Source organism: Erwinia sp. 198 (assembly GCF_003937915.1).
GTDB lineage: Bacteria > Pseudomonadota > Gammaproteobacteria > Enterobacterales > Enterobacteriaceae > Erwinia > Erwinia aeris.
Genome location: NZ_RHUM01000006.1, coordinates 56,374 through 285,549, shown reverse-complemented (window position 1 = coordinate 285,549; position 229,176 = coordinate 56,374). Strand labels below are relative to the sequence as shown.

The following is a 229,176-nucleotide window of genomic DNA, read 5'->3' as shown; positions in this document are numbered from 1 at the left end:
CGGTTAGCAATAGCTTCACCCGCGGCGTCGTCTTTTGCGCTGTTGATACGCAGACCGGAAGAAAGACGCTCGATAGCGGTGCTCAGAGAAGCCTGTGATTTGTTCAGGTTGTTCTGAGTGGTCAGGGACATAATGTTAGTATTGATAACGGACATAGTCGTTTCCTTAAAATTTTTACCAGAGTTCGGATACGGCGCCAGGATGCCCGTCACCGTCTGTATTCTTTATCGTCACGCCCCGGCAAAACTTTAAAGCGACTTGCATAAAAATCTGCAAAAACTGCCGTTTAGGATAAGTCTTAACTCACGCGAACCAACAAAAGAACCAGCCCTGAAATAGTCGACCGCCGCCGCTAAAACTTTACCTTTTTTCATTAATTAATTTCCCTCACAACCGCATTGCGGAATCAAAGGCTATCCCCCGGCCAGTACCGACTATGCTTAATGCTCAAAAAACAGAAATAGTCCCTACCTACTTTGTCGTTCCTTTCTCTTTGCATACCGGAGGCCTGGCATGAGCAACCAAGGCAATAACAGTAAGAATCAGCCGTTTCGCTGCAGTACGGGCGAAATCAGTAACCAATATGAGAATATCCCTTTTCATCTGACGCGCCGCACGCTGCTGAAAGTAAGCGCGGCAACAGCGGCTACGGCAGCAGTTGCGCCCGGTGCGGCCCTGGGCGACAGCGAACGTCCAACCGCCCGCGCGCCTGAAATGCTGCCCCTGTCGCTAAAAGTGAATGGCGAAAGCAAGCAGCTTAACGTTGACACCCGTACCACGCTGCTGGATGCGCTGCGCGAGCACCTGCACCTTACCGGCACGAAAAAAGGCTGCGATCACGGCCAGTGCGGCGCCTGTACCGTGCTTGTCGATGGCCGCAGGCTGAACGCCTGCCTGACGCTGGCCGTGATGCATCAGGACGCCGAAGTTACCACCATCGAAGGTCTGGGTACGCCCGATAACCTGCATCCGATGCAGGCCGCCTTTGTGAAACACGACGGCTACCAGTGCGGCTACTGCACGCCAGGCCAGATTTGCTCGTCCGTAGCGGTGCTGAAAGAGATCGAAGCGGGCATTCCCAGCCACGTCACGCTCGATCTGGTGTCATCCCCGGAAGCGACGGCAGATGAACTACGGGAGCGAATGAGCGGCAATATCTGCCGCTGCGGCGCCTACTCCAATATTCTTGCCGCGATCGAAGATGTCGCCGGGAGCCAGAAAGCATGAAGGCCTTTACCTATGAGCGTGTGAAAACGCCCGCCGAGGCGGCAGCCAGCGCGCAGCGCACCCCCGGCGCTAAATTTATTGCGGGCGGCACCAACCTGCTCGACCTGATGAAACTGGAAATTGAAACGCCTTCTCATCTGATAGATGTCAATCATCTGGCGCTGGATAAAATTGACCCCACGTCCGACGGCGGTTTGCGTATCGGTGCGCTGGTGCGTAATACGGATTTGGCCGCCGACGAGCGCGTCCGTCGCGATTACGCCGTGCTTTCCAGAGCGTTGCTTGCCGGTGCGTCGGGCCAGCTGCGTAATCAGGCCACTACGGCCGGCAATCTTCTTCAGCGCACGCGCTGCCCCTATTTTTACGACACTAACCAGCCCTGCAATAAGCGGCTGCCCGGCAGCGGCTGCGCCGCGCTGGAAGGCTTCAGTCGTCAACACGCGGTGATTGGTGCCAGCAAAGCCTGTATCGCCACCCATCCCAGCGATATGGCTGTCGCCATGCGACTGCTGGATGCGGTGGTGGAAACGGTCAGCCCGGACGGTAGCGAACGCCGCATTTCCCTCAGCGATTTCTATCTGGCGCCGGGCGACACGCCCCACCGTGAAACCGCGCTGAAGCCGGGCGAGCTGATTGTCGCCGTTACCCTGCCCCGCCCGCTCGGCGGCACGCATATCTATCGCAAGGTGCGGGATCGCGCTTCTTACGCTTTCGCACTGGTGTCGATTGCTGCTGTTGTGCAGCCTGATGGCACGGGTCGCGTTGCGGCCGGCGGCGTGGCGCATAAGCCCTGGCGGCAGGAAGAGGCCGACGCGCAGCTGCCGCATGGCGTGCAGGCGGTTTACGATCGGCTGTTCGCCGACGCGCATCCTACCCATGAAAATGAATACAAGCTGCTCCTGGCGAAGCGTACGCTCGCCTCGGTACTGACGGAAGCGAGGGCATAAAATATGAAATTCGATAAGCCCGCAGGCGATAACCCTATCGATCAGCTGAAAGTCGTGGGGCGCCCTCACAATCGTATCGACGGCCCGATGAAAACAACGGGAACCGCGACCTACGCCTACGAATGGCACGATAAAGCGTCTGACGTCGCCTATGGCTATATTGTCGGCGCCGCCATCGCTAAGGGACGCATTACCTCGATAGATCTTCAGGCCGCACAGAGCGCGCCGGGCGTGCTGGCCGTGGTCACGGCGAAAAACGCCGGCAGCCTGGGCAAGGGCGAAAAAAATACCGCCACGCTGCTGGGCGGGCCGGAGGTTGAGCACTACCACCAGGCCGTGGCGCTGGTAGTGGCGGAGACCTTTGAGCAGGCGCGTGCGGCCGCCCAGCTGGTTGACGTGCAATATCGGCGTGAACGGGGTAGCTGGGATCTCGCTGCTGAAAAACCTGGCGCCACCGAAGCTCCGGAAGACCAGCCGGATACCCACGTCGGTGATTTCAACCAGGCCTTTTCCTCGGCGGCACTGAAGCTTGACGCTTCCTACACCACGCCGGATCAGAGCCATATGGCAATGGAGCCGCACGCTTCTATGGCGGTCTGGGAGGGCGAAAAGCTAACCGTCTGGACCTCTAATCAGATGATTAACTGGTGCCGAACAGACCTAGCGAAAACGCTGAAGATGCCGGAAGAGAACGTGCGCGTGATCTCGCCCTATATCGGTGGCGGATTCGGCGGAAAATTATTCTTACGCAGCGATGCGGTGCTGGCCGCGCTGGGCGCTCGCGCCGCGAAAAGGCCGGTAAAAGTGATGCTGCCGCGGCCGGTTATCCCTAATAACACCACGCACCGCCCGGCCACCATCCAGCATATTCGTATCGGCACCGACCAGGCTGGTCATATCACCGCTATCGCCCACGAAAGCTGGTCGGGCAACCTGCCCGGCGGCACGCCGGAGACGGCGGTGCAGCAGACCGAGCTGCTTTATGCCGGCGCTAACCGTTTCACCGGCCTGCGGCTGGCGAAGCTCGATCTACCCGAAGGCAACGCCATGCGCGCGCCTGGCGAAGCGCCGGGCCTGATGGCGCTGGAGATCGCGATTGATGAGATGGCGGAGAAAGCGGGCATCGATCCGGTGGCTTTCCGCATCCTTAACGATACCCAGGTCGATCCTGCCAATCCCGACCGCCCTTTCTCGCGTCGTCAGCTGGTTGAATGTTTGCGCACCGGCGCGGAGCGCTTCGGTTGGAACCGCCGCAACGCCACGCCTGCACAGGTAAAAGAAGGTCGCTGGCTGGTCGGAATGGGCATGGCGGCAGGCTTTCGTAATAACATGGTGATGACGTCCGGCGCGCGAGTGCATCTGGATGCCAACGGCATCGTTACCGTGGAAACGGATATGACCGATATCGGCACCGGCAGCTATACCATTATTGCCCAGACGGCGGCCGAGATGGCGGGCGTGCCGCTGGAAAAAGTGGTGGTGCGGCTGGGCGATTCCAGCTTTCCGGTTTCCGCCGGTTCCGGCGGCCAGTGGGGCGCAAACAGTTCCACCGCGGGCGTTTATGCCGCCTGCGTCAAGCTGCGCGAGGCAATAGCCAACAAGCTTGGCTTCGATCCGAACAAAGCGACCTTTGCCGATGAACAGGTACGCGACGGGGAGCGCAGCGCTCGCCTTGCCGATGCGGCAGCGGACGGTACGCTAACGGCGGAAGACAGCATTGAGTTTGGCGATCTGGAGAAGCAGTATCAACAATCCACTTTCGCCGGCCACTTTGTCGAAGTGGGCGTGGACAGGGCGACCGGAGAAGTCCGGGTACGCCGTATGCTGGCCGTGTGCGCCGCAGGCCGCATCCTTAACCCTAAAACCGCCCGCAGCCAGGTGATTGGCGCAATGACGATGGGTCTGGGCGGCGCGCTGATGGAAGAACTGGCGGTCGATAAGCGGCTGGGCTACTTCGTCAATCACGATTTGGCGGGCTATGAAGTGCCGGTTCACGCCGACGTGCCGGAGCAGGAGGTCATTTTCCTGGATGACACCGATCCCGTCTCCTCGCCGATGAAGGCGAAAGGCGTGGGCGAGCTGGGCCTGTGCGGCGTCAGCGCGGCTATCGTCAACGCGGTGTATAACGCGACCGGCGTGCGGGTGCGGGATTATCCCGTTACGCTCGATAAGCTGATCGCTTCGCTGCCGGATGTCGTTTAAGGAGGCGCTATGCTGCAACAGGCTTTCCTTAGCGACCAGGCTGCGCCAGCGAACCCGGTGCCGCAGCAGGCGCTGCTGACCGACGACAGCGCCACTATCCTGCGCTTCGCGGTAGAGGCGTTAAAAGCAGGTGCCGCTGCGGCGCTGGTCACGCTGGTAGCGATCCGTGGCGGCGCAGCGCGTGCGCTGGGCGCGCAGATGGTGGTACGTGAAGACGGTTTGTACTGCGGTTTTGTCTCCGGCGGCTGCGTGGAGGCCGCCGTCGCTCACGAAGCAATGGCGGTTATCGCCTGCGGCCGCGACCGTCAGGTGATGTATGGCGAAGGCTCGCCCTGGTTCGATATCGTGCTTCCCTGCGGCGGCGGCATTACGCTCAGCATCCATAAACTGCGCGGCGCGCGGCCGCTGCTGGACGTGCTGAACCTGCTGGAGCAGCGTCAGACGGCGGGGCTGCGCTACTTTCCACAAAGCCAGCAGTTACAGAGCGATGACTCGCTTATCCGGACGGGCTGGCACAACGACTTTTTCGCCACCGGCTATCGCCCCTGTACGCGCACCATTGTGTTTGGCCGCTCAATAGAGGCACAGGTCACGGCCAGCCTCGCTCAGGCGGCGGGCTATGATGTGCACCTCTGTGAAGCGCTCAATCCCCAGGCTACCGGACAGATAGATGCGCATACCGCCGTACTGCTGCTCTGGCACGATCTGAACCGCGAGCTGCCGGTATTACAGGCCGCCCTGACGGCCAGACCGTTTTACATTGGCGCGCTGGGCAGCCAGCGAACCCATGCCAGACGCGTGCAAAAACTCAGCGAGCTGGGCTGGAGCGATACGGATATCGCCCGCATCAAAGCGCCTGTTGGGCTGTTCCCCAAAGCGCGCGATGCCAGCTCGCTGGCGCTTTCCGTTCTGGCGGATGTCGCGGCGGCCCGCCTTAGCCTGGCGGAAGATGGCTAGCCGTATTGGGCGGTACCGGCAGGGCAGCCCGGTTCGGCTGCCTTAAAGTGCTGACAGGGTAATTCTGCCCGGCAGCCTTAAGGATACCGTTGTTTCACCGACCCTGATGCCCCTCGCGTTCTTCGGCGAGAAAGTCCACAAACGCGCGCAGTGGCGCGGACATAAAGCGGCTGGGGAAGTAAAGCCAGGGGCCTTCAAACGCAGTCCACCATGCCGGGAGCACCGGCATCAGATCGCCCGTGGCGAAATGGGGTTGCAGCCAGTTTTCAAAGGTAGCGATCACGCCTTTGCCGCAGCGTGCCAGATCGATAGCCGCGGCAGCGCCGTTAACGCCAATAGTCAAACGCCCGGCGGGATTGACGCTGACGGTTTCGCCATCGCGTTCAAATTCCCACGGGATCGGGGCGCCGCTTGAATATTTCAGGCGAATGCAGTCATGTGTCAACAGCTCTTTTGGATGCAAAAGAGTACGGTGAGAACTGAGCCAGCAAGGGGCGGCAGCCAGCGCCAGCCGTTGCGTTCGCGGGCCGATGGGGACAGCGATAATATCTTTTGCCAGATGCTCACCGTAACGGATACCGGCATCGCAGCCTTCGGCCGTCGCTTCAATAAGACGGTCATCAACCATGATTTCCACCCGTAACCCCGGATGGCGGCTAAGAAAGCGATCCAGCAAGGGCGGTAAGATATCAACCATGACCGCGCCGGTAACGTTCAATTTAAGCATGCCGCGCACCTCTTGCTGAGAGCTGGCAACGTCGTTAAGCACCGATCGCATTTCATCAAGCAGCGGCGTCATCCGTTCAGCCAGCGTCCGGCCTGCTTCGGTTGGCATAACGCTACGCGTGGTGCGAATAAAAAGCGGCACGCCAAGTCTCACCTCCAGCGCCGTGATCCTTTCACTGACCGTGGAAGGCGACAGGCCCAGCTTTTTTGCCGCAACCCGAAAGCCCTTATCTTTAAAAACCGCGAGAAAAACCGCTAAATCATCCATTGCCCTTTCCCGTGATTGTTCGCTATTGCGATCACCTTATTCGTATTGCCCCCGATTATCAAACAGCGCCGCACAGGTTATAAATCAGACAACGCACTGTTTTCCGTTACGGAAAGAAATCAACCCTGACTGGAGCCCGCATATGAAAAACAAAAGCGTTCTTATTACCGGCGCGAACAAAAGCATCGGATTCGAAACGGCCAGGCAGCTGGGCCTGCTGGGCTACAAAATTTGGCTGGGCAGCCGCGACAAAGCGCGTGGTCAGTCCGCCGTGGACAAACTTACCCGATGGGGCATCAACGCCCGTTTGGTGATTATTGACGTCACTAAACAAGAGAGTATTGAGGGAGCTGCTCAGCAGGTGCTAAAGGAAGACGGCAAGCTGGATATACTTATCAACAATGCCGGCATTTCGGGCGCGCAGCCGGTAGCCCCGGACGCGCAAAGCATCAGCGATATTATGGCGGTCTACGATACCAATGTTTTTGGCGTTATCAGGGTCACGCAGGCTTTTATTCCCCTTCTTAAAGCCGCGCAGGAGGCCAGGATTATTATGATCGGCAGCGGGCTGGGCTCGCTGACATGGGTCGCCGATCCCACTCATCCTTATTCCCACGTACAGGCAATGGGCTACACCAGCTCAAAAACGGCCGTTAATGCGATAACGGTCGCCTTCGCAAAAGCGCTTACCGCTTACGGTATCAGCGTGAACGCGGTCGATCCAGGCTATACCGCCACGGATTTCAACGGTCATTCCGGCCCCAGAACGGTTACCGAAGCTGCCGCCGGCATTGTCTGGCTGGCGGACCAGGCGACAGGAGAGACCACCGCTGGCTTCTGGTTCGAGCAGAATCGCGCGCCATGGTGATGCTTTAAAGCGTGTTGTTATCATCGGAGCAGAGGTGATGCCCTCGCCTCTGCGATGGTGCCCCGCCTGACAGTATCAGCACCCCTTTTCCCAATGACCACAAAGCCCGTTATCATGCAGTCCCTGGACAAAAAGCGTTCTGTTGATACGCTGGATAACGACCAGGCCAACCGCTTCGTTTATCGCAGGCGCTCAGATTGATCTGCCGGTCATACCCGTTCAAAGGTTGTGTATAAAAAAACAAGGGACTTAAAATGAAAAACAACATCGCCTGTCTGACCCTGGCCGTTACCGCCCTGCTGGGCTGTGCGGCTATTCCTGCCGCCGCCGCGCCTTTTCCGGCCACGCCTGATTTATCGGTGCCGGTCAGCCGTTACGTGACGCAGGTAAACGCAGATAAAAGCGTGACCTTCCGTCTTTTCGCGCCGGATGCAAAACGAGTATCAGTCGTTACCGGCTCCTCCCCGGATAGCTTTGTCTCACATGATATGAGCAAGGATAAAAGCGGCGTGTGGTCGTGGAAAAGCGGCTTGCTGGCCCCGGATTTATACGAATACTACTTTGATGTAGACGGCTTTCGTTCTGTCGATACCGGCAGCCGTTTTCAGAAGCCGCAGCGCCAGGTCAATACCAGTCTGATCCTGGTGCCGGGAAGTATTCTGGACGATCGCGCCGTGCCGCACGGCGATCTGTTGACGGTGACTTACCACTCAAAAGAGCTGCATTCAGAGCGCAGGATGTTTGTCTGGACGCCGCCGGGTTATAGCGGCAAAAGTGAACCGCTGCCGGTGCTCTATTTCTATCATGGCTTTGGCGACACCGGACTTTCCGCTATCGATCAGGGACGCCTGCCGCAAATCATGGATAACCTACTGGCCGAAGGCAAAATCAAACCGATGCTGGTCGTCGTTCCGGATACAGAAACGGATATCGCTCAGGCGATCCCGGAAAACTTCCCGCCAAAAGATCGCCGCAAAACCTTTTACCTTCTTAATGCCAAAGCCGCAGACCGCGAACTCATGCACGATATTATTCCGCTGGTCGACGCCCGATTTAACGTGCGCCGGGATGCGAACGGCCGCGCGCTGGCGGGCTTATCGCAAGGCGGCTTTCAGGCTCTCTTTTCCGGCATGAACCATCTGGACAGCTTTGGCTGGCTGGCGACGCTGAGCGGCGTAACCAGCGCAACGGTGCCGGATGCAGGCATTGCTCGTCAGCTCGACAGGCCCGAAGAGATTAACAGGCAGCTGCATAACTTCACCGTGGTGGTTGGCGAAAAAGATTCCGTTACCGGAGAGGATATAGCCGGACTGAAAAACGAGCTGGAGAAAAAGCATATCAGGTTCGATTATAAAATGTATCCTGGCTTAAACCATGAGATGGATGTCTGGCGCCCGGCCTATGCCGCGTTCGTGCAAAAGCTGTTTAAATAATTTTTTGCGCCTCCTTCGGAGATGGAGGGGGCGTTGAAATGATTTTACGTCTGGGCTGTCGGCTAACGGCACCTTCATCATATCGGGATGCAGCACTGCGCTGAGAATTTCTCTTTCGTTTTCGGACAGGAATGACCGCAGATGGACGACGTTAAGAATACGTTCACCCAGCTGTACTGACGTGGGTACGTCGTAGCGTTAGCGACGGTAGAAGGCCCGTCAGGTTAGCTGATATCTTTTATGGATACCTGCTTTTAGCTCTAAGACGAAGAGTGCCTTCTTATCCCTACCGGGCTGCTAAACGCCAGAAGCGGATATCGGCTGTACAGCGAGATACAATCGGACAGCCTGTTCCTCAACCGCGTGTTGCAGGGATCTGTCCTTTTTGTTTTCTGCCGATGGTTCTCCCCTGAGTGACGAGACAGCTTTGCTGGCAAAATTTGACCCTCTACGCAAATTTCCCATAGCGCCTCTACGGCCCGGGGCATCCTTGCCGCAGCCCGGAAAAGCCTGATATCAAGGGGGGATCCACTGGGCACGGTCTTTGCCTGCAATCCACTGAGCTCAGGGGATCTTTTCAGGATAGGCTAAAATTGTATAAGGAAGGGTCAGCAAAATACTCCAGAGTTATCACGCGGTTTATCAGAAAGAGGACGGGAAATGAAAATTACTGTGATTTTTGAGGATACAGGCATTGAAGAAGAGCATGATTTTGACGCTAAACCTCGCGCCGGAGAGTTAGTAACTTTAGTTCGCGATGGTAAGGAAGCAGATTATATCGTTATAATTGAGCCTGATCCCGACCATACTCATGATAACGGGCGTGATGGATATCCTACAAAGGCCAGGGTCCGGCCGGCTTAATAAGCAATGATTTAACCAACCACTTACCAAGGCGGTTTTTTGCATGGCGGGAGCTAACCATCCTGCCTGGCTTCGTACTGCTCATCTTCTTAACCTTCCACGTGATGCCGCTATCAGACAGCTTCTGCTGTGCTAAAGTCGCCTGTAAGCAGATAACGGTATGGTCACTGGAGCGCCGGTCATTTATTCAGCTTACGTATGGGGAAGCAAGAAATAAACTTCCTGCTGACGAATTAAAGAAAGTAATATTTGTACGAGCGAGAAAGTAATGTGAGCGATACGCGACAGCCGTTAAGTTCAATCATCAACTACGCGTAAGACGCCAGTCAAGAAAGTTATAGTTTGTTATCAAGATGGCTTTTAACTTTCTCTAAGAAAGATCGTATCGTTTCCCCCAGGAGTCGGGGCAGAACTCTCCCTGACTGATAGCGCCAAATGCCTCTGTAAGCGCACCATCGTTTAACGCCAGTAAATCATCAGTTTCCTGGTAAACTTTCAAAGCTGCTTTGGGGTTTTCGGTTTCTAAGTAGCTGTCCAGTATTTCTTCTGTCGTTTCGCCAAACAGATCGTAATCCTGACCAAAAAATACCCGTACAAGCGTCCCGATATTTTTATAGTTTTAGCCATTGCCAGCCTCAAAAAGAAGGATACGAAGTAATAAACATGTGAAAAATCACGCTGCCACTTAGCAAGATGCTGAAGAAACGTTAATTTTATTAAGAAAGTGGTGCGATAATAGGAATAGATTAGAACACATAATACATTGTTTTATAAAATAAAAAATTAAAATAAAAAAACCATCTATACACAAAGCTATACACATTACTGGAAGCGTGCGTGAATGAACGTCTCCTACACACCCTCCCCTCATTAGCCATTCACTGAGCCAGAAACTCTACTCACAACTATGAACCGCATGCACGGCCAGATTGTATCTATATTTCAGCTTTTAGCTCCACTCACAGCTAAAAAAAAAGATTTTACGGGAAAGTGTTCACCCTGTTCACCTTTTTCTTTTATATTTAATTATCAATAAGTTAAGCGGTGATCACTCAGGTGGTTACTATTCACCAGTGTTCACCCGAAGGTGAATACTGGTCACCTCCATGCGCAAAAAACCATATGGTCAGCTTGGGTGCTTTATGTAGTTTTGTACTGCATCAAAGCTGCCAGTTACCTTCACAGCTCGGCAAATCAAAGTCAGGATGAATGATGATGGCAAAACGTCACGGCTTTAGCATCGCCTATTTTCTAAGCCGAAAAGCGGAAGTTCGCAAATTATCTTAACTCCATAAGAGCTTGAAGAACATTATGATTTATTATAAAGATAAATACCTGATTGCATACTGAGGATGGTGCTAATTATGAATCGCGATGATATAAGTGAATACCTTGTCCATTGGACAAAAGGGAATAATTATGAAGACGCTTTTAGGGGGTTAATATCTATTTGTTTAGATGGTGCCTTAAAAGGTGGAGGTAGAGGGGTTTTTGGTGGCGAAAAATGTGTTTGTTTCACAGAAGCACCAGCTGAAAAATTTCACGGGAAAGTAATAGGTCATTTTAAACCGTTTGGTATTCAAGTCGAAAAAAGATGGGCATTCGAACGCGGTGGGCGGCCTGTAATCTATCAGCCAAGAGAAGACCTAGAAAAACTACACAAATCAATACACTGGAAGCACGTTGATTTTTCATACGGAAATAGTCCACAATCCAGAAATTATACCTGGCAGCGTGAGTGGCGTGTAAAAGAAGATTTATTAAATTTACCTTCACAACCTACCATCATTGTTCCAGATAAAGAATGGTGTAACAAATTAATCGCAGAATTTTCAAATGAGAATTTAATCAGAGGATGCGAAGAAAATATGGATATGGGGTATTATTACACATACAACCCAGTATTAGGGAATGAATATACAATTCTTTGGTTAGAATGACATTATTTTTTAAAAGTCCTGACCTGTTCCTTGGTAACAATGATAAAACTTAAATTTTAGAGGGTTCATTGCGACACGGCAGCCTTAATCGTGTACAGCTATGTCCACTTTTGACACAAACCGGCCGGAGCCGGTTTGTTGTCTGTCGTCTGGCTTATGCATCGCAGCGCGGCAGCCAGTCAGCTTCGCAGTCTTCGCTCAGCTCCAGGCTGGTCTGGATGCCGTTCTTTGTCTTGCGCTTCAGCAGCTCTATCTCGTACTCCTTCAGCGTCTGCGGCACCGCCTGGCCGAAGGCGGTCAGGCTCATAGGGTGCTGGTGCCCTCTGGCCTCCATAAACGACAGGTAGGCGTGATAAAGGTAGCGACGCGGGTTCATTGGCCGGATATTCGCGTTACCGATAAACAGCCCGGTCGGCGTACTCAGCGGCGTCAGGTAGCCACAGAAGTCGACCAGCGGGTCGGCGCTGCGCTTGATTTCCAGCGCCTCTTCCGACGACTGCTGCGCCTGGAGTAATTCGCGGGCGTCGTCCGGGCGGGTGAAGCGCTGCATCAGGTGGCGCACGATAACCGCCAGCTCACCGGCAATCTTCTCCAGCAGCTGCGGGTCGCGCTCGTTCGCCGGTATCACGTCCGGGAACGGCAGGATTACCCGGCGACGGGACACGCCGCCGCTGCGGTCGCTGAAGCGCATCGGGTTATTGTTCACCGCCAGTATCACTGCCGGGATGTGCGTTGAATAGGCGTCACGGTACTTCGGGTCAATCGCCACGGCGTCGCCGCCGGTAATTGCCTTGATGCCCGCGCCGTCGCCGCTCCACTTCTCCTGGTCAGGCAGGATAATCAGCGAGTAGCCCACCACGCTTGCACGTTCCCGCGACGACTCCAGCGTGTCGATGGTGGCGGCCGTGGTGTTGTCCTCTCCGGCCAGCAGGCGGGCAATCGACGCCATCACGCTTTTCCCGCTGCCGCCGGGGCCGGTCACCTCAAGGAACAGCTGCCAGTCATAGCGGTTTGCCAGCACCATAAATAACGCCGCGAGAATGCGCTCCTGCTTCACCTCATTACGTCCGGCCGCCCGCGTCAGCCACTGCCAGAAGTGCGGCGCATCGTCGGCCAGATTCTCGCCCGCCTTGGGCGTGGTGTAGTCCACGCTGTTAACGGTGCGGAGCCAGTGCTCTTTCTTGTGCGGGCCGAAGCTGCCGGTCGCGGTGTCAAACACGCCGTTGCGAAAGCCAATCAGCCGCCGGGCCGGTGCGCTCATCTGCGGCACCATCAGCTTGAGGGTGTCCACGATGCCGCCGATACCGGTAGCGGAGAACGGCGCGCGCACCTTCTGAAACAGCGCGGCAATCTCGCGGCTGAGCACGCGGTACGGCAGTACCTGCCACGCGCCGCCCTCGTAGCGGCACAGGTCTTCACCCACGACCGGCACGGCCAGCGTGTTGAGGTAGTGCGCGGCCAGCAGTTCGGCCTTCTGGCTGGCGCTCATGGCCTTCAGGTCGGCCTCACTGACCGACTCAAACGGGCTGAGCGCTTTTGGCTGGGTGAACGCGGTCAGCATTGCCTGAGTCGTCATTTCACCCTCGGCCTGAAACACGTCGTTCCAGTCGCCGGTCACGGGCGGCAGCGCGGGCTTACCGTTGCAGCGCTTCGCGGCGGCTTCGGCACGCAGCTGGCCGGTGCCGTTCTCGTCGTTATCGGCGGCAGTCACTATCAGCGCCTCCGGGTATTCGGCGTGCAGGCGCTCTGCCAGCGCGGGCAGGTTGTTGGCGCTTAAGGCCACGTAAACCGTCTGCCCGGTCAGCCGGTGCACGGTCAGGCCGGTGGCGTAGCCCTCGGTCAGCCAGAGCGTGTCGCCGGGTTCGCCCAGGCGGTGGAACGCCTCTTTCACCTGACCACCCGCAAGGGTACGTTTGGTGCCGTCAGCGTTAATCAGCTGGGCGTTAACCGTTTCGCCGGAAAAATCCGTCAGCGGCACGAGCAGGTCGCCCGGCTGATAGGTGGTGTCGCTGATGCGCTTTGTGGTGCTCAGCGTCAGGGCGCTGACGTCAGCCAGCCTCTTGCTCGTCAGGTAGGCGTTACCGGTATTCGCTTTCGCTCCGGCAACAAGCCGGGCGGCTTCCTTTGTCGCCCTGAGTCGCGCCTGCGCCTTTTCCTCTTCGGTTTTCTTCTGAGAGGTAACCAGCTTAACCGGCAGGGTGCCAATCAGGTCAGCCACCCGGCAGGCGGCCTCCCTGGTGTCCACGTCCAGCGCCTTTTCAACCAGCGCCAGCCCGTCGCCCGCGCCGCACTGGTTGCAGACCCACGTGCCGCGCCCGGCCTGATTGTCGAAGCGGAAGCGGTCTTTGCCGCCGCAGACGGGACAAGGCGAGTGCTGTCCGGCGGCGTTGATGCTGATACCCAGCGCGGGCAGCAGCTGAGGCCAGTGACCGGCGGCAGCGCGCACGGCGTCGGTGACGATATGTTTCATGCGGCCTCCTTAATGCAGCGTGGCTTTTGATGCGGCCAGGCGACCGCACAACAGTTCATCCATCATGGTTTCCCCCATGCGCGTCAGTCGCGGCGCGGCGACCAGCACGTCGGGCTGTACCATTTCGCTGAGCATGGTGCAGGCCATGTCCATGCCGTTTTCCGGGCCGTACTTGCGCACATAATAGCCTTCCAGCTCCAGCGCGATGGTCATCTGCACCTCGTCCAGCGAGGCGGAGACGTCGAGGCCGTAATGCTCGCAGGCGGAAAGATAGCCCTGGGCCACGGCGCGGCGGTAAACGGCGGTGCGCACCTCAACGGGCAGGCAGGACTGATTAGTTGTCACAGGAGACCTCCATATCGTTAAGCATGACGGATTCACAGGTACTGACCACTTTACCGAGCTGGTCGGTCAGCAGCGCCACCACGGACGCCAGCGCGTTGCCGTCGGGGCCGTTCTTACGGTTGCCGGAACATTCGATAACGTCCAGCATGTCGAGCACGGTCACGCCCACGCTGTGGGCATGCTGAAGACGCAGGAAATCGGCGTGTGGAATGGGGTAGCTGTCGTGGTTATTGAGTCGGGCTGACAGGGTATTCATGCGGCCACCTCGCAGAGCGGCAGGCGACCGGCAAAGGACAGCACATAGTCGCGGGCCAGCAGGCGGCGGGCGGCGGATTCGGTTTCGGCGTTAGTGCGCAGCATGCAGGGACGGGCGGCGGTATCGGCACGGCGCACGGCGGCAAAAAGAAAGGTGAACTGCATGCGTGCAGAAATAAGGGTTGCGGCCATAGTGGCAGACTCCATTGAGTAGCGGTTAACGCTACCACCAGAGTTCCTACACTCGGGGGTGGTAGCCCAGACGGGGGTAGGAATACCGGCCTCAATGAATACCGGCCAGCCCGAAGGCTGCCCCGCCTGAGCCACCATTATCTTAAAGGCACAACGGCATAAAAACCGCTGCGCTAAAAATTGGCGCACTGAGGCTACGACGTAAAAAAACACGCATGGCGCGTGCTGTGTCGCCATTGAGTAACTCGGGTTCCTACGCCCGGCTGCCGATTTTGCGGCAGCGGGAAAACAGTACACCGGCGACTCGCCAGAAAAAAGCCTTTTTTTAAACATCGGGCCTTTTTCCTCAGCAATCGGTCAGGACGTGATCGGATTGCGGCGGATTTGATCGGAAGTTCTGGCTCTGCTCACCTTTGCCACCCTTCGCAGGCTTCGGCTTTTCGGTAAGCACCGAAATATGGCCGTGACGGCCGCTGTTGAATGCGGGCAGCGTGGATTTTTTGCCCGCGACGGCGGCAAGCAGGCTTTCGGCCACGTACACGGCCTCTTCCTGGCTCAGCGGGTAGCTGCGGGTGCCGAAGTTAAGCTTAATCATGCCGCACCTCCGGCACGCTGCGCGATGCGGGCCTGCATCCAGTCGTCAATCTCCGACGCCAGCCAGGCGACGTTCTTGCCGCCGAGCGAAATCTGCGAAGGAAACTGCTCGCGGCAGATTAAGTCGTAAATGGTGGAGCGGGACAGGCCACAGGTGCTGATAACCTCCGGCAGGCGCATAAAGCGGTCGCGGGGGTATTGAAGGTCGATAACGGTCGGCGTGGCCGGGGCGGATGGTGAAGCGGTGGAAAGCATGGTGTTACCTCGTTTTGTATCCGGGCGGCGCTGGCCGGTTCCGGTCGTGTTGTGCTGGTAACCCCCTATTGTGAGAATATTTTTGCGCGTGTAAACAAGCCGTCGTCCGGTGGTAAATGAGCAAAATCGCGTTTTGTTGCACCCTGTTGCTCACTGTTTATCAACGATTGTCAGAGATTATCACTTATAAAAAATTAACCGGAAATTCAGATTCATTAATAGCTAAAAACTCTGAAAAAATGCTCGCCAGAAAAAGGGCGGTTTAAAAGCGGGTGAACAGCGGTGAACACCCGGTGAACAGTTCATTATCAAGTGTTCACCCCTTTACTTACTGTATTTATTATCTTTTTTTCAGGGGTGAAGAGTAGTGAACAGTTTTATATGAAACTAAAAGCTCAGAGAGGGTATGCGGTGAAGATTTGGCCGTGTTTGTTCAGCGACAGGCGGGCAGCAATGAAATGATTTGTCCGGTGGTGAACAGCAGAATAGCGACATCCTTTACAGAGAGAGAAAAGCTATGAGCACCCCGGAAAAAAGCCCCGCCATGACGCGCCTGGAAGAGACCCGCACCGCCCACACGGCGCAGATGATGAAAATCAACGACATCACCGCCGCCATTACCCGCAGCAAAAAAGAGCGCGAGGCGGCCATTGAGAACGGGAAGGAAGCGGAAACGAACTGGCGCACCCGCTTTCGCAGCCTGCGCGGTAATCTCACCGACGAGCTGAGGGCGCAGCACAGCCAGCGCATCGTCAGCCGCGAGCTGGCCGAAGAGTTCACCGGCCTGATTGAGGAGCTGGAGTTTGAGCACGAAGGGGAGATGATAAGGGCCGTGCACACCGGTCACGCCTATGTTAACGCGCACAACGCGGCCTTTACGCAGTACGTGGAGGGCCAGTGGGAGGCCGCCATGCGCAACCTCAGCCCCACGCTGGTGCGCGCCGTCCGCCTTAAGCTGCTGTCGCTCCGGCTCAACGACCGGGGACGCCATACTGACCGACATCACGAAGAGCCGGAGGTGATACTCGCCCGCGAGGTCGGTAAGGTGCTGGCCGATAAGGCGGAAGCCGCGCGGCTGGATATGGATGCGGAGCCGGTCGTATCGGAGATGGGCGTTTATCGCCCGGCGCTGACCGGCGTGGATATGAAGCTGTATAACAGCCCGGCATCCATTCACAAACTGGTATACGAGCGTAAAGAGAAGCTTGAGAAACAGCAGAAGGAGAGCCAGGCATGATGCACTGTCCGTACTGCAAAAGCCCGGCGCACGCCAAATCAAGCCGCTATATGTCGGAACAGGTGAAGGAGCGCTATCACCAGTGCACCAACCTCGACTGCTCCTGCACGTTCAAAACCAGCGAGAGCATCACGAAGGTGATTACCACGCCGCCGCAGCCCGAACCGCTTCCCGCCATCACCCCGGAGCCGGTGAAAGAACGCCAGACGCTCGGGCGCTACGGTTCAGCCTTTCGCACCCTCCACTGACCAACAACGGCCGCTAAAACCAGCGGCTTTTTTGTCTCTGCCTTTCGTCCTTTCAACGCCCTTTTTCTGGCCAGCCCGGTTTGTAAAGAGCAATGCATGCATGACGTGCATGATTTTGCATGCAGAATGTGGGACTAAAAACATCCCGTCAGCCCACGCCCGGCGCGGCTTCGACCGGTTCATGCATCTGCATAAAAAACGATGCACAAAGCGGGCAGGCGAGGCGGGGGTAGCATTGCGCGCTAGGCTGTTTGAAAGCTATTACCTAAGACTTCATTAATTTCTCTCAAACAAAAATCAGGGAGTTTGAGGCTTTTCAAATTCCTTTTATTGAGGATTAGAACATATTCCTCAGGAGTTGCGTTGGTGGGTAAATTCATTTTTTTTCGAATTATTAATGCCGTACTTCTAGAGATTCCCAATGACATCAATTTGAGATCTACAGGTTTACACGAGCCGAACTCAAGATAAGCACTTATATTCTCAACTTTCTCAGAGGCTATATCTAACCCGTTTAATTTCATTTTGTAAGTCAAAACATCCTGATAAACTTTGATATACCTAACTAGGTTAAACCTAACTTGGTTTTCTAAAGTGTTCAAAACTCTCCGGACAGCACCAGAAATTTTCTTCGGTACATACACTGGATCTTCTTCAGCTTTAACTCGGTCTAAGGATGACAGTTCTTCATTAACGGAGTATGAGATAAGTGAGTTAAGCGAACCAGCCCTCATCCATTTATAGGCCAGCACACTTATCCATTTACAATATTTATCAGAAATCCGCCAGTCAAATACATCTCTACATACATCGATTGCCATATCAATTCTTTTCTTCCCCCCTTTAATGTAGGGGGAGTAAAGGAAATATGGTGAAATATTATCTTTAGAATCAAAGAAATCCCATAAATTTTGAATGTAATCAGGCCTAATACTTCGATGCATTTTCAAAATAGCATCCGGGACAGTTATTAACAACTCATCAATTATACCATGATTGTATTCCAGGATTTCCATGTAATTAGCTGAATCAGCAGGATTTAAATAGTAACTTGAAACATAACCATCCCTTTTCAGCTCATGGTAAAGCTTAGCAAAAGCAACATCTGCCAGTTCCTTTTGAGTATCATCTTTTACATAACCTTCAATCGTATTTAATATCAACTCCCCACCATCAAACATAACATTAGACATCGCAGAAGATATTTCTTGTAATTTCTCCCCCTCAAATGATTTTAATTCCCATTCATCTGCTCTTAAACACCATACATTTCCGTGGAACTCTCTCATCAACCTACCCGCTCTACCAGATAGATTTTGGAAATCACTACGTGACATGGGTTCTGTTCCACTTTTAGGATTTTCTAAAATAATATGCTTTGCAGGAAGATTAACTCCCTGTAAAAGAGTGCTGGTGCAAATTATATATTTTACATCTCCTTCTTTAAAAAAATGCTCAACGCCATTGCGGATAATTGACGGCATATTACCATAATGAAAAGCTACTCCCGCTTCAAGGCATGCAGCCAATGGATAATCTAGATGAATTTCCTTCCTTACAAAATCAATGAAATTAACAAACTCATCTCTTAAAACCGCTTTAGTTAGTTTACCAGATAGACATATTGCGATAGCCTCAGCATCCGCAGGGTTGCTTTCAAATATTATGACTGAACCACCACTCTCCGCCACATATTTTGAAAATGATGCTTTTTGCTCTACTTTATTCCCTCTAAAACTAAACCCTATATCGAACTCACCTATCTCAACTCTATCTCTATCAAACAGCGCTGAAACACTTATCCCCTTAACTTTTCCTTTAACCTTATTAACTAATAGAATATTTTGAGCAACTGGAGAGATTGTTTCCGTTAATGCTAAGCCATGCCGCTCTTTTTTAAATAGAGAAAGAAAATATTTTGGGTTACTTATCAATGGGCTAGAAAACATTAAGTTGATATTAGGATTCATTTCAATCGCTAATTCTATGGCGTTTTGAAGTATAATTCCTCTTTTACCTTTTTGTATTTCATGAGCCTCATCAATTAAGAGAAGGTTGATTGAAGAATTAGGGTAATCATACATGTCAGACAAAAGACTAATTAACCTCTCCTGAGTTAAGACATAAACAACTCCATTTTTTACTTTATTATATTCCACAGTGACGGGTGATGTTCGAATAATGACACCATCGAGACCAGCCTTTCTACACTCCCTTCTTAAATTTGAAGATGTTTCAGAAATTAATGCACGCGTTGGCACAATATAAACTATACATCCTTTGGGGTTATCTCTGATACTTCTTAATGTATTTAATGTTAAAACGAAAGATTTCCCTGCGGATGTGGGGGCAGAGACACTCAATGACTCTGCATTTTTTAAAGAGCTTAATAAATTATATTGGAAGTCTGTTAACTCATGCCCCTCATGTAAATTCTCTGCCTCACGGGCAATTCTCTCAAAGGAAAGATGCATATTCAACTTTGGCTCTAAGCCCGAATTAAATCTATCTCTCATCAACTTCCTCCCCGGAAAATTGCCAATCCTAGACAGGACAATATCTGCCGCAGCTATAACCCCTTCACTATATATTTCAGAAACCTCTATAACCCGACTAATTATTTCATATGCCTTTATTAGTTCATTATCATCTGAGGACAATGAAATCAGAGAAGCATATGAAAGCAACTTATATATTTCAGTTTCATTTAAGCGGCTGTCTTCACATGACCTTCCCAATAAGTGAACTATGCTTAACCTTAACAGCTTTAAATATATTTTATTTATACTTTCCATTTTTAATCCAAAGCCTTGTTAAACGCATTTCTAAAATCCGACACGGAAGGGAAGGGAATAAAAAAAACCTCGAACTTCAATTCTTTTCTTTCAAAAAGACTAAATTTCTCATTAATTAACCCATGAATTCGAGGGAAATCAGCCTTAAATCTCTCAATGAAACAATCAGCTAAACTTAGCTCTTTCGTTCTCGATAACTTATTAAAACCACTCCAGTTGTAACCTATAAGACAAGCATGATTTATTCTTACATTTTCACCCGGCTCACCAGAAACAATTAAATCTGTAATGGCGGACTTTATCTCGTCATTAGCATACTTAAAAAACTTTGTAACCATGTTAAATTCGTGCTTATACATCCCCTTCAGATGAAAATTGTCAATACTTTCCAATGCTGAATCCATAGCACTGCTAATGCTTTGATATAACTTTGACTCACCAAAATAGAATTCAACAATGTTTTCCTGTTCATTCCATTTAACATGAATACCATCAGAACCCTTAACTTCATCACCTGAATTTGTTTTTAATTCCATTTTAGAGACAAGTTGTGGCGCATTTAGTACAGCCTCCATTAGAAAAAAAAGTAGAGCTTCCCCGGCTTCTCCTGTCTGATCCGGGTTTTTGGCATCGATAATTGGATGGCGAAATAATTTTCTCGCTTGCTTTATCAATTGAGCATATTGCTGAGGCGTTAGCTCCCCCTCACGATTCCTAGATGCTATACAATACTGCACAATATATTCATACAACTTTTCAGCTAGCAAATTTATTAAAGGGACACCATTTCCGCTAAACTTGATATAATGGAATCTTAATGTAGCATCTATACCGTCTATTTTAAGATCGTGCTCAATGACATCAATACAGCTGTCAAAATCTTGCTTTTTTACTTCAATATAATTATTTATATTTTTTAAATCGCCCATTGACCCCATCCATTAACATCATTTAAGCAGAAAATTAGAATAATCCTGAAGCATTTTTGATCTGCCCTCAAGATATTGCGCATGATTGTACGTCCCACGAATACTATTCTTATCGACGTGCGCAAGCTGCATTTCAATCCATGCTGTGTTGTAGCCTTGTTCATGCAAAATGGTTGACATGGTATGCCTGAAACCATGCCCGGTGACTTTGCCACCGTAGCCAATGCGCTTGATTGCCTGATTGATGCTCGCTTCGCTCATGGGTTTGCTCGGCTCGTTACGGCCAGGGAAAACGTACCTGTAGTTCCCCGTCATAGTTTGGATTTGCTTAACTAAATCTAACGCTTGTTGGGATAGCGGCACAAGATGTGAGCGCCTTTTTTTCATTCTTTCTGCGGGAATTTCCCATAGTGCTTCATCCAGGTTGAACTCTTTCCACTCGGCAGCTCGTAGCTCAATGGTTCTGACGCCTGTTAGCATCAATAACTTAGTAGCCAGAACGACCAAAATGCTCCCGCTATAGGCGTTGAGAGCTTTGAGGAAATCAGGAATTTCTTCAGCGGTCAGGAAAGGAAAGTGTTTAGATTGATGAACGCTAAGCGCAGTTGATAAGTCGGCTGCTGCATTGTACTCCGCCCTACCCGTCGCTATGGAATAACGGAATACCTCAGCACACCGCTGGCGAACTTTACGCATCTTTTCCAGCGCGCCACGGGCCTCAATTTTTCGTAGCACATTGAGCAGTTCCAGCGGCTTTATCTCAGCGATGGGTCTATCTCCAATATACGGAAAAATATCATTAGTGAAAGCTTCCATGATGTCGCTGGCATAGCCTGCTGACCATTTTGCGCTTTTAAGACCGTGCCATTCACGCGCCAGTGCTTCAAACGTGTTTTCAACGCCGACTTTTAAGGCGCGCCTCTGTTCTTTTCGGGCTTCGCTGGGGTTAATGCCATCTGACACCTGCTTACGCGCTTCTTCCCTACGCTGTCGGGCATCGGCAAGCGTAACCACAGGATAAACACCAAATGAGATCATTTTAGGTTTGCCCGCATAGCGATAGCGGAACCGCCAGCTTTTACTGCCGTTAGGCTCAATAAGGAGAGAAAGGCCGAGGCCGTCGCTAAGCGTATAGGCTTTATCCTCAACCTTGGCGCGACGAATTTGCATATCGTTAAGACGCATGTGTATAGAATTTCCAGACCGAACAGAGTTATACACGATCCTATACACTTTTCTGTCTGGATTCTACTGGATGGTCTCGGACTAATACGGATAAAAAACGAATAAATTACATGTTTTTAAAGGATTTTTTGGATGTTCTGGGATGATTACAGATGAGGAGATGGTGCCGATAATAGGATTCGAACCTACGACCTTCGCATTACGAATGCGCTGCTCTACCAACTGAGCTATATCGGCTTTCAGGAGGGATACTGCGAACACTACGTTAAAAAAAACCTGAAGCGGAGTCAAGCGCCTGCCGACTAAATGATGACTTTATAATCAACAGGTAACGCTCGCTCCATATTTTTGCCTGCTTTGTTTTCCCACTCTCTTCTGGCCTTCCTGGCGGCTCAAGGCGTGCTCGCCCTTCCCCGTTACCTCCGCCCTTCCAGCAGCATGCGCATCGCCAGGCCGGTTAACACCGTGCCCATCAGCCAGCGCTGAAGCTTTTGCCACGTTGGACGCCGTGCCAGAAAGCCAGCAATACTGCCAGCGGCAAAGATAAGTGAGCCATTAACCAGCATACTGATCGCGATTTGGGTAAAGCCAAGCTGCAAAGACTGGGACAATACGTCGCCCTGCTCCGGCCGGATAAACTGCGGCAACAGCGTGAGGTAAATAACCGCTGCCTTAGGATTTAACAGGTTGGTCAACAGGCCCATAGTAAACAGTTTACGGGTGCTGTCGGGCGGCAGATCGCGCAGCGCAAAAGGCGATTTACCGCCGAAAATAGCCTGCCAGGCCATATAGAGCAGATAGCAGGCCCCCGCGATGCGCAGCGCCTCATAAGCCAGCGGCACTGCCATAACCAGCGCGGTGATCCCCAGCGCGGCGCAAACCATATAGAAAATAAAACCGAGCGCCACGCCGCTCAGCGAGACAAAGCCCGCGCGGCGGCCCTGGCACAGGGAACGGGAAAGCAGATAGATCATATTCGGGCCTGGCGTCAGCACCAGCCCAAAAGCGATAGCCGCGAAGGGAAGCAGTTGGGAAAACGTAATCATCAGAACCTTCCTTTTCAGTTCAGCCACTTATCTCCCTGTAGGATGTAAGCCACTTCCCTGTGGCCCAGGCAATCAGCTACGCACGGTGTCGTTGCCGAAAACAACCCATTTGTAGGTGGTCAGCGCCTCCAGCCCCATCGGGCCGCGCGCGTGCAGCTTCTGGGTGCTGACCGCCACTTCCGCGCCCAGGCCAAACTGCCCGCCGTCGGTAAAGCGCGTGCTGGCGTTAACGTATACCGCAGAGGAATCAACCTCGTTAACAAAACGTTCAGCGTTGACAATGCTGCGCGTCAGGATCGCGTCAGAGTGCTGGGTGCCATATTCACGAATATGCGCGATAGCGTCGTCCAGTCCGTCCACCCGCTTCACGTTGAGATCCAATGCCAGCCATTCATCGCGATACTGTTCTTCTGTCACCGCGCTGACCATCGCCGGGCCTTGTTGTAGCAGCGGCAGCGAGCGCGGATCGGCGTGCAGGTTGATACCCTCTTCCTGCATACGCGTGCTTAGCGCAGGCAGAAACGCCTCGGCTATCGCCGTATGCACCAGCAGCGTCTCCACGGAATTACAGGCGCTGGGACGCTGTTTTTTAGCGTTAACGATCACGTTTAACGCCGCCGCCGCGTCCGCGTCCCGATCGACAAAAATATGGCAAACGCCGATACCGCCGGTAATAACCGGAATAGTCGACTGCTCGCGGCACAGCTTGTGCAGCCCAGCGCCGCCGCGCGGGATCAGCATATCCACATAGCGATCCAGCTTAAGCAGCTGGTTGACCAGCTCGCGATCCGGGCTTTCAATTGCCTGCACCGCGCCCGCCGGTAAGCCGTGCTGCTCCAGCGCATCCTGTATGACGCGAACGGTCGCGCCATTGGTGCGATAAGTCTCTTTACCGCCGCGCAGGATCGCCGCGTTACCCGTTTTCAGGCACAGCGAGGCGACATCCACCGTCACGTTCGGACGCGCTTCATAAATTACGCCCACCACGCCCAACGGCACGCGCCGACGCTCAATGCGCAGCCCGCTGTCCAGCACGCCGCCGTCCATCACTACGCCGACCGGATCGGCCAGATGGCACACCTGACGCACGTCGTTCGCAATGCCTTGCAGCCTGGCAGAATTAAGCATCAGGCGATCCAGCAGCGCCTCGCTCAGGCCGTTTTTGCGGGCGTCCGCCAGGTCAAGCTCGTTAGCGGCCAGGATGTCCGCGCTCTGCGCTTCCAGACGATCCGCAATGGTCATCAGGACCTGGTTTTTCTGTGCGGTAGAGAGCACCGCCAGCTGGTAAGAAGCGGCTTTCGCGGCTTTACCCATTTCTTCAAGCATCTGCTGCTCCTTAACTGACGATCATATCGTCACGGTGAACCGCGACCGGGCCATATTCGTAGCCTAAAATTTCGCTGATTTGCTGGGAATGGTGTCCGGCTATCATCCGCATAGCATCGCTGTTATAGCGGCAGACGCCGTGTGCCACGTCGCGTCCTTGCAGGCTGCGAATGCGGATCACCTCACCGCGCGAGAAGTTGCCGCTGATCTCCCGAATGCCTTTTGGCAGCAGCGAGCTGCCGCGTTCCAGCATGGCGGCCAGCGCGCCGTCGTCGATGGTGATCTCGCCCGCCGGCGGCGCGCCGAAGATCCAGCGCTTGCGGTTCTCCAGCGGCGTTTGCAGCGCGTGGAAGCGGGTGCCGACCGGCCTGCCGTCGATCGTATCACCAATCACGCCCGCGCGGCTGCCAGCGGCGATAATGGTATCAATACCGGCGCGGCAGGCCACGTCGGCAGCCTGAAGCTTGGTCGCCATACCGCCGGTTCCCAGGCCGGAGACGCTGCCGCCAGCCAGCTCGCGCAGCGCATCGTCAATACCGTGCACGTCGCGGATCAGCTCCGCCTGCGGATTATTGCGCGGATCGGCGGTAAACAGGCCGGCCTGATCGGTCAGCAGCAGCAGCTTGTCGGCCCCGGCCAGCATCGCGGCGAGCGCGGACAGGTTATCGTTGTCGCCGACTTTAATTTCTGCCGTCGCCACCGCGTCGTTTTCATTGATAACCGGCACGATATGGTTATCCAACAGGGCACGCAGCGTATCGCGCGCGTTCAGAAAGCGCTCGCGATCTTCCAGGTCGGCGCGCGTCAGCAGCATTTGGCCGATATGAATGCCGTAGATGGAAAAGAGCTGCTCCCACAGCTGGATCAACCGGCTCTGCCCCACCGCAGCCAGCAGCTGCTTTGAGGCGATGGTCGGCGGCAGTTCCGGGTAGCCCAGGTGCTCACGTCCGGCGGCCATTGCGCCTGAGGTAACGATCACAATCCGGTGGCCTGCCGCGTGCTGCTGCGCGCACTGACGCACCAGTTCGACAATATGTGCCCGGTTCAGCCGACGCGATCCGCCGGTTAATACGCTGGTCCCCAGTTTAACGACCAGGGTCTGGCTGCTGCTCATTGTTTCCTGCCATAGCTCTAAAAGGTGAAGAAGACGTTTTATCAGTTGTGGTGCCGGAAGCCAACAGCCGCCGCCCGAAAAGGCGTAAAAACACCGCGCAGGCCGCTAGTCCAGAAACGGGGAATTAACAAGAAGTGAGAATAAATGTAATAAAATTTTCATCTCCTCAGGGTAAAACGTTCGTGCCCCGAACAACGTCATCGGGCCATTTAAAATTTTACTCATTTGGGAATAACAACAAAATGAAGAAAAGCGCACTGGCAATCCTGACCGCCGCTCTGGCTATGACCACGGCAGCCCAGGCCGCAGAAATTTATAATAAAGACGGTAATAAACTCGATTTCTACGGCAAGGTGAAAGCCATGCATTATATGAGCGACGCCGACAACAATGACGGCGACAAATCTTATGTGCGTATTGGCTTTAAAGGCCAGACGCAGATTAACGACCTGATGTCAGGCTACGGCCAGTGGGAATATCACGTGCCGTTGAATAACGCGGAAAGCGACGGCACCACCGGCACCAAAACGCGTTTAGGCTTCGCCGGCCTGAAATTCGGCGACTACGGATCCATCGACTATGGCCGTAACTACGGTCTGATTTACGACGTGGAGGCCTATACGGATATGATGCCGGAATTTGGCGCCACCGCGTATACCAAAGCCGATAACTATATGCTGACCCGTACCAACGGCGTGGCGACTTACCGCAACACCAACTTTTTTGGCCTGGTCGAGGGCCTGAAGTTCGCCCTGCAGTATCAGGGCAAAAATGAGAGCAGCAGCCGCTCCAACGCCACGTCCAACGGCGACGGCATGGCGGCATCGGTAGCCTATACGCTGATGCAGGGCCTGACGATTAACGGCGCTATCTCTTCTTCCGACCGCACCAACGGCCAGCAGGCCAGCGTTTACGGCCGCGGCGACAAGGCGGACGCCTGGGCGACCGGCCTGAAGTATGACAACAACAGTGTTTACCTGGCTGCCACCTACGCCGAAACGCGTAATATGTCGCCTATCAGCGGCACGGCGCGCATTAATAACGCCAACGTTGCCGTTAGCGGTTACGCTAACTATCTGCAAAATATTGAGCTGGTGGCACAGTATCAGTTTGATAACGGCTTCCGCCCTTCTCTGGCCTATGTGCAAACCAAAGCAAAAGATATTGAGAACGGCGTGGGCGATGCGGATATTTATAAATTTGCGGACGTGGGCGCGACTTACTACTTCAATAAAAATATGTCCGCGTTTGTGGATTATAAAATCAACCTGCTGGATGACGATAATAAGCTGGCGCAGAATACCGACGATATCGTTGCGGTAGGCGTAACTTACCAGTTCTGATTTAAATATGAGCCGCACGGATGCGCTCTTTGTGCCCCTCGTTATGTGTCCGTAAGCAAAGGCTGGCAATCGCCAGCCTTTTTTTATGGGTGCGCAGACAAAAAACGCAGGGAGCAATTAAGCGCCGCCCTGCTTTTATCAGGCGGTCAGCTTTACCGGCTCGTCAGCGAAATCCGCAGCGGGTTTTAAACCCAGCTCCAGCTCTTCCAGCAGCGCTTTCAGGCGCACGTGGAAGTTACGCAGCGTCTCTTCTAGGCGTTCGTTGTTTTCCTTTCCTTTAATTGCCGAAGGCTTCCAGTTGCCCTCTTTATCGAACAGGCCGAAGTGATACTCATAGGTGAAGTGATCTTCCTGCGCTTCCAGCTCCATCCACCAGCCCCAGAACTCACGCAGTTCCGGCGCAGGTTTCACATTGACGCAAACGGCCAGACAGTCGAAGAAGAAGCGCTCATCCACACATTTGGCCTCGCGGATATAAGGTCCTAATGTGCCGAAACGCTTCATTAAGCGGCTTTTGGGATGCCCACTCGGTAACGCCATTGTTAAAACTCCTTTGCTGAGCCCGTTAGTTTTCGCTGAGCGTTAATATTTAGCCACTCAGCGTGTTAATCGTTTAGCTAACCAGTCAACAATATCACGTAATGCTTTATCAAAGTTGCTCAATACAGGCGAAAGTGCGATTGGCATCAGTTTACCGTCGAGCGAGGAATTAACGATCAGCTTTGATTCCTCCGCCGGGCTGAAAGGATCGTTCGGCCAGTACGCAGACAGCATCGGCGTCGGGCAGCGGCGGCCCAGCAGCCCCTGGGTTTTCAGCGAGTAGCGGTTCAGCTCGACCCGCAGCGCGGAGTCGGCAGCCGACGCCATGCCCAACCGGCTGGCCAGCACGTCCATATACATTTCGGGAATGCTGTCCTGCAACGCGCTGTCGCACAACAGGCTGTGTACCACCGGCCCCAGACAGGCCACGGCGCGCAGTCGAGGCGCTTCCAGCCAGGCCAGCCGCACGGCAATGTTGCCGCCAAAGCGATAGCCGAAAGCAGCCACCCGGGTATGATCGACCCAGGGGACGTTTTCCAGCTGTTTTAACACCTGCTGGTGCAAAAAACTGGAATCCTGCGTCAGCTTCCATTTTGCAGAGAAGCCGACCGAAGGCATATCGATGGTCAGCATCGCAATGCCGCGCGGCGCAAGATAGTCGTGAAAAAGGCGATAGTGATCGGTTTGCAGCGAATCCAGGCTGCTGCACAACAGCACCGTAGGATAAGGCGCGCGAACTTTTTCCGGCATATGCAAAAAACCAAAAATGGAACTGCCGCCGGGGATGGTGAACTCCAGCTCTTTCAGCTCGCCCGGCAGCCTTGAAGTGGCCTCTTCGTAGGCGCGATTCGCCAGCTGCTGCGCCTGATCGGCCAGCTCATCGCCTTTCAGATGCGGATAGCCCGCTACGCCGTACAGGTTGGCGGCGTGCAGCCAGCACTGGCCCGCCTCGGCATCGGTAGCCGCCGAGGCGGCTTTCTCCTGCCAGCGCGCGGCCTGCTGCGACCATTCGTAGATCCAGTTGCCGCCGCGATAGCCGATCACCGTATCCAGCAGCTGTTCATCAGTGTGGTCGGCGCGGCTGCTGGCTATCCTGGCCAGCACTTCGCCGATCTCCAGCGGCGACAGTCCCCGCCACGTCCAGAGCAGACGATTGATCATCCGATACCAGCCCGCATGGCTGTCGCCTTCCAGCGCGGAATGCAGCGGCAGCGGCTTGTGATGATGCAGACGCCGGATCAGGGAGGACGTTTCTGGATGCTTAAAACGGGGCTTGAAGAGTTCTTCGCTGAGATTTTTAGGCGACATAGTACGATCCTTCGACACACGGAGAATCGTCTTAGTCTATAGCAGCCAGGCGGCTGACGCGAACCGTAAAACGCGCAACGCCCGGCGGAACCGGGCGTTTTGATTGAGCTAAATCAACCTTTTACGATTGGCGGGATATACACCACGCCCATATCCCAAGGCTGTTCAATCCAGGTATTCTGTGGAATATCCACAACATAGTCATCCACCAGCGGGCGACCGGCCGGTTTGGCAAAAATAGTCACGAAACGCGCTTTTGGATACATATCGCGGATCGCCTGAGCGGTGCCGCCGGTATCGACCAGATCGTCAATCACGATAAAGCCTTCGCCGTCGCCTTCCGCACGCTTCAGCACGTGCATTTCACGCTGGTTGTCGTGGTCGTAGCTGGAGATGCACACGGTATCGACATAACGGATGCAGAGTTCACGAGCCAACAGCGAAGCGGGCACCAGGCCACCCCGGCTGACCGCAATAATGCCTTTCCACTGTTCGACAGGAAGCAGGCGCTGGGCCAGTTTACGGGCATGGATTTGCAGCATGTCCCAGGTGACGACGTATTTTTCACTCATAAAAGGAGTCCCGGCCGATAATAACGGCTTAAAAATGTACAATGGGATGGGTTGCGCGGAATTATAGAGATCTGAGCCGCTAAAAACCAGCACAGGATAGTCCGGAAGGCGCTTTTTTGCCGAAGCGAACTAAGCATGCCTCTGGAAACAATGATATTCTTTGGGTTTGCTGCGTCAGATATTGACCAACCCTATCACAAATGCTCACTCCCGCGTGCCGCTGGCCGGGGATGTCGACACAGGAGATTTAACGTGTCCGAACTTTCTCAACTGTCACCACAGCCGCTGTGGGATATCTTCGCCAAAATCTGTTCAATTCCGCATCCTTCCTATCATGAGGAAGAGCTGGCTAACTATGTGCTGAGCTGGGCTGACGAGCAGGGTTTTGTCACCTTTCGCGACGAAGTGGGCAATATTCTGATCCGCAAGCCGGCCACGAAAGGGCTGGAGCACCTCAAGCCGGTCGCGTTGCAGGCGCATCTGGATATGGTGCCGCAGAAAAACAACGACACCACGCATGATTTCACCAAAGATCCCATTCAGCCGTGGGTGGATGGCGAATGGGTTAAGGCGCGCGGCACCACGCTGGGCGCCGATAACGGCATCGGCATGGCGTCCGCGCTGGCAGTGCTGGCGGATAAAGCCGTTGAGCACGGCCCGCTGGAAGTGCTGCTGACCATGACCGAAGAGACCGGCATGGTTGGCGCTTTCGGTCTGCAACCGGGCTGGCTACAGGCGGATATCCTGATCAACACCGACTCGGAAGAGGAAGGCGAGATCTATATGGGCTGCGCGGGCGGCATCGATTTTACCACCACGCTGCCGCTGAGCCGTGAGGCGGTGCCAGCCGGCTACGAGCATATCCAGCTGATCCTGAAGGGCCTGAAGGGCGGCCACTCCGGCGCGGATATCCATCTGGGCTTAGGCAATGCGAATAAACTGCTGGCCCGCTTCCTGTTCGCACATGCCAAAACGCTGGATCTGCGCCTGGTGGATTTTACCGGCGGCACGCTGCGTAACGCTATACCGCGTGAGGCGATGGCAACGCTGGCCGTTCCGGCCGACAAGCTTGATCAGCTTAAGGGCCTGGCGCTGCACTATCTGGAAACCCTGCGTAACGAGCTGGGCCTGAAAGAGAAAAACATCAATATCGTGGTGGAAAATATCGCCGCTAACGAGCAGGCGTTGACTACCGCCAGCCGCGACGCCTTTATTGCGCTGCTGAACAGCACGCCAAACGGCGTGATCCGCAACTCGGACGTGATGAAAGGCGTGGTCGAAACTTCGCTGAACGTTGGCGTGGTGTCGATTAAGGATGACGAAGCGCGTATCAACTGCCTGGTGCGCTCGCTGATCGACAGCGGCAAAGATTACCTGGTGGAAACGCTGACGGCGCTGGGCGACCTGGCGGGTGCGAAAACCGTGGCGAAAGGCAGCTATCCCGGCTGGCAGCCCGATGCCTCTTCGCCAGTGATGGCGCTGGTGGAAGAAACCTATAAAAAGCTGTTTAACAAAGCGCCGAATATCCAGGTGATCCACGCGGGTCTGGAGTGCGGCCTGTTTAAAAAGCCGTACCCGGATATGGATATGGTTTCCATTGGTCCCACCATCACCGGCCCACACTCGCCGGATGAGCAGGTGCATATTGGCAGCGTTGGCCTTTACTGGCAGCTGCTGACCGCGCTGTTGAAGGCTATTCCGGCTAAGTAAAACAGGTCGGGCGAAGCACTCCGCTTCGCCCGTTTTCTCTCCCGCCAGTAATGTTGCTCAGGGCAACGTACGCGGCATTAAATTCCCAGCAGTAATTGTCTTTCCAGCTGCGGATTCAGCAAGGTTACGTGCAGCCCGACCAGACGCACGCCGCGCCCTGCCCGCCGCTCTTCCCAGGTTTTTTTCGCCACATCGATCAGGTCTTCTTTATTCAGCACTGGCCAGACGTGCTCCTGGGTCGTCTGCTGGAAATCGTCAAACTTCAGCTTTACGCCCTGCCTGGCGATCAGCAGATCGGGCTTAATCACCTTTAGCCGCCGTTCCAGCTCCGCATAGAGAAAATCGATGATTTCCAGGCACGCTTCCCACTCATGAATATCTGCCGACAGCGTGCGCTCCACGCCCAGCGATTTACGCAGGCGATCCGTTACCACCTCGCGCTCGTCGATGCCGTTACAGCGCTCCCACAGCACGCGGCCAAACTTGCCGAAGCGCTTTAGCAGCGCGGCCAGATCCGTTTTCTGCACGTCGGCGCAGGTGTGCAGGCCCAGCTCCTCCAGCTTTTTCGCCGTGACCTTGCCGACGCCGGGTATTTTTGCCAGCGGCAGCGTCAACAGAAACTGCGGGAGCTCCTGCGGCGTGATCACAAACTGGCCGTCCGGCTTATTCATATCCGAAGCAATTTTAGCGACGAACTTAATCGGCGCCACCCCGGCCGACGCGGTGAGATCCAGCTCGCGGGCGATGGTCTGCCGGATCTCCCGTGCCATCAGCGTGGCGGATCCGTGGCAGTGCGGGCTGTCGGTGACGTCCAGGTAGGCCTCATCCAGCGACAGCGGTTCAATAAGCGAGGTGTAGCGCGAGAAAATTTCCCGAATATGCGCGCTGGCTTCTTTATAAGCGTCAAAACGGCCGGGGATCACTTTCAGATGCGGGCAAAGCTTAAGGGCCGTCGCGGTCGCCATCGCACTGTGCACGCCAAACTTCCTGGCGGGATAGTTAGCGGTGCTGATCACGCCGCGCTTGTGCTGGCTGCCGCCAATAGCGACAGGGATATTGCGCAGGCTGGGATCGTCGCGCATCTCCACCGCCGCGTAAAAGCAGTCCATATCTACATGTATAATCTTGCGCATTCGCCCCTCCGCCAACACTGGATAAGTATACAGGCAGCGAGCGCGTTTTCAACAGGTTAACGGGCGGCGGAAGCGCAGCGGCAGCGGCCTGGCGCAACTTTTCTCGGATTTTTCTACGCGGCTCTCTTGATAAAAAAATAGACAATGCTAATGTGACGCAGCTTTTACGGATATTTCCGAAACTGCGAGTCAACCACGTCTTCGGACGGCGTATCAACCCTACTATCAAGGGAACCAGAATGGGCAAAATCGCACTGCTGTTTGCGATGTTTTTTCTGCCAGCCGTTGTTTTCGCCAGCGCGCCGGTCGCACCGATCGCTCCTCTGGCGCCGGTAAGCAAAGAGTTAAAGAAGCAGTTACTCGGCACACCTGTTTATATTCAAATTTTTAAAGAAGAACGCACGCTTGAGCTGTATGGCAAAATCGGCACCGAATATCGGCTGCTCGACAGCTACCGTATCTGTAATTTCTCCGGCGGTTTAGGCCCTAAACGTCGCCAGGGCGATTTTAAAAGTCCGGAAGGGTTTTATAGCGTGGGGCTTTCCCAGCTGAAGCCGGACAGCCGCTTTTATCGCGCGATTAATACGGGTTTCCCGAACGAATACGACCGTCAGCAGGGTTATGAAGGGAAGTACCTGATGATCCACGGTAACTGTGTTTCCGTGGGCTGTTATGCCATGACGGATGCCAATATCGGCGATATCTATCGCTATGTGGAAGCAGCGCTGCGCAACGGCCAGCCGCGCGTGGCCGTCAGCATTTACCCGTTCCGCATGACTGACAGCAACCTGCAGCGCCATCGCTATTCGGTTTACTTCAGCTTCTGGCAGCAGCTCCAGCCCGGCTACGCCGAGTTTGTAAAAAACCGCCAGCCGCCTGCAATGGGCGTCAGCGGCGGCAAGTACGTGCTGAACAGCCCGTTGCTGAACGGCGCCACCAGCCAGTCAGCGCTGGCGCTCTCCGAGGCAAAATAACGCCCAGTCGCCTGGCGCGATTTTGTGCCAGGTTTCGTTGCCCGTTAAGGGCTGAGTGGCGATAACCGTGACCACGTCGTTCGGCGTGGTCTGCTTCTGAAAATCTATCTCCACGTCCTGATCCAGCAGCGTCGCTTTACCGAACGGCGCGCGACGCGTGATCCAGAACAAATTGGTCGAGCAGAACGCCATCAGATAGCGGCCATCCGACAGCAGCATATTGAACACGCCCTTTTCCCGCAGTTCCTTCGCCAGCTCCGCAATATAGCGAAACACCGCCGGCCAGTTGCCCGGCGTGCGCGGATAGCGCGTGGTCAGCTTATGCAGCAGCCAGCAGAACGCCTGCTCGCTGTCCGTCTCGCCAACCGGGCGGAAAGGGCCGGTTTCCAGCCCGCGATAGCCTTTCAGCTGGCCGTTGTGCGCATAGGTCCAGTTGCGTCCCCACAGCTCGCGGGTAAAAGGATGGGTGTTTTCCAGCGACACCTCGCCACGGTTCGCCTGACGGATATGCGCCACTACCGAGCAGGATTTGATGGGATAATCCTGCACCAGACGCGCTATCGGCGAATTAAAGCTGGGCTGCGGGTCTTTAAACGTCCGGCAGCCTTTCCCTTCGTAAAAGGTGATGCCCCAACCATCCTTATGCGGGCCGGTTTTGCCGCCGCGCTGCACAAGCCCGGTAAAGCTGAAACAGATGTCCGTAGGGACATTCGCGCTCATCCCGAGCAACTCGCACATAGCCTTTCCTCGCGTCAGTTACTTCGCCATCTCTTTTTCAATCAGCAGGATCAGGATATGAATAACTTTGATATGAATTTCCTGAATGCGATCGGCGTAGCCAAAGTGCGGCACGCGGATTTCCACGTCGGCCGTTCCGGCCATTTTGCCGCCGTCCTTGCCGGTCAGGGTAATCACTTTCATTCCCTGCGCGCGCGCCGCCTCTATCGCTTTAATCACATTAGCAGAGTTGCCGGAAGTCGAAATGCCCAGCAGCACGTCGCCCGCGCGACCTACGGCCTCCACATAGCGAGAGAAGATGTGATCGTAACCAAAATCGTTGCCCACGCAGGAGATATGGCTGACGTCGGAGATGGCGATCGCCGGATAGCCGGGACGGTTGTCGCGATAGCGGCCGGTCAGCTCCTCGGCGAAGTGCATGGCGTCGCAGTGTGAACCACCGTTGCCGCAGGAAAGCACCTTGCCGCCGGCTTTGAATGAATCCGCCAGCAGTACCGCAGCGCGCTGAATAGCATGGATATTGGCGTCATCGCTGAGGAAATTATTGAGCGTGTCCTGTGCTTCACTCAGCTCGGCGCGAATGATGTCCTGATACATAGGGAGAGTCCTTTTAGGTGAGGTCTGCGGCAGTTTAGCAAGTTGCCACGCGGGCGAAAAGCGCCCTGCCCGTTCACGCGGCGCTTTGCCCCGTGCCGGTCGCGCTTTGTGAGCCAGGTTGTAATTATCATGTAAATAGATTGATAAAGAAAATCATCTCTATTACACCTGTAGCTAACAGGTCAGACCTCTTACAACTTACGGAGCGATGGTTATGATGGTTTTCAGTTGCGTGGCGACAATTTTGCTCATTGGCGCGCTGTTTTATCACCGTGTTAACCTGCGGCTGGCGAGCCTGCTCGTGCTGCTCTGGACGGCGGCCTGGGCGGTGGCTGGCGCCTGGACGCCGTGGCTGCTGGTGCCGTTAGCGATTATTCTGCTGCCCTTCAACGTGCTGCCGCTGCGGCAGGCGCTTTTTTCCAGACCGATGCTGAACACCTTCCAGAAAGTGATGCCGCCGATGTCGCGCACGGAAAAAGAAGCGATCGACGCCGGCACTACCTGGTGGGAAGGCGATCTGTTTCGCGGCAGGCCGGACTGGAACAAGCTGCATGACTATCCGCAGCCAGGGCTGACGCCGGAAGAGCAGGCTTTTCTGGACGGCCCGGTAGAAGAAGCGTGCCGGCTGGCTAATGACTTTCAGATCACCCATGAGATGGCCGACCTGCCGCCGGAGCTATGGGCTTACCTGAAAGAGCAGCGTTTCTTTGCCATGATCATTAAAAAAGAGTACGGCGGCCTTGAGTTTTCCGCCTATGCCCAGGCGCGCGTGCTGCAAAAGCTGGCGGGCGTTTCCGGTATTCTGGCGATTACCGTTGGCGTGCCTAACTCGCTTGGCCCGGGCGAGCTGTTGCAGCATTACGGCACCGACGAGCAAAAAGATTACTATCTGCCTCGTCTGGCCAGCGGCCAGGAGATCCCTTGCTTTGCGCTGACCAGCCCCGAAGCGGGCTCCGACGCGGGCGCTATCCCGGACGTGGGCGTGGTGTGCCGGGGAGAATGGCAGGGCCAGCAGGTGCTGGGTATGCGGCTGACCTGGAACAAACGCTACATTACGCTGGCGCCGGTCGCTACGGTGCTGGGCCTGGCGTTTAAGCTTTCCGATCCCGACCATCTGCTGGGCGAAAAAGAAGAGCTGGGCATTACCTGCGCGCTGATCCCAACCCAGACGCCGGGCGTGGAAATCGGCAAGCGCCACTTCCCGCTTAACGTCCCTTTCCAGAACGGCCCGACGCGCGGCGACGCTATTTTCGTGCCGATCGACTATATTATCGGCGGCCCGGCGATGGCCGGTCAGGGCTGGCGGATGCTGGTGGAATGCCTCTCAGTCGGACGCGGCATTACGCTGCCGTCCAACTCCACCGGCAGCCTGAAAAGCATTGCGCTGGCTATCGGCGCTTATGCCCATATCCGTCGCCAGTTTCGTCTGCCAATTGGCAAGATGGAAGGGATCGAAGAGCCGCTGGCGCGCATCGCCGGAAACGCTTATGTGATGGACGCGGCCGCCTCGTTGATCACCAGCGGCATTATGCTGGGTGAAAAACCGGCGGTGCTCTCCGCTATCGTGAAATATCACTGCACCCATCGCGGCCAGCGCGCCATTATGGATGCGATGGATATCGCCGGCGGTAAAGGCATTATGCTGGGCAAAAGCAATTTCCTGGCCCGAGCCTATCAGGGCGCGCCGATCGCCATTACCGTTGAGGGCGCGAATATTCTGACCCGCAGCATGATCATCTTCGGCCAGGGCGCAATCCGTTGCCATCCCTATATCCTGGCGGAAATGGCTGCGGCGCAGGATCATAATCTGCACGCGTTTGACCAGGCGCTGTTTCACCATGTAGGCCACGTCGCCAGCAATAATCTGCGCAGCCTGTGGCTGGGGCTAACCGCCGGGCGTACCAGTAAAACGCCGACTCGCGATGCCACCCGCCGTTACTATCAGCATCTGAACCGCTTAAGCGCCAATCTGGCCCTGCTTTCTGATATTTCGATGTCGGTTCTGGGCGGCAGCCTGAAGCGCCGCGAACGCATCTCCGCACGTCTCGGTGATGTGCTCAGCCAGCTTTATCTCGCTTCCGCCACGCTGAAGCGTTATGAAGACGAAGGCCGCCACGAGGCCGATCTGCCGCTGGTGCACTGGGGCGTGCAGGATGCGCTGAACCAGGCCGAAACGGCTATTGAGGATCTGCTGCGCAACTTCCCGAACCGGCTGGTCGCCGGTCTGTTGCAGGTTGTGGTCTTCCCGCTGGGCCGTTGCTGCCGCGCCCCTTCCGACCGGCTTGACCATCAGCTGGCGCGTATCCTGCAAGTGCCTTCAGCCACTCGCACTCGTTTAGGGCGCGGCCAGTATCTGACGCCGGGCGAAAATAACCCGGCAGGCCAGATGGAAGAAGCATTAACGGACGTGATGGCGGCGGAAGCTATCCATGACAGGCTGAGTAAGAAAGCGCAAAAGCCGCTCTCCTTTACCCGTCTGGATAAGCTGGCGCAAAAAGGCCTGGTGGAAAAATGGCTGACGGAAGAAGAAGCCGCCGTGCTGACGCGTGCCGAAGCCAGCCGTCTGCGCTCTATTAACGTGGACGAGTTTGAGGCGGATGCGCTGGCGACACAACCGGTAAAGCAGCAGGATAACTCTCTGCATACGGATCGGGCGGAGAAAAGCCAGCCGCAGGCAGAAACCGAACGCAAAACGGAAGCCGCCTGAGTTATCCGGCTGCCGTCCTGAAAGGTAGCAGCTCTGGCAATAGAACAAGGGAACCGGAAACGGTTCCCTTTTTTGCTTAACCGCCTCCGCTTTCTCACGCGGGTACTCGTTGTGCAGATCGGCTACACGCCTGCTTTCCTGAACCGGGATTAAAATTAAGGCGAAACCGGGCAGATATAGGGACAGAGAACATGTATCCAGCCGAAGCGGCATTAAAGGCTTTACTTGATCAAAGGGCAGAGAAAACCTTTCCCGCCCTTGCTATGGCTATTGGCAAAGGCGATAAACTAATATGGCAGGCGGCAGCGGGCTACGCTGATGCTAAAACCACCTCAGCACCACGTCGAAAACGCTGTTTGGCATTGGCAGCATCACCAGGGTTTTTGTGGTCATCACCCTCCAGCGGGTTGAAGAAGGCTCCCTGACGCCTGACGCTTTCCTCGCAGTCTGGCTGGCGCAGGAACACCTGGACTTTATCCGGGGGAAAAGTCCGCTCTGCCAGCCCGGAGAGGCCTTTCACTATGCCAACAGCAACTTTACGTTGCCGGGTTTACTGATTAAAAAGTCACCTCCAACGCGTTTGCAGAGCATTGTGCCAAAGAATTATCGGCTCGCTAAGCCGATGCCAGCGCCCTCCGGCAATGCCATACCGCAGGGTGAAACGCGGTACAGCCTTAAAAATTACAGGTATAATCCCTGAATTATTCAACAGCCTCAGAAACGAAAATGACAAAACTTACCTTACAAGAGCAGATGCTGAAAGCTGGATTAGTGACCAGCAAAAAAATGGATAAGGTCCAGAGAACGGCTAAAAAATCGCGGGTTCAGGCTCGCGAGGCAAGAGCGGCCGTGGAAGAAAATAAAAAAGCCCAGCTTGAGCGCGATAAGCAGCTAAACGAGCAGCAGAAACAGGCGGCTTTATCCAAAGAGCATAAGGCTCAGGTGAAGCAGCTGATTGAAATGAACAGGATCGTCGTTGCAAGAGGCAATATTGATTTTAACTTCACGGATAACAATCTTATTAAGAAAATTACCGTGGATAAGCTTACCCAGGCGCAGCTGACAAGCGGTCGCCTCGCCATCGCTCGCCTGACGAGTGATAACGGCGGCGAGCACCAGTACGCTATTATTCCCGCAAGCGTAGCCGATAAAATTGCTCAGCGGGACGCAAGCAGCATCGTATTAAATAGCGCCCTGAGTCAGGAAGAGCAGGATGAAGAAGATCCGTATGCCGACTTTAAGGTGCCTGACGACCTGATGTGGTAATAAACGCCTGCGGTTTGGTTATCTGTCTCCATCCAGCCGCTCCTGCGTTCGTTGCGGACTGGGCCGCTTTCAGAACGGGCTGGCATGACGGATCTCCATTCGCTGCTGGCTTACGGGATGAACGAAATGCAGTTCGCTGGCGTGCAGCATCATGCGCGGCGTCCGTTCGGTGCCCGGCAGCAGGCGCCCGCCATAAAGATCGCATCCCCAGATAGGGTGGCCCAGCAGCTGGCAGTGAATGCGAAGTTGATGGGTGCGCCCGGTTTCCGGCGTCAGCTGTACTCGCGTCAGCGGCAGCGACGTTCCGTTTTCCAGCTCATGATAAAAGCGCTCAACGATCCGATAGCCGGAGCGAGCGGGCTTGCCATGGATGGCGCAAATCGACATCAGCGGGAACAGCGCCGGATCTTTGGCAATCGCGGCGTCTATCACCCCTTCGTCATCATCGGGATGTCCGCAAAGCAGTGCGCTGTACACCTTGGTTACGGCGCGCTGGCTGAACTGCTGGCAGAGAGCGGCATTGACCGCTTTAGTGCGCGCAACCACCATCAGCCCGGAAGTACCGGAATCCAGACGATGAACCAGGGTGCAGCCGGGAAATAGCTTTACCAGCCGATGATGCACCGAATCCAGATTCTGCGGGTTTTTGCCCGAGAGGCTCAGCAGCCCGGCGGGTTTGGCGATCAGCAGCAGATGCTCGTCCTGATAAAGGAGAGCTATTTCGTCATGGCACGGCGGAGCAATAAAGGTGTCGGTGATCACAGGCATCGGGTTACCGCACGGAAAGTGGCTGCGGATGATAACGAATTTTCAGCCTGCTGACGAATCTGTCTGCGGCCCGTGCTTAGCTTTCTTTCCGTCGCGCTACTGCTTCCCTCAGCCGCACCGCGCTTTTGTCGGCCTCGCACAGCCGAAAATTATCGTCCAGACTTAAAGTAAAGGCATAGTCTGCGCCGGCATTGTGCTTTACACTGCGCGCTGCAAAAACTGAGTAGATAAACGATTAAGTAGGCGGTAATGGCGATGAACGGAACGATCACAACCTGGTTTAAAGATAAAGGGTTCGGATTTATCAAAGATGAAAACGGCGATAACCGTTATTTTCATGTGATTAAGGTCGCCAACCCGGACCTGATTAAAAAAGATGCGGCGGTGACTTTCGAGCCTACTACCAACAGCAAGGGGCTGTCAGCCTATGCGGTAAAAGTCGTCCCGGAAAGCAAATACATCTATATCGCAGGCGAGCGCCTGAAGCTCACCGCCATTAAAAATTACGTGGTGTTCAGCGAAGAAGTGCCGGTCGATGCCCGTATTGACAAAGAAAATCCGGTGCTGTCCGTGGGCGTGTTGATGAGCAGCATCCGGCCGAAATCATCGGTTAAGCCAGGAGAAATGCGTACGCTGAAGAAACTGGCGATCACTACCTTCCAGGGCACCACGCTGATCTTCTCGGAAGATGAAATTGATATTGATGCGACGGTAAAACTGCTCAAGATGTAAATCAAGGCAATATCCCGCAGCGTTAGCGGGATCACCGCCGGCCAGCCCGAATGTTCAGCTCAGGGCAAGGCTGGCGGGTCGGCACCAACCTGTCGGGCTGATGCCACCTTGCGTGATGCCTCAGCCGTTCTGGCGCACGCGCGCTATCAGCGCATCAATGTTTTCGATATGGTCGGCGGCCAGAATCAGCGTTCTGCCCAGCGTTATCGCCTGACGGACGCATTCCGCTTTCATAATCTCATCCTGAATCGTTTTGATATCGGCAACCTGCGACATGCCAACGGTACGACGGATCAGCTCTGTGCCGCAGTAGCCCAGCGTATCGCGCCACACTTTAGCCAAAAATTCGGCGGCATAGCCCGGATAAGCCAGCGCGCGATCCTGCGTTTTTTCGGCAGCCAACGCCAGGAAACCTTCGGCAAAGCTCTGCCAGGTTGTACGCACGTCGTTGAGGCGCTTTTCCCGCGCGTCGGCCGCTTCACGCGGAGCCAGCAGGCCGGGCAGCGCGCAATAGTTGATCAGTAAATTACCTAACGCGCTGCCCACGTCAAAACCCATCGGCCCGTAAAATCCAAATTCTGCATCGATCACTTTCAGGCTGTTTTCAGCCACAAAAATCGATCCACTGTGCACATCGCCATGCAGCAGCGCTTGCGCACTGGACAGAAAACCGTGCTTGAGCGCGGCGACCTTATGGCGCAGTTCACCATCGGTACGAAGCCCGGCCACCAGCGGCTCCAGCGCGCGAGGATAGCCGTTGCGTTCATGTACTTCATAAGGCTCGTTAAAGAAAAGCTCTTCGGTGATATCGCACAGCTCCGGATTGGTAAAACGGATAACGTCCGCTTTTTTCTGATACGGATGCTGATAAAAATCGGAGGTATGAAACAGCGTCTGCGCCAGATATTCGCCCAGCTGCGCGGCGGCCTGCGGATAATCAACGCCTTTAACCTGCTCACCGCGCCAGATAGCGTGGCTGGAAAGATCTTCCATCACCATTACCGCCAGTGCCGGATCGTAATGCAGAATTTTTACCGTATGCGCCGGACAAAACTCGCCGTGGATTTGCAGCACTTCTGCCTCAATGCGTGCGCGATCGAGCGTCAACGGCCAGGATTCACCCACGCAACGGACATAGGGTAGCGCCTGCTTAACGATGATGCGGCTGACGTCGTCACGATCGAAGATTTTAAAAACAAGGTTAAGATTACCGTCGCCAATTTCCTGCGAACTGACCAGGCTTTGTGGATCGGCAACGCCGCCATATTCACGGGCATATTCCACGGCATCAGCTGCGGTGAACGTACGGTATTGCGACATTAACTTATCCTCCACGTTTTAACTTGTCTGCTGCCTTCTTTACCTCAAGCCGTTCAGACGTCTATACATCCGCAAGGCATGTTGGCACAATATGACCTGACTACGCAACCAGGATTTAACCTTCATGCAGACCCTAAGCACAACCAGCTTGCAAGTACGTGACAATCAGCTGTGGATCCTTGACCAGCAGGCGCTGCCGCAAAAGAAAATTTGGTGTCCGACGCCCGATGTGGCGGCGCTGGTCGAACATATTAAAACGCTGCGTGTACGCGGCGCGCCGCTGATTGGCCTTTCCGCCAGTCTGCTGCTGGCCCTGCTGGCGGAAAACGGTATGCCCAAATCAGAGCTGGGTGATGCGCTGGAAGTGCTGCGCGCCTCCCGCCCTACCGCCGTTAATCTGATGAACAATCTGGATCGCATGAAGCTGGCGCTGGCTCAGGAGCACTTTGTCACCGCGCTGACTTTTGAAGCGCTGCGGCTGGTAGAAGAAGATAAAGCACTGTGCGACAGCATTGCGGCGGCAGGCGTGAAGCTCATCGAGCCCGGCAGCCGGCTGCTAACCCACTGTAACACCGGTGGTCTGGCGACGGCCGGCGTCGGCACCGCGCTGGGCGTGATTGCGCGCGGCTGGCAGCAAGGCCGGGTGGAAAAGGTCTGGGTGGATGAGACCCGCCCGCTATTACAGGGCGGTCGCCTGACGGCATGGGAGCTGGGTGAGCTGGGCGTACCCTATCGGCTGATCTGCGACAGCATGGCGGCCAGCCTGATGGCGAAAAAACAGGTCGATGCCATCTGGGTGGGTGCGGATCGTATTGCCGCCAACGGCGACGTGGCGAACAAGATTGGTACCTACAGCCTGGCGGTGCTGGCGCGCTACCATAACGTTCCCTTCTATGTGGCTGCGCCGCATACCACGCTTGATGCGCACTGCCCGAACGGGGACGCCATCCCGATTGAGCAGCGGGCCGCCGGCGAAGTCACCGGCGTGGCGGGCGGTTTCGGCCAGGTGCAGTGGGCGCCGGAAGAGGCACAGGTCTATAATCCGGCCTTTGACGTCACGCCAGCGGCGCTGATAAGCGGCTGGGTGCTGGACACCGGCGTGGTCATGCCAGCCCAGGTCGAGGCGGGGATTTTTCAGCCGGCTGCTAAAGCATAAAGACGAAGCAATACGGTAAAAGACGCTTTGGCTGCAAAACAGCCCTTGCCGGGTGACGCAACTTTAAGCGCTTTTATCAGGACGTTTCTCTTTTCGTTTACGGGGGTTGCCATGCTGCCATCGCACGGCCCGTTAAGTTACCGTAACAGCCCTTTTCTGTGCCCAATAAAAAAGCGGGCCCTGAACGCTCCGCTGCCTTAACTCAGACAACGCATTGTTCAGAACCCGCTCTTTCTGCGATCGGATGGCTATCAGGCGTAGCCGTAGCTCATCAGACGCTGATAGCGACGGTCCAACAGCTCTTCTTTGCTTAGCTCGTCCAGCTCGGCCAAATCGGCCAGCAGCTGCGCCTTCATCGAAGCGCCAATCGCCAGCGGATCGCGGTGCGCGCCGCCCAGCGGCTCCGGGATCACCGAATCGATCAGCTTCAGCTCTTTCAAACGCGGAGCGATAATGCCCATTGCTTCTGCGGCCAGCGGCGCTTTATCCGCGCTTTTCCACAGAATTGACGCACAGCCTTCCGGCGAAATCACCGAGTAGGTGCTGTACTGCAGCATATTCACTTTGTCGCCGACGCCAATCGCCAGCGCGCCGCCGGAGCCGCCCTCACCGATAACGGTACAGATAACCGGAACGGTCAGGCCGGACATCTCACGCAGGTTACGTGCGATAGCCTCAGACTGCCCGCGCTCTTCCGCGCCCACGCCCGGATAAGCGCCCGGCGTATCGATAAAGGTCACGATCGGCATATTAAAACGCTCGGCCATTTCCATCAGGCGTAGCGCCTTACGGTAACCTTCCGGCGCCGGCATGCCAAAGTTACGACGGATCTTCTCTTTGGTCTCGCGGCCTTTCTGATGACCGATGATCATCACCGGCCGGCCTTCCAGGCGAGCAATGCCGCCGACGATAGCTTTGTCGTCCGCATAAGCGCGATCGCCAGCCAGCTCGTCGAAATCGGTAAAGACATTACGGACATAGTCCAGCGTATAAGGACGCAAAGGATGACGCGCCAGCTGCGCGATCTGCCATGCACCTAAATCGGAGAAGATTTTCCGGGTCAGCTCGACGCTTTTTTCGCGCAGACGCTGGATCTCTTCATCCAGGTTAATATCCAGTTTTTCATCCTGACGGCCAACCGACTTGAGCGAGTCAATTTTCGCTTCAAGTTCTGCGATTGGCTGTTCGAAATCCAGGTAATTAAGACTCATAATATTCCTGTTTTAGTCAAACTCCAGTTCCACCTGCTCCGACCCGATCAGCGACCGCAGGTCGTTTAATAAACGGTCGCTGGGCGATACGCGCCACGCTGCGCCGAAGCGCAGCCTCGCCCGCGCATCCTCTCTCTGATAGTAGAGATGAACCGGAATAGTCCCCGAACGATAAGGTTCCAGAGACTGGCGGAGACGGTTTAAAAGCTGGTCATCAATTTGCCTGTCCGTCAGCGAGATAGCAAGCCCGCGAGCATATTTTTCACGGGCTTCATCAATGTCCATCACATCGCGAGCGGTCATTTTAAGCCCGCCGCTGAAGTCATCGAAGCTGACCTGTCCGCTGACGATCAGGATACGGTCTTTTTCCAGCAAATGCTGGAACTTATCAAGTGCATCGGTGAATAACATCACTTCCAGACGACCGGATCGGTCGTCCAGCGTACAAATACCGATACGGTTTCCGCGTTTTGTTACCATTACGCGAGCCGCCACCACCAGACCTACGGCCATGGTCATTTTGCCACGTTCGGTCGGGTGCATGTCTTTCAGGCGCATTCCTCCCACGTAGCGCTCGATCTCTTTCAGATACTGATTAATCGGGTGCCCGGTTAAGTAAAGCCCTAGGGTTTCTCTTTCGCCATCCAGCCTGACCTGCTCCGGCCACGGCGTCACGTCGGCGTAGGATTTTTCAATCTGTTCCGGCTCATCGGCCAGCACGCCGAACATGTCTGCCTGGCCAATAGCCTCGGCTTTGGCGTGTTGATCCGCCGCTTTCAGCGCATCGTTCAGCGCGCTCATCAGAGCCGCGCGGTGCGGCCCAAGCCGGTCAAACGCGCCGGACATAATCAGCTTTTCCAGCACGCGCCGGTTAAGCTTTTTGGTATCGGTGCGCGCGCAAAGATCGAACAGTTCCCGGAAGTAGCCGTCTTTATTACGCGCTTCCAGAATCGCTTCGATCGGGCCTTCGCCCACGCCTTTGATCGCGCCGATACCGTATACGATTTCGCCGTCGTCATTCACGTGGAACGGATACAGCCCGGCGTTGATATCCGGCGGCAGGACTTTCAGCCCCATCCGCCAGCATTCGTCCACCAGGCCAACCACCTTCTCGGTGTTATCCATATCGGCCGTCATGACCGCCGCCATAAACTCAGCCGGATAGTGCGCCTTCAGCCACAGCGTCTGGTAGGAAACCAGCGCGTAAGCGGCAGAGTGCGACTTGTTAAAGCCGTAACCGGCGAACTTCTCCACCAGGTCGAAGATTTTTATCGCCAGCTCACCGTCGATGCCGCGCGCTTTCGCGCCGTCTTCAAAGCCGCCGCGCTGCTTGGCCATTTCGACCGGATTCTTTTTACCCATTGCACGACGCAACATATCCGCGCCGCCGAGGCTGTAGCCCGCCAGCACCTGCGCAATCTGCATTACCTGTTCCTGATACAGGATAATGCCGTAGGTTGGTTCCAGCACCGGCTTCAACGACTCATGCTGCCACTGAATGTCAGGATAGGAAATCGCTTCGCGGCCGTGCTTACGGTCAATAAAGTTATCTACCATGCCCGACTGAAGCGGGCCAGGGCGGAACAGCGCCACCAGTGCGATCATATCTTCAAAGCAGTCCGGCTTCAGACGCTTGATCAGATCCTTCATGCCGCGCGATTCAAGCTGGAACACCGCCGTGGTTTCCGAGCGCTGTAGCATATCGAAACTTTTCTTGTCATCAAGCGGAATCGCCGCGATATCGACAGGCGGCTCGCCGTGCTTCTTGCGACGGGCGTTAATCATCGCCAGCGCCCAGTCGATAATGGTCAGCGTACGCAGCCCCAGGAAGTCAAACTTCACCAGTCCGGCGTATTCCACATCGTTCTTGTCGAACTGGGTAACCGGATGGTTACCGTTTTCGTCGCAGTAAAGTGGCGCAAAGTCGGTGATTTGCGTAGGCGCAATCACCACGCCGCCCGCATGTTTACCGGCGTTACGCGTGACGCCTTCCAGCTTGCGCGCCATATCGATCAGCGCTTTGACTTCCTCGTCGGCCTCGTAAATTTCCGGCAGCTGCGGCTCGGCCGCAAAGGCTTTTTCCAGCGTCATGCCCGGATCGGGCGGCACCAGTTTAGAGATCCGATCGACAAAACCGTAAGGATGCCCCAGTACGCGGCCCACATCGCGGATCACCGCTTTCGCCGCCATCGTACCAAAGGTGATAATCTGTGAAACCGCCTTGCGGCCGTACATTTCGGCCACGTGCTCAATGACCAGATCGCGTTTTTCCATGCAGAAGTCGACGTCAAAGTCGGGCATGGAAACACGTTCCGGGTTAAGGAAGCGTTCGAACAGCAGGTCGAACTCCAGCGGATCGAGGTCGGTAATTTTCAGCGCATAGGCCACCAGCGAACCGGCACCGGAGCCACGGCCCGGCCCGACCGGCACGTTGTTATCCTTCGACCACTGGATAAACTCCATCACGATCAGGAAGTAGCCGGGGAAACCCATCTGGTTGATAACGTTCAGCTCGATTTCGAGGCGCTCGTCATATTCCGGCCTTTTTTGCGCGCGCACTTCCGGGTCGGGGAACAAAAACTCCAGCCGCTCTTCCAGCCCCTCCTTCGATTTCATTACCAGAAAATCTTCGGTGGTCATATCGCCGGTCGGGAACTGCGGCAGGAAGTATTCACCCAGGCGAATAGTAACGTTACAGCGCTTAGCAATTTCCACGCTGTTCGCCAGCGCTTCCGGGATGTCCGAAAACAGCTCGCACATCTCATCGACGCTGCGCAGATATTGCTGAGGACTGTAGAGGCGTGGCCGTTTGGGATCGTCCAGCGTGAAGCCGTCGTGGATGGCTACGCGGATTTCATGCGCGTCGAAATCGTCCTCTTCCAAAAAGCAGACTTCATTGGTCGCCACGACCGGGATACCTTCGGCCGTGGCCAGCTCAACGGCGGCGTGCAGCCAGGATTCTTCGTCAGGTCGACCGGTGCGGATCAGCTCCAGATAGTAGCGATTAGGGAAATATTGTTTATAGAACGCCAGGCATTCGGCCACCTGCGTCTGGTTGCCGCGCAGCTGCATCTTGCCGACATCGCCCCGGCGTCCGCCGGAAAGCAGGATCAGGCCTTCGTTCAGCTCAATCAGCCAGTCGCGATCGATGGTCGGGCCGGCCGCCCCATAGCCGCGCTGATAGGCGCGCGAAATCAGCAGGGTAAGATTCTGGTAGCCGGTGTTGGTCGCGGCCAGCACGGTCAGCTGCGACAGCTCTTCGCCCATTGCCTCGCTGGCAACGTTGAAGTCCGCGCCGATAATTGGCTTCATGCCCTGACCGTGAGCCGTGCCGTAAAACTTCACCAGCCCGCAAAGGTTGGTAAAGTCGGTAATGGCTATTGCGGGCATACCCATCGCCGCCGCTTTTTTCACCAGCGGGGCAGTCTTGGCTAGCCCATCCACCATGGAGTAGTCGCTGTGTACGCGTAAATGAACAAAACGAGGTTCGGCCATCTTTAATCCTGCTGAAAACTTGTTATCGAGCCGCAGCGAGCACTTCGGCGTCCAGCAGCGCATTGCGCACCGGCGCGAAGCTGCGGCGATGATGTGGCGTAGCGCCGTGCAGCGCCAGCCGCGCCATATGCAGCGCCGTTGGGTAGCCCTTGTGCTGGGCGAAGCCATACTGCGGGAACAGAAGATCCAGCTCGGCCATTTCCCTGTCGCGCGTGACTTTAGCAATAATCGACGCGGCGCTGATTTCCGCCACCAGGCTGTCGCCTTTAACCACCGCCTGCGCGGGCATCGGCAGCGCCGGGCAGCGGTTGCCGTCGATCAGCACAAAATCCGGTACGATCGCCAGTCCCGCCACGGCGCGCTGCATCGCCAGCATGGTGGCGTGCAGAATATTCAGCTGGTCGATTTCTTCCGGCTCCGCGCGGCCCAGGCTCCAGCTTAACGCCTTCTCTTTGATCTCATCGAACAGCGCCAGACGGCGTTTTTCCGACAGCTTCTTCGAGTCGGCCAGGCCAACGATCGGTTTCGCCGGGTCGAGGATAACCGCAGCGGTCACGACCGCGCCGACTAACGGGCCACGGCCTACTTCATCCACGCCAGCAATCAGGCTGGCCTGGGGATAGATAAAACTCATTAACACAGCTCCAGTACGGCGGCGGCGGCCTGCTCGTCGGCATTCCAGCGAATTTGGTGATGCAGTTCGGTAAAGGTCGCCAGCAGGCGATCGCGGGCTTCGCCCTGCGTCAGCAGCGGTTCCAGCGCGGCCGCCAGCTGTGCCGGCTGGCACTCATCCTGCAACAGCTCTTTCACCAGCTCACGACCGGCTAACAGATTTGGCAGCGAGACGTAATCGGTTTTCACCAGGCGTTTCGCCAGCCAGAAGGTAAAGGGCTTCATGCGATAGCCCACCACCATCGGGCATTTCGCCAGCATACACTCCAGCGCCGCCGTGCCGGAAGCCAGCAGCGCCGCATCGCTGGCGATCATCGCCTGACGGCCTTTGCCATCCAGCAGATGCATCGGCAAATCGGGCGCGACTTCCGCTTTTATTTTTTCGAACTGCTCGCGACGCCGTGGATTCACCAACGGCACCACGATTTCAAGATTGGGCCACCTGGCGCGCAGCAGCACCGCGGTGCGCAGAAAATCAGCGCTGAGCATTTCTACTTCCGCATTGCGGCTGCCCGGCAGCAGCGCCAGGCAAGGCACCGCTTCCGCAATGCCCAGCTCCAGCCGCGCGGCGCGCTTGTCCGGCTCGATCGGCATCGTATCGGCCATTGTATGACCAATAAAGCGGCAGGGAACGTTATAGCGATCGTAAAAGGCTTTTTCAAAGGGTAGAAACGCCAGCACCAGATCGGTCGAGCGGCCAATTTTGAAGACGCGCTTCTGTCGCCACGCCCATACGGACGGACTAACGTAATGGATGGTGCGGATCCCACGCTGCTTCAGGCGCCCTTCGAGCGTAATATTAAAGTCTGGCGCATCGATGCCGACAAAGACATCCGGTTTAAGCTCGCTGAATCGCTGCGTCAGATCGCGGCGGATCTTCAGCAGGCGCGGCAGGCGTTCCAGCACTTCCACGACGCCCATTACCGCCAGCTCTTCCATTTCGTACCAGGCTTCACAGCCTTCAGCCTGCATCAGCGGCCCGGCTACGCCGACAAAGCGCGTATCCGGGTGCTTGCTCTTCAGGGCGCGGATCAGCCCGGCACCAAGAATATCGCCGGAGGTTTCTCCGGCGACGAGGGCTATCGTTAATGGCTGAGGCATGGCTTAACGGATCAGACCCCGGGTTGAACGGGCAAAGAAATCGAAGAACGGCTGCACTTCAGGATGTTCGCGAGCGATGTCGGCGATTTCCGGCTTCGCTTCGTCCAGCGTTTTACCGCTGCGGTAAAGTACCTTATAGGCGTTGCGGATCGCGTGCAGCGCTTCTTTACTGAAGCCGCGACGCTGCAGGCCCACCAGGTTGATGCCGAACGGCGTGGCGTGGTTGCCCTGCGCGATCACGAAAGGCGGAACGTCCTGAGCAACGCCGGAACAGCCGCCAACCATAACGTGCGCGCCGATAATGCAGAATTGATGAACGGCTGTCATTCCGCCAATAATGGCAAAGTCATCCACGGTGACGTGACCGCCAAGCGTAGCGTTATTGGCAAGAATGCAGTGGTCGCCAATCACGCAATCGTGCGCAACGTGCACGTTAACCATCAGCAGGTTATCGCTGCCGACTTTGGTCAGGCCGTCCGCCTGCGAGGTGCCGCGATGGATGGTGACGCTTTCACGGATGCTGTTGCGATCGCCAACCTCCACACGAGTCGGTTCGCCAGCATATTTCAGATCCTGGTTGACCTCGCCGATGGACGCAAACTGGTAAATCGTGTTGTCTTTACCAATTTTCGTATGCCCATTGACGACCACGTGCGATTTCAGCACGGTGCCTTCGCCAATCTCGGCGTTAGCGCCGATAAAGCAAAACGGGCCAATGTGCACGCGAGCGCCAATGATGGCGCCCTCTTCAATCACTGAACTGGGGTGGATAACAGCAGTTTCATCAATCACGAATTACGCCTCCCGGCTGCGCGCACACATCATGGTTGCTTCGCAGACAATTTTACCGTCAACGGTCGCCACGCCTTTAAAGCGGGTCAGACCACGGCGGGTTTTCTCGAAGGTGACTTCCATAATCATCTGATCGCCAGGTACGACCGGACGCTTGAAGCGGGCTTCATCGATGCCGGCAAAATAGTACAGCTCGCCCGGCTCAAGTTTGCCCACGCTTTTAAACGCCAGAATACCGGTCGCCTGTGCCATGGCTTCTAAAATCAGCACGCCTGGAAAAATCGGTTTACCAGGGAAATGGCCCTGGAAAAACGGTTCGTTGACCGATACGTTTTTTACCGCACGCAGAAACTTATGTTCCTCAAATTCCAATACGCGATCGACCAGCAGAAACGGATAGCGGTGCGGCAGTAGTTCAATAATCTCTTCAATTTTCAGAGTATGAGTTTCAGTAGTCAAAATACTCTTCCTGTCCTAAAAATTCTGATGGCATCAATAACACGGCCTGCAACGAGAGCGTCGTCCGCAGGCCGCAAATCAGTTTCCGTGCACCAGCCTTCCATGCTTAGCATTCTTTTTATATTCCACAAGGTGCGGCGGAATAGTGAAGGCGGTTCAACAACCAGACGCTCACTCCGCGCTGACTTTACGCTCAACAGCTTTTAAGCGCTTGCTCATCTCATCGATGTTCATGACCAGCGCGGCGGTTTTACGCCAGTTTTTATTCGGTTGCAGCGGGATCCCGGACGAGTATACCCCAGGTTGAGTGATTGGTCGCATAACCATTCCCATCCCCGTGACCGTCACTTTGTCACAAATTTCCATGTGGCCGTTGATCACGCTGGCGCCGCCAATCATGCAGTAGCGGCCGATTTTCAGGCTGCCCGCCATGATTACGCCGCCTGCTACCGCGGTATTGTCGCCAATCACCACGTTGTGTGCAATCTGGCACTGGTTGTCAATGATAACACCATTCCCAATCTGAGTGTTATCCAACGCGCCGCGATCGATAGTGGTACAGGCGCCGATCTCAACGCGATCGCCGATAATTACCGTGCCCAGCTGCGGGATTTTCACCCAGTTGCCGCGATCGTTCGCATAGCCAAAGCCGTCCGCACCGATAACGGTGCCGGACTGGATCAGGCAGTTTTCGCCGATCTGTACTTCGTGATAGACGGAAACGTTGGCCCACAGGCGCGAGCCTGCGCCAATACGGGTGTTTTTACCAATAAAGCAGCCGGCACCAATCACCACGTTATCGCCCAGCTCTACGCCGGATTCGATAACGGCGTTCGCGCCGACGGAAACATTTTTACCCAGCTTTGCCGTGGCGTCGATAACTGCGCCTGGCGCAATATTCGTCGCTGGCTGCGGCGTGGTGTCCAGAATCTGCGCCATACGCGCATAGGTCAGGTAAGGGTCTTTCACCACCAGAGCAGCACTCTGGCAAAATTCTACGTCCGCCGCCTGCAGCACCACGGCGGAAGCCTTACAGGCTGCCAGCTGTTCGCGATAGCGGCTGTTGGAAAGAAAGGTGATTTGACCGGATTGGGCGGATTGCATAGAAGCAATGCCGGAGATGACGATATCGCCATCTCCGTGCAAATCTGCATCCAACTGCTGGGCTAAATCAGCCAGTCGAATTGAAGACATTGATTATTTAACCTGTTTCAGAACATCAGCAGTGATGTCTTTGGATGAGCTGGCATAAGCCACGGCGTTGGCATCGACCACGACGTCGTAACCTTCGTCAGCCGCAACTTTTTTCACTGCATCCTGAATACGGCTCAGGATCTTGTTACGCTCTTCTGCCTGACGGCGACGGTTATCCTGCTCGAAAGCCTGCGCTTTGCTGGAGAAGGTTTCACGCTGCGCCATAACGTCTTTTTCCAGACGGCTGCGCTCGCTTGCTTTCATGGTAGAACCGTCACGCTGCAGACGCTGCATTTTGGTTTGCAGATCGCGTTCCATTCCCTGCAGTTCAGTCGCACGGCCTTTAAACTCATTTTCAAGCTGTTTCGCAACTGTCGCACGCGCCGGTAACTGTTGGAAAATGCTGGAAACGTTTACCACTGCAATCTTGTCAGCGGCCTGAGCGCCGGCGGAAACTGCCAGAGCGAGAGAGAGGCCTGCGGCACACAACAACTTTTTCACTATAAACTCCTTACCATCAACGTTTGTGTCCAGGACACATGTGTTGCGCGTTTAGGCAGCGCGAGGCTGCCAGTGAACGGCGCGATACTCACGGTGTCACACCGCGAGCGTTGAGAAAAGTCAGACAGCGCTTTCCTCAAAGTTTGCAAAGCGTAGCAGCTTACCAGGTTTTACCGATATTAAACTGGAACTGTTCGGCTTTATCACCATCATATTTCTTGAACGGCTGAGCGTATGAGAAGACCAGCGGCCCCAGTGGTGACATCCACTGCAGCGCCAGACCGGCCGACATACGAATATTGCCCGGCTCGCTGTAGTCCGGAATTCCTGCCGCACGCGTTTCTGCGGTATTTTCCCATGCGGTATCCCACACGGTACCGGCATCAACGAACAGCGAGGTACGCACGGAATTCGCATATTTCTCGCTAAGGAACGGCGTTGGTGTGATCAGCTCGGCGCTGGCTGTCGCCATCGCGTTACCGCCGACCGCATCGTTGGAATCACACAGCGTTCCCGTTGAGCAGGTGCTGGAGTTGTTATTGTAGTAAGCCGCCTTCGGACCAATGGTGTTGGAGCGGAAACCACGTACGGTGCTTGAGCCACCCGCATAGAAGTTCTCGTAGAACGGCAGTTCTTTGCCGCTCAGTCCATCACCATAGCCTACACGACCACGCCCCAACAGCACCCACGTACGATCCTGGTTCAGCGGCAGATACTGCTGCGTATCCAGCGTCGCTTTGTAGAAGGCGTTATCAGAGCCTGGAATAGTGATTTTACCATTCAGGTTGGTACGGTTACCCGAGGTCGGGAAGAAGCCGCGATCCAACGTGTTGTATGTCCAGCCGTAGTTGAACGTGAAGTCGTCTGCGGAATAGTCAGCGTCTTTGTTCAAATCCGGGTTCTGATCCATGGAGCGCAGATAACGGAACATGGCGATCTGCGGCTGCATGTTAGACAGGTCGTTATGGACATAGCCCAGACCCACGCGCAGCGTATTGTTCTCGTTAACCGGGAAGCCCAGCGTACCGTCCAGACCATAGCTTTTGTTGGTATAGTCAGACAGATCCGCGTCATCCGCTTTAAAGTCGTTATAGAAGACGCGACCGCCCAGGCTGACGCCGTCGACCGTAAAGTACGGATCGGTCAGCGAGAATTCAGCATAGGTCTGGTAATCGTTTTTGGTGCCGCTGATGCCGACGGTATTACCCGTGCCCAGCCAGTTTTCCTGCGTAACGCCGACCTGGAAGCTGACGCCGCTTTCCGTACCGTAACCCACGCCGAAGTTAAAGGTACCGGTGTTGCGTTCTTTGACCTTGTAGACCACGTCTACCTGATCGGGAGCACCAGGCACGCGCTGCGTATCGGTTTCCACCGTTTCAAAGTAGCCAGTACGATTCAGGCGCTCTTTGCCCTGCTCGACCAGATCGCTACCCAGCCACGCGCCTTCCATCTGACGCATTTCGCGACGCAGTACGGAATCTTTCGAGGTATCGTTGCCTTCAAAACGCACTTTACGCACGTAGTAACGGTTGCCCGCATCCACGTTAACGTGCAGCTTCACGGTTTTATCCGCGTCGTTGATTTCCGGCTGCGTCATGACGCGCGGATAGGCATAACCGTAGCGACCGAACATCTTCTTGATGTCATCTTCCATTTTGGTGACTTTGGCACCGTTATAGAGTTCGCCCGGCTGAATTTTAGACAGGGATTCAACTTCCGCAGAGTGTCCCGCCATGCTGCCGTTCACCACCACGCCGGAAAGCTTGTACTGCTCGCCTTCGTTAATATTGATGGTGATATAAATGCCTTTTTTATCCGGCGTCAGGCTGACCTGCGTGGAGTCGATATTAAAGCGCGCATAGCCGCGATCCAGATAGAAGCTGCGCAGGGTTTCCAGGTCGCCCGCCAGTTTCTGTTTCTGATACTTACGGTCGCCGACCAGGTTCCACCACGGCACTTCATCACGCAGCTGGAAGCGCGAGATCAGCTCGTCCGAGCTGAAGGCTTTATTGCCGACCACGTTGATCTGCTGAATTTTCGCAGACACGCCTTCGGTAAAGACCAGCTTCAGATCGACGCGGTTACGCGGCAGCGGTGTGACAACGGCCTTAACGCTGGCGCTGTATTTACCGACGCTGTAATAGAAATCCTCCAGCCCTTTCTCGATAGTCGAGATAGTGGTGCGATCCAGGGCTTCGCCCACACGCACGCCGGACGCTTCAAGGTTCTGCTTGAGCATGTCATCCTTCACCGCTTTGTTGCCGGAGAAGGTGATGCTGGCAATGGTCGGACGCTCTTTCACCTGAACGATCAGCGTGTTGCCGTCGCGCAGAACCTGAACATCTTCGAAGTTCCCGGTCGCAAAAAGGGCGCGGATGGTATTACTGAGATCATCATCGGAGACGGTATCTCCTACGCGGACAGGCATACTGAGCAATGCCGCCCCGACGGCGACTCGCTGCAGGCCTTCGAAATGGATATCCTTCACCACGAAGCCGTCTGCCGCGTATACGGTGGCGCTGCTAAACAGCAGCGACGCTATGAGCAACTTTTTCATCGCCATCGTTGTTATGCATTCTTCCTAACTGGTTCTCGCATCAGGCAGGTTCAACCCTGTCAGAGACGCGAGAAATCATTGAATAGTGCAAGCCCCATTAACAGCACCAGCAAAACCGAGCCAATGCGATAACTGAAGTCCTGAACTCGCTCAGACACCGGCCCACCTTTGATCTTTTCGATCGCCAGAAACAGCAAATGTCCACCATCTAATACCGGCAAGGGGAACAGATTGATAATCCCGAGATTCACGCTGATTAGCGCGAGAAACATCAGGTAATAAATCAAGCCATATTCCGCCGACATCCCAGCACCCTGGGCGATAGAAATCGGCCCGCTGAGATTGTTCAACTTCACTTCGCCAACTATCAGCTTGCCCAGCATCGTCACCGTCAGCTTCATGAGCTGCCAGGTTTTGACGCTGGCCTCGCCAACGGCCGCAAACGGCCCATACTGACGAACCGTTTTGTATTCGTCCGGCAGCGGAACAATGCGTGGGATCACGCCCGCAAACCCTTCCGCTTTATTGCCCGGCTTAACATCCGGCGTCAGCGTCAGGGCCACTGATGCGCCCTGTCGCTCGACTTCAACCGTTAGTGGCCTGCCGGGATTATCGCGAACCTCAGCGACAAACTGCTGCCACTGCGCCAACGGCTGACCCCCGACTTTAACGATCCTGTCGCCTGCTTGCAAACCCGCTCTGGCCGCAGCGGAGCCGGACTGGATTTCCGCCAGCACGGTTTCGACCTGCGGACCGCGAGGATGAATGCCCAGCGACGCGACCGGATCCTCTCTGTCAGGCGCGAAATGCCAGTTACGCAAATCAAGCCGGACGTCCTGAACCTGGCTGGTGCCGAATGGCGCCACGCTGAGCGTAGTCTGCTGGTCGCCAATTTTCGCTACCAGCGCCATCCGCACAGCTTCCCAGTCAGGCGTTTCGATACCGTCAACGGCCTTAAGTTCCATTCCAGGCGCAATTTGCGCCTCGGCTGCCTGCGAACCGCTCACTATTTCACCAACCACCGGCCGTACGCCAGGTACGCCGATGATAAAAACCAGCCAATAGGCAAAGATGGCAAACAGGAAATTAGCCAGCGGGCCGGCGCTGATAATAGCGGCGCGCTGCGCGACGCTTTTATTATTAAAGGAGAGATGGCGAAGCTCCGGCGGCACGCTTTCGACGCGTTCATCGAGCATTTTAACGTAGCCGCCCAGCGGGATCAGCGCGATAACATACTCGGTGCCCTGGCTGTCGCGACGTCGCCACAGCGCCTTGCCAAAGCCGACGGAGAAGCGTTCGACCTTGACACCGCAGCGGCGCGCCACCCAGAAATGACCAAATTCATGCACGGTGATCAGAATGCCCAGCGCAACGATAAAGGCCCCAAGGCTCCAGAGTATACTCAACATAACGTCCCTTATAGCGTGCCGAAAGCCAGCAACAGCAGGCAGGCGAATACCGGCACCGCCGCCGTCAGGCTATCGATACGATCCAGAATACCACCATGACCTGGAATAAGCTGTCCGCTGTCTTTGATGCCCGCTTCGCGCTTGAACATGCTCTCGGTCAAATCGCCCAATACGGAAGCCAGCGTGGCGACAATGGAACAGGTCAACAGCGTTACAGGCGATACGCTCAGCGGTGCCCATAGCCCGAACAGCCAGGCGATAATACCCGTAGTGACCAGGCCGCCAAAAAAACCTTCCCAGGTTTTACCCGGCGAAACCTTTGGTGCCAGCTTGTGTTTGCCAAACAGACGACCAAACATGTAGGCCCCGGAATCCGCGCCCCATACCAGAAACAGCACGTAGAGCAGCCACCAGGCACCGGCAAAATGGTCGCTGTCGTAATGATACTGGCGCAGCGCCACCATGCCCCAGAAGAAGGGCACAATGGTCAGAATACCAAACAGCAGGCGTAAAGCGCGGGACGAGCGCCACAGCGCCGCCGATACGGGGTAGGTCAACACCAGCAGCAGCGCGACTATCCACCAGCCCAGCGCCGCCCAAAGCGAGCCCGCAATAAGGGGAAGATGAACAGGATGGTAAGCAGGCAGCGTAAACGTCATGAACGCCAGCAGCAGTCCGCACAGCACCGCGAGCCAGACGCGCTGAGAGCCGGAGGCCAGACCAGCAAACTGCCCCCACTCCCAGGCCGCCAGCATACAGATAGCCAGCGTGACGATAGCAAAACCGGCAGGCGGCAGCAGAAACAGCGCCGCAATCACAATCGGGATAAGTATCAATGCGGTAATCAGGCGTGACTTCAGCAAGGATTACCCCCAGTGCGCTCAGGCGCCGCCGGGTGCTGCGCCGCCAAAGCGACGCTCTCGTTGTGCAAACGCATTCAGTGCACCTTCAAAAACTTGTTCATCAAAATCAGGCCAGAGAACATCGGTAAAAAAGAACTCCGCATAGGCAACCTGCCACAGCAAGAAGTTACTGATTCGATGCTCTCCCCCTGTCCTTATTACCAGATCCACAGGAGCCAGATCGTTGAGACAAAGATGCTGGGCGAGGGTTTCTTCCTCGATCTGATCCGGACGAACCAGACCTTCCTGCACCTGTTCTGCAATTTTCCTGACGCTATGAATAATATCCCAACGTCCGCCATAATTCGCGGCAATGTTCAGGGTAAGTCCATTATTTTGCTGAGTCAGTTCCTCGGCGCGCCGGATACGCTCCTGCAAACGAGCGTTAAATCGGCCCGTATCGCCAATAATTCGCAGGCGTACGTTATGCTTATGGAGGCTTTTCACCTCGCTGTCCAGAGCCCACATAAACAGCTCCATCAGCGCCATCACTTCCTGCGGAGGACGGTTCCAGTTTTCGCTGCTGAAGGCATACAGGGTCAGCGCATCCAGCTTATTGCTGACGGCAAAGCTTACCGCGCGACGCACGGACTTTACGCCCGCTTTATGGCCGGTAATGCGCATTTTCCCCTGGTTCTTGGCCCAGCGGCCATTGCCATCCATAATGATGGCCACGTGGCGGGGATTTTCTCCCGACTGGTCATCGGTTTTTATTTGATTTTCGGACGACATAACGCGTAATTATTTCCTTTAATCAGAAATACGACGGTTTCTGAAATAGTTTGCCCGCTTGACGTAAAAAAGCCGTGTCGGCCACGGCAGCTATCGCTGTATTGCTACGTCGCTTTAAGGACGGGCGCAGATTGTAACACCTCCACCCCTGCCCCACAAACGCGCGCTGGTTAGCGTGCGGTTGGAAAACGCGACAAACAGGTTTTCGCCGTAGCGCGCGCGCGCCTGTCGATATCCAGCACCGCCTCCACGCTCTCCGGCTCGCGGCAGGAAAGCGTTTCGAGAACGCTCATATTCACTCGCGCAATGTCGGTAAAACGGATTTGCGCATCCAGAAAAGCGGCAACGGCAATCTCATTAGCGGCGTTCAGCGCGGTCGTCGCAGCCTGTCCTGTTTTACAGGCGTCGATAGCCAGCTTGAGGCAGGGATAACGCGCGTAGTCCGGCTCGGCGAACGTCAGGGCGCTCATGCGGGCAAAATCCAACGGTTTTGCACCGGACTGCACTCGCTGAGGCCAGGCCATCACGTGAGCGATAGGCGTACGCATATCCGGCGACCCCATTTGCGCCAGCACGCTGCCGTCGCGGTAGCGCACCATGGAATGGATCACCGATTGCGGATGCAGCACCACTTCCATCTGCGCGTCGGTCGCGTTAAACAGCCAGCGGGCTTCAATATATTCCAAACCTTTATTCATCATGGTGGCCGAATCGACGGAGATTTTTCGCCCCATCGTCCAGTTCGGATGCGCGCAGGCCTGATCCGGCGTCATCTGCGCCAGGTCCGCCAGCGGCGTTTCACGAAAAGGGCCACCCGACCCCGTAAGAATAATGCTGTCAATGCCATTATCTTGTAGAGAAGCGTATCCTAACTGGCGCTGGAGGGAAGCGGGCAAACTCTGAAAAATGGCATTATGCTCGCTATCAACCGGCAGCAGCTGCGCTTTAAATTCGCTTACCGCCTCCAGAAACAGCTGGCCGCAGGTGACCAGCGACTCTTTGTTAGCCAGCAGGACGGCCTTACCGGCACGTATGGCCGCCAGCGTCGGCAGCAGGCCTGCCGCGCCGACGATCGCCGCCATAACCTGATCCACGTCGTCCAGCGCGGCCAGATCGCAGGCTGCCTGTTCGCCGCTCAGCACCTCGGTCGCCACGTTCAGCTCTTTCAACCGCAGCCGTAACGTGCTGGCGGACTTCTCGTCGGCCATGGCCGCATAAGCCGGCCGGAAAGCGAGACACTGTTCCGCCATCAGCCCGACGTTATGCCCGGCAACCAGCGCCTTAACGGCGAACAGATCGGGATTCGCTTTAATGACGGCCAGCGTGCTGGTACCGATTGAACCGGTGGAACCGAGAATGGTCAGTTGCTTCATGAAGGTGCTCTGTGTAGTGACCTGCGACGATAAGTCGCCAGCCAGGGAATTAAATGCAAAACGCCGTAAGACTACCCCCCGAAGAAGGCAACCTGTACGGCGTTAAGTCACGGCGCGGATCGACTCAGAAGTCCATCAGCTCCGCTTCTTTTTCTGCCAGCGCGGCATCGACTTTCTTGATGAACACGTCGGTCATTTTCTGGATATCATCCTGAGAACGACGCTCTTCATCTTCGCTGATTTCTTTGTCTTTCAGCAGCGCTTTCACCTTATCGTTGGCGTCGCGACGCACGTTACGTACGGAAACGCGACCCTGCTCGGCTTCGCCGCGCACGATTTTGATCAGATCTTTACGACGTTCTTCCGTCAGCGCCGGAAGCGGCACGCGAATATCGCTGCCCGCTGAGCTTGGGTTCAGGCCCAGGTCAGAAGCCATGATCGCTTTTTCAACGGCCGCGCTGATCGAGCGGTCAAATACGTTGATTTTCAGCGTGCGGGAATCTTCTACGGTTACGCTGGCCAGCTGACGCAGCGGCGTGGCGGAGCCGTAATAATCGACCATGATGCCGTCAAGAATACTTGGCGACGCGCGGCCGGTACGAATTTTGCTGATGTGGTTCTTAAATGCTTCCAGGCACTTGTCCATGCGCGTTTCAGCATCTTTTCTGATTTCGTTAATCACGTTGTAACCCTTGAATTCTGGTTAACCTGACAGGCCCGGCAGAGCCTGTTAGCTATCTGTTAGCGTGCGTAACGCACTACAAAGGCAGAATATACCTTATTTTATGTGCTAACGGACATTATTGCGTAATCAGGGTGCCTTCTTTTTCACCCATCACTACGCGGCGCAGCGCGCCCGGCTTGTTCATATTGAAGACGCGGATCGGCAGTTTATGGTCGCGGGCCAGCGTAAAGGCGGCCAGATCCATGACTTTCAATTCACGTTCCAACACTTCGGTGTAGCTCAGCTGATCGTACATCGTGGCGTCCGGATTTTTTACCGGATCGTCAGAGTAAACGCCGTCGACCTTGGTCGCTTTCAGCACGACATCCGCTTCGATTTCGATGCCGCGCAGGCAGGCCGCCGAATCCGTAGTAAAGAACGGGTTGCCGGTACCGGCGGAGAAGATCACCACGCGGTTGTTGCGCAGCAGGCTGATCGCTTCTGCCCAGCTGTAGTTGTCACATACGCCGTTCAGCGGAATAGCCGACATCAGACGAGCATTCACGTAGGCGCGGTGCAGCGCGTCACGCATCGCCAGACCGTTCATTACGGTTGCCAGCATACCCATGTGGTCGCCCACAACGCGATTCATGCCGGCCTGTGCCAGGCCCGCACCGCGGAACAGGTTGCCGCCACCGATAACCACACCTACCTGAATACCCAGCTCAACCAGTTCCTTCACTTCCTGAGCCATACGATCCAGCACGCTGGCGTCGATGCCGAAGCCATCCGCGCCTTGCAGAGCTTCGCCGCTCAGTTTCAGCAGGATACGTTGATAAACAGGTTTTGCATTGGTCGCCATGGTTTTTTTCCTGGAAGCAGTATTGAGGAGTTAAATCTGCGCTATCATCCCGCGAGTAGTGAGAAAATGCTATTGGGATGAGACTGAAAATTGCCGGATACGGCAGATAAAAAAGAACCGCCGGATGGCGGTTCTGGTCAAACGATTAAGACTGCTTGGACATTGCCGCAACTTCTGCTGCGAAATCGGTCTCGGCTTTCTCAATGCCTTCGCCCACTTCAAAGCGGATGAAGTTAACCACGTCAGCGCCCTGCTCTTTCAGCAGCTGGCCAACGGTTTTAGACGGGTCGATCACGAAAGGCTGACCGGTCAGAGAAACTTCGCCGGTGAATTTCTTCATGCGGCCTTCAACCATTTTCTCTGCGATTTCTTTCGGCTTACCGGACTGCATCGCGATATCCAGCTGAACCTGGTATTCTTTCTCTACCACGTCCGCAGAAACGTCTTCTGGCTTAACGAATTCTGGCTTGCTTGCCGCGACGTGCATCGCCAGCTGCTTAACCAGCTCTTCGTCAGCGTTGGTTGCAGAGATCAGTACGCCGATACGCGCGCCGTGCAGGTAGCTGCCCAGCACATCGCCTTCCAGGGTCGCAACGCGACGAATGTTGATGTTTTCGCCGATTTTAGCAACCAGCGCAACGCGCTCTTCTTCGAACTGCGCTTTCAGCACTTCAACATCGGTGATTTTGCCGGCAACAGCCGCATCCAGCACCTTGTCAGCGAACGCCTGGAAACCGCCGTCTTTAGCAACGAAGTCGGTCTGGCAGTTAACTTCCAGGATCACGCCGTAGTTGCCGTCGATTTTGGTTTTGATCACGCCGTCAGCAGCCACGTTGCCTGCTTTTTTCGCCGCTTTGATCGCGCCAGATTTACGCATGTTCTCGATCGCCAGCTCGATGTCGCCGCTAGCTTCGGTCAGCGCTTTTTTACAATCCATCATGCCAGCGCCAGTGCGCTCGCGCAGTTCTTTTACCAGAGCAGCAGTAATTTCAGCCATTCTCGAATCCTCGGTTAGCTCAGCACCTGCCCGGTTCGCCTGATGGCGCCACAACAGATGCCTGTTTCTCGGGAGAAATATTGCCCCGCCGATGGGTCACCAGCGGCAAAGCGAATTCAAAATAAAGGGGCCAATAAAGGCCCCTTACAGATTAACATCTGATTTTACCCTGACGGGTATAAGGGCTCTCTGTGGAGCAAACCTTATTACTCAGCTTCAGCGAAGCTTTCTTCTGCCTGCTGAGCCAGGTCCTGAGAGCGGCCTTCACGTACGGTGGTAGCCACAGCGTTCAGATACAGGCTTACAGCACGGATTGCATCGTCGTTGCCTGGGATGATGTAGTCAACGCCGTCTGGATCAGAGTTGGTATCAACGATAGCGAAAACCGGGATGCCCAGGTTGTTTGCTTCTTTGATAGCAATGTGTTCGTGGTCAGCATCGACAACGAACAGCGCGTCTGGCAGGCCGCCCATGTCTTTGATACCGCCCAGGCTGTTTTCCAGCTTGGCCAGTTCACGAGCACGCATCAGCGCTTCTTTTTTGGTCAGTTTGTCAAAGGTGCCATCCTGAGACTGAGTTTCCAGATCTTTCAGACGTTTGATGGACTGACGAACGGTTTTCCAGTTAGTCAGCATACCGCCTAACCAGCGATGGTTTACGAAGAACTGGTCGCAGCTCAGCGCAGACTCTTTTACCGCTTCGCTTGCAGCGCGCTTGGTACCAACCATCAGAATCTTGCCTTTACGGGCAGCGATTTTGTTCAGTTCAGCCAGAGCTTCGTTGAACATTGGTACGGTTTTTTCAAGGTTGATGATGTGAACTTTGTTACGAGCGCCGAAAATGAATGGCTTCATTTTTGGGTTCCAGTAACGGGTCTGGTGACCGAAGTGTACACCAGCCTTGAGCATGTCGCGCATGGAAACAGTTGCCATGATTACCTCTGTAAATTGATTGGGGTTAAGCCTCCATGTATCCCATACGACCGACCTCTCAGGCCGCTTACGCAGCGCTTAAGGCACCCCGGCGTACGTGTCGATACATGTGTGTTATTTACACATAGTGAGAGTTATGCGTTTCTCTGCAATCTTGCCCACAGAGAATCGTCGGCGCGCTTTATATCATAAAGACGCAGGCGAAGCCAATGATTGTTCGCTTTACCCGCCGCGCCGTAAACGGGAATTGGCAGCGGCCAGGTGGGCTGCTAACATTGCTGCACTTCCTTTATTATTGTCGAAAATAGCGACAGCTGCGGACTAAATTAATGGCAATTACAATCAAAACCCCTGAAGAAATCGCGAAAATGCGCGTAGCCGGTCGCCTGGCGGCTGAAGTGCTGGAAATGATCGAAGAGCACGTCAAGCCCGGCGTCAGTACCGGCGAACTCGATCGCCTGTGTCATGACTATATCGTTAACACCCAGCAAGCCGTTTCGGCCAGCCTGGGCTATCATGGCTTTCCTAAATCCGTTTGCATCTCGGTCAATGAAGTGGTGTGCCATGGGATCCCAAGCGATGACAAAATCCTGAAGGATGGCGATATCGTCAATATCGACGTAACGGTTATTAAAGACGAATATCACGGCGACACCTCTAAAATGTATATCGTCGGCAAACCGACTATCCAGGGCGAACGCCTTTGTCGCGTAACTCAGGAGAGCCTCTATCTGGCGCTGCGTATGGTTAAGCCAGGGATCCGCCTGCGCACTATCGGTCGCGAAATCCAGAAATTTGTTGAAGCACAGGACTTTTCCGTAGTACGCGAATATTGCGGTCACGGCATCGGCAAAGGTTTTCATGAAGAGCCGCAGGTGCTGCACTATGATGCGGACGACGGCGGCGTGGTGCTACAGGCCGGTATGGCCTTTACCATCGAGCCGATGGTTAACGCAGGCGATTATCGCATTCGCAGCATGAAAGACGGCTGGACGGTGAAAACCAAAGACCGCAGTCTCTCCGCCCAGTATGAGCACACCCTCGTGGTGACGGAAACCGGCTGCGAGATTATGACGCTGCGTAAAGACGACACGATTCCGGCAATCCTGACCGCCGACGCCTAATCTCTGTGAAACAACCCGGCAGGCAGCTTTGCTGCCGGGTCAAAAGCCTTGCTTTTCTCACCCCAGACCTTACTTCACCGTTCTTGCTGCCTGCCTACCGGGGTTTTCTATCCAGCCCAGGGTTTACGAACACTTTTTTTCATTGGACCTGATTAACCTTGTGGTTGTAAATTGCTCAAGACATGAAAAGTGTAGGGGCATTATCCCGTAGCCTTTCTGCAGGAAGCCGTTAATTTACACAGGGAGATCAAGCAAATGGAAAAGCCATTCCTTTTAGCGCAAACAGTTAATAATGATTTGGGACGCCGTGGAAATTGTGGAGGCCTGTGCCTCTGCTCTGTGGCCGCACGCTGGCCAGAGGAGGAAACGAATCAAGGAGGCAGCTATGGGTTACGCGCTCAGGGATGCACCTTTGAATAACGCCGATCGTGAACCCGGACTGCCTGCGCTGCGCTCTTCAGGCGGCGACGGAGGAGGAGGCATGACAGAGAATATCGAACCGCGAGTAAGGAAGCTTGAAAACGATGTCGCCGTAATCAGCCACAATCTGGCTGTGCTTACCGTGCGTTCCGAGAGTTTCGCCACCCACGCCGATGTCGCGAATATTCGCACTGAAATGGCGACAATGCGCGGCGAGCTCAAGGAGGAAATGGCCTCGTTAAGAGGCGAGCTGAAAGGCGACATTGTCTCCTTGCGGGGCGAGCTGAAAGGCGACATTGTTTCGTTGCGTGGCGAGCTGAAAAGCGACATCGTGTCGTTGCGGGGTGAAATTCACGAGACGTTACAGAAAGCTATCAACAAGCAAACCGTTCTGTTGCTGACAATTATTCCCGCCACGCTTGCCGCTATTGCCGCCGTTGCGGCCTGGTTTAAATAGCGCTCTGTTCGTTCTCTGACCGCCGACAGTGAGGCAGGCCACTCCCTCATCATTTAGCTTCACTCTTTTTATTACCGCTCTGCCAGCCAGCACGGCGGTAAAAATCCCATCCGCTATCTGCCAGTTTCTTTTGATCTCTGGTGCCGGTAAACGCTATTGTCACTGCTTGTCTTTGTGCGGCAGAGAATGCGGGAGCGCTGGCGTGAACACGATAATTAGAGATTACGGGCAGGCATATTCTCCTGCTGAATGGACAGATGCGGAGCTGACGCGCGATACGCTGAAGCAGCACCTTGATGACTTCCAGCAGCGGCTGGGCCAGGCCTTTGACGCCGGAGAAGCCGTTGAGCAGCTTATCGCCGCCCGCACGCTGTTTATCGATCGCCTGCTGCGTCGCCTGTGGCGCTTTTACGGTTTCCCGGAGCAGGAAGATATTGCGCTGGTTGCCGTGGGCGGCTACGGGCGGGCCGAGCTGCATCCTCTTTCCGATATTGATGTGTTGCTCCTGAGCCGGCGACCGCTTTCCGAAGAGGATGCCCAGCGCACCAGCGAGCTGCTGACGCTGATGTGGGATTTGAAGCTGGAAGTGGGCCACAGCGTGAGAACGCTGGAAGAGTGCCTGTTGGAAGGCCTGTCAGATCTTACCGTCGCGACCAATCTGATTGAATCACGTCTGCTGGTCGGCGACGTCGCGCTGTTTCTCGAACTGCAGAAAAACGTTTTCAGTGAAGGTTTCTGGCCTTCCGATCGCTTTTTCGCCGCCAAAATTACCGAGCAGCAGGAGCGCCACCAGCGCTATCACGGTACCAGTTATAACCTGGAGCCGGATATCAAAAGCAGTCCCGGCGGCCTACGCGATATCCATACGCTGCTGTGGGTGGCGCGCCGCCACTTTGGCGCCACGTCCCTGGATGAAATGGTCGGTTTTGGCTTCCTGACGCAGGCCGAGCGCAACGAGTTGAACGAGTGTCAGTCCCTGCTGTGGCGCATACGTTTCGCCCTGCATCTGACGCTTAGCCGCTACGATAATCGGCTGTTGTTCGATCGCCAGCTGAATGTGGCCCAGCGTCTGAACTATCAGGGCGAAGGCAACGAGCCGGTCGAGCGCATGATGAAAGATTTTTATCGCGTGACCGGTCGTATTGGCGAGCTGAACCAGATGCTGCTACAGCTGTTCGACGAGGCTATCCTGGCGCTGGGCGAGGATGAAAAACCGCGCGCCATTGACCATGAATTTCAGCTGCGCGGCACCTTAATCGATCTGATTGACGAAACGCTGTTCGCTCGCGACCCGGTCGCTATTATGCGTATGTTTTATACGATGGTGCGCACGCCAAATATTACCGGTATCTATTCCGCCACGCTGCGCCAGCTGCGCTTTGCCCGTCGCCATCTTCAGCAGCCGCTGTGCATGCTTCCCACAGCGCGCGAGCTGTTTCTGTCGATCCTGCGGCATCCGGGCGCGGTAAGCCGGGCGCTGGTGCCCATGCATCGTCACAGCGTGCTGTGGGCCTATATGCCACAGTGGGGGAATATTGTCGGCCAGATGCAGTTTGACCTGTTTCACGCCTATACCGTGGATGAGCATACTATTCGCGTCCTGCAAAAGCTGGAAAGCTTCGCCAATGAAGCGACTCGCCCACGTCACCCGCTCTGCGTAGAGATTTGGCCGCGTCTGCCGCAGCCGGAGCTGCTGCTGATGGCCGGGCTGTTTCACGATATCGCCAAAGGCCGCGGCGGCGATCACTCCGTGCTGGGCGCGCAGGACGCGCTGGAGTTTGCCGAGCTGCATGGGCTGAACTCGCGGGAAACCCAACTGGTCGCCTGGCTGGTACGCCACCATCTGCTGATGTCGGTGACCGCGCAGCGACGCGATATTCAGGATCCCACCGAGATCCAGCATTTCGCGGAGGTGATGCAGAACGAAAACCGGCTGCGCTATCTGGTTTGTCTGACCGTAGCGGATATCTGCGCGACCAACGAAACGCTGTGGAACAGCTGGAAGCAGAGCCTGCTGCGCGAGCTGTTTTTTGCCACAGAGAAACAGCTGCGGCGCGGAATGGAACACAGCCCTGACCTGCGCGAACGCGTTCGTCATCACCGTTTGCAGGCGTTGGCGCTGCTGCGTATGGACAATCTGGATGAGCAGGCGCTACGCGATATCTGGGCGCGTTGCCGGGCGGACTATTTCCTGCGCCACACGCCGAACCAGCTGGCCTGGCACGCTCGTCATTTGATGGAACACGATCTGTCAAAGCCGCTGGTGCTGCTCAGCCCTCAGGCGACACGCGGCGGCACGGAAATTTTTATCTGGAGCCCGGACCGCCCTTATCTGTTCGCTACCGTGGCGGGCGAGCTGGACAGACGCAATCTTAGCGTGCACGACGCGCAGATCTTTACCAGCCGCGACGGCATGGCGATGGATACCTTTATCGTGCTGGAGCCGGACGGCAGCCCGCTGGCGCCGGATCGACACGAGGCGATCCGCCAGGCGCTGGACCAGGCTATCGGGCAAACCAGCTTCCAGCCAGCCAGAGTCCGTCGCCAGTCGGCCAGGCTAAAACATTTTAGCGTGGATACCGAAGTGAAATTCTTACCGAGCCATACCGACAGACGCACCTATATGGAACTGATCGCACTGGATCAGCCTGGTCTGCTGGCACGGGTTGGGGAGATCTTCGCCGATCTGAACGTATCGCTGCACGGCGCGCGCATCAGCACCATCGGCGAGCGCGTCGAGGATCTGTTTATCCTGGCCAACAGCGATCGGCGCGCGCTCAGCCGCGAATTACGCCACGAGTTGCGACAACGGTTGACAGAGGCCCTTAATCCAAACGATAAAGTGTGACCAGGATTTACTTTTACCCCGCTTTCGGGCGCGCGGCCGATTAGCCACAGGCGCGTCCCGAAACATGATTTGACACAGGAAAGCTTAATTCATGCAACAGTTACAGAGTGTTATTGAGAGCGCCTTTGAGCGCCGCGCCGAGATTACCCCAGCCAATGCCGATACCGTTACGCGAGAAGCGGTTAATCAGGTTATCGCCCTGCTGGACAGCGGTGCGCTACGCGTGGCTGAGAAGATCGACGGCCAGTGGGTGACGCATCAGTGGCTGAAAAAGGCCGTGCTGCTCTCTTTCCGCATCAATGACAATCAGGTGATTGATGGCGCAGAAAGCCGTTATTACGATAAAGTCCCGATGAAATTTGCCGATTACGATGACGCTCGCTTTAAGAAAGAAGGCTTCCGCGTGGTGCCACCGGCTGCCGTTCGTCAGGGCGCTTTTATCGCACGCAATACCGTGCTGATGCCTTCTTATGTCAATATTGGCGCTTATGTTGATGAAGGCTCAATGGTGGACACCTGGGCGACCGTTGGCTCTTGTGCACAGATTGGTAAAAACGTGCACCTGTCCGGCGGCGTCGGTATCGGCGGCGTGCTGGAACCGCTGCAGGCTAACCCGACCATCATCGAAGACAATTGCTTTATTGGTGCGCGCTCTGAAATCGTGGAAGGCGTGATCGTTGAAGAAGGCGCGGTGATTTCTATGGGCGTCTATATCGGCCAGAGCACCAAAATCTACGACCGCGAAACCGGCGAAGTGCACTACGGCCGCGTGCCTGCCGGCTCCGTGGTGGTTTCCGGCAACCTGCCTTCCAAAGACGGCAGCTACAGCCTGTACTGCGCGGTTATCGTGAAAAAAGTAGATGCGAAAACCCGCGGCAAAGTCGGCATCAACGAACTGCTACGCACCATCGACTAATTCTCCTCCGGGCCGCGCTTTGCGGCCCGTCAGTATTTCTTTACACATCCGCCCTGAAAAGATGTTTTCCATAAAAAAATAAGTAATGCTATTGCGCAATAACCAGGCGATAATCCCGGCCAACAAGCGTACGGGCCTCCTTTTCAGATTTTCACATATACTCAGCTGAGCACGGGACGAGCAGGCCTGACAAACACAGGGAGCAACGTGCAGCCGCAGCGCGGCCGGTTAAAACCGCACCTTGCACCACAGAATATTTGTAAAGCGCAGCCGAATGACTATTCTCCCGCACAGGAAAAAATCTTATGTATGACAATCTGAAAGGTTTAGGTATCGCCAATCCCGACGACATCGATCGCTACAGCCTGCGTCAGGAAGCCAGTAACGACATTCTGAAAATCTACTTTCGCAAAGACAAAGGCGAGTTTTTCGCTAAAAGCGTGAAGTTTAAATATCCGCGCCAGCGCAAAACGGTGGTGGCCGATAACGTCAGCCAGGGATTTAAAGAGATCCAGGAGATCAGCCCTAACCTGCGTTACGTGATCGACGAGCTGGATCAGATCTGCCAGCGCGATCGGGTGGAAGTCGATCTGAAACGCAAAATCCTGGACGACCTGCGTCATCTGGAAGGCGTGGTGACCAACAAGATCGCTGAAATCGAGGCCGATCTGGAAAAACTGACGCGCAATAGCCGCTAAGCGCGTCGTTGCTACCTGTTCTGTCCCCGTTCTTCAATGCGTCAGAGCCTGACGCATTGGTCTCTCTTTTCTAAGCTTCTGCGGTCAACGCTTTAAGGCTCATCATCCAGCTGCAACGCCACGTAAAGCAGCAGCCTGTCGTCAAAACTGCTCAGGTTCAGCCCTGTCAGCTCGGAAATGCGGTTAAGGCGGTATTCCAGCGTATTCCGATGAATATAAAGCGCTTTTGCGGTAGCTGAAGGCTGCACGTTGTGGCTGAACCAGGCGATTAGGGTTCTTCTCAGCAGACCGTTATTGTCCATGGCCTTCAGCTTTGCCAGCGGCCGGGATAGCTCTCCGGCCTGCCAGCCGCCGCGCAGGCTGTCCAGCAGCACGGGCAACACCAGATCCTGATAGAAATAGCTACGTTCTTCCGGCATGCGCTGTTTGCCTACCAGCATGGTGGTGCGCGCGGTGCGATAAGAGCGGGCAATGCTGCCCGGCCCGGTAAAAAAGTTGCCCAGCGCTATGCGCATCCGCAGATGGCCGTTTTCCTTCATTCTGGACTGCAAAAGCGCCACTCGTTTACGGTGGTCTTCCGCGTCAAAGCGGCCATGCGAATTAAACGCGGGTTTCAACACCACCATCTCGGTCAGCGACACGATGGCGATTAAATTATCCCGCTCTGGCGTGGTGAGCAGCGTTTGCAGCTGCTGCAGTTCTGACATGGCGCTGTCCACGCCAAGCTGGCCACTGTCGACCTCTACCACCGCCACCACGCGCGGCTGATTAAGATCGATGCGTAACCGCTGCGCCCATTCGTTCAGCGCCGGAGAAAGCGTGTCGCTGCGAATAAGATTGAGCACCAGCTCTTCGCGCAGACGGCTGTCCTGCGCCAGCATATGCAGCAGTCGCGCCTGTTCCAGCATCATTTCTGCCGTCATGCAAACCAGCTCGCCATAGTGCCGCAGCGATTCCGGCTCGCCGGTCAGGCCGATAACGCCGACGATCTCGCCGTCGATACGCATAGGCAAATTAATACCGGGCCTCACGCCGTGAAGATGCCTTGCTACCGCTTCATCAATATCCACGATCCGTGCCTGAGACAGCGCCAACAGCGCGCCTTCGTGCATTTCTCCAATACGTTCCCGATCGCCGCTGCCGATGATCCGGCCACGTGCGTCCATCACGTTGACATTGCTGTCAATTATTTTCATGGTGCGGGCAACGATTTCCTGCGCAAGGCGGGCATCAAGATGATAGGTGGCCATCCGTCACTCCTGAAATGTCTCGTCAGGCCAGCATACCTGCAGGCTGGCGCCGCGACATCATGCAAATGCACTAGGCGTGATCCAGAGTGTAAAAATAAGCGGAAAGATGAAAATGCGTTGTTGGCAGGGATGCTGGCCTTGCGGGCCAGCATCCGGCAGGAAGTTACTGCATTAACAGGTAGATAGAGGCGTCGCCGCGCAGAATGTTCAGCGCCAGCACCGAGGGTTTGCCATCGAGGATTTTGCGCAGCTCACCCAGGTTTGCGACCGCCTGCTGGTTAACGCCCAAAATCACGTCGTCTTTCTTCAGGCCAATACGCGCCGCGGCGGAGCCCGCCTTAACGTCATTGACCTTCACGCCCTTCATGCCTTTTGCATCGTAGTTACTGAGATCGGCGCCCTCGATACCAACATAGATATTGCCGGAATCGACTTTAGCCTGCGAACTTTGCTGCAGCTCAACGTTGACCGTCATCGGTTTACCCTCGCGGATCAGCCCCAACGCCATTTTAGTGCCGACCGGCAGCGATCCGACCTGCGCGCGCAGCGCTGCAAAGCTGGAAATCTGCTTGCCGTTAATGGAAATCACCACGTCGCCCGCTTTTACGCCCGCCTTCGCCGCCGAAGAATTCGGCAGTACCTGGCTGACAAAGGCGCCGCGCTGCGCGTCCACCTTCATCGCTTTCGCCAGCTCTGAGTTCAGCTCGGTGCCCATGATCCCCAGCTCGCCGCGTTTCACCTGGCCATACTCTACCATCTGCGCCGTCAGGTTTTTCACCATATCGCTTGGAATAGCGAAGCCGATGCCGATGTTACCGCCGTCCGGTGCCAGAATGGCGGTGTTAATACCGATCAGCTCGCCGTTCAGATTTACCAGCGCCCCGCCGGAGTTGCCCCGGTTGATAGCCGCATCCGTCTGAATAAAGTTTTCATAGTTTTCCACGTTCAGGCCGCTGCGGCCCAGCGCGGAAACGATGCCGGAGGTAACGGTTTCGCCCAGCCCATAGGGGTTGCCAATCGCCACGGTATAGTCGCCGACGCGAAGGTTATCGGAATCCGCAATCTTGATCGCCGTAAGGTTCTTCGCATCTTTAAGCTGGATCAGCGCAATATCGGAACGCGGATCTTTGCCGATGACCTTCGCGTCGTACTTGCGGCCATCGCTCAGCTGCACCTGAATTTTCGTTGCGTTATCGACTACGTGGTTATTGGTGACGACATAGCCTTTCTCTGCGTTAATTACTACGCCTGAACCCAGCGCGCGGAATTTTTCCTGTTGGGTATCGGCCCCCCCCTGCTGACCGCCGCCCTGACACATTGGTGATCCCTGGAAAGGCGAACCATCCTGACAGAAAGGCGAGTTGCCGCCGAAGAACTGCTGGAACTGCTGAGGTAAACGCGGCGTGCGTACCGTTGTGCTTCCTTCAACGTTGATACTCACTACTGAAGGCATCACTTTTTCTAACATCGGCGCCAGGCTTGGCAGCTGCTGGCTGGAAGAGGAAGCCGTTTCTGCGGCCGTAGCGGTCAGCGGGCCCATGGCCATTCCCAGGCTCAGGGCCAGCGCGCTGGCTAAAAGTGTTTTTTTCATGCGTCTGATTCTCTTCTGTTCTGATAGGCGAAACGTGCAGCGGACGTGCTGGTAAGAGTCATTTTTTAACGCTAAGTTCATGTATAAGTTTCAGCGAAAAGTAAAAAAATATTCTCTGCCTTTACAAACCCGCCGGGAAAAACGCTTATTCCACTGCCATCAAACGACGATATTCGTCCCAGGCATAAAGATCGGTCATGCCGCTGACATAATCCTGCAGCAAACGCGCCCGATAATAACGCTCCCAGAGCAGACGTTCAAATCGCTGTTCGATCTTCAGGTTTTTCATGTGTACCGAATAAGCTTTTCGGTGTTTGCCGGATAATTTATGAAACAGCCGTGTTTCAATTGGGTAGTCTGGATGGAAATCCTCATTTATCAGCATGTTAAAATCCTGATAAGAAAGCTGTAATAAGGGCTTATAAATATCCAGCAGGCCTTTTATCACCCGATAACCCTGCAGCTCCAGCTGTTCGACTTCCGGATGATTAAATACGTGCTTTCTGGCAACTTTTTTAAACAGATTCAACAGCTGGTTTTCATCGCCGTCATCTTCCAGCAGCGAATGATTAAAACTTCCCTGCCAGATTGGCCCAATATTATCGACAAATCGTTTAACGGCGTGCTCGACCAATGCGGACTGTACTTTAACGCGAAGCTTCATAAAAAAGGTATCGCTTCGGCTGCGATAGCGCTCTTTACTTTGCGCTTCGGTGTAAGCAAAGCCGACAATCTTTACAAAGAGTTCGTCAGAGGTGACCTTTTTGTTTTTTCGCAGCAGCGTCCACTCGTCTTCTAAAAACTGATAAAGTTGGTCGACGCTGAAAATCGCTTTTTCAACGGCGTCGTCCAGGTCGGCAATACAATAAGAGATATCGTCGGCGGCTTCCATAATATAGGTCAGCGGAAAACGATGATATTGCTGAGTGTTGGTCGCCCTGAGCAGATCGGCAACGTACTTCTCTTCGGAAAGATAATAGCCTGGCTTTTTCATCAGCGTACTAAACTGCGGCGGTTTTTCGCCCTGAAACCAGGCCGGCGCCGTGTATTTTAAAATGCAGGCGACCTGTACATAGGAAAGATTAAGCTGAAGCAGCGTATGCACCAGGCGAATAGCCTGTGCGTTGCCCTCAAAATGGCAAAGATCCTGACGAAGGCGGGCATTCATGGCGAGGAATTTTTCGTTCTGCTCGCTGTCATCAACCCCGGCCTCCTGCGGCTCGGTCAGCAACCCGGGCAAATTCACACGGAACCAGTCGTTGATCGCCGCCTCGCCAAAATGGCCAAACGGTGGATTACCGACGTCATGCAGCAGGCAGGCCATTTCCACCAGGCTTTCAAAGGCGCCGGTTAAATCGGCCAGGCCGTACTTTTCCAGCCCGCCAGGCTGCTTGCGCAGTGCCTGAAGCACTTCTTTCACGATGTAGCGGCCGGTCTGCTGTACCTCCAGCGAATGCGTCAGCCGCGAGCGCACGGCGGCGTTTCGCTCCAGAGGAAAGACCTGCGTTTTTTGCTGAAGTCGCCGAATAGCCGCCGAATTAATAATACGCCCACGATCGCTTTCAAAATGGCGGGTAATATAATATTCGCCTTCGGGCTTTTCGCGGTTATTAAAGGGCCGCTCGAAACTGAATTTCGTCCTGAAATCTGTCGCTGTCATAATAGCCCGCCCTGATGAGTTAAACCTGCTAATCATGATAAACTATGCACTACATTGAACAACTTCCACAACAACAGCGAGCATTCCTATGAAAGCAGGCATTATTGGCGCGATGGAGCAGGAAGTTACCCTGCTGCGCGATAAAATTGAAAACCGCCAGACTATCGCGCTGGCCGGTTGCGAGATCTATACCGGCACGCTGAACGGCGTTGAGGTTGCCCTGCTGAAATCAGGTATTGGCAAAGTCTCTGCAGCAATGGGCACCACGCTGCTGCTGGAGCTGTGCAAACCGGATTTTGTGATCAATACCGGTTCCGCAGGCGGTCTGGCCTCCACGCTGAAAGTCGGCGATATCGTGGTATCCGACGAGGTGCGCTATCACGATGCCGACGTCACCGCTTTCGGCTACGAGCCGGGCCAGATGGCAGGCTGTCCGGCCGCCTTCGCGGCCGATGATAAACTGATTGCCGCGGCGGAAAGCTGCATTGCTAAGCTTGGCCTGAACGCCGTACGCGGCCTGGTCGTGAGCGGCGATGCCTTTATTAACGGTGCCGAACCGCTGGCGCGCATTCGTACCACTTTCCCGCAGGCCGTAGGCGTAGAGATGGAAGCGACGGCTATCGCTCACGTTTGTCACCAGTTCGGCACGCCGTTCGTAGTGGTACGAGCCATTTCCGACGTGGCCGACCAGGAGTCGCATCTGAGCTTTGACGAGTTTCTGACCGTTGCCGCCAGGCAGTCATCACTGCTGGTGGAAACGCTGCTGACCCATCTTCGTGGCTAAGCTTTTCACCTTATTGCTGCTGCTCTGTTACGGAGCGGCAGCCGCCGCGCCCCGCGTTATCACCCTTGCGCCAAACCTGACCGAACTGGCTTTTGCCGCAGGCATCACCCCTGTCGCCGTCAGCGCTTATTCCGACTTTCCCCCTGCTGCCGCCGCTATCGAACAGGTGGCGAACTGGCAGGGAATTAACGTTGAACGCATCATCAGCTTAAAGCCGGATGTGGTGCTCGCCTGGCGCGAAGGAAATCCACAGCGACAGGTCGATCAGCTGGCGGCCTTCGGTATTAAGGTGGTGTGGCTGGCACCAGCCACGATTGGCGAGATGATTGCCGCCGTGCGCGATCTTAAAATCTTCAGCCCACATCCGCAACAGGCTGACAGGCAGGCGGCGGCGCTACAGCAGCAGTGGGATGTCCTGAAAAAGCGTTATCAGCACGCACGCAAAGTGTCGGTATTTTTACAGTTTGGCCAGCGGCCGCTTTTCACCGCCTCGCGCAATACGCTGCAAAACGAAATTGTACAGCTGTGCGGCGGCGAAAACATCTTTGCCGACAGCCGCGTCGCCTGGCCTCAGGTCAGCCGCGAACAGGTTTTGATGCGGCATCCGCAGGCCATCGTGACCGGCGGTGATGCCGCCGCCGTCAGCGCCTTCTGGCGGCCGCAGCTCAATGCGCAGGTAATTGTAATAAATGATGACTGGCTCAGCCGGCCCGGCCCGCGCATTCTTCAGGCTGCACGGGCATTGTGCAGTCAATTGCAGCCCTGAGACGGCAGAACCCTGTACTAAAGTCGGTTAAAGTTCCAGCGAAGATGGTCGTTAACCTAATTACGAGGCGGCAAGGCTGTTATAAGCGCCGCCCGGCATTTCAGGGCTTTGCCCTTTTACACCAGGAAACTACAGCAATGAAAGCCGTTTATATGGCCTTAGGCCTGATGATGGCAGGTCAGGCGGCGGCTGCTTCCATTACCGGCAGCATTGGCGTCAGGCTGACCATTTACTCCCAATGTCACATTGACGGGCAGAGTACTATCACAGCAAGAACACCTGCAGTGGATTGCGGCCAACAAAGAGCCGCACAGCCGAAAGTCACGCAGACGGCCATTTCGTCTAACCGCGAAACGCGCCAGAAGTCGAAACTGGTCACTGTAGAATGGTAAGTCAAAACCCCGGCGGCAACGTCGGGGTTTTTTATTCAGATACTGAAAGAAGAACCGCAGCCGCAGGTGGTTTTGGCGTTCGGGTTAGTCACGATAAAACGCGAGCCTTCCAGTCCTTCGGTATAGTCCACCGAGCCGCCAACCAGATATTGCAGGCTCATAGGATCCACCACCAGCGCCACGCCCGATTTTTCAATCGTCATATCGCCATCGTTGACCTTATCGTCAAAGGTGAAGCCGTACTGGAAGCCGCTGCAACCGCCGCCGGTAATATAGACGCGCAGTTTCAGATCGGGATTCTCTTCATCTGAGATCAGGTTTTTAACTTTACTGGCCGCTGCTTCGGTAAACTGCAGGGGCAGAGCTACATCTTCACTCATTTCATACTCCATCAGGCACTCGGGCCGGTCAGAATTCGACCATTAATCGCACCATTATCTTACACACCAGTATAGCAATCAAGTATGCGCCTGTTTGTCGCTTGTGGTATTAGCAGCCGCTGCTACCGCGTCATCAGCCTGCTGCTGTTTTTCCAGCGTGCGCGCCAGCAGTGAGGAATACAGCGGTTTGCCGCCGAGAAACTGCGCCAGTAAGGTTGCCCCAAGGCAGGTGATAATCATCGGCAGAATAAGCTGATAATTATCGGTCATTTCCAGCACCAGCACGATGCCGGTAAGCGGCGCCCTGACCGAAGCGGCAAACAGTGCGCCCATGCCGGCAATAGCAAACGTCCCCACTTCCAGATGATAAGCAGGAAACAGCGAGGCGCTGGCCATGCCGAACGCGGTGCCCAGCAGCGTGCCCAGCGCCAGCATCGGGGCGAAAATGCCGCCCGGCGCGCCGGAACCAAAGCAGAGCAGTGTAGTCGCCATGCGCGCGATAAAAATAAACAGCAGCGTGCCCACGGTATACTGACCGGCCGCCGCGATGGGGATCAGCTCAAAGCCGCCGCCTGCCGCCTCCGGCTCGATGACGCCAAGCACGCCACAAAGACCGCCCAGCATGGCACCGATAATCAGAATTTTTTTCAGGTTGCCGCCGTGGAGGCGCTGAAACATATCCTGTGTTTTAAAAATCAGCGCGTTAAACGCCACGCCGACGATGCCGAAAATCATGCCCAGCAGCAGGTAGAGCCAGAGCGTGTTGACCGGCGAGTTGGAAAGTTTACCGACGGCGATCACCGCATGTTCGCCGTTGAAAATGCGGAACACGATGCTCGACATAATAACGCCGATAAACACGGCCTTGATAGAAATCACGCTGTAGCGAAACTGCAGGCGCATCTCTTCGATGATAAACAGAATGCCCGCCAGCGGCGCGTTAAACGCGGCTGAAAGCCCGGCAGCGGCGCCGGTAGCCAGCAAAGAGTGCCGGGCCTCGGCGCTTTTCATGCGGAAAATATCCAGCACCATGCGTCCGATGTTGCCGCCCAGCTGCACCGTCGGCCCTTCGCGTCCCAGCACCATGCCCGCGCCCAGTGTTCCCATGCCGCCGATAAATTTAACGGGGATTACCCGCCACCAGCGCACCGGCCTCAGCTCTTCCAGCGCGCCTTCGATTTCCGGAATGCCAGAGCCTGAGGCTTCCGGCGCAAAGCGGCGCACCAGATAGTACCCCACGACGGCCAGCAGCGCGGAAAGAATAAACGCCAGCGGAAACAGCAGGAGCCAGTGTTTTTCAACGTCTGCCAGCATTGCCAGCCGCCAGTGGCTGACCCTGTGCACCGCTTTTTCAAAGGCGACGCCTGCCAGGCCGGCCAGCAGGCCGACAATGCCTGCCATAATTAACACCACGATCGGCGTTTTATCGCGTCTTAATAGCAGGCGGAGAAAGTCGCCGCGTCGGGCTGGCACCACGTGTAACTGGTCGGACGAAGAGGTTATCTGCTGCATATTCCATTCGTATCAGCTCAGGCGAAGCTGATATTTTACTCATCCCGTCGCGGCTGTCGCCAGGAAAAGCTGATCCTTTCGTGTCAAAAGCGCCGGCGGCCTTTCAACCCGACCGTCTGTTCCCTTAGAATGGCGGGGTTTTTCTTAATGCATCCTCAGGAGCGGAACCATGAGTAAGTCTGAAAATCTGTATGCTCAGGCACAGCAAGTTATTCCCGGCGGCGTCAACTCGCCGGTACGCGCCTTCACCGGCGTTGGCGGCGTACCGCTCTTTATCGAACGCGCTAACGGCGCTTATCTTTACGACGCCGACGGCAAAGCCTATATCGACTATGTAGGCTCCTGGGGACCAATGGTGTTGGGCCACAACCATCCTGCCATCCGTAGCGCGGTTATCGAAGCCGTAGAGCGCGGCCTGAGCTTTGGCGCGCCGACCGAAATGGAAGTCAAAATGGCCGAGCTGGTGACCGAACTGGTGCCGACGATGGACATGGTGCGCATGGTGAACTCCGGCACCGAAGCAACGATGAGCGCCATTCGCCTGGCTCGCGGTTTTACCCATCGCGACAAAATTATCAAATTTGAAGGCTGTTACCACGGCCATGCCGACCACCTGCTGGTGAAAGCCGGTTCAGGCGCGCTGACTCTCGGCCAGCCGAATTCACCGGGCGTACCGGCCGATTTTGCTAAGCACACGCTGACCTGCACCTATAACGATCTGGATTCCGTGCGCGCCGCTTTTGAGCAGTATCCGCATGAAATCGCGTGCATCATCGTCGAGCCGGTCGCGGGCAATATGAACTGCATCCCGCCGCTGCCGGAGTTTTTGCCAGGCCTGCGCGCGCTCTGCGACGAATTTGGCGCGCTGCTGATTATCGACGAAGTGATGACTGGCTTCCGCGTAGCGTTGGCTGGCGCGCAGGCACATTACGGCGTGGTGCCGGATTTAACCTGCCTGGGCAAAATCATCGGCGGCGGGATGCCGGTTGGCGCATTTGGCGGTCGTCGCGAAGTGATGGAAGCGCTGGCACCGACGGGGCCGGTTTATCAGGCGGGCACCCTTTCCGGCAACCCGATTGCGATGGCCGCAGGTTTTGCCTGCCTGAGCGAGATCGCGAAGCCCGGCACGCACGCCACGCTGACCGACCTCACCACCCGGCTGGCAGAAGGCCTGCTGCAGGCGGCAGAAGAAACCAACGTTCCGCTGGTGGTTAACCACGTTGGCGGCATGTTTGGGCTGTTCTTTACCGCAGCCGACCAGGTCACCAGCTATCAGGACGTAACCCGGTGCGACGTGGAGCGCTTTAAGAAATTCTTCCACCTGATGCTTGAAGAAGGCGTTTACCTCGCCCCTTCCGCTTTTGAAGCGGGCTTTATGTCGCTGGCGCACAGCCAGGAAGATATTCAGCGCACGGTAGACGCCGCACGCCGCAGCTTCGCTAAGCTGGCGTAACGGTAGTCGGGCAGCGCACCAGGCGCTGCCCTTTCCTTCACACCTTCCGCAGCAGATAAACGAAGTAAGGCGCGCCGATAAAGGTCGCCAGCAGCCCCGCCGGCACCTGCGCCGGAAAGGCCACCATCCGTCCGCACCAGTCCGCTATCATCATCAGACCGCCGCCAAGCAGACTGGCGATAAGCAGCTGCGGCAGCGCCCGCCGGAAACCCAGCATCCTTGCGATATGCGGTGCCATCAGCCCGACAAAGCTCAGCGGCCCGATGGTCAGCGTGGCCGCCGCCGTCAGCGCCGCCGCCAGCAGCAGCAGCGCCATTCGCGAGGTTTTCAGCGCCACGCCCAGCGAGCGAGCCGTTTCGCCGCCTAACGGCAACAGCGTCAGCCAGCGACGGCACAGCGGCGTCAGCGCCAGCAGCACGGCCGCCACGATTATCGTCCTGATCGCCTGCTCGCCGCTCACGCTATAGGTCGAGCCGGAAATCCACGTCATCAGCCCGGCCATACGCGGATCGCCGCTGGCCATCAGCAGCATCAGCAGAGTGGCAAAGGCGGTACTCAACGCCATGCCCGCCAGCAGCATACGTTCGGGTGAGAAGCCGCCGCGCCCGCCCACAAGAGTAATAATCAGCAGCGTGATCGCCGCGCCCAGGCTGCCGGCGGGCAGCAGCCAGCCGAAGGCGTCGCCGGGCACCAGAAACAGCATCACCACCACGCCAAAGGCGGCGCCGGAGCTGATGCCCAGCACTTCCGGACTGGCCATCGGGTTGCCGGTCAGGCGCTGCACCAGGCAGCCAGCCGCGCCCAGCATCATGCCCGTCGCCAGCGCCGCCGCCAGTCGCGGCATTCGCCAGGGCAACAATTGCTGCCACAGCTCGCCGCTTGCCCACGTCCAGCCGTCAGCGCCGCGTCCGAAGCTTAGGGCCACGGCGCCCAGTGCCAACAGCAGCGCCACGCCGCACAGACACCACAACAGCAGGCCGTGGCGCTCGACCGGCACGCGATCGCCCCGATCCAGCGCGGGCGGCGCGGAAGCGGTACGCAGGCGCGGCAGCAACCACAGCAGCAGCGGCGCGCCAATAATCGCGGTTGCCGTACCGGTTGATATTTCCTGCCAGCGACAGCTGAGCCAGATCACGCTCTGATCGGCCAGCCAAAGCAGCAACATGCCGATAAACGGCGCCAGCAGCATCCGGCTGAGCAGCCGTCTTGCGCCCAGCATTTTTGCCAGCAGCGGCGCAAAAAGGCCGATAAAGCCGATTACCCCCGCCGCGTTTACCAGCTGTGCGCTGAGCACAATAGCCAGCGCCAGCACGCTTAAGCGGGCCAGCGACAGCGCCAGCCCCAGATTCTTCGCCACGCCGTCGTCCAGCCCCATCAGCGTCATCGGCCTGCGTAACAGCAGCGCCAGCACAAAGCCCGTCAGCAGCTTCGGCCACAGGAATTCGACGTTACGCCAGTCCATCTGGTTCAGCGAGCCGGTTCCCCATAAAAAGATATTCTGCAGCCTGTCGTGATTAAACAGGCCGATAAGCTGATTAACCGCGCCGCAATAGAGCGACATCACCAGGCCGGCCAGGATCAGCGTGACCGGAGAAAGCCTCTTCCCCCAGGCGATGCCAAACACAATCAGCCCGATCGCCAGCGCGCCAAGCATAGCGGCAAACTGTTGGTCAAATAGCGGCAGGCTCCAGAGCGCGGCAATGGTCAGGCCAAGCTGCGCGCCGGTGGCGACCCCAAGCGTGGTTGGCTCTGCTAATGGATTGCGCAGCACCTGCTGGAAGAGCAGGCCCACTAACCCAAGCCCGGCGCCTACCAGCAGCGACAGTGCCAGCCTCGGCAGCAGGCTGTAGTGAAACACCATCTGGCTGACGCTTTCGGGACCGGCGGCTTTTATCGCGCTGAACCACAGCGTCGGATCAAGATGCTGGCTGAAGTTATAGCCGGTCAGGCCCAGCGCCAGTGCGAACAGCAGCGTTAAGAAGAACACAGGAAAACGCGCGGAATTTTTCATAGCGACCCCAGCGCCCGATCCAGCGACTGGCAAAAGCGCATCGCAGAAAGCGTTGCGCCGTAGAACCAGACCTGCGGCACGCGGCGAAAACGCTGCTGCCGAACAAAATCCATCGCCTGCCAGAGCGGCGTGGCGCTGACCTGCTGCATTAAATTATCGTCGCCATGCGCAAAACAGATCGCCTCGACGTCTTTTAGCGTTGCCAGCCTTTCCAGCCCGATCACCGCGCTTCCCCAGAAATTGGTTTCGCCCTGCCAGGCGTTTTCCAGCCCCAGCTCGTTCATCACTTCCAGAAACAGGCTGCCCTTGCCAAAAACCAGCGCATGACGCGCATCCAGCAGCGACATCAGCAGCACGGGGCGTCGCTTTCGACCGGCGACGCGCGTTCTGGCGGCGGCGATAAAGGCGTCGAACTGCGCCAGATGGCGCTGCGCCTGCGGCACGCGATCGAGACGGTTGGCCAGCTGCATCAGCGACTGCCGCGCCACGGTCAGCGGTTTGCCGCCGGCGTCGCTGAAGGCGAAGCCCATCGCGGGCGCGATTTTTTCAAACTTGTCGTTGGATGGCCCATAGCCGGAAGAGTAAAGAATGAGCGAAGGCCGCATCTGCATCATCAGTTCAAGATTGGGTTCGGTGCGCAGGCCCAGATCCACCGTCGAGGCAGGCAGCTTTGGCTCGCCGACCCAAAGCTGGTAGTTATACATTTCTGCTACGCCCATCGGCGCGACGCCAAGCGCCAGCAGCAGCTCTGTCGGCAGCCACTCCAGCGACACAATGCGCGCTGCGTCAATGCCAGCCGCGGCACGGCTGCCGAAGGCGGGCAGCAAAGGCGCAAACGCCATTGCCATCAGCAGGCGGCGGCGATAAAAATCCGGCATGGAAATTCCTTTAGTAAACAAAACTTACCGGCGTGCCGCCGTCCGGGTGCGGCAGAATGCCCATTGGGATACCGTAAATGGCCTGAAGCACCTCCGGCTGCATAATCGCGCTGGCATCGCCCTGCGCAATCATCCCGCCGTTGCGCAAGGCGACCAGATGGTCACAGTAGCGGGCGGCCATATTGATATCGTGCAGCACGGCGATCACGGTCAGCCCCCGCTCATGGCTGAGCCGCTTGATAAGCGCCAGCACCTCAACCTGATGAGCGATATCCAGTGCGGAAGTCGGTTCATCCAGCAGCAGGCAGCGGCTGTTCTGCGCCACCAGCATCGCAATCCAGGCGCGCTGGCGCTCGCCGCCGGAAAGGCTGTCCACCAGACGCGAGGCGAAAGGTTTCAGGCCCACCAGCGCAATGGCTTCATCGACGCGATCGCGATCTTCGCTGCCGAAGCGGCCCAGCGCGCCGTGCCAGGGATAGCGCCCCATCGACACCAGCTCCCGTACCGTCATGCCCTCGGCGGCGGGCAGCTGCTGCGGCAGATAGGCGACCTCACGGGCAAAGAGCTTAGCGGGCCACTGCGCCAGCGCTTTATCATTGAGCCGCACTTCGCCGCCGGTCGCGGCGTGATGGCGCCCCAACAGCTTTAACAGCGTGGATTTGCCGGAGCCATTATGCCCAATCAGCCCGCAGACTTTTCCGGCAGGAAAGGTCTGCGACAGCGGCTGGAGCAGGATACGACCCGGAACGGCAAACGAGGCTTGATGCAGCGAGAAGGTACTGTCGGTTACGTGCGGAGAATGCATAACAATCTTCTGCCTGACGGGCGCGGCAAGCCGCGCCCGGTTGAGTTAGAAACGGAAGGTGGCGGTCCCGACGATTTGACGTTCGGCACCCCAGTAGCAGGCGTAGTCGCGATAGCAGCTGGCGACATAATCCCGATCGAAAAGGTTGTTAACGTTGACGCCAACCGACGAGCCAGGCAGGCCAAAACGGCCCAGGTCGTACTTCACCACGGCATCGACGGTGGTGTAAGCCGCCACGTTGAAGTTCTGGTTTGACCTGGAGCCATTTTGCTCCGTATCGGCATAAAGGCCTTTGCTCTCGCCAACATAACGCACGCCGCTTCCCACGGTCAGGCCGGAAAGCGCCGTTTCGTGGAAGGTATAATCGGCCCACAGCGACGCCATGTTTTTCGGCACGTTTACCGGCGTTTTCCCTTTGAGCAGGGTATCGTGCGTGTATTCCGCATCGGTATAGGTGTAGGAGGCGATAACGTTAACGTTGGCATTGACCGCCGCCTTCGCTTCCAGCTCGACGCCGCGCGAGCGGATTTCGCCGCTTTGCACGCTGAAATTGGCAAAATCAGGATCGGGATTCGCCGTCAGATTTTTCGTTTTAGTCAGCTGATAGAGCGCGCCGGTGATCACAATCGGGCGGTCTTTCGGCACGTATTTTACGCCAGCCTCGTACTGCTTAGCGCGTGACGGATCGAACGGCTGCCCTTCAGCGGTGGTTCCGGCAGTCGGAATAAAGGATTCGCTGTAGCTGAAATAAGGCGCCACGCCGTTATCAAAGACGTAGTTCAGACCGCCGCGCCAGGTAAAGGCCTGGTCGTGGTTTTTCGACAGCGTATTACTGTCGCGACTGAATGCCGAGGTCATGGCATAGTCGTAGCGCGTGCCCAACGTCATCACCCAACGATCCCACTCCATCTGATCCTGCGCGTACAGACCGGTCTGCTCCTGCTTGTTCAGATAGTGATACGGGAAGGTGATCGTGGTGCTGTCGTTGCCGTACTGCGGATCCACCGCGCTCAGCGCGGAAGCGGTGCCGAACCCGGCGTTGATATCGTTGCGGGTACGCTGATAGTCGACGCCCAGCAGCAGGGTATGAGCCAGCGCGCCCGTGGCGAATTTCGCCTGCGCCTGGTTATCGACAGCAAACTGGTTCAGCTCTTCTTCAGAACCGGCGTAAGCGCGGGTAATGGCACTGCTGGCGCTGTCGAAACCGTTGCCGTAAATGCTGCGATAGTCGGTGCGCAGATCGGCATAGCGCAGGTTTTGCCGCACGGTCCAGGTATCGTTGAAGCTGTGCGAGAAGTTATAGCCCACCATTTTGGTGTTGCGGGAGATCTTGTTGCTCGCCTCGCCTTCGTCAAAATCGGTACCAAGCTTGTGCTGCCGGCCGTTGGCATCGACAATCGGCACCACGGTACCCTGACGCGGCAGCCAGCCGTAGTAGCCCGTTTCCGGCTCGTTTTGGAAATAGGTTAACAGCGTGAAGTTGGTGTTGGCGTCGGGCTGCCAGCTGAAAGAAGGCGCCACGGTATAGCGCTTCTCTTTCTGCATATCCTGCTGCGCATCCTGACTGCGCGCCAGGCCGGTCAGGCGCCAGGAGTAAACGCCGCCGTCATCCAGCGCGCCGCCGAAATCGAAGCCGGTGGAAAACAGATTATCCGAACCCATCTGGAACTGCACTTCGCGCAGCGTTTCCGTGGTCGGACGCTTGCTGACCAGCGCAACTACGCCGCCCGGGTTGCTCTTGCCGTAAAGCACAGATGCCGGCCCGCGCAGCAGCTCCGCGCGCTCCAGAAAATAAGGATCGATAGCGAACTCGGAGTAGTTGTCGCCCTGCAGCTTCAGGCCGTCCAGATACTGGTTGGTGTTGGTTTCGCTGAAGCCACGGATAGACAGCGCGTCGATAACCTGCGAGCTGCCGCGGTTGCCGGTCATCACGCCGGGCGCATAGTTAAAGGCTTCCTTAACCGTACTGACGTTGCGCATCTCGATTTCGTCGCTGGTCACCACCGAAACGGACTGCGGATTTTTTTCAATCGGCGTATCGGTTTTGGTGCCGGTGGCGCTGCGTTTGGCGGCGATGGTCGGCGCCGGGCCCCAGGCGTTTTCGCTGGCGGCATCGGCGTTGGCGCTGACGGTAATAGTCTGTTCGCTGGCGGCGAAAGCAGAGGAGGAAAGCGCGACGGCAACAAGGCAGGCCAGTCGGCTTACCGGCAAAGCGGATGATTTCAAAGATGAAATAGCCATTTAGCGTTCTCTGATGAAAAGTAGAATGTAAACGAGAATTATTATTATAACGACAGGATGATAGGCGAATTTGCGCCGGGTTCGCAAGAAAAAATCGGGCGCTTTTAGCGCGAATCCAGGGGAGTTCAGGCCAGCTTAAAGCAGGAAAAATAAAGCCGTTATCATGCCATTATGCTGAAAAGCTTCTTTTTGCTGGTTTACTTTTTCTGCCGCCGAGGCCAATAAGGCAAAAAAAAGCCGGCTCGTCAGGAGCCGGCTTTCCACCTGTTTTCAGTTATTTACCAAACATATCCTTGATCCAACCCGCCACGCCGTCCGCATCCTTCTGCTCGTTTTGCGGCTGTTGAGCAGGCTGCTGTTCCTGCTGCTGCTGTTCCTGCTGCTGCATTTGCTGCTGCTGCATTTGCTGCTGCTGCATTTGCTGCTGCTGACAGAGCGCGTCGGCATCGGTGGTCCACACCGGCAGCGTCCGCCAGCTGCTGCTGCCCGTGCCGCAGACAAAGTTACCGGCTGAATCCACGTTCATCGGCGCAATATCTTCCGGCGGCGTCGGCATCAGCGGCATCGGCGCCTGATTGTCCAGATAGCGACGGTAGATCTGCATCGCACCGCTGGCACCGTACAGTTTGGTGCTCTGGTTATTGTCGCGGCCAATCCAGGTAATCGCTACTTCTTTGCCGTCCACGCCCGCAAACCAGCTGTCGATCAGATTGTTAGTGGTGCCGGTTTTCGCCGCCAGATGCGCCTTAGGATAGCGCGAGCCTAACGCGCGGGCCGTGCCCTCTTGCGCAACCTGCTGCATCGCGTAAAGCGTCAGGTAGGCAGCCTGGGCCGGAATGGTACGTTCCGCCTGCGGGAAGCTCTGATAAAGCACGGTGCCGTCTTCGGCAATGACCGAACGCAGCGCGGAAAGCTGCGCGCGGTCGCCGCCGCTGGCGATAGTCTGGAAAGCCTGCGCCACTTCTACCGGCGTCAGGTTCAGTGCGCCCAGCAGCATGGCCGGCACTGGCTGGAGCTCAGCCTTCGGCACGCCGAGTTTGGTCCAGGTATCCACCACCTGCGGCAGGCCCAGCGTCATGCCCAGGTTCACCGTCGGTACGTTCATGGAGTGCGCCAGCGCGTCCACCAGCATCACCTGGCCGCTGAAGCGGCGGTCATCATTCTGCGGCTTCCAGACCTGGCCGTTTGGCTGCTTCAGCGCGATCGGATTGTCGGCAATCCAGGTATTCAGACGATAGCTGTCCGGCTGGCTCAGCGCGGTCAGATAGGTGGCTGGCTTAGCCAGAGAACCAATCGAACGGCGCGCCTGCAGCGCACGGTTATAGCCCGCAAACTGTGGATCGGCGCCGCCAACCATGGCGCGAACTTCGCCGCTGAAGCGATCGACGATCACCATCGCAGTCTCCAGATCCTTCAGGTTGCGCTGTTTACGCAGCGCCGGCATCCCTTCTTCCACGGCTTTTTCCGCCGCATCCTGCGAAACAGAATCCAGCGTGGTGAAAATTTTCACGCCGGACAGATCTTTGATCTTATCGCCCAGCTTCGCCTGTAGCTCATTGCGCACCATCTGCATAAACGCAGGCTGTGGCGTGATCACGCCGCCTTTCGGCTGTACGCCAAGCGGACGGGCGCTGAGCATGTCGTACAGCTCCTGGTCGATCACTTTCTGCTGCTGCAGCAGACGCAACACCAGGTTGCGGCGCTCCAGCGCCAGCTTCGGATTGCGCCACGGGTTATAGAGCGACGCGCCCTTCACCATGCCCACCAGCAGCGCCTGCTGATCCAGGCTCAGCTCGTCTACCGGACGGCCAAAGTAGTAGAGGCTTGCCAGCGGGAAGCCACGGATCTGATCGTTGCCCGCCTGGCCCAGATAAACCTCATTCAGGTAAAGCTCCAGAATGCGGTCTTTGCTGTAGCGCGCGTCCATAATCAGCGCCATATAGGCTTCGTTAGCCTTGCGCCACAGCGAACGTTTGTTGGTCAGGAAGAGGTTTTTCACCAGCTGCTGGGTCAGCGTACTGCCGCCCTGCACCGCTTTTCCTGCCGTGATATTCGCCAGGAAGGCGCGACCGATAGAGTACAGGCTGATGCCGTCGTGCTCGTAGAAATGGCGGTCTTCGGTAGCCACCAGCGTATCGACCAGCAGATCCGGGAAGCCCGCGCGCGGCACAAACAGGCGCTGCTCGCCGTTTGGCGATTGCAGCATAGTGATCAAACGAGGATCGAGACGGAAGAAGCCGAAGTCGCGGCCGCTGTCGAGGTTTTTGATCTCGGTCAGCGAGTCGTTGTCAAAGCTCAGCCGCGCGCGGATTTGCCCTTCCTTGCTGTCCGGGAAGTCAAACGGGCGGCGGATCATCTCAATGCTGTTGCCCTGCACGGTAAACTCGCCAGGCCGCGTCATGCGCGTCACCTCCCGGTACTGCGTGCCTTCCAGCAGCGCGATCATCTCTTTTTTATTGTAGGCCATGCCCGGCTCAAGATTGACCATGCGGCCATACACCGTGGCGGGCAGCTGCCAGACTTTGCCGTCGATACGGCTACGGATCTGCGAATCCAGGTACACCCCGTAGACCGCCATCAGTACAATAAATACCAGCAGCAGCTTAATCATTAAGCTCAGCCAGCCTCTTTTACGCGGCGGCCGCCCTTTTCCTTTACGTGGCACGGGTACTTTCTCCTCGTTATTATGGTCATCATCCTGAAAATCAATATTATCAACATCCCTGCGGCGACCCCGGCCCGCCGTTTTACGCGGGGGGTTGGGCTGTTTACCTTTACGCCCAATAGGTTCGCGATCGTCTGACATTCGTTTCTTTTCTCCAGAGCCGCCGTCGGCGGGCCGACTATGCACTGACATCAACTACGGTGGAACGGGAACCTTCTGAAACCCGATCAGGAAGGTGCGGAATACTTTTTGGTGCGCCGCGTCGGCAGCGCGCTGGCCGGATCGTCGGGCCAGAGATGTTTGGGATAGCGCCCTTTCATCTCTTTTTGCACTTCACGCCAGGCTCCCTGCCAGAAGCCCGCCAGATCGCGCGTGATCTGTAGCGGCCTTTGCGCCGGCGAGAGCAGCTCCAGCACCAGCGGAATGCGCCCTTCGGCCACGCTGGGATTTTGCGCTTCGCCGAACATTTCCTGTAGCCGCACGGCCAGCGCGGGCGGCTTCTCTTCATCGTAGCGGATAGGCAGCCGGCTTCCGGTGGGCACAGTGTAATGAGTTGGCAGCACAGTATCCAGCTGCTGGCGCTGTGACCATGTGAGCAATTGTAATAGCGCGTTGACGCAGTCGATCTGTTTTAACCCTTTTGCATCGCGCACGCCGCTCATCATCGGCAGCAGCCATTTTTCCAGCGAGGTGAGCAGATCGGCTTCGCTGGCGGCGGGCCATGCCTGCTCCGGCAGCCACTGCGCAGCGCAGACCAGCCGCACACGCAGCTGCTCGGCGGCGGGCGTCCAGTTCAGCACCGACAGCCCTTTGCTGCGGATCCAGCGCAGCATCGCCGGGTGCAGCACCGCTTCGTCAGGCTTGCTCAGCGGCTGGGATTTCAGCACCAGCTCGCCAATCTGTTCGCGACGCCAGGCGGAAAGCGTGCCGCGCTCGTCGTGCCATTCCACCTCTACCCGCTGCCCGACAAGCTGCGGCCGCTCGGCGATCAGCGTTTCTATCGTCAGCGGCAGCGCCTGGAGAATGCGCGCGTCGGGCTGCGCGCTGCCCTGTAATAGCGCGGGCGCAAGCAGCCATTCATAGCGGATTAACGCCTCTTCGCGATCGAGCATCGCACCCATGCCGTTAGCCAGCTGATAGCGCCCCTCCGTGCCGCGACGGCGAGCGATACGGTCGGGAAAAGCGCTCGCCAGCAGCGGCGCGGCCAACGCCGCATCGATCGCGCCGCCGGTCAGGCGTAGCCGCTGCTGCAGCTGTTTCGCTCGTTTCTGCCAGTGGGGCTGGGGACGATGCAGCGCGTCCCGCAGATCGACGCTGCCGCGCGGCGGCTCCTCCAGGATCGCCGCCAGCATCGCCGCCGTGGCGGCGCTGTCCGCATCGTTGCCCGCTTCGACCAGCATCGCGGCCAGGCGCGGCTCGCTGCCGAAAGCGGCCATGCGTCGACCTTTGGCCGTCAGCTGTCCGGCATCGGTGGTGGCACCAAGCTGCGACAGCAGCCGCTGCGCCTGGGCCAGGCTGGCGGCGGGCGGTTTATCCAGCCAGGTGAGCTGCGCCGCGTCGTGGCAGCCCCACTGCAGCAGATCCAGCCACAGCGAGCTTAAATCGCTTTGCAGTATTTCCGCGTCGCTGTGGGCCGCCGCGCGTTCCGCCTGCTCTTTGGGGATCAGATGCAGGCAGAGGCCCGGTGCCAGACGACCCGCGCGTCCGGCGCGCTGGATCATCGAAGCCTGGCTGACGCGCTGCGTTTGCAGGCGAGTCAGGCCGGTGCGCGTATCGAACAGCGCCGTCCGCTCCAGCGCGCTGTCCACCACCAGCCGGATGCCCTCGATAGTCAGACTGGTTTCCGCGATATTGGTCGCCAGCACCACTTTTCGGCGGCCGGCTGGCGCAGGAAGGATGGCTTTGCGCTGCTCTGCCAGCGGCAGCGCGCCATATAAAGGACAAAGATCGACATCGCTGGCGACCAGAGAAGCCAGCTGCGTCTGCACCCGCTGGATTTCGCCCACGCCCGGCAGAAACAGCAGTAGCGAGCCAGGCTCTTCACGCAGCAGCTCGCTGACCTGCCGCGCCACCGCCTCTTCAAACCGCTGGCTGGCGGACAGGGATGTGTAGCGCCGCTCAACGGGAAAAGAACGGCCTTCGGAGCTGACAGAGGGCGCATCCGGCAGCAGCGCCTCCAGGCGAGCGTTGTCCAGCGTGGCCGACATCAGCAGTATTTTCAAATCCTCGCGCAGTCCCTGCTGCACGTCCAGCAGTAGCGCCAGCGCCAGATCGGCCTGCAGGCTGCGTTCGTGAAACTCATCCAGGATCACCAGCGAGACGCCTTCCAGCATCGGATCCTGCTGTAGCATCCGCGTCAGGATGCCTTCCGTAATCACCTCCAGCCGCGTGGACGGCCCGCTGCGGCTTTCGGCGCGCATCCGGTAACCCACGGTCTGGCCTGGCGCTTCGCCAAGCTGATCCGCCAGCCGTTGCGCCACGTTACGCGCTGCCAGCCTGCGCGGCTCCAGCAGCAAAATGCGCCCGCTGACCTGCTGCAAAAGCTGCAGCGGCAGCCATGTCGATTTTCCCGCGCCGGTCGGCGCCGCCAGCAGCACCTGCGGCGCATCCCGCAGGGCCGCCAACAGCTCGGGTAATACAGCGCTGACTGGTAATGAACTCACGTCTCTGCTCCTGGCCTTAAGTTGCCGGGCATTGTAGCATTCCTGCTTCTGGAATACCGGAGGGCACCATGAACGAGCAAAAAAGACTGTTTTTCGGTATCGCGCTACCGGCCAACAGCAGTCAGGAGGTTATTGCGTGGCGCGCCGCCACCTTTGCCGAAGAGACTGGCCGTCCGATAGCGGCGGCTAACCTGCATCTTACGCTGGCCTTTTTAGGCGATGTCGGTGCGGAAAAGCAGCGCGCGCTCCAACAAATGGCCGGACGCATCAGGCAGTCGCCGTTCACCCTGACGCTGGATGACGCGGGGCACTGGCCGCGTTCCGGCGTGGTCTGGCTGGGGCCGAAGCAGGCGCCGCGCGGGCTGCTGCAGCTGGCCGGACTGTTACGCTCGCAGGCCGCGCGCAGCGGCTGTTATCAAAGTCCGCAGCCGTTTCATCCGCATGTCACATTATTCCGCAATGCTCTCCAGCCGGTTGCGCTGCCGCCGCGTAATTTCAGCTGGCCGTTTCGCGTGGAGCGCTTTGCGCTCTTCGAGTCGCTGTTCAGCCAGGGCCGCACGCGCTATCGGGAGCTGGCAAGCTGGGAACTGCAACAGGAAAGTTTATGAATTTTACGCCGCCGCTGCGCCAGGCCACGCTGGTCAAACGTTATAAACGCTTTCTGGCCGATGTCATTACGCCAGACGGCACCGAACTAACGCTGCATTGCGCCAATACCGGCGCGATGACCGGCTGCGCGACGCCAGGCGATACGGTGTGGTACTCCACGTCGGACAGTCTGACCAGAAAGTATCCGCACAGCTGGGAACTGACACAAACGCAGCAGGGCCACTGGATCTGCGTAAATACGCTGCGCGCCAACATGCTGGTAAAAGAAGCGCTGCTGGCCGGGCGGATTCCGGAATTATCCGGTTATGCTGATTTACAAAGTGAAGTGAAATATGGCGCTGAAAAAAGCCGTATTGATTTCCTGTTAAAGGCAGAGGATCGCGTCAACTGCTATATTGAAGTCAAATCCGTAACGCTCTTACAACAGGGTAAGGGTTACTTTCCGGATGCGGTTACCGAGCGTGGCCAGAAGCATCTGCGCGAACTGGCGAAGATTGCGGAAAATGGCGAGCGCGCGGTGCTTTTATTTGCCGTTCTGCACTCGGGGATTGAGGACGTTACCCCGGCGCGTCACATTGATGTACGCTACGCAGAACTCATGGTTCAGGCGCGCGCAAGCGGGGTCGAGGTGCTTGCCTGTAAAGCGAGCCTCTCGCCTGAAGGTCTGGTCGTAGAGAGGGAACTTATTGTGAATGCGTAATTCAGACGCAATTAGCTGTTATATGAAGGGTCTTATGTCGCGTCAGATACGCTTTTCCTCACAGCCTTGTCAAGGGATGTTCAGGAATAATTGCCAACCTTGATCGCTTCTGCTATTTATAGCGACCTGTTTTTATCCCCTCTGGGGATCGATAGTGCGTGTTATCCAGGAGAAACAACATGCAAGAAGGGCAAACCCGTAAAACCTCGTCCCTGAGTATTCTCGCCATCGCTGGTGTGGAACCCTATCAGGAGAAGCCGGGCGAAGAGTACATGAATGAAGCCCAGCTGGCGCATTTCAAGAAGATCCTTGAAGCCTGGCGTAACCAGCTTCGGGATGAAGTTGATCGCACCGTCACGCATATGCAGGATGAAGCTGCCAACTTCCCCGATCCGGTTGACCGGGCAGCACAGGAAGAAGAATTCAGTCTTGAACTGCGTAACCGTGACCGCGAGCGCAAACTGATCAAAAAGATCGAGAAGACGCTGAAGAAAGTAGAAGATGACGATTTCGGCTACTGCGATTCCTGCGGCGTTGAAATCGGTATCCGTCGCCTTGAAGCACGTCCTACCGCCGATCTTTGCATCGACTGTAAAACGCTGGCGGAAATCCGCGAAAAACAAATGGCCGGTTAATGGCTAATGGATTGTGCAGTGAGGCATCCGCTTCACTGCCTGTCTCTTCTCCGATGTCATCCTGTATCGGGCGCTTCGCCCCATCCCCTTCCGGTGAACTCCACTTCGGCTCGCTGATAGCCGCGCTTGGCAGCTATTTGCAGGCACGCGCGCAGCAGGGCAAATGGCTGGTGCGCATTGAAGATATCGATCCGCCTCGCGAAGTGCCCGGCGCGGCGCGGCGCATTCTTCAGCAGCTGGAGCAGTATGGTCTGCACTGGGATGGCGAGGTGCTCTGGCAGTCGCAGCGTCATGAAGCCTATCGGGAAGCGCTGGCCTGGCTAAATCAGCAGGGCCACAGCTATTACTGTACCTGTACGCGCAGCCGCATTCGGCAAATCGGCGGCCTTTACGATGGCTACTGCCGGACGCGACAATGCGGCCCGGATAATGCGGCACTGCGTTTGCGCGTCGATCGCCCCGTGGCGCATTTTACCGATACGCTGCGCGGCGAGGTGATGGCCGACGCCGCGCTGGCGCAGGAAGATTTTATCATTCACCGCCGCGACGGCCTGTTTGCCTATAATCTTGCGGTGGTGGTGGACGATCATTTTCAGGGCGTGACGGAAGTCGTCAGAGGTGCCGACCTGATCGAGCCGACGGTACGACAGATAACGCTGTACCAGCGCTTCGGCTGGCCGGTGCCGGGCTACCTGCATTTGCCGCTGGCGGTCAACGCCGATGGCAACAAGCTTTCCAAGCAAAATCATGCACCGCCGCTGCCGGCAGGCGATCCGCGGCCCATGCTGGCACAGGCACTGCGCTTTTTAGGCCAGCCGGTCAGCGAAGGATGGCGCGACGAAACGCCGTCTGTTTTACTGGAAAAAGCGGTCGCCGCCTGGGATCTGACCCGCGTGCCGCGCCAGAATATACTGTTGCAAAATGGTTAGTAGAAAGTGAATACGCGCGCCCGCTCTGGCCTGAAAACGAGAGCGAAGCGAGATGAGCATTCTCAAACGCGCCACACTGAGCTATGATTAGCCGCTGTTTTTTATCGCCCAGCTTTAACGTCACTATCGAGGTGTCCCATTTTTACCCGAGTTGCTAATTTTTGCCGAAAAGTTTTGAACCGCGAAGGCGAGGCGCCAGCCGAGGTGCAGGTTGCGCCTAAGATAACCGTGATCCCGCGTGACGGGCACGCTATCTCGCGTAAAGACATCAGTGAAAATGCCCTCAAGGTATTGTACCGACTGAATAAAGCGGGCTATGAGGCTTACCTTGTCGGTGGCGGCGTCCGCGATTTACTGCTGGGCAAAAAACCGAAAGATTTTGACGTGACCACCAACGCCACGCCGGAGCAGATGCGTAAGCTGTTCCGCAACTGCCGTCTGGTCGGCCGTCGTTTTCGCCTCGCTCATGTCATGTTCGGGCCGGAAATCATTGAGGTCGCCACCTTCCGTGGCCATCACGAAGCGGAACAGCCGGAGTCCGATCGCAACAGCTCGCAGCGCGGCCAGAACGGGATGCTGCTACGCGACAACATTTTCGGCACCATTGAAGATGACGCCCAGCGCCGCGATCTGACTATCAACAGCCTGTATTACAGCGTGGCCGACTTCAGCGTACGCGACTATGTTGGCGGCCTGAACGACCTGCATCAGGGCATTATCCGTCTGATTGGCGATCCGGAAACGCGCTACCGTGAAGATCCCGTGCGGATGCTGCGTGTGATCCGTTTCGCCGCCAAACTGGATATGAGCATCGCCGCCGAAACGGCAGAGCCGATCCCTCGACTGGCAACGCTGCTGCACGATATTCCGCCCGCGCGCCTGTTTGAAGAGACGCTGAAGCTGTTGCAGGCCGGTTATGGCTACACGACCTATTTGCAGCTGCGTGAATATCAGCTGTTCCAGCCGCTCTTCCCGCTGATCACCCGCTACTTTACGGACCAGGGCGACAGCAATATGGAACGCATGGTGGTGCAGGTGCTGAAAAACACCGATAACCGCATTCATAACGCTATGCGCGTTAACCCGGCGTTTCTGTTCTCGGCGATGTTCTGGTATCCGCAGCTGGAAGCGGCGCAGAAAATCGCCCAGGAAAGCGGCCTGGCCTACTATGACGCTTTCGCGCTGGCGATGAACGACGTGCTGGATGAAGCATGCCGCTCGCTGGCTATTCCGAAACGCATTACCACGCTGGTGCGCGATATCTGGCAGCTGCAGCTGCGCCTTTCCCGCCGCCACGGCAAGCGTGCCTGGAAGCTGATGGAGCATCCTAAATTCCGCGCCGCTTACGACCTGCTGGCGCTGCGCGCCGAAGTAGAGAATAACCAGGAGCTGCTGCGCCTCTCCGCCTGGTGGGGCGAGTTCCAGGTTGCCGCGCCGCCGCAGCAGAAAACGATGCTGAATACGCTTGGCGACGATCCGGTGCCGCGTCGCCGCACCCGCCGTCCACGCAAACGCGTGCCTGGCCCTCGTCGCGACGGTAACAACAGCAACGTATGAGGGCGTATCTCGCCTTAGGCAGCAACCTGGCCGATCCTTTGCATCAGGTGCAGTCCGCGCTTGATGCACTGGCCGGGCTGCCGCAAACCTCCCTGCTGGCCACTTCCCCCTTCTACCGCACGCCGCCCTACGGCCCGCCGGATCAGCCAGACTATCTTAATGCCGCCGTGCTGCTGGAAACGGCGCTGCCGCCGGAAACGTTGCTTGATCATACCCAGCGTATTGAGCAGGAACAGGGACGCGTACGTAAGGATGAGCGCTGGGGCCCGCGCACGCTGGATCTGGACATCATGCTGTTTGGCGATCTGACGATTAACACGTCGCGTCTGACCGTACCGCACTACGATATGCGCAACCGCGCGTTTATGCTGGTGCCGCTGCTCGCCATCGCGCCGGAACTGATTTTACCGGACGGCACGCCGCTTAAAAAACTGGTCGCCACGCTGGACTGCCGGGCCATTAAGTCCTGGTAGCCAGGCTACCGCCCTTCCTTTAAGATACGCCCACCAGAACACTTTCTCAGAGGTTGTGATGAAACCGACAACGGTCTCCACCCTTCGCCAATGGAAAAAAAGCGGCCGCAAATTCGCTTCTGTCACCGCTTATGACTACAGCTTCGCTCGCCTGTTTGCCGACGAAGGCATCCAGGTCATGCTGGTCGGCGATTCGCTTGGTATGGTCGTTCAGGGCCATGATTCCACGCTGCCCGTCACGCTGGCGGATATCGCCTATCATACCCGTGCCGTGCGTCGTGGTGCCCCTGCCGCGCTGCTGATGGCCGATCTGCCTTTTATGACCTTCGCCGCGCCGGAACAGGCTTTTGCCAGCTCGGCCGAGCTGATGCGCGCGGGCGCGAACATGGTGAAAATCGAAGGCGGTGCCTGGCTGAGCGACACCGTGCGCCAGCTGGCCGAACGCGCCGTACCGGTCTGTGGGCATCTGGGCCTGACGCCACAGTCGGTCAATATCTTCGGCGGCTATAAAGTGCAGGGTCGCGATAGCGAGGCGGCGGAGACGCTGCTGGCCGACGCGCTGGCGCTGGAAGCGGCCGGCGCGCAAATGCTGGTGCTGGAGTGCGTACCCGTCGCGCTGGCGCAGCGCGTGACCGAGGCGCTGGCTATTCCGGTGATCGGCATCGGTGCGGGCAACGTGACCGACGGTCAGATCCTGGTAATGCACGACGCCTTCGGCATTACCGGCGGGCATATTCCTAAATTCGTCAAAAATTTCCTGTTGGAAACAGGCGAGATGCGCGCTGCCGTCAGGCAGTATGTAGCGGAAGTCGAAGCGGGAACGTATCCTGCTGAAGAACACAGTTTTTACTGAGACGGGAGCGGCAAGTGCTGATTATTGAAACCTTACCCATGCTGCGGCGTGAGATCCGCCGCTGGCGGCAAGATGGCAAGCGTATCGCGCTGGTGCCCACGATGGGCAATCTGCACGACGGCCATATGACGCTGGTAGACGAAGCCCGCGAGCGCGCCGATATTGTGGTTACCACTATTTTCGTTAACCCGATGCAGTTTGAGCGCGCTGACGATCTGGCGCGCTATCCGCGCACGCTCCAGGAAGACTGTGAGAAGCTGAACCGCCGCAAGGTGGATTTGGTGTTTGCGCCCGCGCCCGATGATATCTATCCAAAAGGGCTTGGCGAGCAGACGTTTGTCGAGGTGCCAGGCCTCTCTTCGCTGCTGGAAGGCGCCAGCCGCCCGGGCCATTTTCGCGGCGTATCGACCATCGTCAGCAAACTGTTTAACCTCGTACAGCCCGATCTGGCCTGCTTTGGCGAGAAGGATTTCCAGCAGCTGGCGCTGATCCGCAAGATGGTTGCGGACATGGGCTACGATATCGAGATTGTCGGCGTGCCGACGGTGCGCGCGAAAGACGGCCTGGCGCTCAGCTCGCGTAACGGTTATCTGACGCCCGACGAGCGAAAAATTGCGCCCGCACTGAGCCGCGTCATGAACAGCATGGCGGAAAGGTTGTCCAATGGAGAACGTCATGTCGATGAGATTGTTGCCGATGCGGAAGCCGCGCTGGCCATCCACGGCCTGCGCGCTGACGGACTGGCGATTGTTGATGCCGAAACGCTGCTGCCGCTGACGGTAGAAAGCAAAAGCGCGGTCATCCTGATGGCGGCCTGGCTGGGCAAGGCGCGCCTGATCGATAATCAACAGGTCGATTTAACGGCATAGCGTGCCGATTATTGCTTATTCACCAGAGGTAAATGATGAACCGTACCATGCTGCAGGGCAAACTCCACCGCGTCAAAGTCACGCAGGCGGATCTGAACTACGAAGGCTCCTGCGCCATTGACCAGGACTTTCTGGATGCTTCCGGCATCCTGCAATATGAAGCGATCGATATCTATAACGTGACTAACGGCCAGCGCTTTTCTACCTATGCTATCGCGGCCGAACGTGGCTCGAAGATTATCTCCGTCAACGGCGCGGCCGCCCGCTGCGCCTGCGAAGGCGATATTCTGATTATTTGCTCTTACGTAACCATGCCGGATGCCGAAGCCCGTGAATGGCAGCCGAAAGTCGCCTACTTTGAAGGCGATAACGTGATGAAGCGTCTGGCGAAAGCGGTGCCGGTTCAGCTCGCCTGATCGGCTGGCGGGGGATCGCTCCCCCGCTGTTTACCCTCTCTCTGTGTCTTTTCCCTGCTCTCTGCTGGCCTGCTTCAGGGCTACGCCTGTTTGCTTTTACCCATTGGTTGCATCTCTATATTTTCGGGTGCCGGTCGCGGCGTTGAAGTTTGAGCCGCAGGTCGCGGCGTTGAAGTCTGAGTTGGAGGTTGTGGCGTTGAAGCCTGAGTTGGCGGTTGCGGCGTTGAAGTCTGAGTTGGAGGTTGCGTAGCCGGTTGCGGCGTTGAAGCCTGAGCGGTAGATTGTGACGATGAAGCCAGAGCCGCAGTTTGACCCGGCGTGGCGGCATGAGCCTGCGCGGTTGGCTGAGGTGGCGTAGAAAACTGCTTTCTAAGCTGTTCAGCGGTCCACTGCTGCGCATTGTTCATGGCACCCGTAACGTCATTTTTTACCCTACTCAGGCCGTTCCCCATTGCGTTGCGCGTATTGGTCGCCCCCTCAGCAAATGAAGTGGCGCCCCGGGAAGCCTTATCTTTAAACTGCGTCGCTTTGTTTTGAGCACCAGTGGCTCCCTGCCTTAACAGATCCACGGCTTCATCTCTTAACTCCCCGGTTTTCTGCCCGACCAGGCTATTAACGATTTTATCTGCCACTAAATCCACGGCCTCGTCATTGCGGGTGGGTGCCGGCCCGGCCAACGCGCCTGCGACGCCCTGAAAAGCATAGGCCAGTGCGGCACCCACCAGGTTAATCGCCTGATCTTTAGCGATTTCGGTTGGCGAGGTCAGCTGGCCTGCGGTGAGGCGGCCGATAATATCATCAATGGCGCCCGAAGGGGCAGAGCTCACGGCTCCGCTCACGCCGGGATTACGCGCGACATTTCGTAAGGCATTGTTGCCGGCAAGCGCCACGGCTAAAGCGCCAATTTCCGACACCATGTTTCCCGAAGTAACATTCAGCATGCCTTTGGCGTAATTACGCGGCGTTACTACGCTAAGCAGCAGCGTTTTCAACCTTTCCGCGCCGCCGGACATGACCTGCTGCTTTACGCTGGTTGCTTTCAATGCGTTATATTGCTCTTTCCAGTCGGTCCGTCCCAGCAGGTATTCAGGGCCGTGAGAAGCGCTGAATTTGTTGGTAAGGACGCCGCCCGCCGCGCCTGCCGCCAGACTCAGCACGTTGCTGGTATGAGATACCGCCTGAGGATTATTGTGTGATGCTACTGCCACCGCGCCCACGACGGCATTACGCCCGTTGAATCCCTGGCCCCCCAGCGGGGCCAGTTTCAGGCTCTCTCCCAGGCCCTGACGTTTTTTCAGCACCTCCTGCATTTCCGGTTCCAGCTTTTCGGCGTCTGCGGCCAGCCACAGCGTATCTTTTGTCGTGTTAGCAAAAACTTTATCCCCTACCGCTTTCATCACCATCGCCGTTGCGCCATCAACGGCACCGGCCAAGGCTTCTGAGCCCGGAGAAGCACCGTCAATACCGGCCGCCAGCTTGAGCGCGCCTGAGGCATAACCCGAGATGGCAAAAGGGAACGCTTTCACCGCGTTGCCTGCCGCCTCGCTAATAAAATCCAGCTGCTGCCCTTTAGCCATATTTTCAGCCACGTCATGGGATGTTTCCTCCATATCGTGCAGCTCTGTAGCCCGATCCCGCACCAGCGCTTGTAATCCGTCACTGCCGGGAAAATAGTGATTGAGCTGGGTAACCATGTTTTCAATAGACCGCTCGCGCGCAGCGTCTGCTGGTGTGGTTACTGCCGTAGAAGGGCCTGCCCCACCGGTACCCCGGGCGCGAGCCTCCTGAGCGGAAGTTGCCTGGCCTGAAGAGTGAGCGGCGGTAGTTAAGGCAGAAGGTAATGCATTTACGCCTGGCATAAGTCTGATCCCCGGCTAAGTCAAAGATAGCAGGCTTGTGGCCTGCTGATTTATCGTGACGACACCGGCCATACTTAATACCAGTACAACGTGCTCGCGATAGGACTGAGTGGCAACAGGGAGGAAAAAGTTTGCCGCTAAATAAGGTTTTCTTATATTCAGTGATGGACGTCAAATAATGCGGGGATGGAGATCGTGCTCTTTGCGGTTACGCTTTCTTTATGAGCCAGCTCCGTTCAGCCACCTTCTCCATGCAGAGAGAAGGCGGTTCAGCCCCCCTTCCCACTGCGGGAAGAGAGGCCTTTAAGCGTTTAGGTACGCAGCCCTCTTCCGCGCTGGATCAGCCACCAGACCAGAATGTAAAACACCGCGATAAAGCCTACCAGCACCGCCAGAGTAAACACCAGCGGCACGTCGGAGATGCCCAGGAAGCCAAAGCGGAAGCCGCTGATCATATAGACGATCGGGTTCAGCTTCGACACCATCTGCCAGAACGGCGGCAGCAGCGTCAGCGAATAGAACACGCCGCCCAGATAGGTTAACGGCGTCAGCACAAAAGTCGGGATCAGGCTGATGTCGTCAAAGGTTTTAGCAAAGACCGCGTTCAGCAGGCCCGCCAGCGAAAACAGGATCGCCGTCAGCAGCAGCGTTACCGCCACCATCAGCCAGGAGTGCACGTGAAACGGCACAAAGAACAGCGATACCGCGGTCACCAGGATCCCGACGCAGACGCCGCGCGCCACGCCGCCGCCGACATAGCCAGCGATAATGACGTGCGTCGGCACCGGCGCCACCAGCAGCTCTTCGATATTGCGCTGGAATTTCGAGCTGAAAAAAGAGGACGCTACGTTGGCATAGGCATTGGTGATCACCGCCATCATAATCAGCCCCGGCACGATAAACTGCATATAGCTGAAGCCATGCATATCGCCGATGCGGGAGCCAATCAGGTTGCCGAAGATAATAAAATAGAGCGTCATGGTGATAACCGGCGGCACCAGCGTCTGGATCCAGATCCGGGCAAAACGGTTAATCTCTTTTCCCCACAGACTTTTCAGGGCAACCCAGTACAGATGTGTCATGCTTTCTCTCCTTTGCGACCGTTTACCAGGTCTACAAACAGCTCCTCAAGGCGGTTAGCCTTGTTGCGCATACTTAATACCTTGACGCCCTGCTGGCTGAGCTGGCTGAAGACGCTGTTCAGCCCCTGCTCGCGCATGACTTCCACCTCCAGCGTTGAGGTATCCACCAGCCGATACTGGAAGCCTTCCAGCGCCGGCAGCGGGCTTTTCGCCGCCAGATCGAAGATAAAGGTTTCCGATTTCAGCTTCGCCAGCAGTCCTTTCATGGTGGTATTTTCCACCAGACGGCCATGCTGGATAATGCCGATATTGCGACAAAGCATTTCGGCTTCTTCCAGATAGTGGGTGGTCAGGATGATGGTGGTGCCTTTGGCATTCAGATCCTGCAAAAAGCTCCACATCGAGCGGCGCAGCTCAATATCCACGCCCGCGGTCGGCTCATCCAGGATCAGCAGCTTTGGCTCGTGCATTAGCGCGCGGGCGATCATCAAGCGGCGTTTCATGCCGCCGGAAAGCATCCGCGCTCGCTCGTTGCGCTTGTCCCATAGATCGAGCTGCTTTAGGTATTTTTCCGCCCTTTGCAGCGCGTCTTTTTTCTCAACGCCGTAAAGGCCCGCCTGGCTGACCACGATTTGCAGCACGGTTTCAAACTGGTTGAAGTTAAACTCCTGTGGCACCAGCCCCAGCTGGCGCTTGGCGTTGACCACATCCTGCTGCAGGTCATAGCCAAACACCCGCACCTTGCCGGCGGTTTTATTCACCAGCGAGCTGATAATTCCGATGGTGGTGGATTTACCCGCGCCGTTGGGGCCAAGCAGCGCATAAAAATCGCCTGCTTCCACGTTAAGATCGATTCCTTTCAAGGCCTGAACGCCACCCGCATAGGTTTTGGTCAGCTTTTCAAGTTCCAGTGCATAAGTCATAGGTAAAGGATTGCCCTGTTTTGTATGGTTTTCTTGTTTAGCGTTTTCAATCACAGTTTGATGGCCTATATTACTGCCACGCATATCAAGTTATGGCGCTATAAAAATGAAAGATATTGATAATCTCATTAGTAACAACCGCGAGTGGTCTCGCCTGCTGAAAGAAGAAAACCCGGCCTTTTTTGAACGCCTGTCGCTGGCGCAGAAGCCTCGTTTTCTCTGGATTGGCTGTTCCGACAGCCGTGTACCAGCCGAACGTCTGACCGGCCTGGAGCCGGGCGAACTGTTCGTCCATCGCAACGTGGCTAACCTGGTTATTCACACCGATCTGAACTGCCTTTCCGTTGTGCAGTACGCGGTGGAGGTACTGCAGGTGGAGCACATCATTATCTGCGGCCACTACGGCTGCGGCGGCGTGCAGGCGGCGGTCGAGAACCCGGAACTGGGTCTGATCAACAACTGGCTGCTGCACATCCGCGATCTGTGGTACAAGCATAGTTCGTCATTGAAACAGCTGCCGACGCCGGAGCAGCGTTTTAACAAACTTTGTGAAATCAACGTGATCGAGCAGGTTTATAACCTGGGCCACTCCACCATCATGCAGTCGGCATGGAAACGCGGTCAGAATGTCAAAATTCACGGCTGGGTTTACGGTATTCAGGATGGCCACCTGCACGACCTGGAAGTCGGCGCCTCCAGCATGGACGTGCTTGAAGAACGTCACCACAAAGGTATCGCTAACGCGCTGAAAGGCTTGCAAAACCCGAGCTGATCTCCGGCCGGATCATATATCAGGCCGGGAAAGCCGGCCTTAGTCGATCGTGCGGTGAGCGTTACTCTTCCAGCATCACCACGTGCCCTACGTAAGGCAGATGGCGATAGCGCTGGGCATAGTCGATGCCGTAGCCCACGACGAATTTATCAGGAATAGTAAAGCCCACGTATTCCACCGGCACTTCCACTTCCCGCCGTTCAGGCTTATCCAGCAGCGTACAGATTGCCAGCGACTTTGGCTCACGCAGGCGCAGGATCTCCCGCACTTTGCTCAGCGTATTGCCGGAATCGATGATGTCTTCCACAATCAGCACATCTTTGCCACGGATATCTTCATCCAGATCCTTAAGGATTTTCACATCGCGCGTGGTGGACATACCGCTGCCGTAGCTGGAAGCCGTCATAAAATCGACCTCGTGCGATACCTCAATCCTGCGGCAGAGATCCGCCATAAACATAAAGGAACCGCGCAGCAGGCCGACCAGCACCATTTCGCTGCCGCTGTCGCGGTAGTTTTCGGTGATCTGCTGGCCCAGTTCAGCGATGCGTTTGGCGATCTCTTGCTCGGAGATCATGACTTCTACAGTGTGTTTCATAAATTAGCTTATCTCACTGATTTTATTCAGTTAAACATCATGTAAAGCGTGTATGAAAAGTCGATATTGACACACCGATTGCTGTACGGAGTACCACACAATCCAATACAACGGCGATAGCATGAGAACCTCTTAAGGAGGGGGATTATATCAGGGATGGTTGCCGGATGAACTGAAAGCATGCGAACAAATCGCCGCTTTTGGCCGACGGGAAAAACTCAGGGGTTAGATTACCCTTTGTCTTGCATTGCCGATCTCCGAACAAGAGGCAATAACTTCCCTGAAGGCCGGTGATGTATGTTTTTAGCTGTGTCCGTTATCAGCGTATCTCAGTACCCGGCTGAAACATGATAAGAAATCAGCAGGGGAAGGAAGATTTTCCCCTGGGCACTACGCAATAAATAAAGCTTTAATTATGTTCAATTTTTATTACTTCCCCATTTTGTTCCAGTCGGTAATCATCGCCATCATACACAACGAAGATAGTCCCCTTATTCTTGCTCTTATCTATTGAAAACACTCTGTTTTTATCAATGCAGTTCTTATCAGTTTGCATATCCTTAAAACATAACCTGTCATACTTGCCCTCTTCTTTATAGCCATCACCAAATAACCAAAAGCTAATGGTGTAATTTCCATATAATGCTGGTTTAGGGATGCCGTAACGGTTTTTTAGCTTATCTTTATTTTTAAGCCACCAGGCTATTTTACCCCGATCGGTAAACGGAACATTTTTTACTATGACATCACTGAAGTTCCCGTCCTCGTGAACGGCAACTATTACCACAGGGCGAAAAAACAACCAAAAAAAATAGACCAGTGACGCGCTACCAACCAGTAACAACGTACTCAATAATTTTTTATTATTTTTCATCACGTCTCCCGGTAATTTCCACAGTGGTTTCCATATTGGTCATAAAGGGTTTAAAGCCAAACAGGTTGTATCGTTGAAGCAAAAACCAGATGCGAAAAAAACGGAACTGATTAAATTTTAACGCTGAAATATCTTCACTATCCAGGCCAAAATGATCCTGTATTTTGTAATTCACAAGCGCGCGGTACCGCTCATTTTCAATATGCAGTGATTTTATAGTGATATGTGTAGCCCATACATCATGTACTGTAATCCCCATTCCGTTAAAACTATCCTGCAACCGATCAAATTTAGGTAATTTCCCTCTAAGGATCGCTTTTGTTAACTCTTTTTTTTGCGCTAAAGGAAAGTAACCCTTTATCCAGTCTATGTTTTTATCAACGACTTTAGTTAACAAAAGACGCGTATTGTTTTTAGAATTATCATTTAGAATATGCTTTTTTAACGCACTATCCAAAGATGTATCCTGAAAAGGCATACCGTTGCCATTCTGCATATGGGTTATCATTTTTTCAATCAGATGGCTGTAAGGTCCGTAAATGGAAAATGTCCGCGAAAGGTGTCGGAATTCATCAAAGAGGATTTTGGCACATTCTTGCCGGGAAATTTTCTCACCTTCGCTACGGTAGCCATAGAATCTCGATTGAGGTTGATTAAATGGGGTGATTTTGGTCAATGTGTAAGGATTGACTCTGGTGGATACATCGACCAGATGAAACTCTCTTTTCAGCTGAAATTCTGATAAATCGCCACAATGCATATCACTGGCGCTGTAATCTTCCATCTTTTTTTGTGTTTTGAAAATTGTACAGGGAAATTGTAATGCAGACATGGTATCGCTTCCTTGTGGGTTACTCCTGAAAATTTTCAGCTAAATGTAAATTATACGCCGCTCAAATCGCCTGTAAACGCCCAACATTTAAATGAAAAAAAAATTAAGAATTTTGCCCGCTTGAGCGGAGTGTATCCGTTTCATACCTTTCCAGCCCGCAAAATCGGAAAAGCAAGATAGCCAAAGATCTGGGGAATATAGTGCTAATGGAAAGGTCAGCGGCATAGCCAACAGCGTTCCGTTAAGTAAAACCAATGAATAGCTTTTCCATTGTTTAAGGACGCTGTCAAAAAAATTATTTTTGTAAAACCTTTTGCTGGAAAAATCCTGTCATCGTTATATTTCATCCCGATCAATCTGTTCATCCCGCCGCTTTTTTTACTACTTTTCCTTCAGCGAAGAATAACAGCATCTGAATTTCATGCTAACAGACATATAGCCTTCCGGAAGGCCTGAATATTTTCAGTAAAAGCTTAACGATAGTCCAATAAATTATTTAATAACGTTATGGCGGTAAGGCTAAGATGCGATCGCTTATTTACCCTCGCTGGTCAGGAGAACCCATGGCGACGCAACACGCAAAAAAAACGCATCTCGGCAATCGTGAACTACAGCCTGAAACGCAAATGCTTAACTACGGTTACGATCCCGCGCTGTCCGAAGGCGCAGTGAAACCGCCCGTGTTCCTGACTTCGACCTTTATTTTTACCAGCGCCGAAGAAGGCCGCGACTTTTTCGATTACGTTTCCGGTCGTCGCGAGCCGCCGGAAGGCGAAGGCAACGGCCTGGTTTACTCACGCTTTAACCATCCCAACAGCGAAATCGTCGAGGATCGGCTGGCGATTTATGAGCGCACCGAAAGCGCGGCGCTGTTCTCTTCCGGCATGTCGGCTATTTCTACTGCCCTGCTGGCCTTTGTCGAGCCTGGCGACGTCATTCTGCATTCGCAACCTTTATATGGCGGCACCGAAACGCTGCTAACCAAAACGTTCCGTCGGCTGGGCGTGGCGTCGGTCGGGTTTGCCGACGGCGTGGATGAGGCCTCCGTACGGGCAGCGGCAAAAGAGGCAATGAAACAGGGACGCGTATCAATGATCCTCATTGAATCGCCCGCTAACCCTACCAACAGCCTGGTGGATATCGCGCTGATTAAACGCGTGGCTGATGAAATAGCACAGCAGCAGCATCGTCCGATTATTGCCTGTGATAACACGCTGCTCGGGCCGGTTTTTCAGCGTCCAACCGAACACGGCGCGGATCTGTCACTGTACTCGCTGACCAAATATGTCGGCGGCCATTCCGATTTGATTGCCGGCGCGGTAATGGGCAGCAAGGCGCTGATCAAACAGATTAAAGCGTTGCGCAGCGCGATTGGTACCCAGCTCGATCCGCACTCCTGCTGGATGATCGGCCGCTCGCTGGAAACGCTGTCGCTGCGTATGGAACGCGCCAACGACAATGCCGCCGCCGTCGCCGCGTTTCTGCAATCGCATCAAAAAATTGAAAAACTACACTATCTGCCGTTTCTGGAAGCCGGTTCGCCAGCCGCAAAGGTTTATCAACAACAGTGCAGCGGCGCGGGATCGACGTTCTCGTTCGACGTGGTCGGCGGCCAGGCGGCTGCCTTTAAGCTGCTGAATGCGCTCCAGCTGTTTAAGCTGGCGGTAAGTCTTGGCGGCACCGAATCACTCGCCAGCCATCCTGCCAGCACCACGCATTCCGGCGTCCCGGCGGAGGTACGTACGCGTATCGGCATTAATGAGGCTACCGTTCGCGTCTCCATCGGCATCGAAAACAAAGACGATTTAATTGAGGATCTACGCCTGGCGCTGGAAAAAGTTTAGCGTCGCAAACTTAGCGGTAAAGCTCTTACCTGCCGCACAGCAGCTTCTGAAGCAGGTATATCAGGGCAGGCATAATGCCTGCCCTGTTCTTACAGAAGCCGCACCTGCCACTCACGCTTTTCTGCAGATATGCCACAATGAAAAACACGCACTCTTTTGTGAAGGAATTCTGATGAGTATTCGTTGTCACGTCCTGTGCTGTGCCGCCGCATTATGGAGCGGTTCACTGATGGCGATCCCGTTACCTGTCCGTCCGCCAGAAACCGTGCCGCCAGCTGATTATATCTCTCAGGTTAATGACGACAGCACTATTACCTGGCGGCTCTGGGCGCCTGCGGCAAAAGCGGTAGAGGTGGTCACCGGCGCCACGCCCGATCGCTATGTATCGCACGCCATGAGCAAAGACGATCGCGGTATCTGGTCGTTCACCAGCGAGGCGGTGAAGCCCGATTTATATGAATATTTCTTTAATGTCGACGGCTTCAGAAGCATTGATACCGGCAGCGCGCAGGCCAAGCCGCAGCGTCAGGTCAATACCAGCCTGATCCTTGTGCCTGGCAGCCTGCTGGACGTGCGCGAAGTCCCCCATGGTGAAATCCATACGCTGACCTGGCACTCCTCTGTTTTAAACCGGGAGCGGCAGCTCTCTGTCTGGGTACCGCCGGGCATGGAAAAAAGCGCCGAGCCTTTGCCGGTGCTCTATTTTTACCATGGCTTTGGCGACACGGCTCTTTCCGCACTTATCCAGGGACGAATTCCGCAAATTATGGATAACCTGCTGGCGGAAAAAAAGATAAAGCCCATGTTGGTCGTAATGCCGGATACAGAAACCGACCTCGCTGAGGCCATACCGGAAAATTTTGCGCCGGCCAGCCGCCGACAGACGTTCTATCCACGCAATGCCCTGGCGGCAGATAAAGAGCTTATCCAGGAAATTATCCCACAGATTGCCGAACGCTATAACGTGCGAAAAGAGGCACAGGGACGAGCACTGGCTGGTTTATCGCAGGGCGGCTATCAGGCGCTGGTGAGCGGCATGCGTCATTTGGATCAGTTTGCCTGGCTGGGCGTGTTCAGCGGCGTCACTACCGAAAGCGTGCCCGATTTTCGCGTTGCGGCGCAGCTTAAAAAAAGCAAAGCTGTCAACCGCCAGCTTAAACTGTTCACCTTAGTGACGGGGGAAGAGGATATCATCACGGGACGTGATATGACCGGGCTTAAAGTCCTGCTCGATCACAATGATGTCGTCACGGACTGGCACAGCCTGCCCGGACTGGGTCATGAAATGGCGCTCTGGCGGCCTGCCTATATTGAATTTGTGCAAAAACTGTTTCGCTAGTCTTTTTTCGTCGGCAGCGTCTTGCTCAGCGTCAGCTGATTCTCGCCGCTGTCCGAGCGATAGCTGATACTATCCACGCAGGCATAAATCAGCGCGATCCCACGGCCGCCTTCGCTTACGTTCTCCAGCCCGGAGGAGGTGACGCTCTCCTCTTCATCCGGCCGCCTGGACGAAAGCAGTGCGGCGGGGACAGGCAGTCCCTGATCTATAAGCACAATCGTTATGGCGGCAGCATCGTGACTGAAGATGACGCGATAGCCTGCCTCCTTTTGATCCGCATAGCCGTGGCGGATAATATTGCTGGCGGCTTCGCAAAGCGCCAGATCCAGCAGATAGATCCAACTTTCATCAACGGGAAAGCCGGCCAGATAGCGGTGTAGCACGCTTCCAAGTGAGGTGAGGCTGTTAAGCGTGGCCGGAAACTGCCACTCTTCATCAGGCAGCTGCTTCATAATTTACCCTCCCAGGGTTAACGCGGCTATCGCGTCGCTCCGCTCAGGGTAGAGAGTAAAAACGCGATCCATACGGGTCAGTGAGAACATATTTTTGATATTGCCGTTTAGCGAGCAAAGCACTAGCGTGCCTTTGCCGCTGGTCGCCTTCAGCAGAGAGATAAGGGCGCCTAAACAGCTGCTGTCGATAAAATCGACGCGGGAAAAATCAAGAACCAGCCGCACTTCCCCCTGCTGAATAACCGCCAATACTTCTTCTTTAAAACGCAGCGCGACCGACGCATCGAGCCGCCGCGTGACCGGCGTCATCAGGGTTACATCCTGTTGTTTTTCAATGTCAATTTTCATCAATACTCTCCATCAGGGGGACAAGGCGACTGCCGTTCAATTACCAGCAGCGAGATATCGTCAGCCGCGGGCGCGTTTCCTCCCGGCGCCGTGTCGCGCCAGAGATTAAGCTCGTGCTGCACCTGCGCCAGCAGCCCGCCCACGGGGACATCATTAAGGGAAGCCAGCAAGGTTTCCAGACGCTGTGCGCCGAACATCTCATGTTCGGGGTTTTCGCATTCGCTGATGCCGTCGCTGTAGATACAAAGCCGCTCGCCCGGCGCCAGCTGAAAGTCGCTCTCTTCCCAGCTAAGATCGTCGAGCAGGCCGACCGGCGGGCCGCCATCGCCTATCTGGCGCGTTACCCCTGCCCGGCTGACGATAAAAGGCGTGGGATGACCGGCCTGGCAGAGTCTGCCCTCGCCGCTTTGTAAATCAATCACGCCATAGACGATGGTGAAGTAACTCAACACGTCCTGGCTCTGCGCGCAAAAACGCTCGTTAAGGATCTTCACCACCTGAGCCGGAGGGGTAACGGTATTGCCACTAAACAGAAAACGATCCACGGTGCGACCGTGTAGAAACTGTCTGGCGACGGCAACCGACATCATTGCCGCCGTAACGCCGTGGCCCGCGACATCAACGCAATAAAAGCCTACGGCCTGATGATCAAGCGGAAACAGATTAAAGATATCGCCAGAAACCCATGCGGAAGGAATAAACAGCCAGTCGGCATAATAGGGGCCATGCTGAAGAGCATGAGGCGGCAATATACTGATTTGCAGGCTGGCGGCAGCCTGTAAGTCCTGTTCAATCTGTCTTAACGCTTCGCTCAGGTGCCTGTTCCGGGCCGCCAGCATAGCTTCAAGCTGCAACACGCGCTCACCGGCGTGTAACCGGGCCTGCAATTCGACCTGGTTAACCGGCTTGCGTAAAAAGTCATCCGCGCCGGCGGCAAAGCCAACCTGCAAATCTTCCACGCTTTCACGGGCGGTCAGCACGATCACATAAACATAGCGATCCTGTATCTGCAGGCGCACCTCCTGGCACAGCGTCGGGCCGTCCATGACCGGCATCTCCCAGTCGCTGATCAGCAGATTAATCGGCCGCTCGGCCAGGACCGCCAGCGCCTGCTCGCCGTTTTCGGCCTCAAAGACTTCGTATCCCCATTTTTTCAGTAACCCCGCCAGCAACTTGCGGTAAGTGGCTGCGTCGTCGACGACCAGTACGGGTTGAGATTGCAGCGTTAACATAGCGGTGGCCTTAAAAGGGCAGAAACCAGATAAGTGAAATAGTGCCTTCCCGAAACTTTGCATTACTGCTGCCTCGGCCGGGAAAACGCGTTCCGCTGTAGTTGCTGTACTGCAAGGACAGCGATCCGGGCGTGTACCCTGCGTAGCCAAAGCTGTAGCTGTAATCGCCGTTCCACGGCTGCTGCTGTTCGGATTTGGGATACCAGAAGGCGGTGGCGCGAATAAAAAAGTGTTGTTTAAAGGTGTAACCGCAGCCGCCCAGGCCAACCTGTTTATTGGCGCGTAAATCATTGTCGGCCAGGGAATAGTAACGCGGCACCCAGCTGTAGCCGATCTGACAGGTCAGCGCGTCGCCTTTATTAATCAGTAGATGTTTTTGCCAGGATTCGGGCAGCGAAAATTTGTAGGCGAAAGTAAAGGCGCCCTGTTCAAAATAGGTATGTCGGGTCGTGCCGGAGGTAAACAGGTAGTTATCGCCATAATTGCTGTAGACCAGGCTGAACGTGTTGGGATGCCAGTCATCGTAACCGAAACTGTAGCGAAAATTAGTGCTGTAACGGCTGAAATCAGACACGGGCGCACGCAGAGTAACGTTGCCAAACCAGTAGCTGTAAGGAGAATACTGCAGGCTCAGGTTTAACAACTGATTAACTTTTTTCTTTTGTCGGGCAGATTCGGAACCATTTGGAATGGTCAACCGCTGTTCTTTCAACCCGCTGGAAAAACTCAGCGCGCTGGAAAATTTATCCTTATTACCTGAAAACAGACGTCCCCAGCGGTTGGTAAAAACGGCTGCCTGAACCGGTTCGCCATTCGCATCGGTAGTCTCGCTGGCGGACGACGCAGCCTGAGCAACAGGCGTTACAGTACTGCAGATAAACATCCACGTCAGATATCGGTTACGCGCTCTTCTCCCGCTATAAAACATGCTGTTTTCCTTCTTTTAATTAGGGATAAAGCGACCACCAATCTCTTTTTTCGCCATCCACCACAGCAGGCCCAGCGCGCCAAGATGGATAAAGGTGTTACGTAACCAGGCCTGATGCCAGAGATCAAAATGAACAAACTGGCTGACCGCCAGCACCACGAAAACGTGCACGATAAAGGTGTAAAGCGAGTGTTGGCCCAGCGGGATTAAAAACCAGCCAAACAGACGTTCCAACGGTCGCCAGCAAAACGTCATAACCAGATAGACTAATAAAATCAGGCAAAAGTCGTTTAATACCCGGCACGGCCCGAGCGCATTTTTAGCGGCAAGATGGCGATAAAACCAGTTGAAATCGGCTGGCGGTATTACCTGCATCAACAGGGAAGGCGGCATAAACGGATTGGTATGGTTTTGGGCGATAAACATTAACACCAGCGCATAAATCACCATTATGCTCATCACGATATAGCCGCCTGGCGTATGGGCCAGCGACATGAGTTCATCTTTGTACCAGCCACAGCACATCCCGCACACAAAAATAAGTTGCCAGGCAAGCAAAGGGAAAGCGAATTCAAATTCTGCCACCGTCAACCGCGTCGGCCAGAGCTGATAGCTGATATAGCCCGCCAGTGAAGCCAGGAGTAGCCAGACGACGCGTCGTCCCTGCAGCAAAGCAAGAAAAAGCGGACTGATCAGCAGCAGACAGATATAAAGGCCCAGGATTTGCGTCTGATGCGGCCCGATTTGCAGATAAAGAATAATGTTAAACCAGGTTTCTTTAATCTGTGGCGTGGTGGGGAAAAGCGCCCAAACGGTTCCGGAATAGCGATCGACAAAGTGCGTGACTTCAAACGTATTTACAAAGCTCAGTTTATTCAACGCCAGCATCAGCAGAATAATAATCACATTGACCAGATAAATTTTTCCGGCGCGGCGCCACAGCGTCCAGCTTACGGTCAGCAACACCTCTTTTTGCAAACGCTGGCGGTTTAGCATCCCCAGCATAAAGCCGGACAAAATGACAAATCCTTCGGCACCGGTCGTCAGACCAAAGCGCTCCCAGGTGAAGATATTGACCAACGACAGAATTTCAGTATGGGCCACGACCATCATCACCAGAGCAATCCCGCGCAGCATATCAATACGCAGATCGCGCTTTCCCGGTATGGCATAACGCCAGGCGCGCCAGTCGACTGCTGCTCTCTTCGGAACGGAAACGGAATCCACCATTATTCATTACCATAATTGATATCAAGCGAAGCGCAATGATAAGAAGAGTGCTTCTCTGCCAGGTAAATGAAAGTGTAGACACGTTACAGTTTAAGTCACGATACGGGCTTAAAAATAAAAAAATAGTTATAAATCCTATGATAACAGCGAGTTGACGCCATTTTTTTGTTCCATTTTCTTTACATATCTTGCAATAGCCTTTGCACAAACTATGATTCAGTTAACAACAACTTAAGTAAATACCTTCATATCCCTTACTTGTTTTTATTTCATCAGGTGAAAAATCTTGCTACGGCCCTATCAGAAAGAGACTGGATGCCAATGGATCACTATTTTTCACGTTTTGAACATCGCCGCCCGCCAGCCCCCCTTTCCACGCCAAAATGGATAGTGAAGACCTGGCAGATCCTGGCCGTCGCCGGGCTTATTTTGGGCGCTAACTACATCCGCTGGCGGTGGATGGAATCCCTGAATACCGATGCGTTATGGTATGCCGTGCCGCTGGCTATGGCGGAGACTTTCGCCTGGTTCGGCACGCTGCTGTTTACTATCAATATCTGGCAGGAGAAGGATCCGCCTTGTCCCGCAGCGCCAGACGATATCAACCAGTGCCTGCTGCCTGAGGATCGGGGCGACGCGCGTCCGCCAAAAGTGGATCTCTTTATCGCAACCTATTCAGAGGATCCGGAGCTGGTCAGGCTGTCGATTCAGGACGCGTTAAAAATGCGCTACCCGACCACCCTGACGTTAAAAATTCATGTCCTTGATGATGGAAGGCGGCCTGAAATGCGCGCGGTTTGCGAGCAGGAAGGCGTGAACTACATCTCGCGCGAAAATAATATTGGTTTTAAAGCGGGCAATATTCGTAACGGCATGGAGCAAACCGACGGCGATTTTCTGGTGATTTGTGATGCTGATACGCGGGTATTCCCTACACTGTTGGCTAATACGCTGGGCTACTTTCGCGATCCGGATGTGGCTTGGGTGCAGACGCCGCAATGGTTCTACGATCTGCCTGAAGGCGAACGCTTCGCCAGCTGGCTGCGCCGCCACGCTGGCTTGCCGGGTTACCTGCTTGGCCGCCTGACCGAGGGCGTGCTCGGCCCCCTGACCGTGGGCAGCGATCCTTTTTTCAACGACCCACGCATGTTTTATGATGTGATCCTGCGGCGGCGCAACTGGGCCAATGCCGCATTCTGCTGCGGCGCGGCTTCCGTTCATCGTCGTGAAGCGGTCATGCAGGCCGCGCTGCGTAGCTACGTGTTTACTGTTGAAGAAGAGATTGCCCGCTACACACGCGATATTAGTGATGAAGAAACGCGAGCGGCGTTAAGCACGGCGATGCGCCCTCACGTAATTAATGATACCGAACTGACGCCCTATAAATTCCACGTGTCTGAGGATATTTATACTTCTATCGTGCTGCATGGCGATGCGGGACGCCGCTGGCGGTCGGTGATGCATCCCGGTATTGAATCCAAAATGCTTTCTCCGCAGGATCTTTTAACCTGGATGATCCAGCGTTTTAAATATGCCGCTGGCTCGCTCGATATTTTATTTCACGATAAGATTTTCAGCCGTCGTCGCTTTAAGTTGAGCCTGGGACAAACCCTGATGTACGGCACCACTTTTTGGTCTTACCTTGCCTGTATCTGGAATACCATTTTTCTGATTTCTCCACTGATTTATCTTTTTACCGGCATTCCGCCGGTCTCAGCTTATTCCACCCCTTTTTATCTGCATTTTCTGCCCTTTTTTATCGTCTCTGAGCTGGCCTTTATGTTTGGGACCTGGGGAATTTCCGCCTGGGATGGCCGTTCGTCTTATCTGGCTTTTTTCTCCGTCAATCTGCGGGCGCTGAGCACGGTATTGCGCGGGGAAAAAATTAAATTTCACGTCACGCCTAAGGAACGGCAATCCGGGCGTTTTCTTTATCTGGTTAAACCCCAGTTAGCGATTGCCGCTCTGACTCTGCTGGGTCTGATTTGGGGAGGGATCCAGGTTGCACGCGGCAATATTGATGATCCTTCCGGCTACGTCATTAACATCTTCTGGGGCACGGTTAATATCGCCGCCATGATGCCGATGATCATGGCGGCAATGTGGACGCCGCCCGCTACGCAGGAGGCTGAAGCCGCATGAGTATGAAAGCCAGTATTCTCAGCGCCCGCAGCTATTTGACCATCCTGATTGGCTTTCTAATCGGTTTCGCCATTGTGCTGTGGGTCGAAAAACAGATGCCTGCTCGTGTGGAAACCACCGATGGCATCACGCTGAGCAAAAGCTTTCCTCCTCTTCCGCAGCCACGGGAACTGACCTTTGATGAAGCCTTGTGGGCGCGTATCGCCTGGCAATATTTTGTCAATAACAGCCAGGCTAACGGCCTGGTTAACGCCGAAGAAAACAGGGCGTGGCTGAGCCTGTGGAGCACCGGCAGCTATCTGCTGGCCACGATTGCCGCGCATAAATTACACATTATTTCTGCCGCCGAATTTGACGACCGTATCAGCTCCGCGCTCGGCGCGCTCGGCGCACTGCCGCTTTTGCCGGAAGGGTTGCCCGCAGCCTTTTACCATGCCGACACGCTGCAACCTGCCACCTCGCCTGTGCAGGCCGCCGGTTCGGCTATTGATATGGGCCGTCTTCTGATGCCGTTGCAGATCCTGCTCTGGCGCTATCCGCAACACGCTCTGGAAGTCAACCAGCTCCTGGCCAAATGGCAGCTTGCGGCGCTATTACAGAGCAGCGGGCCGCAAGGTGCCAGCCTGCCGCTTAACCGCTGGGTCATTCGTACTGACGATCCGCGAGGCAGCTACGGCTATCGACTTTATGCAGGCAGCGTGCTGCGACTGATCAATGCTACCGCCGGGCTGGCCGTTACCCAGCCGCCGGATGGCCTGAAAATGATAGAGATAGAAGGCCATGCGGTGCCGGATGAAGGCCTGCGAACGCCCTGGGGGAAACAGCCTTCTCTGATCAGTATGCCTTACTTACTTAGCGGGCTGGAACAGGGGTTTGACGCGCGCAGCGGAGAGATAACCTGGCGCCTGATGCAGATCCTCCAGCAGCGTACCGGTAAGCCCGCCGAGAAAGGCGAAATCAATATGGATTATGCTGAACAAGCGCCCGATTTTGCTGGCGCCCTGCCCGGCACCCAGCCGATCCCTCTGCAGGACGAAAACGACAATGCCAGTGAATCATTGACTACTCGCGCGCTGACCTCGACCCGCACCGCGTTTGCCTGGTATGCCTTGTTCCGCAATCAGTGGAGTGAAGCGCTTCGGCAGCAGATGCTGCCCATGATCGAACCGGGAAAAGGCTGGAAAGCGGGTTTCAACGTTGACGGTAGCGTTAATCCTGTGATTGAGGCAGACACCAATGCCATGGTGCTGGAAAGCCTTTCTTATATTGCCTATGGCCAACTGCTTTGTCTGAGCTGCTCAACGCCAACTTCAGCCGCCAAAAGCCCGCAACAAGGAGTGACTTTGGAATGAGATCATTATCGCTTCGTCAATCCGGCCTGCGCGCCCTGTTGATGGTTCTTATGCTTACCGCCCCCATGCTACAGGCCGCTGTCAGCCTGCCCGCCTCGGATTACAATATCCGTCATGGCGAATTGACGCCGCGAGAAATGAACGTAGCGAAAAATGCCTGGGCTTATTTTGTCGCTAACTATCAGCCCACTACCGGCCTGGTGAATGCGGTAAATAAATACCCTTCCACAACCATGTGGGACAGCGCCTCCTATCTGGCTGCGCTGACCGCGGCAAGAGAACTGGGCATTATCGACAAAGCGGAATTCGACCGACGTTTTTTACAGTTTATGGCCACGATAAACAAGCTGGCGCTGTTTCAAAATCAGGTGCCTAACAAAGTGTACAACACTATTACCGGTCAAAAAGTAAACTACCTGAACAAGCCGGGAGAGATTGGGTTTTCCGCTATTGATATCGGCAGGATGCTGCTCTGGATGAAGATCATTAAAGAGCGCTACCCGGAACATGCTAACAATATCGACAACGTAGTGCTGGGCTGGGATTTTACCCACGTGGTTGATGACTGCGGCACGCTGTATGGCGCCTATATGAATAAGGATAAGCAGACGCAGTACGTGCAGGAAGGCCGTCTGGGCTATGAAGAATATGCGGCGGCAGGCTATCAGCTGTGGGGCTTTACCACCTGTCAGGCCAGTCGGCCGGAGCCTTATGCCCTGGCGGATATTTATTGCGTGCTGGTGCCCTATGATTCACGCGATCCGCGCTTAACGAATCAGCATAATTATGTGGTGACTGAGTCCTATTTGCTGCACGGCCTGGAAATGGGCTGGGACAACAGCGACGACCGCGAAAATAGTCCGAATAATTTCAGCCATCCCTGGATGAAAAATTTCGCCGATCGCGTTTACCAGGCGCAGGAAAATCGCTACATGATCACCGGCACGCTGACCGCCCGCTCTGAACACCAGCTCGATAAAGCGCCCTACTTCGTTTACGACACCGTTTACAGCGACGGTTACAACTGGAACACCATTACGGATAAAGGGCAGTATGTGCCAAACGTGGCGGCCGTCTCGCTGAAGGCGGCGCTTGGCATGTGGGTACTATGGGATTCGCCTTATACCGATCGTTTACTGGATTCCATTGAAAACGCTCAGGAACAAGGCAAAGGCTACTATGAAGGCCTGTATGAAAATGGCGACGGGCCTATTAAGGAATTTACCGCCAATAACAACGGCATCATGCTGGAAGCACTACTTTTCAAAAAAGAAGGCAAGCTGCTGCGCTTTAACAGTAACGATCCTCGCAAAAGCGACTATGCGCCATCCATCTGGGAAAAGCGTCTGGTAGACAACTTTGAAGACAACAATACCCGACGCAACCGTCCTTTTCTTAACGTCACGCCGGGCATCAAAAACTGGTGTGAGCAAAGCGGAACTGCCGTGCGCACCGCCCCATCCTGTCGCGCCTGTAAATGCGCGAGTTGTGACAGCCAGACGCCTGTCAAATTACCGCCGGTAGCGACCTCATGCCTAAGACAGTAATGCGTGTTGCTGTCGTACTGCTGGCGATCGTCATCGGTACGGTCTGGATGTTGAGACGCCATGACGCCGCAGGCTGGCACTGGCTGGTAAACGGCGGCTGGCATACCACTGCGCGGCTCGGCAAGCTCGGCCCGGAAGAGCAACGCTGGGCGGCGATAGCCTGGCGCTACGTTGAAAACAACACCCAGGCTAACACCGGTCTGGTTAACGGCAGTGATAAGCGCCCGGTGATCAGCCTGTGGCAAATGGGCGATCTGCTTATTGCACTAACCGCAGCCCGTCAGCTTGATTTGATCGACGATGTCGCTTTCGACCGCCGTCTGACGCTGCTGCTCGGTACGCTCAATCGCCTGCCGTTGACCTCTGCCAAACTGCCTAATCTGCTCTACAACACGCAGAATATCAGTATGGTCGGCTACGGCAATACGCCACAGGTGATCGGTTGGTCATCCCGAGATATCGCCCGGCTGATGATGGCGCTGCGTATCGTTGCCGCCTTTCATCCGCAATACAGCGAATACCTGGAGCGCGTGATATTACGCTGGGATTTTTGTCGTATTGTCGATAACCAGGGCCAGCTTTATGCAGGACAGATGCAGGATCAGAAGCTGGTAACCCGGGCGGAAGGCCGACTTGGCGACAGTGAATACAGCGCTGCCGGGCTGGGGTTGTGGGGGTTTGCAAACCAGCAATCGCTGAGGCCGCCGGCGCAACACGTCATTATTGACGGCCTGGCGCTGGATATTGATGCGCGCGATCCCCGCACAACCTGGACTCCGTCCGCTATCACCACCACGCCCTATATGCTGAGCGGCATTGAATATGGCTGGGAGCTGCCGGGGGCCGACCGCGACATTATCAGGCTACTGCGCCAGCGCGCCAGCAATGTCTATCGCGTACAGGAAATGCGCTGGCAAAAAGAGAAAATACTCACGGCGCGCAGCGACTTTGCTCTCTCTGCGCCTCCCTGGCACGTCAACGACACCATTTTTGCCAACGGTTACGCCTGGAATACGCTTGCTGACGACGGCAAATGGCTGCCCCGGCTGGCTCAGGTTTCCACACGGGCCGTTTTTGGCCTCTGGGCGTTATGGGATACGCCTTTTACCAATGCGTTAATGAATATGGCGCGGTTACAAAACGATCCGGCGCGCGGTTGGTTCGAGGGCCGTGTTGAAGCCACCGGCGACTACAACCGCGCGATTACGCTTTCCACCAATGCAATGGTGCTGGAGGCCCTGTTTTTCAAAAGCAACATGGCTCCGCTGCTCCGTAACGGCGAAATTACCGCGCAAAGCTATTTCCGACAGCAGCTGCGCGATCCGTTTACCGCTCCCCAGCGCTGCTTCCCGGCGGTTTCAGCCAGGGCTGACGCCGCTGATTAGGAGAGACTATGCCTGACATTCAGTTACCTCAAGCGCTCGATTCACTACGCGCCGCTGTCCTGACCTATGACGCAAACGAGCGGCTGACCGCCTACAACAAGCAGGTTGTACGTTTTTATCCCGGTATAGAAAACTGCATCTGCGTAGGCATGACGTTGACGGAAATAGCGCAATCTTTTGTCGCCTCCGCCTATATGACAGAAAACGATCAGCGTAAAAAGGCGATGGTGGAGAATCTGGTGAGCTGCTGTCGGCTTGATAACCACAGTGAAATGCGCCGTATAGGCAACCGGAAAGTCTTCGTGCAGCACAACCGCACTTCGGATGGCGGTATTGTCAGTCTGCATATTGATATGTCCGGCTTTGAGTTTATTAACGAATCACGCAAGCAGCTTAATGAAGATTTCGTGCTGGCGGCAGAGTCGACTCAAATTGGCATCTGGGACTGGCAGCAGGATAAGGATCTTTTACAGGTCAACGATGCCCTGTTAAACATGCTTGGCTATCCACGCGAAACCTGGCATTACAGCGCCAGCTTCCTCGACCCTTTGCTGCATCCTGACGATCGGGAATCCCTGTTACAGCTTTTTATCAGCGCCAACAACGATCGGCTGCCGATATTTGAAAGAGAAATCCGCCTGCTGCACAGCGATGGTGAGTATCGCTGGATGCTGCTGTCTGGTCAGGTCGCCAGCGTGACGGTGGAAGGCGGTACGGCACGGGTCATCGGTACGCTTCAGGATATTACCAAGCGTAAAGAAGCGGAGCAGCTCTCTTTGCAGGCCGTCGCCGCTGCGCGGGCAGCCAACGAAGCAAAGAGCGCCTTTCTGGCAAACATGAGCCACGAAATCCGCACGCCGATGAACGGCATTCTGGGTATGACGCAGCTCTGTCTGGATAACCCGCTGACCGAAGAGCAGCGGGAATATATGACGCTGGTTTATCACTCTGCCCATACGCTGCTGCGCGTCATTAACGATATTCTTGACTACTCGAAAATCGAAGCGGGCAAAATTGAACTGGATGAGGAAGAGTTCGAGGTACGGCCCTTTTTGCAGACGTTAATGCGTCCGCTCCTGCCTGCGGCTTCGGAAAAACATATAGAGCTGCTGATAAAGGTCGCGCCGGAAGTGCCTGCCAGACTGCTCACGGATACCGTCCGCCTGCGGCAGATATTAACGAACCTGGTCAGCAATGCCCTGAAATTTACCCACGCAGGCGAAGTAGAGCTGTCGGTTAGCCTTGACGTTCGGGCGCACTGTTTGCGCTTTCAGGTACGTGATACCGGCATTGGCATTCCCGAAGAAAAGCAGCAGATTATTTTTGAGTCTTTTAGCCAGGCCGATACCTCTACCACGCGAAAATATGGCGGTACGGGACTGGGGCTGACTATTTCAGCGCGGCTGGTAGAGATGCTGGGTGGCGCGCTCAAAGTCAAAAGCGAACCCGGTAAGGGCAGCATATTCAGCTTTAGCCTGCCGGTTCCCGTACAGCATACGGTCGATCTCCTGAAAACCTCGCCGCCTTTGGCCAGCGTCGCCGTATTGGTGATTGACGATAACGCCACTAACCGACACTTAATGAGCGATATGCTGCGTAATATGGGGCTGAAGCCGACGCTGGCCGAAAGCGCCGATGCGGCCCTGTCGTTGCTGCTGCAGGATCCTGATTTCCCGCTTATTCTGCTGGATGCGCAAATGCCGGTTAAAGACGGCATGACGCTGGCGCAGGAAATTAAAGCGATGCCGGCGTTGGCGCACTGTCAGATAATCATGCTGAGTTCGATGAGCCGCTATATGGACGCCGAGCAGATGAAGCGCATTGGGGTAACGCATTTTCTCAGCAAGCCGGTGGATCAGCGGGAGCTGTATGAAGCCATCCTGAGCGTGCTACAGCTACAGCCGGCCTCTCTTGCTGCGCCCTCGCCCGCTGCGCCGCTGGCAGTTCCCCGTGGGGCGGCGCTACGCATTTTGCTGGCTGAAGATAATTTAGTGAATCAAAAGCTGGCGACGCATTTTCTTACCCGTCTGGGTCATGAGTTCGCGGTTGCCAACAACGGTATTGAGGCGCTGGAGCTGCTGGATACTACCCACTGGGATCTTATCCTGATGGATTTGCAAATGCCGGAGATGGACGGCGAGCACGCTACCCGCTTAATCCGCGAACGCGAGGCGCGAAATCCTGCCCGGCCGCATCAACGTATTATTGCCATGACCGCACACGCCATGAAAGGCGACGAAGAGTTTTGTCTGACGCACGGCTTTGATGGCTATATCGCTAAGCCGGTGAGCATGGAAATTATCCAGAATGAAATAAGCCGGGTAATGGCGCTGCCGCTAAAAGAAAAGGAGCCTGAAGCGGCCCCCGACCGGCAAACGCTGATCGAGCAGCTGGGTATTGATGACGCGCTGCTGAATGAACTTTTAACGCTCTTCGCCACCGAGCTTCCTGAAAATGTCGCCCGGTTAAATGAGGCGTTGGCCAGCGAGGATCGCGATCGCGTGCGGCGCATGTCGCACAAACTGCGTGGCGAAGCTTCGGCATTCCGCTTTCATACGCTCACCGTGCTGCTTCAGCAGATCGAGACGGCAGCAGGCCAGGAGGCACCGCTGGACGGCGCCGCTTATACCGCATCCTTAACACAGGCTGTGGACGTGGTTATGCGTCAGTTGGACGAATTGCAGGAGGCTTTATGATCCGTAGCATCATCGCGCTGGTTTTCACTTTCTCCTCTGCCGCCGCCGTGGCGACGGAAGCGCCGCAGGCCTGGTCATTAGGAGGGCTGTGGCGCGCGCATGACGGCAACGATCTCCATTTTCCAGGGTGGCGCGGCAGCGATAAAAATTGGCGGCAGCTGCGTGTGCCGGCCAACTGGTATAGCGCAGGTTGGGATCACCAGGGCGCGCTCTGGTATCGCACCGAGTTTTCCGTGCCGACGCTGCCGGCCGGTCGGCTGGCTACGCTGGAGTTTGATGGCGTCGATTACTACGCAGATGTCTGGTTCAATGGTCATCAGCGTCTCCGTCATGAGGGGTATTTCCAGCGTTTTGCCGTGGACGTAACCCGGGATATGCGGCGTTATAACAAGCTGGCCGTACGCGTCGACAGTCCTTTTGAAGATCCCAAAACAAACTGGCCGCTACGCAAAAACCTGATGAAAGGCGTCTTAAACCAGCACGATTCAAGACCCGGCGGCGCCTGGTCGCCCCAGGGACAGGATGCCAACTCCGGTGGGGTCTGGGCGCCAGTGCGGCTGCGCCTCAGCCGTGACGTGGCTATTGATAATCTGATACTACGGCCCGACTGGTCGCAGGGGCTGGCGCACCCTCAACTGCGGGCGGAAATCGTTTACCGCGCGCCGGCGGGAAAAACGGCTGAGCTGGTGTTGGCTGCCCGTCCTGATAATTTTTCCGGTAAAAATTTCCAGCTACGACAATCGGTCACCCTACAGGCTACCGGTAATGCCAGCCAGCGAGTCAGCCTGCTGTTACCCATGCCAGAGGCGCGTCTCTGGTGGCCAATCGGCTATGGCAAACCGCACCTTTATCAGGTCAGCGCAACCTTACGCGATGCGGCAGGCGTGCTCGATCGGCGCAGCAGCAGAACAGGGTTGCGTCAGGTCGTTGAACAGCCCGACAACCGCGGCTGGCTGGTTAACGGACAGCGAGTATTTATCAGGGGCACCAACTATATCGGTTCGCCCTGGCTGAGCACTATGACAAAGCAGCGTTATCACCGCGATTTCGACCTGGTCAAAAAAATGAATGCAAACGCTATCCGCGTGCATGGTCATGTCGCCGGACGCCCGCTTTATCAGGCTGCAGACGAGCAGGGGATAATGATCTGGCAAGATGTGCCGCTCCAGTGGGGCTATAACGACAGCAAAGAATTTGCCGACAATGCCGTACGGCAAACGCAGGAGATGATGGAACAGTTCGGTAATGCGCCGTCTGTTGTGGTCTGGGGAGGCCAGAACGAGCCGCCGTTTGATTCCCCCTGGATGGAAAAACGTTTTCCGGACTGGCATAAAGAACTTAACCGCAATCTGATGCAGCGCGTAGCCGATACCCTGGCCAAAGACGATACTCGTATCGTACATCCTTTCTCTGCCGTTGAAGAACATTACTGGGCCGGATGGTATTTCGGCACGCTTGATAAGCTGCTTGAACCTGCGAAAACGGCAACTATCACCGAGTTCGGTGCGCAGGCCCTGCCAAAATTTTCTACGTTTAAAACTATTATTCCCCGGCGCGATTGGTGGCCAGCCACCACGCAGCCTGGCGATCCAAAGTGGACCAGCTGGAAATACCATAATTTTCAGCCTATCCAGACTTTTAAAAATGCCGGTCTTTCGCGCGGGAATAGCATTCCGGATTTTATTGCCAACACGCAGCAGTATCAGGCTCAGCTGGTAGCGATAGCGGCAGAAAGCTACCGTCGCCAACGCTTTCAGCCAGTAACGGCGCTATTCCAGTTTATGTTTGTCGAAACCTGGCCATCCATTAACTGGGGCATTGTTGATTACCTCCGTCACCCTAAGGCGGGCTATTTCGCGCTGCAGCGCGCCTATCAACCACTGCTGCCTTCAATCGATCCCGTGACTACACAATGGAAACAGGGACAGGCCGGGAAAGTGAATCTCTGGGTCATTAACGATCTGCCCACAAGCCATTCCGGCAGCCAGCTGGTTTGGCAGATACGTCAGGGCCGAAACGTGCTGGCGGAAGGGAAAAAAGCGGTAGAGATCGAGCCTGATTCAGGAATAAAGGTAGTGGAGCTTCAGGTGATGCCGACAGGCACGCTGCCGTTAACTATTCACAGTAAAATCATTGGCTCCGGTGGAAAAAAACTCGCTGAAAATCGGCTGACGCTGCAGACCATCACTGAAAAAGAGTGACGGTAAGAGGCGCTTTTTTACAGCCGTAGCGGCGTTATTTGTGGCGGGCAGCAAGTGTGGGCCGTATCTGGTTTCGTCTGAAAACGCCTACACTTATTGATTCCGCTACGAACCGATCCTGCTGGAGGAGAATCCGTGAAGGTTATTCATCTTAACTGTGGCTGTATGTGTCCCGTTGGCGGCGCGCTTTATGACGGTTTCAGCAAAGGCATCCGGGCGCATCTTGCCTGCCATTGCCTGCTTATCGAAACGGAAAACAGCGGGCTGGTGCTGGTTGATACCGGATTCGGTACGGAAGATATGCGCGCGCCCGGCAGCCGCTTAGCCACTTTTTTCCGCGTGATGAACAATATTCAGCGCAAACCCTCTCTGACAGCGCTGTCGCAAATCCTGGCGCTGGGCTACCAGGCCTCGGACGTTCGCCATATCGTGCTGACCCATCTGGACTTTGACCATGCCGGTGGGCTGACCGATTTTCCGCAGGCGCAAATCCATCTGATGCAGCGGGAAATCGATACTTCCCGGCAGCGCGACAGCTGGCTGGCCCGTTCCCGTTATCGGCCTGGCCAGTGGAGCGGCGTCTCAGGCTGGACGGGTTATCACGCATCCGGTGAAAAGTGGTTTGGCTTTGATGCCGTCACCGGTTTAAAAGGCCTGCCGCCGGAAATATTGCTGATCCCTTTGCCTGGTCATACGCAAGGCCATGCGGGAATAGCGGTGCAGACCAATACCGGCTGGCTGCTGCACGGCGGTGATGCGTGGTTTTATCAGCGCGAGCTTGAGCATCCGCGCCACTGTACGCCCGGTCTGCGCTTTTATCAGTGGTTTATGGCCGCCGATAATGACGTCAGACGCGTTAATCAGCAGCGCCTGCGCGAGCTGGCCCGCCATCACTCTGCGGAAATCAGTTTGTTCTGCAGCCATGATTTCCGCGAGCTGGAGCGGAGACGGTTAAATACGCCATGACATGATAGTTCTAAGCTGCCTGTGCGGCGGTGAACTGTTGCCTGACGAGATTAACTCAATGTTTTATAGAATAAATTTACCTTAACCCTGGCAAAACCCTTTTCAGCCACATGATTTGAAAGCAATAAAATCAAGCAGCTGAACTCGCCACCAAAAAAGAGTTTGCCGGACTGACGCTACGCGCTGACCGTAAAGCCAAGCATCATGCCGGTATCTTCATGCTCCAGCAGATGACAGTGCGCCATATAGGCCTGGTCCTTGTCCGCAAGATGGTTAAAGCGCACCAGCACCTCGCTGCGCCAGCCTTCCACCCGAACCGTGTCTTTCCAGCCGCTGCGGTGCGGCGCTGGCGGCTTGCCGTTTTCAGAGATAATACGGAACTGCGTGCCGTGAATATGGAACGGATGCAGCATCTCGTCGCCCTCGCCGGAAATCGTCCACTTTTCCGTTACGCCCTGCTTTACATCGAAAGCGGGCTTGGTCATATCGAAAGCGAACCCGTTGATTTTATTAGCGTTGTGAAAATTGTATTGCTCCGACTGCGGCTGCGCCATCGCGTGGTCTGCGCCGCCTTCCATAGCGTGGCCCTGCATGTCCGCCATCGCCGCGTGGTCTCCGCCCGTGTCCTCGCCGTCGTGCGCATCGCCGCTCATACCGGCCATCGCCGCGTGGCCGTATCTTTGCATCAGTGCCAACATGCCTCGACGATCCAGCTCGGGATCCATTGACAGCTGTAGCCAGCGATTTTTCAGGTTGGCCTGGGCGGGTAGCGGCGGCACGTCCACCAGCTTATCCGGCAGCGACCCGCTGGCCATCACCCGGAGCGGCTGAATGCTCAGCAGCGGCAGCGGCTGGTTGAAAGGCGCCAGCGACATGCCCATCTGCCGCACCGGCAGCGTCTGCAAATCAAACGGCTTACCGTCCAGCGTGTCGACCAGCACCTCGAAGCGCTCGCCCGGCATCATCGACAGCTCGGTCACTTGTACCGGCTCGCCCAGCAGGCCGCCGTCGCCACCAATCACATAGAGCGGACGCCGATCGCTGGCCGCAATATTCAGCGAACGGGCGTTGCAACCGTTGAGCAACCGCAGCCGCAGCCAGCCGCGCGGCACGGCGTGCTGCGGATAAATCGCGCCGTTGGTCAGCATCGTATTGCCGAACCAGCCTACGGCGGCGCTCATCACGTCCAGCTCGTAATCAATTTTGCTGCCGTCCGCCGACAGTTTTTTATCCTGAAGGATCACCGGAATATCGTCGATGCCCCAGATTTTCGGCAGCAGCAGCTTCTCCGTCGCGTCGTCTTTCAGGATAACCAGACCGGCCAGGCCCCGGGCGACCTGGTAGCCGGAGCGACCATGCTGATGAGGATGAAACCAGCAGGTCGCGCCGGGCTGATCGGGGGTAAAGCTGACGGTGCGCGTAGCGCCGGGGGCGATCTGCGCCTGCGGGCCACCGTCTACGCCGCCAGGCAGCTCCAGTCCGTGCCAGTGAACCGTGGTGGCTTCCGGCAGCTGATTTCGCAGGTTAATGGTAACCGGCTTGCCGCGCTCCAGCTGGATCGCCGGGCCGAGCAGGCTGCCGTTATAGCCCCAGGTCGGCACCGCTTTATCCAGCCAGCGGGTGCTGCCCTGCTGCGCCGTTACGGTCATCGCTCCTCGCGCATCCGGCGTTAATAAGGCCGGAATGGGCAGCGCGGGACGCTGTTGCGCGGCCATCAGCGATCGGCTCCACAGGGGTAGTGCGCTGGCCGCGCCCAGCGCGGCGCTCAGCTTTATAAAATCACGACGTTGCATCAGTCTTCCTCGACCCGGCTCTTATTTACTGCCTGCAGCATAAACCCTTCCCCCAAGGGAAGGTCAAGTTTCGCCACGCCCTGCTGGAAAATTGCGTTTTACGGACATTTCTCTGCTGAAATTGACTGTCGGCCGACGGTAACTGTGCTAACGTCAGAGTATTGACACCCTTTGAGTACAGTTATGAAGAAAAGCATCAAGGCTCTGTTGTTACTGGGCCTGTTTGGCTTCTCATCGACAAGTTTTGCGCTGAGCGAGTCGGAAGCGGAAGATCTGGCGGATCTGACCGCTGTTTTTGTTTACCTGAAAAATGACTGCGGCTATCAGGATCTTCCGGACGGACAGATCCGTCGCGCGCTGGTCTTTTTCGCCCGACAGAACCGTTGGGATCTGAGCAACTACAGCAGCTTTAATATGAAATCGCTGGGCGCGGACAGCTATCGCGATTTAAGCGGCATCGCCGTGCCCAACGATACCAAGTGCAAATCACTGGCCCGCGATTCGCTCAGCCTGCTTGCCTACGTGAAGTAACCCCCGCCGTTTTCCGCCGCCAGTTTGACCGTGCAAGCACGGTCAGAGTTGGCTATCATATCGCGCCCATTTTTCGTGGCTGCTACAACCAGGAGAGCCGTACCATGGCCGAAAAAGAGATGTGGTATGAAACGCTTCATACCGGTTTTGGGCAGTATTTTGCTGTCGATAAAATTTTATACCGCGAACAAACCGGACATCAGGATCTGGTTATCTTTGAAAACGCCGAGCTGGGTCGGGTGATGGCGCTGGACGGTGTGGTACAAACCACCGAGCGCGATGAATTTATCTATCACGAGATGATGACCCACGTCCCGCTGCTGGCGCACGGCGCGGCGAAGCGCGTGCTGATTATCGGCGGCGGCGACGGCGCGATGCTGCGTGAAGTCAGCCGTCATCAAAACATTGAACAGATTACGATGGTAGAAATCGACGCAGGCGTGGTGACGTTCTGCAAAGCGTATCTGCCTAATCATAATGCGGGCGCTTATGAAGATCCGCGCTTCAGGCTGGTGATCGACGACGGCGTTAACTTTGTGCGCCAGTGCAATGAAAAATTCGACGTTATTATTTCTGACTGTACCGATCCGATTGGACCGGGCGAAAGTCTGTTTACCTCGGAATTTTATGAAGGATGTCGGCGCTGCCTCAATGAAAACGGCATTTTTGTGGCGCAGAATGGCGTCTGCTTCCTGCAGCAGGACGAAGCGGTCAACAGCCATCGCAAGCTGAGCCACTATTTCCGCGACGTCAGCTTTTACCAGGCGGCCGTACCGACCTATTACGGCGGCATCATGACCTTTGCCTGGGCAAGCGACAACCCGGCGCTGCGCCAGCTGGATACGGCCACGCTTGCGGCGCGTTACCAGCAGGCCGGCCTGACCTGTCGCTATTACAATCCGGCGATCCACACCGGCAGCTTTGCCCTGCCGCAATATCTGTTGAATGCGCTGGCTGACCAGCCGGGCATTTTAAGGGGGTGAACGAAATTGCAAAAGCTTAAACTACATGGCTTCAACAACCTGACGAAAAGCCTGAGTTTTTGTATCTACGATATCTGTTACGCGAATACCGATGCGGAGCGTGACGGCTACATTGCGTACATTGATGAGCAGTACAATGCCAACCGTCTGACGGAGATCCTTAGCGAAACCTGCTCGATTATCGGCGCTAACGTGCTGAATATTGCGCGCCAGGACTATGAGCCACAGGGCGCCAGCGTCACCATTCTGGTGAGCGAAGAGCCGATCGATCCGAAAGATATCGATAAGTCGGAGCATCCTGGCCCGCTGCCGGGGTCAGTAGTGGCGCACCTGGATAAAAGCCATATCTGCGTGCATACCTATCCGGAAAGCCATCCGGAAGGCGGACTCTGCACCTTCCGCGCGGATATTGAGGTGTCGACCTGCGGCGTGATTTCGCCGCTGAAAGCGCTGAACTATCTGATCCACCAGCTGGAATCGGATATCGTCACCATCGACTATCGCGTGCGCGGCTTTACCCGCGACGTGAACGGCGTGAAGCACTTTATCGATCACGAGATCAACTCGATTCAGAATTTTATGTCGGAAGATATGAAGTCGATGTACGACATGATGGACGTCAACGTCTATCAGGAGAACATCTTCCATACCAAGATGCTGCTGAAAGAGTTTGATTTAAAACATTATCTTTTCAATACCCGCCCGGAAGATCTGACGCCGCAGGAGCACAAGCGCATTACTGACCTGCTGTGGAAAGAGATGCGGGAAATTTACTACGGCCGCAATATTCCTTCTGTAGGCTTTAAAACGCTGTAAGAAGCTGGTCTCTACCACGGGCGGCCTTCGGGCGGCCCGTTTCGCTCAGGGTTTTGCCAGCGTCAGCGTAAACGGCTGCCCGCTCAGCGCCTTCACTTCCTGCTCACCCAACAGCTCGTCGGTAATGATATCGGTCAGGCTTTGCAGCGGCGTGGCGCAGAACAGCGACCAGGAACCATATTTGCTGCTGTCCGCCAGCAGCACCCGGCGCCGCGCGTTGATCAGCAAATCCTCTTTCAGCCCCGCTTTTTCTTCGGTCGGCGTGGTGATGCCCTTCTCCAGGCTCCACGAGTTACAGCTGACAAACGCGACGTCCGGGTAGATATTCCGCAGCAGCCTGCGTCCGTGCTCGCCAATGCAGGACTGGCTGGAGTCGTCAATGCGCCCGCCGATAATCGTCACCTCAATCTGCCTGAACTCCGACAGAAACAGCGCAATATGCAGGTCGGCGGTGATCACCCGCAGCGGCAGATGCGTCAGCTGACGCGCCAGCTCCAGCATGGTGGTGCCGGCATCCAGCACCACCGCGTCGTTGGCTTTGACCAGGCTGGCCGCCGCCAGGGCGATAGCCTGTTTTTCCGTAAGATGACGCTGCATCTTTTCCAGCGTGGTGGGCTGAGCGGGAATAAAGCGGTTAAGGGTAACGCCACCGTGCGTCCGGCTGATTACTCCTTCCCGATCCAGTTTGATCAGATCCCGTCGGATCGTAGCGGGCGACGCGGAAATCGCCGCCACCAGCTGATCGACAGTCACCAGATTATGACTTTTCAGATAGTCCATGATCTGGTCAAGGCGACTTTGTCCCTTCATAGGTCCTTATGCAAGCTGCATCGCTAGCTGAATGGAAATCGCCATGCTCTCAGACTTCGCTTTACCTGTCCAGGCAATATCAAACGCCGTGCCGTGGTCGGCCGAGGTGCGGATAAACGGCAGGCCAGCGGTGATATTCACGCCGTCGTAAAAGCCCAGCAGCTTGAGCGGAATATGCCCCTGATCGTGATACATCGCCACCACGATATCGTACTGGCCTTCATAGCACTGCAAAAATACCGTATCCGGCGGGCACGGGCCGAAGGCGTGCACGCCCTGCACTTTCATGGCTTCTATGGCCGGGCCGACGATGGCGATCTCTTCGTCGCCGAACAGCCCGTTTTCGCCCGCGTGCGGATTAACGCCCGCCACCGCGATGCGCGGCTTGTCGTAGCCAACGCGCCTGAGGAAGGTTTCCGCCATGCCGATCACCGTCTCCACCCGCTCGCGGTTAAGCGTATCCAGGAACTTACGCAGCGCGATATGCGTGGTAACGTGGATCACCTTCAGGCGATCGGTGTAAAGCACCATCGCGTAGTTTTTGCTGTCGGTCAGCTTCGCCAGCAGCTCGGTATGACCGGGATAGAGATGCCCCGCCGAATGCAGCGCCTCTTTGTTCAGCGGCGCGGTGGCGATAGCCTGCACTTCGCCCGCCAGCGCCAGCTCGGTCGCGCGCTTCACGCAGCGGTAGGCCAAATCGCCTGCGGCTACCTGCACCACGCCGGGCTTTAACGCATGGGGATCGGCCAGCGGCTCGTCGATAACGTTAATAATGCCCGGCGCAAAGCGCGCTTCGGCCACGCTGTTAACTATCCGCAGCTCCGCCTGTGGCGTAATGCCCATCGTCATAATCCGCCGCAGCGTGCTGGCGCAGCCCACTACCACCGCAGGCGCGCCGGCAAGCTCGCCCTCCGCCAGGGATTTGATGATTATTTCCGGGCCAATACCTGCCGGATCGCCCATGGTAACCGCAATAATTTTACTCACTCGCCTTCTCCTCAATAAAACGAAAAACTTCTACCAGGGTGTTTTCATCACCAAAACCGCCAGCCTTGGTAAGCACCAGCAGGCTGTCGTTACCTTGCAGCAGATGGCCGTAAGGCACGCAGCCCGCCACCTGCCCTGAAATCTGAAAGCCCTGCGCGCCCAGCCCGCGCGCCACCGCTATCGCCACGTCGCCGCCGGAGAGATAAAGCGCCGACGGCGTGACGTCGCGCAGCACGTCGGCGGTCAGCGCCGCCAGATAAGCGCAGATCTGTTCGCCAAGCTGCTGGCGGCTGAGATCGAGCCGTTCGCACAGCGAGGCGATCGCCTGACGCTGCTCCGCCTGCTGGCAGGTGCGGATCACGCAGTGTCGGCCCTGCTGTAGCGCCTCTGTCACCGCCTGTCGCCAGCGCTGTCCCGGCGCGCCGCCGCTAAAAAGCTGACTGATATCCACATCGATCAGCCGGATTGCCTTTTGCCGCATCAGCTGCGTTATCTGCCGCTGCGCGACTTCACTCATCGAGCCTATAACCGCCAGCCCGGCCTTTACCGGCACGGGCTGGCCTGCCGTCCCGCCCGGTGCCTGCTGCGCCAGCCTCGTCAGCCGCCTGCCCAGCGCGTCGCTCAGCCCGGCGGCACCCACCAGCAAAGGGCGCTCTTCCAGCTCGTCCGCCGCCTGCATGATGCGCTGCAGATCGGCATCCGTTTGCGCATCCAGCACGAGCAGCCGCTTGCCGTCAGCAATAGCCGCTTCGATCCGCTCCCGCAGATCCGCCTGCGCCGACAGCGGGATCAGGCCAACCGGCAGCGTGGTTTGCTCGCCAAGGCGCGCCGCTATGCTGGCACTGCTTACCGGCGTTTTAGGATCGCTGGCATATTCCGTTTCCGTCAGCAGGCGGCCATCGATATAGCAGCAGCCTTCTACGGTGGTACGGCCCAGCGCGGGCACCGCTGGCGCTATCAGCGCCACGCGTTTATCGCCTGCCAGCAAGGCCGCTTCAATTTCCGCGCCGGGATTACCGCGCAGCGTCGAGTCGATTTTTTTAAACAGCCAGCCGTTGCGGGCCACATCCCTTCTGCCCGCTATCGCCGCAGCGGTACGCCGGGCGGCCTGTTCCGCGCTGGTCGCCCGGCTGTCGGTATTAACGACCCAGGCATCGGCCTGTGCCGCGCCAGGCGTAGCCGCGTCAAACAGCACATGAACCCGCGCGCCGACGTTGGCAAGCCCGACCCCGGCATCGTTCGCGCCGGTAAAGTCATCCGCAATCACCAGCACAGGCATCTTCCATTTTGTGCGCATCTTCATCACTCCCTAAGTTCGACAAGCCGGTTTTCATTGAGATTGATTATATTCAATCACAATTGATTATATGTGAGCACGGTCAAATTAATCAAAATCAATTTGCCCTATAAATTCCTCCTGCCTGCCGCGAATAAGCAGGTTAATGACCAAATGTAATCAATTCACCCTCAGCCAGGACAGGACTTATGACCATTAACAGCACCGTGATTGCTGGTTACCAGGCGCTTAGCGACATCGGCTATCTGTTGCAAAACCATCGGCACGTGCTGCTGGTGACGGATAAAAACATTGTCGGCATTCCGGCGGTGCAAACGCTGATCCAACAGATTGGCAGCAGAGCGACACTGAGCATTGTGGACAGCGTGCCGCCGGAGCCGAGCCAGCATGACGTGGCGGCGATAATGGCGTCGCTGCCGGGGAAAAAGGTGGATATGGTGGCTGGCGTCGGCGGCGGCAGCGTGCTGGACGTCGCCAAACTGCTTTCCGTGCTCTGTGCCGAGGACGCGCCTTCGCTGGAAGCGCTGCTGGCCGGTGAAAAACCGCTGCGCCGCACGGCCTCGCTGTTGATCCCAACGACCGCAGGCACGGGTTCCGAAGCCACGCCAAACGCGATCCTCGCTATCCCGGAGAAAGAAACCAAGGTCGGCATTATTTCGCCGGTGATGCTGCCGGATTACGTGGTGCTGGCGCCCGAGCTGACCACCAGTATGCCCGCGCATATCGCCTCTTCCACCGGCATTGATGCGCTTTGCCATCTGATTGAGTGCTTCACCGCCACCGTCGCCAATCCGGTCAGCGACAACTATGCGCTGATCGGCATGAAAAAGCTGTTCGCCAGCCTGGAAAAGACGATTGCGGAGCCGGATAACCTGGCGGCGCGTCTGGATATGCTCTGGGCATCGTATTACGGCGGCGCGGCCATCGCCCATGCCGGTACGCACCTGGTGCACGCCATGTCCTATCCGCTGGGCGGCAAATATCACCTGCCGCACGGCGTGGCGAACGCCATTTTGCTGGCACCCTGTATGCGTTTTGTCCGTCCTGCGGCGGTCAGCAAGTTCGCTCAGGCTTACGATCTGCTGCCGAACGCCGACACCTCGCTGAGCGAAGAAGCGAAATCCGTGGCGCTGGTCGACTATTTCGCCGCGCTGGTGAGGCGTCTGAAGCTGCCCGCCAGTCTGGACGAACTGGGCATCAACGCCGACCATCTACCTTATCTGGTCGAGGCCGCGCTCGACGTACAGCGCCTGATGAAAAACGTGCCGTGCGCGGTCAGCGCCGACGACGTGCGCAAGGTCTATCTGACCCTGTTTCCGACCCTGAATCCCTAACCGAATAATGAGGCCCTGATGAACATAGTCACCGGCGTACTGACCGCTATCGTCACCCCTTTTACCGCTGACGGCGACTACTGCGAGCAGGCGATGCGCCAGCAGATCCAGCGCCAGCTTGCCGCTGGCAACGGTATTTTTTGCGGCGGCACCAACGGCGAGTTTTTTGTGCTGAACGAACAGGAAAAGCTGGCGGTCACCGCCACCTGCGTGGAGGAAGTCGCGGGCAAAGCGCCGCTGGTGGCGCACGTGGGCGAAATCTCCACCCGCGAAACCATTCGCCTGGGCAAGCAGGTCGCCAGAATGGGCGTGGATGCCGTTTCGGTTATCACACCTTACTTTGTGCCGCTAAAGCAGGAGGAGCTGATCGCCCATTACGAGGCGGTCGCCGACGCGCTGGAGGTGCCGGTCTTTCTGTATAACATTCCGGCCCGCACCGGCAATACGCTCCAGCCGGAGACGGTGCGCAAACTGGCCGCGCATCCCAATATCGTTGGCATCAAAGACAGCGCGGGCAGCTATGAGAGCCTGAGCGGCTTTTTGCAGGCGGCGCAGGGCGCGGAAAATTTCAGCGTGCTGAACGGCCCGGATTCACTGATCCATCAGGGCTTTGTTGACGGCTGCTCCGCCTGCATCTCCGGGCTGGCCAACGTCGCGCCGAAAGAAATCAACGCCATTTGGGCGCGTTTTAACGACGGCGATATCGAAGGCTCGCGCCGCGCGCAGGAAAACGTGACCGGCCTGCGCACCGACCTTTACAACGTCGCCTTCTCGCCAGCGGCGGTGAAAAAAGCCGTGGCGCTGATGGGCTATGGCGTGGGCGAAAGCCGCTATGCCGTGCGCTTCAGCGCCGAAGAAGAGCAGCGTATTCGCCAGATCGTTAATCAGTACACCCGGTAACCCGACCGTGGCGACGCGGCTAAAATGACCGCGCCCCGCTTCGTCGACCCTTTATTTTGCGGCGCGCCCGCTCTTCGACCAGGACAAGCAAAATGAAAGTGATCTGTACCTCGCCCTCGTTTGCCAAATATGACGCGCAGCCCATCGCCACGCTGAAGGCGCAGGGTTTTGAGCTGATAACGCTGCCCGCCGACGCGTCGCTGGACGCGCTGATGCCGCATCTGGCCGATACGGTGGCGATGATCGTGGCCTTTACCGAGGTCGACGACGCGCTGCTGGCGCTGGCGCCGCAGCTGAAAATTGTCTGCAAGCACGGCGTCGGCGTGGACAATATCGATCTCAATGCAGCTAAGGCGCGCGGCGTGACCGTTACCAACGTGCCGGACGCCAACAAGCATGCCGTGGCGGACTTCGCCTTTGCGCTGATCCTCAACGCTGCCCGTCAGGTGACGCAGGCGGTGACGGAAACGCGCGCCGGAAACTGGCCGCGTATTTTCGCCACCGACGTCTATGGCAAAACGCTGGGCATTGTCGGCCTGGGCAATATCGGCAAGCAGGTCGCGCTGCGCGCCAGCGGCTTCAATATGCGCGTGCTGGCTTTTGACTACTATCCCGACGAGAAATTTGCCGCCGAACATAATATCCGGTTCGTTTCTCTGGATGAGCTGACCGAACAAAGCGACTTTATTACGCTGCACACACCGCTGACCGCAGAGACTCATAGCCTGTTTGATGCCGCGCGCATCCGCAGCATGAAGCAGTCCGCTTTTTTAATTAACGTCTCACGCGGCGGCGTGGTGAACGAAAGCGATCTGTATCACGCGCTGGCCGACAACCTGATTGCCGGTGCCGCCGCAGACGTATTCGACCACGAGCCGCTGGAACACCATCCGCTGTTTTCACTGCCTAATTTTATGCCGACCTCGCATATTGCTGGCTATACCGACGGCGCTATCAGCGCCATCGGCGAGCGCTGCGTTCAGCAAATTATTCAGTGCGTTAAACAACAGCAGCGGCCGGTAAATGCCCTGTAGTCAAACGCGGGACGCCGTTTCCGTCCCGACTTAAAAAGCCGACCGTCGAGTCGGCCACTAACCTCTGACCGAGCCAGGACGATGAAAACTGCAAACCCAACCCGTATCCGCTGGTGGATCGCTGGCCTGATGTGGCTGGCTATCGCCATTAACTATATCGACCGCACCGTGCTGTCGGCCGCCGCACCGCACCTGATCGACGAGCTGAAGCTCAGCCCCGAACTGATGGGCTTTATTATGGCGGCGTTCTTCTGGTCCTATTCGCTGTTGCAGATCCCGGCGGGCTGGTTTGCCGACCGCTTCGGACAGAAAAAAGGGCTGGGGCTGGCCGTTGCCTGGTGGTCCATCGCTACCTCCATGATGGGGTTGGCGACCGGCTTTAAATCGCTACTGGCGCTACGCCTGGCGTTAGGCGTCGGCGAAGCGGCCGCCTATCCCAGCAATGCGGGCATTACGGCGCGCTGGTTCCCGGATAAAGAGCGCGCCACCGTCTCTGGCCTGTTCGACAGCGCCTCTAAATTCGGCGGCGCCGTGGCGATGCCGCTGATCGTCTGGATGATCTATCTGTTCAACTGGCGCCTGACCTTTCTGATTATCGGCGCGGTCGGGCTGCTGTGGGTGATCGCCTGGTATTTTATCTATGCGGAGAACCCGGAAGAGCACAAAGCTATCAGCGCTCAGGAAATCAGCCTGATCCGCGACGGCCAAGCCCGTAAGCACGGCGATAAAAACGTTCGCCCGATGAAGTGGTACAAGCTGCTGCGCTACCGCAACATCTGGGCCATGTGCATCGGTTTTTTCACCATCAACTACACCTCCTATTTCTTTATCACCTGGCTGCCCACTTATCTGGTGAAAGAGAAAGGCATGGATTTTATCAAGATGGGGATGATCGCCGCCCTGCCGCTGCTGTGCGGCATGATTATCGAAGTGGCAGCGGGCTGGGCTTCCGATCGGCTGGTGCATAAGAAGGTGCTGTCACTGACCGCCACCCGCAAGCTTTTCCTGACTGTCGGCCTGCTGATGGCGCTCTGCATCGGCTTTGCGCCCTTTACCGATTGCGTGTTTATGACCGTGTTTCTGCTCTGCGTGGCGAAGTCCGGCACCACGGTAGCCGCCTCGCAGGTTTGGGCGCTGCCCGGCGACGTCGCACCGAAAAACAGCGTCTCTATCGTGGCCGGCTTGCAGAACACCGTTTCCAATATGGGCGGCGCTATCGGGCCAATTGTGACCGGCGCTATCGTCGCCGCGACCGGATCTTTTACCTGGGCGCTGGTGTTCTCCGCCGCGCTGGTGATGATTGGCATCCTTAACTACCTGTTTTTGATGGGTAAAGTTGAACCAATTAACGACGAAGAGCCCGCCTCGTCGCCCCAGGCAGTAGCGAGTCGGACATAATTTTCAGCCCGTGCGACAGTATGCAGGCCGTACGGGGATCTACCTCCAGCGCTTTCGGCGCTTAACCCTACAAAGGCGTGAAAAGAGCCGCAAGGCCGACGCGTCTGCTCATAGTGAGGCATCACAATGAAAGCGTTTTCTACTGAAGGCACGTTGATTATTATCTGTATGGTGGTCGCCTATATTTTATTTACCACCTGGCTGACTTACCGCTTAAGAAGTAAAAGCTCCGGCGACTTTATGGAAGGGTCGCGCGCCATGCCCGCTTTTATCGTGGGTATTATGCTGATGTCAGAATATATCGGCGCCAAATCCACCATCGGCACGGCGCAGGCCGCCTTTGAGGATGGCTTTGCCGCTTCCTGGTCGGTCATCGGCGCGGCGATTGGCTTTCCCATTTTCGGGCTGCTGCTGGTCAAGCGTATCTATAATACCGGCAAGATTACTATTTCCGGCGCGATAGCGGAAAAGTATGGCAGCACCACCAAGAATATTATCTCCATTATTATGATTTATGCGCTGCTGCTGGTGAACGTAGGCAATTACGTCAGCGGCGCGGCGGCTATTTCCACCGTATTAAAAGTTAACCTGCCCGTTGCGGCCTTTATTACCGCTATCGTCAGCACCTTCTATTTTGCCTTTGGCGGCATGAAAGGCATGGCGTGGGTCACCATGCTGCACAGCGCGCTGAAATATGTCGGCATCCTGATTATTCTTGGCGTGGCGCTGAAAATGACCGGCGGTATCACGCCGATGGTAGAGAAAATGCCCTCCTTTTACTGGACGTGGGACGGCCACGTTGGCGCCAGCACCATCGTCGCCTGGCTGATTGGCACCATCGGCTCGATCTTCTGCACCCAGTTTGTGATTCAGGCGATCTCCTCCACTAAAAGCCCTGCGGCGGCCAGACGCGCCACCTGGGTCGCCTTTTTCTTCTGCCTGCCGATCGGCATCGCTATTGCCATGATCGGCGTGGCGGCGAAATATCTGCATCCCGGGATCAACAGCCTCTATGCGCTGCCGGTGTTTTTGCAGGATATGAGCCCGTGGCTGGCCGGGATCGTCACCACGTCGCTGGTCGCGTCGATCTTCGTCAGCGTCGGCACCGTGGCGCTGGCTATCGCGTCGCTGATTGTAAAAGATTTCTATGTGCCGTACCGCAATCCCACGCCGGAGCGCGAATTCAAAATGACCCGCTGGCTGTCGCTGGCAATCGGCTTTGCGCCGCTGGTCTTTGTGCTGTTCGTGCCGGAAGTGCTTAAGCTGTCGTTCTTTACCCGCGCTATTCGCCTGTCGATCTCCGTGGTGGCGATCATCGCCTTCTATCTGCCGATGTTTAAAAGCGCGCGCGGCGCAAACTGGGGGCTGATTGGCGCCTGCGTAATGACCTCCGTCTGGTTTGTGCTGGGCGATCCGTTCGGCATTAACAACATGTATATCGCGCTGATTACGCCAGCGGTGATCATGGCTATCGACTATATGATCCCGAGCCGTCAGAGCGTGAAGAAAACCGACAACCGTATGCAAAAAAGTGGAGTCTGAGATGAGTGAAACCCTGACCGTAGAACGCAGCGGCCTCGTGCAGCGCACGGATAACGCCTCGCGACTGCGCAGCGCCATGCTGCCCTCGCCCTGCCCGCAAAATCACGCGGCTAATCTGCTGCCTTTGCCGGATGGCGATCTGCTTTGCGTCTGGTTTGGCGGCACCCAGGAAGGCATTGCCGATATCTCCATCTGGTGCTCGCGGCTGGCGAAAAACAGCGAGCGCTGGAGCGAACCGCAGAAGCTTTCCGACGACAGCAGCCGCTCCGAGCAAAATCCGGTGCTGTTTTTAGCGCCCGACAACGTGCTGTGGCTGCTGTGGACGGCGCAGAAATCCGGCAATCAGGACACCGCCATCGTGCGTTTTCGTCAGTCGCGGGATTTCGGCAAAAGCTGGGGGCCGATCGCCACGCTGCTGGACAAGCCCGGCACCTTTATTCGTCAGCCGATTGTGGTGTTAGCCAACGGCAACTGGCTGCTGCCGGTGTTCTACTGCACCACCCGGCCCGGCGAAAAATGGGTCGGCAACGAGGATACCAGCGCGGTGAAAATCTCCGCTGACGGCGGTAAAACCTGGCGCGACGTGGCCGTCCCGGAAAGCACCGGCTGCGTGCATATGAATATTACCCTGCTGAAAGATGGCTCGCTGCTGGCCCTGTTTCGCAGCCGCTGGGCGGATAATATTTACGCCAGCCGTTCCGTTGATAACGGCGAAAGCTGGTCGGCGCCGCAGCCGACGGAACTGCCGAACAATAATTCATCAATCCAGGTCACGACGCTGACCAACGGCGATCTGGCGCTGGTATTTAACGCCATGAGCGCCGAGGGCGCCAGCGAGCGGCGTCTTTCCCTCTACGATGAAATTGAGGATGAGGAAGGCGATACTGCCGTTGCGCCCTTGACGCACGCCGGTAAAACGGCGTTCTGGGGCGCACCGCGCGCGCCGATGACGCTGGCGATTTCCGCAGATGGAGGCCGCAGCTGGCCGTGGCAACGCAATCTCGACGAAGGCGACGGTTACTGTATGACCAATAACTCGCAGCAGAAGCTGAACCGCGAGTTCTCCTACCCCAGCATCAAACAGGGCATCAATGGCGAACTGCATATTGCCTACACTTATTTCCGTCAGGCGATTAAATACGTCTGCGTGGACGAGGCCTGGGCTAAGGAGGCGCAATGATTACCGGTAATTTGTCGACGCTGACGATGGCGACGCTTCCGCCTGTGCTTGCCGGGTTACTAGCAAGGCCGGAACATCGTCTTGCGGCGCTACAGGCGCGTGATGACGGACGCATTCAGCCTGAGGGGGAAAGCTGGTTCTGCACGCTGAGTCCGGCGTGCACCGCACCGGCGGAAACGCGGCATACCGAATTTCACCGGCAGTATCTGGATATTCAGATCCTGCTGACGGGCGAAGAGATCGTCCACTTTTCCTGTGCCGATGCCCGTAACCAACAGGCGGAAGAGCGCAAGCCGGATCTGTTTATCGTTGACCAGCCGCAGCTGCCGCACTCGGTGCGTTTGCAACCCGGTGATTTCGTGATTTTCTATCCTGGCGAAGCGCATCAGGCGCTTTGCGCGGCTGGCGAAGCGGCAGCGGTACGCAAGTCGGTATTTAAGATCCCGCTGGCGATGCTGGAGTCGCGCGCATGAGCCGTCACGCGTTGATCACAGGCGTCAGTTCCGGCATTGGCGCCGCCATCGCCGATAAGCTGTTGCAGGAAGGCTGGCGCGTAACCGGGCTGAGCCGCACGCGGGTAAAGCGCGACAGCGACGCTTTCGTCTCGCTTTCGGTAGATCTGTTTGACACCGCCGCGCTAAAGCGGGCGCTGGTCAGCCTGCCGCCGGTCGATGCGGTTATTCACGCCGCAGGCATGATGAAGGCTGCGCCGCTGGGCGATCTGGATGAGGATACGAGCGAAAAGCTCTGGCAGCTGCATATCCGGGTAGCGGAAGTGCTGGCGAACCAGCTGGCGTCGCAGCTGCCCATGGGCGGGCGCATTGTACTGATCGGCAGCCGCACTTCAACCGGCGCGGCGGGACGCAGCCAGTATGTCAGTACCAAATCGGCGATGAAAGGCATGGTAAGAAGCTGGGCGGCGGAGCTGGCGCCGCGCGGCATTACCGCGAATATTGTCGCGCCGGGCGCAACGGCGACGCCGATGTTAAGCCAGCCGGGGCGGGAAAGCTCGCCGCCGCAGCTACCGCCGATCGGGCGTTATATCCAGCCGGAAGAGGTCGCCGCGCTGGTCGGCTACCTGCTTTCGTCTGCTGCCGATGCCATCACCGGTCAGGAGCTGGTGATTTGCGGCGGGGCATCGCTGTAGCCGAGGTTTTAAGGGCAAGCCGCCGCCAGCGGCAGCTCCTTTAGTCTCAGGGAATATGGCGACGATCGGAAATGCTATAGCGCCTGCCTGTTTTTTATTCAGCATGGAAAGGGGAAAACAGGGCGCTCCTGAATATCCTGGGTTCCGGTGCAGTACCTGACGGAATAACCTTATCATCACGCGAGATACAAAGCGCTATCGGCCAGGCGGCGGCGGGCGACCGCGTCGTTACCCCTGCCGGGCGCTATTGCCCGCTGTTTTTAAAAATTTGCGTTGCTGCCGCAAAAGATTTAACGGCAAACCGTGCGCCCGCTCTGTATCCCTCGGCTGACTATTGCTCCGCCTTTTGAGCAGTAACGTTCTGCCTGGCTATCCAGGAGGTAAACAGTGGGGTAAAAATGGCCGTCGCGATCACAGAAGCGGCAATCAGCGGCGTAGCGGCGGAAGCCACGTGAAAAAGAGAGGGATCGGCTTGCGCAATCGCCAGCGGCGTGGCGACCGCGTTCCCCGCCGTACTTGAGGCCGCCGCGCCGGCTACTCCCGTTCCGCCAACGAGGCGATCGATTCGAACGTTAAAAAAGCCGCCGAAAAAGGTGGTCAGCAGGCCCAGCGCAACGCCGGCGAGGCCGCCTTCAATCAGCATCGCCAGATCGATCCCCGTGCCCAGCGCAAAAGCGAAGAAGGGGATCAGCAGCGGCCCGCCAGCGGTAAGAAACTGACGCATATCGGCATCAAGATTTCCCAGCATCATGCCGACCAGCAGCGGCACAATGACGGCAACCAGCGCCATCAGCGGGACCGCAGCCATTCCGGCCGCGCCCAACGCAATCAGCGTGAAAAAGGGGCCATCGCTCAACGTCATCAGCGGGATCGCGCCAATATCGCTTTCGCTGCCGAACTCCCCGACCAGCGCCGCATAGAGACCGCCGTTAGCATTGCTCATCGCGGCAATAATCGCTACGCCGCTCAGCCCGCAAATACCTTCCGTCCCCACGAATTTATCGACAGCAAACCCAAGCGCCACCGCAACAAGCAGCTTAACCAGCGTAATGCTGCTGCCCTGAAGAATGGCGCGAGGCGCCGCGCCAAAACCGATGCCGGCTCCCATGCAGATTAAGAACGCGCCTATAAGCGGCGCGGCGCCCTGTTTAAACAGGGCCGTGGTGAAGCCGCCGATTTCCAGCAGCTGTGGTGCGAAGGTATTGATGGCGGTTCCGGCCACCAGCGGCACGACCATCATGCCGCCGGGGACTTTTTCAATCATCTTTTTCAGTTTCATCAGCGTCCTGCCTCGTTTTAAGGTTATCCCCGTTTGATTCTAATGAACCAAAAGTGAATAAAAACGATCAGGATCGCAGATAAAAGCATCCAGATTGATTAAAAAATGTCAAAGAAAGCGATTTAACGCCCCTGAAGAAAACGGCGGTAAGCGGCGATCACCGCCAGAAAATCCTCAACGCCGCAAAAGCACAGGCTCTCTTCATCGTAATAGCTCATGCCCTCTTCCATTTCGTCGCCTTCAATACTGAGCAGATTGGCGCGCACGATCACTTCTTCTTCATCCAGCCAAATCGTATATTCGCGGCCAACGCGCTGCCACTGGCGCTCGCTGCCTTTGACATCGGCAACGGCGGCTTCAACCTCGTCCAGCAGCGCCAAATTGTCCGCCGCCTCTTCGTTAAACCAGTGACCGATAGCTTCGTGCCCCATCGACATGCGTACTTTTACCGTGCCGGTAACGTCGCGTAAAAATTCATATTCCATACTGCTTTCCTCTGACCTTACCGGGCCGCGGCCTCAATCTGCCGCCTGGGCCGGCCCGCTCCTGTAAACGGGTTAACCTTTCTATTATCGCAGCATAAGGACCAAAGAAAAGGAAAGAGAGAAGAAATGAAACAGCGATCTCGCAAAAACGGCAGGCGTACGGCCATGCGCTCGGGCGGCTCTGTTCGGGAACCTAAGATAAACCCGTTATAACGCATATACATTAAATTTTGGGCCGTTCGGCATACAGAGAAAGGCTAAAAACGCTGGATTAATTAGCTTCAGTAAAGTAGATCGAGCTGCGAAGGCGGAGAAAGCACCACCAGCTTGCCTGAACGCTCTTTTCGGAAAATGATTTCATATCTGGCATGGCCGATCCCCATAAGGTCATTATCCAGATCGGTATAGGCCACTCTGACGGCTTTGTTCTTAGCCCATGCCGGTAAAGCGGTTATCTTATAGGTAAAGTCGACGGCCACCGTGCCATCATCATGATGATTGAGATCGGTTATCTTACTGACTTTAAAATTACCGTAGCAAAAATCACCGGATTGGTTGAAAGCTTTTTGGCCGTACGTGGTCAACCGCCAGTCTATTTTTCCGCCAGCGCTTTTTTTAGTTATCAGGCCGGCCTCTTTTAACGCCTCCATTTTTGCATTTATCCAGCTATAGCCCTGCGTATTCGTAACGGCTGGCCAGGTTTTCTCGCCAAGGCAAAGCGGTGGCTGGAGATCTAATGCCTGCTGTATCGCCGCTTTATAGTTCTTATCATTCACACCATCGCTACCGGCATGACAAGATACAGTAAACAGCGCTGCCGCCAGCATGATAATTGCTTTCATTTAAAATCATCCATATTAATATTTTTAAGCGCGTCGCTCACGTCGTTGAATTTTTCTTTGGTGATGTAGCTTCCCGCCAGGCTCCATTGAAAAGCAGGCATTCCCGGATCGTTTTCCCCTTCTGTCATAACATAGCGATTTATCCTGACAGGGCCTGAGTTCAATACGTCGCCGCCATCATTATCAGTAGCAAACTTTTCAGCGCTAACTACAGAATATCCTTTTTGGTAAACGAGCAATCTGTAATCGTATATTTTAACACCAGAGGCGGAAAGCCTGATATCGGCCCATGTAAAACCGCTGGCCTGCGGGCAGGGAACGCTATTGTAACCACCCTGTTTATTTTTTATAAATACGTTCATCGTCTGGCTGGGATGAGACGTGTTGTTGTCATAATCCGCGATAAACAAAATATCTTTCCGGCCATCGGAGTTGATGTCAATAACGTTCTGCCCGTTGTGTAAAGAGACGTATTCAGGCCGGGCGCTGGAAAACCCCGAAAAGAGCAGCCCTGCAAGTAATAATTTATTTTTCATCGACGGCGTTCCTGACCAGCCGAAAGCCAATATCGGACATGACGAATTTTGCACTATGATTGTCACAGCTCGCCAGTGAGGCGGAATGAGCAATATAGCTTCCTCCACAGAAATAGTGCATGGTAACGCCTTCCGTCTCGCTTTTGTCGTTTATCCATTCATAGACGTTACCGCTCATATCATAAATACCCGCATCATTCGGTTTTAACGATCCTGGTTTTGCCGTGCCAAAAATCCTGGTGTTAAACGGTGGGTACCAGGCAACGTTGTCAGCTCTGTCACTACCAGAAAAACGATTGCCATAGCGACCTTTGGCAACTGCCTTTTCTCCACCTCGTGCGGCCACCTGCCATTCATTGATATCGGGCAAGCGATAACCGTCTGCATGACTATCCTCATGCAGGCTGTCAGTCTCTTCAACATCACGGACAATAGCCCCTTTGTTGGTTAAATAGACGGGTCGCAAATGCTTTAATCTGCTTAACGCATTGGCAAAGACAACGGCATCCCCCCATTCGATATTGGTTACCGGATGCTTTCCCTGTTCGTAATCAGGCTCGTGACAATCCTCATAAATAGCGCCGTTGCAGCCGGGGTTAAACACATAGTTATTATTCTGCCCCCACGCATAGATCCGTTGATAAAGTGCGTAGCTAACCTCAGTTTGCATGATGTAAAAGCTTTTTATTTTTGCATTAGCATGATGTGCATAGTCGTGCTTGCCAAAAACGTCGCCTACGTAATAATCACCACCCTTTATTAAACTTTCAGAGAAATCAGGTTGGGAAAAGGCCTTATAAGAAAAGAATAAGAAAAAGATGATGAGATTTCTTGCCAGGGTTTTCATTGAGACTCGACATATCAGCAGATAGTTACAGGATGTTTTTATAATCAGTACGGCGATATTCCCACAATAACCGAACCGGTGTTTAAAGGAAAGGTTATGCACTTACCCGCCCGTCATAGCGAAATAATGAGACGCTGTATCATTTTTTTTAAGTAATTTATCATCCGCAAATTTATAAACCGTCGATGCGTGATTCGTCGGCACAAGCTAACTTTAGTTTTCAGCCCACCGCTGCGTTATCTTCTCTTATCGGACTGCACTTTTATCCGACGTTATTTTTCATGGGCGTTTGCCGCTGCATTATTTTCTTTTTTAAAGGCACGCTAAGGTTGTGGCTTATCTAAAGGGCCACAGAAAATGCCCTCTGGCGTTCAGTTTTGCCATCGCAAGGAAGAGTGGCGCCCAGGGATAAAATGAGGGATGCGCATTATTCTATGATTTTAGACTGCCTGTGCGGCAGTGAACCGTAACGGCAGCGGCTTAACAGCATGTATTGTAGAGAAATTTACCCCATCCCGGGTAAAAATCTTTTTTTAACCCTCCTGAGAAAAACATTTAAAATCAATAGATTAAATAATCCTCCAAAAAAAGGGTTTCACAGTTCCTGGTTGATGCCTTTATACGCCCCTCTGATTTACGCGCATAAAAAATCCGGGACTGGAAACAGCCCCGGATTGTTATTGGTCACAAAAGCGCTATCCGACTCTGGATAACGCTTACCGCGGATTTAGACCGCCGTCTGGAAAATCACGCCGTCGGCTTTTTCAGTATACTGGTTCAGCTGATCAAAGTTCAGATAGCGATAGGTATCCACCGCCGTCTTATCAACCTGCGCCATAAACTGCTGATATTCGTCCGGCGTTGGCAGTTTGCCCAGCAGCGAAGCGACCGCGGCCAGCTCTGCTGAAGCCAGATAAACGTTCGCGCCGGTGCCCAGGCGGTTCGGGAAGTTACGGGTTGAGGTGGAAACCACCGTCGCGCCGTCCGCCACGCGTGCCTGGTTACCCATGCACAGTGAACAGCCAGGAATTTCGATACGTGCGCCGCTCTTGCCAAAGACGCTGTAGTAACCCTCTTCCGTCAGCTGCGCCGCATCCATCTTGGTTGGCGGAGCCACCCACAGGCGCGTTGGCAGCTGGCCTTTATGACTGTCCAGCAGCTTGCCGGCGGCACGGAAGTGACCGATGTTGGTCATACAGGAGCCGATAAAGACCTCGTCAATCTTCTCGCCCTGCACGTCCGACAACAGACGAGCATCATCCGGATCGTTTGGTGCGCACAGGATTGGCTCTTTGATTTCAGCCAGATCGATTTCGATAACCGCTGCGTATTCCGCATCCGCATCGCCTTCCAGCAGCTGCGGATCCGCCAGCCATTTCTCCATTCCCTGAATACGACGTTCCAGCGTGCGGCGATCGCCGTAGCCTTCCGCAATCATCCACTTCAGCAGCACGATATTGGAGTTGAGATATTCAATAATAGGATCTTTGCCCAGCTTGATCGTACAGCCAGCCGCAGAACGCTCGGCGGACGCATCGGACAGCTCAAACGCCTGTTCGACTTTCAGATCCGGCAGGCCTTCGATTTCCAGAATGCGGCCGGAGAAGATGTTTTTCTTGCCCTTCTTCTCAACGGTCAGCAGGCCCTGCCTGATGGCATACAGCGGGATAGCATGAACCAGATCGCGCAGCGTAATGCCCGGCTCCATTTTACCCTTGAAGCGCACCAGCACGGACTCTGGCATATCCAGAGGCATCACGCCGGTTGCCGCCGCAAACGCCACCAGCCCGGAACCCGCCGGGAAAGAGATGCCGATTGGGAAACGGGTATGTGAGTCACCGCCTGTTCCTACGGTATCCGGCAGCAGCATACGGTTCAGCCAGCTGTGGATAATGCCGTCGCCCGGACGCAGCGATACGCCACCACGGTTCATAATAAAGTCTGGCAGCGTGTGGTGCGTAGAGACGTCAACCGGCTTCGGATAGGCTGCCGTGTGGCAGAAAGACTGCATCACCAGATCGGCAGAGAAGCCCAGGCAGGCCAGGTCTTTCAGCTCGTCACGGGTCATTGGGCCGGTAGTATCCTGCGAACCCACGGACGTCATTTTTGGTTCGCAGTATGCGCCCGGACGCACGCCTTCCGTACCGCAGGCGCGGCCAACCATTTTTTGCGCCAGCGAGTAGCCGCGCGTGCTTGGCGCCACGTCTTTCGCCTGACGGAACACATCGCTTTGCGGCAGGCCCAGCGCTTCACGAGCTTTAGTGGTCAGACCGCGACCGATGATCAGCGGGATACGACCGCCCGCACGAACTTCATCAAGCAGAACGTCGGTTTTCAGCGCAAAGTTAGCCAGCACTTCGCCCGTCTCGTGGTTACGTACTTCGCCTTTATAAGGATAGATGTCGATAACATCGCCCATATGCAGGTTTTGCACGTCCACTTCAATTGGCAGCGCGCCCGCATCTTCCATGGTGTTGAAGAAGATGGGCGCAATGTTGTTACCCAGCACCACGCCGCCGCCTTTTTTGTTCGGCACATAAGGGATGTCTTCGCCCATAAACCACAGCACCGAGTTGGTGGCGGATTTACGAGAAGAACCGGTGCCGACTACGTCGCCAACATAAGCCAGCGGGAAGCCTTTGGCCTGAAGCGCCTCAATCTGCTTGATCGGGCCAACGGCACCAGGCTGATCCGGCTCGATGCCTTCACGGGCATTCTTGAGCATCGCCAGCGCATGCAGAGGGATATCCGGGCGTGACCAGGCATCAGGTGCAGGAGAAAGATCGTCGGTATTGGTTTCGCCGGTGACCTTAAACACGGTGACGGTGATTTTCTCCGCCAGCTCCGGACGGGAAAGATACCATTCGGCATCTGCCCAGGATTGCAGGATCTGTTTTGCGTGTGGGTTGCCGGCTTTGGCTTTCTCTTCTACGTCGTAGAAGCTGTCGAACATCAGCAGCGTGTGGGACAGGGCTTTAGCGGCAATCGGCGCCAGCTTCTCGTCATCCAGCGCGTCAATCAGCGGATGGATGTTGTAGCCGCCCTGCATGGTGCCCAGCAGTTCAATCGCTTTTTCAGGAGTAACCAGAGGAGAGGTCGCTTCGCCTTTGGCGACAGCAGCCAGGAATCCGGCTTTTACATAGGCCGCTTCGTCAACGCCCGGCGGAACTCGATTAATCAACAGATCGGACAGGAATTCTTCTTCACCCGCTGGCGGGTTTTTCAGCAGTTCAACCAGCGCGGCCATTTGGGAAGCATCTAATGGTTTAGGAACGATCCCTTCGGCAGCACGCTCGGCAACGTGCTTACGGTATTCTTCTAGCACGACGTTCTCCTCGCTCACAGTGTAATGACCGGGCGCCTTCAGGCTTATCGCAAATGCTTTGCGCTCTTTTCTGTAGGGTAAGGTGCCCGGTTTCGCGAGGGCCAGCATAGCAGGATTTTGATGCGATGTTAATCTGTTTACAAAAAAGCAACATCATTAACCGAACAGATCATCCGCGGATTGCGTGACGGGAAGGGCTTTTTAAGCGGCTTACGGGGACGGCAACTGCACGGCGTTGCCCGGTTATCCACACTTTTTGTATTTCGAGCGTGGCGGTGGATTAACCAGCCGTTATAGCGGTTTAGTAGGTGCCAGAGATTAGGGCATGATGCTAATTGAGGCTGTCGGTCTGTGCGGCAGTGAATAAAGGGAACGCCTGCGGCCCCTTGAGCCTACATTTCTGAGCTGCCTGTACGGCAGTGAACCATACCCAGTATCGTCACCTCAGCACGCTGATTTTCTAAGCTGCCTGTACGGCAGTGAACAGTTAGCGATACGACATAGGGCACTTATGTTAAAAGAATTTTCACCAAAACCCGATAAAAACTCTCTTTTTCATCCATTATTTAATCTCCTTATAAAACAGTCTGTTGAAATACCCCTCAAAAAAGGGTTTCAGCACCCTGCGTTAAACTCATCCGCAGCCTGCTACCTACTTTCGCGGCAAAAAACGCAGTTATAATCGGGATAACCCTACACGCTATAAGCGTTGCATTTTTCATCAAAGGAATGGCGCTGCGCTGTTTCATTGAGTATTTGCAGGCGATTAACAGAAAGGCAATGACGCGGAAAGGAGATAAAAAAACGGCCCCTTTCGGAGCCGCTTTGAATGCTTTTAACGCTTACTTCTTCTTCGCTTTCGCATTTGGCAGATCGGTGATGCTGCCTTCGAAGATTTCCGCCGCCAGGCCTACCGACTCGTGCAGCGTCGGGTGAGCATGGATAGTCAGCGCGATATCTTCGGCGTCGCAGCCCATTTCGATAGCCAGACCGATTTCGCCCAGCAGCTCGCCGCCGTTGGTGCCGACAACGGCCCCGCCGATCACGCGATGCGTCTCCTTATCGAAAATCAGCTTGGTCATGCCGTCTGCGCAGTCGGAAGCGATAGCACGGCCTGATGCCGCCCACGGGAAGGTCGCCGTCTCGTAGCTGATACCCTTCTCTTTCGCTTCTTTCTCGGTCAGGCCAACCCAGGCAACTTCCGGCTCGGTATAGGCGATAGATGGGATCACTTTTGGATCAAAGTAGTGCTTCTTACCGGAGATCACTTCCGCTGCGACGTGGCCTTCGTGCACGCCTTTATGCGCCAGCATGGGCTGCCCGACGATGTCGCCGATAGCGAAAATATGCGGCACGTTGGTACGCATCTGCTTGTCAACACGGATAAAGCCGCGATCGTCCACTTCCACGCCCGCTTTACCGGCATCCAGGCCTTTACCGTTCGGCACGCGGCCAATCGCCACCAGCACCGCGTCGTAACGCTGTGGTTCAGCAGGCGCTTTTTTGCCTTCCATGGTGACGTAGATACCATCTTCTTTGGCTTCTACCGCGGTCACTTTGGTTTCCAGCATCAGGTTGAACTGCTTCTCGATGCGCCTGGTGAAGACTTTCACCACGTCTTTATCGGCCGCAGGGATCACCTGGTCGAACATCTCAACCACGTCAATCTGAGAACCCAGCGCGTGGTAAACGGTGCCCATTTCCAGACCGATAATCCCGCCGCCCATCACCAGCATACGCTCGGGCACTTCTTTCAGCTCCAGCGCGGCAGTGGAATCCCACACGCGTGGATCTTCATGAGGAATAAACGGCAGCTGAATAGGACGAGAACCGGCAGCGATAATCGCGTTATCGAAGTTGATAGTGGTGCCGCCGTTTTCGCCGTCAACGAACATGGTATTCGCGCCGGTAAACTTAGCTTCGCCGGTGACCACTTTCACCTTACGGCCCTTCGCCATACCGGCCAGACCGCCGGTCAGCTGATTAATGACCTTCTCTTTCCAGGTACGGATTTTGTTGATGTCGGTTTGCGGCTTGCCGAACACCACGCCGTGTTCTTCCAGCGCTTTGGCTTCTTCAATAACTTTCGCCACGTGCAGCAGCGCTTTGGAAGGGATACAGCCCACGTTCAGGCAAACGCCGCCCAGGGTGCTGTAACGCTCAACAATTACGGTCTCCAGACCTAAATCAGCAGCGCGAAATGCCGCAGAGTAACCTGCCGGACCTGCCCCAAGTACCACGACCTGAGTTTTAATTTCTGTACTCATCATGACCTCTTAGTTAACTGGAGGATATCCATCCACCGGTTCGTATTCAGGGCAAGAGTTTACAGAATTGTTAACAGAGTGCAAACAACCTGCCCCAAACCATCACAACTTGTCGACTAAAACAGCGAGAGTCGGCTATAAGAAGGCCGGCATAAGCCGGCCAGAGTACTTTTACATCACCAGTCGGCGAATATCGGCTAACAGATTGCCGACGATGGTGATAAAGCGGGCACCGTCAGCCCCGTCAATAACGCGGTGGTCGAAGGAAAGCGAGATTGGCATCATCAGACGCGGCACAAACTCTTTACCGTTCCAGACCGGCTCCATCGCGGATTTAGAGACGCCCAGGATAGCCACTTCCGGCGCGTTAACGATCGGCGCAAAGTGCGTGGTGCCAAGACCGCCAAGGCTGGAGATGGTGAAGCAGCCGCCCTGCATGTCGCTGGCCGTCAGCTTGCCATCGCGCGCCTTTTTCGACGTTGCCATCAGCTCGCGGGAAAGCTCGGTGATGCCTTTTTTATTTACGTCTTTAAAGACCGGAACCACCAGGCCGTTAGGCGTATCAACCGCCACGCCGATGTTGATATATTTTTTCAACGTCAGCTTCTGCGCGTCTTCAGAAAGCGAGCTGTTAAAGCGCGGCATCTGTTCCAGCGCGGCGGCAACGGCTTTCATAATGAACACAACCGGCGTGTATTTCACGTCCAGCTTGCGCTTCTCGGCCTCGGCGTTCTGCTGTTTACGGAACGCTTCCAGATCGGTGATATCGGTTTTGTCGAAGTGCGTAACGTGCGGGATCATCACCCAGTTACGGCTCAGGTTGGCGCCAGAGATTTTCTGGATGCGGCCCAGCTCGACTTCTTCGATTTCGCCGAACTTGCTGAAGTCCACTTTCGGCCATGGCAGCATGCCAGGCAGACCACCGCCGCTGGCGGCAGCAGCCGGCGTGGTCTCGGCGCGTTTCACCGCGTCTTTCACGTACGCCTGCACGTCTTCTTTCAGAATACGGCCTTTACGTCCCGTACCTTTTACCTTCGCCAGGTTGACGCCGAACTCGCGCGCCAGACGACGGATAACCGGAGTGGCGTGGACGTAGGCGTCGTTCTCGGAGAAGTCGCCTTTTGCTTCCGCTTTCGCCGGAGCCGGTGCAGCGGCAGCAGCCGCTTTGGTTTCCTGTGGAGCCGGAGCCGCTTCCTGTTTCGCTGCCGGAGCAGGCGCCGCGCCTTCTACCTCAAAGATCATAATCAGCGAGCCGGTGCTGACTTTGTCGCCGGTCGCGATTTTGATCTCTTTTACCGTGCCGGCAAACGGCGCAGGCACTTCCATTGAGGCCTTGTCGCCTTCGACGGTGATCAGCGACTGCTCGGCTTCGACTTTGTCGCCAACCTTGACCATCACTTCGGTGACTTCAACTTCGTCGCCACCGATGTCCGGCACCTGTACTTCTTTCGCGCCGCTGGTCGCCGCAGGCGCCGCTGCCGCTTCTTCTTTCATGGCTGGCTTCGGCGCTTCGGCCGGTGCTGCGCCTTCCGCTTCGAAGATCATAATCAGCGAACCTGTGCTGACTTTGTCGCCGGTCGCGATTTTGATCTCTTTTACCGTGCCGGCAAACGGCGCAGGCACTTCCATCGAGGCCTTGTCGCCTTCGACGGTGATCAGCGATTGCTCTGCTTCGACTTTATCGCCAACCTTAACCAGGATCTCGGTGACTTCAACTTCATCACCGCCGATGTCCGGCACGTTGACTTCTTTGCTTGCCGCTTTGGCAGCCGGCGCCGCTTCTTTCTGCTCTTCTTTCGCTTCCGCTTTGGCTGGCGCTGGCGCAGCCGCGTCGGCAGATTCAAAGATCATAATCAGCGAGCCGGTTTCCACTTTGTCGCCGGTTGCGATTTTGATCTCTTTTACCACGCCCGCTTCTGGCGAAGGCACTTCCATTGAGGCTTTGTCGCCTTCAACGGTGATCAGCGACTGCTCTGCTTCCACTTTGTCGCCGACCTTGACCAGGATCTCGGTGACTTCCACTTCGTCGGAACCGATGTCCGGTACTTTAATTTCGATAGCCATTACTCTTTACCTCTTATGCCAGACGCGGGTTGACTTTATCGGCATCGATATTGAATTTGGTGATTGCTTCCGCCACCACTTTCTTATCGATCTCGCCGCGTTTAGCCAGTTCGCCCAGCGCTGCAACCACCACGTAAGATGCGTCCACTTCAAAATGGTGACGCAGATTTTCGCGGCTGTCGGAACGACCGAAACCATCCGTGCCCAGTACGCGATAGTCGCTGGCTGGAATATAGGTACGGATCTGCTCGGCGAACAGTTTCATATAGTCGGTTGAAGCCACGGCCGGCGCGTCATGCATGATCTGCGCAACGTAAGGCACACGAGGCTCTTCAGTTGGGTGCAGCATGTTCCAGCGCTCGCAGTCCTGGCCGTCACGAGCCAGCTCGGTGAAGGAGGTGACGCTGTAAACATCGGAGCCAACGCCGTAGTCTTTCGCCAGGATCTGTGCCGCTTCACGGACGTGACGCAGGATCGAGCCTGAACCCAGCAGCTGGACTTTACCTTTACTGCCTTCTACCGTTTCCAGCTTATAGATACCTTTACGGATACCTTCTTCTGCGCCCTGCGGCATCGCCGGCATGTGGTAGTTTTCGTTCAGCGTGGTGATGTAGTAGTAGATGTTTTCCTGCGCTTCGCCGTACATACGCACCAGACCGTCATGCATGATAACGGCGACTTCGTAAGCGTAAGCCGGATCGTATGAAATGCAGTTAGGGATAGTCAGCGACTGAATGTGGCTGTGACCATCTTCATGCTGCAAGCCTTCGCCGTTCAGCGTGGTACGACCGGAGGTGCCGCCGACCAGGAAGCCGCGCGCCTGCTGGTCGCCCGCCGCCCAGCACAGATCGCCGATACGCTGGAAGCCAAACATGGAGTAGTAGATGTAGAACGGGATCATCGGCAGATTGTTGGTGCTGTAAGACGTTGCCGCCGCCAGCCAGGATGCGCCTGCGCCCAGTTCGTTGATGCCTTCCTGCAGGATCTGACCTTTCTCATCTTCTTTGTAGTAGGCAACCTGCTCACGGTCCTGCGGCGTGTACTGCTGGCCGTTCGGGCTGTAGATGCCGATCTGACGGAACAGGCCTTCCATACCAAAGGTACGCGCTTCGTCGGCGATGATAGGCACCAGACGATCTTTGATCGACTTGTTCTTCAGCATCACGTTCAGGGCGCGCACAAAGGCGATGGTGGTGGAGATCTCTTTGTTCTGCTCGTCCAGCAGCTGGCGGAAGTCTTCCAGCGCAGGCATCTCCAGCTTCTCGCTGAAGTTAGGCTGACGCGTCGGCAGGTAGCCGCCCAGCTTCTCGCGCTGGCCATGCAGATATTTGTACTCTTCCGACTCTTTGTCGAAAGTAACGTACGGCAGGCTTTCGATTTTGTCATCTTCTACCGGCACGTTGAAACGATCGCGGATGTAGCGTACGCCATCCATGTTCATTTTCTTCACCTGGTGAGCGATGTTCTTGCCTTCCGCCGTGTCGCCCATACCATAGCCTTTAATGGTATGCGCCAGGATCACCACAGGTTTGCCTTTGGTGTCCTGCGCTTTTTTCAGCGCCGCGTAAATTTTCTTCGGATCGTGGCCGCCACGGTTCAGCGCCCAAATCTCGTCGTCGGTCATATCCTTAACCAGATCAGCGGTTTCCGGATATTTACCGAAGAAGTGCTCGCGCACGTAGGCGCCGTCGCGGGATTTAAAGGTCTGGTAGTCGCCGTCAACGGTTTCGTTCATCAACTGGATCAGCTTGCCGCTGGTATCTTTGCGCAGCAGCTCGTCCCAGCGTCCGCCCCAGATAACCTTGATCACTTCCCAACCTGCGCCGCCAAAAATGCCGCTCAGCTCGTTGATGATTTTGCCGTTGCCGGTTACCGGGCCGTCCAGGCGCTGCAGGTTACAGTTGATGATAAACACCAGGTTATCCAGCTTCTCGCGGGTGGCAATGGTGATCGCGCCTTTGGATTCCGGCTCGTCCATCTCGCCATCGCCCAGGAAGGCGTAAACGGTCTGCTGTGAGGTATCTTTCAGGCCACGGTGCTCAAGGTACTTAAGGAATTTCGCCTGGTAGATCGCGCCGATCGGGCCAAGACCCATAGAAACGGTCGGGAACTGCCAGAAATCCGGCATCAGTTTTGGGTGCGGATAAGAAGAGAGGCCTTTACCGTGCACTTCCTGACGGAAGTTGTTCATCTGCTCTTCGGTCAGGCGGCCTTCCAGGAAAGCACGCGCGTAGACGCCCGGCGAAATATGGCCTTGGAAGTACACCAGGTCGCCGCCGTCTTTCTCGCTGCGCGCGCGGAAGAAGTGGTTAAAGCACACTTCATAGATGGTCGCCGAGGACTGGAAGGAAGACATATGGCCGCCCAGCTCCAGATCTTTCTTCGATGCACGCAGAACGGTCATGATGGCGTTCCAGCGGATGGCGGAACGGATACGACGTTCCAGCGAGGTATTACCCGGATAGTCAGGTTCGTCCTCAACGGCGATAGAGTTAATGTAGCTGCTGGCCCCAGTGCCCGCCGCTACCTTTACGCCGCCTTTGCGTGCTTCGCTCAATACCTGATCGATCAGGAACTGCGCGCGCTCCACGCCCTCTTCACGGATGACCGATTCGATCGCCTGTAGCCAGTCGCGAGTTTCAATCGGATCCACGTCATTGTGTAAACGTTCTGACATGGGGGTATTCCTTATCTGTGTCTAATACGTTGAATTGTCTGGAGCCTGTCTCTCTGTCCTCTGGCTCTGTACAGAACACAGAGAGACAGGCCCTTCGTGGTTGTCGCGTTATGGTTACGCGTTAATCCTTACGCTGCTGTAATCGGCGCAGGGAACGCTCTCTTCGGCTCTGTTCCCGGCTTCTGTCCAGCAATATTTCCTCGATAAACGCCAGATGGCGGTGTGAGGCCTCGCGTGCCTTTTCGGGTTCGCGCGCCACAATCGCCTCAAAAATACTGGCGCGGTGACCGCTCACTTTCGCCAGCATTTCGCGGCGTGAGTAGAGCAATTCAAAATTCTGTCGGACGTTCTGTTGCAGCATCGGCCCCATTGAGCGTAGCAAATGCAGCAGCACCACATTATGCGCCGCCTCTGTGACAGCTATCTGATACTGCATGACCGCGTTGGCTTCGGCATCAAGGTCGCCGCTCTCCTGCGCGGTCTGAATTTGCAGATGGCAATCCCGGATACGTACCAGATCTTCTTCCGTTCCTCGTAGCGCCGCATAGTAGGCCGCTATCCCTTCCAGCGCGTGGCGCGTTTCCAGCAGATCGAACTGCGATTCAGGGTGATCGGCCAGCAGTTCCACCAGCGGATCGCTGAGACTTTGCCACAGGTTAGTCTTTACAAAAGTGCCACCGCCCTGACGGCGCAGCAGCAGGCCTTTTGCTTCCAGACGCTGGATAGCTTCACGCAAAGAGGGACGGGAGACGTCGAACTGTTTAGCCAGCTCGCGTTCAGGGAGGAGCTTTTCACCGGGACGCAGCGTCCCTTCCATAATCAAGGACTCAAGCTGCTGCTCGATAGCATCGGATAGCTTTGGTTGGCGGATTTTGCTGTAGGCCATCATCCCTTCTTCGTGCCGTTTGCCCGAGTAAATTGGTCATACCAATTGCAAAAAGGAGCCCGTAAAGTAACAAAGTATTCACCTGATGTCTATATGGCAACGGCGCAAAACCAGACGCATGTCTCGTTTTGCGGGCGTCAATTAACGCCTGACAACAGGTTAAAGGCGTTGGAAAGAATGTTAAAAAAATTAACTTTTCTGAAGAAGACCAGCCAGTTAATCGCGCCCGATTAACGACGTCATCAGTAAAATCGATCTGCCTGCAGGCAACCTTTATGACCAAAACAAACGTTGCCGAAACCTGTTTTTTTTGCAGCCGTCCCGGCTTAAACAGAAAGCGAGTGCATTACCCGGCGCTTATCATTATTCTTATCGCGAAAGTAGAGGCAGCCCCGCTTTTGCGGGGTTTCTTATGTAAATATTTAAGTACACTTATCGTAATAAAATGATGACAAAGGCTCGCCCTTAGTACAATAACGAGACCAAGAGGATCACTATGGAACAACAGCAGGGCGATATGCTGAAGCGCGGCCTGAAAAACCGCCATATTCAGCTAATTGCATTAGGCGGCGCCGTCGGCACCGGCCTTTTTCTGGGGATCGCACAAACCATTAAAATGGCGGGCCCGTCCGTCTTACTGGGCTACGCTATCGGCGGCTTTATTGCCTTTTTAATTATGCGCCAGCTGGGCGAAATGATTGTGGAAGAGCCCGTTGCCGGTTCCTTCAGCCATTTTGCCTATAAATACTGGGGCAACTTTGCCGGTTTCGCTTCCGGCTGGAACTACTGGGTGCTCTATATCCTGGTAGCGATGGCGGAGCTGACCGCTGTCGGTCAGTATATTCAGGTCTGGTGGCCCGCGTTTCCTTCCTGGGCCGCCGCCGCCATCTTCTTTGTCCTGATTAATGCTATCAACCTGACCAGCGTAAAAATCTTCGGCGAAATGGAGTTTTGGCTGGCGATTGTGAAAGTAGTCGCCGTGGTGGCGATGATTGTGTTCGGCTGCTGGCTGCTGTTCAGCGGTCAGGGCGGCCCGGATGCGAAGTTCAGCAATATCTGGGCGATCGGCGGCTTTTTCCCGCACGGCGTGGGGGGGCTGGTGATGGCGATGGCGATCATTATGTTCTCTTTCGGCGGCCTGGAGCTGGTAGGCATCACGGCGGCCGAAGCGGACGACCCGCAAAAAAGTATCCCGCAGGCCACCAACCAGGTCATCTGGCGCATCCTGATCTTTTATGTCGGCTCGATTATCGTGCTGCTTTCGCTTTATCCCTGGACAAAAGTGACCGCCAACAGCAGCCCGTTTGTGATGATTTTCCACGACCTGGGCGAAAGCCTGGCGGCGAACGTGCTGAACCTGGTGTTTTTAACGGCGGCGCTCTCCGTTTATAACAGCTGCGTCTATTCCAACAGTCGGATGCTCTACGGCCTGGCCCGTCAGGGCAACGGCCCGAAGGCGCTGCTGAAGGTTGACCGTCGCGGCGTGCCTTACGTGGCACTGGCGCTCTCAGCCGCTACCACGGCAATTTGCGTATTGGTGAACTATCTGATGCCGGGCGAGGCGCTGGGCCTGTTTATGGCGCTGGTGGTATCCGCGCTGGTTATCAACTGGGCGATGATCAGCTACGCCCATCTGAAGTTCCGCCAGGCGAAAGCGCACGAGGGCGTGCAGACTCGCTTCAAGGCGCTGCTCTATCCCGCCGGCAACTGGATTTGCCTGCTGTTTATGATCGGCATTCTGGTCATTATGGCGATGACGCCGGGCATGGCGATTTCCGTGTGGCTTATTCCGCCGTGGCTTATCGTGCTGGCCATTGGCTACGCGGTAAAAAACCGGCTGCAAAAAGCCTGATGATACAGGGCGCTTCGGCGCCCTTTTTACCGCGCGTTAATCCTCCAGCCTGCCTTACCTTTTATGGCTCTCCCCGTGTGAATTGCCAGCTTACTCACACTTTTCCGGTTACAGCCGTTTTGTCCATCTCTGCAACCTTTTGCGCCAGCGCAAGACGCTATTAAGCCAGTGATAATCTCTGCTTCATCCTGTGGGAGAGATTATCCATGAAGAGCGCGGCGCTTTCGGTAAAAGAGAAGATTGGCTATGGCATGGGAGACGCGGGCTGCAATATGATCGGCGGCGCGATCATGCTTTTCCTTAACTATTTTTATACGGATGTCTTTGGCCTTGCGCCCGCGCTGGTCGGCGTCCTGCTGCTTTCCGTGCGCGTGCTGGATGCGATTACCGACCCCATTATGGGCGCGCTGGCCGACAGAACGCAGAGCCGCTGGGGACGTTTTCGCCCCTGGCTGCTATGGATTTCTCTGCCCTATGTGCTGTTCAGCGTGCTGATGTTTACCACGCCGGACTGGAGCTATGACAATAAGGTTATCTATGCGTTTGCCACCTACTTTCTGATGTCGTTAACCTACACCGCTATCAATATTCCTTACTGCTCGCTTGGCGGCGTGATTACCAACGATCCCGGCGAACGCGTCTCCTGTCAGTCTTACCGCTTTGTGATGGTCGGCATCGCCACGCTGATCCTGTCGCTCTCCCTGCTGCCAATGGCGGAATGGTTCGGCGGCGACGACAAAGCGCGCGGCTACCAGATGGCGATGAGCGTGCTGGCCTTTATCGGCCTCTGCATGTTCCTTTTTTGCTTCGCCACGGTGCGTGAACGCATTCATCCTGCCGTACCGAGCAACAGCGATCTGAAATCCGATTTACGGGACGTGTGGAAAAACGACCAGTGGGTGCGGATTCTGCTGCTGACCTTTTGTAACGTCTGTCCCGGCTTTATCCGTATGGCGGCCACCATGTACTACGTCACCTGGGTAATGGGGCAAACGACCCATTTCGCCACGCTATTTATCAGTCTGGGCGTAATAGGCATGATGCTGGGCAGCACGTTGGCAAAAGTGTTGACCGATCGCTGGTGCAAACTGAAAGTCTTCTTCTGGACCAATATCGTCCTGGCGCTGTTCTCCTGTGGCTTCTACTTCCTGGATCCGCAGGCTACGGTACTGATTGTGGTGCTGTACTTCTTGCTGAATATTCTGCATCAGATCCCTTCGCCGCTGCACTGGTCGCTGATGGCGGACGTGGACGATTACGGCGAATGGAAAACCGGCAAGCGCATTACCGGCATCAGCTTTTCAGGCAATCTGTTTTTCCTCAAGGTTGGCCTGGCCGTAGCGGGCGCGATGGTTGGCTTCCTGCTCTCTTTTTACGGCTACGATGCGGGCGCGAAAGCCCAGTCGCCGCTGGCGGTCAACGGCATCACGCTGCTGTTTACCATTATTCCGGGCATCGGTTATCTGATTACCGCTGGCGTGGTCAGGCTGCTGAAGGTTGACCGACCAACGATGCAAAAAATCCAGCTGGATTTGGAACAGCGTCGCCATAATTTCCGCGAACTCAACGATTATCATCACGGCAAAGCGCCGGTTAAACCAGAAGGAACAGGAGCATGAGCAGCCACTGGCCCGTCCCCCTTATTGAACAGCGTGCCGATCCCTTTATTCTGCGCCATCGGCAGCATTACTATTTTATCGCCTCCGTACCTGAATACGATCGGCTTGAGCTGCGCCGTGCCGCGACCTTAGCCGATCTGGCGACAGCCGAAGGCGTGGTAGTCTGGAAAAAACACGCCAGCGGCGAAATGAGCGAGCTGATTTGGGCGCCTGAACTGCATCTTATTGATAACGTCTGGGTCATCTATTTTGCCGCCGCGCCGTCCAGAGAAATCAAAGATGGGCTGTTCCAGCACCGCATGTTCGCTATCGCCTGCCATGACGACGATCCGCTTACCGGTGCCTGGCATGAATGTAGGCAGGTCATGACGCCCATCGACAGTTTTGCGCTGGACGCAACCCACTTCGTGCATCAGGACAGAAACTGGTATCTGTGGGCGCAAAAAGATCCGGCGATCCCCGGCAACTCCAATCTCTATCTTGCCGAACTGGAGACGCCCTGGTCGCTGAAAAGCGCGCCGGTGATGCTGAGTCGGCCTGAGTTCGACTGGGAATGCGTGGGCTTCAGCGTCAACGAAGGGCCTGCGGTTATTCGTCACGGCAGCCGCCTGTTCGTCAGCTATTCGGCCAGCGCAACGGATGAAAACTACTGTATGGGCCTGCTGTGGATCGACGTTGCTGCCGATCCAATGAAAGCGGAAAACTGGCAAAAATCCCCTCAGCCGGTCTTTAGAACCAGTTGGGAAAATCGCCAGTTCGGGCCAGGGCATAACAGCTTTACGGTAACGGAACAGGGCGAGGACGTACTGGTTTATCATGCGAGAGACTATACGGAAATCGAAGGCGATCCGCTTTACGATCCCAACCGGCACACCTGCATTAAAACCTTTGCCTGGGATAGCGACGGTATGCCGGTCTTTGGCGAACCGCCAGCGGCCGTGGATTAATAACCTTTTTAACTTAAGGTTATTTCCACTTTGGTATCCAAAGTAACCGCTTTTGTTGGGAAACAGCTCGGTAGCTGGATTGGAAGCAGCGTGGGTAATCTTATTGAGGGATGGTTTGGCGCTAACGACAGCGCGGTTGCCTGAGCAATAATCTGACAGCCCACGATCCGGCCTGCGGGCCGGATCATTCCTGCTATACCAGCGCGCCGTAAATAGTCAGCAGCGCCACCACTACCACGATCGCCAGCGACACTTTCTTGGCCAGCGCGACGGCAATTCGAGGCGTTTGCACTTTGTCCGTGTGCGGATCGCGCGCCAGCGAAAACTGCGCCAGTCGGGTCAGCACCTGATATTGCGAGGTATGCCGATCGCCCAATGAGGCAAACCAGGCCGGCAGCGCGCGTTCGCCATGTCCCAATAAGGCATAGGCAACACCTGCCAGTCTTACCGGGAGCCAGTCGACGCAGTGCAGGATAGCATCCACGCCGGATTGCGACCGTTCCAGTGGCGTATAACGACGCGCCAGCCAGCTCTGCCACGCGCGCAGAAAAGCATATCCCACCAGCAGGACCGGTCCCCATGGGCCGCCTACGACAAACCAGAACAACGGTGCCAGATAAAAGCGATAATTAATCCACAGCAGCGCATTTTGCAGTTCGCAGAGATATTCGCGTTCATTACACTCCATCGGCAGGCCGTGGATCAGCGTCAGCTCTTCCGCCATGGCGCTGCGCGCGTCCGTGTCATTATGGCTGGCCGCTTTAAGATAGGCATGGTAATGCAGCCTTACCGATCCTGCACCGATGCACAACAGCCCAAGGGCAATCCAGAACAGCAGCTGCAAAACGCCGAAAAACAGGCCCTTCAGCGCCAGTAAACAGAGTGCGACCACCGCCATCGCCGCCAGCGTCATTGCCAGCGTGCGCAGCAGCGAAAAGCGCCGCTGACGACGGAACAAGCGTGCCAGATGGTGATCCAGCTGCCAGTGCTCGCCCATTTTAAACAAGCGTTCCCAACCCAGAACCAATAACAAACTAAAAAGCGTCATGCCTGTGACTCCTGCTGTAAAGCGGAGGGTTCCTGCTTCAGCCCGCTCCGAAATCTTTCCCAGTCAAACGCCGGCCCGGGATCGGTTTTTCTTTCCGGCGCGATATCACTATGCCCGGTAATATTTTCGACTATTTGCGGATAGTGCTTTGCCAGTAAACGGGTTACCGCCTGCAAAGCCTGGTATTGCGCATCGGTATAGGGCAGCACGTCGGTGCCTTCCAGCTCAATGCCAACAGAAAAATCATTGCAGGCCTCCCGTCCCTGATAGCAGGAAACGCCCGCGTGCCAGGCGCGTAAATCAAAAGGCACATACTGGATAATTTCGCCATCGCGACGGATCAGGCAATGCGCGGAAACCCGCAGATGCGCGATATCCGCAAAGTAAGGATGGGCTGCGGCATCCAGCTGGCCGGTAAATAGCGCATCGATCCACGGGCCGCCGAACTCGCCCGGCGGCAGGCTGATATTATGAATAACCAGAAGCGTGGGCGTTTCGTTTTGCGGGCGCTGATTAAAATGCGGTGACGGCACCCGTTTCACGCCGGTCAGCCAGCCTGACTGCAACTGCATGGCCTGCTCTCCTTTTCTATAGATAACATCAGAGTAACATGAATCCCTGACGCAGGAAGCCCTGCCGCCGCAGAAACAGCACGGGGGGAAATTTCGTCGCCTTTGCCCGGTCAGGCGGCAAGAAACCGGCTGCCCTGGCGCAGTAACCGACTCGCCAGCCGCAGGTAAAAAAGCTAGCATGGTTTTCTCTTCAATCCGCCTTTTTGGAGTTTGACCATGACAACCCGTCGCTACGATGCGGACAGCCGCCGTGCCGCACTGCTGGAACGTATTAAGGATGATATTCCTCCTGCCGTCGCCCTGGCGCTGCGAGAAGACCTGGGCGGCGAGATCGACGCCAGCCGGGATATTACCGCCAGCCTGCTGCCGGCAGACGCCCGCTCTCATGCCGTAGTGATCACCCGCGAACCGGGGATTTTTTGCGGGAAACGCTGGGTCGAAGAAGTTTTTATCCAGCTTGGTAATAAGACGCAGATGATGTGGCACGTGGAAGATGGCGACGCGATCGTAGCCAACCAGCCGCTGTTTGAAGTGACCGGCCCTTCCTCGCTGATACTGACAGCCGAACGCACCGCACTGAATTTTGTCCAGACGTTATCCGGCGTGGCGACCGAAGTCAGCCGCTATGTGGCTATACTTGAAGGCACCAAAACGCAGCTGCTGGATACGAGAAAAACGCTGCCGGGACTGCGCACCGCGCTGAAGTACGCCGTGCTGTGCGGCGGCGGCGCTAACCACCGACTGGGCCTTTCCGACGCTTTCCTGATCAAGGAAAATCATATTATCGCTACCGGTTCAGTTCGTCAGGCCGTTGAAAAGGCGTTCTGGCTGCATCCGGACGTGCCGGTGGAAGTCGAGGTCGAATCGCTGGACGAGCTTAGCCAGGCCGTTGAAGCCGGGGCGGATATCATCATGCTGGACAACTTCAGCGTTGAGCAGATGCGGGAAGCGGTGCGCCAGACCGACGGCCGCGCGCTGCTGGAGGTTTCCGGCAACGTCACCGACGAGACGCTCCGGACTTTCGCCGAAACAGGCGTGGATTATATCTCGGTCGGCGCGCTGACCAAGCACGTGCGGGCGCTGGATCTCTCCATGCGCTTTCGCCCCGCTGCTGCCCATTAATTTTACCTGTCATTTTAACGCCGTCTCCGGATGGCGTTTTCGCCCGCCACGCTAAATTTTGCGGGCTGGCTTCCCGCCTTTTTGTCGGCTGATGCAATAGCAAAAGAATTCCTGCTGCCCTTCTTCGGAAACGTTTTTTTGCCGCTGGCCTGCGTTTTTTTTCAGCGGTACGTTGCTGGCTCCTTAAACACATGGAAGTCAACATCATGAAAAACCAACAGGGATTTACCCTGGTCGAACTAATGATAGTTATCGCTATCATCGCCATTCTCAGCGCTATCGGCCTGCCGGCTTACCAGAACTATCTGCAAAAAGCCGCGCTGACCGATATGCTGCAAACGGCAATGCCTTTTAAAACCGCAGTGGAACTGTGCGCCATTGAGCACGGCGGCGCAGAAAGCTGTAGCGAAGGCAGCAACGGCGTGCCGTCCGGGAAAGGGTCGCGTTATGTTGCCGCCGTCACCGTACAGGGCGGCGCACTGACGCTGACGGGCCAGGAAAGCCTGAACGGCCTGACGGTAACGATGAAACCGCAGTGGGACGGTGCCGAAGGCCAAATCGGCTGGCAGCGCACCTGCGCCACGCAGCAAACGGGGCTGAAAGAAGCCTGTGAAAATATCTTCCGCTTTGACGATGACAGCGAGGTGGCGGAATGACCACGTCTTCCTCTCTGCAGGCCATTGAGGCTCTCTGCCAACGTCATCATGCCGTGGTGCTTTCGCTTACGCCGCAGCGGCTGCACATCGCTATGGCAGCGCCGCCCTCGGCCGAGATGATGGCGGCGCTGCGTTTTACCGCTCAGGGCGCGATTGAGATTGAGTACTGGCCGCCGGCGCGACTGGAACAGTATCGACAGGATCGCCCGACCGCATCAGAACCTGCGGCGGCACATAGCGAAACAACCATCCAGCGTATCGACAATCTGCTGGCGCTGGCGATACGGCAGCGCGCGTCCGATATCCATATCGAACCCCAGGCCGATGCGTTACGCATCCGTTTTCGGGTGGACGGCGTGCTGCAAAGCGTGCCGACTTCGCCAGTCGACAACGGCGCGGCGCTGCTGGCAAGGCTGAAAATAGTCGCTAACCTGGATATCGCCGAACGCCGCGTCCCGCAGGATGGTCAGTTCACGCTGCCGCTGCCGGGCAACCCCGCTTCCTTTCGCCTCTCGACGCTGCCCACGCGCTGCGGTGAAAAAGCCGTTATCCGACTGCTGCAAAACGACACCCAGTCCGTGTCGCTGGCGCATCTTGGCATGTCGCCAGCGGCGCTGCGCTGCTTTCGCGAAGCGCTGGCGCGGCCGCAGGGGCTGATTCTGGTTACCGGCCCTACCGGCAGCGGGAAAACCTTTACCCTTTACAGCGGGCTAAGCTCGCTTAACACGCCGGACCGCAACCTGTGCAGCGTGGAAGATCCCGTGGAAATCCCGCTGCCGGGCGTTAATCAAACCCAGGTACATCCTAAAACCGGTCTTGATTTCAACCGCGTGCTGCGCGCTCTGCTGCGTCAGGATCCCGATGTAATTATGATTGGTGAGATCCGCGATGCGGAAACGGCGGAAATCGCCATCAAGGCGGCGCAGACCGGCCACCTGGTCCTGTCGACTTTGCACACCAACTCCACGGCGGAAACGCTGACCCGGCTAAGGCAAATCGGTATTCCTGGCTACCAGCTTGCCTCCGCGCTAAAGCTGGTTATCGCCCAGCGTCTGGTACGCCGTCTCTGCCCCCACTGTCGCGAACCCGCCGAAGCCCTGGCCCATTTCCCTCAGGCTCTGTGGCCGGGTACGGTGCAAAACTGGCGGGCCGTCGGCTGCGAACGCTGCTATTCCGGCTTCTACGGCAGGCTGGCGCTGTTCGAGCTGCTTCCCGTTAATGCGCGGCTGCAAAATGCTATCGCGATCGACAGCGCTCAGGAGGCGCTGCTAAAAATTACCCGGCAGCAAAATATAAACTCGCTGTTTGTAGAAGGGCTACATAGCGTGAATAAAGGCGAAACCACGCTGGCAGAGCTGAATCGAACTGTGGGTAATGACGATGACTGATCCGCTGTTAGTGGCATGGCAGGCCACGGACAAAGAAGGCGCTTTCCATCAGGGAGCCTGTTTTTGCCGCGGCCGCCAGGAGGCAACGGAACGGCTCATGGCGCTCGACCTGCTGCCGCTAAAGGTTAGCAAAGGACGCCGCTATCGCGCCGGCGACTGGAAATGGCAGCACAAGATTACCTTTTTCCGCGAGCTGGCTACGCTTTTGCAGGCAGGCATGACGCTTTCTGCCAGCCTGCGGCTGACGGCTGAAGGCCATGCCGATCCCGGCTGGCAGGCTTTGCTCACGCAGATAGAGCAAAGCGTATCGGAGGGCGTACCATTTTCACAGGCGCTGGCTGACTGGCCTGTAGTTTTTCCACCGCTCTACCCTGCCCTGATCGCGGTTGGCGAACTGACCGGCAGAATGGACGAATGCTGTCTGCGTCTGGCCGGTCAGCAGGAAAGAGAACGACAGCTGCAAAAGAAAGTAATGAAAGCGCTGCGCTACCCGCTGTTTGTCGTCGCCGTCGCGCTGCTGGTCAGCATCGGAATGCTGGTTTTCGTTTTGCCGGAGTTCGTAGCTATCTATCATTCCTTTAACGCGCCGCTACCGGCCTTTACCGCGGCCATAATAGCCCTTTCCGAGGGGCTACAGCATTATGGCATGCTTATTTTGCCGCTGGCCTTCGGCGGCCTCGCTTACTGGCGCTGGCAGAGCCGTCGCCTGCCCGTCTGGCAGCGTAACGAGCAGCGATGTCTGTTACAGCTGCCGCTTATCGGCCGGCTTTATCGCGGCGGCCAGCTCAGCCGTATCTTTCTGACCCTGACGCTGACGCAGCAGGCTGGCCTGACGCTGTTGCAGGGGCTGCAGGCGGTAGAGAAAACGCTCGATCATCTGCTGTGGCGTGAGGCGATAGTCGCCTTGCAGCAGCATATCGCCGCCGGTAACCCGCTGTATCGGGCGCTGGCGCAGCACGAGCTTTTCACGCCGTTATGCTACCAGCTGATAAAAGTGGGCGAAGAGGCTGGCGCGCTGGACAGCCTGCTGCGCCGGCTGGGTGAATGGCATGAGGCCAGCACGCATGAGCTGGCGGATAATCTGGCCGCTGCGCTGGAGCCATTAATGATGGTCGTTACCGGCGTGCTGGTAGGCACGCTGGTCGTTGCGATGTACTTGCCCATCTTCAACCTGGGCGATGCTTTGGGATAGACGAGGGCTTACGGCAGACGACGCTTTGAGGCTGGCAACATAATACCGCCCGGTCAGGCAGAAGCGCGGGAGCTATAGCCGGAAAAGCCTGCCGCTTAGCGCAAGCGGCAGGCCGATCGGCAATATTGCTTATCGATTGAACACCCGGTTTTCCTGCTCCGCCACGCGGATAAAGGTCGTGCGCTTGGTCAGCTCTTTCAGCCGCTCAGCGCCAACGTAGGTGCAGGCAGAGCGCAGGCCACCAAGAATGTCTCGCGCCGTGTTGTCTACCGGGCCGCGAACGGGAAGCTTAACGGTTTTGCCTTCGGCGGCACGGTAGCCAGCCACGCCGCCGACGTGACGGTTCATCGCAGATTCAGAACTCATGCCGTAAAACAGCATGAACTGCTCGCCATCCTCTTCCACCAGCGTGCCTTCGCATTCATCATGCGCGGCCAGCATCCCGCCAAGCATCACAAAATCAGCGCCGCCGCCGAAGGCTTTCGCCACGTCGCCCGGTACCGAACAGCCGCCGTCGCTGACAATTTGACCGCCCAGCCCATGCGCCGCATCGGCACATTCAATCACAGCGGAAAGCTGCGGATAGCCTACGCCAGTTTTCACCCTTGTCGTACAGACGGAGCCGGGGCCGATGCCCACCTTCACGATATCGGCACCGGAAAGGATAAGTTCCTCCACCATTTCGCCCGTCACTACGTTACCCGCACAGATAGTTTTATCCGGGCAGGCCTCGCGAGCACGCTGTAAAAACTCGACAAAGTGTTCGGAGTAGCCGTTAGCAACGTCAATACAAATGAAATTTAACGCGGGCGACAGTGCGAGGATCTGCTGCATTTTAACGAAATCGGCATCGGAAGTGCCGGTGGAAACCATCACGTGTTGCAGTACGCTTTCCGGCACGCGAGCGATAAAGGCCTGCCATTGTGCCACGCTATAATGCTTGTGAACGGCGGTAAGGACCTGGAATGAGGCCAGCGCTTCCGCCATGCTGAAGGTACCGACGGTATCCATATTGGCGGCAATGATCGGCACGCCTGACCAGGCGACGCCGGAGTGTTTGAAGGTGAACTGACGGTTCAGATCAACCTGTGAACGACTCTTCAACGTGGAACGTTTGGGGCGGATCAGGACATCTTTAAAGCCTAGTTTAATATCTTCTTCAATACGCATAAATCACTTCCTGGTTGATGGCGCAATCTGATGATTGGGTGCTGCGGCCAGCTCCAGTAGCCTTATCATACGCGCTAAAAACGCACGGACAAGACTGCGAAAACAGGTTTATTTAGGCTACAATCCCATAAATTTATCTGTGATTCTCTTATGTGATCTGCACCCCACTTTTAACGGCCGCGTCAATGCTGGCCGGCGCGGATGCGGCCACATCGGAGCCGTGAGAATCGGGACTATGAGCTATACTGTTGCGCTGACCGGCGGTATCGGCAGCGGGAAAACCACTATCGCTAACGCCTTCGCGGCCAGAGGCGTGGATATCGTTGACGCCGATGTTATTGCCCGTCAGGTCGTAGAGCCCGGTCAACCCGCGCTGAAGGCGATACAAGAGCGGTTTGGCGCGGCGGTCATTCGCCCGGACGGCACGTTAGATCGCGCCGCGCTGCGTAAGCGGATTTTCAGCTCCACGCAGGAAAAAGCCTGGCTGAACGCCCTTCTACATCCGCTGATCCATTGTGAGACCCGTCGCCAGCTGGCGTTAACCCGCTCCGTCTGGTGCCTGTGGGTCGTTCCTTTACTGGTTGAAAACAATCTGCAGCAGCTGGCCGATCGGGTGCTGGTAGTGGATGTCGATCGCGAAACGCAGCTGGCGCGTACCATGACCAGAGACAACATCAGCCGTGAACAGGCTGAACATATTTTGGCTGCGCAGGCCACGCGTGAAGCGCGACTTGCCGTAGCCGACGACATTATCGATAACGGCGGCACACCTGATGATGTGGCCGCCAAAGTTGCCCGGCTGGATCGGCGCTATCGCCAGCTTGCCGGAGCAACAGATCAGGATTAAAGCATGAGCACAACGGTTTTATTTGAGTACCCACTAAATGAAAAAATGCGGACCTGGCTGCGCATTGAATTTTTAATGAATCAACTGGACAGCAGTCGCACCATCGTCGATTCAGTCAGCGCGCTAACTTTTTTCCGCAATGCGGCCGAGCTGCTGGATGTATTTGAACGCGGCGAACTGCGCACCGAAATTGTCAAAGAGCTGGATAAGCAGCAGCAGAAGCTGCGTTCCTGGGCGGAAGTGCCGGGCGTGGACATGGATCTGGTGCATAAGCTGCACGACAGTCTGAAAACGCGTTCGACTGCGCTTATGGCCGCCCCGCGTATGGGACAGATGATGCGGGAGGATCGGTTGATCGGACTGGTCCGTCAGCGCTTAAGTATTCCCGGCGGCTGCTGCAGTTTCGACCTGCCTACGCTGCATATCTGGCTGCATATAGAACAGGAGAAACGGGACAGTCAGGTCGCGCTGTGGATGAATTCGCTGGCGCCTATTCGCGACGCGCTGACGCTGATTTTAGACTTAATTCGCCAGTCGGGCGCTTTTCGCCATCAGACCAGCCTGAACGGATTTTACCAGGACAACGCGGAAGGCGCCGATCTGCTGCGCCTGCAGCTGATGCTGGAGGACTCGCTTTATCCGCAGGTTTCCGGCCATAAAAGCCGCTATGCTATCCGCTTTCTGCCGCTTGACAGCGAGCACGGCGAGGTGCCGGCGCGCCTCGATTTTCAACTTGCCTGCTGCTGAGGTAACGATCAATGAATGAAGTCATCACCGTAAACTGTCCAACCTGTAATAAAGAGGTTATCTGGGATGAGCTAAGCCCATGGCGGCCCTTCTGCAGCAAGCGCTGTCAGCTGATCGATTTGGGCGAATGGGCTAACGAAGAGAAACGAATCCCCAGCGAGGGCGGCCTTTCCGACAGCGATGAATGGAGCGAAGAGCCGAAAGATCGCTACTGAAAGCTTGCTGTCAGGAAGATGAACGCTGGCTGAATATGGCCCTTTTCAGCCAGCGGCTATGCAATATCGCCTTCGTTAATCCCTCTGAAGCCGAACGATATCGCCTGAACCAGCCCGGCCTGCAGGCGGGCGATATCGTCTAAATCAGCCCGGCCTGCAGGCGAGCTATCAGTTCTGCATTGGCGGGAGGAAATTCTTCCGCCACCAGCGCCTGCTGCGCGACCCAGCGCTGCGGCTGCCCTTCACGTCCCCACGGTTCGCCCCGCCAGGCCTCGACCAGAAAAAAATGCAGTGTGACCTGTAGCTCGCTGTCCGTATGGCTGGCCATACCGCAGGCCGATGCGCCCAGTGGAGTGATGCCCGTTTCTTCCTGTAGCTCGCGCTTCAGCGCCTGTTCCGGCGTTTCGCCTGCTTCGATTTTCCCGCCAGGAAATTCCCATCGATTAGCCATATGGGATTTGGCGGAGCGCTGGGTTAAAAATATTCTTTTCTGCCCGTCACGAATGATGCCTACTGCCACCTGCAAATGCTTCATAACTGTTCTCTGGATTGCCTGAAGTACGCCGCCACTATTCCAGCGTTGCGGCACGATCGCAAGCCCGATTGTAAACTGCGGGCCGTTACGAAAATCAGCTATGTAACAGCATGAAAATGGCCGAAGATCGGTACGCCAGTAAAAACAAAGCGTAACATTTCTTTCCAGGGAAGCCTGTCCTAAGCAAAACAGACAGGCAGGGCGACGTCTGCCGACTCACGGATAAGAGGAAAGAAATATGCGCCGCATCTTTAACCACCGGATAAACATGATCATGCTGCCAGCGCTATTGGCAGTGACAGCAGTCGTCATAGTGCAGCTGCCTCTGAGCCTGTGGCTACCGGCGCTGCTGCTAAGCTGGACGTTATTAGTACTGGCAGTAGTGGATTACCGTATGCTGCTGCTGCCGGATATGCTGACGCTGCCGCTGCTCTGGCTTGGACTGCTTGCCAGCACGCTCGGATTGCTGCCGGGCCTGTCGCCAGAGCAGGCCGTTTACGGCGCGGCAGCAGGTTACAGCACGCTTTGGCTACTCTCACACGGCTATTGGCTGCTGAGAAACAAAGAGGGGCTGGGGCTGGGCGATGCCAAATTACTGGCGGCGCTGGGCGCCTGGACGGGCCTGGAGCGGCTGCCCTGGGTCGTGCTGCTGGCGACGCTTATCACCGCAGCCGCGCTGTTTGCCGCGTGGCTGCTGTTCAGGCATCCGCTTAATGTACCTTTCCCCTTTGGGCCTGCGCTGGCCTTTGCAGGCTGGACGATATTTCTCTGGCTCTACGGATAACGGCCAGGAGGCCGGCCCGGACGGCAGGCTTTACTTAAGCGCCGCTGTGGCATCGACGCGGCTGCGCCAGGTTCCTGTCCGCGACGCAGGCTGCGATACATGAAGGACTCATTTTGACGAAAATTATGGCTGCAAAGTAGCGACGTTGCGGCATTGCGAAGTAATAAACGTTCGCTTTGGCGAACTTAATATTTTGCCTCGCTTTCGCAACGGCTGTGGCTGTGGCTGTGGCTGTGGCTGTGGCTGTGGCTGTGGCTGTGGCTGTGGAGAAGAGTTTTAAACGTCCCTGCCTGCTCCGCCATAAAAAAACCGGGGAATTCCCCGGTTTTTTAAAGCGTAGTCAGCAATACCCGTTAGGCCAGGCGGCCGTGACACTGCTTATATTTTTTACCGGAGCCGCAAGGGCAAGGATCGTTACGCCCGACTTTACGCTCGCCGGTCTGCTCAGCCAGCGCCATCGCCGCTTCCGTTTCGGTATCCACATGGCTCAGCTGCTGCTGCTGCGCCAGACGCTCGGCTTCCTCACGACGCTGCTCTTCCATCGCTTCAACCTCTTCCGGCATCCGCACCTGCACCTTGCTCAGCGTGCTGATCACTTCATACTTCAGCGACTCCAGCATTGCGGCGAACATGGCGAAAGACTCGCGCTTGTACTCCTGTTTAGGATCCTTCTGCGCATAGCCACGCAAATGGATGCCCTGACGCAGGTAGTCCATTGCAGCCAGATGCTCTTTCCACAGCGAATCCAGCGTTTGCAGCATCACGCCTTTTTCAAAGTTGCGCATCATCTCAATGCCGACCACTTCTTCTTTACGCTGATACTGCTCTTTGGCGTGCGTCATAATACGTTCGCGCAGCGTCTCTTCATGCAGTTCAGGCTCTTTGTCCAGCCACTCTGCAATTGGCAGCTCCAGGTCGAAATCGTTTTTCAGCCGTTCCTGCAGGCCTGGCACATCCCACATTTCTTCCAGCGACTGCGGTGGAATGTAGGTATCGATCGTGGTTTTAAACACGTCTTCACGGATGCTGGCAATGGTTTCCGATACGTCGGAAACGTCCAGCAGCTCGTTACGCTGGGTGTAGATAGCGCGACGCTGATCGTTAGCCACGTCATCATATTCCAGCAGCTGCTTACGAATATCGAAGTTGCGGCTTTCCACTTTGCGCTGTGCATTGGCGATAGCTTTGGTCACCCACGGATGCTCAATTGCTTCGCCCGGCTTCATGCCCAGTTTACGCATCATGTTAGAGACGCGATCGGAGGCAAAAATACGCATCAGCGCATCTTCCATCGACAGATAGAAGCGTGAGGAGCCATTATCGCCCTGACGACCGGAGCGGCCGCGCAGCTGGTTATCGATACGGCGTGATTCATGACGCTCGGTGCCGATGATATGCAGACCGCCGGAGGCCAGTACCGCATCGTGACGTACTTTCCAGGCGCTTTTGATCGCTTCAATCTGCTCAGGAGTTGGATCGGCCAGCGCGGCGATTTCCGCCTGCCAGCTGCCGCCCAGCACGATATCCGTACCGCGACCCGCCATGTTTGTTGCGATGGTAACCGCGCCCGGCTGACCAGCCTGCGCCACGATATCCGCTTCACGGGCGTGGAATTTGGCGTTCAGCACCTCGTGTTTAATCCCTGCGCGGGTCAGCTCGGCTGACACCACTTCCGATTTCTCAATAGAGATCGTTCCCACCAGCACCGGCTGGCCGTTAGCGGTACGCTCGCGGATATCTTCAATGATCGCGTCGATCTTCTCTTTCTCGGTCATATAGACCAGATCCGGCAGATCTTTACGCACCATTGGGCGGTTGGTCGGCACTACAATCGTTTCCAGCTTGTAGATAGAGCTGAATTCAAAAGCCTCGGTATCTGCCGTACCGGTCATACCGGCCAGCTTGTCGTAAAGGCGGAAATAGTTCTGGAAAGTAATAGAAGCCAGCGTCTGGTTCTCGTTCTGGATCTCCACGCCTTCTTTCGCTTCTACCGCCTGATGCAGACCATCCGACCAGCGACGGCCCTGCATGGTACGACCAGTATGTTCATCGACGATAATCACTTCGCCGTCTTTCACGATATAGTCCACGTCGCGGGTAAAGAGCGCATGGGCGCGCAGCGCCGCCGTTACGTGGTGCATCATCATGATGTTGCCCGGCGAGTAAAGCGACTCGCCCTCTACCATGATGCCTTCGCTGACCAGCAGCTCTTCCACCTTCATCAGGCCGCGCTCGGTCAGATGCACCTGGCGCCCTTTTTCATCCACAGAAAAGTCGCCTTCGCCCTGGAAGGTGTCGGAATCTTCTTTGTCCTGACGGATCAGGTGAGGGATGATTTTGTTAACTTTGATATAGAGTTCGGAGCTGTCTTCCGCCGGACCGGAGATAATCAGCGGCGTACGTGCTTCGTCGATCAGGATGGAGTCGACCTCATCCACCAGCGCATAGTTAAGCTTACGCTGCACGCGATCCTCAGGGCTGAACGCCATGTTATCGCGCAGATAGTCAAAGCCATATTCGTTGTTGGTGCCGTAAGTAATATCGGCAGCGTAGGCTTCACGTTTGGCCGGGGCAGGCATTCCCGGCAGGTTGATGCCGATGCTCAATCCCAGGAACTCGAACAGCGCGCGGTTGTTTTCCGCATCACGCTGCGCCAGATAGTCGTTGACCGTGACGACGTGCACGCCTTTGCCGCTAAGGGCGTTCAGGTAGGCAGGCAGCGTAGCGGTCAGGGTTTTACCTTCACCGGTACGCATTTCCGCGATGCAGCGATCGTTCAGTACCATGCCGCCCAGCAGCTGCACGTCAAAGTGACGCATGTTAAAGACGCGCTTGCTGGCCTCGCGTACGGTCGCAAAGGCTTCCGGGATCAGGTTTTCCAGCACTTCACCTTTTTCCAGACGCGCGCGGAACTCGGCGGTCTTCGCCTTCAGCTCATCATCGGACAGCTTCTCGAAGTCCGGTTCCATCTTGTTGATCTGCTCAACCACTTTGCGCATACGGCGCAGCGTACGGTCGTTACTGCTACCAAAAACCTTGGTTAATAATTTGATTAACATAAACAATATTCTCTCAGCCACTGCTTCTACAGCGCATCACTAAACTTTTAATGGGGGAACTATAGTCGATTTATGCGAGAGAGGCAGGCCCGGCGCGAATGCCCTGCACGCTGGCCAGCCACAGGCCGGTATGATAGCGAGGCGCGTCGGTTGTTTGCTGCGGCGCGGTCTGACGAACAATCGCGGGCGGTCTGGCTTCATGCGTGAGTAGCGCATTTAGCGTATCCAGTAGCGCCAGCCGATGCACTTCAAGCGGCGTGGCCTGCTCAATAACGGCAGCGGGCGTCAGCGTAAAAGAGAGATGGCGAATAACGGTGCGGATGGCGTGTTGATGCCAGTAATCCACGTTGAAGCTGGCGCGACGCGCGTTTAACAACGCAAGGCTGTCGAAACGCACGCTATTATTGATATTCAGGCTTCTGGAAGCAGTTTCTGGTAAGGTATCACCTGAGGCGTGAGGCAGACCAAAGCTCGCCGCGACCATCCCCAACAGGAGATGCGGCCAGAAGTAACGTCTGCCAAATTGTCGCCAACAATTAAGAATACCCACTGTTTTCCGCCGGAGCCTGCTATGCGCGATAGTCGCCCGCAATCAATTGAAAGTTTTTTCGAAGCTGCCGAAGGCCAGAGTATGCTGCAATCCATTCAGCAACGCGCTATTGCGCTGAATAAGCTGAACCGTGCGTTGCAGGGTATTATCCCGGCTCAGCTGCATCCCTGGTGCCGCGTGGCGAATTTTCGCCAGGGCGTTCTGGTGCTTGAAACCGCTAACGCCAGCTGGATGATGCGCTTACGCTATGAACAATCCAGCCTGCTGTCAGCTTTACGAGCGCAAATATTACCATCATTGACGTCAATCGACATCAGGATAAATCCAACGATGGCGGCAAAAGCTCAGGAAAACGCGCAGGAAAACAGCGTTCGGCCAGCAAAAGAGAATAATCTGGGACGTCAGCTTAGCGAAGAGAGTGCGGAGATTTTACGGGGAGTCGCGAGCCGTAGCCCGGAAAAACTAAAGAAAACATTAGAACGACTGGCCTTGCTGGCCGGAGAGAGTACCCGCTCAACCAGTCGTCATAAATAGTGCTTAAGCCAGCACCAGGTTTGGCGCACGGAAGGTCACCGGCAGTTCGGCTTCGTCTTCAAACGTTGCCCATTCCCAGGCTTCCTGCTTCGCCAGTACGGCCTGCAGCAGCTTGTTGTTCAGCGCGTGACCACCCTTGAACGCGGTAAAGGCGCCAATGATGTTGTGTCCGCACATAAACAGGTCGCCGATCGCATCCAGCATTTTGTGACGCACGAACTCGTCCTCAAAACGCAGGCCGTCTTCGTTCAGCACGCGATAGTCATCCACCACGATGGCGCAGTCGAAGCTGCCGCCCAGGCAAAGACCGCGAGACTGTAACGCCTCGATGTCGCGCATAAAGCCGAACGTACGGGCGCGGCTGATTTGACGGGCAAAGGCTTCAGCGGAAAAATCCATGCTGTAGCGCTGTGAGCTGGCGTCAATAGCCGGGTGCTTAAAGTCGATGGTGAAATCGAGCTTAAAGCCGTTGTGCGGGACCAGTTCAGCCCATTTGTCGCCGTCTTCAACCCGGACAGGCTGTTTGATGCGCACAAATTTTTTCGCGCAGTTCAGCTCCTGAATACCCGCGTCCATCAGCAGATAAATAAAAGGCGCCGCGCTGCCATCCATAATAGGGATTTCAGGCGCGTTAACTTCCACCACGATATTATCAATGCCGAGGCCAGCAAGGGCCGCATTCAGGTGCTCGACCGTGGATATACGCACGTCATGCTCGTTGACCAGGCAGGTACAGAGCATGGTATCACGCACGGATTTGGCATCAGCCGGGAAATCAACCGGTGGATTCAAGTCAGTGCGACGATAGATGACCCCGGTGTTAGCCGGCGCAGGGCGTAGCGTCAGAGTGACTTTCTTGCCGGTATGCAAACCGACGCCAGTCGCCTGAACAATACGTTTTAATGTCCGTTGTTTGATCATCGCATTATCTCGCAAAATTACTCATCCGACCGCCAGTATAAATCACTGACGGGCGAACACTTTAACACAAAGAGCGGAGAACCCCAACCTTCAGGGAATTCTTAGTCCGCCTGCTTACGCAGGAAGGCCGGAATATCCAGATAGTCAGGCTCTTTGTTGGTTTGCGTGCCGGGCTCGTTGACGACTTTCGCCGCAGGCTTTTGCTCCTGAGGCAGCGGCGCCATGCCGTGCTGCTGATAACGATGATCCATGACAGGCTGAGTCTGTGCCTGCTTGTTGGTCACCAGCGTGATCTCCGGACGTTTGTCCATGCCGATGCCGGTTGCGACCACGGTCACACGTAGCTCGTCGTTCATTTCCGGATCCAGCGAGGTACCGATAACCACGGTCGCGTTGTCGGAAGCGAAGGCGCGGATAGTGTTACCCACGGTTTCAAATTCGTCCAGACGCAGGTCGAAACCAGCCGTGATGTTGACCAGTACGCCGCGCGCGCCGGAAAGGTCGATATCTTCCAGCAGCGGGCTGGAGATCGCCATTTCGGCCGCTTCTTCCGCACGGTCTTCGCCGCAAGCCACGCCGGAACCCATCATTGCGTAGCCCATTTCGGACATCACCGTGCGCACGTCGGCAAAGTCGACGTTCATCAGGCCCGGACGGGTAATCAGTTCGGCAATGCCCTGTACCGCGCCTTTCAGCACGTCGTTAGCCGCGCCGAACGCGTCCAGCAGAGAGATACCGCGACCCAGCACTTTCAGCAGCTTGTCGTTTGGAATAGTAATCAGAGAATCGACATGCTTGGAGAGCTCGGCAATACCCTGCTCCGCGAAAGCCATACGCTTCTTGCCTTCAAAATTGAAAGGCTTGGTCACGACGGCCACGGTCAGGATACCTAAATCTTTGGCTACTTCGGCCACGACCGGCGCTGCGCCGGTACCGGTGCCGCCGCCCATACCTGCGGCGATAAACACCATGTCCGCGCCTTCCAGCGCCTGACGTAATGCTTCACGATCTTCTTCCGCTGAATTGCGTCCTACTTCCGGGTTTGCCCCGGCACCCAGACCCTTGGTAATCCCGTTACCGATTTGGATGGTCTGGCCTACTGCCGTTTTGCGCAACGCCTGAGCGTCGGTGTTAACGGCAAAGAATTCTACGCCTTCGATGCGCTCACGCACCATATGCTCTACAGCGTTACCGCCGCCGCCGCCGACGCCGATGACTTTAATCACCGCGTCATTGGTTAATTCCATAGGTTCAAACATAATTTCTCTCCGTTATGTGCCTGTCGCCTGGAGATCATAAAATAAGCCTAGCATGATCTCCTTTTCTCTAAATTAAAACTCTTTTTTCAGCCAGCTGTTGATTCGCTTGAACCAGTTGCCCACTGACGCTCTTTTTTCCACATCCGCCTCACCGTTAAGATGAGACTCTTTTCCGTAGTGCAGCAGCCCGACAGCAGTCGAGTAGTAAGGCTCCTGCGCATAATCTGTTAAGCCGGTGATATTCAGCGGCTGGCCGATGCGTACCTGCGTATGGAACACACGCTGCGCGCAGGCCGCCAGGCCTTCAATCTGCGCCGCGCCGCCGGTCAGGACGATGCCTGCGGCCAGGTGATGCTTGACGCCCTGCTGACGCAGCTGCTCCTGCAGCTGTAAAATCTCGTCGTTGACCAGGTTCAGCAGCTCGGTATAGCGCGGCTCAATGACCTCTGCCAGCGTCTGGCGCTGCAGGCTGCGCGGCGGCCGTCCGCCCACGCTGGGCACCTCGACGTTTTCATCTTTGCCGACAATGGAGCCGAGCGCGCAGCCGTGACGCACCTTAATGGCTTCCGCATCGGTCGGCGGCGTGCCGAACGCATAGGCGATGTCGCTGGTCACCACGTTGCCCGCATACGGAATAACCTTGGTGTGGCGCAGCGCCCCGCCAGTATAGACCGCGATATCCATTGTGCCGCCGCCGACGTCCACAACGCAAACGCCCAGCTCGCGTTCATCTTCGGTCAGCACGGCGAAACTCGAGGCCAGACCGGCGAAAATCAGTTGGTCAACTTTCAGGCCGCATCGTTCAACCGCTTTAACGATGTTTTTCGCCATATCGTTATGGCAGGTGATCAAATGGACTTTCGCCTGCATACGCACGCCCGATAAGCCTACCGGATTTTTGATCCCTTCCTGATAATCGATCGCATATTCTTGCGGAATAACGTGCAAAATCCGGTGTTCGTCACGAACACGCACGGATTTCGCGGTGTGCACCACGTTTTCCACATCTTCCTGGGTCACTTCCTCTTCTGAAATAGGAACCATCCCTATTTCGTTCTGACAGCTGATGTGTTTTCCCGACAGCGCCAGATAAACCGACGAAATCTGGCAGTCCGCCATTAATTCGGCCTGGTCAATCGCACGCTGTACGCACTTGACGACCGACTCCAGGTCGTTGACGCCGCCTTTATCCATACCGCGAGAAGGACAGCTACCCACCCCGATGATATTGACCATACCATCGGGCAAAACTTCCCCTACCAAAGCGGCGACCTTCGCGGTGCCGATTTCCAGTCCAACTACCAGTTTTCTGTCCGTCGCCTTGATCATTGTTGTTTAACCTGTGCCTGATTCTGTTGCTTATTACCGTCAGTGGTCTGAATAAGTGGCGGTGCCCAGCCTACTGCCGCGCCAGAGTCGTATCGCAGGTCCACATAACCGATGCGCTTATTTTCCGCTTGCGCCTGCTGCTGGAGCGTCGGCCAGAGCTGAATGAAGCGTTTCAGCCTCTTCATATCCTCGTTGCGTCCCAGTTCCAGACGCGTATCGTCATCCAGCACCAGCTGCCATGAACGCCGCGCCGTCATTGACGCCGCCTTCAGCTTAAATTTTCCGGCTGCCAGCATAGCCTCCATCTGATGGTAGCCTGCCAGCACTTCGGATTCGCTGCCTTCCGGCCCGTAAAGCATCACCATCTTCTCTTTGCCGAGGTGATTAGCCGGCACGCTGAACGATTTTCCTCCTGCATCAACCAGATGCAGGTCATTCCAGCGGGCAACGGGCACATATTCAACCAGATGAATCTTTAATTCGTCCGGCCACTGCTTACGCACGCTGACCTGTTGGATCCAGGGCAGCCGTTCAATCTGCTGCTGGATCACATCCACATCCTGCGACATAAAAGTGCCAGGCTCCCCCAGCGACAGGATCGCCTGGCGAATATCGTCGTTGGTGGTGTAGTGCATTTGCCCCGTCACCACCAGCCTCGACAGCGGCAGCCGGGACGCGTCGTTCATCCAGCGTACCACTACGTAACCGCCTGCCGACATCACGCCAAGCACTATCAACAGAAAAAGAATGCCGGCGAGCCGCGAGCCGTTGCTGCGGCCGGTGCGCGCTTTTTCCTGCGCCTCGCGATTGCGAACATTCAGAGCAGCCTGGGACATATCAGTCCGCCAGTTCCAGAATGCGGGCTACCAGCTGAGAAAAGCTCATGCCGGCCTGCTTAGCGGCCATTGGCACCAGGCTGTGGCTGGTCATACCGGGCGAGGTATTCACCTCCAGCAGGTAAAACTGGCCGTCGCCGCCCATCATCAGATCGACGCGTCCCCAGCCGCTACAGCCCAGCGCACGCCAGGCTTTAATAACGATCTCGCTCAGTTCCGCTTCCCGTTCAGCCGATAAACCGCTTGGACAGAAGTACTGCGTTTCGTCAGAAAAATATTTTGCTTCATAGTCATAGAACTCAGAAGCCACCTGGATGCGGATTGAAGGCAGAATGTCGTCGCCGATCACCGCTACGGTGTATTCCGGGCCGCTCAGGAACGCTTCTACCAGCACGTCGTCATCGTGACGGAAAGCTTCAGTCAGCGCGGCCTGAAGCGAATCAGCTTCATTAACGCGGCTGATGCCAACGCTGGAGCCTTCGCTGCTGGGCTTAACGAAAACCGGCAGGCCAAGGGCGGCAATACGGGCGCGCATCTCGTCGCTAAGGCCGGCATCCATCTCTTTACGGGTAATCGACACATAAGGCGATACCGGCAGGCCGCAGCCCTGCCAAAGGCACTTGGTACGCAGCTTATCCATAGTAATGGCGGAGGCCATCACACCGCTGCCGGTATAGGGAATAGCGAGGAACTCCAACAGCCCCTGCAACGTACCGTCTTCGCCACCGCGACCGTGCAGCGCGATAAACGCTTTATCGAAGCCTTCTTCTTTCAGACGCGTTACCGGAAAATCGCGGATATCAACAGCATGCGCATCAATGCCCGCTTCAAGCAGTCCGCTCACCACGGCGTTACCCGACATCAGGGAAACGTCGCGTTCCGCAGAAGTGCCACCCAGCAATACCGCTACTTTTTCAGCCATGATGTTTACCTTCTTTCTGCGGTTGTAACTTATTTTCAGCAAGCGTACGGGCGATGCGGCCAACGTTGCCCGCGCCCTGCACCAGAATTAAATCATTGCCGGACAGCTTCGGCGCCAGCATTTCCAGCACGGCGTCATGGTCCGAGACCAGGATAGGATCGACTTTGCCACGCCCACGGATGGTGCGGCACAGCGAGCGGCTGTCGGCGCCGGGGATCGGCGTTTCGCCAGCGGAGTAAACGTCCAGCATCAGCAGCACATCTACCTGAGACAGCACGTTCGCGAAATCGTCATAGAGATCGCGGGTACGCGTGTAGCGGTGCGGCTGGAAGACCATCACCAGCTGCTTGTCCGGCCAGCCCGCTCGGGCCGCTTTGATCGTTGCGTCAACTTCCGTGGGATGATGGCCATAGTCATCAACCAGCATCGCGGTGCCCTGAATGCCGTTCACTTCCTGTAACGGATACTCGCCCAGGAAATCGAAGCGACGACCGGTGCCCTGGAAGCTTTCCAGCGCGCTCAGGATTTCTGCATCGTCAATGCCCTCTTCCGTCGCGACGGCTACCGCAGCGGCGGCGTTCAGCGCGTTATGGCGGCCAGGCGCATTCAGCGTCACCTGCATCAGCGGCCTGTCGTGGCGGGCCAGCGTGAAGTGGCCCTGCGCGCCGTGCTGCTCGTAGCTGGCGATACGCACGTCGGCATCTTCGCTAAAGCCGTAAGTGGTGATCTGACGGCCTACGCGCGGGATCAGATCGCGGATCACCGCGTCATCCACGCAGAGCACCGCGCGGCCATAGAACGGCAGGTTGTGCAGAAAATTGATAAAGGTCTGTTTCAGGTTCTCAAAATCGCCCTGATAGGTATCCATGTGGTCAGCTTCGATATTGGTGACGATAGCCACCATTGGCTGAAGGTGCAGGAAGGACGCATCGCTTTCATCCGCTTCCGCAATCAGATAGCGGCTGCTGCCCAGGCGCGCATGGGTGCCTGCCGCCTTAACCAGGCCGCCGTTAACGAAGGTCGGATCCAGACCGCCTTCTGCATAAATGCTGGATACCATGGCCGTGGTCGTGGTTTTTCCGTGCGTTCCGGCGACGGCAATGCCGTGACGGAATCGCATCAGCTCGGCCAGCATTTCCGCCCGACGGATCACCGGAATGCGGGCTTCACGCGCCGCGATGAGTTCCGGGTTATCCTGCGATACCGCGGTGGATACCACCACCACGCTGGCATCGCTGACGTTTTCAGGGCGATGGTTAAAATAGATGGTCGCACCCAGCGCGCTCAAATGCTGCGTGACCGCATTCGGCGCCAGATCGGAGCCGCTGATTTCATAGCCTTCATTGGCCAACACTTCGGCAATACCGCCCATGCCGGCACCACCGATGCCAACAAAGTGAATGTGCCGGACGCGACGCATCTCGGGCACGATAGAACGCAGTTTTGCCAGTTGTTGTGTATTCATCTCTTTCTGCCTGTCGGTACCTGCTGGCACCCTGTTCCGGGACAAGTCTCGTCCTGTGCTATAGCGCCGCTTTGCTGACTTCGGCTGCGACACGTTCGGTCGCATCCGGGATCGCTACGGCACGGGCCTTCGCCGCCATCGCCATCAGCGTTGGGCGATCCCATGCGGCCAGCGTCTGCGCCACGGTGTCAGCCGTAAACTGCGGCTGCTCGTAAATTTTTGCCGCGCCCGCTTTTTCCAGCGGCAGCGCGTTCCAGTACTGCTGACGATCTTTATGCTGAAACGGCACGAAGATCGCCGGTAAGCCTGCGGCGGCCACTTCGCTGACCGTCAGCGCGCCGGAGCGGCAGACGATAACGTCCGCCCAGGCGTAGGCTGCTGCCATATCGTCAATAAATTCGGTGACTTTATGCTGCGTCTGTCCCACCTTACCGTAGGCGTCGTTGACTTCAGCCAGCGCGCCTTTGCCTGTCTGGTGCCACAGCGTAATGCTGTCGCCCAGCTTCGCGGCCACCTGGGGCAGCGTCTGGTTCAGCACGCGGGCGCCCTGACTGCCGCCGATGACCAATACGCGAACCGGGCCACTGCGATCGGCCATGCGTTCAGCAGGCAACGGCAGAGCAAGCACGTCTGTCCGTACCGGGTTGCCCACCACATCCGCATCAGGGAACGCGCCGGGAAACGCCTGCATCACTTTTTTGGCGATTTTCGCGAGCCACTTGTTGGTTAATCCGGCGATGCCGTTTTGTTCATGTAACACCACCGGAATACCGCAGCTCCATGCCGCCAGGCCGCCCGGCCCGGAAACGTAGCCGCCCATGCCCAGCACCACGTCCGGCCTGTAGGCCTTCATGATTGCACGGGCCTGGCGTACGGCGTTAAAAATCCGCAGCGGCGCGGCCAGTTGCGCCTTCAGCCCTTTGCCGCGCAGGCCGCTGATGCGAATAAAATCGATGTCGATGCCATGTTTCGGCACCAGATCGGCCTCCATACGGTCAGCCGTGCCGAGCCAGCGCACCTGCCAGCCCTGCGCCATCAGATGGTGCGCCACCGCCAGCCCCGGAAAAACGTGTCCTCCGGTGCCGCCGGCCATAACCATCAGTCGCTTCCCTTTCATCGACTACCTCGCGTAAACGCCTGGGCTTTTGCCAGACGCGTTTCATAATCTATGCGTAACAAAAATACGATGGCGGTTGACATAATTATCAGGCTGGAGCCGCCGTAACTGATCAGCGGCAGCGTCAGACCTTTGGTCGGCAGCATACCTGCTGCGGCGCCAACGTTAACCAGCGCCTGGAAGCTAAACCAGACGCCGATAGAGCAGCCCAGAAAACCGGCGAAGCGCTGGTCAAGCTCCAGCGCGCGGCGCCCGATAGACATCGCGCGAAAAGCGACGAAGAATACCATTAACAGCGCTAAAACCACACCGATATAACCCAGCTCTTCACCGATTATCGAGAAGATAAAGTCGGTATGCGCTTCCGGTAAATATTCCAGTTTCTGTACCGAGTTGCCCAGCCCCTGGCCCCAGAATTCACCGCGGCCAAACGCCATCAGCGACTGGGTCAGCTGGTAGCCGCTGCCGAAAGGATCTTCCCACGGATTCCAGAAAGAGGTAACGCGTCGCATACGGTAAGGTTCGGCAATAATCAGCAGGCAAACGGCAAAAATGCCGGAGCCGATGATCGCCAAAAACTGCCATAACTTTGCGCCAGCCAGGAATAGCATCGCCAGCGTGGTGACAAACAGCACCACGACGGTACCCAGATCGGGCTGCGCCAGCAGCAGGACCGCCAGCACCACCATCACGCCCATCGGCTTGCAGAAACCCCAGAAGTTGTTGCGCACTTCCTCTACCTTGCGCACCAGATAGCTGGCGAGATAGCAGAACAGCGAAAGCTTGGAGAGCTCCGCAGGCTGGATACGCAGCGGGCCGAGCGCAATCCAGCGCGAGGCGCCGTTTACCGAGCTGCCCACCACCAGCACGATCAGCAGCATCACCACCGTGACCAGCAGCATAATGTTGCTGTAGCGCTGCCAGAAAGCCATCGGCACGCGCAGCGTGACCAGCCCAATGCCGAACGCCAGCAGGATGTAAAAGGCATCGCGCTTGGCGAAGTAAAAAGGATCGTCCGACAAACGCTGGCCCACCGGCATCGAGGCCGACGTCACCATCACGAAGCCGATAATCGCCAGCCCTATCGTCAGCCAGAGCAGCGTGCGGTCATAAAGCACCATGGTGCTGGCATCGCTCTCGCGCGAGCCCATCACCCACTCTTTCAAACGGTCTGACAGCCAGCTGGCAATGCTTAAACCCGGAACACGCATCAGCCCAGCTCCTTTGCCAGTCGAGTGAACACGTCGCCGCGCTGCTCGAAGTTTTTAAACTGATCGAGGCTGGCGCAGGCTGGCGACAGCAGCACCATATCGCCCGGCTGCGCTTTGGCGGCGATCTGCTGCATGGCTTCCTGCATGGTTTCGGTCTGCACTGCCCCTGCCGGACGCAGCGCCGCCAGCGCGGCCGCATCCCGACCAAAACAGTAAATTCTGATGTTATCGCCCTGTAAATAGCGCGCCAGCGGGCTGAAATCGGCGGATTTGCCGTCGCCGCCCAGCAGCAGCCAAAGCGTGCCCTGCACGTTCAGACCGTTCAGCGCCGCTTCGGTGCTGCCGACGTTGGTCGCTTTGGAATCGTTGATCCAGCGGATGCCGTTACGCTCGTGCGCCAGCTGGAAGCGGTGCGCCAGGCCGGTAAAGGTCGTCAGCGCTTTCAGGCTGGAGGCGCGGGGCAAACCCACGGCGTCGGCCAGCGCAAGGGCCGCCAGCGCGTTGGTGTAGTTATGCTGGCCCACCAGCGCCATCTCGTTGGTATTCAACACCTTCTCGCCTTTCACCCGCAGCCAGGTACTGCCCTGCTGGCGCGTCAGATGGTAGTCGCCGACATCGACGCCAAAGCTGATGCAGCGTTTATCCGCGCCGCGTACCGGCATGGTCATCGCATCGTCCGCATTCACAATGCACGCGTCCGCCTGCTCGTAAACGCGCAGCTTGGCCGCCCGATACTGCTGCATCCCGAACGGATAGCGATCCATATGATCTTCCGTCACGTTCAGAATGGTCGCTGCCGCCGCTTTCAGGCTGTGGGTCGTTTCCAGCTGAAAGCTGGAGAGTTCCAGCACGTAGAGCCGGACGGGCTTATCCAGCAGCATCAGCGCCGGCAGGCCAATATTGCCGCCCACGCCGACCTGCCAGCCTGCGGCTGTAGCCATCTCGCCCACCAGCGTGGTCACGGTGCTTTTGCCGTTAGAGCCGGTGATCGCCACAATCGGCGCCTGCGCCTCGCGGCAAAACAGCTCGATGTCGCCTACGATCTCTACACCCGCTTTCGCCGCCGCCGTCAGTGACGGGTGCGACAGCGCCAGCCCGGGGCTGGCGACAATCAGATCGGCGCTTTGCAGCCAGTCGTCGTTCAGCGAACCCAGCCAGCGTTCCACTTCTGATGGCAGCTTTTCCAGGCCCGGCGGCACAAGCCGGGTATCCATGACGCGCGGCGTGACGCCACGCGCTAAAAAGAAGTCAACGCAAGACTGACCGGTCAATCCCAGACCGATAATGACTACTTTTTTACCCTGGTAATCAGTCATTATTACCGTACCTTCAGCGTCGCCAGGCCAATCAGCACCAGCATCAGTGAAATGATCCAGAAACGCACGATAACGCGCGGTTCCGGCCAGCCTTTAAGTTCGTAATGATGGTGAATAGGCGCCATGCGGAAAATCCGCTGGCCGCGCAGCTTGAACGACCCCACCTGTAGGATCACCGACAGGGTTTCTACCACGAAGACGCCGCCCATAATCACCAGCAAAAACTCCTGACGCAGCAGCACGGCGATGGTGCCCAGCGCGCCACCCAGCGCCAGCGATCCGACGTCGCCCATAAAGACCTGCGCCGGATAGGTGTTAAACCATAAAAAGCCCAGTCCGGCGCCGACAATCGCCGTACAGACGATCACCAGTTCGCCAGCGTGGCGCAGATAGGGGATATGCAGGTAGTTAGCAAAGTTCATATTACCGGTGGCCCAGGCAACCAACGCAAAGCCGGCGGCCACAAAAACGGTAGGCATGATGGCCAGGCCGTCCAGCCCATCGGTCAGGTTCACCGCATTGCCGGTGCCGACGATAACGAAGTAGGCAAGCACCACGTAAAACAGGCCAAGCTGCGGCATGATGTCCTTAAAGAACGGGACCACCAGCTGCGTTGCCGGCGTGCCTTTTCCGGTCGCATAAAGCGTAAAGGCCACGCCCAGCGAAATCGCCGACATCCAGAAATATTTCCAGCGCGCGATCAGCCCTTTGGTGTCTTTACGCACCACCTTACGGTAATCGTCTACAAACCCGATGATGCCAAAGCCCACCAGCACCACCAGCACGCACCAGACGTAAGGGTTGGAGGGATAGGCCCACATCAGCACCGACACGGTAATGGAGAACAGGATCATAATGCCGCCCATGGTCGGCGTGCCGCGCTTGCTGAAGTGCGATTCCGGGCCATCGTTACGCACAACCTGCCCAAAGGACATTTCCTGCAGGCGGGCAATCATGCGCGGCCCCATCCACAGTGAGATAAACAGCGCGGTCAGCAGGCTGACGATGGCGCGAAACGTCAGATAGGAAAAGACGTTAAAGCCTGAATAAAAAGCGACCAGATGTTCGGCCAGCCAGACTAGCATGTTCTTTTCTCCTGTAAGCTCTGTACTACCTGCTCCATGGCGGCACTACGTGAACCTTTAACTAAAATGGTGATCGTCGGCTGTTCCGCCAGCAGCATCCGCAGACGCGCCGTGACGGCAGCCTTATCGGTAAAATGTTCGCCCACGCCGCTGGCCTCGCTGATAGCGCGGCTTAATGTGCCCACGCTAAGCACCTTATCAATGCCGGCACGACGGGCCGCTTCGCCTACTTCGCGATGGCAGGCTTCGGCTTCCTCGCCCAGCTCCGCCATATCACCGGTTACCATCACGCGATAGCCCGGCATGTCCGCCAGCACCTGAGCCGCTGCGGTCATTGAGCCGACGTTGGCGTTATAGCTGTCGTCCAGCAGCAGCTGATTTTCCGCCAGCAGAACCGGGAAAAGGCGGCCCGGCACGGCTTCAAGCTGACCTAAGCCAAGCTGTACCGCCTCCAGGGAAGCGCCGACCGAAACAGCCAGCGCGGCGGCGGCCAGCGCATTCGCGATATTGTGACGCCCCGGCAACGGCAGCTGAACGGCCACGCTGCCTACAGGCGTTTTCATTACAAAATGGGTGCCCGCGCTGGTGATTTGCACATCGCTGGCGGCAAACTCGCTTTCGGCCTGCGGTTGGGAGGAGAAGCGCCACACCGTTTTGCCTTTCAGCATCGGCTGCCAGTTGGCCTCGTCGTTGCTGTCGGCGTTCAGAATGGCGGTGCCGTTTTCCGGCAGCCCCTGAAAAATTTCACCTTTGGCTTTGGCCACGCCTGCCAGCGAGCCGAACCCTTCCAGGTGCGCGGCCGCCAGGTTGTTGACCAACGCCGTTTCCGGTCGCGCCAGGCTGGTGGTCCAGGCGATTTCGCCCTGATGGTTGGCGCCCAGCTCAATCACCGCGTACCGGTGCTGCGCGCTCAAACGCAGCAGCGTCAGCGGGACGCCGATATCGTTATTCAGATTGCCTGCGGTATAGAGGGTTTCGCCGCACTGGCGCAGAATGGCAGCGGTCATCTCTTTGACCGAGGTTTTGCCGGAAGAACCGGTCAGCGCCACGACGCGCGCCGAAGACTGCTGGCGAACCCAGCCGGCCAGCTGGCCCAGCGCCACGCGCGTGTCGGCAACCAGTACCTGCGGCACGGCGACAGGTAAGTGCTTACTGACCAACAGAGCCGCCGAACCGGCCGCTATTGCGTCGCCGACCAGCTCGTGCGCGTCAAAGCGTTCGCCCTTCAGCGCGATAAACAGACAGCCAGCGCTTATCTTGCGCGTATCGGTGGCCACTTCGCTAAAGGTAAGGTCGCTGCCGATCGGTTCACCGCCGGTGATCTCAGCCAGCTTTTGCAAAGAGAGTGCGATCATGCCATCACCCCCAGCAGACGCGCCACGGTTTCGCGGTCGGAATAGTCCAGCCGACGGTTGCCAACGATTTGATAATCTTCATGGCCTTTACCGGCAACCAGCACGATATCTTCTTCTTTAGCCTGCATAATGGCGTTAGTGACCGCTTGCGCTCGGCCGGCTACCACGCGGGCGCGGCCCGGATCGAGCAGGCCGGTCAGAATATCGGCCACGATAGCGGCAGGATCTTCACTGCGCGGGTTGTCGTCGGTGATCACCACCACGTCGGAGAACTGCTCGGCAATGGCGCCCATCAGCGGCCGTTTGCCTTTATCGCGATCGCCGCCACAGCCGAAGACGCACCACAGCTTGCCTTTACAGTGCAGGCGAGCGGCCTCTAATGCTTTTTCCAGCGCATCCGGCGTGTGGGCGTAATCCACTACTACCGTTGGCTTCGCTGGCGCGCTGAAAACTTCCATACGGCCGGTGACCGGCTGTAGCCGACTGCCGGTCGCGACCAGCTCGTTGAGCGGATAGCCCAGCGCCAATAGCGTCGCCAGCGCCACCAGCAGATTGCTGACGTTAAACGCGCCCATCAGGCGGCTTTCCAGCTCGCCGCCGCCCCAGCTGGAGTCAAAACGGATAGCAGCGCCGTTGTCGTGGTAACGCACCTCCGTCGCCTTCAGCCAGCGGCCATGACAGCCCGGCTCCAGGTTATCTTCCAGCGTAACGGCAACGGCGTCCGGCAGGCTCGCCAGCCAGCGGCGTCCCGTCTCGTCATCGGCGTTGATAATGGCCTGGCCGACCATGTGCTCGGAGAAAAGCAGCCATTTGGCGGACTCATAGCGCGTCATATCGCCGTGGTAGTCCAGGTGATCGCGGCTGAGGTTGGTAAAGGCCGCAGCGGCAAAAGGCAGCGCCGCTACCCGATGCTGTACCAGACCGTGGGAGGAAACCTCCATCGCGGCCAGCGTCGCGCCCTGCTCCACCAGCGAAGCCAGCGTCTGCTGTACCTCAACCGCCGAGCCGGTCGTGTTTTCAACCGGCGCCAGATGCCCGTAAAGGCCATTGCCGACGGTGCCCATCACCGCGCCGGTTTCGCCCAGCAGCTGCGCCCATTGCGCCAGCAGCTGAGTGGTCGTGGTTTTGCCATTGGTGCCGGTCACGCCGATCAGGCGCAGTTTTTCGCCCGGCTGCTGATAAAAGCGCCCGGCCAGTGCGGAAAGCCGCTGGCTCAGCTGCGCCAGATAAATCACCGGCACGCCGTGCACGGTAGTGATGTCGCCATCTTCCGCTTCGCCTTCCGCTTCGGCGATAATCGCCGCCACGCCCTGCGCGATAGCCTGGGGAATAAAACGGCGGCCGTCTGCCGTATGCCCTTTTATGGCGACAAAGAGATCGCCGGCAGCCGCTAAACGGCTGTCCAGGATCATTTCACGCAGCGGCAGCGCGGGCGCGCCAGGCACCCACGGCGCCAGTAAGTCGTGCAGATTACGATCTGTCACTTGATCCCTCACTTATTGTCTACCAGTTCGTTTTTCTCAACGACCGGTAGTGCATCAGGTTCGATATTCATGGTGCGCAACACACCGCCCATAATGGCGCCAAACACCGGAGCCGAAACCGCGCCGCCGTAATATTTACCGGCCTGGGGATCGTTGATCACCACAACCAGCGCAAAACGGGGACGACTTGCCGGTGCCACGCCGGCGGTGTAGGCAATATATTTGTTAACGTAGCGCCCGTCCGGCCCGACTTTTTTCGCCGTACCGGTTTTAATGGCGATGCGGTAGCCTTTGATGGCCGCTTTCACGCCGCCGCCGCCGGGCAGCGCCACGCTCTCCATCATATGCATGACGGTGCGAACCACTTCTTCAGGAAATACGCGCTGTCCGCCCACGGGCGGATCGACTTTGGTAATCGACAGCGGGCGATAAAGGCCGTAGCTGCCGATTGTGGCGTAGACTCGCGCTAACTGTAACGGCGTTACCATCAGCCCGTAGCCGAAAGAGAAGGTGGCCCTCTCTATGTCAGACCACCGTTGTTTTTGGGGATATAAGCCACTGCTTTCTCCGACCAGTCCCAGATTGGTCGCTTTACCCAGTCCAAAGTGCGAGTAGGTTTCTACCAGCGCCGAGGACGGCATCGCTAACGCCAGCCTGGAAACGCCGACGTTACTCGATTTTTGCAAAACGCCGGTCAGCGTCAGCTCGTTATAGCGGGCCACATCTTTGATCTCATGGCCGTTAATACGGTAAGGCACGGTGTTCAGCACGCTGTTTTCGCGCACCACGCCGCGCTGTAGCGCGGTCATGACCACCATAGGTTTGACGGTCGAACCCGGTTCAAAAATATCGGTGATGGCGCGGTTGCGCATTACGTCTTTGGTGACGCCGGTAAGGTTGTTCGGGTTATAAGCCGGGCTGTTGGCCATCGCCAGCACTTCGCCGGTGTTAACATCCACCAGCACGGCGGTGCCGGACTCCGCCTTGTTAAAGGCGACGGCGTTGTTAAGCTCGCGATAGACCAGCGCCTGCAGGCGTTCGTCGATACTCAACGCCAGATTGTGCGCCGCCCGGCTGTCTACGGAAGAGACATCCTCAATCACGCGGCCGTGACGATCTTTGCGCACGGTGCGCTCGCCCGGCTCGCCCGTCAGCCATTTATCAAAGCTTTTTTCGACGCCTTCAATACCCTGACCATCAATGTTGGTAAAGCCGATCAGATGTGACGTGACCTGGCCTGCCGGATAATAGCGACGCGACTCTTCCCGTAAAAAGATGCCGGGAAGCTTGAGTTTTTTGATGTAGTCACCGATGGCCGGATTGACCTGGCGCGCCAGATAGACGAAGCGCCCTTTAGGGTTGGCGTTAACGCGCGCCGCCAGTTGATCCAGCGGAATGGAAAGCGCATCGGAAAGCGCCTGCCAGCGGCTGTCGAGCGTGATGCCGCCTTTAGCGTGCAGCTCTTTCGGATCGGCCCAGATAGCGTTGACCGGTACGCTGACGGCCAGCGGTCGCCCGGCACGATCGGTGATCATGCCGCGAGAGGTCGGGACGGCCTGGACGCGCAGTGAGCGCATATCGCCTTCACGCACCAGCTTATCCGGGTTGATCACCTGCAGATAAGCCATGCGCGCCAGCAGTCCGCCCAGCGCGAGTAAAATACAGCCGCACAACAACGCAAAACGCCAGCTGACAAAGCTGGCCTGATCTTCCTGACGTTTTGTCTTAAGCGTCTTAACTGCGGCTTTCATTTATGCCCTTATGGCTGTACCACAATATTTTCCTGCGAAGGATCGACATGCTGCATTTGCAGTTTTTCCATCGCCGTTCTTTCCACGCGGCTGTGATCGCCCAGCGCATTCTCTTCCAGAATCAGGTTACGCCATTCGATATCCAGCGCGTCGCGTTCCAGCACCAGCTGCTCGCGCTGCGCGGTAAGCAGGCGGGTTTTATGCGCCGTGGTTACCACCAACACCGCAGACACCAGCACGGCGACAGCCAGCATCAACGGGATTTTGCCGTGGCGTAAAAGATCGCCTGCAATCACGCCGGGTAAACTGTGTCGCTCGTTGCCGATCATGCGTCTGTTCTCTCAGCGATACGTAATACGGAACTGCGCGCGCGCGGGTTTTCCGCCACTTCCGCTTCGCCCGGCATCATTTTGCCCAGCGCTTTAAGCTGACGACCGCCGAGCTTGCTCAGCTGTGCTTCCGTCATCGGAATACCGGCCGGAACCTGCGGGCCGCGGCTCTGTTCGCGCATAAAGCGTTTAACGATACGGTCTTCCAGCGAATGGAAGCTGATCACCGACAGGCGCCCCTGTGGCGCCAGCGCGGAAAGCGCGCCTTTCAACGCTTTTTCAATCTCTTCCAGCTCGCTGTTTACCCAAATACGAATAGCCTGGAAGCTGCGCGTTGCCGGATGCTTGAATTTATCTTTTACCGGCGTAGCGGCATAAATCACGTCCGCCAGCTCTTTGGTGCGGGTCATTGGCTGCTCGCGGTTGCGCTCGACGATGGCGCGCGCGATGCGTTTTGCGAAGCGCTCTTCGCCAAAGGTTTTCAGCACAAAGGCGATATCGCTCTCCTCTGCCTGAAGCAGCCACTGCGCGGCAGATAAGCCTTTGGTCGGATCCATGCGCATATCCAGCGGGCCGTCGCGCATAAAAGAGAAACCGCGCTCGGCATCATCCAGCTGCGGCGAAGAGACGCCCAAATCCAGTAAAATGCCGTCGATGCGGCCGGTCAGCCCGTGCGCGTCAACATACTCCGCCAGCGCGGAGAAAGGCCCATGTATAATGGTAAAGCGCGGATCGGTAATGGCGGCGGCGGCGGCAATAGCCTGCGGGTCGCGGTCGATGGCGTACAGACGCCCCTGTTCGCCCAGCGCGGAGAGGATCAGTCGGGAATGCCCGCCTCGTCCAAATGTGCCATCAATATAGATGCCGTCTGGTTTGATATTAAGGCCGTTAACCGCCTCGTCCAGCAGCACCGTGGTATGTTTAAAATTTTCCTGCATAGCTATAATGACAAGTCCTGCAAGCGCTCAGATAGTGGTTCCTGAGACGACTGCTCCGCGTCAATATCCTCCCTGACTTGTTGATACCAGGTCTGTTCATCCCACAGCTCAAACTTGTTAAACTGTCCAACCAGCATCACTTCTTTGGTCAGATTCGCGTGCTGACGGAGCGTACCCGCAATCAGCAAACGGCCTGCATTATCCATCTGGCATTCGCTGGCATGGCCAAGTAATAAGCGCTGAATACGGCGCTCTACCGGGTTCATGCTCGATAAGCGAGCCAGCTTACGTTCAATAATTTCCCATTCAGGCAGGGTGTAAAGCAGCAGGCATGGCTGATGGAGGTCAATAGTACACACCATTTGCCCCTGAGATTCCCCGATCAGCGTTTCGCGGTAGCGCATGGGCACAGCCAGTCGCCCTTTGCCGTCGAGATTGACTAACGTTGCTCCACGGAACATGCCAGCCTTCCCCTTTGGTTACCCTTATGTCCCACTTTACACCACAAATTCCCACCCGGAGGAGTGTACGGAGCGGAGGAAATCATTGTCAAGCGACAGCGCGGGCCCTGAAGAATTATTTCTTTTCCAGAAAAAACAGCAAAGAGTTAAAAAAGAAGCGCCTTTAGCGCGCTATCGGAAATTAAACTAATGAATAGTGACGGGAAATTGATGAGAAAGTCTGAGTTGTTCAAAAATATACCAGCTATTGCCCGTAAAATTCCTGCCGCCAACTTTAGCCGTTGAACGGTATTTTAAGGAATTTCTTAAGGAAAGGGCCTGATAGTGGCGTTCTGCCTGATGCGGCAGCGAAGGCGCGCGCCTAACGTTTTAATACGCGAGCATTTTCGGAAAGTTAAAATCATTTGAAACTTTATCTTTACTTTTATTTACGCTAACAGCAAACAAAAGGCGCACGGCCTTATTTGGGCATCCGGCACCGCGCGAAAAGTCGCGAAAACGGAAAAATAAAAGGTGCCAATAAAAGACACCCTTTTAGCAACTGATTAACTTCCTTTACGGCTCAGGCGCCCACGCCGGTAAAGATTGCGGCGTATACGCGTCAGGCCAGGTTTTGGCTTACGCGGCTCGTCCAGGCTGGCCAGCACCAGTTCCAGCACCCGCTCGGCCACGTCGCGATGACGCTGGCCTACCGCCAGTACCGGACAATCCAGAAAATCCAGCAGTTCATGATCGCCGAAAGTGGCTATCGATAAATCGGTCGGCATCCGCCCCTCCAGCTTCAGCGCCACGTCCATCACGCCCTGCAGCAGACCAAAAGAGGTGGTAAAAAGCGCATCGGGCATGGCGTGCGTTTCCAGCCAGGTTTCAAACAGCGCTGCCGCCGCCGTACGCTCAAAGCTGTTGGCATAGATATAGTCGATATGGCGCTCGTCGCCCTGCCAGGCCTGGCGAAAGCCCATTTCACGCAGGAAGCTGACGGACAGTTCCGGTAGCGCGCCGAGGTAAAGAATGGATTCAGCAGGCTGCTTGCGCAGTTCGGCCGCCAGCATCTCGGCATCATCCTGATCGGCGCCGACGACGCTGGTGAAGTGTTCGCGATCCAGCGCGCGATCCAGCGCCACGATTGGCAACGGATCGTTAATCCAGCGCTGGTAAAAAGGGTGTTCCGGCGGCAGGGAGGTCGAAACGATAATTGCGTCTACCTTGCGCTGTAGCAGGTGTTCCACGCAGCGCATTTCGTTATCCGGCTGATCTTCGGAGCAGGCGATCAGCAGCTGATAGCCGCGCTGACGGGCCTGACGCTCCAGGTAATTCGCGATCCGCGTATAGCTTGTATTCTCTAAATCGGGAATAACCAGGCCTATCGAGCGGGTTCGCCCTGCTCTTAAGCCTGCCGCGACCGCATTAGGGTGATAATTATGCTCGCGAACCACCGCCATGACTTTTTCTACGGTCTTGTCGCTGACACGATACTGCCGGGCTTTTCCGTTTATAACATAGCTGGCCGTCGTGCGCGATACACCAGCAAGACGCGCAATTTCATCCAGTTTCACAATAACTCCACGCTTCGGGCACCATGACGGCGCAGAAAAAATAGCCACGTCGCGGCTAAGGATAAGATAATCTTACATCTAACGGCTGCGCCAGCAACCTCTTTTAGCCCCAGTCGGGAGCTTTCTGGCAAAAATAAAAAAACCCGGTATTACGCCGGGTTAGAAGAATTTCGCAATTATCACGTGGCGCAATCAGCGCATAATTCGCTCGCCGCGCGCAACGCCGACCACGCCTGAACGTGCGACCTCAACGATTTCCGCCACTTCACGAACGGTGCTCAAAAAAGCATCCAGCTTGTCGCTGGTGCCCGCCAGCTGAACCGTATAAAGCGAAGGCGTCACGTCAACGATTTGTCCACGGAAGATTTCCGCGCTGCGCTTAACCTCTTCACGCCCGTAACCGGTCGCCTGAATTTTCACCAGCATGATCTCGCGCTCGACAAATGCGCCCTGGCCCAGCTCCGTGACGCGCAGTACGTCCACCAGCTTGTGCAGCTGCTTTTCAATCTGCTCCAGCACCTTCTCATCGCCCACGGTCTGAATAGTCATCCGCGACAGCGTCGGATCGTCAGTAGGCGCGACGGTCAGGCTTTCGATGTTGTAGCCGCGCTGAGAAAAAAGCCCCACTACCCGCGATAATGCGCCGGATTCGTTTTCCAGCAGTACCGATAAAACACGACGCATAATTATGTCCTCTCCGTTTTGCTCAGCCACATTTCGTCCATTCCGCCGCCGCGGATCTGCATCGGGTAAACGTGCTCGCTGCCGTCAACGTTAACGTCTACAAACACCAGACGGCCTTTACGCAGCTCCACCAGCGCCTGGCTCAGTTTTTCTTCCAGCTCATGCGGATGATTAATGCCGATGCCGACATGGCCGTAAGCCTCTGCCAGCCTGATAAAATCAGGCAGCGACTCCATATAGGATTGCGAATGCCGGCCTGAATAAATCATATCCTGCCACTGCTTCACCATACCCAGATAGCGATTGTTAAGACTCAGCACCAGTACCGGCAGGTTGTATTGCAGCGCGGTCGACAACTCCTGAATATTCATCTGAATACTGCCGTCGCCCGTGACGCAAACCACGGTTTCCTCCGGCAGCGCCAGTTTCACGCCCAGCGCGGCAGGCAGGCCGAAGCCCATCGTGCCCAGACCGCCCGAGTTGATCCAGCGACGCGGCTTGTCAAAGGGATAATAAAGCGCGGCAAACATCTGATGCTGCCCCACGTCAGAGGTCACGTAGGCGTCGCCGTTGGTCAGACGCCAGATCGTTTCGATCACCGCCTGCGGTTTAATTTTCTCGCTGCTGCGATCGAACGCCAGGCACTGACGCGCTCGCCACTGTTCGATGCTCTGCCACCAGTCGCGCAGGCTGTCACAATCCTGTTCGCTGTGCTGTTTTAACATCTCCAGCATCTGCTTTAGTACATCGCGGGCATCGCCGACGATAGGCACATCTGCCGGCACGGTTTTGGAGATAGTCGCGGGATCGATATCAATATGCAGCACCGTCGCGTTCGGACAATACTTCATTAAATTATTGGTGGTGCGGTCATCGAAACGCACGCCAACGGCGAAAATAACGTCGGCATTGTGCATCGTCATATTCGCTTCATAGGTGCCGTGCATCCCCAACATGCCTAAACACTGGCGATGGGTACCGGGGAAAGCGCCCAGGCCCATGAGCGAGCAGGTCACCGGCAAATTGAGCCGTTCAGCGAACTCGCGCAGCTCGTTAGCGCAGTCGGCATTGATTACGCCGCCGCCCGCATAGAGAACGGGTTTTTTCGCCGCCAGCAGGCTTTGCAGCGCGCGCTTGATCTGGCCCCGATGCCCCTGCGTCGTGGGATTGTAAGAGCGCATACTGACCGATTCCGGCCACTGATACGGCAGCTTGTTCGCCGGATTCATCATATCTTTTGGCAGGTCGATCACTACCGGGCCGGGACGCCCGCTGGCCGCCAGCCAGAAGGCTTTTTTCACGACGATGGGGATATCTTCAACCTGCCTCACCATAAAGCTGTGTTTAACGATCGGCCGCGAAATACCGACCATATCGCACTCCTGGAAGGCGTCATAGCCAATAAGGGAGGAAGGAACCTGCCCGGAGAGCACGACCATAGGAACAGAATCCATATAAGCGGTGGCAATGCCGGTAATGGCATTGGTGGCGCCCGGTCCGGACGTGACCAGCACCACGCCGGTTTCGCCGGTAGCGCGTGCGTAGCCGTCGGCCATATGTACAGCGCCCTGCTCATGGCGCACCAGCACGTGGTCAATGCCGCCCACGGTTTGCAATGCGTCATAAATATCCAGTACTGCCCCGCCGGGGTAGCCGAACACATGTTTTACGCCCTGATCGATTAACGATCGGACCACCATCTCGGCTCCTGACAACATCTCCATTTTTGCCTCCAGGCTTTAAGGTGCTGATCTACCGACGTGCTTAGCGTGCCTATAGAGAAAATAACGCCTGCCTGCCGATAAGTTCAAAACCTGTGTTTATTCAACCGCTAAAAATATTTTCAGCGGCCAGGTACAGGGCGATGCCCGTTTTATTTTTGCTTTGAGTGAAGATTTACCATAACCGCAGAAAACCCGACAGGCAAACGTCCTGCACGTGACTGATGAATGAAAGCCCTCATTAAGGCACTACCTGTTTCGCTAACGCGTCGACGTTTACACTAACTATTCGCCAGGAAAAAAGCGGTTTATGCTGACTGCGCTTTATTTTCCAGTGTGATCGTTTCGTTATTAATGAGTGAACTTCTTTGAATAAAGTTTACCTGTTCAAACATCGTGGCGGATTTGGTTTTTTCTGCTGCTTCCCGATCTATCTGAAAAAGAATGCGCTAACTAACCGGGCATTATCGGTGAAGGTTATTTATAAGGAACAGTATGTAAGCTTTTGATAAAAAGGTTATTTTTTCTTAAATCCGCCAGGATTTTCTTTTGCTTTTCGATGATTTCCTGCTGAGCCGCCTGCCGTACGCCTTTTTGTTCTGCCTGCCTTTGCTGAGCCAGAATAATTTCTCTGCGCTGATTTTCCGTCGCTAATTATAACCTTGTGACTCGCCTTGACATCGCCCCCCGCTTTCAAGTATCAATAAAGGAACAGCAAATTTATGAGGCCTGACTCAATGATCCGTACCCTCCTCCTACCTGGTCTACTACTCAACGCATATTTATGCGCGGTAGACTTGTGGGCGGAATGAATCACTGATTCAGGCTTGCAAACTAAAAAACCCGCGCTACTGCGCGGGTTTTTTTATGCTCGTAGCATTAGCGATGCAAACATGAAAGGAATTATCTGATGAGCCAACAAGTTATTATTTTCGATACCACGCTGCGTGATGGCGAACAGGCACTGCAGGCCAGCCTGAGCGTGAAAGAGAAATTGCAGATAGCGCTGGCGCTGGAGCGTATGGGCGTTGACGTGATGGAGGTCGGTTTTCCGGTTTCTTCGCCGGGCGACTTCGAATCCGTGCAGACTATCGCTCGCCAGGTAAAAAACAGCCGTGTTTGCGCGCTGGCCCGCTGTGTGGAAAAAGATATCGATGCGGCTTACGAAGCGCTGCGCGTGGCCGAAGCCTACCGCATCCACACCTTTCTGGCGACGTCGCCCATGCATATCGCCACCAAACTGCGCAGCACCCTGCCGGAAGTGATCGAGCGCGCCGTGCGCATGGTAAAACATGCGCGTAACTACACCGACGACGTTGAATTTTCCTGCGAAGATGGCGGTCGGACGCCAATCGACGATCTGTGCCGCGTCGTGGAGGCCGCCATCAACGCCGGCGCCACTACGATCAATATCCCTGACACCGTGGGCTACACGCTGCCGAGCGAGTACAGCAACATTTTCACCCAGCTGCGCAACCGCGTACCCAATATCGACAAAGCGATCCTGTCAGTGCATACCCATGACGACCTGGGCATGGCGGTCGGCAATTCTGTCGCCGCCGTGCAGGCTGGCGCGCGCCAGATTGAGGGCACCATTAACGGTTTGGGCGAGCGCGCCGGCAACTGCGCGCTGGAAGAAGCTATCATGGCGATAAAAACCCGCAGCCAGCTGATGAACGTGCATACCAATATTCACCATCAGGAAATCTACCGCACCAGCCAGCTGGTCAGCCAGATCTGCAATATGCCAATCCCGGCCAATAAAGCCGTGGTGGGCAGCGGCGCTTTCGCCCACTCCTCCGGTATTCACCAGGACGGCGTGCTGAAAAACCGCGAAAACTACGAAATCATGACGCCGGAATCGATCGGCCTGCATCAAATCCAGCTGAACCTGACCTCTCGTTCCGGCCGTGCGGCCGTGAAACACCGCATGGAGGAAATGGGTTATAAGGAGCAGGATTACAATCTGGACAGCCTGTACGATGCCTTCCTGAAGCTGGCCGATAAAAAGGGCCAGGTGTTCGACTACGATCTGGAAGCGCTGGCCTTTATCAACAAGCAGAACGAAGAGCCGGAACATTTCCGCCTGGACTACTTCAGCGTACAGTCCGGCTCCAGCGTGATGGCAACCGCTTCGGTCAAGCTGAACTGCGGGGAAGAATCCATCGCGGAAGCCGCGACGGGCAACGGACCGGTCGATGCCGTTTACCAGGCGATCAACCGTATTACCGACTTTGATATTGAGCTGGTGAAATATCAGCTGACCGCCAAAGGCCACGGCAAAGATGCGCTGGGCCAGGTCGATATCGTGGTGAATTACAACGGCCGTAAATTCCACGGCGTGGGGCTGGCGACGGATATCGTGGAGTCCTCTGCCAAAGCCATGATCAACGCCCTGAACAATATCTGGCGCGCGCGCCAGGTCGAACAGGAACTGCAGCGCAAAGCCAACGAGAAGGAAGCCGTATAATGACAAGGAGTTATCATATTGCCATATTGCCGGGCGACGGTATCGGGCCGGAAGTGATGGCTCAGGCCGCGAAGGTGCTGGATGCGGTACGTCAGCGTTTCGATCTGCGTATCACCACCAGCGAGTATGACGTCGGCGGCATCGCCATTGACCGACACGGCGAGCCGCTGCCGCCCGCCACCGTGGCGGGCTGCGAACAGGCGGATGCGATCCTGTTTGGCTCCGTCGGCGGCCCGAAATGGGAACACCTGCCGCCAGCGGAGCAGCCGGAGCGCGGCGCGCTGCTGCCGTTGCGTAAGCACTTCAGACTGTTCAGCAACCTGCGTCCCGCCAGCCTGTATCAGGGACTGGAAGCGTTTTGTCCACTGCGCGCCGATATCGCCGCAAAAGGCTTTGATATTCTGGTAGTGCGCGAGCTGACCGGCGGCATCTATTTCGGCCAGCCGAAAGGCCGTGAAGGCAGCGGCCAGCACGAGCGCGCCTTTGATACCGAGGTTTATCACCGCTTCGAGATCGAACGTATCGCCCGCATCGCCTTTGAATCTGCCCGCAAGCGCCGTAAAAAAGTGACGTCGATTGATAAAGCAAACGTGCTGCAATCGTCCATTTTATGGCGGCAGATCGTAACGGAAGTCGCACAGGATTATCCGGATGTTGAGCTGCATCATATGTATATCGATAACGCTACGATGCAGCTGATCAAAGAGCCTTCTCAGTTCGACGTTATGCTCTGCTCTAACCTGTTTGGCGATATTCTCTCCGACGAGTGCGCGATGATTACCGGCTCGATGGGGATGCTGCCTTCCGCCAGCCTTAACGAACAGGGTTTTGGCCTGTTTGAACCGGCAGGCGGCTCCGCGCCGGATATCGCCGGAAAAAACGTTGCCAATCCTGTCGCTCAGATCCTGTCGCTGGCGCTGCTGCTGCGCTACAGCCTGCAAGCCGCCGACGCGGCCGATGCCATTGAGCAGGCCATCAGCCGCGCGCTGGCGGAAAATTACCGTACCGGCGACCTGGCCGGTGGCGGCGATGCCGTCGGCACCGAGGAAATGGGTTCCGTTATCGCCCGATTTATCCGCGAAGCCTGATTATGAAAACATTATACGAGAAGCTGTTTGACGCCCATGTCGTGTATGAAACGCCTGACGAGACGCCGCTGCTCTATATCGACAGGCATCTGGTGCATGAAGTGACCTCGGCGCAGGCGTTTGACGGTCTGCGCGCGCACGGCCGCCCGGTGCGCCAGCCGGGTAAAACTTTCGCCACGATGGATCACAACGTCTCTACGCAAACACGGGATATTAACGCCAGCGGCGAGATGGCGCGCATTCAGATGTCGATGCTAATTAAAAACTGCGAAGAATTCGGCGTGCGGCTGTACGATCTGCAGCATCCTTTTCAGGGCATTGTGCACGTTATCGGGCCTGAACAGGGTATGTCGCTGCCCGGTATGACCATCGTCTGCGGCGATTCGCATACTTCTACCCACGGCGCTTTCGGCGCGCTGGCGTTTGGCATCGGCACCTCAGAAGTCGAACACGTGCTGGCGACGCAGACGCTGAAGCAGTCGCGCGCTAAAACCATGAAGATCGAAGTTGTGGGGCAGACTGCTCCTGGTATTACCGCCAAGGATATTGCGCTGGCGATCATCGGTAAAACCGGCAGCGGCGGCGGCAACGGGCACGTGGTGGAGTTCTGCGGCCCGGCCGTGGAGCAGCTCAGCATGGAAGGCCGCATGACGCTGTGCAATATGGCGATTGAGCTGGGCGCGAAAGCGGGCCTGGTCGCGCCGGATGAAACCACGTTTAACTATGTGAAGGGCCGCCAGTTTGCGCCCAAAGATCGGGCCTGGGAGCAGGCGGTCGCCTACTGGCGAACGCTGAAATCCGACAGCGGCGCCCGTTTTGATAAAGTCGTGACGCTTAATGCCAGTGAGATCGCGCCACAGGTGACCTGGGGCACCAATCCCGGCCAGGTGATCGCCGTCAATGACGTCATCCCCGATCCGGCCAGCTTCAGCGATCCCATTGAACGCGCCTCGGCGGAAAAAGCGCTGGCCTATATGGATCTCAAGCCGGGCATCAGGCTGACTGACGTGCGGATTGATAAAGTATTTATCGGCTCCTGCACCAATTCCCGTATTGAGGATCTGCGCGCGGCGGCCTCTGTGGTCAAAGGCCATAAAATCGCCGCTGGCGTGCAGGCTTACGTCGTGCCCGGCTCCGGCCCGGTCAAAGCGCAGGCCGAAGCGGAAGGTCTGGATCAAATCTTCCTGGCTGCCGGTTTTGAGTGGCGCCTGCCCGGCTGCTCGATGTGCCTGGCGATGAATAACGATCGCCTGAGTCCGGGCGAGCGCTGCGCCTCAACCAGCAACCGTAATTTCGAAGGCCGCCAGGGCCGTGGCGGACGTACGCATCTGCTCAGCCCGGCGATGGCCGCCGCCGCGGCGGTAGCCGGCCACTTTGCCGATATCCGCGAGCTGGATCAGGAGTAACTATGGCGAAAAAATTTACGCAGCATACGGGCGTAGTGGTGCCGATGGACGCCGCCAACGTCGATACCGACGCCATTATCCCCAAGCAGTTTTTACAGATGGTGACGCGCACCGGCTTTGGCCGCAACCTGTTTTACGACTGGCGCTACAAGGATGCGGAAGGTCAAATCCCTGACCCGGACTTTATCCTGAATAAACCGGCGTTTCGCGGCGCCAGCATTATGCTGACGCGGGAGAACTTCGGCTGTGGATCTTCGCGCGAACATGCGCCCTGGGCGCTGACCGACTACGGTATCAAGGCGATTATCGGCAGCGATTTCGCCGATATTTTTGCCAATAACGCGTTTAATAATCAGCTGCTGCTGGTAACGTTAAGCGAAGCCGAGATGGATGAGCTGTTTCAACGGGTCGCCGCCGAGCCGGGCGTCAGCTTTACCGTGGATCTGGACAGGCAGGAAGTGCTGGCGAGCGACAAGCGTTACGCTTTCAGCATCGATCCTTTCCGTCGTCACTGCCTGCTGAACGGGCTGGATAGTATTGGCCTGACGCTGCAGCACGAAGCCAGCATCAGCGAGTACGAACGGCGACGGCCAGCCTTTTTACGTTAGCTCCAGCCGCGTTAAAAGCGGCCCGGGCGGGCCGCTTCCCTTCACTCAAATATCCTTCACCTTAGCCGACATTGCCAGCGCCGCGACGGCGAGGATCAGCGCGCCCCAGTAAACCGAATAGTGGCCGAACGTTTCTGCCAGTGCGCCCTGCAACACGCCCGCCAGGATCACGCCGGTTGAAATGCTGTTGGTAAAAAGCGTGGTGGCCGCACCCGGTCTGCCGGGCATCAGGTCCTGAAAATAAAGCATCCCAATCCCGGCGATGATGCCGATAAAAATAGCGTTGAAAATCTGTAGCGCCAGCAGCGCCGCACGCGAGTGAAACAGCACCAGACCCAGATAAAACAGCACGCCCGCCGCCACGGCAAACAGCATCATGTTGCGCTTGCCGAAGCGCTTAACATAGTGCCCGGCCAGCAGCATCGCCGGGATCTCCAGGCCCGCCGCCACGCCCATCAGCAGGCCCGCCAGCCTGTCCGGCAGGCCCAGTACGCTGCTGATATAAAGCGGCATATCAATGATATACATGGTATTGCAGGTCCACATCAGCAGCGAGGCGATAAACAGCAGCCGCACGTCTCTGTTTTTCCACGCGCTGATTTGCGTGATAACCACCTCCGGCGACTGTTCCACCCGGGGTACGGAAGGCAGCGCAAACCAGATCAGCGCGATACAGAGCACAAACAGCGCGGCGGCCACGGAAAACATGGTGGTAAAGCCGTAGTTCAACGCCAGTGCGAAAGAGAGCGGCGGGCCAATCACCCACGCCAGCGAAAGCTGGGCGCGCATCACCGAACTGAACATCACGACTTCACGCGCAGAGCTGTCCGCATACTCGCGCGCCAGCGCAAAAATTTGCGGCATGGCGACGCTCGCCAACGCTGACAGCAGCACGCCAAAGGTAATCAGCGTCAGATAGTGACGATTAAAGGCAAACAGCAGCGCGTTGCCTGTCGCCATCAGACAGCAAAAGAGGATCAGCATACGTCGATCGCCACGATTGTCCGACCGTTTCGCCAGCAGCAGGCTGACCGCAATACCGGCAATGGCGTTCACGGTATAAAACAGCCCGACCCAGAATGGCCGCTCGCCCACTTCGCGCGTCAGAAACAGGCTCAGCGTTGGTGCCTGTAGCGCACCCGCGATACCTACCATAAAAGAGACGGCCATAAAGGCGAGGTAAACCGGGTTAATACGACGTTGACGCGTAAGCAACGATTTCATGCCACATCCCTTGTAAATAAAGAGGCCCGCACGCGGGCGCAAACAGCAAGCATAGAAGAAAACGGGAAATGAAAAAAGCCAGCGGGCAAGACGCCTGCTGGCTGGTGAAAACACACCCTACTCAGATATAAAGTCTTGAAAGCGCGCCATTCAAAAGAATGCCTCCCGCACTTTCATCGCTAACCAGTATTGCCTTAATATAGGGCAAGAAAAACAGGCGACTTTTCAGCAAGAGTTCCCCTTTTATGCAATCAACTCGTTTACAGCAGCAGTTTATCCGGCTCTGGCAGAGCTGCGAGGGCCAGCCGCAGGAGACCACGCTCGACCATCTGGCGCTCCAGCTCAGCTGCTCGCGTCGCCATATGCGTAACCTGCTTGGCGCCATGCAGCAGGCGGGCTGGCTAACCTGGCAGGCAGAGGCCGGGCGCGGCAAGCGCTCGAAGCTGACGTTTCACTATACGGGCCTGGCGCTTCAGCAGCAGCGCGCGAAAGACCTGCTGGAGCAGGATCGCATCGATCAGCTGGTGCAGCTGGTCGGCGATAAAAATACCGTGCGGCAAATGCTGCTCTCTCATCTGGGCCGCAGCTTTCGCCAGGGAAAACATATCCTGCGGGTGCTCTATTATCGTTCGCTGCTGAACCTGAATCCCGCTACCGCGCTGCGTCGTTCGGAAACACATCTGGCCCGGCAGATCTTCAGCGGCCTGACGCGCATAAATGAGGAAAACGGGGAAATTGAGCCGGATATTGCCCACCACTGGCAGTCGGTTTCTTCGCTGCACTGGCGTTTCTATTTACGGCCCGCGGTGCATTTTCATCACGGACGCGAGCTGGAGATGGCAGACGTGATCGCCACGCTGGAACGCGCGCAAGCGCAGCCGCTTTTCGCCAATATCGCCCGTATTCACTCTTCCACGTCCTGGACGCTGGATATTCATCTGCGCCAGCCCGACCGCTGGCTGCCGTGGCTGCTGGCGGGCGTCGGCGCGCTGATCGTGCCGAAAGAGTGGCCTTTTCTGCCCGATTTTAGCCGTCAGCCCGTCGGCACCGGGCCCTATGCCGTGGTGCGTAATCAGCAAAGCCAGCTCAGGATCGAAGCCTTTGATGCCTATTTCGGCTACCGCGCGCTGCTTGATGAGGTCAATATCTGGGTTTTGCCGGAAATCAGCGAGGAGCTGGTCTATTCCGGCGTCAGGCTGGAAGGCGGCAGCCTGGATGAGAAATCGGAAGAAAGCCGGCTTGAAGAAGGCTGCTATTTTCTGCTGTTCGACCAGCGTTCGCCGCTGGGGCGGGACGAGCAGATCCGTCGCTGGGTCAGCGCCATCGCTAACCCGATAGCGCTGCTGAGCCATGCCGGAACGGGCTATCAGCGCTACTGGTTTCCGGCCTACGGGCTGCTGCCGCGCTGGCATCATCGACGCGATCTGGACGCGCCGGAAAAGCCGACGGGTCTGACCTCGCTTACGCTGACCTGGTATGGCGATCATCTTGAGCATCAGGCTATTGCTAATTTGCTCCGGCCGCTGCTGGCTGCGCAAGGGGTGACGCTGGTTACGAGGCAGGTCGATTATGCCAGCTGGCATCAGGGCGAGGCGGAAAGCGACATCTGGCTGGGCAGCGCTAACTTTACGCTGCCGCTTGAGTTTTCCCTGTTTGCCCTGCTGTATGAGATCCCGCTGCTGCAACACTGCGTGCCGATTGACTGGCAGCAGGACGCGCAGCGCTGGCGCGAACAGCAGCTGCCGCTGGCCGACTGGAGCAGGCAGCTGACAGCCGACTGCTACTTTCATCCGCTTTTCCATCACTGGCTGCTGCTGGAAGGCGAACGCAGTATGCGCGGGGTACGCATGAATACGCTGGGCTGGTTTGACTTCAAGTCCGCGTGGTTTGCACCGCCCGAATTATGATGCTTTCGCTACTCTGTAGAAATCATTAGAATAAGCCGTTCTCAACGGGGTGCGCGGCATTAGCCGACGCTGAGATAAACCCGTCGAACCTGACCCGGCTAATACCGGCGTAGGGATTTGAGAGTGCTTCACCTGCTCAGATCGCGCGTCGCCTGACCTTCAAGGAATTCCAGGTGCTAAAAAAAGTCCTGCCTCTGTTGCTGCTCTGCTCGCTTTCGGCCGCCGCCAAACCTGCGCTGACGGTTTATACCTATGACTCTTTCTCTTCCGAATGGGGGCCAGGCCCGGCCATTAAAAAGGCTTTTGAGGCCGACTGCGGCTGCGAGCTGCGCTATGTCGCTCTGCCCGACGGCGTCGCGCTGCTGAACCGCCTGCGTATGGAAGGAAAAAACAGCCGCGCCGACGTGGTGCTGGGGCTGGATAACAACCTGCTGGACGCGGCGGAAAAAACCGGGCTGTTTGCCGCCAGCGGCGTCGATACGCGCAGCGTCACCGTGCCGGGCGGCTGGTCAAACCGCACTTTCGTACCCTACGACTACGGCTGGTTCGCCTTTGTCTATGACAAAACTAAACTGCAAAACCCGCCCAAAAGCCTGAAAGAGCTGGTCGAGGGCAGCCAGCCGCTGAAAATTATCTACGAAGATCCGCGTACCAGCACGCCGGGTCTGGGCCTGCTGCTGTGGATGCAGAAAGTCTATGGCGATAGCGCGCCCGCCGCCTGGCAGAAGCTGGCGCAGAAAACCGTGACCGTGACCAAAGGCTGGAGCGAGGCTTACGGCCTGTTTCTGAAAGGCGAAGCCGACATGGTGCTGAGCTACACCACTTCGCCCGCTTACCATTTGATTGCCGAGAAAAAAACGCAGTATGCCGCTGCCGACTTTAGCGAAGGCCATTACCTCCAGGTGGAGGTCGCCGGGCAGCTTAAAACCAGTAAACAGCCGCAGCTGGCGCAGAAGTTTCTGCAGTTTATGCTGGCTCAGCCTTTCCAGCAGACCATTCCACAGGGCAACTGGATGTATCCCGCCGTGTCCGGCAAACTGCCGGCAGGCTTTGACACGCTGACCCTGCCGAAAACCACGCTGCAATATTCGTCGCAGGACGTCGCCAGCCATCGCAGCCAATGGATCAGCGAATGGCAACGCGCCGTCAGTCGCTAGCCGGCTATCAGCCTTCAGGCAGCCTCGCGCCTGGCTGCCTGGCCGCCACGCTGCTGGTCGCTGTGGCGCTGCTTGCCTTTATCGCGCTGGGGCGCAACGCGCCGGTCAGCGCCCGCGCGCTTTGGGAAGACAGCTATCTGTGGCACGTGCTCCGCTTCTCCTTCTGGCAGGCTTTTCTCTCCGCTTTGCTGGCGCTGGCGCCCGCCGTGCCGCTGGCACGGGCGTTGTATCGCCGCCGCTTTCCGGGCAGGCAACTCGTGCTGCGCCTTTGCGCGATGACGCTGGTGCTGCCAGTGCTGGTGGCGGTATTCGGTATCCTTAGCGTCTACGGGCGTACGGGATGGCTGGCCTCGCTATGCGCCTGGCTGGGCGTGGACTACCACTTTACGCCTTATGGTTTGCAGGGCATTTTGTTGGCGCACGTCTTTTTTAACCTGCCGCTGGCCGCCAGGCTGCTGCTGCAAACGCTGGAGCAAATTCCTGCCGAACAGCGCCAGCTGGCCGCGCAGCTGGGCGTCACGGGTTGGGATCAGTTTCGCCTGGTGGAGTGGCCCTGGCTACGGCGCCAGCTGCTGCCGGTCGGTTCGCTGATCTTTATGCTCTGCTTTGCCAGCTTCGCTACCGTACTGGCGCTGGGCGGCGGCCCTAAAGCCACCACTATCGAGCTGGCGATTTTTCAGGCGCTGAATTTTGATTACGATCCCGGCCGCGCCGCATTGCTGGCGCTGCTGCAAATGATCTGCTGCCTGAGCCTGGTGCTGCTGAGCCAGCGGCTGAGTAAAGCGCTGCCGTCAGGCACCACTAACCTGCAGGGCTGGCGGGATAAGCAAGAAGCGCCGGGCGCGAAGCTGCTGGACGGCGTACTGATTTCACTGCTGCTGCTGCTGATCGCGCCGCCGCTCGTGGCCGTGATTGTCAGCGGCCTGAACAGCAACCTGCTTAGCGTGCTGCAACAGCCCGCGCTCTGGCAGGCGACCTTTACCTCGCTACGCATCGCCCTGGGCGCCGGCGTGCTCTGCGTGCTGCTGACCACGATGCTGCTGTGGAGCAGCCGCGAGCTGCGCCTGCGCCAGCAGCCTTTCGCAGGCCAGCTGATGGAGCTGAGCGGGATGCTGATCCTGGCGATGCCGGGGATCGTGCTGGCTACCGGTTTTTTCCTGTTGTTGAACGATACCATCGGTCTGCCGCAGTCTGCGGACGGCATCGTTATTTTTACCAATGCGCTGATGGCCGTGCCCTATGCGATGAAAGTGCTGGAAAATCCTCTGCGCGATATCGCCGAACGCTACAGCCGCCTTTGTCTGGCGCTGGATATTCGCGGGCTGAACCGTCTGCGGCTGATCGAACTGCGCGCGTTAAAACGGCCGCTGGCGCAGGCGCTGGCGTTTGCCAGCGTGCTGTCGGTCGGCGATTTCGGCGTGGTGGCGCTTTTCGGCAACGAAAATTTCCGCACCCTGCCGTTCTGGCTTTACCAGCAGATGGGCGCCTATCGTAGCGAGGATGGCGCGGTGTCCGCGCTGCTGCTGCTGCTGCTCTGCTTTCTTTTGTTTACCCTGATTGAAAAACTGCCGGGGCGCCATGCTGACATTGACTAATCTTACCTGGATTTACCAGCATCTGCCGATGCGCTTTTCTCTGTCGATGCAGGCCGGGGAGCGCCTGGCGATACTTGGCCCCAGCGGCGCAGGTAAAAGCACTCTGCTGAGCCTGGTTGCGGGTTTTCTTACCGCCGACAGTGGCGAACTGCGGCTGAACGGCGAAGATCATCGCGCTACGCCGCCGGCCAGGCGGCCGGTTTCCATGCTGTTTCAGGAAAATAACCTGTTTCCCCATCTTACCGTGGCGCAAAATATCGGGCTGGGGCTACATCCGGGGCTGCGGCTGACGACGGAACAGCAGCGAAGCTTACAGGCGATTGCGGAGAGGGTCGGTCTGGAAGACTGTCTGACCCGTTTGCCGGGCGAGCTTTCCGGCGGGCAGCGTCAGCGCGCGGCGCTGGCCCGTTGCCTGGTGCGCCAGCAGCCGATCCTGCTGCTGGACGAACCCTTCTCGGCGCTGGATCCGGCGCTGCGTAAAGAGATGCTGGCGTTGACGGATGAAGTTTGTCGGGAAAGAAAGATGACGCTGCTGATGGTATCGCACAGTATTGAGGATGCGGCACGCATTACACCGCGCAGCGCCCTGGTGGTCGATGGTCGGGTTTTCTGGGACGGCAGCACTTCCGCGCTGCTTAACGGCGAGGTCAAAGAGGCCGCCATATTGGGCATTAGCCTGCGGTAACGGCGGCGCCTGGTTTATATACCGGGCCTCGCTGTCTGTTTGCATTAAGTCGCGCCACGCCGTAAGTCCTCGCTGGCATAGTGACAGCCCAAATTAAACTGGCACTGTTTACTAAGCCATATTTCTTGAAACGGCATAGATATATTGATATCAACAGGCCCACACGGCTTTATTAAATATTTCCTTTTTGCCGCCATGTATTAACGCAAAGGAATAATCACCTCATTCATCTGTCAATTCAACTTACAAACACATCATTATCCTGCCATAAATAAAATGAATGATGGATGTCATGTAACTTACATAAAGATATGTTAATAATGCGATATAGCAAGCATGACCAGAAACCTATTTAATTAAAGGAAAACAGGCAATGATTGATGCGCAAAAAAAGACGATATTAATCACCGGTGGATCTAAAGGGCTTGGCCTGTCCTATGCCAGAGCGCTGGCGAAAGATCATCGGGTTATTATTACCGGCAGAGATGCGCAAAGACTGGCCGAGCTTGAAGAGGAATTTGGCGGTGCCGTCCACTGCCTACCGTGCGATGTTACCGATCGGATAGCCGTCGCCGCCTGCTTTACCGGCATAGCCGAAAAGTTTGGTCATATCGATGTCGTGATCAACAACGCCGGTGTCTGGGGGCCGGTAGATAAATTTGCCGATATCGAACTGGATGACTGGTTTGAAGCCATTAATATTAACCTGCTTGGCCTTTCTTATTGCACGCATGAGGCGCTAAAGCCGATGCGAGTGAAAAAGCGTGGGATTATTATTAATATCGTCAGTAATGCCGGAGTTTACCGCTGGCCTTATTGTACCTCTTATTCCGTAACCAAAGCGGCCGTGATTAAATTAACCGAAAACCTTGCGGTTGAAATGAAGCGTGAAAATATCTCTCTTTACGCCTATCACCCCGGACTGGTTCATTCCACCGGCATGGTAACGAATCTGATTGATACCGTCACCGACAGCAACAGCGCTCGCGGAAAAGCCTTACAGTGGGTATATGATGAAAAAGATGCCGGGAATACCGTTGATGAAACGCAAAGCCTGATCAATATTGAAAAACTGTGCAGCGGGAAATACAGGTCGTTAAGCGGACTTTATCTTACCGTCAGAGACGATCTCGATCTGCTGCTGGAAAGAAAAAGAGAAATCCGGGAAGGCGACCTGTTTATGTTAAGGGTTAACGGGCTGGCCGTTTAGGCCAACGGCTATCATTACGCCCGAACCGTTAATTGCCGCCCTGCGGCTGCAATAGCAGCGACCCGCCGGGATCCTGCGGCATTATGCCGCAGGAAAGCGATGATTATGCGAACTGCTTAAGCAGCAGCGCGGCCGCTGCCGCGGAGGAGCCAGGGTTCTGACCGGTAATCAACAATCCGTCCTGAACCACGTAGGAACCCCAGTCGGCGCCTTTAGAGTAGATGCCGCCCTGTGCCACCAGCTCATCCTCCACCAGGAAAGGCACCACGTTGGTCAGGCCGACGCCTTCTTCTTCGCTGTTGGCGAAGCCCGTGACCTTTTTCCCTTCCACCAGCGGACGGCCCGCCGGCGTTTTCACATGGCGCAGCACGCCTGGCGCATGACAAACCAGCGCGACCGGTTTTTCTGCGGCGAGGAAAGATTCAATCAGGGCGATGGAGTGCTTGTCCTCGGCCAGATCCCACAGCGGGCCGTGCCCGCCCGGATAAAACACCGTGTCATAATCGGCCTGAGAAATTGTGTCCAGGCGCACGGTGGCAGCAAGCTGCGCAACAGCCCCGGCATCAGCCTCAAAGCGATGCGTCATCTCAGTCTGAAAATCCGGTTCGTTACTTTTTGGATCCAGCGGTGGATTGCCGCCGGCCGGCGAAGCCAGAGTCACTTCGGCACCCGCGTCTTTAAAAGCGTAATAAGGTGCGGCCAGCTCTTCCAGCCAGAAACCGGTTTTACGGCCGGTGTCACCCAGTCGATCGTGTGAGGTCAGGACCATTAAAACTTTCATCGTGTCTCTCCGCATAGTGGCGTTAGTAAATAGTAGACCAGTCGTCTAATATTGAGGTAAAAAAACAGGCCAGCCTGCTGGCCCTGTCGGTCGTAAACCTGTAATAAAACTCTGCGCCTGGCTTAGCAATACTTCGGGCGGCCAGGCCGGGCGTTTGCCGCACCGCTGAGTCAAACGGCCTTGCAGCCACTCATATCCAGCATTTGCAGGAGACAGCATGGCTGAGGCAAACGGCCTTTCAGCCTGCCAGACCCAGCGTCTGTCGGGTTAACAGCATGGCAGAGGCAAATGGCCCTTTGTGGCGAACAATTTTTACCATCACGCTCGCACCCAGCCAGAGCTGGTAAAGACTTTCCGCGACCCGGCCTGGCTCGTCGATAATCCGCAGCGATCCTTCTTCTGCGCCAGTCTCAATGGCTTCAGCCAGCCGCGCCACAATTTGCGAAGTGCCTTTTTCCAGCGCAAGCCGCATATTTTCCGACAGGTCGGCCACTTCCGCACCCAGCTTTACTGCCAGGCATTTGCCCTGACAGTCCTGGAAGGACTGTGTATCCTGCCACTGCTGCCAGTAGTTCATCAGCCGCTGCGCCATATTGACGCCGGGCTGGCTCATCGTTTGGTCAAGCCCGGCCTGATAGTCGGCAAAATAGCTTTCCAGCATGGCGACAGCAAAGGCATCCTTGGAGCCGAAATAGTGATAGAAGGAGCCTTTGGGCACGCCCGCTTCGGTCAGGATTTCGTTCAGCCCGACGGCCGAATAGCCTCTTCCCGCCATGATGCGCTGTCCGGTGGCGAGGATATGCTCGCGGACATCGTCTTTGTGTTTATGCGTCGCTGTGTTCATGAACTTACCTTACACCTGATTAGACCGGTCGTCTAGAGATTAACGCCTGTTTTTTTCACCCTTTTTTGAAGCCGCGCCTGAGCAGGACGGTAATAAAAATGACCCGCTATAACTTAAAAATCGTTACGATTTGATGAATTAACGAATAGCCCGGCGGTCGCCTCTGCGTCTGCCTTTGTCCGGGTAGCTTTATGAATAACATCACAAAAAAGAGATCCCGCTTTTAGGCCAGCCGCAGCCGCTTAAAAATAAAACCGTAGTAAATCCAATCGGTTTTATACGTATCCGCCTTATTCATGCGATCGACACATCAATCAATGCACTATTTGCGCTTATTTACTGCGATTTACTCAGCCAGTCTTCAAAGCAGGCGCGGCAAAAAGCGCCACTGACAAACTGGAGATCGCTATGCACCTTACTTCTGGCTTACCCCTGTCCCTGCGCGCCCGTCTCGGCGCCATATTTCGCGTTACCTCAGGCAATTTTCTGGAGCAGTTTGATTTTTTCCTTTTCGGTTTTTACGCCACCTATATCGCGCACACTTTTTTTCCGGCAAGCAGCGAGTTCGCTTCGCTGATGATGACTTTCGCGGTATTCGGCGCGGGGTTTCTGATGCGGCCTGTCGGCGCGATCGTGCTGGGTGCCTATATCGATAAGGTTGGCCGACGCAAAGGGTTGATTGTGACGCTTTCCATCATGGCGGCGGGGACTTTCCTGATCGTGCTTATCCCGTCCTATCAGGCCATCGGCCTTTGGGCGCCGCTGCTGGTGCTGACGGGACGTTTACTCCAGGGGTTCTCTGCCGGCGCAGAGCTGGGCGGCGTATCGGTTTATCTGGCCGAAATTGCCACGCCGGGGCGCAAGGGTTTCTATACCAGCTGGCAGTCAGCCAGTCAGCAGGTCGCCATCATGGTCGCGGCAGCGATGGGCTTCGCCCTTAACGCCCTCCTTGAGGAAACCGCCATCCGCGAATGGGGCTGGCGTCTGCCGTTTCTGTTTGGCTGCCTGATTGTGCCTTTCATCTTTGTTCTGCGCCGCAAGCTGGAAGAGACGCAGGAGTTTAACGCCCGCCGTACTCATCTGGCGATGAGGCAGGTTTTTGCCACGCTGCTGGCTAACTGGCAGGTGGTTATCGCCGGGATGCTGATGGTCGCAATGACCACCACGGCTTTTTATCTGATTACCGTTTACGCCCCGACCTTCGGCAAGAAAGTACTGATGCTCAGCGCTTCCGACAGCCTGCTGGTTACGCTGCTGGTCGCTATCTCGAATTTTTGCTGGCTTCCCATAGGCGGCGCGCTGTCCGATCGCTTCGGCCGCAAACCGGTACTGATTACCATGACGCTGCTGGCGCTTGCCACCGCCTGGCCAGCCCTTCGCCTGCTTGCTGGCGCGCCGGGCTTTTATATGATGCTGGGCGTGCTGCTGTGGCTGTCTTTTATTTATGGCCTTTACAACGGCGCAATGATCCCGGCGCTGACGGAAATTATGCCGCCGGAAGTCAGGGTGGCCGGATTCTCGCTCGCCTATAGCCTGGCGACGGCGATCTTTGGCGGATTTACGCCCGTCGTCTCTACCGGCCTGATTGAGCTTACGGGAGATAAAGCCTCGCCGGGATACTGGATGAGTTTTGCCGCCGTATGCGCCCTGCTGGCCACGCTTTATCTCTATCGTCGCAGCGCAACGTCTGTTCAGCCGGTCGCCAGACCGCTCGGCTAAGGAAAAATCATGAACCAGACAGGAAGATTTCTTTGTGTATTGCCGCTTCTTTTCCTCCTCTGCCCGGGCGTACAGGCCAAAACGTTGACGGTCATGATGTCCGGCGGCTTCAGCGCCGCCTGGGAAAAACTCGCGCCGCGTTTTGCCGCGCAGGAAGGCTATAAAATCACCACGGTCTCCGGCCCGTCAATGGGCCAGTCGCCTCAGGCCATTCCCGCCAGGCTGGCTCGCGGCGAACAGGCGGACGTGGTCATTATGGTCGGCGACGCGCTGGAAAAGCTGGATAAGGCGGGCTGGCTGGCTAAAAACTCCCGCGTGGAGCTGGCCGATTCGCCCGTGGGAACGGTCGTTAAAAAAGGCGCAACGCCGGTCAACATCAAAACGGAGCAGGCGCTGCGGGCGGCGCTGTTACAGGCGCAGTCCGTTGCCTATTCCGACAGCGCAAGCGGCAGATATGTCAGCGGGCAGCTGTTTGCAAAGCTGGGCATTGCGGAGCAAATGAAGAGCAAGGCGCAGATGATAGAACGGATCCCGGTAGCGCGTGTTGTCGCTGAAGGGAAATACATGCTGGGCTTTCAGCAGGTTAGCGAGCTGCTCCCCGTTTCCGGCGTCACCTTTATCGGCGAGCTGCCGGCCAGCGTGCAGTACACCACCCGCTTTGCCGGGGCCGTAACGAAAACCTCGGCCAACGCGCAGGAGGCGCAAAAGCTGCTGCGCTATCTTTCGTCGGCGGCGGTGCAGCAGAGCATTCGCGCCACCGGACTGAAAACCATAGCTCAGTCCCGGGCGACTACCGTTCAGTAATTAGCTTTTCAAGCTCGGCGGCGACGTGTGACAGCACGCGACCGCTGCGCTTAAGTAAGCCAACCGTACGCTGCACTACCGGTTCTGTCAGCGGCACGCTGGTGAGCACGGAATGGCCTGAATACGGCATCGACATAGCGGGCACGGCGGCAATGCCGAGGCCCGCTTCAACCATACCCAGCATAGTGGTGACATGGCGGGTTTCGCAAATGCTGGGTCGTTCCGGCACGATGTGCGCCAGCGCCTGATCGAGCAGGTTGCGGTTGCCGGAGGTCTTATCAAGGCCAATCCAGGCCTGCTGATAAAACGCCTTCCACGTAAGTTCTTTACTCCCCGCAAGCGGATGCTCATGCCGACAGGCAGCGACGTATCTGTCCGCCAGCAGCGGCAAAAATTCAATATCTGCCTGCGTACGGCCTGCAAAGCTGATGCCGAAATCCGCCTGGCCGCTGACAACGGAGTCGTAAACATTGCTCGCGCTGCTGTCGATCAGTTTAACCCGTACTCTGGGATAGCGGCTCTGAAAGCGGCGGATAACATCCGGCATAAAATAATAGGCGGCGGAAGGGACGCTGGCGACAGTGACCAGCCCGGTTCGATTCTGGCTAACCTCGCTCAGATCCGCCATCAAATCTTCGAAATCCGTCAGCAGTCGTCCCGATCGCTCGGCAAAGTTTTGTCCGGCCAGCGTCAGGCTGACGCGCCGGGTGGTGCGCTCAAACAGCTTCAGGCCCAGCGCGTTTTCCAGCTTGTCTATTCGTCGGCTAAGGGCGGACTGAGACAGGCAGATCGACTCTGCCGCAAGGCGGAAGTTGCCGTATTCCACCAGCGCCCGAAAGGCGTAAAAATCATTCAGGTCAACGTTTACCGGCATCTCTGTTTATCCCTTCAGCGGTGACAGGCGCGGCCCCGTCCGGGTCGCTTTTGACGATCTAGCCGATAAAGACCTGACACAGCAGATGGCGGAAGACTGGCATCATCGGATGGAACTGGATCGCCACGAAACTGGCCACGCCCGCCGCCATCATCAGCGGCGCGAGCCAGCGCAGGCGGCTTTCCGGTAGATAAGCCGTCGCCCAGTCATGTTGTTTTTTGGCGCGCAGCAAGCGCCAGCCCAGCCAGCCGCCCAGCCACACCAGCAGCGCTACCGCCAGCAGCAGCCATTTAAACAGGCTGCTGCTGGCGTCCTTCGGCACGTCAATCGCCACGCCAGCCAGGATGCCCGGCAGCAGGTACAGAGGCGGCCACAGCACGCAGCCGATTAGATTAGGCGGGATAAACTTCTTTACCGGCAGCTCCAGCATCCCCGCCACCAGCGGGATTAGCGGCCGCGTCGGGCCAATAAAGCGGCCGATAATAATGGTAAACATGCTGTGCTGATGCAGCGCGTGTTCGGTTTTATCCATCAGCGGCTGATGCTTTTTAATAAATGACCAGCGGTGCAGCGGCCCTTTGAACTGCCAGCCGATAAAATAGGAGATCCAGTCGCCCAGCAGGCAGCCGATGATCCCCACGCCCCAGGCCGGATAGAGACTGATTTGTCCGCTGCCAACCAGCGCGCCCAGCGAGGCCATCAGCACGGTGCCCGGCAGCAGCAGCCCAACCAGCGCCAGCGACTCGAAAAAGGCCACCAGGCCGACTGCCAGTAAAGACCAGGCAACTGATTGAGTTATAAGGTGTTCCAGCCAGGCTTCCATAGGTTTCACATTCTGTTTATTGGAAAGCCGGATTGTCCTGGCCCGTCCGGGATCCGTCAAGCGCTGTTTTGTATGGGAATGCGGATATTCCTTTTGTTCAGGTAAATAAGAACAAGCGCTTGCCAATGGATAAAAAAGCGGCGCGGGCGAAGTAAGAACTGTATAAATAAACATGCTATTATAGGCCCGCATGGCGGTGAACTGCCCCGTATTCCATTTCCAGCCGCTCAGGAGGTTCAGGTGAACGACGCGCGCGCAGGCTTTCTGCTGACCCGACACTGGCGGGATACGCCTAACGGCACGGAGATCGTGCTGTGGCTGGCCACGGATGATGGCCCGCAGCGGATCGTGCTGCCACCGCAGGAGTCGGTCGCCTTTATTCCGCAGCAGCAGCAGCTGGCGCAGGCGGAAACGCTGCTGCGCGCCGAAAAAGATATCCGGCTGACGCCGCTGACGCTGAAGGATTTCCGCCAGCGTCCGGTCGCAGGGCTTTACTGCAAGCAGTATCGGCAGCTGCAAAAGCTGGAGAAGCTGCTGCGCGAAAACGGCGTAGTGGTTTATGAAGCGGATATCCGCCCGCCCGATCGTTTCCTGATGGAGCGTTTTATTACCGCGCCGGTGTGGTTCAGCGGCCAGCAGGTCGGTGGCAGCCTGACGCAGGCGCGGCTTAAACCCAACCCGGACTATCGCCCGCCGCTGAAGTGGGTGTCGCTGGACATTGAAACCACGCGCCACGGCGAGCTTTACTGTATCGGGCTGGAAGGCTGCGGCCAGCGCGTGGTTTATATGTTAGGGCCAGAAAACGGCGACGCCAGCCGCCTGGACTTCAGGCTGGAATATGTCGCCAGCCGTCCCGCGCTGCTGGAAAAACTCAACGCCTGGTTTGCCGAACACGATCCGGACGTGCTGATCGGCTGGAACGTGGTGCAGTTTGATCTCAGGATGCTGCAAAAACATGCCGACCGCTATGGCATTCCGCTGCGGCTGGGCCGCAACAACGAAGCGCTGGAATGGCGCGAGCACGGCTTCAAGCCGGGGATCTACTTTGCGCAGGCGACCGGGCGGCTGATTATCGACGGCATCGAGGCGCTGAAATCCGCCTTCTGGGATTTCCCTTCCTTCAGCCTGGAATCGGTCTCGCGCGAGCTGCTGGGCGAAGGTAAAGCCATTAATAATCCGTGGGACAGGATGCAGGAGATCGACCAGCGCTTTGCGGAAGACAAACCGGCGCTGGCGCACTACAACCTGAAAGACTGCGAGCTGGTCACGCGCATTTTCCAGCGTACCGAGATCATGCCTTTTCTGCTGGAGCGCGCCACCGTCAACGGCCTGCCTGCGGATCGGCATGGCGGCTCGGTCGCCTCGTTCAGCCATCTTTATCTGCCGCGTATGCATCGCGCCGGCTACGTTGCGCCGAATATGGGCGAAGTCGCGCCGGAGGCGAGTCCGGGCGGCTACGTGATGGATTCGCGGCCAGGTCTTTACGACTCGGTGCTGGTGCTGGATTACAAAAGCCTTTATCCCTCGATTATCCGTACCTTTTTGATTGACCCGGTCGGGCTGGCCGAAGGCATGGCGCATCCCGACGACAGCGAGTCGGTCAGCGGCTTTCGCGGCGCGCGTTTCTCCCGTACCCTGCACTGCCTGCCGGAGATCGTTGGTCAGATCTGGCAGGGCCGCGAAACGGCCAAAAAGCACGGCAACAAGCCGCTGTCGCAGGCGCTGAAAATCATCATGAACGCGCTGTACGGCGTGCTGGGCACCAGCGCCTGTCGCTTTTTCGATCCGCGGCTGGCCTCCTCCATCACGCTGCGCGGCCATGAAATCATGCGCCAGACGCGGGAGCTGATAGAGGCGGAAGGCTATGACGTGATTTATGGCGATACCGACTCCACCTTCGTCTGGCTGAAAACGCCGCACGACGAGGCGTCGGCCGCCGCGATTGGCCGCCGGCTGGTGGAAAAAATCAACGCCTGGTGGCAGCAGCATCTGCAGGAAACGCTGGGGCTGACCAGCGCGCTGGAGCTGGAGTACGAAACCCACTTCAGTCGTTTTCTGATGCCGACCATTCGCGGTGCGGAACAGGGCAGCAAAAAACGCTACGCCGGTTTGATCCGCGAAGGCGACCAGGAGAGAATGGTGTTTAAAGGGCTGGAGACGGTGCGTACCGACTGGACGCCGCTGGCGAAAAATTTTCAGCAGGCGCTTTATCTGCGGATTTTTAAGCGGCAGCCCTATCAGGATTACATCCGCGAAACCGTGCGGCAGCTGCTGGATGGCGAACTGGACGAACAGCTGACCTACAGCAAAAAGCTGCGCCGCCCGCTGGAAGATTATCAGCGCAACGTACCGCCGCACGTGCGCGCCGCGCGCCTTGCCGATGAGCAGAACCGCCAGCTGGGCCGCCCGTTGCAGTATCAAAAAGGCGGCCGGATCTGTTACGTTATCGCCACCTCAGGGCCGGAGCCGCTGGAGGCCCGCCTGACGCCGCTGGACTACGATCACTATCTTTCCCGCCAGCTGCAGCCCGTTGCGGAAGGCATTTTGCCTTTCGTGCAGGATGACTTTGCTACACTGGTAACAGGTCAGTTGGGGCTTTTTTGACAGGTGACGAACGCGCCACCTTCCAGTACCATAGCGCCCTTCCTGCAAAACGAAATGAATCTGCCGGGCTTTATTGCCGGGCAGCCGTGCTATTGCCTGAAATAACCTCTACGAGAATCGAGCCGAATATCTATGCCTTTTACACTTGGTCAACGCTGGATCAGCGATACGGAAAGCGAACTGGGATTAGGAACTATTGTTGCGGTAGATGCGCGCATGGTCACACTGCTTTTCCCCGCCACCGGCGAGAACCGTCTTTACGCTAAAAATGATTCGCCTATTACTCGTGTGATCTTCAATCCGGGCGACACCGTTACCAGTCACGAAGGCTGGCAGCTGGAGGTGGCGGAAGTCGTGACCGAAAACGGTCTGGTCAGCTACATCGGCACCCGGCTTGATACCGAAGAGTCCGACGTGATGCTGCGTGAAGTCATGCTCGACAGCAAGCTGGTGTTCAGCAAGCCGCAGGACCGCCTGTTTGCCGGTCAGCTGGATCGTATGGACCGCTTCGCGCTGCGTTTTCGCGCGCGTAAATACCAGAGCGAACAGTATCGCCTGTCGGTCAGCGGCCTGCGCGGCATGCGCACCAGCCTGATCCCGCATCAGCTGCATATCGCGCACGACGTAGGCCGTCGCCATGCGCCGCGCGTGCTGCTGGCTGACGAAGTGGGCCTTGGCAAAACTATTGAAGCGGGCATGATTATTCATCAGCAGCTGCTGGCCGGTCGCGCCGAGCGCGTGCTGATCGTCGTGCCGGAAACGCTGCAGCACCAGTGGCTGGTGGAAATGCTCCGCCGCTTTAACCTGCGCTTTGCCCTGTTTGACGACGATCGCTACGCGCAGGCGCGTCTGGACAGCGACAACGCTTTTGATACCGAACAGCTGGTGATCTGCTCGCTCGACTTTGTGCGCCGTAACAAGCAGCGTCTGGAGATGCTGGCGGAAGCGGAGTGGGATCTGCTGATCGTCGACGAAGCGCACCATCTGGCCTGGGAAGAGGGTCAGCCAAGCCGCGAATATCAGGTGATTGAGCAGCTGGCCGAGCAGATCCCCGGCGTGCTGCTGCTGACCGCGACGCCGGAACAGCTGGGCATGGAGAGCCACTTTGCCCGTCTGCGCCTGCTGGACCCGGATCGCTTCCACGATTTCGCCGCTTTTGTTGAAGAGCAGCAGCATTTTCAGCCGATTGCCGATGCGGTTTCCGGCCTGCTGGCCGATAAGGCGATCGATAACGACGCCCTGAATATGCTGAACGACCTGATGGGCGAGCAGGATATCGAGCCGCTGCTCCAGGTCGCCAACAGCGATCGCGAAGGCAAGCTGGAAGCGCGTCAGGAGCTGATCAGCATGTTGATGGATCGCCACGGCACCAGCCGCGTGCTGTTCCGCAATACCCGTAACGGCGTCAAAGGCTTTCCGAAACGCGAACTGCATCAGATCCGCCTGCCGCTGCCGACGCAGTATCAGACGGCGATCAAGGTGTCCGGCATCATGGGCGCGCGTAAGGCGGCCGATGAGCGCGCGCGCGACATGCTATATCCGGAGCAGATTTATCAGGAATTTGAAGGAGACAGCGGCACCTGGTGGAACTTCGATCCGCGCGTCGAATGGCTGATGGGCTTTTTGACCAGCCATCGCGACAGCAAGGTGCTGGTTATCTGCGCCAAAGCCACCACCGCGCTCCAGCTGGAGCAGGTGCTGCGCGAGCGCGAAGGCATCCGCGCCGCCGTGTTCCATGAAGGGCTGTCGATTATTGAACGCGACCGCGCGGCGGCCTGGTTCGCCTCCGAAGAGGATGGCGCGCAGGTGCTGCTCTGTTCGGAAATCGGTTCCGAAGGCCGTAACTTCCAGTTCGCCAGCCAGATGGTGATGTTCGATCTGCCTGCCAACCCGGATTTGCTGGAGCAACGTATTGGCCGTCTTGACCGTATCGGTCAGGCGCACGATATCCAGATCCACGTGCCTTATCTGGAAAAAACCGCCCAGTCGGTGCTGGTGCGCTGGTATCACGAGGGGCTGGACGCCTTTGAGCATACCTGCCCGACCGGCCGCGCTATTTACGATGCGGTCAGCGATCGGCTGGTGAACTATCTGGCCTCGCCGGAAAACAGCGAGGGGCTGGACGACTTTATCGGCGACTGCCGCGAGCAGCATAACGCGCTGAAAAGCAAGCTGGAACAGGGCCGCGACCGCCTGCTGGAGCTGAACTCCAACGGCGGTGAAAAAGCGCAGGCGCTGGCGGAAACCATCAGCGAGCAGGATAACCATATCGAGCTGGTTAACTTTGCACTCAACCTGTTTGATATCGTCGGTATTAATCAGGAAGACCGCAGCGACAACCTGATCGTGCTGACGCCGGGCGATCATATGCTGGTGCCGGACTTCCCAGGCCTGCCGGAAGATGGCTGCACTATTACTTTCGATCGCAATCAGGCGCTGTCGCGCGAAGACGCGCAGTACGTCACCTGGGAGCATCCGATCATTCGCAACGGCCTGGATCTGATCCTGTCCGGCGATACCGGCAGCTGCGCGCTCTCGCTGTTGAAAAACAAGGCGCTGCCGGTCGGCACGCTGCTGCTGGAGCTGATCTACGTGGTAGAGGCGCAGGCGCCGAAACAGCTTCAGCTGACGCGCTTCCTGCCGCCAACGCCGGTGCGGATGCTGGTTGACCGCAAAGGCACCAACCTGGCGGGCAAGGTCGAGTTCGAGAGCTTTAACCGTCAGCTGAACGCGGTCAATCGTCATACCGGCAGCAAGCTGGTTAACGCCGTACAGCAGGATGTGCACGAGATCCTGAAGCTGGCGGAAGGTCAGGCTGCCGAAGAAGCGCGCAAGCTGATCGAGATTGCCCGCACGGAAGCAAACGAGAACCTGAGCGCAGAGCTGTCGCGTTTGCAGGCGTTGAGCGCGGTCAATCCTAACATCCGTCAGGATGAGATCGACGCGCTGGAGAGCAATCGCGAGCAGGTGCTGGCGGCGCTGGATGACGCGGGCTGGCGTCTTGACGCGCTGCGCCTGATCGTCGTCACGCACCAGTAATTAGCACAGGGCGGCTGCGGCCGCCCCCCACAGGCAAAAAGATGGAACCCTATAATCCTCCGCAAGATCCCTTAGCCGTTCTTTATCAGGACGAGCATATTATCGTGGTCAACAAACCGAGCGGTCTGCTGTCGGTGCCCGGTCGGCTGCCCGAGCATAAAGACAGCGTGATGACGCGTCTTCAGCGCGACTTTCCGCTGGCGGAATCCGTACACCGCCTGGATATGGCAACCAGCGGTATTATTCTGGTCGCACTGACCAAAGCGGCCGAGCGGGAACTGAAACGCCAGTTTCGCGAGCGCGAGCCGAAAAAAACCTATCTGGCACGCGTCTGGGGTCATCCCGCGCAGGAAGAAGGGCTTATCGATCTGCCGCTGATCTGCGACTGGCCGCTGCGGCCAAAGCAGAAAGTCTGTTTTGAAACCGGCAAACCGGCGCAGACCGAATATCAGGTGCTGGAGTATGCGGCGGATAACAGCGCCCGCGTGCGGCTAAAGCCCATTACCGGCCGTTCTCATCAGCTTCGCGTGCATATGCTGGCGCTGGGGCATCCGATTCTGGGCGATAACTTTTACGCGCATGAAGAGGCCAGAGCGATGGCGCCGCGTCTGCTGCTGCATGCCGAAATGCTCACCATCACCCATCCCAAATACCAAACGCCGATGACTTTCCGTCAGCCGGCGGACTTCTGAACAAAGGCCTCTGTCGCCAGAGGCCTTATTCAGCCGATGCAGTGGGAGAGCGCTGTCGTGCTTAATCCATAGCGCACGGCCATTTTCTCCAGCTCCGCCACCTGCGGCTTGCCGCGATTAGGGTGCATTTCCTCATAAAAACACGGCCTGTCCATCAGCGCGTATTTGCGCAGGCCGAAATCGTGATAAGGCAGCAGATCGATGCCCTGAAAACAGCGGCTGCCCTGCGTCATGCTGGCGATGGCGCGCATCATCTTTTCCGCCTCTTTCCTGCTGTCGTTCACCTCAGGTATTACCGGAATGCGGATGCGCAGCGGGATCGTCTGCGCCAGCAGGCGCGTCAGGTTCTGCCGGATGCTGCGGTTGCTGACGCCGGTGTAGCGCTGGTGCAGGACGTCGTCGGCCAGCTTAAAATCAAACAGGATCAGCTGGCTGGCCTGGCAGACCTGCCAGAGCGCGGGCCAGGCGGCAAAGCCGGAGGTTTCAACGGCGGTGTGGATCCCCTCCTGCCTGGCGCGGCACAGTAAGGCACGGGAAAAATCAGGCTGCATGGCGGCCTCACCGCCGCTGAGCGTCATCCCGCCACCTGAAGTACGGTAATAAAGCGCATCCGCCGCCACCGTGCGCATCACTTCATCGACGCTAAGCATTTTACCCACCTTGCGCAGTGCCGCCGCCGGGCACTTCTGCTCATCCGGCCAGCTTTCATAGCCGACCGCCGCCATTTTAACGGCCGATCGGCCCGGACAGTTCTGCTCGCAAGGCGCATTTGCGCAGCGTTGCCGATCGAACAGGACTTCCGGCTGCGGTGCCAGGCTTTCCGGATTGGCGCACCAGGCGCAGCGCATCTGGCACCCTTTCAGAAACACCACGGTGCGCACGCCGGGGCCGTCATGCAGAGAAAAGCGCTGAATGTTGAACACGCTCCCGCTGGCGGCCTCAGAAAGACCGGAGCTGGGTACGGCTGATGATTTCATCCTGAACCTCGCGGCTGAGTTCAACGAAAAAGGCGCTGTAGCCCGCAACCCGGATCATCAGGTTGCGATACTGCTCCGGGTTTTCCTGCGCTTTTTTCAGCGTTTCGTTATCCACGTAGCTGAACTGCATCTGTGCATTGCCCAGCAGGCTGGCGCTGCGCAGCAGAGTGATAATGCCCTGCTCGCCCTCTTCCGTATCCAGAATGCCGTGCAGCAGCTTAAAGTTGTGCACCATGCCGATCTCCATCTCTTCGACATTGATCCGGCCGACGGAATTAATGATGGCCGTTGGGCCTGCATAGTCCGTCTGCTGGGAAGGGCTGATACCGTCCGCAAGCGGCATACCGGCCAGCCGTCCGCTGGGCAGCGCGCCGGTGGACAGGCCAAACGGCGTATTGTTAGAAATAGAGAGTGTCCCGTGGGTGAATGGGCCGTACAGCATTGAGTACCGACGATGTTCGCTTTCGATAAAGCGGATCAGATCGCGCGCTATCAGATCGACCTCTTCAATATCATTACCAAATTTGGCAACGTTCAGGCAGGCGTTGCGCAGCGTTTCGTGTCCGACGAAATTATCACGCAGCGCCTGCGCCATCTGCGCTGGCGTGACCATCTGCTGCTTATAAACCAGCTCGCGCATCGCCATCATGGCGTTGGCATAGTCCGCCATTCCGGTCCAGATCAGCCCCGGCCCGTTGTTGATCGCCGCGCCACCGTGCATCACATCCTTGCCCTGCTCCAGACAGCCTTCTACCAGGCAGGAGATAAACGGCTTGGGCGCCAGCTCTTTATGCAGCTTTTGCATGATCAGCGTGGCTTCTGCGGCCTGTTTCACAATATGGCGCAGCTGTTGTCTGACCGCCTCTTCAAAGGCCTCCTGACTGGTCAGCGCGGCCGCTTCGCCGGTCTGCGGCCCTACCTGGCTACCGCTGGCGCTTCTGCCGTTATTGAGCGCCAGCTCAATAGCGCAGGTAAAGGTGGTATAGCCAACCGACGTCCACTGATAGATGCGGCCGGAACGCTGCGGCTCTACGCAGCCCATCAGGCAGTAATCGCGGGCATCGTCGTAATCGAAGCCTTTACGCAGCATCATTTTGATATGCGCGTCGTCAAAGTGACAGGCAGGGAAACCGATCCCGGCGCGGATCACTTCGACGATTTTGCGCATAAAAGGCTGCGGCGACTGGTTATGAATACGCACCGCGAGGCTTGGCTGATAAATTTTCAGCTTGCGCGAACAGTCCATAATCAGCATAGAAAGCGGATTAGTTGCGTCGCCGCCCTCGCGCTTCTGGCCGCCAACCACCAGATTGACAAAGGGCTGGTAGCCCGCAAAGTACATGGCGGAACTGGCGCTGCAAATCCACATGCACTCGGACATTTTGATCATCCAGCAGCAGAGCAGCTCTTCCGCCTGTTCCTCTGTCAGCTCGCCGCTGGCAAGATCGGCCTTTAGCAGCGGCCACAGGTACTGATCGACACGGCCAAGCGAAATGCCGGTCTGGTTTTCTTCCAGAATAAACAGCGACTGCGCAAACCAGATGGCCTGTAGCGCTTCGTAAAAGGTGGCGGGCGGCTGTTCCGGCACGCGACGGCAAATAGCGGCCAGTTTTTCCAGCTCCGCTTTGCGCTGCGCGTCCGGCGTCTGCTCAGCCAGCGTCTGCGCATAATCGGCATAGCGATTGGCGTAATCCACCACGCCCTGACAGGTTTCCATAACCGCCTGATAGAAGTAGCGCTTGTCCCGATCGTCGGGACAGGCTGGCGAAAGCCGTTCCAGCGCCGCCTGTGCTTCCCGCCGTACGCCGCCCATGCCTTTTTTCAGCAGGATGATGTCATAGCCCGGACAGGTATCGCCGCCGCCGTTTTGCGTTTTAATGCTTAAGTCACAAATGCCTTCGACGGTGCTCCATTCCCACAGCCCGGCGTGGCGCAGACGGGTTTCCGCCACCTCATCCAGCGACCGCCCCTGCCAGAAAGGGAAAATCTCTTCACGCAGTTCGCGCTTTACCTCTTCGCTGATTTCATAGGGATCCTGCGCGCGGGTGGACATGGTATCCAGCTCGTCCGCCACCCAGCGCCAGGCGATTTCTGGCGACACTTCGCCACCGCGCGCCGCGCCTGCCGGATGACTGATGATAAGCTCATCTTCTGCAATCACCAGCGGCGCCGTGCGGCACGCATGACGAAAAGCCATCGCGCGTAATAAAATAGCCGGCATCCCCGGATAGCGACGGTAAATTTCCGTGACCGCTCTGGCACGCGCTGCCGAAATAAAAGGCTTTGCCTGTAAATAACGCTCGCGCAGACGCTCAGCGCGGGGAAGAAGCCGTGTGCTTATATTTTTCATTAAAAGACCCCCATGGTAATGCAACCAATACCGATAAGCCCGATGCCCGGAACGGAATACTTATCGAGTTTATGTTGATAAACACTACTCCAACCAAATTAATAACGACTACGCCCAGCCCGGCCCAAAGGGCGCAGGCCAGCGAGATTTTTTCAGGGACAGCGATAAGAAATAACAGCAGAGCCCATAAGCGGCCAGCGCCGTAAATGCCGATGGCAGCCCGGACATGCCTTTAGACAGCGCCAGCATCATGGTGGCCGTTATTTCAGCCACGATAGCAATACAGAGAAAAAGAAAACATTTATCTTTATTCATATCTTATTAAACCACCCTGATATTTCCGGGTTTTATTTTCTTTATCATAGTGACGAACTTATAAACCCGGCATAAACACTTGCCTTTTCCCCAGGTACGCCCTGCCTGTATATTATTTGCATTGTTTATATTAACAACATGTCACACAGGCTGGGTGCGGCATGATTATGGCCAGACAGATATAACAAGAAAGGACGAGTAAAAGACAAAGCGTTAATAAAAAATCAGCGGGATGTTAAAACGATTATTAATAATAAATCCGGCAAGAAAAAAGGCCGACAAAATGATTCGTCGGCCGCTAACACATTATTTAAACCCTTTTTCACGCTTGATCAGATCGTAAGCCGCCTGGATCTCCTGCGCTTTTTGCTTCGCCATCTCCATCATCTGCGGCGGTAGCCCTTTGGCCACCAGCTTATCAGGATGGTGTTCGCTCATCAGTTTGCGATACGCGCGCTTGATGGTCGCCGCATCGTCGCTGCTTTTCACGCCCAGTACGCTACAGGCATCTTCCAGCGTTGGCCCGCGCTGCGTCTGCGCATAGCCTTGCGAACCCGCACCGTGCTGATAGCCCCCGCCGCCGAACTGCTGACCGCCCTGCATCATCCGTAAAAACTGATCGAACTGCGCATGCGAAATCCCCAGTTCCTCTGCGATAACATACAGCACCTGACGTTCGTTAGGATGGAGCGAGCCGTCGGCAAACGCGGCCTGAATCTGGATTTCCAGAAACATCCTAATCAGATCGAAGCGGCCAAAGCAGGCGCTGCGCAACTCCCGCAGTTTATCGCGCAGCGGGTAGTTGCCCTCTTTCCCCTGGCGAAAAGCCTGCTGCGCGGCCGTTCTCGCCTCGCCGTGCAGCTGCATACGATCCATCAATAATGACGCCATCTGGATGTCCGCATCGGTCACGCGGCCTTTTGACTTGGTCAGATGGCCCATAACCTGAAAGGTGGTGCTGAAAAAGAGCGCCTGACGGGTCTGCTGATTAGCAAAATAGCCCTGCCCCTGAACCGCCCGCGCTTTATCAACCAAATGCCCGAAGAGCAGGCCAATCGCCAGTCCCCAAAAGCCGGTGCCGCTTAACAAACCCAGCACAAGCCCGATTACTTTTCCCCAATAGCGCATATACTCCTCAATTCGCCATGCTGAAGGCTAAAAATTGCATTATCATACCCGTCATTTATCTCTGAGCCTAACGGCAACGCGGTCAAACAGCCTGGATAACACTAGCGCAACGCAGTTGAGTGCGTTAGTCTCTGACCGTTTGTCGGCATGATGCCAGCTATCACGGAATTTTCGATACCGCGTATGAAAAAACGACTACCTACTTTGCTGGCCACGCTTATCGGCTCAGCGCTCTACAGCCAGCAGGGTCTGGCAGATGACCTCGCCTCGCAGTGTATGCTGGGTGTACCGAGCTATAACCGGCCTCTGATTCAGGGTAAAAATACCAATGAACTGCCGGTTACTATCAACGCGGATCAAGCGAAAGGCAACTACCCTGACGACGCGGTGTTCAACGGCAACGTCGATATTCGCCAGGGCAACAGCCGTCTGCTTTCCGACGAGGTGCAGCTGCATCAGCGACAGCAGCCGGGCCAGACGACGCCGGTACGCACCGTTGACGCGCTGGGTAATGTGCAATACGACGACAATCAGGTCATCCTGAAAGGGCCGAAAGCCTGGTCGAATCTGAATACCAAAGACACTAACGTCTGGAACGGCACCTATCAAATGGTGGGCCGCCAGGGACGTGGTACCGGCGATCAGATGAAGCAGCGCGGTGAAAACCGCTATACCATACTCGAAAACGGCACCTTTACCTCCTGTCTGCCCGGCGACAACAGCTGGAGCGTCGCTGGTACGCAGGTGATCCAGGATCGTGAAGAGCAGGTAGCGGAAATCTGGAACGCCCGCTTTAAGATCGGCGCGGTGCCGGTGCTGTACAGCCCCTATCTTCAGCTACCGATTGGCGACCGCCGCCGTTCGGGCTTTTTGATCCCCAACGCGAAGTTCGGCAGCTCCAACGGCTTTGAATTTATTCTGCCTTACTACTGGAATATCGCGCCGCAGGCTGATGCCACCATCACGCCGCACTATATGAGCAAGCGCGGCCTGCAGTGGCAGAACGAATTCCGCTACCTGACCAAGGCGGGCGCGGGCCTGGTTGAATTTGATTATCTGCCGAGCGACGACCAGTACAATAAAGATGCCGCCACGCGCGGGATGACCGACGACAAAGATTCTAACCGTTGGCTCTTCTTCTGGCGGCACTCCGGCGTCTACGATCAGAACTGGCGCTTTAACGTTGATTACACCAAGGTCAGCGATCTTTACTACTTTACCGATCTGGATTCCACCTACGGCGACTCGACCGACGGCTACGTCACGCAGAAATTCAGCGTAGGTTACGCAGAGAAAAACTGGGATGCGACGCTGTCGACCAAGCAGTTCCAGATATTCTCCACTCAGACTAATAACGACGTTTACCGCGCCGAGCCGCAGTTCGATTATAACTACTATCAGAACAACGTCGGCCCGTTCGATACGCATCTCTATGCGCAGGCGGTGAAGTTTACCAACGTTAACGATAATTACCCGGATGCGACGCGTTTGCACCTGGAGCCTACTATCAACCTGCCGCTTTCCAACGGCTGGGGCAGCCTTAATACCGAAGCGAAACTGCTGGCGACGCACTATCAGCAGGATGACGTCGAGTATTACAACAACAACGTTGATACCAACAAAGTCAACCAGCTGAAAAGCAGCGTAAACCGCGTTATGCCGCAGTTTAAGGTCGACGGCAAGATGGTATTCGATCGGAATATGGACTGGTCGGAAGGCTACACGCAGACGCTGGAACCGCGTATGCAGTACCTTTATCTTCCCTATCGCGATCAGAGCACCGTACGCGCTTACGACTCAACGCTGCTGCAAAGCGACTATACCGGTCTGTTCCGCGATCGCACCTATAGCGGCCTGGATCGCATCGCTTCCGCTAATCAGCTGACCAGCGGCGTCACTACACGAATATTTGATAACGATTTGGTTGAACGTTTTAACGCTTCCATTGGTCAAATCTACTCGTTTACTCCGGCCCGTACCGGACTGGAGAACGCAGACAGCGACGATCGCGGCAGCCTGGTTTGGGCTGGCGACACCTACTGGAAGATTAGCGATCGCTGGGGCGCGCGTGGCGGTGTGCAGTACGACACCCGTATCGATAACGTTTCTCAGGGCAACGCCGTGCTGGAATATCGTCGGGATGTCGATCGCCTGGTGCAGCTGAACTATCGCTACACCAGCCCCGAATATATTCAGCAGACGCTGAGCCAGATTAAGAATCCTGGCTACCAGCAGGGAATTTCGCAGGTGGGCGCCACGGCCAGCTGGCCAATCGCCGATGCCTGGTCAGTGGTCGGCGCATGGTATTACGATACCAAGGCCAAACAGCCTGCCGATCAGCTGCTGGGCGTCCAGTACAGCTCATGCTGCTACGCTATTCGTCTGGGCTATGAACGTAAAATCACCAATTGGGAAAACGACAGCAGCACGTACGACAACAAAATTTCGTTCAACATTGAGCTGCGCGGCCTGAGCTCATCCTATGGTCTGGGCACCGGGCAAATGCTGCGACAGGGCATTCTGCCCTATCAGCGCTCTTTCTGATGTTGTGATAATTAGTATGCCAACCCGCAGTGCGGATAGAAAAATGGAAAAAGTATGAAGAACTGGAGAATGCTGATCCTGGGAGCTGCGCTCACTGCCAGCACCGCGTTTGCAGCACCGCAAGTTGTTGATAAAGTAGCCGCCGTGGTCAATAACGGCGTGGTATTAGAAAGCGATGTCGACGGCATGATGCGGTCGGTGAAAAGTCAGGCGCAGCAGGCTGGTCAGCAGCTGCCGGATGATAAAACGCTGCGTCACCAGATTGTCGAACGCCTGGTGATGGACAATATTCTGCTGCAAATGGCGAAACAGGCGGGGATCCAGATCCAGGACGATCAGCTCGATCAGGCGATTGCCAATATCGCCGCTCAGAACAAGATGAGCGTGGATCAGCTGCGTAGCCGTCTGGCCTACGACGGTATGAACTACGCCACCTATCGCGAGCAGATCCGTAAAGAGATGACCATTGCTGAAGTCCGCAACAACGAAGTGCGTCGTCGCGTGACTATTCTGCCGCAGGAAGTGGATTCGCTGGCGACGCAGGTTTCCTCACAGAACAACGCGTCTACCGAGCTGAACCTCAGCCATATTCTGCTGCCGCTGCCGGAAAACCCGACGCAGCAGCAGGTGGACGAGCAGGAAAATCTGGCGGGCCAGCTGGTTAGCCAGGCGAAGGGCGGCGCGGACTTTGGCAAGCTGGCGATCACCTATTCTGCCGATCCGCAGGCGCTGAAAGGCGGCAATATGGGCTGGGGCCGCATCCAGGAACTGCCTTCACTGTTCGCGCAGTCACTGGTCACGGCGAAGAAAGGCGATATAATCGGCCCAATCCGTTCCGGCGTAGGCTTCCATATCCTGAAAGTGAACGACATTCGCGGCGACAAACAGAACATCTCCGTGACCGAAGTGCACGCTCGTCATATTCTGCTCAAGCCGTCGCCGGTAATGACGGACGATCAGGCGCGCCAAAAGCTGACGCAGGTTGCGGCTGAAATCAACAGCGGCAAAACTACCTTCGCGCAGGCCGCTAAACAGCTTTCTCAGGATCCCGGCTCCGCCAACCAGGGCGGCGATCTTGGCTGGAGCTCGCCAGAGGTGTACGATCCTGCCTTCCGCGACGCGCTGCTGAAACTGAAAAAAGGCCAAATGAGCGCGCCGGTGCACTCCTCTTTCGGCTGGCACCTGATCCAGCTGATGGATACGCGCCAGGTTGATAAAACCGACGCGGCGCAGAAAGAGCGGGCTTACCGTCTGTTGTTTAACCGTAAATTTGCAGAAGAAGCGCAAACCTGGATGCAGGAGCAGCGCGCCTCTGCCTATGTGAAAATCCTGGATGCCAATGCTCAGTAATATGCGCGTGGCGATCACTCCCGGCGAACCCGCCGGGATTGGTCCCGATGTCACACTACAACTGGCCCAGCGTGACTGGCCAGTTGAACTGGTCGTCGTCGCCGATCCAGCTTTGCTGCGCGAGCGCGCGGCAAAGCTGGGCCTCCCT

The 229,176-nt window shown here is 56.4% G+C and carries 193 protein-coding genes, 1 tRNA gene, 2 pseudogenes and 1 riboswitch (1 of these 197 only partly in view); of the genes and pseudogenes, 85 read left to right on the top strand and 111 right to left on the bottom strand.

The genetic code is table 11. From position 1 onward, the window contains the following. Positions 1-155: pseudogene (locus tag EGK14_RS11025) on the bottom strand (flagellin FliC); the annotation flags it as partial. Positions 156-513: 358 nt separating this feature from the next. On the opposite strand from EGK14_RS11025, the gene paoA reads away from it, so the two are divergent. From paoA to EGK14_RS11005, 4 genes are read left to right on the top strand one after another with little or no spacing between them, the layout of a single operon-like run. After that, positions 514-1,227 (top strand): aldehyde dehydrogenase iron-sulfur subunit PaoA, encoded by a 714-nt coding sequence (paoA, locus tag EGK14_RS11020; protein ID WP_125289144.1) that lies wholly within the window; start codon positions 514-516, stop codon positions 1,225-1,227. Next, positions 1,224-2,174, top strand: a complete 951-nt coding sequence (locus EGK14_RS11015; protein WP_125289143.1) for a xanthine dehydrogenase family protein subunit M — start codon at positions 1,224-1,226, stop codon at positions 2,172-2,174. The genes paoA and EGK14_RS11015 overlap by 4 nt, the downstream gene beginning before the upstream one ends. 3 nt (positions 2,175-2,177) lie before the next feature. After that, positions 2,178-4,376, top strand: a complete 2,199-nt coding sequence (gene paoC, locus EGK14_RS11010) for an aldehyde oxidoreductase molybdenum-binding subunit PaoC (RefSeq protein WP_125289142.1) — start codon at positions 2,178-2,180, stop codon at positions 4,374-4,376. Between the two features lie 9 nt (positions 4,377-4,385). Continuing rightward, a complete protein-coding gene (locus EGK14_RS11005) occupies positions 4,386-5,333 on the top strand; it encodes an XdhC family protein (protein ID WP_125289141.1) in 948 nt (315 codons plus the stop codon). Positions 5,334-5,427: 94 nt separating this feature from the next. Here EGK14_RS11005 and EGK14_RS11000 read toward each other — a convergent pair whose 3' ends face one another. Then, positions 5,428-6,327: a LysR family transcriptional regulator gene (locus EGK14_RS11000; protein WP_125289140.1), complete on the bottom strand. Its 900-nt coding sequence runs from the start codon at positions 6,325-6,327 to the stop codon at positions 5,428-5,430. 142 nt (positions 6,328-6,469) lie between these two features. Here EGK14_RS11000 and EGK14_RS10995 point away from each other — a divergent pair, with 142 nt between their 5' ends. From EGK14_RS10995 to EGK14_RS10980, 3 genes are all read left to right on the top strand, one after another. After that, a complete protein-coding gene (locus EGK14_RS10995; RefSeq protein WP_125289139.1) occupies positions 6,470-7,195 on the top strand; it encodes an SDR family oxidoreductase in 726 nt (241 codons plus the stop codon). Positions 7,196-7,449: 254 nt separating this feature from the next. Beyond that, a complete protein-coding gene (locus tag EGK14_RS10990) occupies positions 7,450-8,628 on the top strand; it encodes an esterase (protein ID WP_125289138.1) in 1,179 nt (392 codons plus the stop codon). 660 nt (positions 8,629-9,288) lie between these two features. Further along, the gene (locus EGK14_RS10980) at positions 9,289-9,492 is read left to right on the top strand and encodes a hypothetical protein (RefSeq protein ID WP_125289137.1); all 204 of its coding nucleotides are present in this window, start codon (positions 9,289-9,291) and stop codon (positions 9,490-9,492) included. Between the two features lie 370 nt (positions 9,493-9,862). Here EGK14_RS10980 and EGK14_RS10975 read toward each other — a convergent pair whose 3' ends face one another. Next, a complete protein-coding gene (locus EGK14_RS10975; protein WP_233598478.1) occupies positions 9,863-10,057 on the bottom strand; it encodes a contact-dependent growth inhibition system immunity protein in 195 nt (64 codons plus the stop codon). Positions 10,058-10,856: 799 nt separating this feature from the next. Between EGK14_RS10975 and EGK14_RS10970 the strand changes: the two genes are divergently transcribed. Beyond that, entirely contained in the window at positions 10,857-11,432 is a 576-nt protein-coding gene (locus EGK14_RS10970; protein ID WP_125289136.1) for a hypothetical protein, read from the top strand. A 154-nt stretch (positions 11,433-11,586) separates the two neighbouring features. Here the strand turns inward: EGK14_RS10970 and EGK14_RS10965 are convergent, their stop codons facing one another. The 6 genes from EGK14_RS10965 to EGK14_RS10940 are packed head-to-tail and all read right to left on the bottom strand — an operon-like array spanning position 11,587 to position 15,543. Continuing rightward, positions 11,587-13,902, bottom strand: coding sequence for a primase-helicase zinc-binding domain-containing protein (locus tag EGK14_RS10965; RefSeq protein WP_125289135.1), 2,316 nt, complete (start codon positions 13,900-13,902; stop codon positions 11,587-11,589). A gap of 9 nt (positions 13,903-13,911) precedes the next feature. Beyond that, the gene (locus EGK14_RS10960; RefSeq protein ID WP_125289134.1) at positions 13,912-14,247 is read right to left on the bottom strand and encodes a DUF5375 family protein; all 336 of its coding nucleotides are present in this window, start codon (positions 14,245-14,247) and stop codon (positions 13,912-13,914) included. Beyond that, the gene (locus EGK14_RS10955; RefSeq protein ID WP_125289133.1) at positions 14,237-14,503 is read right to left on the bottom strand and encodes a hypothetical protein; all 267 of its coding nucleotides are present in this window, start codon (positions 14,501-14,503) and stop codon (positions 14,237-14,239) included. The genes EGK14_RS10960 and EGK14_RS10955 overlap by 11 nt, the downstream gene beginning before the upstream one ends. Continuing rightward, on the bottom strand, positions 14,500-15,027 hold the full coding sequence (locus EGK14_RS10950; protein ID WP_125289132.1) for a host cell division inhibitor Icd-like protein: 528 nt from the start codon (positions 15,025-15,027) through the stop codon (positions 14,500-14,502). The genes EGK14_RS10955 and EGK14_RS10950 overlap by 4 nt, the downstream gene beginning before the upstream one ends. A gap of 13 nt (positions 15,028-15,040) precedes the next feature. Beyond that, positions 15,041-15,289 (bottom strand): hypothetical protein, encoded by a 249-nt coding sequence (locus EGK14_RS10945; protein ID WP_125289131.1) that lies wholly within the window; start codon positions 15,287-15,289, stop codon positions 15,041-15,043. Next, positions 15,286-15,543, bottom strand: a complete 258-nt coding sequence (locus tag EGK14_RS10940; protein ID WP_125289130.1) for an AlpA family transcriptional regulator — start codon at positions 15,541-15,543, stop codon at positions 15,286-15,288. Before EGK14_RS10940 ends, EGK14_RS10945 begins: the two co-directional genes overlap by 4 nt. A 517-nt stretch (positions 15,544-16,060) precedes the next feature. Between EGK14_RS10940 and EGK14_RS10935 the strand changes: the two genes are divergently transcribed. After that, positions 16,061-16,780 carry a hypothetical protein gene (locus EGK14_RS10935; protein ID WP_125289129.1) on the top strand — a complete coding sequence of 240 codons (720 nt, stop codon included), beginning with the start codon at positions 16,061-16,063 and terminating at the stop codon, positions 16,778-16,780. Then, positions 16,777-17,028 carry an ogr/Delta-like zinc finger family protein gene (locus tag EGK14_RS10930; RefSeq protein ID WP_125289128.1) on the top strand — a complete coding sequence of 84 codons (252 nt, stop codon included), beginning with the start codon at positions 16,777-16,779 and terminating at the stop codon, positions 17,026-17,028. Before EGK14_RS10935 ends, EGK14_RS10930 begins: the two co-directional genes overlap by 4 nt. A gap of 242 nt (positions 17,029-17,270) precedes the next feature. Here the strand turns inward: EGK14_RS10930 and EGK14_RS10920 are convergent, their stop codons facing one another. From EGK14_RS10920 to proB, 7 genes are all read right to left on the bottom strand, one after another. Further along, on the bottom strand, positions 17,271-19,823 hold the full coding sequence (locus EGK14_RS10920; protein WP_125289126.1) for a DEAD/DEAH box helicase: 2,553 nt from the start codon (positions 19,821-19,823) through the stop codon (positions 17,271-17,273). Between the two features lie 2 nt (positions 19,824-19,825). Continuing rightward, entirely contained in the window at positions 19,826-20,752 is a 927-nt protein-coding gene (locus EGK14_RS10915; RefSeq protein WP_125289125.1) for a DUF1837 domain-containing protein, read from the bottom strand. An 18-nt stretch (positions 20,753-20,770) separates the two neighbouring features. Then, complete coding sequence (locus EGK14_RS10910; RefSeq protein ID WP_125289124.1) at positions 20,771-21,937, bottom strand: tyrosine-type recombinase/integrase; 1,167 nt, start codon at positions 21,935-21,937, stop codon at positions 20,771-20,773. A 161-nt stretch (positions 21,938-22,098) separates the two neighbouring features. Further along, positions 22,099-22,174 (bottom strand) — tRNA-Thr (locus EGK14_RS10905). A gap of 179 nt (positions 22,175-22,353) precedes the next feature. Then, positions 22,354-22,983, bottom strand: a complete 630-nt coding sequence (locus tag EGK14_RS10900) for a LysE family translocator (RefSeq protein ID WP_125289123.1) — start codon at positions 22,981-22,983, stop codon at positions 22,354-22,356. A gap of 72 nt (positions 22,984-23,055) precedes the next feature. Further along, entirely contained in the window at positions 23,056-24,309 is a 1,254-nt protein-coding gene (gene proA, locus EGK14_RS10895; RefSeq protein WP_125289122.1) for a glutamate-5-semialdehyde dehydrogenase, read from the bottom strand. Positions 24,310-24,319: 10 nt separating this feature from the next. Further along, positions 24,320-25,423, bottom strand: coding sequence for a glutamate 5-kinase (gene proB, locus EGK14_RS10890; RefSeq protein WP_125289121.1), 1,104 nt, complete (start codon positions 25,421-25,423; stop codon positions 24,320-24,322). 242 nt (positions 25,424-25,665) lie between these two features. Here proB and EGK14_RS10885 point away from each other — a divergent pair, with 242 nt between their 5' ends. Further along, positions 25,666-26,766 (top strand): porin, encoded by a 1,101-nt coding sequence (locus EGK14_RS10885; protein WP_125289120.1) that lies wholly within the window; start codon positions 25,666-25,668, stop codon positions 26,764-26,766. A gap of 138 nt (positions 26,767-26,904) precedes the next feature. On the opposite strand, the gene crl is transcribed toward EGK14_RS10885, so the two are convergent. From crl to gpt, 3 genes are all read right to left on the bottom strand, one after another. After that, positions 26,905-27,306 (bottom strand): sigma factor-binding protein Crl, encoded by a 402-nt coding sequence (gene crl / locus EGK14_RS10880; protein ID WP_125289119.1) that lies wholly within the window; start codon positions 27,304-27,306, stop codon positions 26,905-26,907. 57 nt (positions 27,307-27,363) lie between these two features. Beyond that, complete coding sequence (frsA, locus tag EGK14_RS10875) at positions 27,364-28,614, bottom strand: esterase FrsA (protein WP_125289118.1); 1,251 nt, start codon at positions 28,612-28,614, stop codon at positions 27,364-27,366. 113 nt (positions 28,615-28,727) lie between these two features. Further along, positions 28,728-29,186 carry a xanthine phosphoribosyltransferase gene (gpt, locus tag EGK14_RS10870; protein ID WP_125289117.1) on the bottom strand — a complete coding sequence of 153 codons (459 nt, stop codon included), beginning with the start codon at positions 29,184-29,186 and terminating at the stop codon, positions 28,728-28,730. Positions 29,187-29,438: 252 nt separating this feature from the next. Here gpt and pepD point away from each other — a divergent pair, with 252 nt between their 5' ends. After that, the gene (gene pepD / locus EGK14_RS10865) at positions 29,439-30,896 is read left to right on the top strand and encodes a beta-Ala-His dipeptidase (RefSeq protein ID WP_125289116.1); all 1,458 of its coding nucleotides are present in this window, start codon (positions 29,439-29,441) and stop codon (positions 30,894-30,896) included. A gap of 77 nt (positions 30,897-30,973) precedes the next feature. Here the strand turns inward: pepD and dinB are convergent, their stop codons facing one another. Continuing rightward, positions 30,974-32,029 carry a DNA polymerase IV gene (gene dinB / locus EGK14_RS10860; RefSeq protein ID WP_125289115.1) on the bottom strand — a complete coding sequence of 352 codons (1,056 nt, stop codon included), beginning with the start codon at positions 32,027-32,029 and terminating at the stop codon, positions 30,974-30,976. Between the two features lie 239 nt (positions 32,030-32,268). Between dinB and dpaA the strand changes: the two genes are divergently transcribed. After that, on the top strand, positions 32,269-33,003 hold the full coding sequence (dpaA, locus tag EGK14_RS10855; protein ID WP_125289114.1) for a peptidoglycan meso-diaminopimelic acid protein amidase: 735 nt from the start codon (positions 32,269-32,271) through the stop codon (positions 33,001-33,003). Here dpaA and EGK14_RS10850 read toward each other — a convergent pair. Both EGK14_RS10850 and lpcA read right to left on the bottom strand, forming a co-directional pair. After that, positions 32,974-33,741, bottom strand: a complete 768-nt coding sequence (locus tag EGK14_RS10850) for a class II glutamine amidotransferase (RefSeq protein ID WP_125289113.1) — start codon at positions 33,739-33,741, stop codon at positions 32,974-32,976. The two genes, dpaA and EGK14_RS10850, sit on opposite strands and share 30 nt — an antisense overlap. Before the next feature lie 18 nt (positions 33,742-33,759). After that, positions 33,760-34,338 (bottom strand): D-sedoheptulose 7-phosphate isomerase, encoded by a 579-nt coding sequence (lpcA, locus tag EGK14_RS10845; protein ID WP_125289112.1) that lies wholly within the window; start codon positions 34,336-34,338, stop codon positions 33,760-33,762. A 214-nt stretch (positions 34,339-34,552) separates the two neighbouring features. On the opposite strand from lpcA, the gene fadE reads away from it, so the two are divergent. After that, positions 34,553-37,045 carry an acyl-CoA dehydrogenase FadE gene (gene fadE, locus EGK14_RS10840; protein WP_125289111.1) on the top strand — a complete coding sequence of 831 codons (2,493 nt, stop codon included), beginning with the start codon at positions 34,553-34,555 and terminating at the stop codon, positions 37,043-37,045. A 726-nt stretch (positions 37,046-37,771) separates the two neighbouring features. Further along, positions 37,772-38,311 (top strand): DUF2058 domain-containing protein, encoded by a 540-nt coding sequence (locus tag EGK14_RS10835; RefSeq protein ID WP_125289110.1) that lies wholly within the window; start codon positions 37,772-37,774, stop codon positions 38,309-38,311. A 69-nt stretch (positions 38,312-38,380) separates the two neighbouring features. Here the strand turns inward: EGK14_RS10835 and EGK14_RS10830 are convergent, their stop codons facing one another. Further along, entirely contained in the window at positions 38,381-39,079 is a 699-nt protein-coding gene (locus tag EGK14_RS10830) for an RluA family pseudouridine synthase (RefSeq protein ID WP_125289109.1), read from the bottom strand. Between the two features lie 249 nt (positions 39,080-39,328). Here EGK14_RS10830 and EGK14_RS10825 point away from each other — a divergent pair, with 249 nt between their 5' ends. Then, positions 39,329-39,811: a cold-shock protein gene (locus tag EGK14_RS10825; RefSeq protein WP_125289108.1), complete on the top strand. Its 483-nt coding sequence runs from the start codon at positions 39,329-39,331 to the stop codon at positions 39,809-39,811. A gap of 120 nt (positions 39,812-39,931) precedes the next feature. On the opposite strand, the gene mtnK is transcribed toward EGK14_RS10825, so the two are convergent. Next, positions 39,932-41,131, bottom strand: coding sequence for an S-methyl-5-thioribose kinase (mtnK, locus tag EGK14_RS10820; RefSeq protein ID WP_125289107.1), 1,200 nt, complete (start codon positions 41,129-41,131; stop codon positions 39,932-39,934). Between the two features lie 124 nt (positions 41,132-41,255). On the opposite strand from mtnK, the gene mtnA reads away from it, so the two are divergent. Further along, on the top strand, positions 41,256-42,287 hold the full coding sequence (gene mtnA, locus EGK14_RS10815; RefSeq protein ID WP_125289106.1) for an S-methyl-5-thioribose-1-phosphate isomerase: 1,032 nt from the start codon (positions 41,256-41,258) through the stop codon (positions 42,285-42,287). Positions 42,288-42,538: 251 nt separating this feature from the next. Here mtnA and accA read toward each other — a convergent pair whose 3' ends face one another. The 17 genes from accA to rpsB form a co-directional block, all read right to left on the bottom strand. Continuing rightward, a complete protein-coding gene (gene accA / locus EGK14_RS10810) occupies positions 42,539-43,498 on the bottom strand; it encodes an acetyl-CoA carboxylase carboxyl transferase subunit alpha (protein ID WP_125289105.1) in 960 nt (319 codons plus the stop codon). Between the two features lie 12 nt (positions 43,499-43,510). After that, entirely contained in the window at positions 43,511-46,993 is a 3,483-nt protein-coding gene (dnaE, locus tag EGK14_RS10805) for a DNA polymerase III subunit alpha (protein WP_125289104.1), read from the bottom strand. A 22-nt stretch (positions 46,994-47,015) separates the two neighbouring features. Then, positions 47,016-47,627 carry a ribonuclease HII gene (gene rnhB / locus EGK14_RS10800; protein WP_125289103.1) on the bottom strand — a complete coding sequence of 204 codons (612 nt, stop codon included), beginning with the start codon at positions 47,625-47,627 and terminating at the stop codon, positions 47,016-47,018. Next, positions 47,627-48,766, bottom strand: a complete 1,140-nt coding sequence (gene lpxB, locus EGK14_RS10795; RefSeq protein WP_125289102.1) for a lipid-A-disaccharide synthase — start codon at positions 48,764-48,766, stop codon at positions 47,627-47,629. The genes rnhB and lpxB overlap by 1 nt, the downstream gene beginning before the upstream one ends. A gap of 3 nt (positions 48,767-48,769) precedes the next feature. Further along, complete coding sequence (gene lpxA / locus EGK14_RS10790) at positions 48,770-49,558, bottom strand: acyl-ACP--UDP-N-acetylglucosamine O-acyltransferase (protein WP_125289101.1); 789 nt, start codon at positions 49,556-49,558, stop codon at positions 48,770-48,772. A gap of 3 nt (positions 49,559-49,561) precedes the next feature. Beyond that, on the bottom strand, positions 49,562-50,017 hold the full coding sequence (gene fabZ / locus EGK14_RS10785; protein WP_024965665.1) for a 3-hydroxyacyl-ACP dehydratase FabZ: 456 nt from the start codon (positions 50,015-50,017) through the stop codon (positions 49,562-49,564). 171 nt (positions 50,018-50,188) lie between these two features. After that, positions 50,189-51,211: a UDP-3-O-(3-hydroxymyristoyl)glucosamine N-acyltransferase gene (lpxD, locus tag EGK14_RS10780; protein WP_125289100.1), complete on the bottom strand. Its 1,023-nt coding sequence runs from the start codon at positions 51,209-51,211 to the stop codon at positions 50,189-50,191. A 3-nt stretch (positions 51,212-51,214) separates the two neighbouring features. Next, on the bottom strand, positions 51,215-51,712 hold the full coding sequence (skp, locus tag EGK14_RS10775) for a molecular chaperone Skp (protein ID WP_125289099.1): 498 nt from the start codon (positions 51,710-51,712) through the stop codon (positions 51,215-51,217). 160 nt (positions 51,713-51,872) lie between these two features. After that, positions 51,873-54,275 (bottom strand): outer membrane protein assembly factor BamA, encoded by a 2,403-nt coding sequence (bamA, locus tag EGK14_RS10770; RefSeq protein WP_125289098.1) that lies wholly within the window; start codon positions 54,273-54,275, stop codon positions 51,873-51,875. 53 nt (positions 54,276-54,328) lie between these two features. Further along, positions 54,329-55,678, bottom strand: coding sequence for a sigma E protease regulator RseP (gene rseP, locus EGK14_RS10765; protein ID WP_125289097.1), 1,350 nt, complete (start codon positions 55,676-55,678; stop codon positions 54,329-54,331). 8 nt (positions 55,679-55,686) lie between these two features. Beyond that, complete coding sequence (gene cdsA / locus EGK14_RS10760; protein WP_125289096.1) at positions 55,687-56,541, bottom strand: phosphatidate cytidylyltransferase; 855 nt, start codon at positions 56,539-56,541, stop codon at positions 55,687-55,689. Between the two features lie 18 nt (positions 56,542-56,559). Next, positions 56,560-57,312, bottom strand: a complete 753-nt coding sequence (gene ispU, locus EGK14_RS10755) for a (2E,6E)-farnesyl-diphosphate-specific ditrans,polycis-undecaprenyl-diphosphate synthase (RefSeq protein ID WP_125289095.1) — start codon at positions 57,310-57,312, stop codon at positions 56,560-56,562. A 170-nt stretch (positions 57,313-57,482) separates the two neighbouring features. After that, positions 57,483-58,685: a 1-deoxy-D-xylulose-5-phosphate reductoisomerase gene (gene ispC, locus EGK14_RS10750; RefSeq protein WP_125289094.1), complete on the bottom strand. Its 1,203-nt coding sequence runs from the start codon at positions 58,683-58,685 to the stop codon at positions 57,483-57,485. A gap of 124 nt (positions 58,686-58,809) precedes the next feature. Continuing rightward, positions 58,810-59,367, bottom strand: a complete 558-nt coding sequence (gene frr, locus EGK14_RS10745) for a ribosome recycling factor (protein ID WP_125289093.1) — start codon at positions 59,365-59,367, stop codon at positions 58,810-58,812. 118 nt (positions 59,368-59,485) lie between these two features. Further along, a complete protein-coding gene (pyrH, locus tag EGK14_RS10740; RefSeq protein WP_125289092.1) occupies positions 59,486-60,211 on the bottom strand; it encodes a UMP kinase in 726 nt (241 codons plus the stop codon). Positions 60,212-60,356: 145 nt separating this feature from the next. Further along, entirely contained in the window at positions 60,357-61,208 is an 852-nt protein-coding gene (gene tsf / locus EGK14_RS10735; protein ID WP_125289091.1) for a translation elongation factor Ts, read from the bottom strand. Positions 61,209-61,414: 206 nt separating this feature from the next. Beyond that, a complete protein-coding gene (gene rpsB / locus EGK14_RS10730; RefSeq protein ID WP_125289090.1) occupies positions 61,415-62,140 on the bottom strand; it encodes a 30S ribosomal protein S2 in 726 nt (241 codons plus the stop codon). 329 nt (positions 62,141-62,469) lie between these two features. On the opposite strand from rpsB, the gene map reads away from it, so the two are divergent. From map to EGK14_RS10705, 5 genes are all read left to right on the top strand, one after another. Beyond that, positions 62,470-63,264, top strand: coding sequence for a type I methionyl aminopeptidase (map, locus tag EGK14_RS10725; protein WP_125289089.1), 795 nt, complete (start codon positions 62,470-62,472; stop codon positions 63,262-63,264). A gap of 385 nt (positions 63,265-63,649) precedes the next feature. Further along, positions 63,650-64,141, top strand: a complete 492-nt coding sequence (locus EGK14_RS10720) for a hypothetical protein (RefSeq protein ID WP_125289088.1) — start codon at positions 63,650-63,652, stop codon at positions 64,139-64,141. A gap of 202 nt (positions 64,142-64,343) precedes the next feature. Then, a complete protein-coding gene (gene glnD, locus EGK14_RS10715; protein WP_125289087.1) occupies positions 64,344-66,989 on the top strand; it encodes a bifunctional uridylyltransferase/uridylyl-removing protein GlnD in 2,646 nt (881 codons plus the stop codon). Positions 66,990-67,080: 91 nt separating this feature from the next. Continuing rightward, entirely contained in the window at positions 67,081-67,905 is an 825-nt protein-coding gene (gene dapD / locus EGK14_RS10710) for a 2,3,4,5-tetrahydropyridine-2,6-dicarboxylate N-succinyltransferase (protein ID WP_125289086.1), read from the top strand. A gap of 305 nt (positions 67,906-68,210) precedes the next feature. Further along, on the top strand, positions 68,211-68,603 hold the full coding sequence (locus tag EGK14_RS10705; protein ID WP_125289085.1) for a DUF3461 family protein: 393 nt from the start codon (positions 68,211-68,213) through the stop codon (positions 68,601-68,603). Between the two features lie 92 nt (positions 68,604-68,695). Here EGK14_RS10705 and EGK14_RS10700 read toward each other — a convergent pair whose 3' ends face one another. The 3 genes from EGK14_RS10700 to dgt all read right to left on the bottom strand — a co-directional run bounded on the left by EGK14_RS10700 (position 68,696) and on the right by dgt (position 73,104). Beyond that, positions 68,696-69,853, bottom strand: a complete 1,158-nt coding sequence (locus EGK14_RS10700) for a CdaR family transcriptional regulator (protein WP_125289084.1) — start codon at positions 69,851-69,853, stop codon at positions 68,696-68,698. A gap of 163 nt (positions 69,854-70,016) precedes the next feature. Further along, the gene (gene degP, locus EGK14_RS10695; RefSeq protein ID WP_125289083.1) at positions 70,017-71,444 is read right to left on the bottom strand and encodes a serine endoprotease DegP; all 1,428 of its coding nucleotides are present in this window, start codon (positions 71,442-71,444) and stop codon (positions 70,017-70,019) included. A gap of 145 nt (positions 71,445-71,589) precedes the next feature. After that, a complete protein-coding gene (gene dgt, locus EGK14_RS10690) occupies positions 71,590-73,104 on the bottom strand; it encodes a dGTPase (RefSeq protein WP_125289082.1) in 1,515 nt (504 codons plus the stop codon). An 88-nt stretch (positions 73,105-73,192) separates the two neighbouring features. Here dgt and mtnN point away from each other — a divergent pair, with 88 nt between their 5' ends. From mtnN to EGK14_RS10675, 3 genes are all read left to right on the top strand, one after another. Then, positions 73,193-73,888 carry a 5'-methylthioadenosine/S-adenosylhomocysteine nucleosidase gene (mtnN, locus tag EGK14_RS10685; protein WP_125289081.1) on the top strand — a complete coding sequence of 232 codons (696 nt, stop codon included), beginning with the start codon at positions 73,193-73,195 and terminating at the stop codon, positions 73,886-73,888. After that, entirely contained in the window at positions 73,881-74,654 is a 774-nt protein-coding gene (gene btuF / locus EGK14_RS10680) for a vitamin B12 ABC transporter substrate-binding protein BtuF (protein ID WP_125289080.1), read from the top strand. Before mtnN ends, btuF begins: the two co-directional genes overlap by 8 nt. A gap of 137 nt (positions 74,655-74,791) precedes the next feature. Then, on the top strand, positions 74,792-75,046 hold the full coding sequence (locus tag EGK14_RS10675) for a hypothetical protein (protein ID WP_125289079.1): 255 nt from the start codon (positions 74,792-74,794) through the stop codon (positions 75,044-75,046). A 35-nt stretch (positions 75,047-75,081) separates the two neighbouring features. On the opposite strand, the gene erpA is transcribed toward EGK14_RS10675, so the two are convergent. Together erpA and clcA are read right to left on the bottom strand one after the other, a co-directional pair. Further along, positions 75,082-75,426: an iron-sulfur cluster insertion protein ErpA gene (gene erpA, locus EGK14_RS10670; RefSeq protein ID WP_125289078.1), complete on the bottom strand. Its 345-nt coding sequence runs from the start codon at positions 75,424-75,426 to the stop codon at positions 75,082-75,084. A gap of 78 nt (positions 75,427-75,504) precedes the next feature. Next, positions 75,505-76,938, bottom strand: a complete 1,434-nt coding sequence (gene clcA, locus EGK14_RS10665; protein ID WP_125289077.1) for a H(+)/Cl(-) exchange transporter ClcA — start codon at positions 76,936-76,938, stop codon at positions 75,505-75,507. Between the two features lie 169 nt (positions 76,939-77,107). Between clcA and hemL the strand changes: the two genes are divergently transcribed. After that, complete coding sequence (hemL, locus tag EGK14_RS10660) at positions 77,108-78,391, top strand: glutamate-1-semialdehyde 2,1-aminomutase (RefSeq protein WP_125289076.1); 1,284 nt, start codon at positions 77,108-77,110, stop codon at positions 78,389-78,391. A 37-nt stretch (positions 78,392-78,428) separates the two neighbouring features. Here hemL and fhuB read toward each other — a convergent pair whose 3' ends face one another. From fhuB to hrpB, 6 genes are all read right to left on the bottom strand, one after another. Beyond that, entirely contained in the window at positions 78,429-80,402 is a 1,974-nt protein-coding gene (gene fhuB, locus EGK14_RS10655; RefSeq protein WP_125289075.1) for a Fe(3+)-hydroxamate ABC transporter permease FhuB, read from the bottom strand. Next, on the bottom strand, positions 80,399-81,280 hold the full coding sequence (gene fhuD, locus EGK14_RS10650) for a Fe(3+)-hydroxamate ABC transporter substrate-binding protein FhuD (RefSeq protein ID WP_125289074.1): 882 nt from the start codon (positions 81,278-81,280) through the stop codon (positions 80,399-80,401). The genes fhuB and fhuD overlap by 4 nt, the downstream gene beginning before the upstream one ends. Positions 81,281-81,290: 10 nt before the next feature. Further along, entirely contained in the window at positions 81,291-82,085 is a 795-nt protein-coding gene (gene fhuC / locus EGK14_RS10645) for a Fe3+-hydroxamate ABC transporter ATP-binding protein FhuC (RefSeq protein WP_125289073.1), read from the bottom strand. A gap of 45 nt (positions 82,086-82,130) precedes the next feature. Beyond that, positions 82,131-84,326 (bottom strand): ferrichrome porin FhuA, encoded by a 2,196-nt coding sequence (fhuA, locus tag EGK14_RS10640; protein WP_125289072.1) that lies wholly within the window; start codon positions 84,324-84,326, stop codon positions 82,131-82,133. Positions 84,327-84,600: 274 nt separating this feature from the next. Further along, on the bottom strand, positions 84,601-87,132 hold the full coding sequence (gene mrcB / locus EGK14_RS10635; RefSeq protein WP_125289071.1) for a bifunctional glycosyl transferase/transpeptidase: 2,532 nt from the start codon (positions 87,130-87,132) through the stop codon (positions 84,601-84,603). A gap of 86 nt (positions 87,133-87,218) precedes the next feature. Next, positions 87,219-89,654 carry an ATP-dependent helicase HrpB gene (gene hrpB / locus EGK14_RS10630; protein WP_125289070.1) on the bottom strand — a complete coding sequence of 812 codons (2,436 nt, stop codon included), beginning with the start codon at positions 89,652-89,654 and terminating at the stop codon, positions 87,219-87,221. Between the two features lie 68 nt (positions 89,655-89,722). Between hrpB and thpR the strand changes: the two genes are divergently transcribed. The 9 genes from thpR to panD all read left to right on the top strand — a co-directional run bounded on the left by thpR (position 89,723) and on the right by panD (position 96,695). Further along, the gene (gene thpR / locus EGK14_RS10625; RefSeq protein WP_125289069.1) at positions 89,723-90,262 is read left to right on the top strand and encodes an RNA 2',3'-cyclic phosphodiesterase; all 540 of its coding nucleotides are present in this window, start codon (positions 89,723-89,725) and stop codon (positions 90,260-90,262) included. Next, complete coding sequence (gene sfsA / locus EGK14_RS10620; protein ID WP_125289068.1) at positions 90,259-90,963, top strand: DNA/RNA nuclease SfsA; 705 nt, start codon at positions 90,259-90,261, stop codon at positions 90,961-90,963. The genes thpR and sfsA overlap by 4 nt, the downstream gene beginning before the upstream one ends. A gap of 179 nt (positions 90,964-91,142) precedes the next feature. After that, complete coding sequence (gene dksA, locus EGK14_RS10615) at positions 91,143-91,598, top strand: RNA polymerase-binding protein DksA (RefSeq protein ID WP_125289067.1); 456 nt, start codon at positions 91,143-91,145, stop codon at positions 91,596-91,598. A gap of 53 nt (positions 91,599-91,651) precedes the next feature. Next, complete coding sequence (gene gluQRS, locus EGK14_RS10610; protein ID WP_125289151.1) at positions 91,652-92,527, top strand: tRNA glutamyl-Q(34) synthetase GluQRS; 876 nt, start codon at positions 91,652-91,654, stop codon at positions 92,525-92,527. A 138-nt stretch (positions 92,528-92,665) separates the two neighbouring features. Next, positions 92,666-94,084: a polynucleotide adenylyltransferase PcnB gene (gene pcnB, locus EGK14_RS10605; protein ID WP_125289066.1), complete on the top strand. Its 1,419-nt coding sequence runs from the start codon at positions 92,666-92,668 to the stop codon at positions 94,082-94,084. Further along, on the top strand, positions 94,081-94,557 hold the full coding sequence (gene folK, locus EGK14_RS10600) for a 2-amino-4-hydroxy-6-hydroxymethyldihydropteridine diphosphokinase (protein ID WP_125289065.1): 477 nt from the start codon (positions 94,081-94,083) through the stop codon (positions 94,555-94,557). Before pcnB ends, folK begins: the two co-directional genes overlap by 4 nt. A gap of 58 nt (positions 94,558-94,615) precedes the next feature. Next, positions 94,616-95,410: a 3-methyl-2-oxobutanoate hydroxymethyltransferase gene (panB, locus tag EGK14_RS10595; RefSeq protein ID WP_125289064.1), complete on the top strand. Its 795-nt coding sequence runs from the start codon at positions 94,616-94,618 to the stop codon at positions 95,408-95,410. Between the two features lie 14 nt (positions 95,411-95,424). Then, a complete protein-coding gene (gene panC / locus EGK14_RS10590) occupies positions 95,425-96,279 on the top strand; it encodes a pantoate--beta-alanine ligase (protein ID WP_125289063.1) in 855 nt (284 codons plus the stop codon). Positions 96,280-96,314: 35 nt separating this feature from the next. Next, positions 96,315-96,695 (top strand): aspartate 1-decarboxylase, encoded by a 381-nt coding sequence (panD, locus tag EGK14_RS10585; protein ID WP_125289150.1) that lies wholly within the window; start codon positions 96,315-96,317, stop codon positions 96,693-96,695. 80 nt (positions 96,696-96,775) lie between these two features. Here the strand turns inward: panD and EGK14_RS10580 are convergent, their stop codons facing one another. The 3 genes from EGK14_RS10580 to EGK14_RS10570 all read right to left on the bottom strand — a co-directional run bounded on the left by EGK14_RS10580 (position 96,776) and on the right by EGK14_RS10570 (position 100,559). After that, positions 96,776-98,554 (bottom strand): hypothetical protein, encoded by a 1,779-nt coding sequence (locus tag EGK14_RS10580; protein ID WP_125289062.1) that lies wholly within the window; start codon positions 98,552-98,554, stop codon positions 96,776-96,778. Positions 98,555-98,865: 311 nt separating this feature from the next. Beyond that, complete coding sequence (locus EGK14_RS10575; RefSeq protein WP_125289061.1) at positions 98,866-99,636, bottom strand: ABC transporter permease; 771 nt, start codon at positions 99,634-99,636, stop codon at positions 98,866-98,868. Beyond that, on the bottom strand, positions 99,633-100,559 hold the full coding sequence (locus EGK14_RS10570) for an ABC transporter ATP-binding protein (protein ID WP_125289060.1): 927 nt from the start codon (positions 100,557-100,559) through the stop codon (positions 99,633-99,635). Before EGK14_RS10570 ends, EGK14_RS10575 begins: the two co-directional genes overlap by 4 nt. A 106-nt stretch (positions 100,560-100,665) precedes the next feature. Between EGK14_RS10570 and can the strand changes: the two genes are divergently transcribed. Then, positions 100,666-101,331, top strand: a complete 666-nt coding sequence (can, locus tag EGK14_RS10565) for a carbonate dehydratase (protein ID WP_125289059.1) — start codon at positions 100,666-100,668, stop codon at positions 101,329-101,331. 61 nt (positions 101,332-101,392) lie between these two features. Here can and hpt read toward each other — a convergent pair whose 3' ends face one another. From hpt to EGK14_RS10550, 3 genes are all read right to left on the bottom strand, one after another. Further along, positions 101,393-101,929, bottom strand: a complete 537-nt coding sequence (hpt, locus tag EGK14_RS10560) for a hypoxanthine phosphoribosyltransferase (protein ID WP_125289058.1) — start codon at positions 101,927-101,929, stop codon at positions 101,393-101,395. 409 nt (positions 101,930-102,338) lie between these two features. Beyond that, a complete protein-coding gene (locus EGK14_RS10555) occupies positions 102,339-102,803 on the bottom strand; it encodes a DUF943 family protein (protein WP_125289057.1) in 465 nt (154 codons plus the stop codon). After that, positions 102,793-103,635, bottom strand: a complete 843-nt coding sequence (locus EGK14_RS10550) for a YPO3983 family protein (protein ID WP_125289056.1) — start codon at positions 103,633-103,635, stop codon at positions 102,793-102,795. The genes EGK14_RS10555 and EGK14_RS10550 overlap by 11 nt, the downstream gene beginning before the upstream one ends. Positions 103,636-104,198: 563 nt before the next feature. Between EGK14_RS10550 and EGK14_RS10545 the strand changes: the two genes are divergently transcribed. Beyond that, on the top strand, positions 104,199-105,479 hold the full coding sequence (locus tag EGK14_RS10545; protein WP_125289055.1) for a cystathionine gamma-synthase family protein: 1,281 nt from the start codon (positions 104,199-104,201) through the stop codon (positions 105,477-105,479). A gap of 178 nt (positions 105,480-105,657) precedes the next feature. Beyond that, on the top strand, positions 105,658-106,818 hold the full coding sequence (locus EGK14_RS10540; protein ID WP_370256298.1) for an alpha/beta hydrolase-fold protein: 1,161 nt from the start codon (positions 105,658-105,660) through the stop codon (positions 106,816-106,818). On the opposite strand, the gene EGK14_RS10535 is transcribed toward EGK14_RS10540, so the two are convergent. The 5 genes from EGK14_RS10535 to opgC are packed head-to-tail and all read right to left on the bottom strand — an operon-like array spanning position 106,815 to position 111,008. Next, complete coding sequence (locus EGK14_RS10535; protein WP_125289053.1) at positions 106,815-107,270, bottom strand: ATP-binding protein; 456 nt, start codon at positions 107,268-107,270, stop codon at positions 106,815-106,817. The genes EGK14_RS10540 and EGK14_RS10535 overlap by 4 nt on opposite strands. 3 nt (positions 107,271-107,273) lie before the next feature. Continuing rightward, the gene (locus EGK14_RS10530; protein WP_125289052.1) at positions 107,274-107,618 is read right to left on the bottom strand and encodes an STAS domain-containing protein; all 345 of its coding nucleotides are present in this window, start codon (positions 107,616-107,618) and stop codon (positions 107,274-107,276) included. Further along, positions 107,618-108,841, bottom strand: a complete 1,224-nt coding sequence (locus EGK14_RS10525) for a PP2C family protein-serine/threonine phosphatase (RefSeq protein ID WP_199746420.1) — start codon at positions 108,839-108,841, stop codon at positions 107,618-107,620. The genes EGK14_RS10530 and EGK14_RS10525 overlap by 1 nt, the downstream gene beginning before the upstream one ends. Before the next feature lie 19 nt (positions 108,842-108,860). Continuing rightward, positions 108,861-109,778 (bottom strand): hypothetical protein, encoded by a 918-nt coding sequence (locus EGK14_RS10520; RefSeq protein ID WP_233598473.1) that lies wholly within the window; start codon positions 109,776-109,778, stop codon positions 108,861-108,863. Between the two features lie 15 nt (positions 109,779-109,793). After that, complete coding sequence (gene opgC / locus EGK14_RS10515) at positions 109,794-111,008, bottom strand: OpgC domain-containing protein (RefSeq protein WP_125289050.1); 1,215 nt, start codon at positions 111,006-111,008, stop codon at positions 109,794-109,796. Between the two features lie 321 nt (positions 111,009-111,329). On the opposite strand from opgC, the gene EGK14_RS10510 reads away from it, so the two are divergent. The 7 genes from EGK14_RS10510 to EGK14_RS10480 all read left to right on the top strand — a co-directional run bounded on the left by EGK14_RS10510 (position 111,330) and on the right by EGK14_RS10480 (position 123,297). After that, on the top strand, positions 111,330-113,150 hold the full coding sequence (locus tag EGK14_RS10510; RefSeq protein WP_125289049.1) for a glycosyltransferase: 1,821 nt from the start codon (positions 111,330-111,332) through the stop codon (positions 113,148-113,150). Then, the gene (locus EGK14_RS10505; protein ID WP_125289048.1) at positions 113,147-114,502 is read left to right on the top strand and encodes a DUF3131 domain-containing protein; all 1,356 of its coding nucleotides are present in this window, start codon (positions 113,147-113,149) and stop codon (positions 114,500-114,502) included. The genes EGK14_RS10510 and EGK14_RS10505 overlap by 4 nt, the downstream gene beginning before the upstream one ends. Positions 114,503-114,543: 41 nt before the next feature. Next, complete coding sequence (locus EGK14_RS10500; protein ID WP_233598475.1) at positions 114,544-116,049, top strand: DUF3131 domain-containing protein; 1,506 nt, start codon at positions 114,544-114,546, stop codon at positions 116,047-116,049. Further along, on the top strand, positions 116,034-117,434 hold the full coding sequence (locus EGK14_RS10495; protein ID WP_125289046.1) for a DUF3131 domain-containing protein: 1,401 nt from the start codon (positions 116,034-116,036) through the stop codon (positions 117,432-117,434). Before EGK14_RS10500 ends, EGK14_RS10495 begins: the two co-directional genes overlap by 16 nt. Positions 117,435-117,442: 8 nt before the next feature. Further along, a complete protein-coding gene (locus tag EGK14_RS10490; protein ID WP_125289045.1) occupies positions 117,443-120,130 on the top strand; it encodes a response regulator in 2,688 nt (895 codons plus the stop codon). After that, positions 120,127-122,331: a glycoside hydrolase family 2 protein gene (locus EGK14_RS10485; RefSeq protein ID WP_125289044.1), complete on the top strand. Its 2,205-nt coding sequence runs from the start codon at positions 120,127-120,129 to the stop codon at positions 122,329-122,331. Before EGK14_RS10490 ends, EGK14_RS10485 begins: the two co-directional genes overlap by 4 nt. 135 nt (positions 122,332-122,466) lie before the next feature. Continuing rightward, positions 122,467-123,297, top strand: coding sequence for an MBL fold metallo-hydrolase (locus EGK14_RS10480; RefSeq protein ID WP_125289043.1), 831 nt, complete (start codon positions 122,467-122,469; stop codon positions 123,295-123,297). A 176-nt stretch (positions 123,298-123,473) separates the two neighbouring features. On the opposite strand, the gene cueO is transcribed toward EGK14_RS10480, so the two are convergent. Beyond that, a complete protein-coding gene (gene cueO, locus EGK14_RS10475; RefSeq protein ID WP_125289042.1) occupies positions 123,474-125,090 on the bottom strand; it encodes a multicopper oxidase CueO in 1,617 nt (538 codons plus the stop codon). A gap of 183 nt (positions 125,091-125,273) precedes the next feature. Between cueO and EGK14_RS10470 the strand changes: the two genes are divergently transcribed. From EGK14_RS10470 to speD, 3 genes are all read left to right on the top strand, one after another. After that, positions 125,274-125,621 carry a YacC family pilotin-like protein gene (locus EGK14_RS10470; protein WP_125289041.1) on the top strand — a complete coding sequence of 116 codons (348 nt, stop codon included), beginning with the start codon at positions 125,274-125,276 and terminating at the stop codon, positions 125,619-125,621. Positions 125,622-125,725: 104 nt separating this feature from the next. Next, positions 125,726-126,604 carry a polyamine aminopropyltransferase gene (gene speE / locus EGK14_RS10465; protein ID WP_125289040.1) on the top strand — a complete coding sequence of 293 codons (879 nt, stop codon included), beginning with the start codon at positions 125,726-125,728 and terminating at the stop codon, positions 126,602-126,604. Between the two features lie 6 nt (positions 126,605-126,610). Beyond that, a complete protein-coding gene (gene speD, locus EGK14_RS10460) occupies positions 126,611-127,420 on the top strand; it encodes an adenosylmethionine decarboxylase (protein WP_125289039.1) in 810 nt (269 codons plus the stop codon). 45 nt (positions 127,421-127,465) lie between these two features. Here the strand turns inward: speD and EGK14_RS10455 are convergent, their stop codons facing one another. The 3 genes from EGK14_RS10455 to EGK14_RS10445 are packed head-to-tail and all read right to left on the bottom strand — an operon-like array spanning position 127,466 to position 130,514. Continuing rightward, a complete protein-coding gene (locus EGK14_RS10455; RefSeq protein ID WP_125289038.1) occupies positions 127,466-128,230 on the bottom strand; it encodes a DeoR/GlpR family DNA-binding transcription regulator in 765 nt (254 codons plus the stop codon). A gap of 6 nt (positions 128,231-128,236) precedes the next feature. Further along, positions 128,237-129,217 carry a D-threonate 4-phosphate dehydrogenase gene (locus tag EGK14_RS10450; protein ID WP_125289037.1) on the bottom strand — a complete coding sequence of 327 codons (981 nt, stop codon included), beginning with the start codon at positions 129,215-129,217 and terminating at the stop codon, positions 128,237-128,239. Next, positions 129,210-130,514 (bottom strand): four-carbon acid sugar kinase family protein, encoded by a 1,305-nt coding sequence (locus EGK14_RS10445; protein ID WP_125289036.1) that lies wholly within the window; start codon positions 130,512-130,514, stop codon positions 129,210-129,212. Before EGK14_RS10445 ends, EGK14_RS10450 begins: the two co-directional genes overlap by 8 nt. A 188-nt stretch (positions 130,515-130,702) precedes the next feature. Here EGK14_RS10445 and EGK14_RS10440 point away from each other — a divergent pair, with 188 nt between their 5' ends. From EGK14_RS10440 to EGK14_RS10405, 8 genes are all read left to right on the top strand, one after another. Continuing rightward, positions 130,703-131,848 carry an iron-containing alcohol dehydrogenase gene (locus EGK14_RS10440; protein ID WP_125289035.1) on the top strand — a complete coding sequence of 382 codons (1,146 nt, stop codon included), beginning with the start codon at positions 130,703-130,705 and terminating at the stop codon, positions 131,846-131,848. A gap of 18 nt (positions 131,849-131,866) precedes the next feature. After that, entirely contained in the window at positions 131,867-132,748 is an 882-nt protein-coding gene (locus EGK14_RS10435; protein ID WP_370256267.1) for a dihydrodipicolinate synthase family protein, read from the top strand. A gap of 92 nt (positions 132,749-132,840) precedes the next feature. Continuing rightward, positions 132,841-133,782, top strand: coding sequence for a phosphoglycerate dehydrogenase (locus EGK14_RS10430; protein ID WP_125289033.1), 942 nt, complete (start codon positions 132,841-132,843; stop codon positions 133,780-133,782). A gap of 81 nt (positions 133,783-133,863) precedes the next feature. Further along, positions 133,864-135,180 (top strand): MFS transporter, encoded by a 1,317-nt coding sequence (locus EGK14_RS10425; protein ID WP_148101249.1) that lies wholly within the window; start codon positions 133,864-133,866, stop codon positions 135,178-135,180. 126 nt (positions 135,181-135,306) lie between these two features. Continuing rightward, positions 135,307-136,722 carry a sodium:solute symporter family protein gene (locus EGK14_RS10420; RefSeq protein ID WP_125289032.1) on the top strand — a complete coding sequence of 472 codons (1,416 nt, stop codon included), beginning with the start codon at positions 135,307-135,309 and terminating at the stop codon, positions 136,720-136,722. Between the two features lies 1 nt (position 136,723). Next, complete coding sequence (locus tag EGK14_RS10415; protein WP_125289031.1) at positions 136,724-137,902, top strand: exo-alpha-sialidase; 1,179 nt, start codon at positions 136,724-136,726, stop codon at positions 137,900-137,902. Then, the gene (locus EGK14_RS10410) at positions 137,899-138,375 is read left to right on the top strand and encodes a YhcH/YjgK/YiaL family protein (RefSeq protein WP_125289030.1); all 477 of its coding nucleotides are present in this window, start codon (positions 137,899-137,901) and stop codon (positions 138,373-138,375) included. Before EGK14_RS10415 ends, EGK14_RS10410 begins: the two co-directional genes overlap by 4 nt. Beyond that, a complete protein-coding gene (locus tag EGK14_RS10405; protein ID WP_125289029.1) occupies positions 138,372-139,049 on the top strand; it encodes an SDR family NAD(P)-dependent oxidoreductase in 678 nt (225 codons plus the stop codon). Before EGK14_RS10410 ends, EGK14_RS10405 begins: the two co-directional genes overlap by 4 nt. 331 nt (positions 139,050-139,380) lie before the next feature. Here the strand turns inward: EGK14_RS10405 and EGK14_RS10400 are convergent, their stop codons facing one another. The 10 genes from EGK14_RS10400 to pdhR form a co-directional block, all read right to left on the bottom strand. Beyond that, complete coding sequence (locus EGK14_RS10400) at positions 139,381-140,328, bottom strand: 2-keto-3-deoxygluconate permease (RefSeq protein ID WP_125289028.1); 948 nt, start codon at positions 140,326-140,328, stop codon at positions 139,381-139,383. 122 nt (positions 140,329-140,450) lie between these two features. Then, positions 140,451-140,813, bottom strand: a complete 363-nt coding sequence (gene yacL / locus EGK14_RS10395) for a protein YacL (RefSeq protein ID WP_125289027.1) — start codon at positions 140,811-140,813, stop codon at positions 140,451-140,453. Between the two features lie 281 nt (positions 140,814-141,094). Next, positions 141,095-141,655 (bottom strand): CpmK protein, encoded by a 561-nt coding sequence (locus tag EGK14_RS10390; protein WP_125289026.1) that lies wholly within the window; start codon positions 141,653-141,655, stop codon positions 141,095-141,097. After that, the gene (locus EGK14_RS10385) at positions 141,652-142,191 is read right to left on the bottom strand and encodes a spore coat protein CotH (RefSeq protein WP_125289025.1); all 540 of its coding nucleotides are present in this window, start codon (positions 142,189-142,191) and stop codon (positions 141,652-141,654) included. Before EGK14_RS10385 ends, EGK14_RS10390 begins: the two co-directional genes overlap by 4 nt. Next, positions 142,181-143,038, bottom strand: a complete 858-nt coding sequence (locus tag EGK14_RS10380; RefSeq protein WP_125289024.1) for an SUMF1/EgtB/PvdO family nonheme iron enzyme — start codon at positions 143,036-143,038, stop codon at positions 142,181-142,183. Before EGK14_RS10380 ends, EGK14_RS10385 begins: the two co-directional genes overlap by 11 nt. 727 nt (positions 143,039-143,765) lie before the next feature. Then, positions 143,766-146,363 carry a bifunctional aconitate hydratase 2/2-methylisocitrate dehydratase gene (acnB, locus tag EGK14_RS10375; protein ID WP_125289023.1) on the bottom strand — a complete coding sequence of 866 codons (2,598 nt, stop codon included), beginning with the start codon at positions 146,361-146,363 and terminating at the stop codon, positions 143,766-143,768. 842 nt (positions 146,364-147,205) lie between these two features. After that, on the bottom strand, positions 147,206-148,630 hold the full coding sequence (gene lpdA, locus EGK14_RS10370; RefSeq protein WP_125289022.1) for a dihydrolipoyl dehydrogenase: 1,425 nt from the start codon (positions 148,628-148,630) through the stop codon (positions 147,206-147,208). Positions 148,631-148,801: 171 nt separating this feature from the next. Beyond that, positions 148,802-150,694, bottom strand: coding sequence for a pyruvate dehydrogenase complex dihydrolipoyllysine-residue acetyltransferase (gene aceF / locus EGK14_RS10365; RefSeq protein WP_125289021.1), 1,893 nt, complete (start codon positions 150,692-150,694; stop codon positions 148,802-148,804). A gap of 13 nt (positions 150,695-150,707) precedes the next feature. After that, positions 150,708-153,371: a pyruvate dehydrogenase (acetyl-transferring), homodimeric type gene (aceE, locus tag EGK14_RS10360; protein WP_125289020.1), complete on the bottom strand. Its 2,664-nt coding sequence runs from the start codon at positions 153,369-153,371 to the stop codon at positions 150,708-150,710. Between the two features lie 121 nt (positions 153,372-153,492). Continuing rightward, entirely contained in the window at positions 153,493-154,257 is a 765-nt protein-coding gene (gene pdhR, locus EGK14_RS10355; protein WP_125289147.1) for a pyruvate dehydrogenase complex transcriptional repressor PdhR, read from the bottom strand. A 496-nt stretch (positions 154,258-154,753) separates the two neighbouring features. Between pdhR and EGK14_RS10350 the strand changes: the two genes are divergently transcribed. From EGK14_RS10350 to EGK14_RS10340, 3 genes are all read left to right on the top strand, one after another. Next, positions 154,754-156,109 (top strand): amino acid permease, encoded by a 1,356-nt coding sequence (locus EGK14_RS10350; protein ID WP_125289019.1) that lies wholly within the window; start codon positions 154,754-154,756, stop codon positions 156,107-156,109. Positions 156,110-156,315: 206 nt separating this feature from the next. After that, entirely contained in the window at positions 156,316-157,728 is a 1,413-nt protein-coding gene (locus EGK14_RS10345; protein WP_125289018.1) for a glycoside-pentoside-hexuronide (GPH):cation symporter, read from the top strand. Then, a complete protein-coding gene (locus EGK14_RS10340) occupies positions 157,725-158,675 on the top strand; it encodes a family 43 glycosylhydrolase (RefSeq protein WP_125289017.1) in 951 nt (316 codons plus the stop codon). The genes EGK14_RS10345 and EGK14_RS10340 overlap by 4 nt, the downstream gene beginning before the upstream one ends. Before the next feature lie 193 nt (positions 158,676-158,868). On the opposite strand, the gene ampE is transcribed toward EGK14_RS10340, so the two are convergent. Then, on the bottom strand, positions 158,869-159,723 hold the full coding sequence (ampE, locus tag EGK14_RS10335) for a beta-lactamase regulator AmpE (RefSeq protein WP_125289016.1): 855 nt from the start codon (positions 159,721-159,723) through the stop codon (positions 158,869-158,871). Next, entirely contained in the window at positions 159,720-160,295 is a 576-nt protein-coding gene (gene ampD / locus EGK14_RS10330) for a 1,6-anhydro-N-acetylmuramyl-L-alanine amidase AmpD (RefSeq protein ID WP_125289015.1), read from the bottom strand. Before ampD ends, ampE begins: the two co-directional genes overlap by 4 nt. A 216-nt stretch (positions 160,296-160,511) precedes the next feature. Between ampD and nadC the strand changes: the two genes are divergently transcribed. From nadC to hofC, 4 genes are all read left to right on the top strand, one after another. Continuing rightward, positions 160,512-161,417: a carboxylating nicotinate-nucleotide diphosphorylase gene (gene nadC, locus EGK14_RS10325; RefSeq protein ID WP_125289014.1), complete on the top strand. Its 906-nt coding sequence runs from the start codon at positions 160,512-160,514 to the stop codon at positions 161,415-161,417. A gap of 206 nt (positions 161,418-161,623) precedes the next feature. Next, complete coding sequence (gene ppdD / locus EGK14_RS10320) at positions 161,624-162,073, top strand: prepilin peptidase-dependent pilin (protein ID WP_125289013.1); 450 nt, start codon at positions 161,624-161,626, stop codon at positions 162,071-162,073. Beyond that, positions 162,070-163,461, top strand: a complete 1,392-nt coding sequence (gspE, locus tag EGK14_RS10315; protein ID WP_125289012.1) for a type II secretion system protein GspE — start codon at positions 162,070-162,072, stop codon at positions 163,459-163,461. The genes ppdD and gspE overlap by 4 nt, the downstream gene beginning before the upstream one ends. Further along, positions 163,454-164,653, top strand: a complete 1,200-nt coding sequence (gene hofC, locus EGK14_RS10310; protein ID WP_125289011.1) for a protein transport protein HofC — start codon at positions 163,454-163,456, stop codon at positions 164,651-164,653. The genes gspE and hofC overlap by 8 nt, the downstream gene beginning before the upstream one ends. Before the next feature lie 129 nt (positions 164,654-164,782). Here hofC and EGK14_RS10305 read toward each other — a convergent pair whose 3' ends face one another. After that, entirely contained in the window at positions 164,783-165,823 is a 1,041-nt protein-coding gene (locus EGK14_RS10305) for a GMP reductase (protein WP_125289010.1), read from the bottom strand. Positions 165,824-166,058: 235 nt separating this feature from the next. Between EGK14_RS10305 and coaE the strand changes: the two genes are divergently transcribed. From coaE to yacG, 3 genes are read left to right on the top strand one after another with little or no spacing between them, the layout of a single operon-like run. Then, positions 166,059-166,670 carry a dephospho-CoA kinase gene (coaE, locus tag EGK14_RS10300; RefSeq protein ID WP_125289009.1) on the top strand — a complete coding sequence of 204 codons (612 nt, stop codon included), beginning with the start codon at positions 166,059-166,061 and terminating at the stop codon, positions 166,668-166,670. A 3-nt stretch (positions 166,671-166,673) separates the two neighbouring features. Beyond that, positions 166,674-167,417: a cell division protein ZapD gene (gene zapD, locus EGK14_RS10295; RefSeq protein ID WP_125289008.1), complete on the top strand. Its 744-nt coding sequence runs from the start codon at positions 166,674-166,676 to the stop codon at positions 167,415-167,417. Positions 167,418-167,428: 11 nt separating this feature from the next. Continuing rightward, positions 167,429-167,632, top strand: coding sequence for a DNA gyrase inhibitor YacG (gene yacG, locus EGK14_RS10290; protein WP_125289007.1), 204 nt, complete (start codon positions 167,429-167,431; stop codon positions 167,630-167,632). A gap of 139 nt (positions 167,633-167,771) precedes the next feature. Here yacG and mutT read toward each other — a convergent pair whose 3' ends face one another. Continuing rightward, positions 167,772-168,167: an 8-oxo-dGTP diphosphatase MutT gene (gene mutT, locus EGK14_RS10285; protein ID WP_125289006.1), complete on the bottom strand. Its 396-nt coding sequence runs from the start codon at positions 168,165-168,167 to the stop codon at positions 167,772-167,774. Between the two features lie 313 nt (positions 168,168-168,480). On the opposite strand from mutT, the gene EGK14_RS10280 reads away from it, so the two are divergent. Next, a complete protein-coding gene (locus tag EGK14_RS10280) occupies positions 168,481-168,951 on the top strand; it encodes an A24 family peptidase (RefSeq protein ID WP_158616043.1) in 471 nt (156 codons plus the stop codon). A gap of 353 nt (positions 168,952-169,304) precedes the next feature. On the opposite strand, the gene secA is transcribed toward EGK14_RS10280, so the two are convergent. Both secA and secM read right to left on the bottom strand, forming a co-directional pair. Further along, positions 169,305-172,010: a preprotein translocase subunit SecA gene (gene secA / locus EGK14_RS10275; protein WP_125289004.1), complete on the bottom strand. Its 2,706-nt coding sequence runs from the start codon at positions 172,008-172,010 to the stop codon at positions 169,305-169,307. 70 nt (positions 172,011-172,080) lie between these two features. Further along, positions 172,081-172,560 carry a secA translation cis-regulator SecM gene (secM, locus tag EGK14_RS10270; RefSeq protein WP_125289003.1) on the bottom strand — a complete coding sequence of 160 codons (480 nt, stop codon included), beginning with the start codon at positions 172,558-172,560 and terminating at the stop codon, positions 172,081-172,083. A 21-nt stretch (positions 172,561-172,581) separates the two neighbouring features. Here secM and EGK14_RS10265 point away from each other — a divergent pair, with 21 nt between their 5' ends. Continuing rightward, positions 172,582-173,094, top strand: a complete 513-nt coding sequence (locus tag EGK14_RS10265) for a DUF721 domain-containing protein (protein ID WP_125289002.1) — start codon at positions 172,582-172,584, stop codon at positions 173,092-173,094. A 3-nt stretch (positions 173,095-173,097) separates the two neighbouring features. Here EGK14_RS10265 and lpxC read toward each other — a convergent pair whose 3' ends face one another. From lpxC to ilvI, 19 genes and pseudogenes are all read right to left on the bottom strand, one after another. Then, a complete protein-coding gene (gene lpxC, locus EGK14_RS10260) occupies positions 173,098-174,015 on the bottom strand; it encodes a UDP-3-O-acyl-N-acetylglucosamine deacetylase (protein WP_125289001.1) in 918 nt (305 codons plus the stop codon). A gap of 101 nt (positions 174,016-174,116) precedes the next feature. After that, positions 174,117-175,274: a cell division protein FtsZ gene (gene ftsZ, locus EGK14_RS10255; RefSeq protein ID WP_125289000.1), complete on the bottom strand. Its 1,158-nt coding sequence runs from the start codon at positions 175,272-175,274 to the stop codon at positions 174,117-174,119. A 72-nt stretch (positions 175,275-175,346) separates the two neighbouring features. Beyond that, positions 175,347-176,603 (bottom strand): cell division protein FtsA, encoded by a 1,257-nt coding sequence (ftsA, locus tag EGK14_RS10250; RefSeq protein ID WP_125288999.1) that lies wholly within the window; start codon positions 176,601-176,603, stop codon positions 175,347-175,349. Next, entirely contained in the window at positions 176,600-177,439 is an 840-nt protein-coding gene (ftsQ, locus tag EGK14_RS10245; RefSeq protein ID WP_125288998.1) for a cell division protein FtsQ, read from the bottom strand. Before ftsQ ends, ftsA begins: the two co-directional genes overlap by 4 nt. Position 177,440: 1 nt before the next feature. Continuing rightward, positions 177,441-178,361, bottom strand: a complete 921-nt coding sequence (locus EGK14_RS10240; protein WP_125288997.1) for a D-alanine--D-alanine ligase — start codon at positions 178,359-178,361, stop codon at positions 177,441-177,443. Beyond that, entirely contained in the window at positions 178,354-179,826 is a 1,473-nt protein-coding gene (murC, locus tag EGK14_RS10235) for a UDP-N-acetylmuramate--L-alanine ligase (protein WP_125288996.1), read from the bottom strand. Before murC ends, EGK14_RS10240 begins: the two co-directional genes overlap by 8 nt. 58 nt (positions 179,827-179,884) lie before the next feature. Beyond that, positions 179,885-180,943 (bottom strand): undecaprenyldiphospho-muramoylpentapeptide beta-N-acetylglucosaminyltransferase, encoded by a 1,059-nt coding sequence (murG, locus tag EGK14_RS10230; protein ID WP_125288995.1) that lies wholly within the window; start codon positions 180,941-180,943, stop codon positions 179,885-179,887. Continuing rightward, positions 180,940-182,154, bottom strand: a complete 1,215-nt coding sequence (gene ftsW / locus EGK14_RS10225) for a cell division protein FtsW (protein ID WP_125288994.1) — start codon at positions 182,152-182,154, stop codon at positions 180,940-180,942. The genes murG and ftsW overlap by 4 nt, the downstream gene beginning before the upstream one ends. Continuing rightward, positions 182,154-183,470 (bottom strand): UDP-N-acetylmuramoyl-L-alanine--D-glutamate ligase, encoded by a 1,317-nt coding sequence (gene murD, locus EGK14_RS10220; RefSeq protein WP_125288993.1) that lies wholly within the window; start codon positions 183,468-183,470, stop codon positions 182,154-182,156. Before murD ends, ftsW begins: the two co-directional genes overlap by 1 nt. A 2-nt stretch (positions 183,471-183,472) precedes the next feature. Continuing rightward, positions 183,473-184,555: a phospho-N-acetylmuramoyl-pentapeptide-transferase gene (mraY, locus tag EGK14_RS10215; protein WP_125288992.1), complete on the bottom strand. Its 1,083-nt coding sequence runs from the start codon at positions 184,553-184,555 to the stop codon at positions 183,473-183,475. Continuing rightward, positions 184,549-185,910, bottom strand: coding sequence for a UDP-N-acetylmuramoyl-tripeptide--D-alanyl-D-alanine ligase (gene murF / locus EGK14_RS10210; RefSeq protein WP_125288991.1), 1,362 nt, complete (start codon positions 185,908-185,910; stop codon positions 184,549-184,551). Before murF ends, mraY begins: the two co-directional genes overlap by 7 nt. Beyond that, positions 185,907-187,394, bottom strand: coding sequence for a UDP-N-acetylmuramoyl-L-alanyl-D-glutamate--2,6-diaminopimelate ligase (gene murE, locus EGK14_RS10205; protein ID WP_125288990.1), 1,488 nt, complete (start codon positions 187,392-187,394; stop codon positions 185,907-185,909). Before murE ends, murF begins: the two co-directional genes overlap by 4 nt. Continuing rightward, positions 187,381-189,145 (bottom strand): annotated as a pseudogene (locus EGK14_RS10200) (peptidoglycan glycosyltransferase FtsI). Before EGK14_RS10200 ends, murE begins: the two are co-directional and overlap by 14 nt. Positions 189,146-189,153: 8 nt before the next feature. Continuing rightward, positions 189,154-189,474 (bottom strand): cell division protein FtsL, encoded by a 321-nt coding sequence (gene ftsL / locus EGK14_RS10195; protein ID WP_125288988.1) that lies wholly within the window; start codon positions 189,472-189,474, stop codon positions 189,154-189,156. Then, positions 189,471-190,412: a 16S rRNA (cytosine(1402)-N(4))-methyltransferase RsmH gene (rsmH, locus tag EGK14_RS10190; protein ID WP_125288987.1), complete on the bottom strand. Its 942-nt coding sequence runs from the start codon at positions 190,410-190,412 to the stop codon at positions 189,471-189,473. Before rsmH ends, ftsL begins: the two co-directional genes overlap by 4 nt. A 2-nt stretch (positions 190,413-190,414) precedes the next feature. Then, on the bottom strand, positions 190,415-190,873 hold the full coding sequence (gene mraZ, locus EGK14_RS10185; RefSeq protein WP_125288986.1) for a division/cell wall cluster transcriptional repressor MraZ: 459 nt from the start codon (positions 190,871-190,873) through the stop codon (positions 190,415-190,417). A gap of 545 nt (positions 190,874-191,418) precedes the next feature. Continuing rightward, a complete protein-coding gene (gene cra, locus EGK14_RS10180) occupies positions 191,419-192,429 on the bottom strand; it encodes a catabolite repressor/activator (RefSeq protein ID WP_125288985.1) in 1,011 nt (336 codons plus the stop codon). Between the two features lie 192 nt (positions 192,430-192,621). Then, the gene (ilvN, locus tag EGK14_RS10175) at positions 192,622-193,113 is read right to left on the bottom strand and encodes an acetolactate synthase small subunit (RefSeq protein WP_125288984.1); all 492 of its coding nucleotides are present in this window, start codon (positions 193,111-193,113) and stop codon (positions 192,622-192,624) included. Positions 193,114-193,115: 2 nt separating this feature from the next. Further along, complete coding sequence (ilvI, locus tag EGK14_RS10170; protein ID WP_125288983.1) at positions 193,116-194,837, bottom strand: acetolactate synthase 3 large subunit; 1,722 nt, start codon at positions 194,835-194,837, stop codon at positions 193,116-193,118. A 907-nt stretch (positions 194,838-195,744) separates the two neighbouring features. On the opposite strand from ilvI, the gene leuA reads away from it, so the two are divergent. From leuA to leuD, 4 genes are read left to right on the top strand one after another with little or no spacing between them, the layout of a single operon-like run. Next, positions 195,745-197,304, top strand: coding sequence for a 2-isopropylmalate synthase (gene leuA, locus EGK14_RS10165; protein ID WP_125288982.1), 1,560 nt, complete (start codon positions 195,745-195,747; stop codon positions 197,302-197,304). Beyond that, on the top strand, positions 197,304-198,392 hold the full coding sequence (leuB, locus tag EGK14_RS10160; RefSeq protein ID WP_125288981.1) for a 3-isopropylmalate dehydrogenase: 1,089 nt from the start codon (positions 197,304-197,306) through the stop codon (positions 198,390-198,392). Before leuA ends, leuB begins: the two co-directional genes overlap by 1 nt. Before the next feature lie 2 nt (positions 198,393-198,394). Continuing rightward, entirely contained in the window at positions 198,395-199,798 is a 1,404-nt protein-coding gene (gene leuC, locus EGK14_RS10155; protein WP_125288980.1) for a 3-isopropylmalate dehydratase large subunit, read from the top strand. Positions 199,799-199,800: 2 nt separating this feature from the next. Next, positions 199,801-200,406 (top strand): 3-isopropylmalate dehydratase small subunit, encoded by a 606-nt coding sequence (gene leuD, locus EGK14_RS10150; RefSeq protein WP_125288979.1) that lies wholly within the window; start codon positions 199,801-199,803, stop codon positions 200,404-200,406. Between the two features lie 45 nt (positions 200,407-200,451). Here leuD and EGK14_RS10145 read toward each other — a convergent pair whose 3' ends face one another. Further along, the gene (locus EGK14_RS10145) at positions 200,452-201,630 is read right to left on the bottom strand and encodes a sugar efflux transporter (protein ID WP_125288978.1); all 1,179 of its coding nucleotides are present in this window, start codon (positions 201,628-201,630) and stop codon (positions 200,452-200,454) included. A gap of 245 nt (positions 201,631-201,875) precedes the next feature. On the opposite strand from EGK14_RS10145, the gene sgrR reads away from it, so the two are divergent. The 5 genes from sgrR (at position 201,876) to EGK14_RS10120 (ending at position 208,184) form a co-directional block, all read left to right on the top strand. Next, positions 201,876-203,537 carry an HTH-type transcriptional regulator SgrR gene (gene sgrR, locus EGK14_RS10140; RefSeq protein WP_125288977.1) on the top strand — a complete coding sequence of 554 codons (1,662 nt, stop codon included), beginning with the start codon at positions 201,876-201,878 and terminating at the stop codon, positions 203,535-203,537. A gap of 35 nt (positions 203,538-203,572) precedes the next feature. Further along, positions 203,573-203,671, top strand: a riboswitch (TPP riboswitch). A 39-nt stretch (positions 203,672-203,710) separates the two neighbouring features. Further along, positions 203,711-204,694 carry a thiamine ABC transporter substrate binding subunit gene (gene thiB, locus EGK14_RS10135; RefSeq protein WP_125288976.1) on the top strand — a complete coding sequence of 328 codons (984 nt, stop codon included), beginning with the start codon at positions 203,711-203,713 and terminating at the stop codon, positions 204,692-204,694. Then, entirely contained in the window at positions 204,670-206,289 is a 1,620-nt protein-coding gene (thiP, locus tag EGK14_RS10130) for a thiamine/thiamine pyrophosphate ABC transporter permease ThiP (protein ID WP_125288975.1), read from the top strand. The genes thiB and thiP overlap by 25 nt, the downstream gene beginning before the upstream one ends. Then, entirely contained in the window at positions 206,273-206,974 is a 702-nt protein-coding gene (gene thiQ, locus EGK14_RS10125; protein WP_125288974.1) for a thiamine ABC transporter ATP-binding protein ThiQ, read from the top strand. The genes thiP and thiQ overlap by 17 nt, the downstream gene beginning before the upstream one ends. A 373-nt stretch (positions 206,975-207,347) precedes the next feature. Next, complete coding sequence (locus EGK14_RS10120; protein ID WP_125288973.1) at positions 207,348-208,184, top strand: SDR family oxidoreductase; 837 nt, start codon at positions 207,348-207,350, stop codon at positions 208,182-208,184. A 103-nt stretch (positions 208,185-208,287) separates the two neighbouring features. Here the strand turns inward: EGK14_RS10120 and EGK14_RS10115 are convergent, their stop codons facing one another. Further along, a complete protein-coding gene (locus tag EGK14_RS10115) occupies positions 208,288-208,965 on the bottom strand; it encodes a type 1 glutamine amidotransferase domain-containing protein (protein ID WP_125288972.1) in 678 nt (225 codons plus the stop codon). 238 nt (positions 208,966-209,203) lie between these two features. Further along, positions 209,204-209,809, bottom strand: coding sequence for a TetR/AcrR family transcriptional regulator (locus tag EGK14_RS10110; RefSeq protein ID WP_125288971.1), 606 nt, complete (start codon positions 209,807-209,809; stop codon positions 209,204-209,206). Positions 209,810-210,217: 408 nt separating this feature from the next. On the opposite strand from EGK14_RS10110, the gene EGK14_RS10105 reads away from it, so the two are divergent. Both EGK14_RS10105 and EGK14_RS10100 read left to right on the top strand, forming a co-directional pair. Next, positions 210,218-211,528 carry an MFS transporter gene (locus EGK14_RS10105; protein WP_125288970.1) on the top strand — a complete coding sequence of 437 codons (1,311 nt, stop codon included), beginning with the start codon at positions 210,218-210,220 and terminating at the stop codon, positions 211,526-211,528. Between the two features lie 9 nt (positions 211,529-211,537). Continuing rightward, a complete protein-coding gene (locus EGK14_RS10100) occupies positions 211,538-212,332 on the top strand; it encodes a substrate-binding domain-containing protein (RefSeq protein WP_125288969.1) in 795 nt (264 codons plus the stop codon). On the opposite strand, the gene EGK14_RS10095 is transcribed toward EGK14_RS10100, so the two are convergent. Then, entirely contained in the window at positions 212,319-213,206 is an 888-nt protein-coding gene (locus EGK14_RS10095; RefSeq protein ID WP_125288968.1) for a LysR family transcriptional regulator, read from the bottom strand. The two genes, EGK14_RS10100 and EGK14_RS10095, sit on opposite strands and share 14 nt — an antisense overlap. A 58-nt stretch (positions 213,207-213,264) precedes the next feature. After that, the gene (locus EGK14_RS10090; RefSeq protein WP_125288967.1) at positions 213,265-214,029 is read right to left on the bottom strand and encodes a DedA family protein; all 765 of its coding nucleotides are present in this window, start codon (positions 214,027-214,029) and stop codon (positions 213,265-213,267) included. A gap of 240 nt (positions 214,030-214,269) precedes the next feature. On the opposite strand from EGK14_RS10090, the gene polB reads away from it, so the two are divergent. The 3 genes from polB (at position 214,270) to rluA (ending at position 220,364) form a co-directional block, all read left to right on the top strand. Beyond that, positions 214,270-216,633 (top strand): DNA polymerase II, encoded by a 2,364-nt coding sequence (polB, locus tag EGK14_RS10085; RefSeq protein WP_125288966.1) that lies wholly within the window; start codon positions 214,270-214,272, stop codon positions 216,631-216,633. A 132-nt stretch (positions 216,634-216,765) separates the two neighbouring features. After that, positions 216,766-219,672 carry an RNA polymerase-associated protein RapA gene (rapA, locus tag EGK14_RS10080; RefSeq protein ID WP_125288965.1) on the top strand — a complete coding sequence of 969 codons (2,907 nt, stop codon included), beginning with the start codon at positions 216,766-216,768 and terminating at the stop codon, positions 219,670-219,672. Between the two features lie 41 nt (positions 219,673-219,713). Beyond that, positions 219,714-220,364 carry a bifunctional tRNA pseudouridine(32) synthase/23S rRNA pseudouridine(746) synthase RluA gene (gene rluA, locus EGK14_RS10075; RefSeq protein WP_125288964.1) on the top strand — a complete coding sequence of 217 codons (651 nt, stop codon included), beginning with the start codon at positions 219,714-219,716 and terminating at the stop codon, positions 220,362-220,364. 29 nt (positions 220,365-220,393) lie between these two features. On the opposite strand, the gene EGK14_RS10070 is transcribed toward rluA, so the two are convergent. From EGK14_RS10070 to djlA, 4 genes are all read right to left on the bottom strand, one after another. Continuing rightward, positions 220,394-221,341: a glycyl-radical enzyme activating protein gene (locus EGK14_RS10070; RefSeq protein WP_125288963.1), complete on the bottom strand. Its 948-nt coding sequence runs from the start codon at positions 221,339-221,341 to the stop codon at positions 220,394-220,396. Continuing rightward, on the bottom strand, positions 221,304-223,682 hold the full coding sequence (gene cutC / locus EGK14_RS10065) for a choline trimethylamine-lyase (RefSeq protein WP_125289146.1): 2,379 nt from the start codon (positions 223,680-223,682) through the stop codon (positions 221,304-221,306). Before cutC ends, EGK14_RS10070 begins: the two co-directional genes overlap by 38 nt. Positions 223,683-223,799: 117 nt before the next feature. Further along, the gene (locus EGK14_RS10060; protein ID WP_125288962.1) at positions 223,800-224,006 is read right to left on the bottom strand and encodes an SMR family transporter; all 207 of its coding nucleotides are present in this window, start codon (positions 224,004-224,006) and stop codon (positions 223,800-223,802) included. A 306-nt stretch (positions 224,007-224,312) separates the two neighbouring features. After that, positions 224,313-225,134, bottom strand: a complete 822-nt coding sequence (gene djlA / locus EGK14_RS10055) for a co-chaperone DjlA (protein WP_125288961.1) — start codon at positions 225,132-225,134, stop codon at positions 224,313-224,315. A gap of 147 nt (positions 225,135-225,281) precedes the next feature. On the opposite strand from djlA, the gene lptD reads away from it, so the two are divergent. The 3 genes in view from lptD to pdxA are tightly spaced (at most 54 nt apart) and all read left to right on the top strand, a layout consistent with a single transcriptional unit that may run on beyond the window. Next, a complete protein-coding gene (gene lptD / locus EGK14_RS10050; RefSeq protein ID WP_125288960.1) occupies positions 225,282-227,678 on the top strand; it encodes an LPS assembly protein LptD in 2,397 nt (798 codons plus the stop codon). A gap of 54 nt (positions 227,679-227,732) precedes the next feature. Continuing rightward, a complete protein-coding gene (gene surA / locus EGK14_RS10045) occupies positions 227,733-229,028 on the top strand; it encodes a peptidylprolyl isomerase SurA (RefSeq protein ID WP_125288959.1) in 1,296 nt (431 codons plus the stop codon). Then, a protein-coding gene (gene pdxA, locus EGK14_RS10040) for a 4-hydroxythreonine-4-phosphate dehydrogenase PdxA (protein ID WP_125288958.1) crosses the window boundary here: on the top strand, positions 229,018-229,176 show its start. The gene runs 834 nt beyond the window's last position; 159 of the gene's 993 nt are visible here — the first part of the coding sequence; its start codon is at positions 229,018-229,020; the stop codon falls past the right edge of the window. Before surA ends, pdxA begins: the two co-directional genes overlap by 11 nt.

Excerpts from the sequence above, each read along its gene's own strand:
- paoA (WP_125289144.1), top strand. The coding sequence starts at position 514 with ATGAGCAACCAAGGCAATAACAGTAAGAATCAGCCGTTTCGCTGCAGT.
- EGK14_RS11015 (WP_125289143.1), top strand. The coding sequence starts at position 1,224 with ATGAAGGCCTTTACCTATGAGCGTGTGAAAACGCCCGCCGAGGCGGCA.
- paoC (WP_125289142.1), top strand. The coding sequence starts at position 2,178 with ATGAAATTCGATAAGCCCGCAGGCGATAACCCTATCGATCAGCTGAAA.
- EGK14_RS11005 (WP_125289141.1), top strand. The coding sequence starts at position 4,386 with ATGCTGCAACAGGCTTTCCTTAGCGACCAGGCTGCGCCAGCGAACCCG.
- EGK14_RS11000 (WP_125289140.1), bottom strand. The coding sequence starts at position 6,327 with ATGGATGATTTAGCGGTTTTTCTCGCGGTTTTTAAAGATAAGGGCTTT.
- EGK14_RS10995 (WP_125289139.1), top strand. The coding sequence starts at position 6,470 with ATGAAAAACAAAAGCGTTCTTATTACCGGCGCGAACAAAAGCATCGGA.
- EGK14_RS10990 (WP_125289138.1), top strand. The coding sequence starts at position 7,450 with ATGAAAAACAACATCGCCTGTCTGACCCTGGCCGTTACCGCCCTGCTG.
- EGK14_RS10980 (WP_125289137.1), top strand. The coding sequence starts at position 9,289 with ATGAAAATTACTGTGATTTTTGAGGATACAGGCATTGAAGAAGAGCAT.
- EGK14_RS10970 (WP_125289136.1), top strand. The coding sequence starts at position 10,857 with ATGAATCGCGATGATATAAGTGAATACCTTGTCCATTGGACAAAAGGG.
- EGK14_RS10965 (WP_125289135.1), bottom strand. The coding sequence starts at position 13,902 with ATGAAACATATCGTCACCGACGCCGTGCGCGCTGCCGCCGGTCACTGG.
- EGK14_RS10955 (WP_125289133.1), bottom strand. The coding sequence starts at position 14,503 with ATGAATACCCTGTCAGCCCGACTCAATAACCACGACAGCTACCCCATT.
- EGK14_RS10950 (WP_125289132.1), bottom strand. The coding sequence starts at position 15,027 with ATGTTTAAAAAAAGGCTTTTTTCTGGCGAGTCGCCGGTGTACTGTTTT.
- EGK14_RS10945 (WP_125289131.1), bottom strand. The coding sequence starts at position 15,289 with ATGATTAAGCTTAACTTCGGCACCCGCAGCTACCCGCTGAGCCAGGAA.
- EGK14_RS10940 (WP_125289130.1), bottom strand. The coding sequence starts at position 15,543 with ATGCTTTCCACCGCTTCACCATCCGCCCCGGCCACGCCGACCGTTATC.
- EGK14_RS10935 (WP_125289129.1), top strand. The coding sequence starts at position 16,061 with ATGAGCACCCCGGAAAAAAGCCCCGCCATGACGCGCCTGGAAGAGACC.
- EGK14_RS10930 (WP_125289128.1), top strand. The coding sequence starts at position 16,777 with ATGATGCACTGTCCGTACTGCAAAAGCCCGGCGCACGCCAAATCAAGC.
- EGK14_RS10920 (WP_125289126.1), bottom strand. The coding sequence starts at position 19,823 with ATGGAAAGTATAAATAAAATATATTTAAAGCTGTTAAGGTTAAGCATA.
- EGK14_RS10915 (WP_125289125.1), bottom strand. The coding sequence starts at position 20,752 with ATGGGCGATTTAAAAAATATAAATAATTATATTGAAGTAAAAAAGCAA.
- EGK14_RS10910 (WP_125289124.1), bottom strand. The coding sequence starts at position 21,937 with ATGCGTCTTAACGATATGCAAATTCGTCGCGCCAAGGTTGAGGATAAA.
- EGK14_RS10900 (WP_125289123.1), bottom strand. The coding sequence starts at position 22,983 with ATGATTACGTTTTCCCAACTGCTTCCCTTCGCGGCTATCGCTTTTGGG.
- proA (WP_125289122.1), bottom strand. The coding sequence starts at position 24,309 with ATGCTTGAAGAAATGGGTAAAGCCGCGAAAGCCGCTTCTTACCAGCTG.
- proB (WP_125289121.1), bottom strand. The coding sequence starts at position 25,423 with ATGAGCAGCAGCCAGACCCTGGTCGTTAAACTGGGGACCAGCGTATTA.
- EGK14_RS10885 (WP_125289120.1), top strand. The coding sequence starts at position 25,666 with ATGAAGAAAAGCGCACTGGCAATCCTGACCGCCGCTCTGGCTATGACC.
- crl (WP_125289119.1), bottom strand. The coding sequence starts at position 27,306 with ATGGCGTTACCGAGTGGGCATCCCAAAAGCCGCTTAATGAAGCGTTTC.
- frsA (WP_125289118.1), bottom strand. The coding sequence starts at position 28,614 with ATGTCGCCTAAAAATCTCAGCGAAGAACTCTTCAAGCCCCGTTTTAAG.
- gpt (WP_125289117.1), bottom strand. The coding sequence starts at position 29,186 with ATGAGTGAAAAATACGTCGTCACCTGGGACATGCTGCAAATCCATGCC.
- dinB (WP_125289115.1), bottom strand. The coding sequence starts at position 32,029 with ATGCGCAAGATTATACATGTAGATATGGACTGCTTTTACGCGGCGGTG.
- dpaA (WP_125289114.1), top strand. The coding sequence starts at position 32,269 with ATGGGCAAAATCGCACTGCTGTTTGCGATGTTTTTTCTGCCAGCCGTT.
- EGK14_RS10850 (WP_125289113.1), bottom strand. The coding sequence starts at position 33,741 with ATGTGCGAGTTGCTCGGGATGAGCGCGAATGTCCCTACGGACATCTGT.
- lpcA (WP_125289112.1), bottom strand. The coding sequence starts at position 34,338 with ATGTATCAGGACATCATTCGCGCCGAGCTGAGTGAAGCACAGGACACG.
- fadE (WP_125289111.1), top strand. The coding sequence starts at position 34,553 with ATGATGGTTTTCAGTTGCGTGGCGACAATTTTGCTCATTGGCGCGCTG.
- EGK14_RS10835 (WP_125289110.1), top strand. The coding sequence starts at position 37,772 with ATGACAAAACTTACCTTACAAGAGCAGATGCTGAAAGCTGGATTAGTG.
- EGK14_RS10830 (WP_125289109.1), bottom strand. The coding sequence starts at position 39,079 with ATGCCTGTGATCACCGACACCTTTATTGCTCCGCCGTGCCATGACGAA.
- EGK14_RS10825 (WP_125289108.1), top strand. The coding sequence starts at position 39,329 with ATGGCGATGAACGGAACGATCACAACCTGGTTTAAAGATAAAGGGTTC.
- mtnK (WP_125289107.1), bottom strand. The coding sequence starts at position 41,131 with ATGTCGCAATACCGTACGTTCACCGCAGCTGATGCCGTGGAATATGCC.
- mtnA (WP_125289106.1), top strand. The coding sequence starts at position 41,256 with ATGCAGACCCTAAGCACAACCAGCTTGCAAGTACGTGACAATCAGCTG.
- accA (WP_125289105.1), bottom strand. The coding sequence starts at position 43,498 with ATGAGTCTTAATTACCTGGATTTCGAACAGCCAATCGCAGAACTTGAA.
- dnaE (WP_125289104.1), bottom strand. The coding sequence starts at position 46,993 with ATGGCCGAACCTCGTTTTGTTCATTTACGCGTACACAGCGACTACTCC.
- rnhB (WP_125289103.1), bottom strand. The coding sequence starts at position 47,627 with ATGAGTTTTATCTATCCCCAGGCCAGCCTGATTGCTGGCGTGGATGAA.
- lpxB (WP_125289102.1), bottom strand. The coding sequence starts at position 48,766 with ATGCCTCAGCCATTAACGATAGCCCTCGTCGCCGGAGAAACCTCCGGC.
- lpxD (WP_125289100.1), bottom strand. The coding sequence starts at position 51,211 with ATGTCTTCAATTCGACTGGCTGATTTAGCCCAGCAGTTGGATGCAGAT.
- bamA (WP_125289098.1), bottom strand. The coding sequence starts at position 54,275 with ATGGCGATGAAAAAGTTGCTCATAGCGTCGCTGCTGTTTAGCAGCGCC.
- rseP (WP_125289097.1), bottom strand. The coding sequence starts at position 55,678 with ATGTTGAGTATACTCTGGAGCCTTGGGGCCTTTATCGTTGCGCTGGGC.
- ispU (WP_125289095.1), bottom strand. The coding sequence starts at position 57,312 with ATGTCGTCCGAAAATCAAATAAAAACCGATGACCAGTCGGGAGAAAAT.
- ispC (WP_125289094.1), bottom strand. The coding sequence starts at position 58,685 with ATGAAGCAACTGACCATTCTCGGTTCCACCGGTTCAATCGGTACCAGC.
- pyrH (WP_125289092.1), bottom strand. The coding sequence starts at position 60,211 with ATGGCGACCAATGCAAAACCTGTTTATCAACGTATCCTGCTGAAACTG.
- tsf (WP_125289091.1), bottom strand. The coding sequence starts at position 61,208 with ATGGCTGAAATTACTGCTGCTCTGGTAAAAGAACTGCGCGAGCGCACT.
- rpsB (WP_125289090.1), bottom strand. The coding sequence starts at position 62,140 with ATGGCAACTGTTTCCATGCGCGACATGCTCAAGGCTGGTGTACACTTC.
- map (WP_125289089.1), top strand. The coding sequence starts at position 62,470 with ATGGCAATTACAATCAAAACCCCTGAAGAAATCGCGAAAATGCGCGTA.
- EGK14_RS10720 (WP_125289088.1), top strand. The coding sequence starts at position 63,650 with ATGGGTTACGCGCTCAGGGATGCACCTTTGAATAACGCCGATCGTGAA.
- dapD (WP_125289086.1), top strand. The coding sequence starts at position 67,081 with ATGCAACAGTTACAGAGTGTTATTGAGAGCGCCTTTGAGCGCCGCGCC.
- EGK14_RS10705 (WP_125289085.1), top strand. The coding sequence starts at position 68,211 with ATGTATGACAATCTGAAAGGTTTAGGTATCGCCAATCCCGACGACATC.
- EGK14_RS10700 (WP_125289084.1), bottom strand. The coding sequence starts at position 69,853 with ATGGCCACCTATCATCTTGATGCCCGCCTTGCGCAGGAAATCGTTGCC.
- degP (WP_125289083.1), bottom strand. The coding sequence starts at position 71,444 with ATGAAAAAAACACTTTTAGCCAGCGCGCTGGCCCTGAGCCTGGGAATG.
- dgt (WP_125289082.1), bottom strand. The coding sequence starts at position 73,104 with ATGACAGCGACAGATTTCAGGACGAAATTCAGTTTCGAGCGGCCCTTT.
- mtnN (WP_125289081.1), top strand. The coding sequence starts at position 73,193 with ATGAAAGCAGGCATTATTGGCGCGATGGAGCAGGAAGTTACCCTGCTG.
- EGK14_RS10675 (WP_125289079.1), top strand. The coding sequence starts at position 74,792 with ATGAAAGCCGTTTATATGGCCTTAGGCCTGATGATGGCAGGTCAGGCG.
- erpA (WP_125289078.1), bottom strand. The coding sequence starts at position 75,426 with ATGAGTGAAGATGTAGCTCTGCCCCTGCAGTTTACCGAAGCAGCGGCC.
- clcA (WP_125289077.1), bottom strand. The coding sequence starts at position 76,938 with ATGCAGCAGATAACCTCTTCGTCCGACCAGTTACACGTGGTGCCAGCC.
- hemL (WP_125289076.1), top strand. The coding sequence starts at position 77,108 with ATGAGTAAGTCTGAAAATCTGTATGCTCAGGCACAGCAAGTTATTCCC.
- fhuB (WP_125289075.1), bottom strand. The coding sequence starts at position 80,402 with ATGAAAAATTCCGCGCGTTTTCCTGTGTTCTTCTTAACGCTGCTGTTC.
- fhuD (WP_125289074.1), bottom strand. The coding sequence starts at position 81,280 with ATGCCGGATTTTTATCGCCGCCGCCTGCTGATGGCAATGGCGTTTGCG.
- fhuC (WP_125289073.1), bottom strand. The coding sequence starts at position 82,085 with ATGCATTCTCCGCACGTAACCGACAGTACCTTCTCGCTGCATCAAGCC.
- fhuA (WP_125289072.1), bottom strand. The coding sequence starts at position 84,326 with ATGGCTATTTCATCTTTGAAATCATCCGCTTTGCCGGTAAGCCGACTG.
- mrcB (WP_125289071.1), bottom strand. The coding sequence starts at position 87,132 with ATGTCAGACGATCGCGAACCTATTGGGCGTAAAGGTAAACAGCCCAAC.
- thpR (WP_125289069.1), top strand. The coding sequence starts at position 89,723 with ATGAACGAGCAAAAAAGACTGTTTTTCGGTATCGCGCTACCGGCCAAC.
- sfsA (WP_125289068.1), top strand. The coding sequence starts at position 90,259 with ATGAATTTTACGCCGCCGCTGCGCCAGGCCACGCTGGTCAAACGTTAT.
- dksA (WP_125289067.1), top strand. The coding sequence starts at position 91,143 with ATGCAAGAAGGGCAAACCCGTAAAACCTCGTCCCTGAGTATTCTCGCC.
- gluQRS (WP_125289151.1), top strand. The coding sequence starts at position 91,652 with ATGTCATCCTGTATCGGGCGCTTCGCCCCATCCCCTTCCGGTGAACTC.
- folK (WP_125289065.1), top strand. The coding sequence starts at position 94,081 with ATGAGGGCGTATCTCGCCTTAGGCAGCAACCTGGCCGATCCTTTGCAT.
- panB (WP_125289064.1), top strand. The coding sequence starts at position 94,616 with ATGAAACCGACAACGGTCTCCACCCTTCGCCAATGGAAAAAAAGCGGC.
- panD (WP_125289150.1), top strand. The coding sequence starts at position 96,315 with ATGAACCGTACCATGCTGCAGGGCAAACTCCACCGCGTCAAAGTCACG.
- EGK14_RS10580 (WP_125289062.1), bottom strand. The coding sequence starts at position 98,554 with ATGCCAGGCGTAAATGCATTACCTTCTGCCTTAACTACCGCCGCTCAC.
- EGK14_RS10575 (WP_125289061.1), bottom strand. The coding sequence starts at position 99,636 with ATGACACATCTGTACTGGGTTGCCCTGAAAAGTCTGTGGGGAAAAGAG.
- EGK14_RS10570 (WP_125289060.1), bottom strand. The coding sequence starts at position 100,559 with ATGACTTATGCACTGGAACTTGAAAAGCTGACCAAAACCTATGCGGGT.
- can (WP_125289059.1), top strand. The coding sequence starts at position 100,666 with ATGAAAGATATTGATAATCTCATTAGTAACAACCGCGAGTGGTCTCGC.
- hpt (WP_125289058.1), bottom strand. The coding sequence starts at position 101,929 with ATGAAACACACTGTAGAAGTCATGATCTCCGAGCAAGAGATCGCCAAA.
- EGK14_RS10555 (WP_125289057.1), bottom strand. The coding sequence starts at position 102,803 with ATGAAAAATAATAAAAAATTATTGAGTACGTTGTTACTGGTTGGTAGC.
- EGK14_RS10550 (WP_125289056.1), bottom strand. The coding sequence starts at position 103,635 with ATGTCTGCATTACAATTTCCCTGTACAATTTTCAAAACACAAAAAAAG.
- EGK14_RS10545 (WP_125289055.1), top strand. The coding sequence starts at position 104,199 with ATGGCGACGCAACACGCAAAAAAAACGCATCTCGGCAATCGTGAACTA.
- EGK14_RS10535 (WP_125289053.1), bottom strand. The coding sequence starts at position 107,270 with ATGAAGCAGCTGCCTGATGAAGAGTGGCAGTTTCCGGCCACGCTTAAC.
- EGK14_RS10530 (WP_125289052.1), bottom strand. The coding sequence starts at position 107,618 with ATGAAAATTGACATTGAAAAACAACAGGATGTAACCCTGATGACGCCG.
- EGK14_RS10520 (WP_233598473.1), bottom strand. The coding sequence starts at position 109,778 with ATGTTTTATAGCGGGAGAAGAGCGCGTAACCGATATCTGACGTGGATG.
- opgC (WP_125289050.1), bottom strand. The coding sequence starts at position 111,008 with ATGGTGGATTCCGTTTCCGTTCCGAAGAGAGCAGCAGTCGACTGGCGC.
- EGK14_RS10510 (WP_125289049.1), top strand. The coding sequence starts at position 111,330 with ATGGATCACTATTTTTCACGTTTTGAACATCGCCGCCCGCCAGCCCCC.
- EGK14_RS10505 (WP_125289048.1), top strand. The coding sequence starts at position 113,147 with ATGAGTATGAAAGCCAGTATTCTCAGCGCCCGCAGCTATTTGACCATC.
- EGK14_RS10500 (WP_233598475.1), top strand. The coding sequence starts at position 114,544 with ATGGTTCTTATGCTTACCGCCCCCATGCTACAGGCCGCTGTCAGCCTG.
- EGK14_RS10495 (WP_125289046.1), top strand. The coding sequence starts at position 116,034 with ATGCCTAAGACAGTAATGCGTGTTGCTGTCGTACTGCTGGCGATCGTC.
- EGK14_RS10490 (WP_125289045.1), top strand. The coding sequence starts at position 117,443 with ATGCCTGACATTCAGTTACCTCAAGCGCTCGATTCACTACGCGCCGCT.
- EGK14_RS10485 (WP_125289044.1), top strand. The coding sequence starts at position 120,127 with ATGATCCGTAGCATCATCGCGCTGGTTTTCACTTTCTCCTCTGCCGCC.
- cueO (WP_125289042.1), bottom strand. The coding sequence starts at position 125,090 with ATGCAACGTCGTGATTTTATAAAGCTGAGCGCCGCGCTGGGCGCGGCC.
- EGK14_RS10470 (WP_125289041.1), top strand. The coding sequence starts at position 125,274 with ATGAAGAAAAGCATCAAGGCTCTGTTGTTACTGGGCCTGTTTGGCTTC.
- speE (WP_125289040.1), top strand. The coding sequence starts at position 125,726 with ATGGCCGAAAAAGAGATGTGGTATGAAACGCTTCATACCGGTTTTGGG.
- EGK14_RS10455 (WP_125289038.1), bottom strand. The coding sequence starts at position 128,230 with ATGAAGGGACAAAGTCGCCTTGACCAGATCATGGACTATCTGAAAAGT.
- EGK14_RS10445 (WP_125289036.1), bottom strand. The coding sequence starts at position 130,514 with ATGCGCACAAAATGGAAGATGCCTGTGCTGGTGATTGCGGATGACTTT.
- EGK14_RS10440 (WP_125289035.1), top strand. The coding sequence starts at position 130,703 with ATGACCATTAACAGCACCGTGATTGCTGGTTACCAGGCGCTTAGCGAC.
- EGK14_RS10435 (WP_370256267.1), top strand. The coding sequence starts at position 131,867 with ATGAACATAGTCACCGGCGTACTGACCGCTATCGTCACCCCTTTTACC.
- EGK14_RS10430 (WP_125289033.1), top strand. The coding sequence starts at position 132,841 with ATGAAAGTGATCTGTACCTCGCCCTCGTTTGCCAAATATGACGCGCAG.
- EGK14_RS10425 (WP_148101249.1), top strand. The coding sequence starts at position 133,864 with ATGAAAACTGCAAACCCAACCCGTATCCGCTGGTGGATCGCTGGCCTG.
- EGK14_RS10420 (WP_125289032.1), top strand. The coding sequence starts at position 135,307 with ATGAAAGCGTTTTCTACTGAAGGCACGTTGATTATTATCTGTATGGTG.
- EGK14_RS10415 (WP_125289031.1), top strand. The coding sequence starts at position 136,724 with ATGAGTGAAACCCTGACCGTAGAACGCAGCGGCCTCGTGCAGCGCACG.
- EGK14_RS10410 (WP_125289030.1), top strand. The coding sequence starts at position 137,899 with ATGATTACCGGTAATTTGTCGACGCTGACGATGGCGACGCTTCCGCCT.
- EGK14_RS10405 (WP_125289029.1), top strand. The coding sequence starts at position 138,372 with ATGAGCCGTCACGCGTTGATCACAGGCGTCAGTTCCGGCATTGGCGCC.
- EGK14_RS10400 (WP_125289028.1), bottom strand. The coding sequence starts at position 140,328 with ATGAAACTGAAAAAGATGATTGAAAAAGTCCCCGGCGGCATGATGGTC.
- yacL (WP_125289027.1), bottom strand. The coding sequence starts at position 140,813 with ATGGAATATGAATTTTTACGCGACGTTACCGGCACGGTAAAAGTACGC.
- EGK14_RS10390 (WP_125289026.1), bottom strand. The coding sequence starts at position 141,655 with ATGAAAGCAATTATCATGCTGGCGGCAGCGCTGTTTACTGTATCTTGT.
- EGK14_RS10385 (WP_125289025.1), bottom strand. The coding sequence starts at position 142,191 with ATGAAAAATAAATTATTACTTGCAGGGCTGCTCTTTTCGGGGTTTTCC.
- EGK14_RS10380 (WP_125289024.1), bottom strand. The coding sequence starts at position 143,038 with ATGAAAACCCTGGCAAGAAATCTCATCATCTTTTTCTTATTCTTTTCT.
- lpdA (WP_125289022.1), bottom strand. The coding sequence starts at position 148,630 with ATGAGTACAGAAATTAAAACTCAGGTCGTGGTACTTGGGGCAGGTCCG.
- aceF (WP_125289021.1), bottom strand. The coding sequence starts at position 150,694 with ATGGCTATCGAAATTAAAGTACCGGACATCGGTTCCGACGAAGTGGAA.
- aceE (WP_125289020.1), bottom strand. The coding sequence starts at position 153,371 with ATGTCAGAACGTTTACACAATGACGTGGATCCGATTGAAACTCGCGAC.
- pdhR (WP_125289147.1), bottom strand. The coding sequence starts at position 154,257 with ATGGCCTACAGCAAAATCCGCCAACCAAAGCTATCCGATGCTATCGAG.
- EGK14_RS10350 (WP_125289019.1), top strand. The coding sequence starts at position 154,754 with ATGGAACAACAGCAGGGCGATATGCTGAAGCGCGGCCTGAAAAACCGC.
- EGK14_RS10345 (WP_125289018.1), top strand. The coding sequence starts at position 156,316 with ATGAAGAGCGCGGCGCTTTCGGTAAAAGAGAAGATTGGCTATGGCATG.
- EGK14_RS10340 (WP_125289017.1), top strand. The coding sequence starts at position 157,725 with ATGAGCAGCCACTGGCCCGTCCCCCTTATTGAACAGCGTGCCGATCCC.
- ampE (WP_125289016.1), bottom strand. The coding sequence starts at position 159,723 with ATGACGCTTTTTAGTTTGTTATTGGTTCTGGGTTGGGAACGCTTGTTT.
- ampD (WP_125289015.1), bottom strand. The coding sequence starts at position 160,295 with ATGCAGTTGCAGTCAGGCTGGCTGACCGGCGTGAAACGGGTGCCGTCA.
- nadC (WP_125289014.1), top strand. The coding sequence starts at position 160,512 with ATGACAACCCGTCGCTACGATGCGGACAGCCGCCGTGCCGCACTGCTG.
- ppdD (WP_125289013.1), top strand. The coding sequence starts at position 161,624 with ATGAAAAACCAACAGGGATTTACCCTGGTCGAACTAATGATAGTTATC.
- gspE (WP_125289012.1), top strand. The coding sequence starts at position 162,070 with ATGACCACGTCTTCCTCTCTGCAGGCCATTGAGGCTCTCTGCCAACGT.
- hofC (WP_125289011.1), top strand. The coding sequence starts at position 163,454 with ATGACTGATCCGCTGTTAGTGGCATGGCAGGCCACGGACAAAGAAGGC.
- EGK14_RS10305 (WP_125289010.1), bottom strand. The coding sequence starts at position 165,823 with ATGCGTATTGAAGAAGATATTAAACTAGGCTTTAAAGATGTCCTGATC.
- coaE (WP_125289009.1), top strand. The coding sequence starts at position 166,059 with ATGAGCTATACTGTTGCGCTGACCGGCGGTATCGGCAGCGGGAAAACC.
- zapD (WP_125289008.1), top strand. The coding sequence starts at position 166,674 with ATGAGCACAACGGTTTTATTTGAGTACCCACTAAATGAAAAAATGCGG.
- yacG (WP_125289007.1), top strand. The coding sequence starts at position 167,429 with ATGAATGAAGTCATCACCGTAAACTGTCCAACCTGTAATAAAGAGGTT.
- mutT (WP_125289006.1), bottom strand. The coding sequence starts at position 168,167 with ATGAAGCATTTGCAGGTGGCAGTAGGCATCATTCGTGACGGGCAGAAA.
- secA (WP_125289004.1), bottom strand. The coding sequence starts at position 172,010 with ATGTTAATCAAATTATTAACCAAGGTTTTTGGTAGCAGTAACGACCGT.
- EGK14_RS10265 (WP_125289002.1), top strand. The coding sequence starts at position 172,582 with ATGCGCGATAGTCGCCCGCAATCAATTGAAAGTTTTTTCGAAGCTGCC.
- lpxC (WP_125289001.1), bottom strand. The coding sequence starts at position 174,015 with ATGATCAAACAACGGACATTAAAACGTATTGTTCAGGCGACTGGCGTC.
- ftsZ (WP_125289000.1), bottom strand. The coding sequence starts at position 175,274 with ATGTTTGAACCTATGGAATTAACCAATGACGCGGTGATTAAAGTCATC.
- ftsA (WP_125288999.1), bottom strand. The coding sequence starts at position 176,603 with ATGATCAAGGCGACGGACAGAAAACTGGTAGTTGGACTGGAAATCGGC.
- ftsQ (WP_125288998.1), bottom strand. The coding sequence starts at position 177,439 with ATGTCCCAGGCTGCTCTGAATGTTCGCAATCGCGAGGCGCAGGAAAAA.
- EGK14_RS10240 (WP_125288997.1), bottom strand. The coding sequence starts at position 178,361 with ATGGCTGAAAAAGTAGCGGTATTGCTGGGTGGCACTTCTGCGGAACGC.
- murC (WP_125288996.1), bottom strand. The coding sequence starts at position 179,826 with ATGAATACACAACAACTGGCAAAACTGCGTTCTATCGTGCCCGAGATG.
- murG (WP_125288995.1), bottom strand. The coding sequence starts at position 180,943 with ATGAAAGGGAAGCGACTGATGGTTATGGCCGGCGGCACCGGAGGACAC.
- ftsW (WP_125288994.1), bottom strand. The coding sequence starts at position 182,154 with ATGCGTGTTCCGGGTTTAAGCATTGCCAGCTGGCTGTCAGACCGTTTG.
- murD (WP_125288993.1), bottom strand. The coding sequence starts at position 183,470 with ATGACTGATTACCAGGGTAAAAAAGTAGTCATTATCGGTCTGGGATTG.
- mraY (WP_125288992.1), bottom strand. The coding sequence starts at position 184,555 with ATGCTAGTCTGGCTGGCCGAACATCTGGTCGCTTTTTATTCAGGCTTT.
- murF (WP_125288991.1), bottom strand. The coding sequence starts at position 185,910 with ATGATCGCACTCTCTTTGCAAAAGCTGGCTGAGATCACCGGCGGTGAA.
- ftsL (WP_125288988.1), bottom strand. The coding sequence starts at position 189,474 with ATGATCGGCAACGAGCGACACAGTTTACCCGGCGTGATTGCAGGCGAT.
- rsmH (WP_125288987.1), bottom strand. The coding sequence starts at position 190,412 with ATGCAGGAAAATTTTAAACATACCACGGTGCTGCTGGACGAGGCGGTT.
- mraZ (WP_125288986.1), bottom strand. The coding sequence starts at position 190,873 with ATGTTCCGTGGAGCAACGTTAGTCAATCTCGACGGCAAAGGGCGACTG.
- ilvN (WP_125288984.1), bottom strand. The coding sequence starts at position 193,113 with ATGCGTCGTGTTTTATCGGTACTGCTGGAAAACGAATCCGGCGCATTA.
- ilvI (WP_125288983.1), bottom strand. The coding sequence starts at position 194,837 with ATGGAGATGTTGTCAGGAGCCGAGATGGTGGTCCGATCGTTAATCGAT.
- leuA (WP_125288982.1), top strand. The coding sequence starts at position 195,745 with ATGAGCCAACAAGTTATTATTTTCGATACCACGCTGCGTGATGGCGAA.
- leuB (WP_125288981.1), top strand. The coding sequence starts at position 197,304 with ATGACAAGGAGTTATCATATTGCCATATTGCCGGGCGACGGTATCGGG.
- leuC (WP_125288980.1), top strand. The coding sequence starts at position 198,395 with ATGAAAACATTATACGAGAAGCTGTTTGACGCCCATGTCGTGTATGAA.
- leuD (WP_125288979.1), top strand. The coding sequence starts at position 199,801 with ATGGCGAAAAAATTTACGCAGCATACGGGCGTAGTGGTGCCGATGGAC.
- EGK14_RS10145 (WP_125288978.1), bottom strand. The coding sequence starts at position 201,630 with ATGAAATCGTTGCTTACGCGTCAACGTCGTATTAACCCGGTTTACCTC.
- sgrR (WP_125288977.1), top strand. The coding sequence starts at position 201,876 with ATGCAATCAACTCGTTTACAGCAGCAGTTTATCCGGCTCTGGCAGAGC.
- thiP (WP_125288975.1), top strand. The coding sequence starts at position 204,670 with ATGGCAACGCGCCGTCAGTCGCTAGCCGGCTATCAGCCTTCAGGCAGC.
- thiQ (WP_125288974.1), top strand. The coding sequence starts at position 206,273 with ATGCTGACATTGACTAATCTTACCTGGATTTACCAGCATCTGCCGATG.
- EGK14_RS10120 (WP_125288973.1), top strand. The coding sequence starts at position 207,348 with ATGATTGATGCGCAAAAAAAGACGATATTAATCACCGGTGGATCTAAA.
- EGK14_RS10115 (WP_125288972.1), bottom strand. The coding sequence starts at position 208,965 with ATGAAAGTTTTAATGGTCCTGACCTCACACGATCGACTGGGTGACACC.
- EGK14_RS10110 (WP_125288971.1), bottom strand. The coding sequence starts at position 209,809 with ATGAACACAGCGACGCATAAACACAAAGACGATGTCCGCGAGCATATC.
- EGK14_RS10105 (WP_125288970.1), top strand. The coding sequence starts at position 210,218 with ATGCACCTTACTTCTGGCTTACCCCTGTCCCTGCGCGCCCGTCTCGGC.
- EGK14_RS10100 (WP_125288969.1), top strand. The coding sequence starts at position 211,538 with ATGAACCAGACAGGAAGATTTCTTTGTGTATTGCCGCTTCTTTTCCTC.
- EGK14_RS10095 (WP_125288968.1), bottom strand. The coding sequence starts at position 213,206 with ATGCCGGTAAACGTTGACCTGAATGATTTTTACGCCTTTCGGGCGCTG.
- EGK14_RS10090 (WP_125288967.1), bottom strand. The coding sequence starts at position 214,029 with ATGGAAGCCTGGCTGGAACACCTTATAACTCAATCAGTTGCCTGGTCT.
- rapA (WP_125288965.1), top strand. The coding sequence starts at position 216,766 with ATGCCTTTTACACTTGGTCAACGCTGGATCAGCGATACGGAAAGCGAA.
- rluA (WP_125288964.1), top strand. The coding sequence starts at position 219,714 with ATGGAACCCTATAATCCTCCGCAAGATCCCTTAGCCGTTCTTTATCAG.
- EGK14_RS10070 (WP_125288963.1), bottom strand. The coding sequence starts at position 221,341 with ATGAAATCATCAGCCGTACCCAGCTCCGGTCTTTCTGAGGCCGCCAGC.
- EGK14_RS10060 (WP_125288962.1), bottom strand. The coding sequence starts at position 224,006 with ATGAATAAAGATAAATGTTTTCTTTTTCTCTGTATTGCTATCGTGGCT.
- djlA (WP_125288961.1), bottom strand. The coding sequence starts at position 225,134 with ATGCGCTATTGGGGAAAAGTAATCGGGCTTGTGCTGGGTTTGTTAAGC.
- lptD (WP_125288960.1), top strand. The coding sequence starts at position 225,282 with ATGATGCCAGCTATCACGGAATTTTCGATACCGCGTATGAAAAAACGA.
- surA (WP_125288959.1), top strand. The coding sequence starts at position 227,733 with ATGAAGAACTGGAGAATGCTGATCCTGGGAGCTGCGCTCACTGCCAGC.